Annotated in this window: 224 protein-coding genes, 1 tRNA gene, 1 other RNA gene, 2 pseudogenes and 1 riboswitch (1 of these 229 running past the window's edge); of the genes and pseudogenes, 89 read left to right on the top strand and 139 right to left on the bottom strand. The window is 36.4% G+C overall.

Annotated elements, in window-relative coordinates:
- A partial coding sequence (locus tag F598_RS15450; protein WP_026302578.1) for a T9SS type A sorting domain-containing protein occupies positions 1 to 1,032 on the top strand: 1,032 nt, incomplete at its 5' end.
- Between the two features lie 45 nt (positions 1,033 to 1,077).
- On the opposite strand, the gene F598_RS0107320 is transcribed toward F598_RS15450, so the two are convergent.
- On the bottom strand, positions 1,078 to 2,307 hold the full coding sequence (locus F598_RS0107320) for a site-specific integrase (protein ID WP_019038384.1): 1,230 nt from the start codon (positions 2,305 to 2,307) through the stop codon (positions 1,078 to 1,080).
- Between the two features lie 259 nt (positions 2,308 to 2,566).
- Positions 2,567 to 2,968, bottom strand: a transfer-messenger RNA (tmRNA) gene (ssrA, locus tag F598_RS15085).
- Between the two features lie 201 nt (positions 2,969 to 3,169).
- Here ssrA and F598_RS0107330 point away from each other — a divergent pair.
- Together F598_RS0107330 and F598_RS0107335 are read left to right on the top strand one after the other, a co-directional pair.
- The gene (locus tag F598_RS0107330; protein WP_019038386.1) at positions 3,170 to 3,382 is read left to right on the top strand and encodes a hypervirulence associated TUDOR domain-containing protein; all 213 of its coding nucleotides are present in this window, start codon (positions 3,170 to 3,172) and stop codon (positions 3,380 to 3,382) included.
- A 101-nt stretch (positions 3,383 to 3,483) separates the two neighbouring features.
- A complete protein-coding gene (locus F598_RS0107335) occupies positions 3,484 to 4,689 on the top strand; it encodes an NAD(P)-dependent oxidoreductase (RefSeq protein WP_019038387.1) in 1,206 nt (401 codons plus the stop codon).
- A gap of 264 nt (positions 4,690 to 4,953) precedes the next feature.
- Here the strand turns inward: F598_RS0107335 and F598_RS0107340 are convergent, their stop codons facing one another.
- The 4 genes from F598_RS0107340 to gcvT all read right to left on the bottom strand — a co-directional run bounded on the left by F598_RS0107340 (position 4,954) and on the right by gcvT (position 7,997).
- The gene (locus tag F598_RS0107340; RefSeq protein ID WP_019038388.1) at positions 4,954 to 5,577 is read right to left on the bottom strand and encodes an NAD(P)H-dependent oxidoreductase; all 624 of its coding nucleotides are present in this window, start codon (positions 5,575 to 5,577) and stop codon (positions 4,954 to 4,956) included.
- Positions 5,578 to 5,672: 95 nt separating this feature from the next.
- Positions 5,673 to 5,957: a 4a-hydroxytetrahydrobiopterin dehydratase gene (locus F598_RS0107345; RefSeq protein ID WP_019038389.1), complete on the bottom strand. Its 285-nt coding sequence runs from the start codon at positions 5,955 to 5,957 to the stop codon at positions 5,673 to 5,675.
- Positions 5,958 to 6,009: 52 nt separating this feature from the next.
- Positions 6,010 to 6,816, bottom strand: a complete 807-nt coding sequence (locus F598_RS0107350; RefSeq protein WP_245539762.1) for a sugar nucleotide-binding protein — start codon at positions 6,814 to 6,816, stop codon at positions 6,010 to 6,012.
- Positions 6,817 to 6,914: 98 nt separating this feature from the next.
- Positions 6,915 to 7,997 (bottom strand): glycine cleavage system aminomethyltransferase GcvT, encoded by a 1,083-nt coding sequence (gene gcvT / locus F598_RS0107355; RefSeq protein ID WP_019038391.1) that lies wholly within the window; start codon positions 7,995 to 7,997, stop codon positions 6,915 to 6,917.
- A gap of 175 nt (positions 7,998 to 8,172) precedes the next feature.
- On the opposite strand from gcvT, the gene F598_RS0107360 reads away from it, so the two are divergent.
- On the top strand, positions 8,173 to 8,820 hold the full coding sequence (locus F598_RS0107360; RefSeq protein ID WP_019038392.1) for a response regulator: 648 nt from the start codon (positions 8,173 to 8,175) through the stop codon (positions 8,818 to 8,820).
- Here the strand turns inward: F598_RS0107360 and F598_RS14510 are convergent.
- Positions 8,817 to 9,488 (bottom strand): histidine kinase, encoded by a 672-nt coding sequence (locus F598_RS14510; protein WP_051080726.1) that lies wholly within the window; start codon positions 9,486 to 9,488, stop codon positions 8,817 to 8,819. The genes F598_RS0107360 and F598_RS14510 overlap by 4 nt on opposite strands.
- A complete protein-coding gene (locus F598_RS0107370) occupies positions 9,485 to 10,909 on the bottom strand; it encodes a S41 family peptidase (protein WP_019038394.1) in 1,425 nt (474 codons plus the stop codon). Before F598_RS0107370 ends, F598_RS14510 begins: the two co-directional genes overlap by 4 nt.
- Before the next feature lie 86 nt (positions 10,910 to 10,995).
- Here F598_RS0107370 and F598_RS0107375 point away from each other — a divergent pair, with 86 nt between their 5' ends.
- The 5 genes from F598_RS0107375 (at position 10,996) to F598_RS0107395 (ending at position 13,473) form a co-directional block, all read left to right on the top strand.
- Positions 10,996 to 11,523, top strand: coding sequence for an RNA polymerase sigma factor (locus tag F598_RS0107375; protein WP_019038395.1), 528 nt, complete (start codon positions 10,996 to 10,998; stop codon positions 11,521 to 11,523).
- Complete coding sequence (locus F598_RS0107380) at positions 11,510 to 11,941, top strand: hypothetical protein (protein WP_019038396.1); 432 nt, start codon at positions 11,510 to 11,512, stop codon at positions 11,939 to 11,941. Before F598_RS0107375 ends, F598_RS0107380 begins: the two co-directional genes overlap by 14 nt.
- Before the next feature lie 11 nt (positions 11,942 to 11,952).
- Positions 11,953 to 12,486, top strand: a complete 534-nt coding sequence (locus F598_RS0107385) for a DUF4252 domain-containing protein (RefSeq protein ID WP_019038397.1) — start codon at positions 11,953 to 11,955, stop codon at positions 12,484 to 12,486.
- Between the two features lie 2 nt (positions 12,487 to 12,488).
- Complete coding sequence (locus tag F598_RS0107390; protein WP_033408452.1) at positions 12,489 to 13,022, top strand: DUF4252 domain-containing protein; 534 nt, start codon at positions 12,489 to 12,491, stop codon at positions 13,020 to 13,022.
- Between the two features lie 82 nt (positions 13,023 to 13,104).
- Positions 13,105 to 13,473: a DoxX family protein gene (locus F598_RS0107395; protein WP_019038399.1), complete on the top strand. Its 369-nt coding sequence runs from the start codon at positions 13,105 to 13,107 to the stop codon at positions 13,471 to 13,473.
- On the opposite strand, the gene F598_RS0107400 is transcribed toward F598_RS0107395, so the two are convergent.
- Together F598_RS0107400 and F598_RS0107405 are read right to left on the bottom strand one after the other, a co-directional pair.
- The gene (locus F598_RS0107400) at positions 13,470 to 14,162 is read right to left on the bottom strand and encodes a hypothetical protein (protein ID WP_019038400.1); all 693 of its coding nucleotides are present in this window, start codon (positions 14,160 to 14,162) and stop codon (positions 13,470 to 13,472) included. The genes F598_RS0107395 and F598_RS0107400 overlap by 4 nt on opposite strands.
- Positions 14,159 to 14,755 carry an acyl carrier protein phosphodiesterase gene (locus F598_RS0107405; RefSeq protein WP_019038401.1) on the bottom strand — a complete coding sequence of 199 codons (597 nt, stop codon included), beginning with the start codon at positions 14,753 to 14,755 and terminating at the stop codon, positions 14,159 to 14,161. The genes F598_RS0107400 and F598_RS0107405 overlap by 4 nt, the downstream gene beginning before the upstream one ends.
- A gap of 102 nt (positions 14,756 to 14,857) precedes the next feature.
- Between F598_RS0107405 and glmM the strand changes: the two genes are divergently transcribed.
- The gene (gene glmM / locus F598_RS0107410) at positions 14,858 to 16,240 is read left to right on the top strand and encodes a phosphoglucosamine mutase (RefSeq protein ID WP_019038402.1); all 1,383 of its coding nucleotides are present in this window, start codon (positions 14,858 to 14,860) and stop codon (positions 16,238 to 16,240) included.
- A gap of 35 nt (positions 16,241 to 16,275) precedes the next feature.
- On the opposite strand, the gene F598_RS0107415 is transcribed toward glmM, so the two are convergent.
- Positions 16,276 to 17,160 carry a lysophospholipid acyltransferase family protein gene (locus tag F598_RS0107415; RefSeq protein ID WP_026302581.1) on the bottom strand — a complete coding sequence of 295 codons (885 nt, stop codon included), beginning with the start codon at positions 17,158 to 17,160 and terminating at the stop codon, positions 16,276 to 16,278.
- 55 nt (positions 17,161 to 17,215) lie between these two features.
- Between F598_RS0107415 and F598_RS0107420 the strand changes: the two genes are divergently transcribed.
- From F598_RS0107420 to F598_RS0107440, 5 genes are all read left to right on the top strand, one after another.
- Positions 17,216 to 17,863 (top strand): rhomboid family intramembrane serine protease, encoded by a 648-nt coding sequence (locus F598_RS0107420; RefSeq protein WP_019038404.1) that lies wholly within the window; start codon positions 17,216 to 17,218, stop codon positions 17,861 to 17,863.
- A 70-nt stretch (positions 17,864 to 17,933) separates the two neighbouring features.
- Entirely contained in the window at positions 17,934 to 18,494 is a 561-nt protein-coding gene (locus F598_RS0107425) for a PASTA domain-containing protein (protein WP_019038405.1), read from the top strand.
- Positions 18,495 to 18,531: 37 nt separating this feature from the next.
- Positions 18,532 to 19,569: an RluA family pseudouridine synthase gene (locus tag F598_RS0107430; protein ID WP_019038406.1), complete on the top strand. Its 1,038-nt coding sequence runs from the start codon at positions 18,532 to 18,534 to the stop codon at positions 19,567 to 19,569.
- An 85-nt stretch (positions 19,570 to 19,654) separates the two neighbouring features.
- Complete coding sequence (yaaA, locus tag F598_RS0107435; RefSeq protein ID WP_019038407.1) at positions 19,655 to 20,416, top strand: peroxide stress protein YaaA; 762 nt, start codon at positions 19,655 to 19,657, stop codon at positions 20,414 to 20,416.
- A 4-nt stretch (positions 20,417 to 20,420) separates the two neighbouring features.
- Positions 20,421 to 20,876, top strand: coding sequence for a PH domain-containing protein (locus tag F598_RS0107440; protein ID WP_019038408.1), 456 nt, complete (start codon positions 20,421 to 20,423; stop codon positions 20,874 to 20,876).
- Here the strand turns inward: F598_RS0107440 and F598_RS0107445 are convergent.
- Both F598_RS0107445 and F598_RS0107450 read right to left on the bottom strand, forming a co-directional pair.
- Positions 20,861 to 21,220 carry a DUF779 domain-containing protein gene (locus F598_RS0107445; RefSeq protein WP_019038409.1) on the bottom strand — a complete coding sequence of 120 codons (360 nt, stop codon included), beginning with the start codon at positions 21,218 to 21,220 and terminating at the stop codon, positions 20,861 to 20,863. The genes F598_RS0107440 and F598_RS0107445 overlap by 16 nt on opposite strands.
- Positions 21,221 to 21,323: 103 nt before the next feature.
- On the bottom strand, positions 21,324 to 22,823 hold the full coding sequence (locus tag F598_RS0107450; RefSeq protein WP_019038410.1) for an aldehyde dehydrogenase family protein: 1,500 nt from the start codon (positions 22,821 to 22,823) through the stop codon (positions 21,324 to 21,326).
- Positions 22,824 to 22,927: 104 nt separating this feature from the next.
- Here F598_RS0107450 and F598_RS0107455 point away from each other — a divergent pair, with 104 nt between their 5' ends.
- On the top strand, positions 22,928 to 23,848 hold the full coding sequence (locus F598_RS0107455; RefSeq protein WP_019038411.1) for an AraC family transcriptional regulator: 921 nt from the start codon (positions 22,928 to 22,930) through the stop codon (positions 23,846 to 23,848).
- Positions 23,849 to 23,965: 117 nt separating this feature from the next.
- Entirely contained in the window at positions 23,966 to 25,381 is a 1,416-nt protein-coding gene (locus F598_RS0107460; RefSeq protein WP_019038412.1) for an MBL fold metallo-hydrolase, read from the top strand.
- A 41-nt stretch (positions 25,382 to 25,422) separates the two neighbouring features.
- Here the strand turns inward: F598_RS0107460 and F598_RS0107465 are convergent, their stop codons facing one another.
- A complete protein-coding gene (locus F598_RS0107465; protein WP_019038413.1) occupies positions 25,423 to 26,112 on the bottom strand; it encodes a phosphoadenylyl-sulfate reductase in 690 nt (229 codons plus the stop codon).
- 107 nt (positions 26,113 to 26,219) lie between these two features.
- Between F598_RS0107465 and ytxJ the strand changes: the two genes are divergently transcribed.
- Positions 26,220 to 26,630 (top strand): bacillithiol system redox-active protein YtxJ, encoded by a 411-nt coding sequence (gene ytxJ, locus F598_RS0107470; protein ID WP_019038414.1) that lies wholly within the window; start codon positions 26,220 to 26,222, stop codon positions 26,628 to 26,630.
- Between the two features lie 3 nt (positions 26,631 to 26,633).
- On the opposite strand, the gene F598_RS0107475 is transcribed toward ytxJ, so the two are convergent.
- On the bottom strand, positions 26,634 to 29,684 hold the full coding sequence (locus F598_RS0107475) for a T9SS type A sorting domain-containing protein (protein ID WP_019038415.1): 3,051 nt from the start codon (positions 29,682 to 29,684) through the stop codon (positions 26,634 to 26,636).
- 686 nt (positions 29,685 to 30,370) lie between these two features.
- Positions 30,371 to 31,102 carry a bacteriorhodopsin-like gene (locus tag F598_RS0107480; protein ID WP_026302583.1) on the bottom strand — a complete coding sequence of 244 codons (732 nt, stop codon included), beginning with the start codon at positions 31,100 to 31,102 and terminating at the stop codon, positions 30,371 to 30,373.
- A 135-nt stretch (positions 31,103 to 31,237) separates the two neighbouring features.
- On the opposite strand from F598_RS0107480, the gene F598_RS0107485 reads away from it, so the two are divergent.
- The gene (locus tag F598_RS0107485) at positions 31,238 to 32,095 is read left to right on the top strand and encodes a Brp/Blh family beta-carotene 15,15'-dioxygenase (RefSeq protein WP_245539763.1); all 858 of its coding nucleotides are present in this window, start codon (positions 31,238 to 31,240) and stop codon (positions 32,093 to 32,095) included.
- Here F598_RS0107485 and F598_RS0107490 read toward each other — a convergent pair.
- The 3 genes from F598_RS0107490 to F598_RS0107500 are packed head-to-tail and all read right to left on the bottom strand — an operon-like array spanning position 32,092 to position 35,054.
- On the bottom strand, positions 32,092 to 32,901 hold the full coding sequence (locus F598_RS0107490) for an ABC transporter ATP-binding protein (RefSeq protein ID WP_019038418.1): 810 nt from the start codon (positions 32,899 to 32,901) through the stop codon (positions 32,092 to 32,094). The genes F598_RS0107485 and F598_RS0107490 overlap by 4 nt on opposite strands.
- A 1-nt stretch (position 32,902) precedes the next feature.
- The gene (locus F598_RS0107495; protein ID WP_026302584.1) at positions 32,903 to 33,925 is read right to left on the bottom strand and encodes a FecCD family ABC transporter permease; all 1,023 of its coding nucleotides are present in this window, start codon (positions 33,923 to 33,925) and stop codon (positions 32,903 to 32,905) included.
- Complete coding sequence (locus F598_RS0107500; protein WP_019038420.1) at positions 33,918 to 35,054, bottom strand: ABC transporter substrate-binding protein; 1,137 nt, start codon at positions 35,052 to 35,054, stop codon at positions 33,918 to 33,920. Before F598_RS0107500 ends, F598_RS0107495 begins: the two co-directional genes overlap by 8 nt.
- 113 nt (positions 35,055 to 35,167) lie before the next feature.
- A riboswitch (cobalamin riboswitch) is annotated at positions 35,168 to 35,384 on the top strand.
- A 34-nt stretch (positions 35,385 to 35,418) separates the two neighbouring features.
- Between F598_RS0107500 and F598_RS0107505 the strand changes: the two genes are divergently transcribed.
- The 7 genes from F598_RS0107505 (at position 35,419) to F598_RS0107540 (ending at position 44,615) form a co-directional block, all read left to right on the top strand.
- Complete coding sequence (locus F598_RS0107505) at positions 35,419 to 37,254, top strand: TonB-dependent receptor plug domain-containing protein (RefSeq protein WP_019038421.1); 1,836 nt, start codon at positions 35,419 to 35,421, stop codon at positions 37,252 to 37,254.
- 2 nt (positions 37,255 to 37,256) lie between these two features.
- On the top strand, positions 37,257 to 38,330 hold the full coding sequence (locus F598_RS0107510; RefSeq protein ID WP_019038422.1) for a YncE family protein: 1,074 nt from the start codon (positions 37,257 to 37,259) through the stop codon (positions 38,328 to 38,330).
- Positions 38,331 to 38,360: 30 nt separating this feature from the next.
- Positions 38,361 to 39,656 (top strand): T9SS type A sorting domain-containing protein, encoded by a 1,296-nt coding sequence (locus F598_RS14515; protein ID WP_019038423.1) that lies wholly within the window; start codon positions 38,361 to 38,363, stop codon positions 39,654 to 39,656.
- Positions 39,657 to 39,658: 2 nt separating this feature from the next.
- The gene (locus F598_RS0107520) at positions 39,659 to 40,642 is read left to right on the top strand and encodes a T9SS type A sorting domain-containing protein (protein ID WP_019038424.1); all 984 of its coding nucleotides are present in this window, start codon (positions 39,659 to 39,661) and stop codon (positions 40,640 to 40,642) included.
- Between the two features lie 207 nt (positions 40,643 to 40,849).
- The gene (locus F598_RS0107525) at positions 40,850 to 42,055 is read left to right on the top strand and encodes an O-antigen translocase (RefSeq protein WP_245539764.1); all 1,206 of its coding nucleotides are present in this window, start codon (positions 40,850 to 40,852) and stop codon (positions 42,053 to 42,055) included.
- A 35-nt stretch (positions 42,056 to 42,090) separates the two neighbouring features.
- On the top strand, positions 42,091 to 42,873 hold the full coding sequence (locus F598_RS0107530) for a glycosyltransferase family A protein (RefSeq protein ID WP_245539765.1): 783 nt from the start codon (positions 42,091 to 42,093) through the stop codon (positions 42,871 to 42,873).
- Between the two features lie 152 nt (positions 42,874 to 43,025).
- Complete coding sequence (locus tag F598_RS0107540) at positions 43,026 to 44,615, top strand: sulfatase-like hydrolase/transferase (RefSeq protein ID WP_019038428.1); 1,590 nt, start codon at positions 43,026 to 43,028, stop codon at positions 44,613 to 44,615.
- 21 nt (positions 44,616 to 44,636) lie between these two features.
- Here F598_RS0107540 and F598_RS0107545 read toward each other — a convergent pair whose 3' ends face one another.
- Genes F598_RS0107545 through F598_RS0107560 form a run of 4 tightly spaced genes read right to left on the bottom strand, consistent with a single transcriptional unit; the run spans position 44,637 to position 49,337 of the window.
- The gene (locus F598_RS0107545; protein WP_019038429.1) at positions 44,637 to 45,569 is read right to left on the bottom strand and encodes a glycosyltransferase family 2 protein; all 933 of its coding nucleotides are present in this window, start codon (positions 45,567 to 45,569) and stop codon (positions 44,637 to 44,639) included.
- Positions 45,566 to 46,456 (bottom strand): glycosyltransferase family 2 protein, encoded by an 891-nt coding sequence (locus F598_RS0107550; RefSeq protein WP_019038430.1) that lies wholly within the window; start codon positions 46,454 to 46,456, stop codon positions 45,566 to 45,568. Before F598_RS0107550 ends, F598_RS0107545 begins: the two co-directional genes overlap by 4 nt.
- Position 46,457: 1 nt before the next feature.
- Positions 46,458 to 48,596, bottom strand: coding sequence for a M3 family metallopeptidase (locus tag F598_RS0107555; RefSeq protein ID WP_019038431.1), 2,139 nt, complete (start codon positions 48,594 to 48,596; stop codon positions 46,458 to 46,460).
- Between the two features lie 48 nt (positions 48,597 to 48,644).
- Complete coding sequence (locus tag F598_RS0107560) at positions 48,645 to 49,337, bottom strand: cell division ATP-binding protein FtsE (RefSeq protein ID WP_019038432.1); 693 nt, start codon at positions 49,335 to 49,337, stop codon at positions 48,645 to 48,647.
- A gap of 150 nt (positions 49,338 to 49,487) precedes the next feature.
- Between F598_RS0107560 and F598_RS0107570 the strand changes: the two genes are divergently transcribed.
- A complete protein-coding gene (locus F598_RS0107570) occupies positions 49,488 to 52,499 on the top strand; it encodes a tetratricopeptide repeat protein (protein ID WP_019038434.1) in 3,012 nt (1,003 codons plus the stop codon).
- Positions 52,500 to 52,564: 65 nt separating this feature from the next.
- Here the strand turns inward: F598_RS0107570 and F598_RS0107575 are convergent, their stop codons facing one another.
- From F598_RS0107575 to tamL, 9 genes are all read right to left on the bottom strand, one after another.
- Positions 52,565 to 53,428, bottom strand: a complete 864-nt coding sequence (locus F598_RS0107575) for a sigma-70 family RNA polymerase sigma factor (protein ID WP_019038435.1) — start codon at positions 53,426 to 53,428, stop codon at positions 52,565 to 52,567.
- Between the two features lie 168 nt (positions 53,429 to 53,596).
- Positions 53,597 to 54,793 (bottom strand): glutamate-5-semialdehyde dehydrogenase, encoded by a 1,197-nt coding sequence (locus tag F598_RS0107580; RefSeq protein ID WP_019038436.1) that lies wholly within the window; start codon positions 54,791 to 54,793, stop codon positions 53,597 to 53,599.
- Between the two features lie 11 nt (positions 54,794 to 54,804).
- Positions 54,805 to 55,599: a glutamate 5-kinase gene (gene proB, locus F598_RS0107585; protein ID WP_019038437.1), complete on the bottom strand. Its 795-nt coding sequence runs from the start codon at positions 55,597 to 55,599 to the stop codon at positions 54,805 to 54,807.
- Positions 55,592 to 56,395 (bottom strand): pyrroline-5-carboxylate reductase, encoded by an 804-nt coding sequence (proC, locus tag F598_RS0107590; RefSeq protein WP_019038438.1) that lies wholly within the window; start codon positions 56,393 to 56,395, stop codon positions 55,592 to 55,594. Before proC ends, proB begins: the two co-directional genes overlap by 8 nt.
- A gap of 251 nt (positions 56,396 to 56,646) precedes the next feature.
- A complete protein-coding gene (locus tag F598_RS0107595; RefSeq protein WP_019038439.1) occupies positions 56,647 to 58,800 on the bottom strand; it encodes a polyribonucleotide nucleotidyltransferase in 2,154 nt (717 codons plus the stop codon).
- A gap of 132 nt (positions 58,801 to 58,932) precedes the next feature.
- Positions 58,933 to 59,202 carry a 30S ribosomal protein S15 gene (gene rpsO / locus F598_RS0107600; RefSeq protein WP_019038440.1) on the bottom strand — a complete coding sequence of 90 codons (270 nt, stop codon included), beginning with the start codon at positions 59,200 to 59,202 and terminating at the stop codon, positions 58,933 to 58,935.
- Between the two features lie 99 nt (positions 59,203 to 59,301).
- Complete coding sequence (accD, locus tag F598_RS0107605) at positions 59,302 to 60,162, bottom strand: acetyl-CoA carboxylase, carboxyltransferase subunit beta (RefSeq protein ID WP_019038441.1); 861 nt, start codon at positions 60,160 to 60,162, stop codon at positions 59,302 to 59,304.
- A gap of 18 nt (positions 60,163 to 60,180) precedes the next feature.
- Positions 60,181 to 61,248: a class II fructose-bisphosphate aldolase gene (gene fbaA, locus F598_RS0107610; RefSeq protein ID WP_019038442.1), complete on the bottom strand. Its 1,068-nt coding sequence runs from the start codon at positions 61,246 to 61,248 to the stop codon at positions 60,181 to 60,183.
- Positions 61,249 to 61,299: 51 nt separating this feature from the next.
- The gene (tamL, locus tag F598_RS0107615) at positions 61,300 to 63,855 is read right to left on the bottom strand and encodes a translocation and assembly module lipoprotein TamL (protein WP_026302586.1); all 2,556 of its coding nucleotides are present in this window, start codon (positions 63,853 to 63,855) and stop codon (positions 61,300 to 61,302) included.
- A gap of 29 nt (positions 63,856 to 63,884) precedes the next feature.
- Between tamL and F598_RS0107620 the strand changes: the two genes are divergently transcribed.
- On the top strand, positions 63,885 to 64,616 hold the full coding sequence (locus F598_RS0107620; RefSeq protein ID WP_019038444.1) for a TrmH family RNA methyltransferase: 732 nt from the start codon (positions 63,885 to 63,887) through the stop codon (positions 64,614 to 64,616).
- Position 64,617: 1 nt separating this feature from the next.
- Here F598_RS0107620 and porT read toward each other — a convergent pair whose 3' ends face one another.
- Together porT and ubiE are read right to left on the bottom strand one after the other, a co-directional pair.
- Entirely contained in the window at positions 64,618 to 65,310 is a 693-nt protein-coding gene (gene porT, locus F598_RS0107625) for a type IX secretion/gliding motility protein PorT/SprT (RefSeq protein WP_019038445.1), read from the bottom strand.
- A gap of 2 nt (positions 65,311 to 65,312) precedes the next feature.
- Positions 65,313 to 66,044 (bottom strand): bifunctional demethylmenaquinone methyltransferase/2-methoxy-6-polyprenyl-1,4-benzoquinol methylase UbiE, encoded by a 732-nt coding sequence (ubiE, locus tag F598_RS0107630; RefSeq protein ID WP_019038446.1) that lies wholly within the window; start codon positions 66,042 to 66,044, stop codon positions 65,313 to 65,315.
- A 100-nt stretch (positions 66,045 to 66,144) separates the two neighbouring features.
- On the opposite strand from ubiE, the gene trkA reads away from it, so the two are divergent.
- Positions 66,145 to 67,494 carry a Trk system potassium transporter TrkA gene (gene trkA, locus F598_RS0107635; protein WP_026302587.1) on the top strand — a complete coding sequence of 450 codons (1,350 nt, stop codon included), beginning with the start codon at positions 66,145 to 66,147 and terminating at the stop codon, positions 67,492 to 67,494.
- Positions 67,495 to 67,531: 37 nt separating this feature from the next.
- On the top strand, positions 67,532 to 68,992 hold the full coding sequence (locus tag F598_RS0107640) for a TrkH family potassium uptake protein (protein WP_019038448.1): 1,461 nt from the start codon (positions 67,532 to 67,534) through the stop codon (positions 68,990 to 68,992).
- A 50-nt stretch (positions 68,993 to 69,042) separates the two neighbouring features.
- On the opposite strand, the gene F598_RS0107645 is transcribed toward F598_RS0107640, so the two are convergent.
- Complete coding sequence (locus F598_RS0107645; RefSeq protein ID WP_019038449.1) at positions 69,043 to 70,503, bottom strand: nicotinamide mononucleotide adenylyltransferase; 1,461 nt, start codon at positions 70,501 to 70,503, stop codon at positions 69,043 to 69,045.
- 93 nt (positions 70,504 to 70,596) lie between these two features.
- Between F598_RS0107645 and F598_RS0107650 the strand changes: the two genes are divergently transcribed.
- The 6 genes from F598_RS0107650 to F598_RS0107675 all read left to right on the top strand — a co-directional run bounded on the left by F598_RS0107650 (position 70,597) and on the right by F598_RS0107675 (position 74,795).
- Entirely contained in the window at positions 70,597 to 71,373 is a 777-nt protein-coding gene (locus F598_RS0107650) for an MBL fold metallo-hydrolase (protein WP_019038450.1), read from the top strand.
- The gene (locus tag F598_RS15320) at positions 71,373 to 71,522 is read left to right on the top strand and encodes a hypothetical protein (protein WP_019038451.1); all 150 of its coding nucleotides are present in this window, start codon (positions 71,373 to 71,375) and stop codon (positions 71,520 to 71,522) included. Before F598_RS0107650 ends, F598_RS15320 begins: the two co-directional genes overlap by 1 nt.
- 61 nt (positions 71,523 to 71,583) lie before the next feature.
- Positions 71,584 to 72,696, top strand: coding sequence for a PQQ-dependent sugar dehydrogenase (locus F598_RS0107660; protein ID WP_019038452.1), 1,113 nt, complete (start codon positions 71,584 to 71,586; stop codon positions 72,694 to 72,696).
- Positions 72,697 to 72,698: 2 nt separating this feature from the next.
- Entirely contained in the window at positions 72,699 to 73,145 is a 447-nt protein-coding gene (locus tag F598_RS0107665) for a c-type cytochrome (protein ID WP_019038453.1), read from the top strand.
- A gap of 83 nt (positions 73,146 to 73,228) precedes the next feature.
- The gene (locus tag F598_RS0107670; protein ID WP_019038454.1) at positions 73,229 to 73,774 is read left to right on the top strand and encodes a Dps family protein; all 546 of its coding nucleotides are present in this window, start codon (positions 73,229 to 73,231) and stop codon (positions 73,772 to 73,774) included.
- Between the two features lie 16 nt (positions 73,775 to 73,790).
- Positions 73,791 to 74,795, top strand: a complete 1,005-nt coding sequence (locus F598_RS0107675; RefSeq protein WP_019038455.1) for an alcohol dehydrogenase — start codon at positions 73,791 to 73,793, stop codon at positions 74,793 to 74,795.
- An 87-nt stretch (positions 74,796 to 74,882) separates the two neighbouring features.
- Here F598_RS0107675 and F598_RS0107680 read toward each other — a convergent pair whose 3' ends face one another.
- Entirely contained in the window at positions 74,883 to 75,329 is a 447-nt protein-coding gene (locus tag F598_RS0107680) for an Lrp/AsnC family transcriptional regulator (RefSeq protein WP_019038456.1), read from the bottom strand.
- A 118-nt stretch (positions 75,330 to 75,447) separates the two neighbouring features.
- Here F598_RS0107680 and asnB point away from each other — a divergent pair, with 118 nt between their 5' ends.
- Positions 75,448 to 77,022, top strand: coding sequence for an asparagine synthase B (gene asnB / locus F598_RS0107685; protein ID WP_019038457.1), 1,575 nt, complete (start codon positions 75,448 to 75,450; stop codon positions 77,020 to 77,022).
- A gap of 199 nt (positions 77,023 to 77,221) precedes the next feature.
- On the opposite strand, the gene F598_RS0107690 is transcribed toward asnB, so the two are convergent.
- Together F598_RS0107690 and F598_RS0107695 are read right to left on the bottom strand one after the other, a co-directional pair.
- Positions 77,222 to 78,799: an NAD(P)/FAD-dependent oxidoreductase gene (locus F598_RS0107690; RefSeq protein WP_019038458.1), complete on the bottom strand. Its 1,578-nt coding sequence runs from the start codon at positions 78,797 to 78,799 to the stop codon at positions 77,222 to 77,224.
- A gap of 107 nt (positions 78,800 to 78,906) precedes the next feature.
- Complete coding sequence (locus F598_RS0107695; protein ID WP_019038459.1) at positions 78,907 to 79,587, bottom strand: type 1 glutamine amidotransferase domain-containing protein; 681 nt, start codon at positions 79,585 to 79,587, stop codon at positions 78,907 to 78,909.
- A 220-nt stretch (positions 79,588 to 79,807) separates the two neighbouring features.
- Between F598_RS0107695 and F598_RS0107700 the strand changes: the two genes are divergently transcribed.
- Positions 79,808 to 80,269 (top strand): YehS family protein, encoded by a 462-nt coding sequence (locus F598_RS0107700; protein ID WP_019038460.1) that lies wholly within the window; start codon positions 79,808 to 79,810, stop codon positions 80,267 to 80,269.
- 66 nt (positions 80,270 to 80,335) lie between these two features.
- Here the strand turns inward: F598_RS0107700 and F598_RS0107705 are convergent, their stop codons facing one another.
- The 3 genes from F598_RS0107705 to F598_RS0107715 form a co-directional block, all read right to left on the bottom strand.
- Entirely contained in the window at positions 80,336 to 80,563 is a 228-nt protein-coding gene (locus F598_RS0107705) for a VF530 family protein (protein WP_019038461.1), read from the bottom strand.
- 11 nt (positions 80,564 to 80,574) lie between these two features.
- Positions 80,575 to 81,828 (bottom strand): DEAD/DEAH box helicase, encoded by a 1,254-nt coding sequence (locus F598_RS0107710; RefSeq protein ID WP_019038462.1) that lies wholly within the window; start codon positions 81,826 to 81,828, stop codon positions 80,575 to 80,577.
- Positions 81,829 to 81,976: 148 nt separating this feature from the next.
- Positions 81,977 to 82,864, bottom strand: a complete 888-nt coding sequence (locus F598_RS0107715; RefSeq protein WP_026302590.1) for a phospholipase A — start codon at positions 82,862 to 82,864, stop codon at positions 81,977 to 81,979.
- 144 nt (positions 82,865 to 83,008) lie between these two features.
- On the opposite strand from F598_RS0107715, the gene F598_RS0107720 reads away from it, so the two are divergent.
- The 4 genes from F598_RS0107720 to F598_RS0107735 all read left to right on the top strand — a co-directional run bounded on the left by F598_RS0107720 (position 83,009) and on the right by F598_RS0107735 (position 86,728).
- Complete coding sequence (locus F598_RS0107720) at positions 83,009 to 84,472, top strand: SLC13 family permease (protein ID WP_026302591.1); 1,464 nt, start codon at positions 83,009 to 83,011, stop codon at positions 84,470 to 84,472.
- A 101-nt stretch (positions 84,473 to 84,573) separates the two neighbouring features.
- The gene (locus F598_RS0107725; protein ID WP_019038465.1) at positions 84,574 to 85,173 is read left to right on the top strand and encodes a helix-turn-helix domain containing protein; all 600 of its coding nucleotides are present in this window, start codon (positions 84,574 to 84,576) and stop codon (positions 85,171 to 85,173) included.
- Positions 85,170 to 85,886, top strand: a complete 717-nt coding sequence (locus F598_RS0107730; protein ID WP_019038466.1) for a DUF3307 domain-containing protein — start codon at positions 85,170 to 85,172, stop codon at positions 85,884 to 85,886. The genes F598_RS0107725 and F598_RS0107730 overlap by 4 nt, the downstream gene beginning before the upstream one ends.
- Positions 85,887 to 85,918: 32 nt before the next feature.
- Positions 85,919 to 86,728 carry a dienelactone hydrolase family protein gene (locus F598_RS0107735; protein ID WP_245539766.1) on the top strand — a complete coding sequence of 270 codons (810 nt, stop codon included), beginning with the start codon at positions 85,919 to 85,921 and terminating at the stop codon, positions 86,726 to 86,728.
- Between the two features lie 180 nt (positions 86,729 to 86,908).
- On the opposite strand, the gene F598_RS0107740 is transcribed toward F598_RS0107735, so the two are convergent.
- From F598_RS0107740 to F598_RS0107765, 6 genes are all read right to left on the bottom strand, one after another.
- Entirely contained in the window at positions 86,909 to 89,416 is a 2,508-nt protein-coding gene (locus F598_RS0107740; protein ID WP_019038468.1) for a T9SS type A sorting domain-containing protein, read from the bottom strand.
- 4 nt (positions 89,417 to 89,420) lie between these two features.
- A complete protein-coding gene (locus F598_RS0107745) occupies positions 89,421 to 90,020 on the bottom strand; it encodes a Riean_0653 family protein (RefSeq protein WP_245539767.1) in 600 nt (199 codons plus the stop codon).
- A complete protein-coding gene (locus F598_RS0107750; protein WP_157594977.1) occupies positions 90,017 to 90,598 on the bottom strand; it encodes an alpha/beta hydrolase-fold protein in 582 nt (193 codons plus the stop codon). The genes F598_RS0107745 and F598_RS0107750 overlap by 4 nt, the downstream gene beginning before the upstream one ends.
- Before the next feature lie 5 nt (positions 90,599 to 90,603).
- Positions 90,604 to 91,167 carry a Riean_0653 family protein gene (locus F598_RS0107755; RefSeq protein WP_245539768.1) on the bottom strand — a complete coding sequence of 188 codons (564 nt, stop codon included), beginning with the start codon at positions 91,165 to 91,167 and terminating at the stop codon, positions 90,604 to 90,606.
- A gap of 5 nt (positions 91,168 to 91,172) precedes the next feature.
- Complete coding sequence (locus F598_RS0107760) at positions 91,173 to 91,442, bottom strand: hypothetical protein (RefSeq protein WP_019038472.1); 270 nt, start codon at positions 91,440 to 91,442, stop codon at positions 91,173 to 91,175.
- Positions 91,443 to 91,522: 80 nt separating this feature from the next.
- Positions 91,523 to 91,960: a hypothetical protein gene (locus F598_RS0107765; RefSeq protein ID WP_033408459.1), complete on the bottom strand. Its 438-nt coding sequence runs from the start codon at positions 91,958 to 91,960 to the stop codon at positions 91,523 to 91,525.
- 516 nt (positions 91,961 to 92,476) lie between these two features.
- On the opposite strand from F598_RS0107765, the gene F598_RS0107770 reads away from it, so the two are divergent.
- Positions 92,477 to 92,905 carry a DUF4829 domain-containing protein gene (locus tag F598_RS0107770; RefSeq protein ID WP_019038474.1) on the top strand — a complete coding sequence of 143 codons (429 nt, stop codon included), beginning with the start codon at positions 92,477 to 92,479 and terminating at the stop codon, positions 92,903 to 92,905.
- An 8-nt stretch (positions 92,906 to 92,913) separates the two neighbouring features.
- Here F598_RS0107770 and F598_RS0107775 read toward each other — a convergent pair whose 3' ends face one another.
- Complete coding sequence (locus F598_RS0107775) at positions 92,914 to 93,882, bottom strand: glycosyl transferase family 90 (RefSeq protein ID WP_019038475.1); 969 nt, start codon at positions 93,880 to 93,882, stop codon at positions 92,914 to 92,916.
- 56 nt (positions 93,883 to 93,938) lie between these two features.
- Positions 93,939 to 95,558, bottom strand: a complete 1,620-nt coding sequence (locus tag F598_RS0107780; RefSeq protein ID WP_019038476.1) for a family 16 glycosylhydrolase — start codon at positions 95,556 to 95,558, stop codon at positions 93,939 to 93,941.
- Positions 95,559 to 95,701: 143 nt separating this feature from the next.
- Here F598_RS0107780 and F598_RS0107785 point away from each other — a divergent pair, with 143 nt between their 5' ends.
- Positions 95,702 to 98,122 (top strand): S9 family peptidase, encoded by a 2,421-nt coding sequence (locus tag F598_RS0107785; RefSeq protein ID WP_019038477.1) that lies wholly within the window; start codon positions 95,702 to 95,704, stop codon positions 98,120 to 98,122.
- A 146-nt stretch (positions 98,123 to 98,268) separates the two neighbouring features.
- Here the strand turns inward: F598_RS0107785 and F598_RS0107790 are convergent, their stop codons facing one another.
- The 11 genes from F598_RS0107790 to F598_RS0107845 all read right to left on the bottom strand — a co-directional run bounded on the left by F598_RS0107790 (position 98,269) and on the right by F598_RS0107845 (position 104,883).
- Complete coding sequence (locus F598_RS0107790) at positions 98,269 to 99,345, bottom strand: alkane 1-monooxygenase (RefSeq protein WP_019038478.1); 1,077 nt, start codon at positions 99,343 to 99,345, stop codon at positions 98,269 to 98,271.
- Positions 99,346 to 99,454: 109 nt separating this feature from the next.
- A complete protein-coding gene (locus F598_RS15330) occupies positions 99,455 to 99,598 on the bottom strand; it encodes a hypothetical protein (protein ID WP_019038479.1) in 144 nt (47 codons plus the stop codon).
- 22 nt (positions 99,599 to 99,620) lie between these two features.
- Positions 99,621 to 100,073, bottom strand: coding sequence for a PH domain-containing protein (locus F598_RS0107800; RefSeq protein ID WP_019038480.1), 453 nt, complete (start codon positions 100,071 to 100,073; stop codon positions 99,621 to 99,623).
- 118 nt (positions 100,074 to 100,191) lie between these two features.
- A complete protein-coding gene (locus F598_RS0107805; protein ID WP_019038481.1) occupies positions 100,192 to 100,740 on the bottom strand; it encodes a hypothetical protein in 549 nt (182 codons plus the stop codon).
- Between the two features lie 203 nt (positions 100,741 to 100,943).
- Positions 100,944 to 101,279, bottom strand: a complete 336-nt coding sequence (locus F598_RS0107815) for a hypothetical protein (protein ID WP_019038483.1) — start codon at positions 101,277 to 101,279, stop codon at positions 100,944 to 100,946.
- Positions 101,280 to 101,491: 212 nt separating this feature from the next.
- On the bottom strand, positions 101,492 to 102,049 hold the full coding sequence (locus tag F598_RS0107820) for an outer membrane beta-barrel protein (protein WP_026302592.1): 558 nt from the start codon (positions 102,047 to 102,049) through the stop codon (positions 101,492 to 101,494).
- A 63-nt stretch (positions 102,050 to 102,112) separates the two neighbouring features.
- Complete coding sequence (locus F598_RS0107825) at positions 102,113 to 102,613, bottom strand: hypothetical protein (RefSeq protein ID WP_019038485.1); 501 nt, start codon at positions 102,611 to 102,613, stop codon at positions 102,113 to 102,115.
- A 95-nt stretch (positions 102,614 to 102,708) separates the two neighbouring features.
- Positions 102,709 to 103,338: a hypothetical protein gene (locus F598_RS0107830; RefSeq protein WP_019038486.1), complete on the bottom strand. Its 630-nt coding sequence runs from the start codon at positions 103,336 to 103,338 to the stop codon at positions 102,709 to 102,711.
- Positions 103,339 to 103,680: 342 nt separating this feature from the next.
- Positions 103,681 to 103,962 (bottom strand): hypothetical protein, encoded by a 282-nt coding sequence (locus F598_RS0107835; RefSeq protein WP_026302593.1) that lies wholly within the window; start codon positions 103,960 to 103,962, stop codon positions 103,681 to 103,683.
- 18 nt (positions 103,963 to 103,980) lie between these two features.
- Complete coding sequence (locus F598_RS0107840) at positions 103,981 to 104,460, bottom strand: DUF4199 domain-containing protein (RefSeq protein WP_019038488.1); 480 nt, start codon at positions 104,458 to 104,460, stop codon at positions 103,981 to 103,983.
- A 57-nt stretch (positions 104,461 to 104,517) separates the two neighbouring features.
- Positions 104,518 to 104,883 carry a cupin domain-containing protein gene (locus F598_RS0107845; protein WP_019038489.1) on the bottom strand — a complete coding sequence of 122 codons (366 nt, stop codon included), beginning with the start codon at positions 104,881 to 104,883 and terminating at the stop codon, positions 104,518 to 104,520.
- Between the two features lie 964 nt (positions 104,884 to 105,847).
- Here F598_RS0107845 and F598_RS0107850 point away from each other — a divergent pair.
- The 4 genes from F598_RS0107850 to F598_RS0107865 all read left to right on the top strand — a co-directional run bounded on the left by F598_RS0107850 (position 105,848) and on the right by F598_RS0107865 (position 107,660).
- Positions 105,848 to 106,123 (top strand): hypothetical protein, encoded by a 276-nt coding sequence (locus F598_RS0107850; protein WP_019038490.1) that lies wholly within the window; start codon positions 105,848 to 105,850, stop codon positions 106,121 to 106,123.
- Positions 106,124 to 106,141: 18 nt separating this feature from the next.
- Positions 106,142 to 106,483, top strand: a complete 342-nt coding sequence (locus F598_RS14940) for a hypothetical protein (protein ID WP_019038491.1) — start codon at positions 106,142 to 106,144, stop codon at positions 106,481 to 106,483.
- Positions 106,484 to 106,643: 160 nt separating this feature from the next.
- Positions 106,644 to 106,850 (top strand): hypothetical protein, encoded by a 207-nt coding sequence (locus F598_RS0107860; RefSeq protein WP_019038492.1) that lies wholly within the window; start codon positions 106,644 to 106,646, stop codon positions 106,848 to 106,850.
- Between the two features lie 75 nt (positions 106,851 to 106,925).
- A complete protein-coding gene (locus F598_RS0107865; RefSeq protein ID WP_019038493.1) occupies positions 106,926 to 107,660 on the top strand; it encodes an SOS response-associated peptidase in 735 nt (244 codons plus the stop codon).
- Between the two features lie 107 nt (positions 107,661 to 107,767).
- On the opposite strand, the gene F598_RS0107870 is transcribed toward F598_RS0107865, so the two are convergent.
- Positions 107,768 to 108,079, bottom strand: a complete 312-nt coding sequence (locus F598_RS0107870; RefSeq protein WP_157594978.1) for a hypothetical protein — start codon at positions 108,077 to 108,079, stop codon at positions 107,768 to 107,770.
- Between the two features lie 405 nt (positions 108,080 to 108,484).
- Between F598_RS0107870 and F598_RS0107875 the strand changes: the two genes are divergently transcribed.
- Positions 108,485 to 109,084, top strand: coding sequence for an MCP four helix bundle domain-containing protein (locus tag F598_RS0107875; RefSeq protein ID WP_026302595.1), 600 nt, complete (start codon positions 108,485 to 108,487; stop codon positions 109,082 to 109,084).
- 60 nt (positions 109,085 to 109,144) lie between these two features.
- Here F598_RS0107875 and F598_RS15610 read toward each other — a convergent pair.
- The 8 genes and pseudogenes from F598_RS15610 to F598_RS0107910 all read right to left on the bottom strand — a co-directional run.
- Positions 109,145 to 109,383 (bottom strand): annotated as a pseudogene (locus F598_RS15610) (tRNA uridine-5-carboxymethylaminomethyl(34) synthesis GTPase MnmE); the annotation flags it as partial.
- Between the two features lie 271 nt (positions 109,384 to 109,654).
- Positions 109,655 to 109,894 (bottom strand): hypothetical protein, encoded by a 240-nt coding sequence (locus F598_RS0107880; protein ID WP_019038496.1) that lies wholly within the window; start codon positions 109,892 to 109,894, stop codon positions 109,655 to 109,657.
- 397 nt (positions 109,895 to 110,291) lie between these two features.
- Complete coding sequence (locus F598_RS0107885) at positions 110,292 to 110,654, bottom strand: cupin domain-containing protein (RefSeq protein WP_019038497.1); 363 nt, start codon at positions 110,652 to 110,654, stop codon at positions 110,292 to 110,294.
- A 316-nt stretch (positions 110,655 to 110,970) separates the two neighbouring features.
- Positions 110,971 to 111,609: a DUF6266 family protein gene (locus F598_RS0107890; RefSeq protein ID WP_019038498.1), complete on the bottom strand. Its 639-nt coding sequence runs from the start codon at positions 111,607 to 111,609 to the stop codon at positions 110,971 to 110,973.
- A 382-nt stretch (positions 111,610 to 111,991) separates the two neighbouring features.
- Positions 111,992 to 112,615, bottom strand: coding sequence for a caspase family protein (locus tag F598_RS0107895; RefSeq protein WP_019038499.1), 624 nt, complete (start codon positions 112,613 to 112,615; stop codon positions 111,992 to 111,994).
- A gap of 846 nt (positions 112,616 to 113,461) precedes the next feature.
- Positions 113,462 to 114,115: a DUF4391 domain-containing protein gene (locus F598_RS0107900; protein ID WP_019038500.1), complete on the bottom strand. Its 654-nt coding sequence runs from the start codon at positions 114,113 to 114,115 to the stop codon at positions 113,462 to 113,464.
- On the bottom strand, positions 114,115 to 117,348 hold the full coding sequence (locus tag F598_RS0107905) for a helicase-related protein (RefSeq protein WP_019038501.1): 3,234 nt from the start codon (positions 117,346 to 117,348) through the stop codon (positions 114,115 to 114,117). The genes F598_RS0107900 and F598_RS0107905 overlap by 1 nt, the downstream gene beginning before the upstream one ends.
- A gap of 7 nt (positions 117,349 to 117,355) precedes the next feature.
- A complete protein-coding gene (locus tag F598_RS0107910; RefSeq protein ID WP_019038502.1) occupies positions 117,356 to 120,484 on the bottom strand; it encodes a type III restriction-modification system endonuclease in 3,129 nt (1,042 codons plus the stop codon).
- Between the two features lie 192 nt (positions 120,485 to 120,676).
- Here F598_RS0107910 and F598_RS15820 point away from each other — a divergent pair, with 192 nt between their 5' ends.
- Entirely contained in the window at positions 120,677 to 120,799 is a 123-nt protein-coding gene (locus F598_RS15820; RefSeq protein ID WP_425413761.1) for a chitin-binding domain-containing protein, read from the top strand.
- A 146-nt stretch (positions 120,800 to 120,945) separates the two neighbouring features.
- Here the strand turns inward: F598_RS15820 and F598_RS0107920 are convergent.
- The 12 genes and pseudogenes from F598_RS0107920 to mnmE all read right to left on the bottom strand — a co-directional run.
- Positions 120,946 to 121,587 (bottom strand): annotated as a pseudogene (locus F598_RS0107920) (Abi family protein); the annotation flags it as partial.
- A gap of 232 nt (positions 121,588 to 121,819) precedes the next feature.
- Positions 121,820 to 123,787: a site-specific DNA-methyltransferase gene (locus F598_RS0107925; protein WP_019038505.1), complete on the bottom strand. Its 1,968-nt coding sequence runs from the start codon at positions 123,785 to 123,787 to the stop codon at positions 121,820 to 121,822.
- Between the two features lie 40 nt (positions 123,788 to 123,827).
- On the bottom strand, positions 123,828 to 124,181 hold the full coding sequence (locus F598_RS0107930) for a four helix bundle protein (RefSeq protein ID WP_019038506.1): 354 nt from the start codon (positions 124,179 to 124,181) through the stop codon (positions 123,828 to 123,830).
- A 16-nt stretch (positions 124,182 to 124,197) separates the two neighbouring features.
- Positions 124,198 to 124,476 (bottom strand): helix-turn-helix domain-containing protein, encoded by a 279-nt coding sequence (locus tag F598_RS0107935; RefSeq protein WP_019038507.1) that lies wholly within the window; start codon positions 124,474 to 124,476, stop codon positions 124,198 to 124,200.
- Between the two features lie 170 nt (positions 124,477 to 124,646).
- Positions 124,647 to 126,395, bottom strand: a complete 1,749-nt coding sequence (locus F598_RS0107945) for a DUF3987 domain-containing protein (RefSeq protein WP_019038509.1) — start codon at positions 126,393 to 126,395, stop codon at positions 124,647 to 124,649.
- Complete coding sequence (locus F598_RS14945) at positions 126,392 to 127,315, bottom strand: BT4734/BF3469 family protein (RefSeq protein ID WP_019038510.1); 924 nt, start codon at positions 127,313 to 127,315, stop codon at positions 126,392 to 126,394. The genes F598_RS0107945 and F598_RS14945 overlap by 4 nt, the downstream gene beginning before the upstream one ends.
- On the bottom strand, positions 127,312 to 127,599 hold the full coding sequence (locus F598_RS0107955; RefSeq protein WP_019038511.1) for a helix-turn-helix domain-containing protein: 288 nt from the start codon (positions 127,597 to 127,599) through the stop codon (positions 127,312 to 127,314). The genes F598_RS14945 and F598_RS0107955 overlap by 4 nt, the downstream gene beginning before the upstream one ends.
- Entirely contained in the window at positions 127,596 to 127,901 is a 306-nt protein-coding gene (locus F598_RS15720; RefSeq protein ID WP_026302597.1) for a helix-turn-helix domain-containing protein, read from the bottom strand. The genes F598_RS0107955 and F598_RS15720 overlap by 4 nt, the downstream gene beginning before the upstream one ends.
- A 218-nt stretch (positions 127,902 to 128,119) precedes the next feature.
- Positions 128,120 to 129,850, bottom strand: coding sequence for a hypothetical protein (locus F598_RS0107965; RefSeq protein ID WP_019038512.1), 1,731 nt, complete (start codon positions 129,848 to 129,850; stop codon positions 128,120 to 128,122).
- Positions 129,851 to 129,861: 11 nt separating this feature from the next.
- Positions 129,862 to 130,956, bottom strand: a complete 1,095-nt coding sequence (locus F598_RS0107970; protein WP_019038513.1) for a site-specific integrase — start codon at positions 130,954 to 130,956, stop codon at positions 129,862 to 129,864.
- Entirely contained in the window at positions 130,953 to 131,306 is a 354-nt protein-coding gene (locus F598_RS0107975; RefSeq protein WP_019038514.1) for a helix-turn-helix transcriptional regulator, read from the bottom strand. Before F598_RS0107975 ends, F598_RS0107970 begins: the two co-directional genes overlap by 4 nt.
- A 240-nt stretch (positions 131,307 to 131,546) precedes the next feature.
- Positions 131,547 to 132,959: a tRNA uridine-5-carboxymethylaminomethyl(34) synthesis GTPase MnmE gene (gene mnmE / locus F598_RS0107980; RefSeq protein ID WP_019038515.1), complete on the bottom strand. Its 1,413-nt coding sequence runs from the start codon at positions 132,957 to 132,959 to the stop codon at positions 131,547 to 131,549.
- A gap of 137 nt (positions 132,960 to 133,096) precedes the next feature.
- Here mnmE and F598_RS0107985 point away from each other — a divergent pair, with 137 nt between their 5' ends.
- The gene (locus F598_RS0107985; RefSeq protein WP_019038516.1) at positions 133,097 to 133,456 is read left to right on the top strand and encodes a DUF4870 domain-containing protein; all 360 of its coding nucleotides are present in this window, start codon (positions 133,097 to 133,099) and stop codon (positions 133,454 to 133,456) included.
- Positions 133,457 to 133,580: 124 nt separating this feature from the next.
- On the opposite strand, the gene dnaN is transcribed toward F598_RS0107985, so the two are convergent.
- From dnaN to F598_RS0108000, 3 genes are all read right to left on the bottom strand, one after another.
- The gene (dnaN, locus tag F598_RS0107990; RefSeq protein WP_019038517.1) at positions 133,581 to 134,702 is read right to left on the bottom strand and encodes a DNA polymerase III subunit beta; all 1,122 of its coding nucleotides are present in this window, start codon (positions 134,700 to 134,702) and stop codon (positions 133,581 to 133,583) included.
- Between the two features lie 71 nt (positions 134,703 to 134,773).
- A complete protein-coding gene (locus F598_RS0107995) occupies positions 134,774 to 135,172 on the bottom strand; it encodes a rhodanese-like domain-containing protein (protein ID WP_026302598.1) in 399 nt (132 codons plus the stop codon).
- A 2-nt stretch (positions 135,173 to 135,174) separates the two neighbouring features.
- Positions 135,175 to 135,486, bottom strand: a complete 312-nt coding sequence (locus F598_RS0108000; RefSeq protein WP_019038520.1) for a rhodanese-like domain-containing protein — start codon at positions 135,484 to 135,486, stop codon at positions 135,175 to 135,177.
- 161 nt (positions 135,487 to 135,647) lie between these two features.
- Here F598_RS0108000 and F598_RS0108005 point away from each other — a divergent pair, with 161 nt between their 5' ends.
- Genes F598_RS0108005 through F598_RS0108015 form a run of 3 tightly spaced genes read left to right on the top strand, consistent with a single transcriptional unit; the run spans position 135,648 to position 137,333 of the window.
- Entirely contained in the window at positions 135,648 to 136,112 is a 465-nt protein-coding gene (locus F598_RS0108005) for a MarR family winged helix-turn-helix transcriptional regulator (RefSeq protein ID WP_019038521.1), read from the top strand.
- Positions 136,105 to 136,737: an NAD(P)H-dependent oxidoreductase gene (locus tag F598_RS0108010; RefSeq protein WP_019038522.1), complete on the top strand. Its 633-nt coding sequence runs from the start codon at positions 136,105 to 136,107 to the stop codon at positions 136,735 to 136,737. The genes F598_RS0108005 and F598_RS0108010 overlap by 8 nt, the downstream gene beginning before the upstream one ends.
- A 23-nt stretch (positions 136,738 to 136,760) precedes the next feature.
- The gene (locus F598_RS0108015; RefSeq protein ID WP_019038523.1) at positions 136,761 to 137,333 is read left to right on the top strand and encodes a YceI family protein; all 573 of its coding nucleotides are present in this window, start codon (positions 136,761 to 136,763) and stop codon (positions 137,331 to 137,333) included.
- 322 nt (positions 137,334 to 137,655) lie between these two features.
- On the opposite strand, the gene F598_RS0108020 is transcribed toward F598_RS0108015, so the two are convergent.
- From F598_RS0108020 to F598_RS0108035, 4 genes are read right to left on the bottom strand one after another with little or no spacing between them, the layout of a single operon-like run.
- Entirely contained in the window at positions 137,656 to 138,636 is a 981-nt protein-coding gene (locus F598_RS0108020) for an SDR family oxidoreductase (RefSeq protein ID WP_026302599.1), read from the bottom strand.
- Complete coding sequence (locus F598_RS0108025; RefSeq protein WP_019038525.1) at positions 138,636 to 139,916, bottom strand: nucleotide sugar dehydrogenase; 1,281 nt, start codon at positions 139,914 to 139,916, stop codon at positions 138,636 to 138,638. The genes F598_RS0108020 and F598_RS0108025 overlap by 1 nt, the downstream gene beginning before the upstream one ends.
- A 14-nt stretch (positions 139,917 to 139,930) precedes the next feature.
- Positions 139,931 to 142,402, bottom strand: coding sequence for a GumC family protein (locus F598_RS0108030; protein WP_019038526.1), 2,472 nt, complete (start codon positions 142,400 to 142,402; stop codon positions 139,931 to 139,933).
- Positions 142,402 to 143,190 carry a polysaccharide biosynthesis/export family protein gene (locus tag F598_RS0108035; RefSeq protein WP_019038527.1) on the bottom strand — a complete coding sequence of 263 codons (789 nt, stop codon included), beginning with the start codon at positions 143,188 to 143,190 and terminating at the stop codon, positions 142,402 to 142,404. The genes F598_RS0108030 and F598_RS0108035 overlap by 1 nt, the downstream gene beginning before the upstream one ends.
- 178 nt (positions 143,191 to 143,368) lie before the next feature.
- Between F598_RS0108035 and F598_RS0108040 the strand changes: the two genes are divergently transcribed.
- The gene (locus tag F598_RS0108040) at positions 143,369 to 144,724 is read left to right on the top strand and encodes an NAD-dependent succinate-semialdehyde dehydrogenase (protein WP_019038528.1); all 1,356 of its coding nucleotides are present in this window, start codon (positions 143,369 to 143,371) and stop codon (positions 144,722 to 144,724) included.
- Between the two features lie 7 nt (positions 144,725 to 144,731).
- On the top strand, positions 144,732 to 145,316 hold the full coding sequence (locus tag F598_RS0108045) for a hypothetical protein (protein WP_019038529.1): 585 nt from the start codon (positions 144,732 to 144,734) through the stop codon (positions 145,314 to 145,316).
- A gap of 55 nt (positions 145,317 to 145,371) precedes the next feature.
- On the opposite strand, the gene F598_RS0108050 is transcribed toward F598_RS0108045, so the two are convergent.
- Positions 145,372 to 145,689 carry a YbaB/EbfC family nucleoid-associated protein gene (locus tag F598_RS0108050; RefSeq protein ID WP_019038530.1) on the bottom strand — a complete coding sequence of 106 codons (318 nt, stop codon included), beginning with the start codon at positions 145,687 to 145,689 and terminating at the stop codon, positions 145,372 to 145,374.
- An 84-nt stretch (positions 145,690 to 145,773) separates the two neighbouring features.
- Here F598_RS0108050 and F598_RS0108055 point away from each other — a divergent pair, with 84 nt between their 5' ends.
- The 3 genes from F598_RS0108055 (at position 145,774) to capB (ending at position 150,347) form a co-directional block, all read left to right on the top strand.
- Positions 145,774 to 147,909, top strand: coding sequence for a S9 family peptidase (locus tag F598_RS0108055; RefSeq protein WP_026302600.1), 2,136 nt, complete (start codon positions 145,774 to 145,776; stop codon positions 147,907 to 147,909).
- 75 nt (positions 147,910 to 147,984) lie between these two features.
- Positions 147,985 to 149,049: a cysteate synthase gene (capA, locus tag F598_RS0108060; RefSeq protein ID WP_019038533.1), complete on the top strand. Its 1,065-nt coding sequence runs from the start codon at positions 147,985 to 147,987 to the stop codon at positions 149,047 to 149,049.
- 38 nt (positions 149,050 to 149,087) lie between these two features.
- On the top strand, positions 149,088 to 150,347 hold the full coding sequence (gene capB / locus F598_RS0108065) for a cysteate-C-fatty acyltransferase (RefSeq protein ID WP_019038534.1): 1,260 nt from the start codon (positions 149,088 to 149,090) through the stop codon (positions 150,345 to 150,347).
- Positions 150,348 to 150,424: 77 nt separating this feature from the next.
- Here the strand turns inward: capB and F598_RS0108070 are convergent, their stop codons facing one another.
- Genes F598_RS0108070 through F598_RS0108085 form a run of 4 tightly spaced genes read right to left on the bottom strand, consistent with a single transcriptional unit; the run spans position 150,425 to position 156,593 of the window.
- The gene (locus tag F598_RS0108070) at positions 150,425 to 151,819 is read right to left on the bottom strand and encodes an efflux transporter outer membrane subunit (protein ID WP_019038535.1); all 1,395 of its coding nucleotides are present in this window, start codon (positions 151,817 to 151,819) and stop codon (positions 150,425 to 150,427) included.
- Positions 151,820 to 151,829: 10 nt separating this feature from the next.
- Positions 151,830 to 154,982, bottom strand: a complete 3,153-nt coding sequence (locus F598_RS0108075) for an efflux RND transporter permease subunit (protein WP_019038536.1) — start codon at positions 154,980 to 154,982, stop codon at positions 151,830 to 151,832.
- Positions 154,983 to 154,987: 5 nt separating this feature from the next.
- On the bottom strand, positions 154,988 to 156,106 hold the full coding sequence (locus F598_RS0108080) for an efflux RND transporter periplasmic adaptor subunit (RefSeq protein ID WP_019038537.1): 1,119 nt from the start codon (positions 156,104 to 156,106) through the stop codon (positions 154,988 to 154,990).
- Positions 156,096 to 156,593 (bottom strand): GbsR/MarR family transcriptional regulator, encoded by a 498-nt coding sequence (locus F598_RS0108085; protein WP_019038538.1) that lies wholly within the window; start codon positions 156,591 to 156,593, stop codon positions 156,096 to 156,098. The genes F598_RS0108080 and F598_RS0108085 overlap by 11 nt, the downstream gene beginning before the upstream one ends.
- 229 nt (positions 156,594 to 156,822) lie before the next feature.
- On the opposite strand from F598_RS0108085, the gene F598_RS0108090 reads away from it, so the two are divergent.
- From F598_RS0108090 to F598_RS0108100, 3 genes are all read left to right on the top strand, one after another.
- Positions 156,823 to 157,425, top strand: coding sequence for a fasciclin domain-containing protein (locus F598_RS0108090; protein ID WP_019038539.1), 603 nt, complete (start codon positions 156,823 to 156,825; stop codon positions 157,423 to 157,425).
- Between the two features lie 118 nt (positions 157,426 to 157,543).
- Positions 157,544 to 157,945, top strand: coding sequence for an NUDIX domain-containing protein (locus F598_RS0108095; RefSeq protein ID WP_245539769.1), 402 nt, complete (start codon positions 157,544 to 157,546; stop codon positions 157,943 to 157,945).
- A complete protein-coding gene (locus F598_RS0108100) occupies positions 157,942 to 158,328 on the top strand; it encodes an acyl-CoA thioesterase (RefSeq protein WP_019038541.1) in 387 nt (128 codons plus the stop codon). Before F598_RS0108095 ends, F598_RS0108100 begins: the two co-directional genes overlap by 4 nt.
- A gap of 3 nt (positions 158,329 to 158,331) precedes the next feature.
- On the opposite strand, the gene F598_RS0108105 is transcribed toward F598_RS0108100, so the two are convergent.
- Entirely contained in the window at positions 158,332 to 158,625 is a 294-nt protein-coding gene (locus tag F598_RS0108105) for a DUF3817 domain-containing protein (RefSeq protein ID WP_019038542.1), read from the bottom strand.
- Between the two features lie 87 nt (positions 158,626 to 158,712).
- Between F598_RS0108105 and galE the strand changes: the two genes are divergently transcribed.
- From galE to F598_RS0108125, 4 genes are read left to right on the top strand one after another with little or no spacing between them, the layout of a single operon-like run.
- Entirely contained in the window at positions 158,713 to 159,732 is a 1,020-nt protein-coding gene (galE, locus tag F598_RS0108110; RefSeq protein WP_019038543.1) for a UDP-glucose 4-epimerase GalE, read from the top strand.
- Positions 159,733 to 159,744: 12 nt separating this feature from the next.
- Positions 159,745 to 161,253: a bifunctional ADP-dependent NAD(P)H-hydrate dehydratase/NAD(P)H-hydrate epimerase gene (locus F598_RS0108115; protein ID WP_019038544.1), complete on the top strand. Its 1,509-nt coding sequence runs from the start codon at positions 159,745 to 159,747 to the stop codon at positions 161,251 to 161,253.
- A gap of 37 nt (positions 161,254 to 161,290) precedes the next feature.
- The gene (gene hutH / locus F598_RS0108120; protein ID WP_019038545.1) at positions 161,291 to 162,781 is read left to right on the top strand and encodes a histidine ammonia-lyase; all 1,491 of its coding nucleotides are present in this window, start codon (positions 161,291 to 161,293) and stop codon (positions 162,779 to 162,781) included.
- A 52-nt stretch (positions 162,782 to 162,833) separates the two neighbouring features.
- On the top strand, positions 162,834 to 163,250 hold the full coding sequence (locus F598_RS0108125; RefSeq protein ID WP_019038546.1) for a hypothetical protein: 417 nt from the start codon (positions 162,834 to 162,836) through the stop codon (positions 163,248 to 163,250).
- A gap of 75 nt (positions 163,251 to 163,325) precedes the next feature.
- Here the strand turns inward: F598_RS0108125 and F598_RS0108130 are convergent, their stop codons facing one another.
- The 5 genes from F598_RS0108130 to recF form a co-directional block, all read right to left on the bottom strand.
- Positions 163,326 to 164,135: a hypothetical protein gene (locus tag F598_RS0108130; RefSeq protein ID WP_019038547.1), complete on the bottom strand. Its 810-nt coding sequence runs from the start codon at positions 164,133 to 164,135 to the stop codon at positions 163,326 to 163,328.
- Positions 164,136 to 164,215: 80 nt separating this feature from the next.
- Positions 164,216 to 165,436, bottom strand: a complete 1,221-nt coding sequence (locus F598_RS0108135) for a bifunctional alpha/beta hydrolase/OsmC family protein (protein WP_019038548.1) — start codon at positions 165,434 to 165,436, stop codon at positions 164,216 to 164,218.
- On the bottom strand, positions 165,437 to 165,736 hold the full coding sequence (locus tag F598_RS0108140; RefSeq protein WP_019038549.1) for a DciA family protein: 300 nt from the start codon (positions 165,734 to 165,736) through the stop codon (positions 165,437 to 165,439). It lies immediately after the preceding gene.
- Complete coding sequence (locus F598_RS0108145) at positions 165,726 to 166,148, bottom strand: hypothetical protein (RefSeq protein ID WP_019038550.1); 423 nt, start codon at positions 166,146 to 166,148, stop codon at positions 165,726 to 165,728. Before F598_RS0108145 ends, F598_RS0108140 begins: the two co-directional genes overlap by 11 nt.
- Complete coding sequence (recF, locus tag F598_RS0108150) at positions 166,138 to 167,232, bottom strand: DNA replication/repair protein RecF (RefSeq protein WP_019038551.1); 1,095 nt, start codon at positions 167,230 to 167,232, stop codon at positions 166,138 to 166,140. The genes F598_RS0108145 and recF overlap by 11 nt, the downstream gene beginning before the upstream one ends.
- A 143-nt stretch (positions 167,233 to 167,375) precedes the next feature.
- Between recF and F598_RS0108155 the strand changes: the two genes are divergently transcribed.
- From F598_RS0108155 to F598_RS0108185, 7 genes are all read left to right on the top strand, one after another.
- Positions 167,376 to 168,143: a tetratricopeptide repeat protein gene (locus tag F598_RS0108155; RefSeq protein ID WP_019038552.1), complete on the top strand. Its 768-nt coding sequence runs from the start codon at positions 167,376 to 167,378 to the stop codon at positions 168,141 to 168,143.
- A gap of 3 nt (positions 168,144 to 168,146) precedes the next feature.
- Positions 168,147 to 168,656 (top strand): 6,7-dimethyl-8-ribityllumazine synthase, encoded by a 510-nt coding sequence (gene ribH / locus F598_RS0108160; RefSeq protein WP_019038553.1) that lies wholly within the window; start codon positions 168,147 to 168,149, stop codon positions 168,654 to 168,656.
- An 89-nt stretch (positions 168,657 to 168,745) separates the two neighbouring features.
- On the top strand, positions 168,746 to 169,039 hold the full coding sequence (locus F598_RS0108165) for a hypothetical protein (RefSeq protein WP_019038554.1): 294 nt from the start codon (positions 168,746 to 168,748) through the stop codon (positions 169,037 to 169,039).
- A 3-nt stretch (positions 169,040 to 169,042) separates the two neighbouring features.
- Positions 169,043 to 170,896 (top strand): DNA mismatch repair endonuclease MutL, encoded by a 1,854-nt coding sequence (gene mutL, locus F598_RS0108170; protein ID WP_019038555.1) that lies wholly within the window; start codon positions 169,043 to 169,045, stop codon positions 170,894 to 170,896.
- Positions 170,897 to 171,649 carry a rhomboid family intramembrane serine protease gene (locus tag F598_RS0108175; RefSeq protein ID WP_019038556.1) on the top strand — a complete coding sequence of 251 codons (753 nt, stop codon included), beginning with the start codon at positions 170,897 to 170,899 and terminating at the stop codon, positions 171,647 to 171,649. It abuts the gene before it with no gap.
- 1 nt (position 171,650) lies between these two features.
- Positions 171,651 to 172,538 (top strand): rhomboid family intramembrane serine protease, encoded by an 888-nt coding sequence (locus tag F598_RS0108180; protein ID WP_019038557.1) that lies wholly within the window; start codon positions 171,651 to 171,653, stop codon positions 172,536 to 172,538.
- A 5-nt stretch (positions 172,539 to 172,543) separates the two neighbouring features.
- Positions 172,544 to 173,575 (top strand): endonuclease/exonuclease/phosphatase family protein, encoded by a 1,032-nt coding sequence (locus F598_RS0108185; RefSeq protein WP_019038558.1) that lies wholly within the window; start codon positions 172,544 to 172,546, stop codon positions 173,573 to 173,575.
- Here F598_RS0108185 and F598_RS0108190 read toward each other — a convergent pair.
- From F598_RS0108190 to F598_RS0108280, 19 genes are all read right to left on the bottom strand, one after another.
- The gene (locus F598_RS0108190; RefSeq protein WP_033408465.1) at positions 173,559 to 174,197 is read right to left on the bottom strand and encodes a WbqC family protein; all 639 of its coding nucleotides are present in this window, start codon (positions 174,195 to 174,197) and stop codon (positions 173,559 to 173,561) included. The two genes, F598_RS0108185 and F598_RS0108190, sit on opposite strands and share 17 nt — an antisense overlap.
- A gap of 2 nt (positions 174,198 to 174,199) precedes the next feature.
- On the bottom strand, positions 174,200 to 175,768 hold the full coding sequence (lepB, locus tag F598_RS0108195) for a signal peptidase I (RefSeq protein WP_019038560.1): 1,569 nt from the start codon (positions 175,766 to 175,768) through the stop codon (positions 174,200 to 174,202).
- Between the two features lie 11 nt (positions 175,769 to 175,779).
- Positions 175,780 to 176,496, bottom strand: coding sequence for a 4-hydroxy-tetrahydrodipicolinate reductase (gene dapB / locus F598_RS0108200; protein ID WP_019038561.1), 717 nt, complete (start codon positions 176,494 to 176,496; stop codon positions 175,780 to 175,782).
- The gene (locus F598_RS0108205) at positions 176,497 to 177,078 is read right to left on the bottom strand and encodes a DUF5683 domain-containing protein (RefSeq protein ID WP_019038562.1); all 582 of its coding nucleotides are present in this window, start codon (positions 177,076 to 177,078) and stop codon (positions 176,497 to 176,499) included.
- Positions 177,068 to 177,967 (bottom strand): ParB/RepB/Spo0J family partition protein, encoded by a 900-nt coding sequence (locus tag F598_RS0108210; protein WP_019038563.1) that lies wholly within the window; start codon positions 177,965 to 177,967, stop codon positions 177,068 to 177,070. Before F598_RS0108210 ends, F598_RS0108205 begins: the two co-directional genes overlap by 11 nt.
- A gap of 3 nt (positions 177,968 to 177,970) precedes the next feature.
- Positions 177,971 to 178,735, bottom strand: coding sequence for a ParA family protein (locus F598_RS0108215; RefSeq protein ID WP_019038564.1), 765 nt, complete (start codon positions 178,733 to 178,735; stop codon positions 177,971 to 177,973).
- 86 nt (positions 178,736 to 178,821) lie between these two features.
- A complete protein-coding gene (locus F598_RS0108220; protein WP_019038565.1) occupies positions 178,822 to 179,703 on the bottom strand; it encodes an SDR family oxidoreductase in 882 nt (293 codons plus the stop codon).
- Between the two features lie 62 nt (positions 179,704 to 179,765).
- Positions 179,766 to 180,677 carry a 1,4-dihydroxy-2-naphthoate octaprenyltransferase gene (gene menA / locus F598_RS0108225; protein ID WP_019038566.1) on the bottom strand — a complete coding sequence of 304 codons (912 nt, stop codon included), beginning with the start codon at positions 180,675 to 180,677 and terminating at the stop codon, positions 179,766 to 179,768.
- A gap of 3 nt (positions 180,678 to 180,680) precedes the next feature.
- Entirely contained in the window at positions 180,681 to 182,018 is a 1,338-nt protein-coding gene (gene purB / locus F598_RS0108230) for an adenylosuccinate lyase (protein WP_019038567.1), read from the bottom strand.
- A 110-nt stretch (positions 182,019 to 182,128) separates the two neighbouring features.
- On the bottom strand, positions 182,129 to 182,806 hold the full coding sequence (locus F598_RS0108235) for a Sir2 family NAD-dependent protein deacetylase (protein ID WP_019038568.1): 678 nt from the start codon (positions 182,804 to 182,806) through the stop codon (positions 182,129 to 182,131).
- Positions 182,807 to 182,817: 11 nt separating this feature from the next.
- The gene (locus F598_RS0108240) at positions 182,818 to 183,588 is read right to left on the bottom strand and encodes a carboxypeptidase-like regulatory domain-containing protein (RefSeq protein WP_019038569.1); all 771 of its coding nucleotides are present in this window, start codon (positions 183,586 to 183,588) and stop codon (positions 182,818 to 182,820) included.
- Between the two features lie 62 nt (positions 183,589 to 183,650).
- A complete protein-coding gene (locus F598_RS0108245; protein WP_019038570.1) occupies positions 183,651 to 185,402 on the bottom strand; it encodes a DEAD/DEAH box helicase in 1,752 nt (583 codons plus the stop codon).
- Between the two features lie 68 nt (positions 185,403 to 185,470).
- Positions 185,471 to 186,043, bottom strand: coding sequence for an RdgB/HAM1 family non-canonical purine NTP pyrophosphatase (gene rdgB / locus F598_RS0108250; RefSeq protein WP_019038571.1), 573 nt, complete (start codon positions 186,041 to 186,043; stop codon positions 185,471 to 185,473).
- On the bottom strand, positions 186,040 to 187,371 hold the full coding sequence (locus F598_RS0108255) for a DUF58 domain-containing protein (protein WP_019038572.1): 1,332 nt from the start codon (positions 187,369 to 187,371) through the stop codon (positions 186,040 to 186,042). Before F598_RS0108255 ends, rdgB begins: the two co-directional genes overlap by 4 nt.
- Positions 187,371 to 188,357 carry an AAA family ATPase gene (locus F598_RS0108260; protein ID WP_019038573.1) on the bottom strand — a complete coding sequence of 329 codons (987 nt, stop codon included), beginning with the start codon at positions 188,355 to 188,357 and terminating at the stop codon, positions 187,371 to 187,373. The genes F598_RS0108255 and F598_RS0108260 overlap by 1 nt, the downstream gene beginning before the upstream one ends.
- 3 nt (positions 188,358 to 188,360) lie before the next feature.
- Positions 188,361 to 189,548, bottom strand: a complete 1,188-nt coding sequence (locus F598_RS0108265) for a DUF4350 domain-containing protein (RefSeq protein ID WP_019038574.1) — start codon at positions 189,546 to 189,548, stop codon at positions 188,361 to 188,363.
- Positions 189,541 to 190,314 carry a DUF4129 domain-containing protein gene (locus F598_RS0108270; RefSeq protein ID WP_026302602.1) on the bottom strand — a complete coding sequence of 258 codons (774 nt, stop codon included), beginning with the start codon at positions 190,312 to 190,314 and terminating at the stop codon, positions 189,541 to 189,543. Before F598_RS0108270 ends, F598_RS0108265 begins: the two co-directional genes overlap by 8 nt.
- Positions 190,304 to 191,185, bottom strand: a complete 882-nt coding sequence (locus F598_RS0108275) for a hypothetical protein (protein ID WP_019038576.1) — start codon at positions 191,183 to 191,185, stop codon at positions 190,304 to 190,306. The genes F598_RS0108270 and F598_RS0108275 overlap by 11 nt, the downstream gene beginning before the upstream one ends.
- Positions 191,166 to 192,134 (bottom strand): stage II sporulation protein M, encoded by a 969-nt coding sequence (locus F598_RS0108280; RefSeq protein ID WP_019038577.1) that lies wholly within the window; start codon positions 192,132 to 192,134, stop codon positions 191,166 to 191,168. The genes F598_RS0108275 and F598_RS0108280 overlap by 20 nt, the downstream gene beginning before the upstream one ends.
- A gap of 32 nt (positions 192,135 to 192,166) precedes the next feature.
- Here F598_RS0108280 and F598_RS0108285 point away from each other — a divergent pair, with 32 nt between their 5' ends.
- Both F598_RS0108285 and F598_RS0108290 read left to right on the top strand, forming a co-directional pair.
- Positions 192,167 to 192,883 carry an RDD family protein gene (locus F598_RS0108285; RefSeq protein WP_019038578.1) on the top strand — a complete coding sequence of 239 codons (717 nt, stop codon included), beginning with the start codon at positions 192,167 to 192,169 and terminating at the stop codon, positions 192,881 to 192,883.
- Entirely contained in the window at positions 192,883 to 193,512 is a 630-nt protein-coding gene (locus tag F598_RS0108290; RefSeq protein WP_019038579.1) for a trimeric intracellular cation channel family protein, read from the top strand. Before F598_RS0108285 ends, F598_RS0108290 begins: the two co-directional genes overlap by 1 nt.
- Positions 193,513 to 193,514: 2 nt before the next feature.
- Here the strand turns inward: F598_RS0108290 and F598_RS0108295 are convergent, their stop codons facing one another.
- Positions 193,515 to 194,231 carry a peptidylprolyl isomerase gene (locus F598_RS0108295; RefSeq protein ID WP_019038580.1) on the bottom strand — a complete coding sequence of 239 codons (717 nt, stop codon included), beginning with the start codon at positions 194,229 to 194,231 and terminating at the stop codon, positions 193,515 to 193,517.
- Here F598_RS0108295 and F598_RS0108300 point away from each other — a divergent pair.
- From F598_RS0108300 to F598_RS0108310, 3 genes are all read left to right on the top strand, one after another.
- Positions 194,219 to 194,857 carry an NUDIX hydrolase gene (locus F598_RS0108300; RefSeq protein WP_019038581.1) on the top strand — a complete coding sequence of 213 codons (639 nt, stop codon included), beginning with the start codon at positions 194,219 to 194,221 and terminating at the stop codon, positions 194,855 to 194,857. The genes F598_RS0108295 and F598_RS0108300 overlap by 13 nt on opposite strands.
- A 39-nt stretch (positions 194,858 to 194,896) precedes the next feature.
- A complete protein-coding gene (locus F598_RS0108305) occupies positions 194,897 to 195,730 on the top strand; it encodes a lysophospholipid acyltransferase family protein (protein ID WP_019038582.1) in 834 nt (277 codons plus the stop codon).
- Positions 195,731 to 195,826: 96 nt separating this feature from the next.
- Positions 195,827 to 196,777, top strand: a complete 951-nt coding sequence (locus F598_RS0108310) for an aldo/keto reductase (protein WP_019038583.1) — start codon at positions 195,827 to 195,829, stop codon at positions 196,775 to 196,777.
- A 202-nt stretch (positions 196,778 to 196,979) separates the two neighbouring features.
- Here F598_RS0108310 and F598_RS0108315 read toward each other — a convergent pair whose 3' ends face one another.
- The 10 genes from F598_RS0108315 to F598_RS0108360 all read right to left on the bottom strand — a co-directional run bounded on the left by F598_RS0108315 (position 196,980) and on the right by F598_RS0108360 (position 209,882).
- Positions 196,980 to 197,564 (bottom strand): MiaE family protein, encoded by a 585-nt coding sequence (locus F598_RS0108315; protein ID WP_019038584.1) that lies wholly within the window; start codon positions 197,562 to 197,564, stop codon positions 196,980 to 196,982.
- Positions 197,565 to 197,568: 4 nt separating this feature from the next.
- A complete protein-coding gene (locus F598_RS0108320; protein ID WP_019038585.1) occupies positions 197,569 to 199,398 on the bottom strand; it encodes a DNA polymerase III subunit gamma/tau in 1,830 nt (609 codons plus the stop codon).
- A 49-nt stretch (positions 199,399 to 199,447) separates the two neighbouring features.
- A complete protein-coding gene (locus F598_RS14530) occupies positions 199,448 to 200,524 on the bottom strand; it encodes an endonuclease/exonuclease/phosphatase family protein (protein ID WP_157594979.1) in 1,077 nt (358 codons plus the stop codon).
- Position 200,525: 1 nt separating this feature from the next.
- A complete protein-coding gene (locus tag F598_RS15090; RefSeq protein WP_019038587.1) occupies positions 200,526 to 200,690 on the bottom strand; it encodes a YqaE/Pmp3 family membrane protein in 165 nt (54 codons plus the stop codon).
- Between the two features lie 74 nt (positions 200,691 to 200,764).
- Complete coding sequence (locus tag F598_RS0108335; RefSeq protein ID WP_019038588.1) at positions 200,765 to 201,904, bottom strand: cytochrome-c peroxidase; 1,140 nt, start codon at positions 201,902 to 201,904, stop codon at positions 200,765 to 200,767.
- Positions 201,901 to 203,397: a hypothetical protein gene (locus F598_RS0108340; RefSeq protein WP_051080727.1), complete on the bottom strand. Its 1,497-nt coding sequence runs from the start codon at positions 203,395 to 203,397 to the stop codon at positions 201,901 to 201,903. Before F598_RS0108340 ends, F598_RS0108335 begins: the two co-directional genes overlap by 4 nt.
- Positions 203,384 to 204,847 (bottom strand): RagB/SusD family nutrient uptake outer membrane protein, encoded by a 1,464-nt coding sequence (locus tag F598_RS0108345; protein WP_019038590.1) that lies wholly within the window; start codon positions 204,845 to 204,847, stop codon positions 203,384 to 203,386. The genes F598_RS0108340 and F598_RS0108345 overlap by 14 nt, the downstream gene beginning before the upstream one ends.
- Positions 204,844 to 207,900 (bottom strand): SusC/RagA family TonB-linked outer membrane protein, encoded by a 3,057-nt coding sequence (locus F598_RS0108350; protein WP_019038591.1) that lies wholly within the window; start codon positions 207,898 to 207,900, stop codon positions 204,844 to 204,846. The genes F598_RS0108345 and F598_RS0108350 overlap by 4 nt, the downstream gene beginning before the upstream one ends.
- The gene (locus F598_RS0108355; RefSeq protein ID WP_019038592.1) at positions 207,901 to 209,298 is read right to left on the bottom strand and encodes a T9SS type A sorting domain-containing protein; all 1,398 of its coding nucleotides are present in this window, start codon (positions 209,296 to 209,298) and stop codon (positions 207,901 to 207,903) included.
- 59 nt (positions 209,299 to 209,357) lie between these two features.
- Positions 209,358 to 209,882 carry a GNAT family N-acetyltransferase gene (locus tag F598_RS0108360; RefSeq protein WP_019038593.1) on the bottom strand — a complete coding sequence of 175 codons (525 nt, stop codon included), beginning with the start codon at positions 209,880 to 209,882 and terminating at the stop codon, positions 209,358 to 209,360.
- A gap of 102 nt (positions 209,883 to 209,984) precedes the next feature.
- On the opposite strand from F598_RS0108360, the gene F598_RS0108365 reads away from it, so the two are divergent.
- The 9 genes from F598_RS0108365 to F598_RS0108405 all read left to right on the top strand — a co-directional run bounded on the left by F598_RS0108365 (position 209,985) and on the right by F598_RS0108405 (position 220,007).
- Entirely contained in the window at positions 209,985 to 210,758 is a 774-nt protein-coding gene (locus F598_RS0108365) for an MBL fold metallo-hydrolase (protein ID WP_019038594.1), read from the top strand.
- A 2-nt stretch (positions 210,759 to 210,760) separates the two neighbouring features.
- Complete coding sequence (locus F598_RS0108370; RefSeq protein ID WP_019038595.1) at positions 210,761 to 212,131, top strand: alpha/beta hydrolase family protein; 1,371 nt, start codon at positions 210,761 to 210,763, stop codon at positions 212,129 to 212,131.
- 214 nt (positions 212,132 to 212,345) lie between these two features.
- Entirely contained in the window at positions 212,346 to 212,867 is a 522-nt protein-coding gene (locus tag F598_RS0108375; RefSeq protein ID WP_019038596.1) for a hypothetical protein, read from the top strand.
- A gap of 16 nt (positions 212,868 to 212,883) precedes the next feature.
- Positions 212,884 to 213,330, top strand: a complete 447-nt coding sequence (locus F598_RS0108380) for a DUF2147 domain-containing protein (RefSeq protein ID WP_019038597.1) — start codon at positions 212,884 to 212,886, stop codon at positions 213,328 to 213,330.
- 66 nt (positions 213,331 to 213,396) lie between these two features.
- Positions 213,397 to 214,536 carry a DUF6268 family outer membrane beta-barrel protein gene (locus tag F598_RS0108385; RefSeq protein ID WP_026302603.1) on the top strand — a complete coding sequence of 380 codons (1,140 nt, stop codon included), beginning with the start codon at positions 213,397 to 213,399 and terminating at the stop codon, positions 214,534 to 214,536.
- A gap of 162 nt (positions 214,537 to 214,698) precedes the next feature.
- Positions 214,699 to 215,172 carry a T9SS type A sorting domain-containing protein gene (locus F598_RS0108390; RefSeq protein WP_019038599.1) on the top strand — a complete coding sequence of 158 codons (474 nt, stop codon included), beginning with the start codon at positions 214,699 to 214,701 and terminating at the stop codon, positions 215,170 to 215,172.
- 4 nt (positions 215,173 to 215,176) lie between these two features.
- Entirely contained in the window at positions 215,177 to 216,592 is a 1,416-nt protein-coding gene (locus F598_RS15725; RefSeq protein ID WP_083925449.1) for a hypothetical protein, read from the top strand.
- Positions 216,593 to 216,742: 150 nt separating this feature from the next.
- Positions 216,743 to 217,441: a hypothetical protein gene (locus tag F598_RS0108400; RefSeq protein WP_157594980.1), complete on the top strand. Its 699-nt coding sequence runs from the start codon at positions 216,743 to 216,745 to the stop codon at positions 217,439 to 217,441.
- Positions 217,442 to 217,745: 304 nt separating this feature from the next.
- Positions 217,746 to 220,007, top strand: coding sequence for an FUSC family protein (locus F598_RS0108405; RefSeq protein WP_019038602.1), 2,262 nt, complete (start codon positions 217,746 to 217,748; stop codon positions 220,005 to 220,007).
- A gap of 443 nt (positions 220,008 to 220,450) precedes the next feature.
- Here the strand turns inward: F598_RS0108405 and F598_RS0108410 are convergent.
- The 4 genes from F598_RS0108410 to F598_RS0108430 form a co-directional block, all read right to left on the bottom strand.
- Positions 220,451 to 220,524: transfer RNA gene (locus tag F598_RS0108410), tRNA-Arg, on the bottom strand.
- A 195-nt stretch (positions 220,525 to 220,719) separates the two neighbouring features.
- The gene (locus F598_RS0108420; protein ID WP_019038603.1) at positions 220,720 to 221,562 is read right to left on the bottom strand and encodes an OmpA/MotB family protein; all 843 of its coding nucleotides are present in this window, start codon (positions 221,560 to 221,562) and stop codon (positions 220,720 to 220,722) included.
- Between the two features lie 68 nt (positions 221,563 to 221,630).
- A complete protein-coding gene (locus tag F598_RS0108425) occupies positions 221,631 to 222,635 on the bottom strand; it encodes a glycosyltransferase family 2 protein (protein ID WP_019038604.1) in 1,005 nt (334 codons plus the stop codon).
- 4 nt (positions 222,636 to 222,639) lie between these two features.
- A complete protein-coding gene (locus tag F598_RS0108430; RefSeq protein WP_019038605.1) occupies positions 222,640 to 223,080 on the bottom strand; it encodes a type I restriction enzyme HsdR N-terminal domain-containing protein in 441 nt (146 codons plus the stop codon).
- A gap of 39 nt (positions 223,081 to 223,119) precedes the next feature.
- Here F598_RS0108430 and holA point away from each other — a divergent pair, with 39 nt between their 5' ends.
- Entirely contained in the window at positions 223,120 to 224,127 is a 1,008-nt protein-coding gene (gene holA, locus F598_RS0108435) for a DNA polymerase III subunit delta (RefSeq protein WP_026302605.1), read from the top strand.
- Here the strand turns inward: holA and F598_RS15340 are convergent.
- The 6 genes from F598_RS15340 to F598_RS0108465 all read right to left on the bottom strand — a co-directional run bounded on the left by F598_RS15340 (position 224,124) and on the right by F598_RS0108465 (position 229,938).
- Entirely contained in the window at positions 224,124 to 224,297 is a 174-nt protein-coding gene (locus F598_RS15340; protein ID WP_019038607.1) for a Lacal_2735 family protein, read from the bottom strand. The genes holA and F598_RS15340 overlap by 4 nt on opposite strands.
- An 89-nt stretch (positions 224,298 to 224,386) precedes the next feature.
- A complete protein-coding gene (locus tag F598_RS0108445; protein WP_019038608.1) occupies positions 224,387 to 226,255 on the bottom strand; it encodes a T9SS type B sorting domain-containing protein in 1,869 nt (622 codons plus the stop codon).
- Between the two features lie 82 nt (positions 226,256 to 226,337).
- A complete protein-coding gene (locus tag F598_RS0108450) occupies positions 226,338 to 227,165 on the bottom strand; it encodes an SDR family oxidoreductase (protein ID WP_019038609.1) in 828 nt (275 codons plus the stop codon).
- Positions 227,166 to 227,181: 16 nt separating this feature from the next.
- Positions 227,182 to 228,153, bottom strand: a complete 972-nt coding sequence (locus F598_RS0108455) for a 3-oxoacyl-ACP synthase III family protein (protein WP_019038610.1) — start codon at positions 228,151 to 228,153, stop codon at positions 227,182 to 227,184.
- Between the two features lie 97 nt (positions 228,154 to 228,250).
- Complete coding sequence (gene cysM / locus F598_RS0108460; protein WP_019038611.1) at positions 228,251 to 229,144, bottom strand: cysteine synthase CysM; 894 nt, start codon at positions 229,142 to 229,144, stop codon at positions 228,251 to 228,253.
- Complete coding sequence (locus tag F598_RS0108465; protein ID WP_019038612.1) at positions 229,141 to 229,938, bottom strand: serine O-acetyltransferase; 798 nt, start codon at positions 229,936 to 229,938, stop codon at positions 229,141 to 229,143. Before F598_RS0108465 ends, cysM begins: the two co-directional genes overlap by 4 nt.
- Positions 229,939 to 230,070: 132 nt before the next feature.
- Here F598_RS0108465 and F598_RS0108470 point away from each other — a divergent pair, with 132 nt between their 5' ends.
- Positions 230,071 to 230,686, top strand: partial view of a flavin monoamine oxidase family protein gene (locus F598_RS0108470; protein ID WP_019038613.1) — the 5' portion only. 434 nt of this gene lie beyond the right edge of the window; only the first 616 of its 1,050 coding nucleotides appear in the window; the start codon lies at positions 230,071 to 230,073; the stop codon falls past the right edge of the window.

Raw genomic sequence — 230,686 nt, forward strand, 5'->3', positions numbered from 1 at the left:
GGAACTTGTCCAAATTCGTCAGATGTTAGTGTCACGATCAACGCTTTAGATGATGCTTCATTCTCGTATGCTGAAAATGAATATAGTGTAGAAAGTGACGATCCAACTCCAACGATCACAGGATTATCGGGTGGAACCTTTACTTCAGCAGCTGGACTTGTTATAGATGCTTCATCTGGAATAATTGATGTGAGTGTTTCTGCACCAGGAACCTACACTGTTTTTTATACTACCAATGGGGCTTGTTCAAACACAGCAAATTTTGAAATTACAATTCTAGACTGTACACTCTCAGCTTCAGCAGTAGCTACGAATGTAACCTGTGCTAGTGATACTGATGGATCTATTGAATTAACAGTAACCGGAGGTACTTTACCTTATACATTTGCTTGGAACAATTCTGCAACAACAGAAGATGTATCAGGTCTTCCCGTTGGAAACTACGAGGTTACTGTTACAGATGCTAGAAATTGTTCAGTTATAGTTTCTATAGAGGTCGAGGCTGTAGATAATGTAGATCCAGTAATTTCTTGTCTTAGTGATCAAACCATCACCTTAACTTCTGGTGAGACCACCTATACAGTTCCTGACTTTGTCGGTAATGGTGATGTTACAGCAACAGATAATTGTGATGGAAATGTTGCCAGTATTACTCAAAATCCAGCTCCAGGTTCGAGCCTGAGTCAGGGTGAATATGATTTTACTTTCATAGCTACAGATCTTGCTGGTAATACAGATGAATGTACAGTTAAAATTACTGTAGAAGAGACTTTAGGACTAGATGACCTAAGCCTTAATACCCTGAGTATATATCCTAATCCGGTTGGAAATCTATTGTCCATCGAGCTTCCAGATTATGTGGAATTAGAAGATATGACCATTTATGATTTAACAGGTAAGGAGGTGATGAACATAAATTTGAATCGTAATCAAAAGCAGATTGACGTTTCGAATTTACAATCAGCTCAGTATTTGGTTTCCATCAGGTCAAAAAATGGAGCTAAAGTCATCAGACGATTATTAAAGAAGTAAAATACAAACTGTCCTTTTCTTGTAATTATAAGGAAAGGATAGTTTTTAATTTAGTTTGTTATTTTCTAACTTCTCTTTCAATAGTTTCATGTCATCACTGATCTTACGATCTACAATTCTGGCATAATGCTGAGTTGTTCTAAGATCTTTATGGCCAAGCATTTTACTTACAGTTTCAATTGGGACACCGTTAGTTAAAGTGATTGTCGTAGCAAATGTATGACGGGCTAAGTGAGTGGTTAGTGGTTTGGTTATTCCACACAACGCTGCAATTTCTTTTAGAAAGGCATTTGATTTTTGATTACTGAGAACGGGAAGAATACAGTTTCCTTTTTCAACTTCTGGATGTGTCTTATAACGTTCAATTATTTCTTCTGCAATTGGTAAAAGAGGTATACTACTAAGAGATTTTGTTTTAGTTCTTTTGATTCGTATCCATTTACCACCGTCAATTCCTGTAGTGATGTTGTTTGAACTTAATTTTTTAACATCGGAATAGGCTAGTCCGGTATAACAACTAAAAACAAACATATCTCTAACTAATTTCAACCTGTCAATATGAAGTTCTTTTTCAATCAACGTCTTTATTTCTTTTTCATTCAGGAATTCTCGCTCAACAGATTCAAATTGTACTTTGTAATTATAAAATGGATCTCTATCCATCCATTGATTAGCTAGTGCTATCCTGATAATTTTTTTAAAGTTGTTGACATATTTAAGTGCGGAATTATGATTACAAGCCTTTTTAGTTTTTAAGAAATATTCAAATTTGGTGATGAATTGATGGTTAATGTCATTCATGACCCAATCATTTGATTTGAATTCTCCTTTGATGAACTGTTCTATATGATTATAACAGGTCCAATAACGCTTAGCAGTGCTCTCTGAGATGCTCTTGCCCGAAAGCCGATCCATTTGTTGATTATGTTCTTTAAAGGCCTCTAAAGTCATTTTAGGCTTTTTTTTATTTTCGCCCTTCAATATACTTACCATTACTTCAGCTGTTATCGGCTGGTCATCATCTGACAATATCTGGTGAATTTTATTAAGCTTATGCCGAATATTATTAATGTGAGTATTGATCTCTTTTGCAGTTTGGTTATTTCCCATAACCTTTTGCATTTTAGAATGCCAGAATTCCGGCTGTATTCTTCGGGAAATACTAAATTCTTTTCTTTTACTGTCGACTGTAATGCGGAGATAAATAGGTGCAAGACCACGTTTATTTATCTTCTTATTTAGAAGGTGAAAGTGCGTGTAAAAATCGGTTTTCATGAGAAATTAAAATTTTAGGTCTCGAATGGTCACCTAAACTACCTAAAAAGAAGATAAAAAATAAAATTTTAACCTTATGTAAAGAATTGAAAAACAATGCCTTGAAGGCTTAGCGAGACCCCTTTTTATAGTTACACAATGGGTCACCGTATTGGTCTCGCTTAGGATCATATTATTTGATATTAAATGACATTGGTAAAAACAAAAAACCCTGTAAATCATAGACTTACAGGGTTTATGTATGAGTTTGATACTCAAAAAGTGGAGTCGGGGAGACTCGAACTCCCGTCCAAACAAGCAATTCAACAGCTTTCTACACGCTTAGTTTTCTCTTGGATTGTCGGGACAAGACTGGCTGAAAACCACCTACCTTGTCCTTATCCTCAATTAAGTTTCACTAACGCATCAAGGCCCTGCGCTAGCTATATTTACTTTACCGGTGCCTCTGTTGCAAACGCCGTAAATCAAGGCTTTTGCGAGACATCTTAGCTCCCAACCTTGTTGGGATTAAGCATATCCTACTGTGATTCAGATTATGCAGCCAAGGCGTAATTATCTTCGCCGTTTAAAAAAGTGTGAAATATGAGATTTACGAGCTATATCCCAGCGCTCGGCGTGCTTACCATTCAATTGGTCTTGCTGTCAAAACCAAATCGACCCCATTTTTAAAAAGGAGTGAAGCAAAAATTTACTATCACGTCAATGAACACTTAAAACCTATTGAATTATAGATTATTTTAGTGGATGCAAAGCTACTAAAAATACCAGGTAAACTATATGTTGTTTAAAATTTATAATGAGATTAAGATTTTTTACTAGCTCTTGCTTATAAATTTATTATTTCATTCAATAAGTTGATATTATGATAAAAGAAGGTACAAAAGTTCAATGGAACTGGGGTCAAGGCAGCGCTGAAGGCACAGTAAAAGAGTCTTACACACATAAAGTTACTAAAACCATAAAAGGTTCAGAAATAACCCGCGATGGTAAGAAGAATAATAAAGCGCTTTTAATAGAACAGGAGGACGGAACCTTTGTTTTAAAAAGCGAGAGTGAAGTTGAGCGCTTAGATTGATTTTTAATAGTTCCGATTTGTTGTGCACGTTCTTTTATCGTTCTATTTTAGTCGAAACTTTAATAAGATAATTCTAACAGCGTTATCTTAAAACCAAGTCTATGACGATAGGAATTATAAAAGAACGCAAAACACCACCAGATCGTAGAGTTGTGTTTTCGCCACAAAAAGCGGCAGAAGTCCAGATGCAATTCAAAGATTTAGAATTTGTAATTGAGCCTTCAGACATTCGAATATTCTCAGATCAGGCTTATAAAGAGGCGGGTTTACGACTTTCAAAAGACCTCTCCAGTTGCGATGTCTTGTTAGGAGTCAAAGAAGTGCCTATTGATGCTCTTTTACCCAATAAAGCTTATTTTTTCTTTTCGCATACCATCAAGAAACAACCCTATAACAGAGACTTACTTAAAGCAGTGTTAGAAAAGCGGATAGAACTTTATGATCATGAAGTCGTTACTGCTCCTCAGGGCAATCGCTTAATTGGCTTTGGTCGTTACGCTGGTTTAGTTGGAGCTTACAATGGGTTTAGAACTTTAGGCTTAAGAGATCAATTATTCAATCTGCCTAAAGTTGAAGGTCTGGAGGACTTAAGTGCAGTTAAAGATCAGCTCGACCAAATTAAAGTTCCACCTCTTAAGATTTGTCTTTCTGGACTTGGCAAAGTTGCCATGGGAGCTAAAGAGATTTTAGATTATCTAAAAATTAAGCAGGTTGGAGTAGAGGCCTTTCTAGAAACTGAATTTGAAGAGCCAGTTTATTGTAACATCGATGTGATGGACTATAACAAACGAATAGATGGAAAGCCAGGCAAAATCTCTGAATTCTTTTTGGATCCCACACCTTATAAATCTGATTTTATGCGATTTGCAAAGGTTACCAATTTCTTCATTGCCGGTCATTTCTACGGAGATGACGCTCCTTTTCTGTTTACCAGGGAAGATACTAAACATAAAGATTTTAAAATTGACCTTATCGCCGATATAAGCTGTGACATCGACGGTCCCGTAGCTTCTACTATTCGCCCTTCTACCATCGCCGATCCTTTTTATGGTTACGATCCAAAAACCGAGTCTGAAGTTGCTTTTGATGCTGATGGAGCTATCACAGTGATGGCCGTAGATAATTTACCCTGTGAATTGCCCAAGGATGCAAGTGAGGGATTCGGTGACATGTTTGCAGAACACGTGATTCCTGCTTTTTTTAATAAGGATTTAGATGGAATTTTAGAACGTGCCAGAATGACAAAAGATGGTGAACTGACACCTAGATATAAATACTTACAGGACTTTGTTGATGGGAAAGAGTAGTGTTGAATTTAGAATTTTTTGATTAGAGTCAAGAATCGAGATGATTTGATACAAGACTACAGACTCTTTGACTCATGACTTATTACTCGACTACCCGATTACACGATAAACGGAAAACGCTAAACTCTAATTCCCATCCAGGTCCAATCAATTGCTTAATTGATAAAATTAGATCTTAAATCTCAAGTCTAAACTCTTTAATCTAACATCAGAATCTGATGTCTAACATCTAAAATCTAAAATCTAAAGTCTAACATCAAAAATCTAGTATTCAATAATCGTCTCTTCCTGAGGGCGTCTTACTTTTTTAAAATCGGCAAACTTATCATCTTTTGCTCTATAGCCAATCGGTAGGACTAATGCTGAAGAAATCCCTTTGTCATTAAGCTTTAAAATATCATCGTAAGCTTTAGGATCAAACCCTTCCATGGGACAGGCATCAATTTTTTCTGAGGCACATACCGTAAGCAGATTGCCTAAGGCTAAATAAGCCTGGTTGATCGCCCAATTATGGATATGCTGTTCTGACTTATTCCCAAAGTCCTTCAATAAGAATTCTTTAAAAGGCTTCACAGTTTCATCATTAACATCTCGTATTTCTTTCTGAAGTTCAAAATTGTGGTTGATGAATTCAGCATCAATTGTGTTTTCAATACAGATGATTAAAACATGAGAGGCACTTTTGACTTGAATTTGATTATAACTGTGTTTAAACAATCTATCTTTTATACTTTGTTCTTTTACAATTACTAATCTTAGGGGTTGTAATCCATAAGAAGTAGGAGTGAGATTGAAGGCTTTTTTTATAAGTTCAATCTTTGTGCTGTCAATTTTTCTTTCATCGTCAAACTTCTTAGTCGCATATCTCCATTCTAAAGCATTGATCATAATCCGATATTTTTTGGACAAATATATACTTAGTTGGGTAAAAGTGTTTAAGACTTAACTAAATTAACTCAACTTTTGTTAAAGGATAGTCCGAATTATGCTGAAACAATAGATTCTATGGTATGAGCCAGTTTAAAATCTTTATCAGTAACCCCGTCAGCATCATGGGTGGATAAACTTATTTCTAAGGTATTATACACATTAAACCAGTTGGGATGGTGTTGCTGAGCTTCTGCTTCAAAAGCAATTCTGGTCATCGCAGAAAAGGCGTCTTTAAAGTTTTCGAATTCTAGTGTGGTATGAATGGCATTTTCGTTATAGCTCCACCCTTCTAATTTCTCTAATTGACTTAAAATCTCTTTTTCTTCTAATGGTTTCATATTGAAATATTTTTAATTGAATATACAATTCATCTTCATGAAAACCTTAATCTTAAGATAGTTTTACAGAGTCTGCAACTACTTCTTCAATAGTGATTTGAAGGTTCTTTGGCAAAATATTTTCCTTTGGTATAACAGCTATATAGCGGTCCTCATTAGAGTTATACACATTCTTAAAGATGGGCTGTTCTAGCTCTAAGCCTTTCAGTATATCGTAAATCAACTCTTTATGGTGAATCAGGTTTTGACTACCGAGATGATACACTCCATTTAATTCTCTATTGATGATATAATGAATTTGCTGAGCAAATTTATCTTGAGTAGTAGCATTGATAACTACATTAGGAAAGACTTCTATTGGTTCTTTTAATTCGTGTTGTAATTTCAATTCCTTAACCCTTGGAGAATTGTGTCCGTAAATCATGGGTAACCGAACGATGGTATATAGTGGGTTTGGCAGTCTGAGCAATGCATTCTCTATTCTGATTTTAAATCTGCCATAAACACTTTCAGATAAGGTTTTATCATATTCGTAGGAAGGGTAATTGGTAAAGACATCGAAAACATTAGCGGAAGAAATGAAAATTAATTTCTTTTGAAATTTGATCAGATAAGCAATGATTTCAAAATGAACATGGGTTTGAGCTGTAAAATCTCCGCGAATGGCAGAAATAATAAGATCTGGAGCTAATTCATCGAGTAAAAGGCTCAATGTTTCTGTCTCGGCATTCCATTGAAACATACGCTTATTACTTTCTAAAGTAGCATTGTCTCGAGCATAGGTGCCATAGACATCATAATATGGAGACAATTCTTTGATCAGAGCACTTCCAAGAAAGCCGCTTGCTCCTAAAATCAATATTTTTTTACTGTGTTTAATGTTTCTAGTATTTATTTTAAATAAAAATGAGCCATTTCTATGCCAGAAACGACTCACATTATGAACTTATTATAATGTTAACCTTTATAAAATGGAGGTTTTACAATAACAGCTTTGATTTGTTTTTTCCTGATTTGTATTAAAATTTCATTTCCAAACTTGGCATATTCTGTTTTCACATATCCCATTCCTATTGCTTTTTTTAAACTCGGAGACATGGTTCCTGAAGTAACTTGTCCTATGCTATCGCCTTGCATATTCAATAACTCATAACCCTGTCTTGGGATGCCTTTGTCAATCACTTCGAAAGCTATTAATTTTCTAGATGGACCTTCTTCCTTTTCTTTTTTTAGAGCCTCCGCATTGACGAAGTCTTTGGTGAACTTAGTAATCCAACCCAACTTAGCTTCAATTGGAGAGGTAGTTTCATCGATATCATTTCCGTAGAGACACATGCCCATCTCTAAGCGTAATGTATCTCTTGCTGCTAATCCTATAGGTTGAATGCCAAAGTCTTTACCGGCTTCAAGGACTCGAGTCCATATTTGTTCGGCATCTGTATTTTTGAAATAAATTTCAAACCCACCACTACCAGTGTAGCCTGTCGCAGAAATAATGACATCTTTCGCACCAGCAAATTCTCCAACTTCAAAATGGTAAAATTTAATTTGAGATAAGTCCAATGGCGATACGCTCTGCATGGCTTCTACCGCTTTTGGTCCTTGAATGGCCAATAAAGAATAGTCATCAGATCGATTTATTAATTCAGCATCAAATGTATTATGAGAAGAGATCCACTCCCAGTCTTTGTCTATATTAGAGGCGTTGACCACCATCATGAATTTTTCTTCATTGAATTTGTAGATAATCAAATCATCCACAATTCCTCCTGTAGCATTAGGCATGCAGGTGTATTGTGCTTGTCTGTCAACTAGCTTAGACACATCATTGGAAGTAACAAACTGCAGTAATTGAACAGCTTCTTTACCCTCTACAAAAAATTCTCCCATATGAGATACATCAAAGACTCCAAGATGCTTTCGTACGGTTTCATGTTCAATGTTGACACCAGAGTAGGAGACTGGCATCTCGTATCCTGCAAAAGGAACCATTTTGGCTCCAAGTTGGTGGTGAATAGGATTAAGTGCTGTGGATTTCATAGGCTTATTTTTCAGTCTGCAAATTTAAGATTAAAATGAAGATTGAAACCCTATGCGAGGTTTATTTAGTTATAAAATTAAAACCGGAGGACAATTTTTTTCGTACGTAATAAAAATAATTTGTAGTATTAAATCTACTTTTATTAATTTAGTATAATATTTAACCAAAATAAATTTGAAAAAAATAACCAAAATCATTCTAGCAGATGATCATGATGTGGTAAAACACGGAGTTGAAGCGATTTTGAGGCAATCTATTCTTTCTCCAGAAATCATCAAAGTGTCATCTACCAATGAGCTTAGAAATCAGCTTCTTGCTCATAAAAACGTTGATCTTGTTATTCTGGATATTAAAATGCCAGGAGGCAATACGGTAGATATTGTGAAAGATATCAAGGCAAATTCTTCAAGCATTAAAATTTTGATGTACTCTGCTCACGAAGAACCACAGTACGCTATTAATTTTATAAGGAATGGTGCAGATGGTTATTTGAGTAAATCGCAGCCCCTACAAAAAATTGCTTTAGCGGTGAAGGTGTTAGAAAATAATAAACGCTTTATAGATGAAGATATCGAGGATGAGCTTTTAAATAAAAAGAATGGAAACGACATGTCCTTATCCAATCTGTTATCTCATCGAGAATTTCAAATTTTATCTTTGCTGGCCGATGGTAAGAGTAACCTTGATATTTCAGAAGAATTAAATCTTCAAAAATCTACGGTAAGTACTTACAAGAAACGTATCATGCAAAAACTGAATATCAATACTAACATCGGCTTAGTTGATGCTTATCGAACAGATTATAACATCGCTGCGAATTAATTCTTAATGAGATTTAATTTGATGCAGTTTTCCTTTTGTTTACGATTAAATTTAGCCTGTAGATATTGATAGGCCAATATATAAACCTCATTTTCTTTTTGTTTTTCTGATTTTTCCCGTAGCCTTTCATTAAAATCACTTGATAAAACCTCAAAGTTGAATTTAATTTCGACAACCTTGTCTTTGTTTTGCACTTGAATTGACACAGGTGTCAAGTTAATGGATTTGAGTAAAGAACAGGTGGAAGCGATTATATACTGATAAATAATTCCGTCACTCAGAGTGATGTCATTTTTAATACGTGTTTCGATATCTTTTTTAAAAACATCTTTAATCGATGAATCCAGAATACAGCTAAGCCTTGATTTTTCTGTATGCAACTCTTCAATTACAGCTTTAGCGTTTTTAACTATTAAATGAGCTTCATGACTTAATTTGGAGGTGGATGATCCTAAGACTCTAGACGTTTCCCTTAAGTCTTCATTGTCATCAGAATCTATTTGAGATTCCAGAATTTCTGTTGAAAACTTAAGATAACTCAATGGAGAAGCTAAATCATGAGAGACTGAAGCCACTAAAGACTTGTAGGCTTTTTTCAGCTGGTTGAGCTCCAGCAGAAGTTCTACCTTTTCTTCCAATGCTAAAACGTTATGATCTATAGATTTCAAAATGATAGGGCTCCGTCCTCTAAATACATACGCTGGTAGGTAGGTGAATTCATTTGATTTTCACCTAAATGCTCTATGGTTCTCAGCCATTTTGATTCTTGAGAAGAAGAAGGCTGAAAACCCGGACTTATTTCTTGTAAAGCCCTGTTAAGTAAAGTTTCATTAGGATCACCAATTACACCCAAGTCACTAAAGTTTTCTTGCTGTTCTATATCTGGAGGTAGGCCGGCAAAAAAATCTGTAAATCCCACCTTATTCGCCGTTCTAAGTATGAGCGGCTGTATAGCATAGGTGTGCTCCAAACTTACATTATCACGGAGAAAGTTTGGTGAATCATAAAGCGTTGCAGAACCTTCAAACTTACCTTCAGTAGTGGTTCCAATTTGGACAACATCAATATAGGGGTTCAAGGCATTAATTAGCAACTCACTTGCAGAAGCAGAAGCTCCCGAGGTTAGCACAAACACTCGAGATAAATTTAAGCTGTTAATGTTTTCTCCTGTTGAAATTTGATTATCAAAAATAAGGTTTTCAGTTTCAAAATTATCATTGAAAAGTTGTTGAGCAAAAACTTCTCCTTGGAACTGGCCAGTAATCATGCTGGATAAATCCTTACAGGTCTCAATGCTCCCTCCAGAATTATACCTTAAGTCTAAAACTAATTCCGTTACACCCTGAGCCTTAAAATCTGCGAAAATTCCGTTCAATTCAGAATTAAAAGGAGTTCTGAAATTATTATACATCAAATAACCAACACTTTGGCCATCTGCATCTATCACTTTATGCTCAAAAATAGGATTCTCTGTGAGTTGGATTTTTGCAAGATTGACCTCTTCATCTAAATTCACTAATTCATTACCTTGAAATTCTGCCAGTCCAATTGTATAGGAATCAGGAGCCAGGAGTTGACCAAAATTGGTATCTGGTGTAAATTCAATACCATCTATACTTGTGAATATCATACCGCGTTCCAGGCCAGCACTTTCGGCTGGGGAACCAGGAATAACATACCTTACAAATCCAAAAACAGTAGTAGTGCCTGTAAATTGGACTAAACCAAAAGCCATACCATTAGAAAGTGAAATCCCATCCTGATTCAGTTCTAAAGTCACATAATCTGAAACAATAAAGCTAAAGCGATCCTGATCGGCTAAGAGTGAAAAAAAGAAATCCACCGGTGATTCTATACTTTCCAAAAAACTTCTGTACTCATCACTACTTTCAAATCTGTCATTAGCCAAATCTGGAGCATCGCTTTTATAAACATAAAAGGTGTTCATTCCCTTCCAAATAAAGTCTTTTATATTGGTTTGATTGGCTAAGTCATTGATATTGTTAATATTATCATCTCTATCGTCCTGACAGGAAGAAAAACCTAAGGTGATGACTAGGCTAACTAGAAGTAATCTACTTACTTTCATATTCAATCTTAATTTGAGCTAAAAATAATCAAATTATAGATAGAAATATGTTTAGATGTAACAAATCCTTTGTTGCATCGTCTTCAATGAAACAGCACAAAAGAATGGCTTCTGAATTTTATTCGACAGAAATTTTACCGCTACAAGATAAAATCTTTAGATTTTCTCGTCGTCTGTTATCTTCTGAAACAGCAGCCAAAGATGCAACACAAGATGTTCTTTTAAAACTTTGGAAATTGAGAGATCAACTTAATGAAGTTAAAAATATTGAAGCCTATGCCATGACGATGACTAAAAATAAATGCTATGATGTTATAAAGTCTAAACATCATAAAACTTTAGAGCTAGTTCACAGTAATTATACTAACGAAAGTTCTTCTTTGTCTTCACAAATTGAAGCTAGAGACGAAGTTAGCCTGGTAGCTAAATTTATAGAAGCATTGCCTGAACAGCAACGGGCGGTCATACAGCTTAGGGATATAGAACAGTTCAGCAATAAAGAGATTGAAGATATTCTAGGAATGAATTCTACCTCGGTTAGAGTAGCATTATCTAGAGCAAGAAAAAAAATTATGAGTGAATTGAAAAAAACGGCAGATTATGGAATACGATAACAAATACATTCGCCATTTATTGCAATTGTATGAAGAAGGCGAAAGCTCTCTGGAGCAGGAGAAAGAGTTGAAAGCCTATTTCTCTTCCGGTCATTATGATGAGGCTTTTAAGGAGTACGCTCTATTGTTTCAATTTTTTGAAGCAGAATCGGGAACGCAACACCCTGGTGAGGTAGTGCTTCCAAAACAAAAGTCCAGATTTTCCTGGATGAATATAGCTGCCAGCATTTGTATTATTATCGGTGCGCTCTGGTTTTACCAATACCAAGTTGAACAAGAAAAATTAGCTGAAGCGAGAGTGGCTTTTGAAAAAACACAAAATGCACTTAATCTCATCTCTTTAAATATGAATAAGGGTCTAGAAAAATTGGAATATGTAGAAGTATTCAGCGAAAAGAAAAATGAAATATTGAAATAAAAAGAAAAACTATGAAAACAATTAAATTATTAGGTCTGATGATGACCATGGCTATTTTGAGCTCAAATGCTATAGCTCAGAACTTTTCTAAGTACGACGAATATCGTGAAGTCAACGCCTTTGTGATTAACAAAAGCATGTTTAAGCTGATGAGTAATCTCGATTTGGAAAGTGAAGATGAGGATGTGAAAGTAGTGATGGATATTGTCGAAAATCTTGATGATATCAAAATATATACTACAGAAAATATCAAGATTGGGAAAGAACTTCAAGCTGATTTTAATGCCTTAAAAGCTAAAAATAATTTAGAAGAATTAATGAGGGTTAAAAGCGATGGTAATGATGTCTATTTTTACATCAAGCCAGGCAAGTCAGACGATTTCGTGAAGCAGCTTCTCATGTTTGTGAGTTCTACTGAGAAAAATGATACTCAATCTGTGTTGATGATGATCAATGGAAATATCGATCTCAAAAATATTTCGAAAATAACCAGCCAGATGAACATCCCTGGAGGAAAATCTCTAGAAAACCTTAAAAACCAATAATTATGAAAAAGATAATCCCCTTAATAATACTGGCTATTTTAACTTACTCTTGTAATTCTAACCCAAGTTTACAAGAATATATGGTAGAAAAGGAAAATTCTGAAGATTTTATTTCTGCAAGTATTCCTACCAATATCTTATTTCAAAACCTGGAAGGTATATCTGATGAAAAGTCAGAAAGCTTGAGAAAAATTGAAAAAATCAACATCTTAGCTTTAACGAGTAAAAAGGATAGTACTAAGTTAGAAACCGAACGTAGCGAACTGAGGTCCATCTTAAATAATGATACTTATGAATCTCTTATCAATTTTAAAGGTGGAGAAAGAGAAGCCAGATTTGCTTTCTCTGGTTCTGAAGATAAAATCGATGAACTCATTTTCTTTGGGTACGATTCTAATATGGGACTTATTCTTTTGAGAATGCGAGGTAATGAAGTAAACGTCAATGATATCTATAAGATTGCCCAATCGGCAGATCAATTTAACATGAGTGCTCTTCCGGGTCAATTTGGTGACTTATTAGGTGATTTAGAATAATAAGTTCATTTTGTCATTAAAATTATGTTAGAGTACCTTCAGCTTTGATTATTTTTAAGATATTCGTTAAAAACAATCTGATATGAGTACTGTATTGATAATATTAAAAATAATTATTGCGGTAGGTATCCTAAATGTATGGTTACTTCGATTTAACAAGAAAACAGAATGGAGGGGCGGAGGTGCTGGAAATATGAATGAAGAATTTGCAAAGTACGGTCTTCCCTTATGGTTTGTTCCAGTAGTTGGTTTTTTAAAGTTACTTTTTGCAGCCTTTTTAGTCATTAGTATTTTTAAGCCAGAATATAATTTAGCTTTTATTGGTGCCATTGGAATGGGTGTACTTATGATAGGAGCAATAGGAATGCACGTGAAAGTAGGGGATTCACCAAAACGCTCATTACCAGCCTTCTTAATGCTGGTCATGTCTGCTGTGATTGCTTTCGTTTAAGGTTTTGTGACCAAATTTGATATTTCGATAGGAATACCAAAGACGGTTTTTCTGGTCGATAATACTGCTCCAGAATCTGTCGATTTCCAATTGGTCCACTGAGCTTCTAAGCCACCTACAGGTATAATAGAGACCCACATTTTAAACGATGTGGGTCTTTTGTTTTGATCTAGTTTCCATAAATAAGAATCACCCGGCGTACTGCCTCCAGAGGTGTAGGTTACCAGTAAACTCTTATCTCCATCTTGCCTAACTATTTTTCTCTCTACCTGATCTTCCATAATCTTATAAGGCGCTACGAGCCAAAAAGAGTCATTATTAAAATTTTTGATGCAACTCTTTATCAGTGCTTGTTCATCGCTATTTTTGGAGGAGATGACTTCGCTTTTAGAATAGTCCGATAAATCTAACTTGACTTCGTAATCATCAGACTTTACAATCACATAGTCATCTGCTTTGTGCCATTCGTAAGAATGAATTCCTGCAAAAGTCCAACCTATATAAGACGTATTTTTATATGCTTCATAATTCAACTCCTCAAGTATTTGTTCTGCAAGTCGATCTGCTTCGTTAGGGGAGGACCCTTTCGGCAGTTCCTCAGACATAAAAAATCCTGCAATTGTAAAAATTAATAATAGACCAAGGAAACCAAGGCCTATCCACTTTAGTATTTTCAATAATTTCTTCATACTATCTTATTTAGTTCTTTGATTTTAGATTGGCAAAATGACTGAATGTCATCAAAAAAGAGACGAAATTCATCCTCAAACCTTTCTTGGTGCTGTAGATAAATATCAACCCCTATTTCAAGATGGGTGTCATGCTTAGTTTTACGATTCATTTGCATCAATATAGACTTCAAATCGTCCAGATTAGCATAGTTGAGGAGCCAATTATGTTCAATCATGTAAGGCACTACTTTACTTATCTTATTAGGTAACAGAAGTAAATTAGCATCTAATAACTGATAAAATTCTTCAGCATAAACCGATAATTTAGTCTGGCAATAATTTTTCCAGTTTTTAGCTAAAATATGATCGTAAATCATGTCGATTACAACAGAATTATAATGTCCTATTTCAGAAAAAAAACGATGAGCTCCTCGGGATACCAATTTATGATGATCTGTATAATCATCTATTGCTCTATGTAGCAATATGCCTCTTTGAATTTCTGAAGGGTATGTTTTATAGGATTTTCCTTTAATTTCATCGGCCATAAAATTCCCCAATTTAAGAAGATCATCATCACCAGAAAGAAAAATGTGTGCTAAATAATTCATTGCTCTAAATTAGATTATTAAGCAGTTTTAGCAAATTATTTATGAGTTAATTCTTTTGACTTGTATCTTTACAATCGAAAAATTTCATCAAAAAACTTAGTTATGACACTTATTAAATCTATTTCAGGCATTAGAGGTACCATTGGAGGTAGCATAGGCGAAAATCTAACGCCCATAGATATAGTGAAATTTTCTGCAGCTTATGGGCAGTGGATAAAAACACAACGGAATAAAGAACATTATAAAGTCGTTATTGGAAGAGATGCTAGAATATCTGGAAAGATGGTTCAATCACTAGTGATGCAAACTTTATCCGGAATGGGAATACATGTTGTAGACTTAGAACTATCCACCACACCAACGGTGGAAGTAGCAGTGACAATGGAACATGCCGATGGTGGAATTATACTTACTGCCAGTCATAATCCAAAACAATGGAATGCCCTAAAACTTTTGAATAAAGACGGTGAGTTTTTAAATGCTGAAGAAGGACAGCAAATATTAGAATTTGTGGACGAGGGCAAGGTTGAATTTGCAGAAGTAGATCAGTTAGGGAAAATCAGTTACCACAATGCTTATATCGATCTACATATCGAAGAAGTCATGAAACTGAATCTGGTTGAAGTCGACCAGATTAAGGAAGCTAAAATTAAAGTAGTGGTAGATGCCGTCAATTCTACTGGAGGAATTTCTATACCACCCCTTTTGGAAATGCTAGGTGTAGAAGTCATCAAGCTCTATTGTGAGCCTAATGGAAAATTCCCTCACAATCCAGAGCCATTAGCCAAAAACTTATCGGAACTCTCTAAAAAAGTAGTAGAAGAAAATGCGGATTTTGGTATAGCTGTAGATCCAGATGTAGATCGATTGGCTTTAGTAGATGAAAAAGGGGAAATGTTTGGAGAAGAGTATACCCTGGTAAGTGTTGCCGATTATGTTTTGAGTCGAAGAAAAGGAGCTACTGTAAGTAACCTATCCTCTTCGAGAGCCTTACGCGATGTCACAGAAAAACATGGCTGTAAATATTACGCCAGTGCTGTAGGAGAAGTAAATGTGGTTGCCAAAATGAAGGAAGTGAATGCCGTTATTGGAGGAGAAGGAAATGGAGGTATCATATATCCAGAGCTCCATTACGGAAGAGATAGCCTGGTGGGAGTAGCATTGTTTTTAAGTTTATTAACCGAAAAACAAATCAAGGTTTCAGAATTGAGATCTACCTACACTTCCTACTTCATGGCTAAGGAAAAAATAGAATTGACTCCACAATTAGACGTTGATTTATTACTAGACCGTATGGCTGAAAAGTACCAAGGAGAAGAGGTTTCAACAATCGACGGGGTTAAGATTGATTTTGCTGAAGAATGGGTTCATTTGAGAAAATCCAATACTGAGCCTATTGTTAGAATATACACCGAAGCTAAAAGCCAGAACAAAGCAGATGATCTCGCAAAGCGTTTCATTACAGAGCTTAAAGAAATGAGTTAGACTCACTACTTATTTCAATACAAAAAATTCAACTCCTAGATGCTGTCTAGGGGTTTTCTATGTTTCCAGCGTTTATGCGTCCATAAATAGTATTCTGGAGCTTCACGAATCTGATTTTCAAGTCTCCTAAGAAAGTCTTCGGTGATTTGAAAGTTTTCGTATTCTTTTGGTTCTCTGGTCATAATTTCAAATTCAGCAGTGTAATAGCCTCTTTTTACTTTCTTTATTTTACAGTAAGCAACGGCATAGTTTAATTTTTTGGCTAGAGTTTCAGCCCCAACAAATACAGGAACTTGATGACCCATAAATTCAGACCAATATTGATTCTTCTGCAATTTTGGGGACTGGTCGGCTATGAATCCACTTAAGGAGATTTCCCCTTTAGCTCTGGAGCGCAGTAGTTTCGGTACAGTCTCTTTGGTGTGTATAAGTTCGGTTCCAAATTTTGCTCGAATATCTCTTACGAGCTTATCAAAGTATTTATTCTTAAGTTTTTTATAGACACCGAAACCTTTCGCATTAGTAAATAGCTGGATGACGTAAGTCCATTCCCAGCTGGCGTAGTGCCCAAGTATAACGATTGTACTTTGCTTGTCTGCCTCTATAGCATTAATGACTTCAGGGTTTAGGACCTGAAAACGCTTTTTAATATCTTGTTTTGAAATTGTTATAGACTTTAAAGACTCAAATAATATATCACAGAGGTGTTTGTAAAACTTGGATGCGATCCTCAGTTTCTCCTCATCGTTTTTATTCGGAAAGGCGAGGTTTAGGTTTTCCATCACAACTTTTTTACGATAGCCTAAAACTCTGTAGACGAGAACATAACAAATATCAGACAGGCCATAAATAACCCGAAATGGTAATAGCGAAATGAGCCACATAAAAGGATAGAGGATGTAGAAAACGAGAGCCTGCATTTACCAAAAATTTCGCCAAAGATAGGTATATTTGGCTTTTTGAGATAAGAAACTTATGGGTGGACTAGATTTTGTTGTCATTGCGATTATAGCAGCTAATGTATTAATGTCGTTTAAAGGATTTAATGATTATGAATTCTTCAACAGGTATAAATTTGAAATTTCATCCATAAAGTCTGGGGATAAAATTAGAATTCTGAGTTCAGCATTTTTACATGTAGATACAACTCACTTATTTGTTAATATGCTGACTTTATATTTTTTTGCTTCCAGTGTAATCAGTTTTATCGGCACAGGTGGATTTTTGCTGGTATACTTCGGTAGCCTCGTTTTGGGTAATTTACTTTCATTGCAATTTCATAAGGATGAATATAATTACACGGCAGTAGGTGCCAGTGGTGCAGTTGTAGGTGTGCTTTATGCTGCCATTTTACTGCAACCAGACATGATGTTGGGCTTATTTTTTATCATACCTATTCCAGCTTATGTATTTGGTATAGGGTATTTGTTCTATTCGATTTGGGCCATGAAAGCCAGGCGGGATAACATTGGGCATGATGCCCATTTTGGTGGAGCAATGGGTGGTTATTTCATCACATTATTATTATCACCATGGGTGTTACAGCAACATTTACTTATGGTGATATTATTAGCCATCCCTATCGTTGTTCTTTTTGTATTACAGAAAATGGGAAAACTATAATTTTATAGATAGTCTAACGTTAATTTTATTCTGGATCAATCATAGTCTATATTTGCAATAATTTTTACTTATGAAATTCTTCAAGTTTATATTTAGCAAAGTTTTTTTATTACAGCTCATATTGGCGATAATTATTGTTGTCGCTCTTGTATTTGGGGCTCTTAAATATTTAGAAGTTGCAACCAATCATAATGAAACGATTACTGTACCCGATTTGTCTAAATTTGAATTGGATATCGTAGATAAAAAATTAGAAGAAATGAATTTAAGACGTGAAGTATTAGATTCAGCTAATTACAATCCTGACTTTCCTCCGTACTCCGTATTGGATCAAGTACCAAAGCCTGGCAAACAAGTAAAGGAGAATCGAAAGATTTACCTAACGCTGAACCCTTCAGGTTACATTGATGTAGAGATTCCACAAGGCCTCATCAGGAAGACCAGGCGGCAGGTTGAACCCACATTAATCGCCTTAGGGTTCAAAATCGGAGATATCATAAGGAAACCAGATATCGCAAAAGGAGCGATTTTAGAATTGCGACACAAAGGTGAAACCATTGAGGCTGGAGATTTTCTACCAAAAACTAGCACCATAGATTTAGTCGTTGGAGACGGCAGTGGAAGCCTTTAGTATTTAGAGCGCCACGACATACAAACAAAATACAAGCATGCAAGCACAAGATAATCTAGATGCAAACGATGACTTATATGAGCATCATAGTTTTACTGCCACCAAAGGTCAGGAACCTTTACGCGTGGATAAATTTTTAATGAATTTTATTGAAAATGCTACACGTAATAAAGTTCAGCAAGCTGCAAAAGACGGTAACATTTATGTAAATGGAGTTGCAGTAAAACAAAACTATAAGGTGAAGGCCGGAGATGAAGTCAAGGTGCTTTTAGAATATCCTCCTTATGAGAATCTACTCACGCCAGAAGATATTCCTTTGGATATAGTGTATGAAGATGATACTTTATTGGTAGTAAATAAGCCCGCAGGAATGGTCGTTCATCCAGGGCATGGTAATTATTCGGGGACGCTTATAAACGCACTCATTTTTCATTTCGACAGTTTGCCAAATAATAGCAGTGACAGACCTGGTCTGGTTCATAGGATTGATAAAGATACCAGTGGACTGTTAGTGATTGCTAAAACTGAAACGGCGATGGCACACTTAACAAATCAGTTCTTTCATAAAACAAGTAAGAGGGAATACGTAGCTTTAGTATGGGGGAATGTGAATGAGGATGAAGGCACTATCGAAGGAAACATAGGCAGAAATCCCAAAAACAGATTGCAAAACATCGTGTATTCTGGTGATGAAGCAGATCAGGGTAAGCCAGCTGTAACTCACTATAAGGTTTTAGAGCGTCTAGGGTACGTCACTTTAATCTCGTGTCAGCTGGAAACCGGTAGGACTCACCAAATCCGAGTTCATCTCAAACATATCGGTCACACTCTATTTAATGATGAGCGCTATGGCGGCGATAAAATCCTTAAAGGAACGACATTTACCAAGTATAAGCAATTTGTAGATAATTGTTTTAAAGTACTTCCACGCCAAGCTCTACACGCCAAAACCTTGGCATTTGAACATCCAACTACAAATGAATGGATGGAGTTTGACTCCAAAATTCCAGAGGATATGACACAGTGTATTGAGCGTTGGGAGAATTATGCAAAAAATAGTAAAGGCAATATTTAAAATAAGTCTTTCTAATAGTACTATCTTAAATAATTAGTTAAGCCGATACCTTAGGTTCTGAAATTCATTTATTTTTAAACAAAAAATGAAATTTATAGTTTCCCCAGCTAAATCCTTAAATCAAGAGGATAAATTACCAACTGATAAAAATACGAAACCTATTTTTGAAGACTTAGCTGCTCAAATCAATAGAAAATTAGCCCGGTTTACCAAAGACGAAATCGCTGAATTGATGAGTATAAGCGATAAGCTTGCTGATCTAAATTATGGACGCTACCAAGATTTTGAAGAGCAGCATACCATAAAAAATTCAAGGCCTGCCATTTATATGTTTGATGGTGATGTGTATTCCGGTATCGATGCTTATAGTATTCCAACTGATAAAATTGATAAGCTACAGAAATCCTTGAGGATTTTATCAGGTATGTATGGCCTTTTAAGACCTTTAGATTTAATTCAGCCATACAGGCTAGAAATGGGAACAAAGTTACCGATTGAATCCAATGATGATCTATATGAGTTATGGAAAGAGAAAATCACTCATCAGCTCAATTCAGAATTAGAAAATGATGAAATGCTTATCAATTTAGCTAGTCAGGAGTATTTTAAAGCTGTTGACCAAGAAAAACTAGACGCTAAAATTATTTCGCCAGTATTTAAAGATTTTAAAAATGGAAAATTGAAAATCATCAGTTTTTACGCCAAAAAAGCAAGAGGTTCCATGGTGAGGTATTTGTTGGATAAAGATATTGAAACCTTAGAGGGTTTGAAAGGTTTTGATTACGATAACTACCATTATTCTGAAGAACACACCAAAAGTGATGATGAACCCGTTTTTATAAGATAATTCTATGAAATTTACCACAAGAAGAGATATTACATTTAAGCTAATATTTGCCGCAATATCTCTTCTGCTTTTTATTTTGATTGCAGAGAGTTTTCTCTTTAGAGAATTTTCAGAGAGTTATGTTCTTGTATTCGATTCTATAGTAGGTGTAATCTGGATGTTTATTATCTGGATCTATATAGATACCAGCTATTATATTTCAGATGAATACCTGGTTTACAGAAGTGGACCAATTTATGGTAAAATTTCATTAAAAACCATCAAGAAAATTATTGTGGATAAAACTGCATGGTCTGGCAGTAAAAAAGTAGGATTAGCAAGACATGGACTTTTGATTGAATACGGACTAGAGAAGGAATTATATATATCCCCTAAAACCAATACTACATTTGTTGATTATATAAAGACTAAAAATCCAAATATCAAAATAGAACAATATGAACGCTATATTGTAAAATGAGCTTCCTCTTCTTTGCTGAGTAATCTGGATTGAATGATAAACCGATAGCCTTCAGGAATCTCTAACGAAAAACTTGATCCTCTTCCTTCAGTAATATCTACTGTTAGGTGGGTGTGTTTCCAGTATTCAAACTGAGCTTCATTCATATAAAAGTTTACTCCTCCAACTTCCCCCAATAAGACGTCAGAATCATCCAGATAAAAATCTTCTTTTGGTAGTAGCATGGGAGAAGAACCATCACAACACCCACCGCTTTGGTGAAAGATGACTTCCCCATGTTTAGATTTCAATTCGTTTAAAACTTTTTCTGCTTTTTCGGTTATGTCTACACGTGTGTATTTCATTTAAAAGATTTATTTAAAAAAGACACCTTTAAATTTGAACTAGTGCTGAAGTTTCAAAGCTCATGATTTTAAAGGTGTCTGAGTTTATAATACTTGCATAATTTTAAAAGAATCCTAACTTATTCTTATCATAAGAAATCAGCATATTTTTAGATTGACGATAGTGATTGAGCATCATTAAATGATTCTCACGTCCAAATCCAGATTTTTTATAGCCACCAAAGGGGGCGTGTGCTGGATAATCATGATAGCAATTTACCCAAACTCGGCCAGCTTTTATGGCTCTTGGAATTTGATACATCTGATGGGCATCTCTGGTCCAAACGCCAGCACCAAGACCATAAAGAGTGTCGTTTGCAATTTCTAAAGCTTCGGCTTCATCTTTAAACTTACAGACTGCCAGCACAGGTCCAAAAATTTCTTCCTGAAAGACCCTCATTTTATTATGGCCTTCTAGAATAGTAGGTTGTACGTAAAATCCTTCAGCATATTCTCCACTAGCTTTAAAAGCTTCCCCACCACAGAGAACTTTAGCTCCTTCCTCTTTACCAATGTGCATGTAAGATAAGATTTTCTCATATTGATCATTGGAGGCTTGGGCGCCTACCTGTGTATTCATATCAAAAGGATCTCCTTGAGTAATGGCTTTAGTTCGTTTAATGACCCTTTCCATGAACTTGTCATAGATGTCCTCCTGAACTAAAAGCCTCGAAGGGCAGGTACATACTTCTCCCTGATTGAAAGCGAAGAGTACAGCGCCTTCGATACATTTGTCTAAGAATTCATCATCATGATCCATCACCGAGTTAAAGAATATATTAGGCGATTTACCACCAAGTTCCATGGTTACGGGATTTAAATTTTTGGAGGCATACTGCATGATCAGCTGTCCTGTAGTGGTTTCACCTGTAAAGGCAACTTTATTTACTCTTGAGCTGGATGCTAAAGGTTTTCCTGCTTCTGGGCCAAAGCCATGAATAACATTTAAGACTCCAGGCGGTAATAAATGACCAATTTTTTCCATTAAAAAAGTGGCAGAACTGGGAGTTTGTTCTGCTGGTTTTAGAACAATGCAATTTCCAGAGGCTAGGGCAGGGGCGACCTTCCAGGTAAGCATTAGCATGGGGAAATTCCATGGTATAATTTGAGCAACCACACCTAGTGGCTCATTGATAATTAATGATAAAGTATTTTCATTTAGTTCTGTTGCACTGCCTTCTTCAGCTCTAATTGCTGATGCAAAATATCTAAAATGATCTATCGCCAGAGGAATATCTGCGTTTACAGTTTCCCTTATGGCTTTACCATTGTCGTAAGTGTCAATTGCAGCAAATTCATTTAAATTTTCTTCAATAACATCGGCTATTTTTTGAAGTATTGATGCTCTATGGGCCGCTGAAGTACTGCCCCAGGATTCTTTAGCGGCATTAGCTGCCTCAATTGCCTTGTCAACATCTTCCTTTTGTGATCTTGGATATTTGGCGATTAACTGATTGTTGGTTGGCGAAGTATTTTCAAAATATTGTCCTCCAAGGGGTTCCACGAACTCTCCATTGATGTAATTTCCATACTTTTCTTTGAATTTCGGCTTTGAGTGATTCATAATATACTATATTTAAAAATTAGAATTAGTTAAAATTAAAGGATAACTATTGATTAATATATAATAATTCTATTTTTAATTATCATTATCCTATTTATTTAAGAATGACAGAACCTATAAGCTTACAACATCACAGGAACTTAAGGCGAATAGAAACCCTTGTAGAAAATAGAACCATCTATTCTGCTGAATTTGCTGAGATGAATATTTATGAGACTCATCAAAAAGCCGAACGAGTGTATCTGGAGTTTGATATTCCTATCATTGCAAGCATGATATCAGGTCGAAAAGTCATGCACCTTGAAGATAAGGCCACCTTTGATTTTCTTCCTGGAGAATCTGTCGTACTTCCGTCCAAAAAGAAAATGATTATAGATTTTCCTGAAGCTACGTTGGACTCACCAACCCAATGCATGGCCTTAGGTATAGATTCTCAAAAAATAGAAGAAACCATCGAAGTTTATCAAAATGCAACGGGTTTAGATGAGCAATTCGCTTTGAGTAATCAGCTTAACCTGTCTCCATTACACCTCAATAATAATTTAGACATTCAACAACTTGTCGATAAGCTTTTAAGAACTTTTACAAGTGGACACAAGTCCAAAGATGCGCTTTTGGATGTCATGATAAAGGAATTGATCCTACGGCTTCTTCAGACCAACGCCAGAGCTGCATTGATCGATGAAACTAAATGTCTGTTTGATAATAATCGAATAGCTTTGGTGCTGAAATATATCCGCGAGCATTATAGAAATGACATCAGCGTTGATGATCTTGCTGACATCGCCTGTATGAGTTCATCTCATTTTTATAAAACCTTTAAAAATACATTAGGGGAAACACCTATGGAATATCTCAATAGTGAACGGTTGAAGCAGGCTAAGAAAATGATAAGAACGTCAACTTCTAAACTTTCAGAAATCGCGTATGCCTGCGGATTTAACAGTTCGAGTTATTTCAACACACAATTCAAAAAACAGGAAGGGATGACTCCCAGTCAGTTCAGAAAAACGATACTAGATTAGAATACAAAAACTGATATTTGTCATATCTGTCTCATATTGAGCTTGTTTTGTAACTTTTGTTTCTTATAGCATTCTGCAATACTTCTATTTTAGCTTCATAATTTAAAATTAAGAGTTATGAAAGTTGAACAAATTTATACAGGATGTATTGCCCACGCTGCTTATTATATAGAGAGCAATGGAGAAGCTGCGATTTTTGACCCACTAAGAGAAGTACAGCCCTACATAGACAAAGCAACAGAAGATGATGCTAAAATTAAATATGTCTTTGAAACGCATTTTCATGCCGATTTTGTGAGTGGTCACCTAGACTTAGCAAAAAAGACAGGTGCTCAGATTGTCTATGGTCCTACAGCAAAACCTAGTTTTGAGGCCGTTATAGCAAAAGATAATCAAGAATTTGAAGTTGGAGAGTATACCATCATAGCCATCCATACTCCAGGTCATACTATGGAATCTACAACTTACCTGTTAGTTGATGAAAAAGGTAAACATCACGGGATCATTACCGGTGATACGCTATTTATAGGTGATGTTGGTCGACCAGATTTAGCACAGCACGTCATAGCCGACCTTACTGAAGAAAAACTAGCAGCTCACCTTTACGATTCATTACGCAACAAAATTATGCCTTTAGCAGATGATTTAATTGTGTATCCTAATCATGGAGCTGGCAGTGCCTGTGGCAAGATGATGAGTAAAGAAACAACCGATACACTTGGTAATCAAAAGCAAACTAATTATGCTTTAAGGCCGGATATGACCAAGGAAGAGTTCATCAAGGAACTACTAGATGGTCTTGCGCCTCCTCCGGGCTATTTCCCAAAAAATGTATTGATGAATATTCAAGGCTATGAAAGTATAGACGATATTATAGAACGTGGAGAACAACCTTTAAATCCCGATGCCTTTGAAGCTGCTGCTAATGAAACTATGGCTTTGGTTCTAGATACGAGAGAAGCCAAAGATTTTCACAAGGCATTTATTCCTAACAGTATAAACATTGGATTGGATAATAATTTTGCTCAATGGGTAGGTGAGCTTATACCAGATATCAAACAACAAATATTATTGGTGACAGACCCTGGAAAAGAGGAGGAAAGCATTATACGATTAGCTAGAGTCGGTTACGATCACGCCATAGGGTATTTAAATGGTGGAATGAAGGCCTGGATCGAGGAAGGTAAAGAAATAGACAGCATTAATAGGATGACTGTGAACGAACTCGAAAAAGAGCTGAAAACCAATTCAGTAAAGGTGTTTGATGTGAGAAAGAAAAGTGAATACCAGTCTCAGCATCTTAAAGGCGCTGAAAACACACCTCTAAATGAAATTAATAAACATCTCGCAGAATTTCCAAAAGAGAAGTTTGTAATCCATTGTCAAGGAGGCTACAGAAGTATGATAGCGGCTTCAATTTTAAAACAAAGAGGAATAGATAATGTGGTTGATGTGATAGGAGGTTTTGATGGTATTTTAGAAAACGAAGCTATTCTAAAAACAGATTATGTTTGCCCTTCAACGTTGCTCTAAACATAACTTCTCAATAAAAAAGCTCCTTTAAGGGGCTTTTTTTATAGGTGAAGACCACATTCAGTTTTAGGGTTGTTGTTCCATCTTCCACTTCTGTCATCACCAGGAACTGTGCAATGCTTACATCCAATGGAATGATATCCTTGACTTACTAAAGGATGGAAAGGGAGCTTATGTTTTTTTATAAAATCATCTCTTTCCTGTTTAGTGACATCCAAAAGAGGGTAAAACTTTAAAATCTCACCACGTTGTTCAAATATGTCTAATGAGCTTCTATGATCACTTTGCCATTCCATCAACCCTGAGACCCAAACGGTATACTTGTTTTTAATAACCTCTAGAGGTTTAACTTTGTTGATAGAGCAACAGAAATCTGGATTCTTGGTCCAGGTTTTATCTTTAGAAGTAAACTCGTGTTCGTGTGTTAATGCACTCACGGATTTCACATTCAAGTTGTAGGTTTCTGTAAGCTGCTGCTTATAACTCAGAGTTTCATCAAAGTGATAACCTGTATCTATAAAATAGATAATTTGGTCGGTATTCACTTCAGAAAAAAGCTTGAGCAAAAAAGCAGATGTCGCAGCAAATGAGCTTGTCACCATGATTTCTGCTTGGTCGAAATCCTCATAAAGAGTTTTTATGCGATCAATTAAACTTAATGATTTATATTTTTTATTTAAATCTTTTATTTCTTGATTGGAAATAATTCTCTTTTCTGCAATTTCGCTCATTCTAAGACTAGATGTTTTCACATCGCGAATATAAGTATCTGTTTGCTTTTAGGCTTAAGTTTGGATTGATAACTTTGACTACCAATTTTGGAATTAAAAATTAAACTATGGGATTATTTAGCAAGTTGTTTAATACTCAACCTTCTTTAGATGAAAATGATTCAGCTCAGTTTGCCGTGACCTGGAAGAAATTAGAAAATACATCTCAATTGGATGCTGTCGAAGAACTCTCTAAAGAAAAATTTGTGGCGATTTTCAAGCACTCTGTAACTTGTGGCATCAGTCATATGGTTTGGCATCAATTTCAAAACGAAATTGACTTTAATAATGACCATATCGAAATGCTTTACTTAGATCTATTAGCCCATCGTGATGTGTCTAATGAAATTGCCAGACGATTTCAGGTTCTTCATCAATCCCCACAATTAATTATTATAAAAGATGGAGAAGTAGTGCATCATGCTTCGCATTCAGCCATAAGAATTTCCAATATAAGAAAGCTTTTGGAGGAGCATTGATATTTAATTGATCACTAACTTCTGAGTTGACATTTGTGCGTTATGATTCAATTTGACTAAATAAACACCAGACCTAAGACTTGCTGTATTTAATTTTACCTCTGTAGTGGAAATTCTATCTATAGGAACCTCCATTAGTCGACCAGTTAAACTGTAGACTTCTACATCAAGATTTTGTGCTAAACTATCATCATGCGTAAGGTATGTTGTACCTGCTGTTGAAGGGTTAGGATACAACTGAATGTTATACTTTAATTGATTATCTTCTGTGGCTAATGTTACCGGCTCGAACATTATTTCAAACCTATTGGAGGCTTTTGATTCTGAAATAGCTTGATTCACAGAAAACGAAATTCTGTTTTCATTAGCATCAAGTTTATGAATTTGACCTGTATAGTTATCTATAAAAAATACATCATAGGCTTGTGTATTTTTTAAGTTGATAGACATCGTGTAATCCTGTGAGGTATAATTACCAATCCAAAACTTAAGAGTTTCTTCTATTTCCGGGTATTTTCTTTTCTCAATTGCGAGATAATGTTCCGGATTGGAAACAATACTGAAAGATTCTTCATTATTCCAAACCTTGGTAGCGTCATTTTGATTTACATCATTTGAATAATGGTCACTAAATTTAAATCGAATGCCATCTACAACTTGATTATTTTCATTTTTAATAAGCGTTACATCAACCTTTCCTAATTCATCAACATTTGATGCAGATTTATTGAGCTTAGTCCTATTTATTTTATGTTGTTCTTTAAATACCAACTGAGGACGGTTCTGTTCACTTGCAGAATTCGCAGTTTCTATGAACACAGATTGGTTTGGCTGTATGTATCTAAAGTTTTCCGTATGGTTTGGACTGTTTCCTTGCATGGCAGGAATATATTCAACAGGATCAGCATCAAGATCTACAGTTACATAGCCACCTCTGGTTTGTAAAGAAGGAGACCAGGCATAATAAAAGTTTTGTTTTAGGTGAGCTGAACTTTCTTTAAGGGCTTTTTTCATATCAACCTGGGCTTGGTAGGGGTTCCCTATCAAAGTAAAACCATTTGGAGCTTTATTAAGCTGATCTGAAACATCAACATCACCAATTTTCAATTCTCCAATGGTTCTTAAGGTCGTAGATCCTGTATAAGCCGAATTATTAGAATATATATTCGTACTTCGATCACCTCTTACAAGTAAGCTATATCCTTTACCAGCTTCCAAATTGGTTTGATTGGTATTTGGTATTGCATTCCAACTGTTAGTATTAATATTCCAAGAAAATAAAGATGGATTTCCAGTAGGTGTCGCGTCAAATCCACCATTACCTTGTTTATTACCTGTAATGTGAGTTCCGTAACCTGGATTAGGGTTTTTGTTGTTATTGAAGTTATTGGATGTATTATTGACTCCTTCTTGCCAATTGTCTAGAATACTTGATTTGGAATTAACAGAGGAACTCAAGTATCTAAAGGCTCTGTTTGATTTTGATAAAAATTGTTCAACTCTTACGTTACCAATAATTCTTCCATTTTCCACTTCTGAAAGTATTGCTGTATGTGTAGAGTCTGATTTAAAAGTGATTAATCTATCATCACTTAAACTTCCATCATGGTGAGTAATAAGGTCGCCTTTGATGAGTTTGATCTCATCATAAATATATATTGCCCCTTCATTTAGACTTACTCCTTTAGAATTATCTAAAATTAGTGACTCTACAGGGGTGGTTTTGGTTAAAGAAATGGATTGTGCTTGAGAACCCTTAAAGGAAATACTCCCTTTTTTTGAGCTTAATTCACCTTCAACTTTCAATTCTCCCTTCAATTCTATTACTTCTCGGTTAGTAAGTTTTGCACCCTCTTTAATTAAAATATCAAATACTCTAAATTTTTTATCAATTATCGGTTGATTTGGGGTTTTTGGAATCAGGATACTACTCTTGTTTTTGACCTTACTTGACCAATTCTTATCATTTGAGGCATCAGATGATACAGTCCCTAACCAGACAACAATCTCATTGTTATTACCGCACCTGGTCTCTGTAATTTCTCCAATTAAATTCCAACTATTTGGAAGATCCTTTAGTTTTTTCACATAAATTGAGCTGGAGTTTTTCGCTGAAATGGTTCCTCCGTATCCTGATGCTTTATCTATCTCCAAACTGTTACAGCTAAAATCTGTTATTAACTCTCCTCGTAGAGTAAGGTCTTTAAATTTTGCGAGACCAAAAAAAGTTATGGAACTACCAGCATTCATTGTAGTTTTTCCCTGAAATTCAAGACCTGCATTGGCTTCAAGGGAGCCTCCCCAAAAATTGACGTCACCATCAACAACAAGGCTTGCATTCACTTCTGTAAAGGCCTCTGAGTTATTACTTACATATCCTTTTTTAAAACTAAGTGAGCCAGACAGTACTGATGAGTTGTTGTTGATCAATTTTTTGTCAAAACTAGCCTCGCCAGCAAGAATTAATACACCTCTATTGTCAAGATCTCCTCTAAAATTTGCCTCACCCAAAGATTCAAACGTCATCGCTGAGCTAATAGTTGTATAACCAGATTGATTTAATTCTAATCTAGATGAACTATCGTTGAAAAGATAGCCTGATCTAAAGTCACTGTAATTATTAATGAATAGTTCAGCAGTATTTAAATTATGTAATGACCCACCCTGAAAACTAAATTTGGATTCTAGAGTTCCATAATTAAAGACTTCAGAATCTTCGTCGATAAGTAAGGACTGACCATAGTCAAATACACCGTAATTATAAATCGTTTTAGATCCTTCAAAATTTAGACCCCTCGACTCAAATTTCACTTCTTCACCTACGCAAAGCTGAATGTTATCGCCTAATTGATTCCAATTTAATTTGTAGGTAAATTTTCCTTTAAAACAAACAACTTTATCTCTGGATTCATCGAAGTTATTATAAGGAAAATTTTGATTTTTACTGGTGATAGTTACATCACATTCACAATCGGATTCTAAAGACTGAGCAAACACATTAGCACTGCTAAATACTCCCAGAAACAGTATTAAAATGAATGAATAAATTCTCATGTTTGAAATTTTTTGCAAAACTATTTTCAAACATTGATTCCATATTAACCTATATTGCTAATACTTTTTTTTTAGTGCTGATTTTAATTAAATTTTTGCATTATTGAAGTCCTGTCGTTAATGGGCTTGTAGTATAATTTCTACTATAATATAAGCTTATATAGCCATTAGAATTGCCAAATACTTCAAAACAATCTAAAAAAGCAACTTTGATTAAAAGTGCTAAAAAAAATGCATAGTTTATTGATTTTATATTATCCTAAAAGTTGATCTTGATATTTACGCCCTTTTGTAATTATTTCAACTGTTTTGAAGATTTTTAAATAGGATGAAATTGAATTGTTAGAAGACTTTTAGGATACTTTTCATTTCATTAAGTCGAGGAGAAAGAGTAACTACTGTCGTTGACAGTTTATATAGTATAGCTTTTCATGAACTAAAATAATTAGATAATATTTAATTCGAATTCATTGTCGGTTTTTATCAAACCGCTCCAATTTTTACGAGTCGCTCAATAAGATTGGTTAAAGAAGCATATTAATCAGATTTTATATTCATAAATCACTCAGTCTAAAGCATCAGTATTACCTATTCTAAATTACTAATGGCAACTATAAAATTGAATTTCTACAAATAAAAAAGCCGAATCTTTATGATTCGGCTTTGTGAATATTATAGATTTAATATTACTCAGAAGATTTTACAGCTAAAGAATAAATTACTAAACCAAATCCAATTTTGTTAATGGCATCACCAATGTTGTATACAACATCCATGAAAGAGGCATCAACTCCGAAGTCAAATCCAAATAATCCACCTGGAGTACCTAAAATATAACCTATTGGATAGATAGCCCATCCTACAAGAACGAACCAACATAAGATGTTATGTGCTTTAAGGACTTGACCACCAGCAGACTCTGCCAATTTTTTCGCTTCACCGAACCATATCATGTATACGATTACGAAATAAGCAATACCAGAAGCAAGACCCCACTGCCAAGAATACTCAGGTTGAACAGCTTCTCCAAAGTAACCTGTCACAAGCATCACAACAGACCAGAAAATTAATTTCCACATTAGACCAACTTTTGCACCAGCTACTCTTAAGATGAGGAAGAATTCAACACACATTAGAGGAACGGTTAAGACCCAGTCTACATATCTAAAGAAGGTAGGCGATTCTCCGAATGCATCCCAGTAATCTCTCATGTAGAAGTAGTGAACTGCTGCAATAAAGGTAATTAAACCTGATACTAAAACTGATGTTCTCCACTTTTTATCAAATTGACTTAATGATAAAAAGAAAAAGGCAGATGCTGCCATCATGGCCATACTACCTACAAAAAAAGTAAAACCAACGTAGTCGTCATTTGCGAGCTTTGAAACGTCGGCCAATAAGTACATAAAAGTTCTCATAGCATTAAAATGTTTAAGTTTGTTTACCCAAATGTAGGAATAAATTAAACATGAAATTTTACTTTTAAGATATTTTTTGATTTATTTTTGTAGTATATGAAAGTTATTCGAGAAAATTTTTACAATTACATAATAGTGTTAAGTTTATTAGCCTTAGTTGCCTCAACAGCACTAAAGTCTGAAATTCTTCAAGTTATAGCCTTAATGGGCATATTTAGTTTTGGTATTTTACATGGATCTAACGATCTTTTTGTTCTTCAACACTTAAAGCAAAACAATCAACAAAATAATTTTTTAAAAGCTTTAATTTCATATTTGGGTGTTGTATTAGGCTTCGTCGCCATATTTTATTTTATTCCTTTAGTTGCGTTAATAGCATTTGTTAGCATAAGTGCTTATCATTTTGGTGAACAACACTTTCATCATCAAATCAAAAAACAGAAGTCTACTTTAGCATCACTATTCTATTTTATGTATGGAATATTAGTCTTATTTCTTCTGTTTTGTCTAAACCTAGTTGAGGTGATTACGATTATAGAAGATATGACAGGTTATACCGTACCACAACCTGTTTTTATATATACTCTTTTAACGTCGTCTATCTTAACTCTAGGTTTATACATTCAATTATTGAGGGACAATTCATCGCTTAAGAAAAGTATAGTTTCAAATCTTTTATATCTGGTTTTGTTTTCTGCATTGTTTTCAATTAGTAGCGTCATCTGGGGTTTTGCTACTTATTTTGTGCTTTGGCATAGTTTACCTTCTTTGAAAGATCAGGTTAATTCACTCTACGGTCAGTTTCACTGGGATAATTTTATAAAATATTTCAAAAGAGCTTTCCCTTATTGGTTAGCATCTATCATTGGTATGGCTTTGTTAGTGTACTTGTTTAAAGATTCCAAAAACTTTTTGTCCTTACTTTTTGCTTTTATAGCGGCCATAACCTTTCCTCATGTCTTTGTGATGAGAAAATTATTTGATCGAAACTAATCTTTTTCCACCTTCATTCTGAAGGTTCTGGAGTCTTCATCGAAGGTGATATAATCCTCAGGGAAAAGCGTATTGAAAGCACCTTTGGAGACCAATTCTGATGGGGTTCCGCATTCTACCTTTTCGTGATTGATCAATATGATTTTATCACAGAGCTGCAGGGCTAAATTGATTTCATGTGAGGCAAAAAGTATACTCTTTGAGGAGTTTTTTATAATCGATTTAAGCAACTTAAGCACATAGACTTTATGAAACATGTCTAAATGAGTTGTAGGCTCATCCATCAAAATTAAAGGCGTATCCTGAGCCAGAGCTCTGGCAATAAGAACCTTTTGGAATTGACCATCACTTAAAGCATCGCAGATTTTATCCTTTTTCTGAAATAAATCCACCTGAACTAATGCATTTTCAATAATTTTATGATCTTGGGTTGTTAAGTGGCCTAGCCAATTGGTGTAGGGGTGACGTCCCAAAGCTACCATTTCCAACACTGAAAGTTGTTTGGAAACCGGTTCATTGGTAAGAACCAAACTCAAAAGAGTTCCTAATTCTTTATGATCAATCTGAGACAGAGAGGTTTGATTGATGTTGATTTTACCCTTTAAAGTATTGAGCTGACCAGATAAGGATTTGAGTAAAGTTGATTTTCCTGAGCCATTTACTCCAATAATGGCAACAAGTTCTCCAGTCTGGACTTCAAAGTTGATGTTCTTGGCAATACTATGCACTTTGTGTCTGTCCTTATAGCCTATTTCTAGTGAATTGGCAGAAACTAAAGTTGATTGTGATGATGATTGAGAAGACATTTTAAAAGTTGAGTTTACGTTTTCTAAGCAATAACCAGATCACTACAGGTGCACCAAAAATAGAAGTAACCGCATTTATTGGAAGTGTATTTTCATTTCCAGGCAGTTGGGCTATAACATCGCAAGTCACCATCAGGATGGCACCTCCAATTATTACTGAAGGGAATAGGAGACGATGATCTTTACTCTGTAAAACCTGTCTTATGAGATGCGGAACGGCAAGGCCAACAAAAGCGATAGGACCAGCAAAAGCGGTAGCACTACCAGCCAATAAGGAAGTAGCTAGGATGATAAGCAATCTATTTCGTTTTAAATTCACTCCCATACTCTTAGCATAATTTTCTCCCAGCAATAAGGCATTCAGGTTTTTCAAGCACATCACAGTAAAACAAATGCCGATGAGCCAGCAGAGCGAAAAAATACCAACTTCCTCCCAGGATAAATTGCCTAAGCTGCCAAACGACCAAAACACGTAAAGCTGTAAATTTTCAGAACTGCTAAAGTAAGCCAAAACACTCACTACAGCAGAAGTTAGACTTGCCACCATTAAGCCGATGATAAGTAAAGTCATGGTATCTTTAACCCGTTGAGCGGTAGAAAGTACGACAAGCATCACCAATAAACTACCTGCGCTGGAGGCTAAAATAATGGCCCATTTAGAGAACATCATGTCCCCAATAAAACCACTCATGAGGCTTGCACCCATAATCAATATGGCAACTCCCAAACTTGCACCACTACTTAAACCTAAAACATAAGGACCTGCTAATGGATTTCTAAATAAAGTTTGCATTAAGAGACCGCTAACTGCCAGGCCTGATCCCACAAGTACTGCAGTAAGTGTTTTTGGGAGTCTATAATTGAAAACAATGTATTCCCAGGTAGAATTTTGGACTTCTAAACCCAAAAGACTCTTGAAAATATCTTCAACAGGTATAGAAACCGAACCTAAGGACAGACTTGTAACTATACTTAAGAGTAACACGCAGACTAGTAGAATATGATTTGTAATTGGTTTACTCAAGAGCTAAGGGCTTAAAAAATGTAAATCCTTCTTGCTGAAGCAATTCTGGATGAAAAATCTTGATCAAATCTTTCAGAATCAGATCTGGTCTATTGGGGCCAAGTTCATAAAACAAAACACCGCCGGTTTCACCAGTTGTGAGGCTCATGGTATAAATTTTTTGCTTCTGGAAGGCATCAAATTCAGTGTAGTGCGCATTGCTGTCTTCCATTTGAGCGTAAGAGATAAATGATCCGGGAGAAATCCAGAAGTCAGCCTCCTTTGCATCCTGAAGCACTTTTTCGAAAGAAAAAGCTGCGCTGCCCTTACCTTTGGTGTTTTTATAAATATAGTCGGCGTGGGCATCTTCAAATAATTGGGCTTGCCAGCTGCTGCCATAAGGTAAATACCAGCGGTCCTGATACATTGCTCCAGAAATGACACTTGGCTTGTGGTCTTGCTTTTTGGCAATAGCTTTGAGGCGAAGATAATCCTCTTCAACTTTTTTAAATGCTTTCTGAGCAGCCTCAAGTTCGCCTAAAAACGCACCAAAAAATTTGATCCATTCCGCTTTTCCAAGCACGTCTTTCTCCAGCCAGTCTCCGTTGTAAACTACAGGAATTCCTGATTTTTGAATTTGATTTAGAACCTTGTTTTGACCTTCAATGGCGAAACTAAAAACCACATCGGGATTTACAGAAAGAAGAATTTCAGTATTTAGGCTTTCATTTGTTCCCAACTCTTTGAGTTTTCCCTGGTCGATCAATTGGCGAGCTTCTTTAGAGGATATATAGTCCAGATTAGGAAATCCGACAAGTGAATTTATTTTGTTCAAAGTAATTAATGAGGGGATATGTGTGGTGGACGTTGTGACCAGTTTTTTAATTGGCAACTCAATGATTTCATCATAGGAGACTTCTTCAGGTATAGGTTCCTCTTTATTTAGAAGCAAATATTCTATTTCTTCTTGAGCGTCTTGCCAGGGTGAATGGACAATGACTTTTGAAAATCCATCGTACTCCAAAATCGAAAATCCATCAGCATAGTCAATTGGAACTTGAGTGACATTCAATTTGTCTTCTGAAGTTGTTTCAGCTTTTTTACAAGATAAAAAACACAATAAGGAGAACACAGCAATCCAAAGTCTCATAATAAGATCATTTTAAAACAAAAGTAGGATTAATTATTTTGATGCAATGCCATCAAAATTTTAGAATATCAAAATAAAATTCAATTCAACAAGCCTTTCTTTAAGAAAATTCTATTTTTGCAATGCATTTTGGTTCTCAAAGGTCGTTTTAGCCTTTGAAGATTAAAAGGGAATATCGTGAAATTCGAAAGCTGTTCCCGCAACTGTAAGCTTAGTACGTCCTAGACGTATGCTTTATTCCTCAACTTCAAAACCACTGTACGCTTTATGTGTATGGGAAGGTTGAATAAAGACGCGAGCCAGGAGACCTGCCTTAATGCATAAATTTTAAACAAAGACTTTCGGGATAAAAGTCTAGTGGTGTATGAAGCTATTGATAAGATCATTTGGTTTGATGGCTATCTTTTGTTGTTCTATTCAAGCTCAACAGGATTCCATCCAAAAGCTAGATGAAGTTGTTTTAAAAAAAACAATCTTCAAAGATTCCTCCTACACCAAAACCTATTCGATCTTAAGTGACAGTTTAATCGAAAGAAATCAAGCCTCATTAACCAATTTGCTCAATTTTAATTCTACGATCTACTTTAAGGAAAATGGTGCAGGCATGGTGTCATCGCCATCATTTAGAGGAACTACAGCATCCCAAACTGCAGTGCTTTGGAACGGAATCAATATCAATTCTCAAACCACTGGACAAACCGATTTTAATACAGTTGTAACCAGAGGATTTGACCAAATCATCATACAGCCTGGTGGAGGAGGAGTGGACGTAGGTAGTAATGCTATAGGAGGAACTATCGCCTTAGAGAACCGTATAGAATATAACACCGGTTTGCAAAATCAATTTTTACTTACGGGAGGAAGCTTCAATACCTATGGTTTAAACTATGATGGGCAATATTCCAACCAATCTTCATTCTTAGGCATACAGCTCTCTCATAACGCATCAGACAATGATTACCCATTTTTAGAATCAGATCGGATCAATGAAAATGGACAATACCAAAATAGTAACTTGGGACTAAATGCAGGATTTAAACTTTCTTCTTATGATGAGCTGAGGGTGTACTTCAATGTATTTGATGGTAAACGTCATTTTTCGCTACCCACCCCCAATGCGTTGCCAACCAAATATTACGATTTTAATACACGCAGTTTAGTAGAATGGATTAGTGATAAGGATGGTTTACAAAACAACATCAAAGCAGCTTATCTTACAGAAAATTATGAGTTTTATCCTAATATTGAACGGGATGTGTTTTCGTTTGGAGAAGTGCGCAGCTTTATTTTGAAACATAGCACTTTGTACGAGGTATCCAGCTCTATTTCGCTTATTGGTCGATTGAATTACATTCGCAACGATGGAACTGGGTCTGATATCGAATCTGAAACCAGAAATCTTGGTTCTGCCGTAGTTGGTCTTAAACATCAACTGTCTGACGATGTGATTTACGAAGTCAACTTGAGACAAGAGCTTAACCAAGATTTTGAAAATCCGTTTCTTTATTCTTTCGGAATTCAAGCCTCACTCTCTGATTTTTATGCCATTAAGGCCAATACTTCAAAGAGTTTCAGGATACCAACTTTCAATGATTTGTACTGGCAAGGTCTTGGGAATTCTGAGTTACTGCCAGAATTGTCTTACCAGGGCGAATTGTCTCATGTGTTTACTTGGAGCAAACAGCGGATCCAGTTGACGACCTACTACAACCAAGTAGAAAATTTGCTGAACTGGGTTCCAGATATTTCTGGAATATGGCGTCCTCAAAATACAGACGAAGTAGAAATTTATGGTCTAGAAGTGCTTACTCACTTAGAAAAACAATGGGGAGATCATGAAATAACTTTCGATCAGACTTACGCTTACACAGTATCAGAAAATAAGGCAACTGGTAATCAGTTGATTTACGTACCTTATCATAAAGTGACAGCAGCACTATCTTATAATCTTAGACGGTTTTCCGCATTTTACCAGCAATTGTATAACGGCCAGGTATTTACGACTACAGACAATGCCCAAGAACAAATACTTGGTGACTTTTCTGTTGCCAACATTGGTTTAGAATATGATTTAGGTAAAACTCAAAATTATGAGGTTGGAGTTCAGTTACTTAACCTTTGGAATGTAGCCTATCAAAGTGTCCAAAACCGACCTATGCCCGGACGAAACATTAATGCTTATGTCAATTTAACATTTTAACGATGAAGAATTTTAATTTAATAATTGTAGCTGCTCTTTCAATTTTATTTTGCAGTTGTTCCAATGAAGATCCCACGCTTCAAAACGACACGCCTGTTCCAGAAGGCGATTTTACAGATGGCTTTTTTGTGCTCAATGAGGGTGGTTTTACATACAATAATGCTTCTGTATCTTTTGTGAATGATCAAGGTGAAGTGTTCAACAACATATTTTCTTCAACTAACAATAGAAATCTTGGAGATGTAGCCCAAAGCATGAGCTTTTATGATGAACTAGCGCTTGTAGTGCTTAATTATTCCAACACCATCGAAGTCGTAAATCGATACACCTTCGAGTCTGTGGCTTCTATCGAAGATCAAATACTTAATCCACGTTATGCGAGCATTGTTGGAGATAAAGCTTATATCACCAATTGGGGCGACCCTACTGATATTGAAGATGACTACGTAGCCATTTTGGATTTAAATACGTTCACTATTCAAGAGAAAATTGAGGTCGTAGAAGGGCCAGAAAAAATCGTAGAAGCAGATGGTAAACTTTATGTTGCCCATAAAGGGGGGTGGGGTTATGGACATGAAATCTCTGTGATTGATCTTTCTACAAATACAGTACAATCCAAAATAGAAGTAAGCGATGTTCCTGATGGTATGTTGCATAGCGAAGGTTATTTGTATGTGTTAAGTTCTGGAAAGGCTAGTTGGACAGGGGAAGTTACGAAAGGAGGAATGTTTAAAATTAACACCAGCAACCTACAAATCGAGGAAGAGTTCGATTTTCCTGATGGAGATCACCCTAAGTTTTTGGTGGAATACGATAATTCTTTACACTATATCTTAGGGAGGGATATATTTCGTGTGGAACCATCTAATTTCAATTTGCCCAATTCACCATTTATATCCACTGCCGATCAAGATATTTCGGTACTATATGGGTTCAATATTCATAAGGACACCGTTTATGTAGCAGATGCTAAAGATTATGTTTCCAATGGTGAAGTGCATCTCTACAATACTTCAGGAGAACATCTTACTAAATACGGCGTACGTCTTATACCTAACGGATTTTATTTCAATTGATTTTAATATAAACCTTAAACAATAATTACCATGAAAAACAATTACTTAGGATTACTTTTAGTCATGTTGGCTTTGTTTCCATTCAAGAACATTGCGCAAACTTATAACGACGGCGTGTTCATTTTAAATGAAGGCAATTTTGGGGCTGGAAATGCTTCTGTATCATTCTTAAACGATAACGGCACACTATCAAATGGCATCTTTACCTCAGAAAATCCAGACTTACAGGTTGGTGATACTGCTCAAAGTATGGCTTTTAATGGAGAAGAGATCTATATTGTTGCCAACGGCAGCAATAGAATTACCGTGGTAGATAGACTTACATTTGCAGAGATTGCCACTATTGAAACTGGTTTAAACAATCCACGTTATGTCGCTTTCGACGAACAGTCGGCTTATGTTACTAACTGGGGTGATGGAACTGTCACGGACGATGATTTTGTAGCTGTTATCGATAGATCCACCTATCAAGTTACGGAAACTATTCCTATAACAGAAGGACCAGAGGAGATCTTGCGAAGTGGTAACAGTTTATTTGTAGCACACCAAGGGGGGTTCGGTTATGGAAATACCATCTCGGTGATAGATCTTTCTGATGCTAATAGTATTTCAGAAATCCAAACTGGCGACGTTCCTAATTCTCTCGAAATAGATGAGAATTTCCTATACGTATTATGCGGAGGTGTACCAGATTTTACTGGAAATCCAACTGCTGGAAAACTACAGAGATTCGATTTGAACGATTTTTCTAATGTAGTAGAATTCGATTTCGAAGTCTCTGATGGGCCTAACTTTTTAGAAGTTGAAAATGGGATAGCTTATTATGTCAATTCCAATTCTATATTTCGAGTTGAATTCAGCAGTGCATCGCTTCCTGAATCACCTTTTGTAGATACCTCTGGAAGTGGATTAGTGAATACGTATGGTATGGATTTTATTGATGATGTGTTTTATGTCGCAGATGCTAAAGATTTTGTAGCTGATGGTGAAGTCTTCACTTTTGATGCCTCTGGTAATTTTCAAACCAGTTATGCGGTAGGTAAATTGCCAATTTCTGTGTATAGATTTAATGCCGATAATCTGTCTATTGATGATAATCCAGCTTTGGTTAATCTTAGTTTGTATCCCAACCCTGCTCAAAATAGATTTTATTTAACCAATGCAGAAGACGCAACAGTAACAATTTATGATATGAATGGACGTTTGGTAGGCGATTTTACGTATTCAAACTCTGGAATCGGCATTTCTCAGCTCAATGCTGGTATATATGTCGTCAATATTAAAAAAGATGCTGGGTTTGCCACTAAAAAATTAATTATCGACTAATCATGAAATATTTAAACATCATTATAATCCTTTTATTCACTGCAAACCTTAAAGCCCAAAGCTATCCACCGCCAGCAGGACAGGAAGGTTCTACTGCAATACCTGCTGATAGTGATATTTTTCTGAGCTGGGCCACAGGTATCAACTTGGAGAGAGGTTTTGTGGACATAAGTAATCCAGATTTTGAAGATCAAGGCAGTAATCGCGCAAGTTTTGGGGAAGCCGAAGATGCTTTAGGAACCCCTACCAACACACCAGTAAGTTTTGGCGATGCGGGTGTTGCAATACTCACGTTTGACACTCCTATAGCTAATGGCAGCGGGTTTGATTTTGCGGTGTTTGAAAATGCATTTAGTGATACTTTTCTGGAATTAGCCTTAGTTGAAGTCAGTTCTGATGGAGAGAATTATTTCCGTTTTCCAGCTCATAGTGAAACCCAAACCGAAACTCAAGTGGGTGGCTTTGGTGCAGTAGATGCCAGATTTATAAATAACCTGGCTGGAAAATATAGAGCACTTTTTGGTACGCCTTTCGATTTAAGCGATTTGGATGAAGATCCATTACTGGACAAAAACAATATAACCCATGTGAAACTCATTGATGTGGTAGGAAGTATCGATCCAGAATTTGCAAGTTTTGATGCCTTCGGAAATGCGATAAATGATCCGTTTCCAACTCCTTTTTTTAGCGGTGGATTCGACTTGGACGCTATTGGTGTTATCAATCAGCAGACCTTAAGTCTTAGAGAAGAAGAACTTAATTCTATGACGATATATCCCAATCCTACGGCAGATTTTATTCAGATCAAAACTACCCAGCAAATCCAACGCATAGATGTGTACTCTAGAGCAGGTCGTTTGGTGAAGCAATTTGAAAATTCAGTCGATAAAGATCGATTCGATGTCTCAGATTTGCCTGTTGGCATGTATCTTATAAAAGTTTCCACAGATAGAAAATCTTCGTTATTAAAATTGATCAAAACATAAGGGCAGACCTTATTTCAATTCAAAAAGGCTTTAATAATAATTTATTAGAGCCTTTATTTTAAAACCACTTTAAGTCGTTAACATAAAATTTGTAATTTCGACTTACAACTTTATCAGTATACTTTGCTTAAACGCTTAAAGACTATAATTCAAGAGTCACCTTTATTAAAGGTTGGCTCTTTTAATTCTGTATCTGTAGTCATAAAAATGATCACGGGTTTAGGGGTTTCGAAATTAACGGCCTTGTACCTTGGTCCTCAAGGTATAGCCCTTATAGGTAATCTGAGAAATGGCTTAGATATTGTTCATAAGTTTTCTTCTGGGGGACTGGATAATGCCGTAGTGAAGTACACATCAGATTATCGATCTAATCCTAAAATGCTTCAAGAATTCTTATCGACATTAATTTGGTTAGGTTTAGGAAGTTGTATTCTTAGCATTGCTGTCGTTTTAATGTTTTCAGAAACAATCAACGATGCCATTTTTGGTAACAGAGACTACGTTACTATCATACGGATTCTTGCGATACTTTTGCCTCTTCATGTGGTGAATATTTATTTGATTTCTATACTGAAAGGCGTAGGAGCATTTCATAAAGTCATAAGGGTTAATATAGCATCTCATGTCCTAAACCTGATAGGGTTCGCTTTGCTCTTAATGTATTTTGATTTAAGAGGCGCACTTCTAGCTATTATCATTGTGCCTTCAGCAATGCTTATTGTGACGCTTTATTATTTTCAAGACTATTTTGGAATCTTCCAGGTATTTTCTCTGGCATCATTTTCTAAATTAGTACTAAAGAATTTAAGCCAGTTTGCCTTCATGACTCTTATTTCTAGTATAACATTTCCGTTTGTCTTCATTGGATTAAGGAATTCTATTATTGAAAGTATAGGAGAGCAGGAGGCCGGTTACTGGGAATCTATGCTTAGGATTTCTTCTTATTATTTATTGTTTGTCTTGTCTTTATTGAACCTCTATATTTTACCTAAGCTAGCCGATGCCAAAACTCAGTTAGAATTCAAAGGGGTAGTGTTTTCCTTTTACAAACAGATTTTGCCATTTTACATCGTTGGATTAATTATAGTCTATGTCTTTAGAGATTGGATCATTAAATTGGTGTTTTCTGAAGCGTTTTTACCAGCCGCCGATTTATTTTTTTGGCAAATAATAGGTGATTTTTTTAGAGTCTTGGCTCTAGTAATGGTCTATCAATTTCACGCAAAAAAAATGATGTGGCATTATATTTTAACCGATTTGTTTTTAGCTCTTGGTTTATATTTCTCAGCCTTATATTTTATTTCTAAAGTTGGACTTCAGGGAGTCGTTATCGGGCATGCCGTAACCTATTTTTCCTATTTCTTACTTATCTTATTTTTGTTTAGGAAACCTTTGATTTTGAAGCAGAGATGAATCCAAAGCCTAGTTTAGAAATTTTAATTGCTACGATGAATCGAAAAGACTTGTCTTTTGTTGATGCAATGTTTCCAGTACTGGACTTATCAAGGTATAGGCTTTTAATTATTAATCAAACAAGACTTGAGGAGGATTTAATTTCTAATGTAGAAGGTATTCGAGTGATAAATTCACGTGAATTTGGATTGAGTAAGAGTCGTAATTTAGGTATTGAAAATGCTTCAGGTGATATTTTGTTGATCGCAGACGATGATATTGAGTATTTACCAGATTTTGATAAAACTATTCTTGAAGCTTACCAGACCTACAATGAAGCTAGCTTAATTTCTTTTCAATTTCTGGCTGATAGACCAGAGTACATGAAGTGTTATCCCAAAAAAGATGGATATACTAAATCTAGAAAGCAAAGTCTTACCTCATTTGAAATATCGTTCTTAAGAGCTGATATTCAATCTAATAAAATTATAATGAATGAAAATTTTGGGCTGGGAGCAGTCTTTCCAAGTGCAGAAGAGCAAGTATTTAAGGACGATGTTTTAAAAAAGGGATTAAAAATTGCTTATGTGGCAAAACCTATAGTCAAGCATTTTGGAAAAACAACAGGTTATGATCAATCTGATGTCGATTTTATAAGGGCGATTACAGCTCAAAAATTTTTGTCTTATGGAACATATAGTTACTTATGGTTATTTAAATTCGTTTTTTTCTTATATAGGCACAGATACATTTCTTTTTTTGAGCAAGTAAAAGCTTATCAAACTGGGATGAGAGCAATTTTGGAAATCAAAGAAATAAATAATGAAAGTAAACTATAGTCAGATAATATTCTGGATTGCACCAGTACTTATTAGTACACTTTTTGAATATTTATTTTTCATGTACAGGAAGAGCTATGTATCATTTTTTCAACAAGGAGAGGCTTTTAAATTCGGATTAGAGGGCATTAAAAAAATTCAAAACATCGAAGATGAAAAGTGATCTTAAAGTCTTACTTATATGGTTTTTTCCGGTCATCACTTGTTTTGTCTTTGAACTTAGTTTTGCAGAGTTTAGAGGCTATTCAGTTAAGAATTTAATCGAAAATTCATTCATAATTGGTGTCGTAATACTTTCCCTGTCATTTATTAGGAATGAAGACATAAGGCGGTTATTGCTAAAACTATTTTACCTAGTCTTAGTGATTTCTTTTTGTATTGAAAGCATCTACTTTTACGTATTTGACACTTACTTTTCAACTTCTGCCATATTCATTTTTTTGGAAACCAACCTAGATGAAGTAATGGAGTTTTCCCAAAACTATTTCGACTTTAATATTGCCTTACTATTGCTCATCAATTTTATTTTTGGCATATGGTTCTTATTTAGAAAACCCTCTAGTTTAAATTTGAATTATTTAAAATATAGCCGATACTTGAAACTTATAGCTATTCTTACTTTTTCAGCTACACTTTATGGAACAGGTTATTATTTTTCGAATTTTCAATACCAGTTCATAAAAGGTGTTATAGAATACAGAAGTGAAATTGATAAATATGAATCCAGTGGCATAACCAATCCTGAAGGAGACTTTGAAGATGTAAAGTTTAAAGGTGATGAAACTCCCCATACCTTTATCCTTGTAATAGGGGAGTCGACCACCAGACATCACATGGGAATATATGACTTTCACAGATCTACAACTCCTAAGTTGTCAAACCTAAAAAGTGATCTGCTAATTTATCAAGATGTTATCAGTCCTCACTCACACACCATAGAATCCCTTCAGGAGGCTTTAACCCTGAATAATTTCAAGAGCCAGACCGAATCTACGATCATCCAATTGTTCAATCAGGCTGGATTTAAGACTTATTGGTTTTCAAATCAAAATCCCATCGGTATTTATGATACATTACTCTCTAAAATAGCTAAAGCCTCAGATGAAGTGCAATTCACCAACATGGCTAATTATGGGTCAACAACACCTTTTGATGAAGTATTGCTGCCTCTTTTGGATGATGCTATTGCAGATCAAGAGCAAAATACTTTAGTGGTACTGCATCTACTTGCTACCCACGGCCGATACCAATTGAGGTACCCAGAACAGTTTGAAGTTTTTACAGGGACGACTCAATCTCCTTTCAGAAGCGAATCCAATGATGTACATATCAACACCTATCACAATTCTATTGTTTATGTTGACCATATTCTGAAGCAGGTGATTAGTAAAGTAGAAGCTAAAAAGAATAAAAGTTATGTTCTGTATTTTTCAGATCATGGAGAAGAGGTGTTTTTAGATAAAGATTTTTTTGGTCATAACGACCTCGAACAACCAACGAGGTCTATGTTTGATATTCCATTTATCCTTTGGCGTTCAGATCATTTTAAAAACCAATATGCATTGGATTATGAGCCAAATCGACCTTACAGTATTCAAGATTTAATACATTCTGTTTCAGACTTATCTCAAATTAAGTTCAAAAGACAAGACTTGAGTAAAAGTATTTTTTCAGATCAATTTAAGCCTTTTAAGCGAATTATTTCTGGAGAAAAGAATTATGACACCTATTTTAAAAAATAGCAGTATTCACTTTTATTTTACTCATCGATGTGCACTCTGGTAGATATCCTGCTTAATCAAAAAGGTCTGAACGCTCTTAAGGATACGTAACATAGTACCAGGTAACTTAAGTAAAAACCTTTGTTTTGAATTTAAGTTTTTTAGATCGATGTCCTTACGAATCGACTTCCATTCTGGTATTCGATTCATTTTGTAGAGTATTGTCAATGCAAATCGATTGCTATCTAAAAAAGTTTTTAAGGACGATATTTCTTTTTCCTCTCTTATATACTTTTTGAATATTTTAATGCGATCTGAAATTGATTTAGATTTGGCTAGATTGTTTTCAGATTGCGTAATATAGCGAGCAGTAACCTCAGGATTGAAAGCTATTATTGAAGATAATCCCAATCTTATCATTAGATCCGTATCTTGTCCCGATTTAATTTGTTCATCAAAGCCTCCCACATCATTAAAAATTTTCTTTGTAAATCCAAGAGCTGAGGTCCAGCCGAGGGCATCGATTTGACTGGCTTCAAAATAATCTTGAATATATTGAGCTTTAAATGGCTCATTTAAGGAATAAGATGGCTGCTTAAGATGTGTGTTATTAAGCAATACTTCATAATTATTACAAATCACATTTGCTTCTGGAAACTTTAGAATAGTGTTATTTAGCTCTTCCAAATGATCAGGGTACCAATAGTCATCGGCATCTAGTAAGGCGATCCATTCGTACTGAGCTTTTTCTACTCCCAAATTTCTTGCAGCAGAGGCGCCTTTATTGTTTTGATGAATTAGCCGAAGTCTTGAATCTTTGATGTTTTCGATTATTTGTTCACTGCCATCTGTACTGCCATCGTTTACAACAATCACTTCAAAATTTTGATAGGATTGATTTAAAACGCTTTCTAAACAGTCTTTAATAAAATTGACCTTGTTGTACAAGGGGATGATAACAGAGAAGAAGGTCATTTTTTTGAAGTGTATTTAGCGAAATAATAAAGCTTATATATATCAAACCAAAACATCCTAGGCTGTTTTGAAAGTAAATGATTTTTGATGATATTTTTAAAGGGAGCAAAAGAAGCTAAAAACAGTTGTAAACTTATGTTCGATTTCATTTTATAATACAATCGTGTTAACGGAGTTGATTGATTTGAAACTTTATTCTTTTGTATCAGCTGCCTTAAGTTTTTTAATGCGAGTTCAGTTTTTTCTATGAAAACTTTAGAAGTTTCAAGCCCTTTATGAATCACTGGATTATCTATCTGGCAAACCATCAGTCGCTTTTTTTTAAGCTCTTCAGAGAAGATGAGATCTTCATAACCGTAAGAGGTTAATTCTGGATCAAAAATCGGAAAACTGAAAGCTGACTTCCTGAGTAGCAGATTCGAAACTAACACATGATATTGTAACTCTTTCTTTCTAATTTTTATAGATTTCGCCTCTTTTTGGTGACCGTAAATCCATCTCAAACGTTTTGATTCTTCTGGAAGATTATCATCATAGGTCAATCCTCCATAAACCACATCACAGCCCTCGTCAATACTTTGCTTATAATTCCTAATAAAATCGGTTCTTAAAGGAATAACATCATTATCTAAACATAAAACGTAGTCAAATTTGGCTGCATCAATAAGTTTATTCAGATTATTTGATCGTCCTAAATTAGATGTGTTTTTCCAATAAGAGACGGTCTCAAAATGTTTCAGTTTTTGTTCATTTACATTCTTTCCGCTAGGATCATCGTCTGAGATTAAAATCTCGTAATTAAGATCTAACTGTTGACATTGTTGATCTATTTCAGATACAATCTCAATAACCGAATCGTTATATGTTCTAATGAGCACCGATAGCATCTTATTCTTTTGGAACTGGAAAACCACGATCTCTCATGAGAGCATCTATCTCGGCGTCTCTACCTCTAAACAACCTGTAAGCTTCTGCAGGGTCCATGGCATTTCTTGGAGCAAATAAAAAGTCTACTAATTTTTGAGATAGAGCTTCATCGTAAAAACCTCCTTCTGCTTGAGCAAAAGCTTCTGCAGCATCAGAAGTGAGTACATCGGCCCAAAGATACCCATAGTAACCAGTGGCATAGCCTTCGCCAGAGAACACATGTCCAAAATGAGGTGAGCGATGGCGCATGACCAACTCTTTTGGCATTCCTAGTTCATCTAAAGTTTCCTTTTCAAAAGTTTTTGGATCTATCTTTTCAGGGTTGGTGGTGTGGTACTTCATATCCATTATCGCAGAAGCTAAAAACTCAGTAGTAGCGAATCCCTGATTAAATTTGGATGCTTTTTTAATTTTGGTGATAAGTTTCTCAGGCATAGGTTTTCCCGTATCGTGATGTTTCAGAAATTTAGAAATCACCTCATCGGTATAAATCCAGCGCTCTAAAAGTTGAGATTGAAATTCTGTATAATCCCTAACTCCTCCGTTTAAAGTGGGATACTTCACGTCTGCACTTAAGAAATGTAAAGCGTGACCAAATTCGTGGAAGAAGGTTTCGGCATCATCCCAGGACACCAGAACCGGCTCCCCTTTAGCTGCTTTTACAAAATTAGAATTGTTGGAAGCTAAAACATTGGTTTCTCCATCGAAGCTGGTGTAAGATCTATAAGTAGTCGCCCAGGCTCCAGAGCGCTTGCCTTTTCTGGCGTAAGGATCCAGATAGAATAAACCAATATGCTCGCCATTGGTTGTGCTGGTCACTTCGTAAACCTTAACGTCTTCATGAAATACAGGAACGCTGCCATCTGTTATCTCCTCAAAATTAAAATCAAATAATCGACCAGCTACATAAAATATAGCCTCTGTCAGATTATCGAGCACGAGGTAATTCTTCACTTCTTCAGAATCCAGGTTGTATTTTTCCTGCCTTACTTTTTCAGCATAGTACCTGTAATCCCAAGCTTGGATTTCAATTCCATTGTTCTCTCGATCTGCAATAGCTTGCATATCTTCAACTTCTTCCTCCACCCGAGCTACTGCAGAAGGCCATACTGCCATCAAAAGATTCATGGCGTTTTCTGGATTTTTGGCCATTCTGTCTTGTAATCTCCATTCGGCATAATTGTCATATCCTAACAGTTCTACCCGTTCATCTCTAAGTTTTAAAATCTCTTTTATGATTTGGTTATTATCGTATTTATCGCCATTATCTCCTCTGGAATAGTAGTTCTTCCATACTTTTTCTCTTAAGGCCCTTTCATCAGAATAGGTAAGAAAGGGATCCATAGAAGACCTTGTATTAACGATGGCATACTGGTCTGGTTTTCCCTGCCGTTCCGCTTCTTTTTGGGCCGATTTAATAAACGATTCAGGTAAACCACTCAATTGATCGGCGTTGAGAAAAGTGACATAATTTTCTTCATCATGAAGTACATTATTAGAAAAGTTGGTATACAGCTTGGCAAGTTCCTTATTGATTTCCGCATAGCGTTCTTTTCCAGCTTTGTCTAAATTAGCCCCGTTCATTTCAAATGACTTGTATACCAAATCTACAACTCTTTGCTGTTGCGGCTCCAAGGGGTTATTCTTACTCTGTTCATAAACAGATTTAATTCTATTGAATAACTTTTCGTTTTGACGAATTTTAGATTGATAGTCCGATAATTTAGGGGATAGCTTTTGCTGAATAGCTCTAAATTCCTCTGATGACTTGTTACTACTCCAAATGCCATAGTAAGTATACACTCTATCAACCAATTTTCCTGAGCGTTCCATAGCTACGATTGTATTTTCAAAATTAGCAGCATCCTTATTTTCCGCTATCTTTTCAATTTCTTCGAGGTGTTTAGCCATTGCATAGTCCATTGCCGGTTCTAAATCCTCTAGTTTCATGCTTTCAAACCCTGGTACGCCTTCATAAGGCCCATCCCATTCCTGAAGCAAAGTATTTTCTGTCATTTGTTTGTCTTTAGTCTTGTCTTTTTTGGAACATCCTGTGCTTATGAGTAAGCTGAGGATTAATAGAGTAATAATTGATTTCATTCGAAAAGGTTTAGTAATCAATAAAATAAGTTGAATTAAAAATCTTAATTATGGTGTTTGTTGTTGTTTTTGAACCACTTCAAATAGTCTTTGACCATCGCATTTTAAGGTTTTTGAGGGATACTTCAAGAGTAAAGCATAATCGTGAGTAGCCATCAAGATGGTATTTCCATTGGCATTGATTTCCTGTAAAACCTGCATCACTTCTACAGAAGTTTGAGGGTCAAGATTACCAGTAGGTTCATCTGCAAGAATCAATTCAGGATCGTTAAGCAGAGCTCTGGCAATTGCAATTCTTTGCTGTTCTCCCCCAGAAAGTTGATAGGGAAACTTAAAACTCTTGGTTTTCATTCCTACTTTATCTAAGACTTCATCGATTTTTTGCTCCATCTTAGACTTGTCTTTCCAGCCTGTTGCCTTTAAAACAAAGATCAAGTTTTCTTTTACATTCCTGTCATTAAGTAATTTGAAGTCTTGAAATACAACCCCCAGCTTTCGTCTTAAAAAAGGAATATCTTTTTCTTTTAAATTTTTTAATTCTACTCCTACAATCTGTCCAAAGCCACTTTTAAGAGGTAAGTCGCCATAGAGGGTTTTCATAAAGCTACTTTTTCCTGTCCCTGTTTTACCTATGAGGTAAACAAATTCTCCCCTTTTAATTTCGATATTAACATCGGAAAGAATGAGGGTTTCTCTTTGGAAAATACTGGCATTACTAAGTTCTAAAATGGTTTCAGACATGAGATAATTTACAAATTTTTAATGTCATAAATATAGGATTATTTACTTGAGCTTTAAAAATCAATTTTTGAATACTTATAATTAAAAGAAAGCTTCGACGTTGTATATCTATATCTTTTATCTTTGATTTTTTCTTAAAAACGTATACCAATGCCAAAAATTTTCTTCGTTACCTTTTTAATGATTTCTTTATGCATTAATGCTCAGCAGACTCAAAATTCAGTAGATGTTTTGGGTAAGTATCAGGAGGCACTACATCTTTATGATCAAAATCAGTTTGAAGCCGCAAGTACAGCCCTAAGAAGAATTTACTCTGACATCGATAGTGATCAGCTAAAGTCCAACGTTGATTACTATATAGCAACCTGTGCTATCAAACTCAATGAGCCGAATGCAGATGAAATGATGGAAGATTTTATAGCTGAAAATCCAACAAGCCTTAAAACAAATAAAGCCTATTTGGAAGTAGGTAATTATTATTTTAGTAAAAGAGATTTTTCTAAAGCCAATCAATGGTTTGCAAAAGTCAATACATCTTCTTTATCCAGAAATGAACTAAAAACCTATCAGTTCAATTTTGGTTATACCAACTTTAGAACCAAAAATTATGAAAAAGCTCAACAACTTTTTGATAATGTAAGAAATGATAAAGAATACGGAGCACAGGCCAAATATTATATTGGTTTTATCGCTTATGAAGAGAATGAATACACTTCCGCGTCAGAATTATTTGATGAGGCTAGGAGTGAAGGGGTGAAGGGAAATAACATCTCATATTTTCAAAGTGACATGAACTTCAAATTAGGAAACTTTGAAAAAGCTATTGAACTAGGATTGGAGCAGCTTCCAAAATCCAACGCAAGAGAGCGATCTCAGCTCAACAAGATTATCGGCGAAAGCTATTTTAATCTAAAAGATTACAATAAGGCCATCGAATATTTAAAGGATTATCGTGGAGAAAGAGGAAAATGGAATAACACAGATTATTATCAACTTGGTTATGCTTACTACGAAACCGGAAATTATGAAGCAGCCATAGACGAATTTTCGAAAATTATCGATGGACAAGATTTTGTAGCTCAAAATGCTTACTACCACCTGGCTAAAGCCTATTTACGAACAGATAGAAAAACTCAGGCGCTTAATGCATTCAAGAATGTTACTGAAATGGAATTTGATGAGGATTTAAAAAAGGATGCCTTTCTTAATTATGCTAAGTTGAGTTATGAAATAGGGAATGCCTATCAACCTGCTCCTGAAGTCCTTCAAACCTATCTGACCACTTACCCAAATTCTAAAGAAAGCAAGCAAATTGAAGATTTATTGATAGACTCTTACCTCACCTCAAAAAACTACGAAAAAGCCATATCCATGCTTGAGGGTAGTAGAGATTATGAAAACAAACTAGCGTTTCAGAAAGTTACCTATTATTATGGAATTGAGTTGTTTAAAGATAATCAGCTAAAAGAAGCTAAAGCCTACTTTAATCAATCTTTATCTGAACGACTGGACGCAGAATTTACCGCTAAAGCGACATATTGGAAAGCAGAGGTAGATTATGCTTTAGGAAACTACAGTGAAGCACTAGTTGGATATAAAGAGTTTAAAGGAATGTCTATTGCTAAACAGTTACCAGAGTACTATTCCATAAACTATAATATTGCTTACGCTTATTTTAAAACTAAAAATTACAGACTTTCCGTTTCATTTTTTGAAGATTTTATACGGGTCGAACGTCCTTCTCAAAGACTTCACGATGCCTACGTAAGGTTAGGTGATGCCCAATTTGCGATGGGGCAGTACTGGCCTGCCATGGAAGCTTATAATAGTGCTATTGCTATGAAAAACTATAAGAGTGATTATGCTTTTTTTCAAAAGGCTTATAGTTATGGTTTTGTAGATAGAAACAAACAGAAAATTGAAAATTTAAATCTATTTGTAGACACTTATCCAAATTCGATTTATAAAGATGATGCCTTATTTGAATTAGGAAATACCTATGTTGCAGAGAACAAAGACCAACAGGCCATTGCAGCTTATCAAACTATTCTTTCTAATTATAAAAAGAGCCTGTTTTATCCCAAAGCCCTTTCTAAACAAGCGTTGATTTATTATAACCAGGGACAAAACAACGAAGCCTTATCTAAGTTTAAACGCTTGGTTAAAGAATTTCCAAACTCACAGGAGGCGCTTCAGGCTGTTCAAACAGTTCGATTAATTTATATTGATATGGGTGAAATTGATCAGTATGCGAGTTGGGTAAACACTCTAGACTTTGTAGAAGTTGCAGATTCTGATATTGAAGAGGCTACTTATGAAGCAGCAGAGAACAAGTTTCTAGAGAATGATACCCAGAAAGCGATAAGTGGATTTAAGGCTTATCTGGATAAATTTCCGAATGGAAGAAATAGCTTAAAGTCCAACTTTTATCTGGCAAAGCTGCTTTACAATGATGGTCAGCAACAAGAAGCGCTTCCTTACTATGAAGCTGTTATCAATAGAAGATCCAATGAGTACACAGAAGAGTCTCTGAGGCGAGTTTCTCAATACCACTTATCCAACAAAAATTATTCTAAAGCCATCGAAAGCTTGTCTCGTCTAGAATCAGAATCCAGTTTTTCTCAAAATGTGCTTTTTGCACAATCCAATTTGATGAAGTCTTATTTTGAACTAGAAAATTATGACAGAGCGCTCATTTATGCTGAATTAATTTTGAGTAAAAATATAGAAGACGAAGAGATTCTTAGTGATGCAAAGGTCTTTATAGCACGATCATCCTTAAAAGTTGGAGATGAAAAGCGTGCAAAAACAGCGTACGAAGAAGTGTCACAAATGGCAACCGGAAGGCTTAAGGCTGAAGCCTTATACTATGAGGCGTATTTTAAACATCAATCTGGAAATTATCAAGCTTCTACAGAAGTTATACAGGACCTTACTAAGAATTATGCGAGATATAAAGAATTTGGAGTAAAAGGTCTGCTATTAATGGCTGAAAACTTCTTTGCTTTAGGAGATAACTATAATGCTACCTACATTTTAGAAAATATCATCAACAACTTTGAGGATTACCCAGAAACTATTTCAGAAGCAGAAAACTTACTTAAAACTGTAAAAGAAAAAGCATCAGAAACTAATTCTTCTGTGGAAGTCAATCGAAACTAACATTCCTAATTATAATAAAAAAGCCCTCAATTGAGGGCTTTTTTATTATAATTAGGAATACAGACTTAGCCTAAATAGGTCTTTAGTATTGTACTTCTGGAAGTATGTTTTAACCGTCTTACGCCTTTCTCTTTGATTTGACGAACGCGTTCCCTGGTTAGACCGAAGGTTTCTCCGATCTCCTCGAGGGTCATAGGTTGTTGATTTCCTAAACCAAAGTAAAGTCTAATGACATCAGCTTCTCTACTGGTTAAGGTTTCTAACGCTCTTTCAATTTCTGTCTGCAGGGATTCATGCAATAACTCGTTCTCAGGACTAGGAGATTCTCCAAATTTTAAGACATCATAAAGGCTAGAATCTTCTCCCTCAATCAAAGGGGCATCCATGGATAGATGACGGCCTGCATTTTTTAAAGATTCTTTGACATCGTTGACGGTCATTTCTAATTCTTTGGCAATTTCATCCGGACTTGGTGGTCTCTGATGTCTTTGTTCCAGAATAGCGAAGGTCTTATTGATTTTGTTGATAGAACCGATTTTATTCAAGGGTAACCTTACTACTCTCGACTGTTCTGCTAGAGCAGATAAAATGGATTGTCTAATCCACCATACAGCATAAGAAATGAATTTGAAACCTCTGGTCTCATCAAAACGTTTTGCAGCTTTTATAAGTCCTAAATTACCTTCATTAATCAAATCGGGTAGGGTAAGGCCTTGGTTTTGATATTGTTTAGATACCGAAACCACAAACCTCAAATTGGCTTTGGTTAGTTTCTCTAATGCTCTATCGTCTCCTGCTTTAATTCTTTGTGCTAATTCGACTTCTTCTTCTGCAGTAATTAAGTCTACTTTTCCAATTTCCTGAAGATACTTGTCTAGCGATGCAGTTTCCCTGTTGGTAACCTGCTTTGTGATTTTAAGTTGTCTCATTTAGATATGTGGTGGATTATCTGTTTATCTACATATCATTTTACGATCGAAAGTTCAGAAATGTTACAAGACGAGGTGTAAATTATTTAGTGATAGATGGTCTAAGCATAAAAAAACGCCTGCTTATTCTTGATAAGCAGGCGTTTAGTCAATTAAAAAATTTATAAATTATTGCCTGATGTGGCCATCGCCCCAAACATAATATTTATTGGTAACCAATTGCTTTAGTCCTAGTGGACCTCTATGGTGAAGCTTATCTGTAGAGATAGCAAGCTCGGCACCCACACCCATCTGTCCACCATCGGTGAAACGAGATGAGGCATTTTGATAGACAGCAGCACTGTCTATTTGTTGCATAAAGTCTAAAGCCTTATTATCATCTTTAGTGATAATAACAGAGGAGTGACCACCAGAATAGGTATTTATCTTTTCCACGGCTTCATCGAAAGAATCTACTGATGAGATGACAATTTTAAGAGCTAAAAACTCTTCATACCAAGTATCCTCCGTAGGTAATGTGGGAAGATCTAAAACATTTTCAACCTTTCCATCGACTAAAATTTCAACTTCATATTCTTTTAGGGTGTCAGCAAGATCCTTAACTTTAGAATCGAAGTCAGCAATATTAGAGTCGATTAAGACTTTATCTAAAGCATTACATCCAGAAATCTTATCAGTTTTAGCATTGATGATAACCTTTTTGGCTACATCCCAATCTGCGTCTGGTGCAACGTAGAGAAAATTATTTCCTCTTCCACTTACTAAAACTGCACCTTTTGCTGTTCGCTTTACAAAATCAATCAGCTTGTCACCACCTCTTGGAACGACCAGATCTATTTTTTCTGGAGGGTTGCTTAAAAACTCTTGAGTTTGTTCCCGGTTGAGATGCAATAAATTGATCCAGTCTTTGGATAACCCATTTTCTTCCAAAGCCTGATGCCAGCATTCTTCTAGAATAACATTACTGTGATTAGCTTCTTTACCACCCTTTAAAAAGATTTTATTGTTGGCTTTAAAGGCTAAAACCGCAGCTTCTATTGTCACATCTGGCCTAGATTCGTAAATGATAAGTATCGTTCCAAATGGATCGGTTTTATTTACAATCTTAAGACCAGTATCCAGCGTTCGTTCTGAAATAGTATTACCTACTGGGTCTTCTTGTTCTTTTACCTCTTTGATGGCTTGAATCATTCCATCAACCTTTTTTTGGTCGACAACCAGTCGATCATACAAAGCCTGATCATTTCTATTGAATGATTCTAGATCCTTTTTGTTTTCTTCAATGATTTCATTTCTTCTCTTATCGATGATATTCATCATAGATTGAAGAACATTATTTTTTTTATCTGTATTAAGTAATTTCATGAATTAAAATTTTAAACTGTAAATTTTGTTCCTACTTCTTTTCCTTCTAAAATATCGAGAATGATATTTTCTTCTTTACCATTAGCAATATATGTGGGTATATTTTTGCTAGCGGTCATTTTAGCAATCTTTAGCTTGGATTCCATACCTCCACGGCCTTCACCTTCGCCTTTCTCATTTTCTTGCACGTATTTTTCAACATTGTCATGTACTCTTACGTGTCTAAGCAATTCTGATCCTTCATGGTCTGGGTGGCCAGTATAAAGTCCTTCAATATCTGTAAGCATGATTAGCATATCGGCACCTACGAGTTCAGATACCAGACTTGCTAACTCATCATTATCAGAGAACATAGACATGGATAGAGAAACAGCATCATCTTCATTGGCGATAGGTATAATACCCTCTGTCAATAGACCTTCATAGCAATTGATCATATTTTCTCTGTATTTCCCAGGAGCAAAGTCTCTTTTTGTAGCCAAAACCTGTCCACATCGCATGCCAAAATCATGAAACATGGTATAATAATGCCTCATCATTCTAGGTTGTCCTACAGAAGAATAAACCTGACGTCGGGTCGACGCATCTTCAGAAGTACAACTTCCTAAGACTTCTTTACCAGCGATCGCAGAACCTGATGATACTAATATGGTAATGATATCTCTTTCATAGAGATAAGCAATTTGTCTCACAAGGTTTTTTAGTATGGGTCCAACAATTCTATTATTGGTGTTGGTCATTACATTGGTTCCTACTTTTACAACTATACGTTTAGCGTGCATATCTTCTGAATTTAAATTATTCATCCCCTAATTCTACTGCTCGGTTAAATGCTGCATAAGCAGCATCTTGGATAAGCTGTTTTACATTGTTATCATCCATTGAGTCTAAGGCTGCTCTTGTTGTTCCTCCTTTAGAGGCCACCCTGTCCATCCATTTTTCTGGAGTTAAGTCAGATTCATTAAACAAAGATACCGCTCCTTCAAAGGTATTGCTCACAAGCACTTTGGAGTCGTTATCTGAGAATCCCATCTTCTTGGCTGCTTCAAGCATAGAAGCCATAAAATAAAATATGTAAGCTGGCCCACTTCCGGAAATACCTGTAGATTTATTGATGAAATCTTCATCTTTCACCCTAATGGATTGCCCGGTTGTATCTAGGAGATTACGGATCATTAAAAGCTCTACTCTGGACACCTCTTTAGATTCAGTGTAAGAAGTTACACCTTTACCGACTTTAGCGGGTAAATTAGGCATAGTTCTCACTACTTTTTTAATGTCCAAACCCTGCTGTATATTTTCAATAGTAACCCCAGCCATCAAAGACACTATTATTTGCTGATCATTAAGCATAGGCTTCATTCTAGCAAACAAGTCATCACTGTGATAAGGTTTTACTGCTATAAAGATAACATCAGCGTCTGCTACGCAATCTTCCAGATTATAGAAGGTATCATAATATGATACTTCATCAAGCTTTTTCAATAAGTCTGAGGATACATCATGTATCATTAAGTTTTTTCGGTTAAGTAAAGGGGATTTTGCCATTCCTTCAGAGTAGGTTAACCCCATGTTACCTGCTCCAATCACTAATACTTTCATTTTATTTTTTTAAAGATTAATAAAAATGATTTTTAACATCTGTGCAATCTTCATGCACATTTGCCAATTTAATATTTTTATTATTTGATTTGAGTTATTAAGGCTTATTTTAGATAAATACTAACCTTACAGAGCTATTTTACTTAATATTTTCATAATCCTTTATGAAAATATGTCATGTTGTAAAACTGTCAGTACAAAAAAAACGGTTTAGAATTTCTAAACCGTTTTTAATAGATTTAATAAAAAGACTATGATTTATTTTCATCATCTTTTCTAGGTCCTTTTTCAGGTTTTGGAAGCAATGCTTTTCTAGAAACCTTAGGTTTTTTGGTTCTAGGATCTACTCCAAAATATTTTACATCCAACACGTCTCCTAGTTTAACTACATCAGCAACGTTTTCGGTACGTTCCCATGCTAGTTCGGAGATGTGAAGTAATACCTCATTTCCTGGTGCTTCGTTATATTCTACAACAGCTCCAAAATCAAGCACTTTTACAACGGTGACCTCGTAAACGCTTCCTTTTTCAGGCTTGAAGGTCACAGAGTCGATTTTAGCAAGAACTTTATCAATTCCATCTTGATCTGTACCAAGTATTTCTACTATGCCTTCTTCAGTATCCGGATCTTCGTTGATGACGATTTCTGTTCCTGTAGATTTTTGTAATTCTTGAATTACTTTTCCACCAGGTCCAATAAGGGCTCCAATGAAATCATTTGGAATTCTACGCGTGATGATTTTAGGCGCATGAGCTTTAACAGTTTCATTTGGAGCAGGAATGGTTTCTGTCAATTTATTCAAAATATGAAGTCTTCCATCTCTAGCTTGTTTAAGAGCTTTAACCAAAATTTCATAAGGTAAGCCTTTCACTTTAATATCCATCTGGCAGGCTGTGATCCCATCAGCGGTACCTGTAACTTTAAAGTCCATGTCTCCTAAATGATCTTCATCTCCTAAGATATCAGACAATACAGCGTGACGCTCTCCGTCAGTAATTAATCCCATGGCAATACCTGAGACAGGCTTTGTCATCTTAACACCAGCATCCATCATGGCCATGGTTCCTGCACACACTGTAGCCATAGAAGAAGAACCATTTGATTCTAAAACTTCAGAAACTACACGTACTGTATAGGGATTGCTTTCTGGAATCATGCCTTTAAGCGCACGCTGAGCTAAATTACCGTGACCAATCTCTCTTCGTGAAGTTCCTCTAATTGGATAAGCCTCCCCTGTACAGAAAGGAGGGAAGTTATAGTGAAGGTAGAAGGTTTCTTCTCCCTGGTGAGTAGGCATGTCAATGGTATTAGCTTCTCTGGATGTTCCAAGAGTTACAGTCGCTAAAGCTTGTGTTTCTCCTCTGGTAAATATAGCAGACCCGTGAACAGAAGGTAAGTAGTCTACTTCACACCAAATTGGTCTAATTTCGTCGGTTTTTCTTCCATCAAGTCGAATTCCTTCCGATAGTGTTAATTCTCTTACTGCATCCTTTTCTACTTTATTAAAATAAGTTTTGATGAGCTTTTCATTTTCCTCTAGTTCTTCCTCAGAAAATAAGGCCATGACTTCGTCTTTCACTGCAGAAAATGCTTCACCACGCTCTCTTTTGCTATGACCACCTTTGGCGATTTCATAGATTTTATCATAAGCTGCCTCACGAACCTTATTTTCTATCTCTTCGTTTTGTTCAGCAGAAGGATATTCTCGCACTGGTTTTTTGCCGAAGGCTTCAGCAAGTTTTATTTGAGCTTCAATTTGTTTTTTGATGTGTTCATGAGCGAATTTGATGGCTTCAGCCATTTCTTCTTCAGAAATCTCATTCATTTCACCTTCTACCATCATCACAGAGTCTGAAGAGGCACCAATAATCATGTCGATGTCTGAGTCTTTAAGTTGACTGCGACTAGGGTTGATGACAAACTCTCCGTTAACTCTACCAACTCTGGCCTCAGAGATAGCAGTTTCAAAAGGAATATCTGATAATTGAATCGCTGTAGAAGCAGCAAGACCTGCCAAAGCATCTGGCATCACTTCGTCGTCGTGAGACATCAGCTGAATCATAACCTGTGTTTCGGTCTTGTAATCTGAAGGAAAAAGAGGACGTAATACTCTGTCTACTATTCTCATGGTAAGCACTTCACCATCGCTTGGACGTGCCTCTCTTTTGAAAAAGCCACCGGGATATCTACCTGCAGCTGCAAATTTTTCTCTGTAGTCTACCGTTAATGGAAAAAAATCCATTGTGCTCTCCTTGTAAGAAGAAACTACTGTACAAAGCAACATGGCGTTGCCCATTTGAACAACAACAGAGCCGTGTGCCTGCTTTGCTAATTTACCGGTCTCTAGTTTGATTTCTCTACCGTCACCGAGATCGATAACTTCGCTAAATGTTTTTGGAATCATAATAATGATGTTAAGGTTATACGTTTTTCTTAAGTGTTGTTGTGTTGTTGTTTAGAAAAAATGTAAAACCAATGGAAGTCGTTCCAAGGAACGCTTTTAAATTAAAAAAGGGGCAAAGTGCCCCTTTAATTTTTATTTTCTTAATCCTAATTCTTTAACGATGGCTCTGTATCTCATGATGTCTTTTTTCATGAGGTAGTCGAGAAGATTTCTTCTTTTACCAACTAGTTTAACCAAAGATCTTTCAGAATTAAAATCTTTTCTGTTTGTTTTTAAGTGTTGAGAAATGTGCTCAATTCTCTGAGTCATCAAAGCGATCTGGCCTTCTGCAGAACCAGAATCTTTCTCGTTCTTACCGTGTTTAGCAAATAATTTGCCTTTTTCTTCTAATGTTAAGTACATGCCAATATTATTTCAATAATTTTTATGCTAGAATAGATTTTCTATTCAATCCTGCAAAAGTAATCTTTTAAATGGAGATAGCAACCTCTTCTAAAAAAATTATGCTCTTACTGGCTGATTTAGAATAAGGTCTATGTAAAGATTGATTTTATGTTTTAATTCTTTACGGTGGGAAATAAAGTCTAAGAAACCATGCTCTTTAAGAAATTCAGACGATTGAAAACCTTCTGGAAGGTCTTTTCCAGTAGTGTCTTTAACAACTCTTGGTCCTGCAAATCCAATTAATGCTCCTGGCTCTGATATATTAATATCTCCTAGCATAGCAAAAGATGCAGTAGTACCACCTGTTGTAGGGTCTGTACACAAGGAGATATAAGGTAATTTTGCTTTTGCTAACTGGGTAAGTTTAATTGAGGTTTTGGCCAATTGCATCAAAGATAAGGCCGCTTCCATCATTCTGGCACCTCCAGACTTGGATATGATGATCAAAGGACATTTATGAGCAATAGCATGATCTATAGCTCTAGCAATTTTTTCACCTACCACAGAACCCATAGAACCTCCTATAAATTTAAAATCCATGGCAGCGATAACTACATTTTTCCCTTTAGATTTTCCCACTGCCGTTCTTATGGCATCGTTGAGTTGTGTTTTTTGCTGTACTTCTTTGAGTCTATCTTTATATTTTTTGGTATCCTCAAATTTTAAAGGATCTTTCGATTTGAGTTTACTGTCCAATTCTTCAAAGTCACCATTATCGAATAAGATGTCAAAATATTCTGTACTCCCTATTCTAACATGGTAATCATCTTCGGGACTGACGTAATAATTTTTAGCCAGTTGCTCTGCATCTATAATTTTACCGGTAGGTGATTTGTACCATAATCCTTTAGGTACATCTTTTTTTTCTTCGGTTGGGGTTTGAATCCCTTTTTTCTTTCTCTTAAACCAAGCTGCCATATACGCTGTATTGCTTAATTATAATGTATTAATATTATTTAGATCCTTAAAGGCCTGCTCGAGTCTAACCATAAAAGTCGCTTCTCCTTCTCTTAGCCATTTTCTAGGATCGTAGTATTTTTTATTAGGAACATCATCTCCTTCAGGATTACCTATTTGTGTAGAGACATAATCCGCTTTATCTTTTAAATAGTCTCTAATACCCTCTGTAAAGGCATATTGTAAGTCGGTATCAATATTCATTTTGATAACTCCATATCCAATAGCTTCTTGAATTTCCTCAACTGTAGAACCGCTACCGCCATGGAAAACAAAATCGATATGATTATGCTCTACTTTGTAGTGTTTGGTTACATACTCCTGAGAATTTTTAAGAATTTTTGGAGTTAATTTCACGTTTCCTGGTTTGTAGACCCCATGAACATTTCCAAAAGCAGCCGCTATAGTGAATTGGTCTGACACTTTGCTCAATTCTTCATAAGCATAGGCGACTTCCTCTGGTTGCGTATATAATTTTGATGAATCAATATCTGTATTATCTACCCCATCTTCTTCACCTCCGGTAACTCCAAGCTCAATTTCTAAAGTCATCCCCATTTTCTTCATTCGCTCCAGGTAGGATTTACATATTTCTATATTCTCTTCTAAAGGCTCTTCAGATAGATCGATCATGTGCGAACTATATAGCGGTTTACCATGAACTTCAAAGAATTTTTCTCCTTCGTCAAGTAAGCCATCGATCCAAGGCAACAATTTCTTAGCACAGTGGTCGGTGTGAAGAATCACAGTTGCGCCATAAGCTTCTGCTAAATCATGAACGTGTTTAGCTCCGGTAGCAGCTCCTTTGATGGCTGCCTGTTGGTTTTCATTGGACAAGCCTTTTCCAGCATTGAATTGGGCTCCACCATTCGAAAATTGAATGATTACTGGGGAATTAAGTTTCGCTGCGGTCTCTAGGACAGCATTTATAGTATTGGAGCCGACAACATTCACAGCTGGAAGTGCATATTTGTTCTGCTTAGCATGATCAAATATAGCCTGCACTTCCTTTCCGGTTGCAACTCCTGGTTTTATATTATGGCTCATAGTGACTTTTTTTAATTAAAATGAATCGTAAAATTAAGAAATATAAATCTATTAGAATGGGTAATTGATTCCGAAGTTAAAAACGGCATTACTGAAGTTGTAATCTTTAAACCACTTTGAACCTTCACTTCCGGGATTATAAGTTTTAAACCCTAGGTCCATCCTTATAACAAAAAACTCGATGTCGTAACGAAATCCAAATCCTGAAGCTATAGAGAGTTCACTCAAATCCTTAAGACCATCAAACCTAGCTGCAGGATCCTCTACGTTGTCAAAGATGTTCCAAATATTACCTGCATCTATGAATAGAGCACTGTTAAGATTTCCAAACAGGTTGAATCTATATTCTGCATTAAAAGAAAGCTTAAAATTAGCTTCGTTGAAGTCATTCACCCCGTTTGTTGATCCAGGTCCAAGATCATAGGGTCTCCACCCTCTATTATCATTGGGTCCACCGCCAAAAAAACTGCGAGGGAAAGGTATAGAGTTGGCATTTCCAAATGGAATAGCAATGCCGCCATAAGCTCTGGCAGCAACCACTTGCTGACTGCCTAAGTCCCAATGTTTGATATAGTTTAATTCTGGTTTGATATACTGGGAAAATTGAACTCCAAACAATCTATAATTGCCGGCCTGTGTTTCTTCCAGGCCGAGTGGCCTGGATAGAAGTGAAAGTAGACTACCGGCCCATTCTATCTTGGCTCTAAATTGAGAAAAATCATTATCCAGTAAATTAGTTCTTGAGCTATAATCAAATGTAAAGTTTGAAGCTACAATCAGATTATTTTCAGTTAGTCTTTCCCTACGTTCAATAAGAGAATTGGCTATTAACTCATCTTCAGAATTCAAATTAATTTCTTGATTATTTATTTGATTAATAAACCCTTGTGTGCCCTCTGGAATAATTAAATTCAATTCCCCTTGTTCATTTTCTGCAAGAAAGTTGGGGTTGACCTGATTTATGTTATTTCTTGAAATTTGATTTAATTCTGAATAGGAGTTTCTAAAAACATTGAAAAAGTTGGCTGCGTTTAAATTATTGACAAACTGAACATTCATCAAGTCAAACTGATAAGAAGTTCTGTCTTTAGGTTTCCAGCGATAGCCAAAGGTCGCATTTAGATTTCTCCTATCCAGTCCTATATTTTGCTGGGTGCTAAAACCCACACTCGCTGTGGTAAAGGGTGACATTGTATTTTTAATCAGTTGCTTAGTATTAAGCGGAAAAATAATTCTTGGAAAATTCAATCTTAAATCTGCTCCATACTCTAAGATATCCAGGAACTGGTCTTCAGAGTTACCTAAGTCTCTAGAAGCTCCAAAATTCCCTCTTCCAGAGAGCTCTAAAGTTTCAGCTCCTCTAAAAATATTTCTAGCCAATAAGGACGTATTAAATCCAATACCAAACTGTTGAATATTACTTTGGCTGACGTCTACACTAAAATTAGTGGAAAATCTTTCTTTAGGAGTCAATAATACATTTGCTATTAATCCCGTGCCTGTGGAGTCTCTAGGATCTTCCTGATACAAAATATTAGGATATTTAAATATTCTGGTTTCCGATATCCTATTGTTGGTTCTAGCTCTGTCTATGTCTCGGTACACGCTATCTTTTTTGATAAAGATGAAATCAGATAGAACCTTTGGGTTTAACTTTAAATTTCCAAATGAGTAGATGGTAGTATTCTTGTAAACTACAGAGTCTAAAACTTTAGTCGTTTTGCCGTCATAATCTGAAAACACATTCACGCCACTTATTCTATGAACTTTAAACGGAACTGATGCTGTAGTGTCTCTCACTTCGATAAGTCGATCTGTAATATTAAGGTCTAAATTTATTTTATAATCATTATCAAGAGTATCTGCGTAGTAGGAAATGTATTCTTTCTCAAAATGATACAGCCCGTGATTTCTGAAATAATTGGTAATAAAATCCCTGTCTGCATTAAATTCTTCTGTATTGTAGGGCTTGCCAATTTTTACCTGATTATTTTTTTTAATGATTTGGTATAAAGAATCAGCAGCTTTAGATTCAATGTTTTCTGAAAGACTATCAATGATGTATTGCTTTCCAGGGGTTATTTTGTAATCTATGTCTATAGTTTTTGCAATACTGTCGCTAGTTGTATCGTAGGAGGCTTCCGCATTAAACCACCCATGATTCCAATACCAAGACTCTAGTTTTTCTAATGAATTTTCTGTCCTGCTTTTATCAAATAGGCTGGGTTCTTCCCCTGTTTTTTTAATTGTGTTGTTGAGCCCAATCCAAGATTTTTTTAGTTTGATGACCTGGCGTTTGGAAAGCAACGAAACCAGTCTGTCTGGGCGTTTATCTTTTTTTTTCACCCAGTTGATAAATCGTCTTTCAGGGTTGAGCTGGGCAAGATTGTAAATTTGAAGCTTTAGAGGATAGCCCAAAATTTTTGTATTGGTTTCCTGAGCAAGTTGCCTGTAAAGTTCTCTGTTTTTTACAACACTATCTTGACTGAATATAGTTTGATTGGTGATTAAGAGCTGATCATCCTTCAATTTTCTAGTGACATCACATGAGAAAAACAGTTGAATAAATAAAAGAATAAATAGTAGCTTTGTGAGTCCGTTATTCAATGTCGCAATAGTTTCTAAAATAAATATAAATGCTCAGCAAAAATCAAATTAAGCTTATCAAAAGCTTGAACAAAAAGAAACATCGTTTAGAGCATGGTCTCTTTGTTACTGAGGGTGTAAAAGTAATCAAAGAATTTTTAAATAGTTCATTCCAATTAAAGGCATTATATTCTGTTGCAGACATTTTTTTTATTGAAGAAGGAGAGAGTTTTATAATTTCCGAAAAAGACCTCGGTAAAATTTCTAACCTCAAAACTCCTCAAACCGCCTTAGCAATATTTGAAATTCCAAATTCACTTAAGGAAATAGATAAAACTCAACTAAGCCTGAGTCTCGATGGCATAAGAGACCCTGGAAATTTAGGAACTATTATTCGCATGTGTGACTGGTTTGGAATCAAAGACCTTGTCTGTTCTGAAGATACAGTAGATTGTTTTAACCCTAAGGTTGTCCAGTCTACTATGGGATCCTTGTCTCGCGTCAATATTACTTACACAGACCTACAGGCTTTTCTTTTGGATGATTCTCTTCATGTCTACGGCGCCTTTATGGAAGGCGATAATGTGTATTCTACCTCTCTTCAAACCAAAGCTTCCACTATTGTGCTAGGCAATGAAGCAAATGGGATAAGGCCAGATGTTTTACCACATATAAATCAGAGAATTTCCATTCCCAGTTATGGAAATGCTATGGGGGCGGAAAGTCTTAATGTAGCCATGGCTGGCTCGATACTGTTAAGTGAATTTAAAAGAAGAGGCTAGTTTACTGAAAAGTAAAATTGATAAAAATACCTCTGGTTTTCATAGATTCGATATTAGAAGTCCAAGGGCTATTTGGGTCATCATCCCTTACTAATTCATCTCCCATACCAAACACTCCTCTTACAGAAGGCGTAAACTTGAAATAGTCAAAATAAAAATCAATTCCAAATCCTACATCGAGGTAATAATTTTGGGTTTTTAAACGGAACTGACCCGCAGAATTGTCCTGAGGATTGTCTTCGTTACTCGATAAATTATGAGATACTGCTGCCCCTCCTACCAGGAACGGCTTAAAATTATTGATTCGTTTAGAAGAGAACTTAAGGAGCAAAGGAATATAAATATATGAAGAGTTCACATCTCGTATTCTTTCATTCTCTTCGGTAAAATTTGGAAAGGTGAGGGTTCTATTAGAAAATACAACACCAGGTTCAAGACGGAGATCAAAGTAATCATTCAATCTCAGATTACCCAAAAGTCCAACATTAAAGCTTGGGCTTTTTCCAACGTCTATATCCTCGCCTTGATCTTTATACTTAATTTGAAAATCGTAAGTGTTGAATCCTAAGTAATAGCCCCAAGACCATCTTTTTTTATCAAAGTTTTCTTTATTTAAAACTTTCTCTTTACTAAAAAGCTGAGCATGAGCCGAAGTCAATCCAAAAAAGAAAATCAGAATAAAAAGTAACCTCATAATTATTTTTTAGAAGCAGAATAAATGGTAGATACCCCAAATGTTTGTGGGTGGTCTTCTACATCTGTAAACCCGATTTTCTTTAAAATATTGTTGAATTTTTCACCATATGGAAAAACGGAAGCACTTTCACTTAGATATTTATATGCGCTTTTGTCTTTAGAAAATAATTTACCAATAGTAGGAAGTACATAATTAGAATAGACCTTGTAGCCTTGTTTGAAGGGAAACTTCGTAGGCACCGATGTTTCTAAAACAACAAAAATTCCTCCAGGTCTAAGTACTCTATAAATCTCTGATAATCCTTTATCTAAATCTTCAAAATTACGAACACCAAAAGCTACCGTAATAGCATCGAAAGTGTTGTCTTCGTAAGGTAGATTTTCTGAATCTGCCTGAACCATCTCTATGCGTTCCTGCAGTTTTTTATCTGCAATTTTATATTTACCAACCTGAAGCATACCAGCAGAAATATCTAGACCAATGATTTTCTCAGCGCTAGAATCTGCCATAGCAATCGCTAAATCTCCAGTACCAGTGGCCACATCCAAAATAAATTTCGGCTGTGTTTTTTTAACCATTTCGATGAGCTTCGTTCTCCATTTCTGGTCAATACCAAAGGAAATGACCCGGTTGAGCCCGTCGTAATTTTCTGAAATATTGTCGAACATTTGTTCAACCTGTTTTTTCTTTTCAACTTCAGAATCTTTGTAGGGCTTCACATTTTTGCTCATGAAATTTTTTTGGCAAAGATACATCTTCTTTAGAATCCGTCTATTGAATCTGCAAGCTCTTAGTACTTCTTTTTTAAATTTTTACCTTAATTTTGTCCTCATGAAAATATTAATTGCAGGTGCAGGAGAAGTCGGATTTCATTTGGCAAAGTTATTCTCCTACGAATCACACGCTATTACGCTGGTGGATGTTGATGAAGATCGTTTAGATTATGCTAACAAACACCTAGATATCAAAATTTTAAATGGTGATGCTACTCTTCCAAGCACACTAAAAGAAGCAGGAATAGCTCAAACGGATATGCTTATTGCTGTAACGTCTAACCAGTCCATCAATATTTCGGTATGTGTGTTTGCTAAACAAATGGGTGCAGGCAGAACAGTAGCACGAGTTTCCAATCAGGAACTTTTAGATGCTGAGGAGATTATTGACATGAAAGCCCTGGGAATTGATGAAATGATATCCCCGGAGTCTTTGGCAGCTAATGAAGTAAAAATGCTACTCAATCAATCTGCCTTTACCGATACCTTTAAATTTGACGATGGAGCCTTAACGATGATGGGATTAACCCTGAGATCCAAAGCTCCATTTATAGGAAATACAGTACAGGAAGCTGCAGATATTTTTCCTGGATTGCATTTTGTACCTATCGCTCTACAGCGGTATGGTACCCAACTTACAATAATACCTAGAGGCGATACTGAATTTAAGAGGGGAGACAGGGTATATTTCATTACCGATTCTGAAGGAGTTGAGGAACTTTATAAATTGACTGGAGCAGAGAAGAGGTCAATTAAAAAAGTAATGGTACTTGGAGGCAGTAATATTGGAAGAACTTTAGCAAAAGATCTGTGTAAAGAGAATTTTGCAGTGAAAGTGATTGAGAAAGATCACAGGAAAGCTCTAGACTTAGCTAATACCTTACCCAATGCGTTAGTGATTAATGCAGATGGTAGAAACGTTGAAATCCTTAAAGAGGAAAGCATTGGTAAGATGGACGCTTTTGTGGCTGTCACAGAAGATTCAGAAACCAATATTATAACGTGTCTAGTGGCCAACTCTAAAGGAGTAAGAAAAACTATTGCTCTAGTAGAAAATATGGATTACTTTCAATTAAGCCATTCCATCGGAATACATTCGCTTGTTAATAAAAAATTATTGGCTGCAAATAGTATTTTCAGGTACTTAAGGAAAGGTGAAGTAATTGCAATGACCAAATTAAATAACATGAATGCAGAGTTGCTTGAATTTGTTGTGAAAGCAGATTCTAAGGTGACTAATAGCAAAATCGTGGATATAAATTTCCCCAGAACCGCAGTAGTTGGCGGAGTAATAAGAGATGGAAAAGGAATAATTGCCCTTGGAGATTTCAAAATTAGGGAAGGAGATAGAATTGTGGTTTGTACCCTACCCAAATCTATTAAAAGTGTAGAAAATTTATTCTGTTAAGGTGTCAAACTTGAATCTTAAAATCGTTGCCCACATCATGGGTGTCCTTCTTGTTTTTAATGGAGGATTTATGATAGTTCCATCGATCTATAGTTGGATTAATGGAGAAACAGTGGCCTTGGATATTGCGGTCTCTGCACTAGTCTCCATTTTTATAGGGCTTTCAGCTATGTTCTTTACAAGATTTCATGATAAAGATATTTCTCAAAAAGAGGGATACCTTATCGTTACCTTAGGTTGGGTAGTGATGGTGCTCAGCGGTATGTTACCTTATTTAATTTCAGGAGAAATTAAAGGTCTCGTCAATTGCTTTTTTGAAACTATGTCTGGTTACACAACAACCGGAGCTTCAATTGTTAATGATATCGAATCCCTATCGGAAGGTATTCTACTTTGGAGAAGTTTTACACATTGGATAGGGGGTATGGGGATTATTGTCCTTGCGGTAGCCATTTTACCATTATTTGGGATTGGAGGTATGCAGTTATTTTCGGCAGAGTCTCCAGGTCCAAGTGCAGATAAAGTGAAACCCAAGATAGCAGATACAGCCAAACGCCTATGGTTAATTTATTTTGGGTATACCGTTTCAGAAACCATTTTATTAAAAGTAGCAGGTATGAATTGGTTTGATGCTACAAATCATGCCTTAAGTACTCTGTCTACTGGAGGATTTTCTACTAAAAACGCAAGTTTAGCTTACTGGAATGATTCTCCTTTTATTCAATACATCATCATTCTGTTTATGTTTCTGGCAGGGACTAATTTTGTAGTGAGCTATTTCGCGTTTAAAGGTAAAATCCAAAATGTGCTTCGAAATGAAGAGTTTAAATGGTTTTTCTTTTTTATCGCTGGATTTACAGCTATCACCTCATTATCTATTTATTTTCTAGCAGACACCAGCTTAGCTACCATAGATTATCCTATGGTCTTAGGAGAAGCTGAAAGTGCATTTAGACATGGAATATTTCAGGTTTTAGCAATTATTACGACTACAGGCTTTGTTACTGCAGATTATACGCTCTGGACTCCACTACTTACGGTTTTGTTTTTTGGATTGTTTTTTCTTGGAGGTTCTGCGGGATCAACCTCGGGAGGGGTTAAGGTCATAAGACATATAATCATGATCAAAAATGGCTTCCAGGAATTCAGAAGGATTCTACATCCTAATGCTGTTTTACCTGTGCGTTATAAAGGCTCTTCTGTAGATCAAAAAATTGTATATAATATTCTGGGTTTTTTCATATTTTATGCCTTATCCTTTATTTTGGGAGCTGTAGTTTTTGCGGGAACCGGATTAGATTTCGAAACTGCTATTGGAGCCTCAGCATCTTCACTTGGTAACGTTGGTCCTGCTTTTGGGCAATTAAGTCCAGTTGACAATTTTGCATCTCTTACCACCTTTGGTAAATATTGGAGTTCATTTCTAATGCTTATAGGGAGATTGGAACTCTTTACAGTATTGATCCTGTTTACTCCTTATTTTTGGAAAAACACATAAAAAAACCGACAACTTAATATTGCCGGTTTTTTTACATTGAAGTTATGTCTTTAAAGTCCTATTTTTTCGGGAGTTCTTTTATATTCTCTTTTAAATAAATTTTGTTCCTGAATCATTCGTGCAGTTTTATCTGGTACTGCATCCTGCCAACCATCTTCTCCGTTAGAAATCTTTTGTAAAATATCTCTCGAAAAGTAGCCTAAGATATCTTCTTCAAAATTCTTGATATCGACTACTCTTCCATTATACTTAAAGAATTTATATAACTCCTTCATTCGCGGGTGAACTTTCAGATTATCACTATCCGTGATTTTGCCTGTTTGCGGATCTTTATATGGATACAAATAAACTCTTAAATCTTTAAAGAATAATTTTCCAAAGGCTTCCAATATACCACCGCTTAAGTGTCTGTAATATTTTTCATCAAACACATCGATGAGGTTGTTGACACCCATAGCGAGTCCCATTCTTTCTTTAGTGTAATTTGAAAAATATTCAACCAGTTTGTAATATTCCTGGAAATTAGAAATCATTACTGTATGACCTAAAGCACAAAGCAATTTTGCTCTGTCCATAAAATCCTCTTCGTTGATTTCTCCTTCAGCTCTCAAGTTGGAAAGCGTAATTTCAAAAACAGGCTGTATGTTTTCTTTCTTAACCTTCTTTTCCTTTTCAAAAAGCTCTAAAGCCGTGTGATAAATATCCATATTTACCTTTGTCACAGGCCTGAAACTACCTCTCATGGCCAGGATATTTTTTTTGTAAAGCGCTTTAGCAGGAAGAATATTATTTCCATCTGGTGCAAACATGACGGCCTCGGTCATTCCGTTTTTCACCAGCTGAAGACTCATTAATCTATTATCGACTTCTTCAAAATCAGGACCCGAAAAGTTGATAGTATCAATTTCGATTTGATCTTTATGAAGGTGATCGTAAAGTTCGTTGAGAATTTGCTTAGGATTATTATGAGCATAATAGGCCGCATAAATAAGGTTTGTCCCTAGTATTCCTAATGTATTTTGCTGCAATCTGGCGTCGTTTTCTTTAAAGCGAATGTGCAGAACAATTTTGTTGTATTCTGATTTGGGTTTAAGTTGATATTTGATTCCTACCCAGCCATGCCCTTTGTAACGCTTTGCAAAATCTATGGTAGCGACTGTATTCGCATAGGTAAAAAAGAGCTTATTTGGGTGCTTGCTTCTTTGGATGCGTTCTTCAATTAACTGAGTCTCATGATCCAGCATTTTCTTTAATCTGCTTTCTGTCACATAACGCTTATCATCTTCAACACCGTAAATAGCATCACTAAAATCTTTATCGTAGGCACTCATGGTTTTAGCAATCGTACCAGAAGAACCACCTGCCCTAAAGAAATTTCTAACGGTTTCTTGTCCGGCCCCAATTTCTGCAAACGTTCCGTAAATATTTTCGTTAAGGTTTATTCTTAATGCTTTGTCTTTGATGGAAGGTGCACTTTCAAAATCTTTGTCACCCATAATTGTTATAGACATATGCTAATGTTTTAGTAAGTCTTAAATAGAAATTAAACTTATAACAAATGTAATTAATACTCTTAGCTTAAGGAAAAAAAACAATAGTTTTGTATGAAAAATAACGTTTTGAAGGTAACATTTTTAGGCACAGGAACATCTCAGGGAATACCGATAATTGGAAGTGATCATCCAGTTTGTTTAAGTGATAACCCCAAAGATAAGCGCCTACGAGTATCAGCACTTTTAGAATGGGAAGATTATACCTACGTGATCGATTGTGGCCCCGACTTTAGGCAGCAGATGTTGGCAAATAACGTAAAAAAAATCGATGGGATTGTCTATACCCACGAGCATAATGATCATGTGATTGGATTAGATGATATTAGACCGTTCTACTTTAGGCAGGGTAACATCTCCATCTATTGTCATGAGCGCGTTTTAAAGAACCTGAAACACAGATTTCAATATGTGTTTGAAACTGAAAACAAGTATCCTGGGGCTCCCACTTTAGATACTCATATCATCAACGACGACCCATTTACACTAGGAAATAAAAAAGTGATCCCAATGAATGTTTATCATCCAGAGTTACAGGTGTATGGGTTTAGGTTTGGGGATTTTGCCTACGTGACCGATGCTAAAATTATACCACAGAAAGAGTTAGATAAACTTAAAGGTGTTAAGACTTTAGTTCTAAATGCCTTAAGAAAGGAAGAGCATATTTCTCACCTTAATCTTGAGCAAGCTATCGATGTGGTTAACTATTTAAAGCCCGAAAAAGCATATTTTACACATCTTAGTCATCATATGGGATTTCATGATGAGGTAGAAAAAGAATTACCCGAAGGCATACATCTAGCTTACGATAACCTTCAAATAGAAGTCTAATGGCAAAAAACATCTACTTATACCTTTTCGTCTTATCTGCATTATTAGCTGTATTTATTTATTACAACAGCACGCGAATTATTCAGGATCAGGAAAATACCATCAGAGAGCTAAAAGCTAAAATTGAGAAACTGGAGGCTAAAAAATAAATTTTTCATAATTCAGGCGGTATTGTATTTCATTTTAAGAAATTAGTAAAAAATTTTAAAAATGAAATTTAAAGCTATCACTTTTAGTTTACTGTGTTTTGGTTTTCTAGCCTGTGCACAACAAGATAATTCCATTGAAACTTTAGAAGAGGACTACGCCCACGAAGTAATCATCGATGATATTGATATTGTTTGGGGGTTTGACTTTTTTGAAGATGGCAGCATGCTATTAACTTCCAAGGAGGGCGATTTGTTTTACCATAAAGATGGTGAAACAACTAAAGTAACTACAATTTCAAATGTTTATAATCGAGGTCAGGGTGGACTTTTAGATGTAAAAATACACCCAGAATATCCTCAAAAACCTTGGATTTACCTAACCCATGCTTCTACTGAAGGTGAGGAAGAAGGTGGGCACACCGCTTTAGTGAGAGCAGAGTTTAGAGATGGACAACTCTCTAACATGGAAACGCTTTACAAAGCAGGTCCAAATACCACCAAAGGGGTTCACTTTGGAAGTCGGTTAGAATTTGACAGAGACGGATATCTATTCATGTCGATAGGTGAACGTGGAGCCAGGGATGAGAATCCACAGGATATCACCAGAGATGGTGGTAAGATTTACCGATTTAATGAAGATGGATCTATCCCCGAAGATAATCCGTTCTATAATAAGGAAAATGCCAAAAAAGCTATTTACAGCTACGGTCACCGTAATCCACAAGGCATGGAAATGCATCCTGATTCTGGAGAAATCTGGGTTCATGAACACGGCCCAAGAGGAGGAGATGAAATTAATATCATAAAAAAAGGTGCCAATTATGGCTGGCCGATTTTGAGTTATGGTATCAATTACAATGGAACAGAATTTACCGATGAAACTACCCGACCAGAAATGGAAGATCCATTTTACTATTGGGTACCTTCCATTGCACCAAGCGGGATGGCATTTGTTACTTCTGATCGATATCCCGAATTAAAAGGTAATGTTTTAGCAGGTTCTTTAAAATTCCAATACCTGGAACATTTAACACTTTCAAGTGAGGGTGTTCTTAGAAGAGAAAAATTGATGGATAAAGTAGGACGAGTAAGAAGTGTTGAGCAGGGGCCAGACGGCTTTATCTACGCTGGAATAGAGGGTGTAGGTTTAGTAAAAATGTTACCTAAATCTTAGTTATGAAGTTTTTAGTTTTTCCTATCGCTATCTTATTGAATCTATTGATCTGGAATTCAGACTCAGACGATGAAACTTCCCAATATGTGATTATTTCACAGGAAAAAAGTTTAGAAAAAAGTATCGAAGATGGCAAAGCGGTTTACTCTGGATTTTGTATGCGATGTCATTTAGGAGAGGGAGAGGGAGTAGAAGGGATTTATCCACCACTAGCCAATTCTAATTGGCTTTCAGAAAAGCGAAAAGAAAGCATCAAATCTGTAAAATACGGTCTTAAAGGAGAAATTGTAGTTAACGATAAAACATATAACAACAATATGGCTGCAATGGGGCTAAGTGATCGAGAAGTTGCAGATGTGATGAACTATATAATGAACGATTTTGGGAACCAATCAAGAGATTTACCAAAAGTAACCCTCAAAGAAGTCTCAGAGTTAACCGAAGATTGACTATGACATTTGTGTAAGAAGACTTTAAAGTCATATTAACACAAAAAGAATCTAATAATCATAACTTGAAAATAAAAATATTTATGATTATTAGAACTTTTTTAATCGCATTAGTTTTCACTACATCAGTTGCTGGCCAGTCCAACTTTGATCTTGAGAATATCAGTGATCAAATTCCACAGTCGGAAGAGGTTAGAAATACATCTTCAGCTTTAGTTCAAGCTAGTTTATATGAGCTGATTGACCAGTATCATGCTTTACAACAAATGCATTGGAATACCAGAGGTCCACACTTTATTTCTATCCATGAATTGACTCAAGAATTTTACACAGAATTAGCAGATCAGATCGATATTGTAGCAGAAAGAAAGCTAGCCTTAGGTAAAGCTGCAGATGGAAATCCAGAACATGTATCAGAACAATCTAATTTAGCTCCCTATTCTAAAGATTATACCAAAGATTATAAATCTGTATCTTTTCTCATCGACAGATATACTACGATGTCCAACAGACTTGGAGAACGAATTAAAAATACACCAGAAAATGACCTGGTCACTCAAGATGTTTTTATTGGCTTGAGGTCTACGATAGATCATCATCTATTTTTATTGAGGTCATTCAGTTATTAATATAAAATCAAACATAATGAAAGCAGCACAAATTCAAGAAGCAGAAGGAGAATTTCAATTAGTTGAACTGGATCAGGCAAAACCCGGAGAAAATGAAGTTTTAATAAAGGTAGAAGCCTGCGGCATTTGTCATTCTGATGCCTTTGTGAAAGATGGCACCTTTCCTGGACTTGAATATCCACGAGTTCCTGGTCATGAAGTAATAGGCACGATTGAAGCCATTGGCGAAAATGTGAGTTCTTGGAGTAAGAATCAGCGCGTAGGAGTTGGCTGGCATGGAGGACATTGCTTTGAATGTGAACCCTGTCGTAGAGGAGATTTTATATCCTGTCAAAATGCTAAAGTGAGTGGAATTTCTTACGACGGTGGTTATGCAGAATATATGTGTGCCCCACAAGAAGCCCTTGTTGCAGTTCCTGATGAGTTAAGTTCTGTAGAAGCAGCGCCATTGCTTTGTGCTGGCATCACGGTCTACAACGCCTTAAGAAACTCTGGAATTAAAGCCGGAGATACAGTCGCTATACAAGGTATAGGTGGACTCGGCCATCTGGCTATACAATATGCCCACAAAATGGGAATGCGAACGGTAGCGCTTTCAACCAGTGATGATAAAAAAGAATTGGCTTTAAAATTAGGAGCTCATCACTTTATCAATGCCAAAAAAGATAATGCTTCGGAAAAGCTACAGGAGCTAGGTGGAGCTAGATTAATTTTAGGTACAGCCCCAAGCGGTAAAGCTATGACATCGGTGATTGGCGGTTTAGGGGTTGATGGTGAACTTTTAATGGTCGGTGCAACACCTGAAAGCGTTGAAGTTAACCCTATGGAGATGCTCATGGGAAGGAAATCTGTAGCCGGATGGCCTAGTGGTACACCTACAGATTCAGAAGACACTTTAAAGTTTAGTGCTTTATTTGATACTAAACCTATGATTGAAGAATATCCTTTAGATAAGGTTAAAGAGGCTTACGATAGAATGATTAACAACAAATCTAAATTTAGAGTTGTGCTTAAGCCATAACGTTTAAATCAAACTTCAAGACCCCTTTGTTGAAAAATAAAGGGGTTTTTATTTTAATGAAATATGTAAGATTTGACTTATCAAGTTTTAAAACTCGATTTCACGAGTAAAGGTTTGTTCCAGGCAGATAAAGGTTTCGGTTCTAGCCACTCCATCTATGGTTTGTATTTTATTACTTAATACATCCGTTAAATGCTTATTATCCCTACATACCACTTTAACTAAGAGTGAAAAGTTTCCAGTGGTATAGTTGCATTCGACGACTTCTTCAATTTCTAAAAGGGCCTGACTTACACTTTTATAGATGTTGGCTTTATTGAAATAGATCCCAATAAAACTTTGAGTTTGATAGCCGAGTTGATAGGTATCAATCACACTTTTTGAGCCGGTGATAATCTTTTGATCCTCAAGCTTTTTCATTCTTAAGTGAACTGCAGTCGGACTCATATGGCATTGGTTTCCAATCCATTTTAAAGAGGCCTTGGCATCCTTACTTAAAATATTTAAGATTTTGCGGTCTGTATCATCAATCATCTTTATAATTTTTAGTGTAACGTGATTTTAAAACGTATATTTAATAATTTAGGCTAATATATTGTTTTATATTAAGTATAATCTCTTATTTGCTTTATATAATTAAAATATATAAGTTATGTGTGGAATATTTGTAGCTATCGACAGTGAGAAGTCAAGTCAGTTTCTGATTAGTGAGTTTATGAAAATAAAGCATCGTGGACCAGACGCATCAGACTTCAAAATGATTAAAGAGAAAACCCATTTTGGTTTCCATAGATTAGCCATCAATGGCTTAACGCCAAAAGGAAATCAACCTATGTACAAAAATGGAGTTTGGTTAGTCGCTAATGCTGAAATATTCAATTATCTGGAATTGGCAAACACCTACAATATTAAATTAGAAACAGGGTCAGACTGTGAGATACTTATCGACTTATATCAGGAAATTGGAGAAGAAGGTATGCTGGAGGCTATTGATGGTGAGTTTGCTTTTGTGTTATACGACGAAGCCAAAGATCTTTTTGTAGCAGCCAGAGATCACCTGGGAGTAAGAGGAATGTATATTGGATACGATGAGTCTGAAGTTTACTTTGCGTCAGAAAGTAAAGCGATAGCTTTTTCCAAACAACTACATCAATTTCCTCCGGGACATTACTGGAACTCTTACACCGATGAAATGAAACCTTATTTTCATCACGATTATAGCACTACAGCTTTAAGTGAAAAAGACTATTGCCTTGAAATCAATAAACTGCTCACAGAATCTGTAGAAAAACGAATGATGAGTGAACGCCCACTAGGATGTCTATTAAGTGGTGGTCTGGACAGTAGTCTAGTGGCCGGAATTTTAGCTAGAAAGCTAAAGGAAAAAGGTAAACAGCTAGAGACTTTTTCTATTGGATTGGAAGGAAGTCCGGATATTGAAGCCGCTCAAAAAGTAGCAGACCATATCGGGAGTAAACACCACAGCATTATATGTACAGAACAGGAATTTTTGGCCGAGCTGGAGCACACGGTTTATATGTTGGGTAGTTATGATGTCACCACGGTACGTGCATCAGTTGGCCATCAACTGGTAGCAAAATACGTAAGGGATCACTCAGAAGTTAAGGTTTTATTTTCTGGAGAAACTGCAGACGAGTTTGGTTCCTATCTCTATTTTCAAAATGCTCCAAACGCAGAAAGCTTTCAGGAAGAATCGGTTAGGTTGCTCAAAGACATCCAGTTTTTTGATATGAAAAGAGGGGATAGGTCCATTTCAAATGCAGGTTTGGAAGCCAGAGTTCCGTTTGCAGATAAGGCCTTTGTCAACTTCTTTATGTCGATTCCACCAGAGCTAAGAATGTTTTCTGATCAAAAGATCGAAAAATACTTGATCCGAAAGGCTTTTGAAGATGAAGATCTCATTCCTGCTGATGTGCTCTGGAGACGAAAAAACGGATTCTCAGATAGTGTCAGTAGTAAGAAAAAATCTTGGAGTGAAGTGATTAAAGAACATGTAGAAACCTTGGTATCTGAAGATGAATTTAGCAATGAAAAATTTAGATTTACACCAGAGCCTTCTTCCAAAGAAGCCTTTTATTACTTAAAAACGTTTGAAAAATCCTACGGATCTCACTTCCAGTTAACCCCATACCAGTGGCTGCCAAAATGGTGTGGAGAGGTAAAAGATCCGTCGGCCAGAGTCTTGGAAATTTATCAGGCCGATTAGTGTTCATACTCATTACTAAAAGAAGCTGTCTTAAAACCTCCATTTTTGTCATTTCGAGCCTGCCTGATAGCAGACAGGCGGAGTCGAGAAATCCTAGTTATCAATATTTAAGATATTTCGATTGCGCCTGCCTTTGCCGCCATGTAGGTTCTATATGATAATTTCCAATTTATCATATGTTGAGACAGCTACTTTTAATTTAAGTGGTTTTGGTTATCGCCTGTTTTACGGCGAGGGCACAGCGTTCTCCATCGATAGCAGCAGAGACAATTCCACCGGCATAACCTGCTCCTTCACCACAGGGGAAAAGACCAGAGAGTTCAGGGTGTTCTAAAGTGTCGTCTAGTCGTGGAATTCTTACTGGCGAAGATGTTCTGGATTCAGGAGCCAGGATGACGGCGTCGGGATGATCGAAGCCTTTCATCTTTTCAGTGAATTTTTTAAAGCCTTGCCTCAATCTATTGGTCATGGCTTTTGGAAAAATCAAATCCATTTCTACTGAAGTGGTTCCAGGTTGATATGAATTTTTAGGGATTGACTTAGACTTCCGCTTGGCTATAAAATCCTGAAGTCTTTGTGCCGGTACATTTTGAGTTTCTCCTGCCAGTCGCCAGCATTTTTTCTCTATATCTTCCTGAAATTTCAAACCTCTTAGAGGGCCAAAGTGTTGATAGTCATGCAACTCTTCATCGTCAATGGTGACCACGATACCAGAATTGGCATAAGGATTATTACGTTTAGATGGAGACCAGCCATTAGTAACCACTTCTCCTTTTGATGTTGCACAAGGCGCAATAATGCCTCCAGGACACATACAAAAGGAGTAGACGCCTTTGTTGTCTACCTGCTCCACCAAACTATAGGCAGAGGGTGGTAAATACTCCCCTCGTGCTGGCGTCTTATACTGAATTTTGTCTATGAGTGCCTGTGGATGTTCTACCCGCACCCCCATAGCAAAGGTTTTAAACTCTAACTTGACATGCTTTTGATGAAGAGCATAAAAAATATCTCTTGCCGAATGACCTGTTGCCAGAATACAGGCTTCTGCGTAAATAATTTTTTCATTATTGATTTCGATTCCTTGGAGGACATTCTTTTCGATAATAAAATCAGTGAGTTTGGTTTCAAAATGCACTTCACCGCCAAAATCGATTATTTTTTGACGCATATTGGTGATGATCGCCGGAAGTTTGTTGGTTCCGATATGCGGGTGAGCATCGACTAAGATATCCTCATTGGCGCAATGTTCCACAAAGGTTTGTAGAATGCCTTCAATGGTTTTTTTATGACCCGAACGCGTATATAATTTTCCATCAGAATACGTACCTGCACCGCCTTCACCAAAACAATAATTGGACTCCGGATTAACTAAGTGTTCTTTGTTGATTTTGGCCAGGTCCCTACGTCTCGATCTTACATCTTTTCCACGCTCGATAACAATTGGTTTAAGCCCTTCTTCCAATAATTTTAAAGCCGCAAACAGACCTGCGGGACCACTCCCAACCACCAGGACTTTAGGGTCCTGATCTGTCACCTGTTGATACTCTTTTGGTTGTTGCGATGGCCAAATGACAGATTCGTCTCTCAGGAAATAAGCAATCCGCAACTGATATTTGATTTGTCGAGCTCTGGCATCGATGGAGCGTTTAATGATTTTAAATTCTGAAAGCTCTTCAGCAGAAATACCAATGTATTCGGCTAAAGAGGCTTTTAAACGTTCAGGTTGATGAGCGATTTCAGGAGTAACTCTTATATCGATATGATGAGGTGAGGACATGTGTTCAATAAAGCTACGAAGTTAACCAATTCTATCTTGAAGTACTTGATTAAACTAAAAATGCCTTCCAGAAAGAAGGCATTATCAAACTGATCTTAACTTTTAGACTAGTTAAGTTGCTTTGCTAATAATTCAGCTACTTTTTCTGATGAGCCTGGATTCTGTCCAGTGATAAGGTTACCATCTTCAACAGCATAGGCTTGCCAGTCGTCAATTTTTGAATATACCCCACCGTTTTCTATCAGCATATCTTCTAGTAAAAATGGAACTACTTCTGTAAGTTGAACGGCAGCTTCTTCCTGGTTGGTAAAGCCTGTTACTTTTTTTCCTTTAACTAAAGGTTCTCCGTCTTTATTTTTTGGATGTTTTAATACTGCTGGGGCGTGGCATACAAAAGCTACAGGTTTTTTATTGGCGTTGAAGTTTTCGATCAACTGAATTGAGGTTTTGTCTTCTACCAAATCCCATAACACTCCGTGGCCACCTGGATAAAACACAGCGTCGTAATCGGCCTCATTAACTTCACTTAATTTATGAGTGTTAGCTAAAAGAGTTTTAGCTTCTTTATCCATTCCAAAACGTTCAGTAGCTTTAGTCTGTGCATCTTCAGTTTCAGAATTGGGATCTATAGGAGGTTGTCCTCCTTTAGGAGAAGCTAAGGTAATGTCAAATCCAGCGTCTTTCAGTTTATAAAAAGGCGCTGCAAATTCTTCAATCCAGAAGCCGGTTCTGTGACCTGTATCTCCCATTTTATCATTACTCGTAATTACAAAAAGTATTTTTTTCATCTTATTATTTTTTTCAAATTTAGCAACTCAATATCAGCTGAAATTCTTTTTAAGTTAAGCTTAGACTTAAAAAATGTTAATCTCAAGATCAGTAGGAATAATACGTAATCATAAATAGATAACTTTATGTCAGAGAGATTATTTAAATCAAATAGTTTCAGAATTTAAGCATTACTAGCCTTAGCTTCCTTATTTTTGAATTCTTAAAAAACACTAAGAAATGACCAATAATGATGTATTGAGAAGATTACGCTATACCTTTGGTTACACCGATTCCAAGATGATTTCATTTTTTAAACTCGCTGATGTTGATGTGTCCAGGGCAGAGGTGAGTGATTGGTTAAAACCAGACGAGGATGAAGCCTTTGTGGAGTTGGAAGATAAAATGCTAGCGGTGTTTCTCAATGGTCTCATCATTGATAAGCGTGGAAAGCGAGAAGAACCTCAGCCAGAAACAGAAACTTATATCAATAATAACGATGTACTCAAAAAACTAAAGATTGCATTTGAATTAAAATCCGAAGACATTATTGAGTTATATCAGCTAGCGGGTAAGAAAGTGAGTAAACATGAATTAAGCTCATTTCTTAGACGACCTACTCAGCCACAATATCGCGAGTTGATGGACCAATACTTAAGGAATTTTTTATATGGGCTTCAGTTGAAGTATAAAAAGAAGTAGTCAATTTTAGTTCTATAAAATTAGATCCACTTTCATTCGTTAACGTCTAAATTTTTTCTACAGCCGTTACTTATTAATCTCCTTCTGAAATTTTAAAAACAATTCTTCCACTTTTTTCCTTGCCCATGGTGTTTTCCTTAAAAACTTTAGGCTAGATTTAATAGAAGGATTCTCTTTAAAACATCGGATATTGATCTTTTCGCCAAGTTGATCCCAGCCGTAGAAGGCATGAAGATCCACAAGAATCTGTTCTAAGGTAATGCTGTGTAAAGGATTGTTTTTTTGTGTTTCCACTCCTTAAAAATTTAGCGTCTAGACTTATTCGCATTTGACTTTGACGGTCTTGCATTATGATTTCCAGATCTGGAATTGTGGCGTGGTTTTCTTCCGCGCTTTTGTGGATTAAAGGGTTTGGTAGAGGCATTGGGATCGGGCTCAAAGCCTTCTAAAATCTCAACTGGAAGTTTCTCTCCAATCAGTTTTTCGATATCTCTCAAAAATACAGTCTCATCGGCACTTACTAAAGATACGGCAAGTCCGCTGGCTCCAGCACGTCCTGTTCGACCTATTCTATGGACATAATCTTCTGACACATTAGGAATTTCAAAATTGACCACATAGGGTAATAAAGGAATATCAAGCCCACGCGAAGCAATATCAGTGGCTACAAGTACATTCACCTGTCCGCTCTTAAAACCAGCTAAGGCTTTAGTTCTTGCAGCCTGACTTTTATTGCCGTGTATGGCAGCTGCACTTATTTTGGCGGCCTCCAGTTTTTTAACCAGTTTATTGGCGCCGTGTTTTGTTCTGGTAAACACCAGAATTTGCTCCCAGTTTCCCTCAGAAATAAGCTTGATCAGCAAGCCTGTCTTTTTCTCCTTGGCGACTCTGTAAACCTGTTGTTCAATCGCTTCCACAGTGGTGTTCTCTGGAGTTGATTCTACAGATACGGGATTGTTTTGAAATTCGTTGGCGAGTTTTCTAATGTCTTTAGAAAAAGTAGCTGAGAATAATAAGGTTTGGCGTTGCTTAGGAATTAATCCCATGATTTTCTTGATGTCTCTCAAAAATCCCATATCCAACATGCGATCGGCTTCATCTAAGACCAGAATTTCAACTTCAGACAAGGATAATAGCCCTTGGTTATTAAGGTCTATTAATCGACCTGGTGTAGCGATAAGGACATCCACACCGTTTTTTAGTTTAGAAACTTGAGGTTTTTGATTAACGCCTCCAAAAATAACGGTGGATCTTAAATCTAAAAATTGACTGTAATCTTTTACGTTTTTATGGACCTGAGCTGCAAGCTCACGTGTAGGGGTCAAAATTAAAGCTCTTACCGGTCTCTTTCTTAAAGGCTGCTGTTGTGAAAGCAGTTGCAGCATTGGTAAGGTGAAACCAGCTGTTTTTCCAGTACCGGTTTGGGCAGAGGCTAAAACATCTTTTCCTTCTAAAACAGGTGGAATAGATTTGGCTTGTATGGGGGTTGGGGTATCGTAACCTTGCGCGCTTACAGCTTTCACAAGGGCTTCAGAGAGTCCTAATGACTTAAATGACATAGAGTGTTTTTTTGAAATGACAATCTATGAAATCAGAGGTCATTTCTTAATTAAGCGGCAAAGGTAAGCTTTAAAAGCTCCACAGCTCCGCAATTGGCTTAATACTGTCTTTAAATGTTATTTTCACAACATGGGGTGTAGTTGGATTCTACCAATCGATAAACGAAACCCCAATGCCGAAGGTGGTTTGCTTGTGATTATAATCAATTAGAGTTTCTCCATACCCCGTAAAAGCTTGAACGTGTAAGCGAAGATTGGATTTTACAGAATACAGGTAATTGACTTCCAAACTCCCTCGATTTTGATCAAAATTAAGGCTGTTTTTTCCGATGACATAAAGACTATGATTGCCTTTATGGTAAATGACATTGGCTTCCATTCTGCCCATAAAGTCACTTATGTTTGGATTGTCATCGGTGTCACCACTTTCAATTCTTATCCAGGGTTTTAGATACAACTGAATATTATCCTTTTCGAAAGCTGCGTGGAACATCAGTCGATTCCAGCTTCTGGATCTTGGTAAATCTCTACCATTAGACTGATGATTGAAGGCAAAACCTGCCATTCTTAAATCGACGCCTAAAAGATTGACTTTCATTGGAAAGTTGACGAGGATCTCAGGTTCGTAGTTTAATTCTCTAAAAGGTCTGGACACTGGATCGTTATAGACTTGCCAGTTGGCTAATTGAGTATAGCCTAGCCAAATATCTCCGTGGCCAAATAAGAAGGATTGAATCAATTTAGTTTTAAGACTTAGTTGAAATTTAGCTTCTACCTGATCGTAATTTAATGGTTCTGTAAAACTGTTATCCGGATTGGCACTTTGGGGCAGTTCGTTTGGATCACTGGACCATCGAGCTGGCAGGACATAAATAGGTTTGTAAAAAGTTAATTTGAAAGTGCCGTTTTTATCTTCATCATCTAGTTCCCAGCGTTCGGAAAGTGATTTTTCAATGACTTTATCCTCACCAAAAAAAGATTGAGCTGAGATCATACTGCCGAAAGAGCAAAAGAGAAGTAATACTATTTTTTTCATAATAGAATCAGGTTGGATAAAATCAAACACAATTAGATTTTGCCAAATTACAATACTTTCTGAATTCTGTGATATAATTTATCTGATTTCAATAAGGATTTAATTTGTAACTATTTATTTTCTAAGTTTGAGTTACAATTTTCAATTTTGATTCTACGTTTTTTATTAAGGCTTATTGGCCCTATCGTTTTTGTAATGTTCCAGCTTCTAGAGCCACCTGCTTCTCTCGGCGATGAGGGCTTCACCTTAATTGGGATAACCCTATGGATGGCGATCTGGTGGATTACAGAGGCTGTACCTATTGCCGTCACGGCTTTACTGCCTATTGTTTTATTTCCATTATTTGAGGTGATTCCTCTATCTGAAACCACTCAGCAATACGGACATAAATACGTATTTCTCTATATCGGAGGATTTATACTGGCCATAGCGATTGAGCGCTGGAATCTCCACAAGCGTATTGCTTTACAAATTATCAAATGGATTGGTTCTAAGGCCCCCTATCTTATTCTTGGTTTCATGCTCGCTACCGCTTTCTTGTCGATGTGGATTTCAAACACAGCTACCACAGTCATGATGCTACCCATCGCTATTGCCATTACCCATCAGGTTCAATCTCAGCATAATCAAGATAAGCAACAAAGCGATTTATTCTCCAAATCACTTATGCTTTCTATAGCCTACAGTGCTTCCATTGGCGGTATTGCCACTCTTATTGGGACACCACCTAACCTTATCTTTGCTGGGGTTCTTGAGAATACTTATGGCATTAAAATCGGTTTTTTTGAATGGATGAAGTTTGGTTTCCCAGTATCCATGCTTTTACTTTTTATTAGCTGGAAATACCTCACAAGATTTACTTTTAAGCTCAAGCAGGTTCATTTTAATGAGGGTAAAAAGGAGGTAAAGGCGATGTTAAACCAGCTGGGAAAGCTTTCTTATGAGGAAAAAGCAGTAGGTGTTGTATTTCTTCTTGCCGCTTTAAGCTGGGTGTTTAGAAGTGTTATAGCGACTGTCATTGTTGGTATCGACGATACTATAATAGCCATCAGCGCAGCAGTGCTTTTATTTCTTATTCCTACCAAGCAGAAAGATCGGCAATTATTAACCTGGAATGAAGCGGTGAAAATTCCCTGGGGAATTATTATTTTGTTTGGGGGCGGTATGGCCCTGGCCAAAGCTTTTGTAGAAACCGGTTTGGCCAACTGGATCGCCAGTCAGATCAGCTTATTTGAAGGCGTTAGTATTTTTTTATTGGTTGTTTTAGTGTCTGCTCTGGTCAATTTTCTAACAGAAGTAACCTCCAACTTAGCGACAACGGCCATGCTTCTGCCCATTTTAGCTCCCTTAGCATTAAGTTTTGATGTGCATCCTTATATTTTGATGATAGCTGTTACCCTTTCAGCCTCTTGTGCCTTCATGCTGCCCGTGGCAACACCTCCCAATGCTATTGTATTTGGAGCTAATTATTTAAAGATTTCAGATATGGTCAAAAAAGGATTTTTACTTAACCTTATTTCTATTTTTGTCATTTCACTTGCTGTATATTTACTGATGCCCTTTGTATTTGAGCTGGATTCACTTTCTTTCCCTGAAGTATTTAAATAAAAGAAGATTGATGTATTCGACTTTTAAATCGAATATTTAATTATTCGATATTTGAATCGAATTCAAGATAATTTGATATATTAGTCGAATATTATATAAGCATGAAGGCAATTATAACGGGAGATATTGTGAATTCCAGAGAAGAGGACGGAAAGAAATGGCTCAAAAGTTTAAAAGACGCTTTAGGCCGTTATGGAAATACTACTAGCGACTGGGAAGTTTATAGAGGAGATAGTTTTCAGCTGAGAACATCTATTGAGGAAAGCCTGGAAGCTTGTATTTATATAAAAGCCTGCATAAAAATGTATACCGCATTGGATGCAAGAATGGCCATAGGAATAGGAGAGGTTGAACCTACAGTTGGTAAAATAACAGAAGACCAGGGAGAAGCATTTCACAGATCTGGACAATGTTTTGAAGTTTTAAAGTCTAAACGCTTAGCTATAGATACAGGAAATGATGATTATAATCGTACATTAAATCTAATGTTTGAATTGGGACTGTTAACTTTTGATAACTGGACAAAAATCGATGCCCAAACCTTAAAAACGGTTTTGGAATTTAAAGAAAAAACACAGCAGGAAATCGCTAAAAAGTTAAACAAGTCGCCAAGCACCATTAGTTTTACGCTTCAAAAGACGGGATATAAAGAAATAGAAAAGTTACTTGAATACTATAAACATTCAGTTTCCAGATTATGATGCTCATCATACTTCAACTTCTGCTTGCTCATCTCATTGGGGATTTTGTTCTGCAACCTCAAAGCTGGGTTGAAAGCAAAGAAAAAAAGGGTTTAAAATCAAAGCATTTTTGGTTGCATATAGGAGTACATCTTATTCTACTGCTTGTGATCACAAAGTTTAAATTGGAGGTTTTACCCTATGTAATTGCTTTAACGATTAGTCATCTCATCATAGATATACTGAAAATCAAACTAAAACCTATATGTTCCTCGATTGTATTATTCTTTGGCGATCAGTTTTTACATTTAGTTTGTATCCTAGTAGCTGCAGCAGTATATGTGCGCCTGGACTTGGGATCCTTAATAAATTTTCCAGATAAAGGATTTGTTGTCCTTTTAGCCTTGGTATGTACAACATACGTTTCTGGTGTTATTATGAAAGTTGTGCTCTCAAGATGGGATTTATCAGATCTAGAAGGAGAAGCCTTGCATAAAGCAGGCTGGTATATCGGTATTCTGGAAAGGCTATTCATTTTGGGTTTCGTGTGTCTTAATTATTGGGCAGGTATTGGGTTTTTAATCGCTGCTAAATCCATATTCAGATTTAGTGATTTATCCAGATCTAAAGACAGAAAACTAACCGAATATGTGCTGATTGGAACTCTGCTAAGTTATGGCCTTGCCTTAGTAACAGCAGCTGCGAGTCTACAATTATGGGACCTCTTAAGTTGATTTGACTTGATTTAAAAAATAAATTATATTTATTGGCACTCAATTTGTTACCAATGAAAGCCTTAGGTATTCTTTTCAGCTTAGTGTTTATAGTTTCAGCCTACTCACAAACCGATTTAGAGGTTTTAGAAAACTCCCCAAGACATCAGGAGTGGATAGAGCTTAATAATGAAGGACGTACTCTTTATAATTTTGTGGTTTATCCTGAAATTGCGGAGAAAGCAAAAGTTTTAATTGTCATTCATGAGAACAGAGGACTGAATGACTGGGCCAGACGATTCACAGATGAATTGGCTTCTGAAGGCTTTATCGCCATCGCCCCCGATTTATTATCGAGCACGGTGGAAGGAAAAGCTAAAACCTCGGATTTTGAAAGTTTTGATGCTGCGCGCACGGCCCTATATAATCTAAATCCAAACCAGGTGATTTCAGATTTGGACACCACCTTTGAATACGCCAAAAGCATTGCTGCTGGCAATGGCCAGGTGTCGGTAGTTGGATTTTGCTGGGGAGGCTCTCAAAGTTTTAGGTATGCGACCCATAATCTAGGTCTGGAAGAAGCCTTTGTCTTTTATGGCACAGCGCCAAAACAACCCGATGAACTGGTTAAGATAGAAATACCGGTTTATGGGTTCTATGCCGGAAACGACGCCAGAGTCAATTCCACTTTACCTGCGACAGAAAAGCAAATGAAGGCACTTGGTAAATTTTATACTTATGATATTTACGAGGGTGGGGGCCATGGATTTATGAGAAGTGGCGCTCAACCTGATGCTTCAGAAGGTAACAAATTGGCGAGGCAGAAAGCATGGAAAGATTTATTACTTAAACTCAAATCTTGAAATTTTAAAAAGAGAATTTATCATACGAAAACACCTCAAATCGGTCTGACTGATTTGAGGTGTTTTCTCCTTAAGAAGTTAAATTTTAGTGGTCTACTTCTTTATAATGCGTTTTATAAATCTAGATTTTGAATCATATTGACAATTAAATTTTCTAACAATAATGAAGCTTTGTCAATTTCATTCTACTAGAATTTGATGAGTTTCAATGATATTATCATAATAAACTTTCAAAATATAGACTCCCCTTTTCAATCCGTTAGTATCTATTGTTGATTTATTATTAGAAAATTTTACTGAGCGCAACTCTTTCCCGTTCAAATCGTAGAGTCCACCGCTTAAAGGTGTTAATCTACCAATATTTGTAGATGTTTCTATTGCGTTTACATTTAGAACATTCTTTGACGGATTTGGATAGGCAACGAATTTATATTCTTTATTTCCTGGAGGCGTAGGCATAGGTCCGCCTCCACCACCATGACTTACACTTAAGAATCTCGCTCCACCGATTCCACAATTATTTCTACCCATGACTTGTACAAGACCATTATTACCAGCATAACCCGTAAAGACTTGAATAGATGGAGAGGAGCTAGCTCCAGATAATTTTTGCCAGTTTTGCCCAAAATAGTCGAAAGTAGTTACAGTTTCGTAGGGAAATGGTAGCCACCATTCGTAAGAAGTGGCTCCAGAAGAGCCTCCACTTTGATAATTCACCAAAGCTCCAGTATTGACAGAGCTTGGACCAACTATTGGATTGGGAGTTGAGGGTTTACCAGTCCAAATCACAAGTGGATTTGATAATACATTTCCACAATCCCCTGATATTAAATTGGCTGTTATTGTAACTTGTCCAGAATAACCTCCTGTTAACGTTAGAGTAGCCACGTTGGTGCCTTGCCCAGAGGTTATAGTTACACCACTGTTTGACGGCGATACAGACCATATCACTGAATCTGCTCCAGCTGGAACACTAAAGGTGCCTGAAGTGCAAAGTAGTGATGGGGCTGCTATGTCTATGCTGCCACAGGCATAAGTACAATCGAAAATTTCTTCATTCTCATTAAGCTCCGCAGCCAGCCAATCTTCATTTCTAAAATTGAATGATATGTGTCTCTCATTTAAGCTATTGCTATTCTCGTATGCAGTTATAAAGTTATGGAATGGAATGGCACGATTTCCTATGGGCGGATTTGCGGCACTGTAAGATGTAAAGTAATCGGTATCATTTAGTGATATTGCACCATTGCCAACATCCAATGCACTTGGAGTGTTTATAAAACCAAATGAACTTTCGGTGTTAATATTTATATTCCCACTTCCGAGAAATGCACTTATTATAGTATTAAAATCATCTACATCAAAATCAATTCCTAGATCATTTTCAAGTTCTTCTATATCATCTTCAGATAGGTTTGGAAAAATAAAGCCGCCAACCTCATCAAATAATTCATATATGCCGCCAGCATATTTATCATATGAAAGATTTACTGGATTATCGTAAGACCTATTAGTTAAATTTGCTGTGATGTTTATAAAACCAAATAGTTTTTTTGTGTAGCTTACTGAACCGCTATAAATGTTTGCGTTTTGATTTGCCGCTGGTAATGCTTTTGCATTAAAATCTAAATTGAAACGACTGCTACCTGGTAAAATACCAAGTAATAGAGCAGGTTCATTAAAAATGACAGCTAGGGCAACATCATCTGCTATTCCTAAATAAAAGCTGAGAAAATCAGTTAAAGCGCCAGTTCTTACGTTTCCATCCATTTTGAATAACGAGGCATTATATGCATAATCCTGTGTAATCGCGCATTGGCTTCCATTACTAATAGCTATATTCCTGGTTTGAGTGGGATAACCTTTCTGGATTAAATCTGCCTGCCAAGTATCATGAGCTAAATTATCTAAACTAAAATTTGGTGAAATGTATTCTTTTAGTAATTGTTGGGTAGCGGGTTGATTAAATAGATTGTTGGTATCTGCAATGGAAGCTTGACTATCATTTGCAACTTCAAACGCAAAATCACCAAGCGGCGTTTCTACAAATTGGTCTGCCAGATGCCTAGCCAAGTATTGAACACCCAATGGAATATTAGCGCCTTGGTGCGGTGCATCGTGACTAATGTAGAGTCTGGTATCGTGGTCTAGGTTAGGGTCTTGCTCCATATCTGCCAAAGCGTAACGTGCTATAACACCTCCCATACTTTGGCCGAGGACTACGTTCTGTTCTGTACTGCCTGCATCTTCTTTTTCTTGGTTGACCCAATTGATAACCTCTTCTAAAACATAAGCATTAAGCTGTAAGTGCGCTCTTGGGCTGTCCCAGTTCACGTAGATGATGTCGTAGTCTTGGTCGCCTGTATCTGTAATTGTACCTCCATTCAACAAATCTTGAAGGTCGGCACTTGTTGATAATTGAATATTACGAGAAAATCTTTCTAAATTATTTTCTCCAAATTCATTCTCAACACCTATTAAACCCGACTCAAAACCTTCGGCAACGATTAAAGGGCGAGTAATTACTCCATCATCTCTTGCATCATCAATTTGAAGTATAGCCGAACCCAAAACGCCATTAAATGCTTTGGTTGCGGTAATAGGTTGTAAATAAATCGTATCATTAGGAACTTGTGTATATCCGAAAAGTCCAAAAAGCAGTAATATGTATGTTATAAAATTCTTCATTCTTTTAGTTTGTAAAGGTTAAATCAAATCTTCCGTCTGTGATAGTAATAGTTTCTCCAGTAAAAATTTCTTGAGCTTCAAATGAGAAAGTACCTGACATAATATTATTCTCGTCGTCAAATCTTGTAAAATATACTTGCCCAGTAAAATTTTGATTTGTTTCATATTGACCTTCTTCCGCCTCAATATCTGTGAAAAATAAAGCGCCACCACCTGTATAGTCATTTTCTAAAAAATTACTTTTGTTTAAAATATAGATTTCCTCTTCATTTATTTGTGTATTTCTTAATACAATTTGTCCCAATCTTACATTTCCAGTAAAACCTCTCTCCCAATTAATAGCTAGAACAGATTCGCCATCCACAAACTGGTAAAAATTGTTCATCAGTCCACTATCGGTAAAGGGTTCGCCATTTACCAAACAGCCAATGGTGTTTTCACCCGTTGTGGTCATTGGTGGCAACTGGCTTAATGGGTCCTGTGTGTTATTGTCATCGTCGTTGTTGCAGGCTGAGCTTAGACACAGGATGCAAGACATAAGACATAAGACTATTAGACTTTGTCTTTTTAGAATTTTTGGGAAGATATAAGCTGTGTTTTTCATGATTTTTTAGTTTTTGGATTAAAGTAGAATTTGGTGTCATGGTCCAGGTTAGGGTCATCTTCCATATCTGCGAGGGCATAGCGGGCTATAAGACCGCCCATACTTTGGCCAAGGACTACGTTTTGGTCGGCATCAGGTTCTTTTTCTTGGTTGACCCAGTTGATGACTTCTTCTAAAACATAGGCATTAAGCTGTAAATGAGCCCTAGGGCTGTTCCAGTTCACGTAGATGATGTCGTGGTCTTGGTCGCCGTAAATAAATTCTGTTTGATATGTTAATAAATTTTGTAAATCTGTACTTTCTGATTCTTCTATTTCTTCTATAAAACCCTCCAATTGATTCTCTCCAAATTCATTTTCTCCTCCAAGTAAACCAGAATCAAAACCTTCGGCGATAATCAAAGGTTTTGTTATTAGACAATCGTTGCCAGCATCATCAATTTGTAGCATAGCATTCCCAAAAACGCCTTGAAACGATTTTGTAGCTGTTATAGGTTGAACGAAAATAGTATCGTTTTGCATTTGTGCACTCAAGTTTAATGTAAAAATCAAGACGACTAGTTTTATATAAAATCTCATAGTTTTTAATTAGTAAAGGTTAAGTCAAAGCGACCGTTAGTTATTGATACAGTTTCGTTTGTTACAATCTCTTTTGCTTCAAACTGAAAAGTACCAGACATAATATTATTAACTTTATCAAATTTTTCAAACGTAATAAATCCTACATTATCTTGGTTTGTCTCAAATTGTCCAAATAATTTAGGTGTATTGGTGGTAAAAGTGCCACTGCTACCAGTATAATCATCCTCTAAAAAATCACTGATATTTAAAGTGTAAGTCTCACCCTCTAATATTTCCAAATTCCTTATTGTAATCTGTCCTCTTTTTGAATTGTTTGTTGTTCCTTGTTTCCAATTAATCGCTAAAACAGATTCGTCACCCACAAACTGATAAAAATTGTTCATGAGACCACTATCGGTAAAAGGTTCGCCATTTACGAGACAACCAATGGTGTTTTCACCTGTAGTGGTCATTGTAGGCAATTGGTCTATGGGGTCTTGAGGTTGGTCATCGTCGCTGTTGCAGGATAAGCTCCCTAACCCCCAAAGGGGGAATGTTATGAGTAGGATATAGAATTTCTTTTTCATGAGTTTTAGTTTTTAGATATTATAGAACTTTTCCATTTTTTAGTTGGTGCTGTTTGTTCGATTATTATCCTACTTTGAGAATAAAGAATTTGTCCGTTAGTCAATGTGAGTTTATATATCCAATCGTAAATTCCACCTTCCATATATTCCAATTTATATGCTGTATTAAATGGCATATTGATAAACCCGTTGCCATTATTAAAATTAATATCAATGCTTCTAACAACTTTCAATTGGTTGGTGTACCATAAATCTGATGGTAATTCAACATCCATCTCAAGACCTTTAAATTTGGTAATAGGTGAAGCTATGGCGTAAACTTGTTTGACTTCATATGGATTTTGCCATTCACCATTTACATATTTATCATAAATTTTATTATTAATAATGAAATATAATTTGGAAATGTGTTAGATTTAAATTGGCTGTACTTAAAATATAATCTACTTAAAACAATTGCATTTTTTCTACGTATTTTTTTCCAATTTCGATCAAATACTTTTGGACTTAGTAAACTCTTAATGTTAGATTTTACTCTTGCCATAACTAGTGTGTTATAAATTGATTTTAAGGTGCCTTTACTTACATAAGAAGAGTCTGTTAAAAAACCATTATAAACCGACAAATCTGTAAACTCCATGGCGTAGTCTTTCAGTAAACCATAGGGAATTTTATTTTTATCGATACCAGCAAAGGTTTCGTTTATTTCTGTCGCCCATTCAGTATTAATAGTTTGCGCATAGGAATAAATTGAAGCCATTGAGATTAAAAGCTTGAAAATAATTTTTTTCATTTGGATTTTTTTATGATTAATAATTGATTGGATTTTAATAGAATAAATATAACTTTAATATTTCTTTCACTTTTACGGTTTGACCGTAAACATGGTACGGGAAAACGTAAATTTTTAAAACCAACAAATAAAATGCTTTACAGGGTTTATTTACATTTTTCTTAGGTCGTAAAATTGGTAAGAATTAGTTAGGGGAATTTAAAATTGAAATAAGGGATTACCAGACTTTGACTTTGCTATGCATAGCTATAGAACATAAGAGTTTTTCAATCTGAATAAGTTTTCAGGCTGCCTGCCTGAGACTCAACAATCAGATAAATTCTCACATTTAGTGGTATCAAACGATCTGATAATATCTTTTAAATTAGAATTCAAAATTAAAACCAGTTAGTAAGCTTAGTCTTATTTAAATTAGTTTACTTTAGATTACATCACCTAAACTAGGTATTAATCCATAAGGAGGAGACAATTCACTCATCCTTAACAACACCACTTTAATCCATTAAAAATTATAGTATGAATAGAATTATAATTGCCTTTTTTTCCTTGTTATTTTCAGGTATACAGGCTCAAACTTCATCAGAGGTGATCGATTCATTTTTTGAAGCTCTAAATGCAAAAGATCAGGTGACGCTTAAGCGCCTGTGTCTAGATGATATGCAACTACACAGTTTATCCATAGCGCCTGATAGAACATTATCCAGTCAGTCCATTAAGGATTTCACCGATCAGATTCAATCTCTACCCGAGGAGGTGGCTATTTTGGAGAAAATACATTCAAAAGAGTCTATTGAAACTGAATTTTTAGCTCAGTATACTTTAGGCTATTCCTTCTTTGTCAATGGTGAGTTTTCACATTCAGGAACTAATGTGATGACCTTGATCAATACTGAAGAGGGCTGGAAAATCAGTTACGTGGCAGACACCAGAAAACCAAAGTCGTAAAGCTTTACTTAAAGCTGACCAGTATAATTAAAATACTTTTCTAACACCAAGAGAGACAGTAATTTTTCGTCTTCTTTATCTTGAAACTGAGCAACATATTGTTTGGCGTTCCTATTGATCGCCATCGCTTCTTCAGGGTGTTTTATGAAGTAATTTAAACGTTCCTCCAGGTTGGAGTAATCCTCTTTAATTTCGATATAGTGATGGTCTGGAATTAATTGGCCTTCCATAAACCAGGTCTCAAATTTGGGTTGTGGCATAACTGCAACAGAATTGGAGGACATGACCCACTTGAGGTTACTGGCGACATCATTCCCCTCTAAAGACAGTATAAACTTGTAGTTTAATTGCTCTTCTATGGTCATTCTATTAACGTTCCACTGATTTGGTAAATTGTTTTTATTTACTTTCCCAACATTACATAGCGGATGAGAGCTATAAAGTTCCATAAACTTTATTCTATGGGGTTGAGTAGGGTGTACTTTCCCTCTAAACACAAGCTTATTCTCTTTATCTAAAAACGACTTACGGTCTTTTTTAACGAAAGTGAAATGCCTCACTTTATCCCATTTCAGTAAAATGGAATTTTCATTATTCCCTTTAATCGGTCTGCTTTTGACAAAGGTTGGAACGTCTGGGACGTGGGTTATATCACCAAAAGCGTAATATACGTTTAAGGATTGATCAAAATAGCGATGAAACTCTCTAAAATCAAAGAAATAGGTTTTGCTATCTTCATTTATGTTGATATCCGAAAGCCTTTTTGATGAATTAGATAACTGCTGGTGTTGGGTAAGTTGATTATAATAGTTAAGCCGACTCTGAAGTGATTTCAAATGTTGATCTGATATCGAATTTAGCTTTCGATCAAGGTTTTGCTGATAAAATGAATTAGGAAGTAATAACCGGCAATAGTTCCTTAAATAATAGAGTAACTTGTTGTTTTTATGTTTAGAAGATAAACGCTTAAGTTCCATGATCTAAAATCAATTGTTTAATAAAAACTGTTCGTCATCAAGTGAAGGCAGATGTATTATTGTTTTATAATTTTGAAAACCGCATTGTTTTGTTGGCTGTTTAATTTAAACAAATACACTCCAGCTGCCCATCCACTCATATCAATGGAAATGTCCTGATGATCCAAATCATAAGAATTGATGTATCGGCCCTGAATGGAGTAGATGTCTAAGCTTTGATCTTCTTTAAAATTTGAAATTTGAATTTGAACAGATTCATGTGTGGGGTTAGGGAAAATCTTAAGCGGATCTTCGGCGATTTCTTCGTTGGTACTCAGTGTGTTTTCCTGGTAGACTCTCACATAATCTATTTCCATAGCACTTTCAGTAAAATTAGGATCTATGCTTGGCTGAATAGCAATATTCAGTAAAAGATATTGTTCCTCATCAAAAGGCCAGGTCGCATCGTTTTGGACTTCGGGATCATACACATAATGTACATTTCTATCGACGCTAAACACCATCCTGTCTTCATACCAGTCTAAGGTATAAACATGAAATGCTGTTGAGGCTGTTGGCACTACTTGTCCGCCATGATTGATGGTGCCACCAAAACTGGAAGGTGTATGCATGGCACTTTGGACGTAATTTTGACTATCTCCCCAATGCTCCATGATATCGATTTCACCACAAGCTGGCCAGGGCGTGGTACCAAAGCCTTCGTTATTCCAATAGCCGCCGTTTTCTTGTATGTTCTTACCCAGCATCCAGATCGCTGGCCAGGTGCCAGCTCCAGTCGGGAGTTTGGCTTTTACTTCCACGCGGCCATAGGTAAAGGCAAACTTAGAATTCAATCTCGCCGATGTGTAGTCTTTGGTCACCCCTTGATCTGTGAAATTTTCTTTTTTAGCGATAAGATTCAGATTTCCGTCCTCTAAAAAAGTATTTTCGAGACGGTCTGTATAATGCTGGATTTCACCATTAAACCAGGACTCACCGTTTGGCAATAGGGTTTGATGGAACCAATTGTTGGTATCAATGGCTCCACTACCTTCAAATTCATCTGCCCAGACTAAAACGTCGTATACTGGATCATTAGGATTTCCGGGGTCATCTTCTACTGTACCGCCCTGAAAATAAAAATCATCAATATAAGCTGTGACCTGATCTGTATTATTTTCTCCATTCACTTGTATCAAAATGCGATTAAAATCAGTCCTATCTACAGGAGGAGCTGAACTGGGATCTAGATTGATATAATTATCTGTAGTAAAGTCGAAAGTCAAAGTTTGCCATTGGTCCAGTTCAACTGTTTTAATGATTTCAGATTGATTGGACCAGGGTTGTTGCTGATTTCTGTTTTGTAATTTTAAAGAGACCTGATTGTTTTGATTTCCAGAAACACTTGAAGAAGGTACATAGATCTTGAATGAAAATGGAGAGTTGTCTTCTATGATAATGGGATCAGGACTGTCTAAACCCAAATTCGCATATAACCCGCCATCATCTTCATATCTTAAGACTGTAGAGGAAGCGTTCTGAGTATTCTGAAACGGGTTGCTGTAGGATGTATTCAATTGTATATCGTCTGCGTACCAGGTGCTTATTGTAGAACTTCCATCGAAATCGTCTTGCAGAAGTTGCGCAAAACCACTAAAACTTATGATCGAGAAAAATAATATGACGTAAGTCTTCATTGCAAATACATTAAGCTTGCAATATACTAAGAAATCTTTAGGGACTCAGGACTCAGTTGTTAAACCCTATTTATCAAATGAGTACATCCTGATACCAGACTAAAATAGTTTTGCTAAATTTAGAAACACAAAAAAAAACACTTATGAAAAAAATAGTATTACTGATTTTATGCTGTATTCCTATGCTGGGATTCAGTCAGCTAGACTTAGATTACCAACAACCCCATGAAGATATTATGGAGTTAGCTGATGTTCCTATGCCACCCTCTATGAGCATCAATCCCGACGGGACAAAGGCTGTATTGATTTATAGGAATCAGTATAAAAGTATTGAAGACTTATCAGAAGATGAGTTGAGACTCGCAGGTCTAAGGATTAATCCAAAAACTAACATTAACAGCAGAACTCGATTTTATACTAGTCTTAGACTGTTTGATCCTCAAAACAAGGAAGAACTAAGTATTCAAAACCTCCCTCAAAATCCTAAAATATCTAACATTAGCTGGTCTCCAGACTACAATTATATTGCCTTTACGCATACCACTAAAACAGGAAACCAATTATGGATTGTAGATTATAATAACAGATCTGCAAAACAACTTACACCAGCTGTCGTGAGCGGAAATATGGGAACGACCTTTACCTGGATTCCAGATGAGTCTGGTATTCTTGTTAAAACCCTGCCAGAAGATAGACCAGAGCTTATCGATACGGATAACAAAGTTCCGACAGGTCCTACTGTATCGGTCAATGAAGCTGGCGTTGAAGCTCAAAACAGAACCTATCAGGATTTATTAAAAAACAGTAATGATGAGTTCAACTTTGAGGTTTTAGCAAACTCAATTATTCAAAAAGTAGATCTTAATGGTCAAATGAAGGTTTGGAAAGAAAAAGGCATGTACAATAGTTTGTCATTTTCACCTGATGGTAATTATATCATGATCTCCGAATTGAATAAGCCTTTTTCGTATATAGTCACTTACGGAAGATTCCCTACGACTTACAGAGTGTTTAGTGCAGATGGTGATCCTGTATATACTGTTGCTGATGTTCCACTCATCGAAGAACAACCTAAAGGCTTTATGTCTACACGAACAGGCCGTAGGAGTATTTCCTGGAGAAATGATCATCCTGCTACCCTGGTTTGGGCAGAAGCATTGGATGAAGGCGATGCTAATAAAGACGTAGAATTCAGAGATGAAGTTTTTCAACTGAAGGCTCCTTTTAAAGGAGAAAAAGAATTTTTGGCTAAAACAGAATTACGCTATTCCGGGATCACCTGGGGAGATGAATCTACAGCTTTACTTACCGAATACTGGTGGAATACAAGAACTGTAAAATCAAGTTTTATTAATCCTTCAAAGCCTAATAAGAAGCCGGTAGTCTTTAGTGAAAGAAATTATCAGGATACCTATGCCGATCCTGGTAGTTTTGTGACTACCAAAAATGATTTTAATGAATCTGTTCTGGAAATCAGAAGGGGTAAGCTTACGCTCATGGGACAGGGATACTCAGCAGATGGTAAATTTCCTTTTGTAGATGAGTACGACTTAAAATCCAATAAAACAAAACGATTGTTTAAGGTGGAAGAATCTGAGTATTTAGAGTCTTTTGTCAATATGATCGATAGCAAGAAAGGTCTAATTATGACAAGACTAGAAAGTAGTAATGAGTTCCCTAACTATTACTATAGAAATTACAAAACTGGAAAATTGGAGCAGATCTCTAATTTTGAAAATCCCTTTAAAGCCCTTCAAAATGTGCATAAAGAAGTCATTACCTATAAGCGTGATGATGGTCTGGAGCTATCTGCTACATTATATTTACCGGTCGGATACGATATGGATGAGAAGAAGAAAATGCCTATGTTAATGTGGGCCTATCCTCGTGAGTACAAAGATAAGAGTAGCGCTTCTCAGGTTACTTCCAGCAGCAAAGAATTTACATATCCTTATTACGGATCACCAATTTACTGGGTGAACCGTGGTTATGTAGTACTTGACGATGCTGCTTTTCCAATTATTGGAGAAGGAGAGGAGCAGCCTAATGATACGTTTAAAGAACAGCTGGTGGCTAATGCCAAAGCGGCCATAGATGCTGTAGACGAGCTTGGGTATATCGATAGAAACAGAGTGGCTGTAGGTGGACATAGTTATGGTGCTTTTATGACAGCTAACTTATTGTCCCATTCTGATTTATTTGCAGCGGGAATAGCCAGAAGTGGAGCTTATAACAGAACCTTGACTCCTTTTGGGTTTCAGTCTGAAGAGCGAAATTACTGGGAAGCGCCAGAAGTTTACAATACCATGTCTCCCTTTATGAATGCAGAAAAAATGAAAACTCCACTCTTATTGATTCACGGTCAGGCCGATAATAATTCGGGAACCTATCCTATGCAAAGCGAAAGGTATTTCAATGCCTTAAAAGGACTTGGAGCTCCAGCACGATTAGTTATGTTACCTAAGGAAAGTCATGGCTATGCTGCCAAAGAAAGCATCATGCATATGCTTTGGGAGCAGGATGAGTGGTTGGAGAAATACGTCAAAAACAGAGAGGTTGAGTAATATTGATAAATTTTAATTCAAAAACCAGAAGCAATGGCTTCTGGTTTTTTTAATGAAGTTAGGAGCTTATATGACTCAACAATATAGAATAATGAGGTTGAGGTGTAATTTTTCTACAACTCCTTTTAGATATAATAATGATTAAATTAGGCTGCCTTTTTTGGAGTCGTAAGTGCAAGTTCTCTCATTGGTTTTGGCACTCTGGGATTCATGATTTTAAACCATAATGGAGGGATAAGGGCTATGAGAATACTGGTAGGATAGCCATAGGGCAACTCAGGACTCGTAGAATAATAATCTAAAAGCTGATACTTTTTACTGGCTCTGTAGTGGTGATCGCTGTGTCTGGTCAATTCATAAAGCAGGATTCTCCCTAAGAGGTGATTCGAATTCCAGGAGTGAATTTCCTTGACAGGATAATAACGACCGCTTTTTCGCTGTTCTCTCAATAAACCATAATGTTCAATATAATTGATGCTCTCGAGCAGTAGAAAGCCTATAACACCCATTGAAAGCGCAACAAATGCCGTTGAAGTAGAGAATAGGATAAAGAGTAGTATGACATAACTAATCTGGAGTACAGAGTTAATAAGCATTGCGTTGTGCAATGACCAAAATTTTTGATTTTTTGACTCCAAAAGTTGTCGTTGAAGTCTCCAGGCATTTACATACTGTCTGGTTGAAGAAGTCATCCAAAACCCAAATACAGTTTGGTTTAGTTTGGCCGTTGCCGGATCTTCTGGAGTGGATACTTTAGCATGATGACCAAAATTATGTTCCACCGTAAAATGCGTGTAGTGAGAGGGAAGGAGTAAGAGTTTAGCAAACCACTGGCTCAACTTATCCTCTCTATGCCCTAACTCATGAGCCACATTAATTCCATTACTACCCAACACAATTCCAACGCTTATCACGATACCAGCAATTTGAATATTGGTAAGCGAATAAACTTCTATATTGACTAAAGCCATTCCTAGAATCAAATAAATGAGTGGTAAATTCAGATACAGCAACCAATTGAAAAAGGGATGAATAGCTTTGTTTGCCTTATCCTCTTTAGATAGATTATAAAGATATTGAGGAGTAAAGAGTTCTACCAGTGGTATGATACCAAAGGTGACGATAGGAGCAAGATAACTGAACTGCTTAGGGTAAATAATACCTAGAATTGCACAAAGTGGTATTAAATAAGCAGTGAGATACTTTAAATCATTGAATTGCATGTCTAAATTTAGATAATTTTAGAGAGTTTTTAAAATTAAATAAACCTCAATATTTACCATTCTTAAAATTGATTATAAGTTGCCAAGTCACTTCATACTATAAGTAGGATCATTCATTTTTTTTGATGTCTTTGAGATGAGCTTTAGGTTCTTCATTTTCTGAAGGAGTTGGGTCTGAAAGTGGATTAGATTCTAAGTAGTCCGAAAAAGAAGTCACTGCAATAATGACAATAATCAGGATGATTTTTTTCATAGTTAAGGTTGGATTTTTGATGTTATAGATTGGTTTGAAGTTCTTGACTATTTATTAAGTCAATATGTTTGTTCACATCCAAAAGCTGTTTAATAAAAGCATTCTGCTGTGAAGGTGTGATGAAAACGCTATAGGAAGTTTGATATTTAAGCAGAAGACCACTCCTTGCCGCTGAAGATTTGAAATTTGGGAGCAGTTTTGTTTCTTTAGAAATACTGTGAATTCTGTGAATAGGTATGGTCTCGTTTATAAATAATCCTTTAACGATTAGAATGCCATTTTTAACCTTGTAATTCGTTTGTTTAGAACCTATAATTATCAATATACTAAAAGCAAAAAATGGGATAAATTGAATATACTCCATCGTATCGATTTCGCTTTTCATAAGGCTATATACTGGAATAGTATTATATAAAACAAGTATAAGTAAAAGCAGTGCAAAATGATATGGATCTATTCTACTTTTGAATGTCATGATTTGATTTAAAAGGGATTTAAAAGCTAACGCTTGAAAATATAAAAATTAATTTGAATTTATTTATTAGTGTGAGTAACTTTTAGGCTTATGAATAATTAATCCTGTTTAAAAAAAGTTAGTTTTCAATAACTTGAAATTTGATGGGTTTATAGTCTGGATCTACTGTTTCCATGTATTTCCAATAAAAGTCTCCTTCTTCAATTGAATTGATTTTTTCCCCCATCCAATTGATGATTCGATCCTTAAACTTCTGATTCTTTTTTGTTAGTAGATCCTGACCTTTGGTATTCAACACCATCATAGAAGCTTTAAACATCCGCTTTGACTTATCTCCATAGGTTATGATGTTATAAGGTATCGAATCTGTAGAGAATAGTTTCACGTCTTTCCAAACCAGCATAGGAAGTTCTTTTTTTGAAGTCCGAATAACTTCATCCCATATGCCACGATTGATATACATAGCTTCGGCGGTCTTAAATGAGGCGTATTTATTTTCAAAATGAATTTCTGTAAACCTTAAGGTATCCTTGTCAACAATTGATACATATATGGATTCTGATATATTATTAAATCTTGAACGGTTCGCTTGTTCTGAAAAAGATTGGCGAGTTGTATGACAGGCCAATGCTATGAAAGCTAAAAACAGGAAGTAGAAGTGTTTCATAATGAGTAGGGCTAAAATTTTAAATCAGGATTGCGTTGCTTCCAGTAGACCCGGTAAAATTCATCATTTCGTTTAAATGCAACATATTTCATTAACTTCGAAAAGTGAAGTTTCACTTTTTGGTTAAGATTGGGATCGCCCAAAACATCTTCACCTTGGAAGAAAACCATACCAGACCCATACGTGATCCCGTAGTCTTCAACTCAATTGGTGACCACTGTATATCGGGTTGTGTCTCTATCGAAAAGCCTCAGGTCGTTCCATACCAAAAGGGGAGTCTGATAGTCTAAAAAGATCATTTTGTCCCACTTACCGTAAGTATTATACATGGCTTCTGAAAGCTTAAATGCTGTGTTGGTACATTCAAATCGAATTTCGTTGATCAATAGGGTGTCATTTTCGTTGATCGATAAAAATTTATCATCTACAATTCTCCTGTAACCTTTTTTATGATTGGAGCGCCAGCACTCTCTTGGAGTACCATCGTGAAAATAGACAGTGTTTTTTCTATTGGTAGAACAGGACGCAATAAGGATCAAAGTGAAAATAAAAATAATGATTTCATAACAAAGATGGTTGAACCCTTAAAACTAATGAAATTCTTACTTGAACCGTTAAGTTTTTGGCTTATTGTTAGATAGTCCTTCAAAATTGGGTATTCTGTGATATTGCCGTGCATCAAAACTTTATCGTGTAGTGCAGAGTTTGAACACTAGACATAAGGCTTGATAATGTTATCCGATAGAACTAATTAATCAATCGGAATTGAGACTCCAATAGCGGCAGCTCCAAACGTCTGACTGATGTCTGGATGGTATAAATATTTAAAGGCTACATCCAGGTTTCGTTCTGGACCTAGAAGAACTCCAATAGAGAAAGGAATGTGGTAGTAAACCCCTGTTTTCTTAAAGTCGTAGGCAAAGGTCCTATTTTCAAAAGTCCCAGCAGATAATCCGATACCAAATTCGAGGTAAGGGGCCAGCCAGGGAATTGGAGCAATAAGTCTTGCCTTTCCGCCAGTAAAAAAAGCAGAAGACTTGATTTCAAATCCAGATTGGGCAGGGGTTAGCTCATCTTCGTAAGTATCTGTGTAAATAAAACCGGCATAAGGCCTTAGTTCGAACCAACTTGAGGTTTTTAGAACATACTCACCTTCCATATAAAAGCCTTGCCCTCTAACGTCTTCTGTATTGTTAGTGATAGTAATACCTAAACCTATGGAAGCTTGAATGTATTTCTCTTTTACAAATTGAGCCTGGCAGTTTGAACTCAAGACAAGGATGAACAGGGTGGATAAAGTAAATTTCATAGAAGCTAGTAGATATTGAAAAGCCGCCATAGGGATGGCGGCTTCAAGATTTAAAAAAATAATTTATTCAGAAATCAACTCTAAATTTTCTTTCCATTCTTCTGGAATCTCATTTAGAGCATATACTTTTAATTCTTTATCTACAGAAGATGTCGAATTCTTAACTAGTGTTTCGTTAAGGAACTCTGTTTTTAGCTTGAACATCGCACCTGTAGCAGGATCTACAATCAACCAACCAATTAAGCCCCCAAAGACAATGTTACCAATATACCAGCCATCTAGTTTAAACTCGATAGGTACAGTTTTGGTCTGGTAACCCTCCTTCTCAAAAGTCGCCTGATAACTTGCTTTTGAAAAAAAACCAGCACTGGCATCTAAAACAATGGTCGCAGGGGTTTGTCCTTCAAAAATATCGATTCCCTTTTTGTCTGTAATCACAAGTCTGGCTTCAGAAGGCCCACTATTTATTGAAATAGGGTAACTACTTTTACTTACAATACTGGCACAGCTTGATGCTAGTAAAATAATTCCAGATAAGGCGATTAGTGTAAATTTGTTTTTCATAGAGATAATTTAAATGTTTGTGCTTACTTCTTATTTTAAGTCTTTATTCAGCTTATTCAGACTATAAGGCTTTATATAGTTTTATTTATTTGAAATCAAGGTATGTTCACTTTCAAATTTAAAGATTCGTAGGTGTAAGTTCTGATCCCAATAAGTCCATATACAGTTTCACCATCAGGAATCACTGTATTGAATAAATCATAGGTTTCCAATTCAGTTTTAAACTGTTTATTAGCTGAAGAGGCCACAACCATGTTGGTGAGTGTGATGCCTGGTCCTAATATTAAACCAATAGGGAAGGAGCTCGAGGTTTCTTCGACTCCATTGGAATTGGTTTCGTAGGTGTAAAAGTTTAAAGGCGTAAGCAAAAGGTATAATAAATAAGTTGCCGGGCTTTGTTTAAGCACGTTATAGACACTTTGGTTATCCATGACTGGAATTGGGTTTCCATTGTCATAGACCAACAGCAGGTCCTTTCCAAAAGTAAGTGGACTTCCAGAATTGTTGGTAATTTTTAAGGCCACCATTTTGACGCCTTTCTTATCACTTTTTTTAGCGTATTTCTTCCTTAAGCGTTCATATTTGTATTCCAGTTTAACCTCATTTGATGTCGTTTCTCTGGAATTATAGTTAACGGATTCAGGATCAATAGTTTTGTAACTCGAGGCACAATTTGTAAGGCTGCAGACTGCTATACATAGCAGAACGCACTTAATTATTTTCATCAATAGTTAGTTAAATTAGGCGACAAATAACGTTAATATTTTTAACTTTTAAAAGTTTAAAAAACCTTTTTTCTAAAAAAATTAACGAGCTTTAAGTGTCTGAAATGCGGATTTAAGCTGATGAAATATAAAAGCTTAAAAATCAGATATTTTATTAATTTCTCTGATTTTACTAATGATTTTAAAATGATAGGAGTGCTTTTGCACCACTTGGACTGCTGAATTTTACTCTATTGAATTATTCAACAAAATTGGTTAGAAACAAAGTATTAGAATCGGTATGTCTGAATATTTCAAAATGCGAACTTAGGGCCTTTCAGAAAATAGGATTTTTTCAATAGCTTAATGCCCAGCAAATGGAGACCCAAATAGTCCAACTGCCAGTTCTGCCCAAATCAGAAAAAACATAAAACCAACACCTAAAAGAAAGACTAAGCGTTTCTTTAAACTCTTAAAGCGTCTTAAAATAAATTCAATAGTTAATCCCAAAATCAATAATAATGCCCCCATTACGATAAAATCTAAAAGCGTCCAGTGGACTTCATCACTTAGCTGCATCGCTATAAAAGGAATTAATAACAGGATGGGGATAATCAAAAAATAGGAGTGACGTTTTAAGATCATGAGCTGATGCTAATTTGGTTATTTTTTATTCTTGAGAAATATGGAAACTATAGCAGTGGTCGCAAGACCCATCACAAACGCCCAGATGGTACTTGTAAGGATGTAGTTTTCCAGATTAAATTCCGCTTTTGCTTGTTCCACACTTTCGTAATACCCACTTTCTACAGAGTGAGTGATGATATTTGTAAAATAGTCTGGGGTGATGACTTCAGAAATGATATACTGAGATAACGGGCTAAATGCCGTAATGATAAGCGTTATGATAAGACCAGATTTGAACAGTTGTGAGTAGCTTGCACTTTCAGAATAGGCGCTTTTTCGTTTGTCTTTAAGTGCTAACACGTAGATGACAATTGCTACAATCGCATAGAGCATGGTGATGTACTGATGGAGATCTATATATTCATCATGCAGACCTAGCAGCCTTTCCAGTAGCATCCATAACAGCAGTGAAAGGATGAATATAAGCGCCCATTTAATTTCGACTTTCAATTTCATCTTAATAGTTTAAATCTAATTTAATAAGTTATTAAGAAATATTAAGCGAAAACCGGATTATAATTTATCCAGATCTGTTTTAGTGAAATCGTGTTGTTTGTTCCCTGTATTCAAGGTAGTCTTAGGCTCGAACATCAGTACTTTGGCTTCACCTATACCAATAGGTTTATGGGTTGTGCCTTTGGGAATAATAACCATCTCGCCAGCCTTTAGATCCAGGGTTTTGTCTTTGAGTTCAATTTTAATTTCACCTTCAATCACCAGAAATAATTCATCTTCTTCCTCGTGCTGATGATGAATAAATTCTCCTTTAAATTTTGCAATCTTAACCTGTTGATTATTAAGTTCCCCAATAATCTTGGGAGACCAGGCTTCAGAAAAACAATCTAATTTTTCTTTCAAGTTAATGGTTTTAATAGCCATGATTTGAGTTGTTTTGGTGTTAACTATCCATATTAAAACAGGTAAAACTTAAGCAGTAGTGATGTAGAGAAAAAAAAATTTAGGGCTTTAAGTGTAATTCCAAGTTGGACATGCCAGGAGGGGCGTCTTCTCCTAAATTTAAACTGAGGATAAGCTTTTCTTTGGTAATGGATTGGACCTGGAATTTCACATTCCCACTTGCTTCAAGTTCTACGCTGTTGTTTTTTGTATCGCTATTTTAGGACGAGACAGTTTTGTAAATACGTTATTTCTTATTTGACTAAGCACAATACAAAGATAGCCTTATTTTGTTTTTTTATAGCGCTACAAAACTGTAATATCTGCTAAAAAACTTTGCTTTATTTTAATTAGCTCCAAGTTATCGATTTTATCTCATTTAACTTTTTACCAATTTTGATTCTAAAGAATCCGTTACTTGAGTTGTTGGTCATTTTTGAAATAGGAAACAAAGTAACTGTTTATAAACCTTTAATTTTACAGGAAATTTTAATATATGAAGTGAAGAGAGGTTAAGTACAAACGTTTTTTCGTCCAGGATAGTATATGAAAAAGCTTAAATAGAACTATTAATGAGGTCATAATGTAGTTACGGTTAAAATTACCACTCAGTTGTGATTTCAGAAATCAAAAACGTATTGATATAGCTTCCTTCAAACATATCTCCAGTAAATTTTATTAATCTAGGTCACTTCTTTTTAAAAAAGGAACAATTAATTGATTTTGGATGCCTAGCCTTAGGCTATTTCGGTCTGACTTTAACAGACCTATTTTTCTTGTATAGGATTCTACCTGACTTATAAAATGACACAAGTTTTCTCCGCTTTGAGGAGTAGTTGACCTGTTCAGGCTCAAATTTTGAAAATAACATCATTTGTTTAGGCCAGTTGTTATAATCATTAAATTAATTTTAGTCTATAAACTGTTTAGAATAATGTGGTAGGTCATGAATCTAGACTATAAAGAAATGTATTTCGATTTAGGCAATGAATTGGCACAAATGTACAAGCATTTAGACTTTCAAAATCACTGCTACTGGCGTATTGCCCTGGACAATACCTTATCTGCCAAATGGAAAGATGTTATACCAGCTCCTGCTTATAAACATTTAACTGAAGAGCAATTTAGCCATTTGATTGGTTTACTTAAAAAATACAAAGTGGATAAGGAGTTACTGCTAAAGCACAATAGAAGATCATTAGATATGAGAGGAAAAAAATAAGCTTAACCTAGAATTGCCTTGCTATTTAAAAAAGAAATTTATCTCAACCATGACGATTTAGAAGATTTCTACATTCCTGATGAAATCAAAGAAATGATGAAAAATTGGTATGTCATTACCAAATCACCTTACAGCGATTCGTTTTACTCGAGTGATCAGATCGACTGGTGCTTTAAGCCAGAAGGAAGCTATAGAGTTTCAGACCATTGGAATTTTACAAGAAAAACAGGTAGAATTCATTGTGTGACCAATAAAGAAGTTATCGATAATGAAGAGGTGTGCATTGCCAGATATGAAGATGGAATCTACAGAGTGATCGCCTGCTATAAAAAACCAATTGAAACTAAGCGTCAAAGATAAATATACCACAAGTGTAAACTGTGAAACCGAAATGGCTTCGATAAGGCTAAATCTATTAAAGTACAAAAAGTATCACAAAGCTTTCCTAAAACCTCAAAATCGTGAGTAGCTTTGGAATGATCCTCTTATTTTGAGGTTTAATAATTATAACATTAAAATCATGGAGTTTAACACGAAGATTAAAGAAGAATTGGAAGGAAGAATTAAAGGAGTAGAGGATTTCATTGCAGAACATGGCGTGGGTTCCAAACAACTGAGTAAAGCTAAAAAAGTACAGCGTGATGGAAATATCGCTCTATTTTTAGGCGGCTTAATTACCGCTGCAGGGATTGCGATTTGGGTTATGAGCCGAAATAAAGACGATTAATTAAGACTTGTCCAAAGTACAAGTGCAAGTGCAAACACTTCAATACTTGTGACATCTACATTTAATTTCTAATACATGTGCGCCCATACCTCCCAAATCCAAAAGGTAGAACAGTTTGAAGAGCAATATAATGTAAAACTAAGTGATGAAAGTTCGCGAGAACTCTTCAATCAGCCTAGTTATCACATCATAGGCTTTACCCACGCGCAGATGTTGATCATCCCTCAAGAGAAACCCAGCGTTTTGGCAGCAGCTACCTGGGGCATAGCGCCAGAAAACAAAAAAGTAGGAGAGCTAAAGGACTATTACAAAGAAGCGGCGAAGTTTGGTGGAGGTATTAATGCCAGAGCTGAAAAAGCCTTTGATCATTTTCTTTACAAACAATCCATTTATACCAAACGCTGTATCATCCCAGTGTCTGCGTTTTTCGAGCCTCACGATCATGAGGGCAGCAAATACCCCTTTGTGTTTAAGTCTAAAGACAATAATTCTCTATCCCTAGCGGGGATTTATACCCGCATAGAGAATAAAGTCACCTTTGCCATTCTGACTCAGGAAGCCTCACCCTTATTCGCCAGAATCCACAATAAAAAGAACCGCCAGCCTCTTATTTTAGATGAGGAACAAGTTAGTGAATGGCTAAAAGATGATCTGAATGAAAGCCAGATTAAAACACTACTCCAAACCCACTTCGATGAGAATCAACTGAAGTATTATCCAGTCAGTAGTGATTTATTTAGTCCGAAAGTCAACTCAAACGTAGATGGTATTTTGGATAGGGTAGAGTATGAGGAGCTACCAGAATTATGAGTAAAGATTAAAGGGTGTAAGTATTTTGATCTTTGTAAGAGTCGTTGCCAAATTGTAGGAAAAAAAAGGATAATCCAACGATTTTGAGCTGCAAACTTATATGGAGTTTAATTAAATTTTACAATTCCACCCCTGGTGTTAATTTTGCTTTCATCGTCAAGGACTGCCTCGATTTCATAAATTATATGGTTAGGTATACCTGAAAGGTCAGAAAATTCAATCTGGAAGTCACTAAGCCTGCCATTGGATTCTGATAATATTTCAGAAATAGATTGTTGTGAGTCTACAATAACAATTTGATTAGTGACATCAATTCGTTCATTATTATTATCAATATCAATAAGCTCAACTTTTATGGTTTCTATTTTATTGGTATCGATAAACACTTGATCTTCACAGGGAACTACGGCAGCTTGCACAAATTCAGGACGTTCGTTTTTTCTATGGTTTACCTCATTTGAAGCAATATTTTCTTCTGTTATGATTTCAACTCCAATAATAAAGTCTTCCTTTTGAATTGTAGATTGTCCGTCATACTCTATTATACTGAACCCTGAGAAACCAAAACTCTTGATTCTAAGTCATTAATACTAATTAAAAAAGTAGTTTCATCACAACACGAGGTAATCGAAGGTAAAATTAGGAAAGCAACCAGTAGTTTTAAGGCCTTAAATTTCATTTTCATGCGTAACAACCCTTTAAATTTAGACTGAATTCTATCTTGAAGTGTGTCTAAAAGGTTAAATCATTTTCAATTTGAAAAAGATTTAACTTTCGCTCTCACTCTGGATTTAGTATCTTTAAATAAATATAAATTTTCAATTATGGCTTTCCTCGATAAGGTTAAATGGATTCTTGGAATCCTTATGATTTTTGGATTAATTATTACCACTAATCTCATCGATAGGCATAATTTTATACGTGTTAAGGACTCTGTAGTGACCATTTATGAGGATAGGTTAGTCGCCAATGATCTTATTTTTGAAATGTTAAAGACAGTTCAGGAAAAAGAACTAAACATAATAGAAACAAGCTCCACATCGATTGAAAATGATAATTCAAAATTTGATACTAAGTTAGAATCGTTGGTTTCCAGGTTTGAAGAAACAAAATTAACCATTGAAGAGGCGAGCATTTTTGAAGATTTGAAAATGAATGTTGAGAAGTTGATAGACTACAACAGTAAATCTAAGACTTCCAACGAAACCGATAATTCTATAATACTTTCGCGGATCGAGCAAGTAAAGACCAACCTCGATGAATTGTCTAAAATTCAGCTCAGGGAAGGAAGTCGACAAATGTCTATTAGTAAGCATGCGCTTAATACGGTAGAACTTTTTACTCAAATCGAAATATTTATTCTCATATTTTTAGCGATTTTAATACAAATTATTGTGATGTATAAACCAAAACATAAGTCATGATTTATTCGAAAGGCTAATCACCTGGACAAGAATTTATTTCTGGCAAAACTTGTTAAGGTTTTACTTACTGTTACAGAAATTCACGAAAATATTACCCAGTAATTTATCATTAGTCACTTCACCTGTGATTTCTCAAAGTGATACAAAGCCTGGCGGATATCGATGGCCAATAAATATGTACTAAGGCTTTGGTTCATGCCTTCCTGTACCTTATTGATTTCTTCTGAGGCCAATAGGGCATTATAATGTATTTAGTTGGTAACAATACTGTCGTTGTTGCTTAAAGCGCCATCATCAACATAACTCATGAGTTGATTAACCATTGAAATCACAGAATATTAACTTCAAGCTTTAATTCTTATAGCATTTGGTCATTTTTGCGATTTAATCTGAATTAAAAGCATATTTAATATCAAAGTAAGTCGAGCAAAATGATAGAATGATATTCTTCTTTATATTTTTCTGCAACTAAGTAACAATGAAAACCAATAAACGACAAGACTTAGAATTGCGCCAATGGCAATATCATAACTTAAGTGCCAAAACCAAATCATTGCATCCTGTCCTCCTCTAAAGGTTTTTTTCCGAAAATGAGATCGAGAGGTTTCCGGCAAGAACATATGAAATAGGAACCCAAAGAATCCCCAAAATCAGAATAACTTTAAGTAATACAGATAAATACTTGGTTACTTTACGAGTTGGTTGTCGAAATTCTTTGACGCCCCAGTAAATCGATGGGGGAAGGGCAATCATGCCAAACCAGGACATAAAAGTTCCCAAAGGAATGGTTTCTGCTTGGTCCAAAGCCATTTAAAATTTTAATGACCAGAGACTAAACCATAGTTGTGATCTAACGTAAGTGTGTAGAAAGCGCAGAACCTATTCTAAAATTTAAATTGCTTAATTAATACTCATTCCTATTGGAATAAAGAAATTTGCGCTTTAATAAAGAACCATCTGTAGATAATTCTAAAGGAAAGCAGAGCAGCCATTTCCGTGGTGAATTGAATACCTTACTACTTTATGGAGATCATCATTGTTGAGGATTGATTATTAATACAAAAGATTCATTAGAGCAAAAAATATTGATGTAAAATACAAATACTATAGACTATAGAAATAAAATCTAGCCGTAGTTAAAATCGAATACAATGGTTTTTTCATAATCAAAAATGAAGATAAGTCGAAGAAAAGAAGACTGAATTAATTATAAATCGTACTGAATCCATTCGTCTGAGAGATGAATATCAATGATTTCCAAAGGACCAGGACCTTTATTCTTAAAGCTATGTGGTAGGTTCGCCGGTCCTACTATAATGCTACCTTCCTCGGCTATCATTGTATTTTCACCAATTGTAAATTCTGCAGCACCTTTTATAATGTGTACAATCTCATCATAGGGATGAACGTGTAAACCCGGACCTTGATCAACTTCATCTATTGTGGATCGAACTATAACGCAGTTAACCCCGTAATCTCCACCAGAAAATACAGCGTTGGGTGTCTTTTCTTCATCGAACCATTCGTTCTTTTTTATGTAGGCTGGTTTTACTTTGGATGGTTTAGGCATAGTATTCAAATGGTTTTAAAGTTTTGAAATAGAATTAAAATTTAATGCGTATTGATGTGATCTCGATACAAAACTGATAAGCGTTTAGGTTGAAAAATTCTCTTTTCAAATAGTTATAAAGCCCCTTTTTTATTTTCCGATACAATATATGAAGTAGCGCTGATTATCAGATAGTTAAGTGCTTGCAGATACAAATAAGCAACAAAATCTGTTGATTTTCAGCTAATCAAGGGCTAAAGAAAGGAAAAATGTAATGTCAGGGCATAAAAAAACCGCCCCACAAAGGAAGCGGTTTTCTAAGAAAACGCAATCGCTATTAAGCAACTGTTACAGAGCCGATATAAATACTATCAGAGACTTCCTTACCATCATCACTAATGAAACCGATAAAGGCTTCTACATCGTCTCCAATGAAGTCATTTGGCATTGCTAAGTTCTGAGAAGTAGCACTTCGTGCTGCTCCTGCAGTATCATAGATTGCCTGGTCTTTAGTAGCATTGTAAACAACCAATAGAGCTTTGTCTGTTGCTTGTGCACTTCCACTACCACTGTTGTCATCCCAAGTGAACTCAACCAAACCACCTGAAGAACTTACAGCACCATTTAAGGCTTCTGTTAGTCCACCACGGCTTACTAATGCATTGGCATAGTCAACCGAGAAGTTTGGATATGTACCTGTGATTGCATTGTTCAGGTTGTACGACATAGCCGCATTGAACTGCGTCATTTTGTTAGCATACAACTTGAATCCTACTCTCAAGAAGTCAGTCATTGTTTGAAGAAACCTGAGAGTTATTGTGAATTTAGAACGCTGATCCACCTGACCTGCAGTTCTTGGATTAGAGACATTGGCAGGCTTGATTCTCATGTAATCAATACCTTTCCATGTTCCACCTACGATATTTCCCACCTTTCCTGAGAAACCGCCTAAGACACCTTGTGAAATTTTACCCATTGTTTAAGTTTTTGAGGTTAACGATTATTTGGACTTGACACGGACTTGCCATGGATTCGCCCTATGTCATCTAAAATACTTCAAGAACTGTGCAAGGTTGTTATTCTTGAGGTGGTTGCATCAGGGTGCTTCTCTTTGCATATCAGTAAGTTAAATTGTGGCATACAGTAGTAGAATTTGTCACTCTTCCTGACATAATTCATTTTTAAAAGAGAAAAGAAAAAAGGGAAAAAAAGAAAAGAGAAAGCGTTCTTTTTGGTGTGCGGGGCTGGGTTGTCAAGGTTTTTGATAAAAATACTACCCAAAGGGTGGAGATTTTTTTCAAAACCCGAAGGGCTTGACCTTGATAATCCAAAGGCGGGTAAGCCATGTGCGAGCACACCTATTTTTGCTGCTCTATTTTATTTTTAATTGCAGCATAACCCTGTGCGGTGATACAGTGGAATTTCTCATCACCTGTGTCTTTCTTTACTTTCTCAATTGCTTCTTGAATCTGCATGCCATTTGCCATTGATAAGTAGAATATCTTATTGGCATTTATACCTGGTTTGACACCTAAGTTTTCTGAATATCCTATGATTCCGAAGAATGGAAATTCACCTTTTAATTGATCTACTGCATTAATGACGTTTAAACCTTTGCAGGTAGTCATGTTTAGAACGACAGAACCATTAGAGGCTTTGTTTAGGTGTCTTAAAGGCTCTTCTATGGCAGACCATGGAATGAGTTCACCTGTATGCTTAAACCCAATACAATCACTATTACCATGACCAACAAAATGAAGCATATATCTCTTTCCTGAGTGTGATTCAATAGTAAGTTGGTTTATAGCATCGAGAAGTTCCTGTTTTGTAGACAAGTTTAGTATTCGGGTTGAGAATCCTTCTGTTGTTAGAACTGAATTTAGTTCTTCTGTTATTTTCCAATTGGTACGTTCATCATCAGAAAGCAAATCAAGAATCACTATCTGGTCGTACTCTACATCAAGTTTTTTGTAATCAATCATAATATCGTGTTTATTATAAATATGTAGAAAATCAGAAAAAGCACGATTTTTTGAAAAATAATTTCAAAGTAACTGGTAATCAACTAAATAAAATTACGGAATGTTGCTATTTACGGTGGGGAAACGCAGGTAAACTAAGGCGTAGCCGTTTCAGCGAGCCGCCTGCGAGCGGAGCAAGGGTGGTGTAGGAAATTGCCTGAATCCCTTTAGGGTGAAGGCGACCTACGCCTATGTAGGTACTACACAGGGCTGGCGTGATTTTTTGCTTCAGGGGTTGGGAAAGGCAAGTGTGGTGAATGAATTGAGCGTAATGACGAGTTTTGAGGAATGAAGGGAAATGAATGAGCCACTCTTGCGTATGTTGGTGAAAGTGGCTGAGTTGAAGGAATGAGGAACGAATGACTGAAATGAAGCGACTGTAGCCATTGGGTGAATTGCAAAAAGCATGACAGCCCGATTAGCCCGCAGCGACCCGCAGGCGAGCAAAATTAACAAGCAGCGATAGCCCCCCAATTTAAAACTTGTGAGTTTAGCGAACACCTTAAAAGGGGTTTGGGGGGGGTAGAAAAGCTGCGAATGAGGATTGAGTGAAATGTGTGAAACAAAACAAATGAACGACTTGAAGTGAGCACCTACTGGAGCGCAAACTGAAAGGTAGTGAATGGTATATGCAAGGGCGACCGTAGGGAGTGCATTTACCCTTGCAGATATGTTTTTGTGGAACTAAATGGAAGGATTGACGAATACCGCTTTACCTGCGTTGGGGCTGTGCGGTGCTGGAAGTGGGTAAATGAAATGAGGAACGAATGCAATGCACCTACTGTAGGCACATGGCTGTGGGTGGGGTTAACCTTCTTGGATAGCTTTTAATTGCTTTTGGGCAGATTTCAGCTTTAAGTTTAAATCTACTTTTTCATTGAACTGCTTGCTTCTGGATATTGCTGATTTGAGTTTACCGATTTCCTTCTTTAAGCGATCTACTTCTTGTTGGTTCTTTAAGATTGAATCCAATGACTGTTTACCTAATTCTGGCTTACCTGTTAGTTGAACACATAAGTCCTTGAATACAGCGTCTAAGCTTCCTTTTAGGTTAAATGCAAAGCTGTTATCGTCCTTATTGAACCAATCTGAAGTAAATGTCCAATCAATCACTGCAACATCATCATTGGTGGGGTGTGGGTGTTTTGAAGCAGTTGAAATATAAGCTTCCTGTTCATGCTCTACCCAAAATACAATGTGGTATGGAATGGACTTATTAATGATTTCAAGGATTTTAAGGATATCGGATTTTTGCTTGAGTTCTATCTTGAAAACCTGTATTTCCTGAATATCCTTAGCATCTAAGTTTACTGTATCCGCAGAAAGCTTATGAGTCCATGAAATACGCTGAATACAGTCTGTGAATAGCTTCTTCTGCTTGGTGTTGGTGTACTCGTCAAATGCATTCTTGGGTACAACACGACCTACATTTGTTCTTACAGGTAGATTGAAGAAATCCATTAGCGGACAATTAAGAATGATACCAACTTGAAGTCTTCTATTCCCTTGATTTTCTCCTGAAGTGCAGTTGTGCCACCTGACTTGAATAGACTTAGGACTTCCTTTTCTTCTTCCTTCTCTAAAATGGTGCTAATCCCTTGCTTCAGCAGGTTTGAGTATTCATCCATTTGGTGGTAATCATCTGTCTCTTCCGCTAATTCAGTACAAACATCTTCTATTGGTGCAGTTTTACCTTTAGCAAGCATGCGCATGGCATCCAATATCTTCTTAGACTCTACATGGTTCAGGATTAACTCGCCATTCATTTTCATATACACCAAGTAGTACGGGTGTAATCTATTCAGCTTATTGATATTGACGCTTGAGTTCACATTCTTGAGCACGAAGATTACACCACTTTGAAGTATTGGGCTGGATTTTACCACTGCATGAAGCCCTTCTGGAATGTTTTTCAATTCACCGTACTCTTTAATCATGTTGGATAAATCCACTCGAAAATCATTCAATCCAAGGTCTGTAATGCTCACACCTTCTCTCAAATCTTCTAAGTCAATTACTTCTTCTTGTAGTCTCTGAAGCTGTATTTTCCTGTACTCTAAGTCCTTTTCTTCAGTATTTAGAATATTATCATCACCTGTACTTGCCATGTTGCTAATGAGCATCTTATTCTCAACACGCTGCTTTAGGTTGATATAATTATCGAGCGTAACATCAGGCCAAAAGTTGACCATGGTAATACTGTTGTTCTTAGAACCAATTCTATCTACCCGCCCGAAGCGTTGAATAATTCTCACAGGGTTCCAATGAATATCATAGTTGATTAGGTAATCACAGTCTTGCAGGTTCTGACCTTCTGAAATACAATCTGTAGCGATTAGCAAATCAATAGAGTCTGAAATGCTTGGATATAGCTGTGCTTTGTCTTTGGATAGGGGTGAGAAGCATGTAAGAATAGCATTTAGGTCTGCTGGTATCTTTTTAGTAGTACACAACCTTCTCGAACCTGTTATAATTGCTGTGTTCAAGCCATACTTCTCTTTCAAGTGCTTGTGAATGTTCTCGTATAGATAATTGGCTGTATCTGCAAAGGCTGTGAATACTATTGCTTTCTTGTTTCCTGGATTAAATGGCTCATTTACCTTCTTGTCTAAAAGACTGATTAGATGCTGTAGCTTGGTGTCTTTTTCACCCCGTATATCAACGATATTGCTCCAAAGGTGATTGAGTACAGCAAGGTCTTCATTCAGGTCTTCACGCCATTTTGTGGTGTCCATATCGGCAATGTGAACCTTAATCTTTCTACCAATTACTTGCTCTTCATCAGCCCAATTGGATTCAAAGTCATAGTTCTCGTCACTCAGGATTTTATGGATTCCTTCATAGTCATCCGCATCACCTTTGTCAATGGTTTTAATGGCGTTTTCAATCTGACCGATAATACCTTCCAAAGTAAGGCGGAAAGAGTCCACAGAACTCTCTAAACGCTTGAGTAAGTTGATTCGCATAAGAATACGCAAACTCAATTCTCTATCTACCTGCGATAGCTTACCTGAACCTGAACGTACTTCTTTGTCATATAAATCCGCATAGGCTTGCACCTTACTTGGAAGAATGTAATTCAATGGCGTGTAAACGGATAAATTGAGCAGGGTAAGCTTCTCAGCAATATCTACATAAGTAACATCATCCGAAGCAGTAAGTGGGCTTTGAATAGATACGGGCTTGTTTCGCTCTGGGAATTTACCAATGGCTGTAGTGTCGTAATAAGTAGTAATGTGCTTTCTGGAACGTGCTATAGTTAACGAATCCAATATCTCAAAGAAGTCAAAGTCGAGCATGTCCAAAAGCTTCTCAGTAGTGCGCTCTGTAGTCTCATATCTGCTCCAAATATTGAACGCTTGCTGGGCTTTTCTAAATATCTGATCTATGCCACTCTGAGTATCTAACTTTTGGTCAATATTCTCCGCATCACCTTCATAGGCTAAAGCTAATTGGTTACGTAAGTCGTTGAACCTGTTATTTACAGGGGTAGCAGAAAGCATCATCACTTTAGTTTCAATGCCTTCCTGAATCACTTTCCGCATTAATGTTTGATAGCGGTTTTCCTTACCAACTACTGTATTGTTGTTTCTGAAATTGTGAGATTCATCTATAACTATGAGACCGTAATTGCCCCAATTCACATTGGCTAATTCACGTCCATTACTGATACCACGTTCACGGCTTAAATCTGTATGGAATAGTACATCATACCTGAATCTATCAGCGGCTAATATGTTGTTCTTATCGTTGTGGCGGTAGGTATTCCAATTGGCTTCTAACTTCTTGGGACAAAGTACCAATACGTCCTTGTTCCGCATTTCATAGTATTTGATAACCCCTAAAGCTGAGAAGGTTTTACCTAAACCTACAGAATCTGCCAATATGCAGCCCTTGTACTTCTCTAATTTGTTGATAGCACCGATTACTGCATCCTGTTGAAAATTGTAGAGCTTCTGCCATACCAACGTGTCTTTAAAGCCAATTTGCTCATTGGGTAGATTGTCTAAAGACAAGTCGTCTAAGAAGTCATTGAATATGTTGTAAAGCGTAATGAAGTAGATAAACTCAGGACTGTTCTCCTTGTAAGCACTCTCAAAGTATTTCTGCACTTTCTCGGTCACATCCTTCAGGTCTTCTTCATTCTCCCACACCTGATTGAACCAATCTAAGTAGGCTTTACTATCTGGATGTTCCGCTTTTTGAATGAGTGTAGGAAACCCTTTTTTATGTGTGATTCCTAAATCGGAAGTGGTGAAACCACTGACGTTAGAATAGGCTTGAGCATTCTCGTTGTCCTGGTTCACATGAATCATCCCGTTGAGGGGCTGATTGTTGTGCTTGTTGGATTTGAAAGTGACTTTTTCCTTTACCCACCTTGAGCATTCTTTGGCAATGGCTCTTTGGTTGAGCTGATTCATCAATCTCAATTCAAACTCACCGCCACAAAGCTCTGATTCCCTAACTATGTGCGGTATGTAGAACTTCCTGCTTTCCTTCTGAAACTTCTCTTCAATGAAAGTGGGTGAACTAAAAATGAAACGCAGTTCATCAATTTTACCCAATTCTTTTTTGAGTGCTTCAAAAGCATAAATAGAGAATGTAGAAGCGGCAATACTGAGTTTACTACCTTTTCTTATGGTCTCCTTTAGGTCATCACCCAAACGTGTATTTACATTGTCAATTAGCTTCATAGCAGCATTAACTCAGTTGTACAATGTCCATTAGTTTCTCGTAGCTACTTACTTTCTCAAATTTCACTTCTGCTCCGCTTATCTCTTTGAAGTGTTCTGTAGCACAATGGATTTTTAGTTTCTCTATTTCTCGTAAGTCCATATCCGAATCAGATCCTTTAGTCTCGGCTACAAAGTAGATATGGCGCACTTTGTCTTTATCAAACACAATTGCCCAATCAGGACTGTAGTTGGCTACTGGTGTGGACACATAGAAACTTTTTGGAAGCTTGGCATAGACCACAACTTCGGTGCTGTTTTCTAATGCAGTAGCAAAGTCTGATTCAATCTTTGAGTCGGAAGTCAAGAAGTCGTAAATGTGCTTTTTGAGCAATTCTGACTTACGCAAAGCGAACTTATCATTGGTAAACACGGTCTTGGCGTCATGCCGTTCTTCGGTCTTGTGATAGACAATGTTGTTGATAATGAGGCTTGCTTTTACTTCATTGATCAGCTTGCTGCATTTACCGATAAACTCTTCAGGATTCTTGCGGATCAACAAGAATTTCTCTTGCTTGATTTTCTTCAGTATCTCAACAATGGTTCTGCGAGTGAGGTTGGTTTGTACTTCTATTTCACCAACAACATCATAAACCGTATTGGAATACAAATCATTCTTGAGCTTCATATACTGCCGTTTGGACTCACGTACCAAACTACCTTCCTTCATTTGCTCTGCTGTACCATCTTCTAATTCTCCTGTCTTTACTTCATATACACGGTCTCCAATATTGAGTTGTGCATCTATTTTGACTTTAGAATCCTGAATGAGCTGCTCTGTATCAAACTGTACTTCGTAAATGGTCTTTAGGTTAATCTTCTCCCAAAGTGCCTGGAACTCTTTCTTAGCGAAGTTTTTGTTGGTGTTTAGAATTACCGTTTGGCGTTCATCTTCTGGTTTAAACTCGGCACCTGTATAAATGGTCTGTAGCAGTTTGCAGACTGATTCTTTAAAAGGTTCAAGCTTTTCGGGTAAAGGCACTTTGCCTTGCTCTATGAGTTCTTTACCCTTCGGGGTGATTTTGTAGTCTTCATCAATGACTTCACCGACAATCAGCTTGAACTGTAGCTTCTTGGCATCATCTTCTGTAAGGCGTAATTCTTCACCTTGCTCATTGGTAACAAGCTTGCTTACGAAGTAATCTACTTCTGCTTTTTGTGGTCTGTCCTTGAGTGTTTCGGCTATCTCTTTCTGTAATCCTTTGGCAAAGGCTTCATAGCTTTCAGAAGCAATTACAGTAAGCTTATTCAATTCGTGTACCTGGTCGCCTACCAACTCAAAGTCTTGACGTACACCACGCTTATCAACGCACAAACGCATACCACGCCCAACTTCCTGTCTGCGTCTGGTTAAACTGCCACTTTCAGCATGTTTTAAGGCACATATCTGGAATACATTCGGATTATCCCAACCTTCTTTAAGTGCAGAGTGCGAGAAGATAAAACGAGTAGGTTCTTCAAAGCTCAGTAACCTTTCCTTGTCTTTCATAATCAAGTCATAGGCTGAAACATCTTCAGATTCTTCCTTTCCACGTTTTACTGTAGGGTCAACCGTTTTCCCTTTTTTATCTATTGAGAAATAGCCATTGTGTACCTGGTCTGCAGAATCTCTTTTGAGGTATTCTCCAAAGTTTGTAGGCATATAGCCCTTATGCACTTTACTTGGCTCTGTATCTTTTAGAAAGTCGTTGTATTCCTGCTGAAAGAGGTCTAAGAACTCGTTCTTGACCTTGTCGTATTCTTCTTCAAATATCTGGGCGTATTCACCCAATTGCTGGTCTCCTAATTCATCATAGACACGGTATTTCTCAACGGTATCAATAAAGAATAATGAGAGGACTTTAATGCCTTGACCAAAGAGCTGCTTTTCCTTTTGCAAGTGAGAGAGAATACATTCTCTTATTTGCACCCTTCGGAAAGCATGTTCATCTTTATCATTGAGAATATCACCTGGATACACATCTTCGCCACCGACAACTATTTTATTGAGGTAGCCGTTAATTTCAGTTATCGTCTGATTCTTATAGGCAGGCATATTGCCTGACTGCTCATAGAGGTTATAGCCTTCGGCTACTTTAACCCGCTTTTTACTGATTGAACCTGAAGCGGTGCGTTTTTCATGCTCAATAACTGCATAAGGTGGCTTGGTGGTGCTAAGACTAATATTCTCCAAATAGAGGTAGCCATTGGTGCCTGTAGAGCCTTTTAGGTTTATCCCTTTTACCTGTATTTTCTTGACCAAACGCTTGTTGTAAGCATCTAAGGCGTCTAAACGATAGATTTTATTGTATTCCACTTTATGCGTAGCTGAATAGCGTAGCGTGAATAGCGGATTAAAGTCTTGCATGCTCTCCAAGGTTCTTGCACCATCTACTGATTGAGGTTCGTCTATGATTAGGATTGGGTTGGTTTGGGCAATAATCTCAATGGGTTTGCGAGTTCCAAATTGGTCTAACTCCTGGTAGATACGTCTGGCATCTTTACCACGGGCATTGAATGCCTGGGTATTGATAATCATGACACTTATTCGACTATCAGAAGCGAAATTCTCAATATCCTGAGGGCGACCTGAATTGTAAATAAATGGATTGATCTTGTGCCCGTAGAGTTCTTGAAAGTGATCTTGTGTTACCTGAAATGATTTGTAAACCCCTTCACGAATGGCAATGCTGGGTACAATTACAATGAACTTGCTCCAACCGTACTTCTTATGTAATTCATACATGGTACGGATATAGGTATAAGTTTTACCTGTACCTGTTTCCATTTCTATGGTTAGGTTGTAGCCCAACTTTACACCACGTGGACGTTCTATCTGTTGGCTTTCGTGCAGGTCGTTTTTCTTTTGAACTTCCTGAACGTTCTTGAGCATCTGCGTTTCCATGAGTTGGATAGCAGAATTACGGTAGCCAATTTCTTCTTCTATTTCAAAGTCTATGGTTTGAACTCCTGTAGCCGCTTGCTTGGCTTTCTTAATGAGTTCTTTGCTGCGCTCTAAAGTGAAGCGATTGGTCTTCAATGGCTGTCCACTGAAGCAGTCCACTACGGCACTTACTGCCTGTATTTGAAAATCCTGTTCTTTAAATTGTAGTTTCATGCGCCATTGATAAAGTGAAAAGTGAAGAGTGAATAGTGAAAAATTCTAGCTCGACCACTTTTCGTTTTTCGTTATTCATTTCCATTTGTTCCTTAAGAGACTTAAAATGTTCCTTAAGCTTTGTTTTTACCTGAAAATCAGGGTGTAATGGTGTTAATAACATATTCCTTAAATTTTTTTATTCCTTCCTAAATGCATTTTTATCATAACTGCCAAAATTTTTCTTCTTGCCAATTGTGCGGAAAACCCATTTCTTTTTCCTGCGCTAAAGGACAGGTTTTCATCAACTCTATAAGTCTTGCTGTAAAAGAGTGATTAGGGCTTATAATGTCCAACGTATACTTCATACAACATAAAGCCGCATACACTTTGTATGGATAAATGCTTTTATTGGTAATAAACTGATTTTTAGTATTCGTAGGAATCTTAATGTGTGCCGTTAATCTTCTGTTCCATAGCCTTCCGTGATGAGCACAAATATTTCTTATGTTACTGAATGAGTGCATCCAACTTTCAAGTACATCAACTTTATTTAAACCGTAATGCTTGAGAACAGCTTTTTTCTCTGGACCTAATTTTAAATTTCTAAACATTAAGGACAACAAACCAAAACTGCTTACTTCCATGCTCATCCAGGCTGGAGGCTCTTTAGGCTGTGAATATTTAGATTTATAATGGTCAATAAATGTTTCTGTACTTCTGTCTATCTCTTTATTTAGGTGAGTGAAGTGCTTGGCAAACTGTACTGAATTGCGGAACAAGCTACCATCTAAATGCCAATGGCTGCCGTATCGCATAGCCCATTGATAAATTACTTGGGTACGAAATGAAATCTCGATTTTTTCAATGGCATCCAATACCAATAATCGAAACTGCCTATCAAAAACATATAAGCTCAGTATTTCTTCAAAAGAAATTTCAGAAGTGAAAGGGTGATTCGAATCTTTATTATCCTGAAAGGGGTAAGTGTAAGCCCTTAGCCTGTAATAGCTTATATTAGATAAATAAGATTTGGCTTTTTGCTCATCTGTAATGGTTAAACCACGACCTTTTAATCTGGCAATTTGATCTGTAACAGAAACGGCTTGCTTTGAATACTTCATAGGCTTGCAAGTTGAAGGTTTTGGGAAACACAAAGCCTATAAAAAGCGAAAACCTGCCCGGGTGCGCTGATCTGACGAGAAGCGTGGCAGGTATTATTAGATGCAAAAGTACGAATGTTTCTCATGGTTACAAATTTTTAAGGGTCAATTTTGGTAGTGAAAAGCTAAAAGTGAACAGTGAATAATTCTACTGCTAGAACTTTTCGTTTTTCGTTATTCATTTTTCACTTCATTAAATTACCTTCATTTCAGTTTCTGGACTTAGCTGCTTGAGTAGCTGCTTTACATTGGTTTTGGCAGTATCGTTTTTAAAACCGCTGTCATTGAAAACAATACGTAGGGGTTCATCTTGGGCAATGGCTTTGGCAAAGTCTTCATCAATGCCACTATCAAAACAAGCATAAAGCGAGTTTTCGGCTACTTTAAAGACCTTTTTGCCTGATACATCTACCTGCTCAATTTTGAGCGATAGGGGTAAGCCCCAATCTAACATGACTTGTGCCAATAGGTCATCTGCGGTGCGGTCTGACTTTACATTGTCTGCAAAGAGGTCTAAGTTGCTTTGATCATAGTCTTGCGGCTTGTAATAGACATCTTGCATATTGCTACTGTCTAAGCGATATACACGGAAGCCGTAATCTATATCGGCATTGGTATCTTCTTTGATTTTATTAGCTGCTCTACGGATTCGTTCTTTGCCAAGTTCAGACAGAAAATGTGGTTTACCTAAACTATCTAAGAGGTCAATACCATTTTGAATAATTTTCTTTGAATTACTATCAGCAGTTTTTAAGTTTTCATCAAGGTTTTCAGGAAGTTGAACCATAATATGATTCAGCTTTTTCCCGTTTTCAGCCGACCAACGCAAGGCACCATCAGCAGCTGAGGCCGAACCTGAGAAGAAATCCATTACAGTATCACCATCCTGCGCAAGAAAGTTGAATAAATATTTCATTAAAGAAACTGGTTTTGGGTAACTAAAAACATCACTACCCATCAAATCGGACAAATAGCTTGAAGCGTTTTCATTTGTTCCTACACCATTCTTTTTCTTGGTAATTGTAGGGTCAGTGTACTTGTCTTTAATGAAATTTGTAGGTCTTTTGTATCCTTCTTCATCTCTGATAAACCTAATTGATAGTTTATCTGACTTGATAATAAAGGTGGTTCCCTTTTTAAGTTCTTCATTTAAAAAATCTTGAGTCCACTTAAACTCACCACTTAACCGAAAATCCGTTGTTGAGTAACCTGAATTTATTACAATATCATCCAATAACTCAACCCTATCTGGCTTACCTGCTGAAAGAGATCCGTCATCGAATTTATCGGGCTTAAATAGCACTTTATCTTTTGGAAATGTTAAGGTGCGAACACTGTTACCTGAATTAAGTAAAGGTTGGTCACCACCTTCAAGTAGTTCACCATTGTACTTAAATGGGTTCCAACTCTTTTCATAGCATAGAATATATTCATTTGTTTTTCTTGACTTAGTAGATAGAGCTGGCGGTGTAGAAGTTTTTACCCAAGAAAATACTTCTATAAAATTGGCTTCTCCAAAAATATCATCCATTGCACGCTTGAGATTAGCCACTTCTTCAACACCGATAGAAATAAATATTGCACCATCATTGCTTAGCAAGGTTCTGGCCAACTTCAACCTTGGGTACATCATACTTAACCAATCAGAATGATAGCGTCCTGCTGATTCAGGGTTGGCTACCAAGCGTTGGTTGTACTCGTCCTTCTGTCCGCTTTCTATGAGTTCTTCCTGAGCATCTTTGCTAAAGTTATCCTTGTATACAAAGTCCTTACCTGTATTGTAAGGCGGGTCTATATAGATCATCTTAATCTTACCCAAGTAGCTTTCTTGCAGTAGCTTGAGCACTTCTAAGTTGTCGCCTTCTATGTAGAGGTTTTCGGTGTTGTCAAAATCTACAGAGTCTTCTCGTACAGGGCGCAGGGTTTTGGTAGTGGGTAGGTTGGCGGTTACTATGGCTTCTCGTTTACCTGGCCACTCTAAACGGTAACGTTCTTTATTGCCTTCTACCACGGCATGGCTTAGCTCTTGCTTGAGCAGGTCAAAGTCTATGGCTTTGCCTTCAGTACCTTCTGTAACGCAGTTAGGGAAGAGGGCTGCAAGCTTTTCAAAGTTTTCGTTCACCAAGTCGGGTGATTTGAGGTCTAATTTTTCTATATCCATCGTCTATTGAGTGAAAATATTAAAGTGAAAAGTGAATAGTTTAGGCATTTGCTTTTGCTGTTTTAACAGTGGAAACCAATATGGCAATGAGTTCCTTACAAAGAGGCTCTAAAGCGGATAAATTCGCTTTTTCAGCATAACCCGATTGAGCTAATAACTGAATCCAATAATCCGTTTCATTCGCTTCTTTTAAAGCAATGCTCATCTTACTTACAAAATCGGCTCTACTTTGGGCAAATTCTCCTTCTCTCACTAATGCGCCAATAGCAGTACCACTCCTAAGTAGTTGTTTACTCAATACATATTCTCTTTGCTCATGCTGTAGGTTCTGCGCTGCGGCTACCACCTTCAATGCAAATGCAAAGCTTTTATCTTTTAGTACTGAGCTTGCCATCGTTTTTCACTTTTCATTATGCGTTTATACTTTTAATTGCAAGCTCCAAGGCTTGTTTTCTGTGTTCTTCGTTTTCTATGGTTTTCAGCACTTTGTCTGCTAACCAAAGGGTAAGCAAGTCTTTTTGAGACTGCTTGAATATTTTAGCAAGTGCAACTATGTCTTCCTTCCTGAAAAAGCGGTCACCACGTTCCATTTTACTGAGCATAGCAGTGTCCATATCTAACTGAGCTGCCAACTGACGAAGCAGTATATTCTCACTTTCACGCAGTTCCCGAATCTTATCACCAATCATGTTTGTCTATTCTTTAAGTGACTTGACAAATTTCGGACAATATAAGAAGATTCAAGAGAAGAAAGAACAGAAAACCGAAATAAAAGAAGTGTAGGAATTGGCGGAAATAAAGAAAGCCGAGGATACTGCTATCCACGGCTTACTCTAAATCCTGAGAATCCTTAAAAATACTACGTTTGCTTCTCCTGCTTATCGGGTATTTGAAGGTTTACATAGTGGTTGTGTTTGGGGTGGTCAAGCAATCCTGACTCCACAAACTTCTTGATATAGCCTTCTGCAGTTTTAGACTTTATTCCCAATCTATCAGCTGCACTCACATACGTCTTGCGATCAAAGGTTTTGGGTAAGGCATCTAAGAACTGCTGGCGAATGTTCTTACGCTTTTTCATGGTTTCTTCCTTGGGCATTTGTGTGTAGACCTTATCGCTGTGTTTTAGCAACACATTCACCATATTTAAGGCTGTCTGGTAGTCTTGGTCTGTACATACCAATCTTTCTGATATATCACCTGTTTCCATGGTTCTGAGCACGGTTAGAATCATGGCTATTCTAAAGGCTATGAGTCCGCTTCTTCGGACTATGCTGGCAATATCAATACCCTGTAAAGAAATGTACTGTGCTTGCTTCTCTTGGAAGAATGCATTGAACTTTTGCTTTTGCTCTTGAGTCAAGTCAAAACGTAATTCAGGGCTTGCCTGAAGAATTTTGTAAAGTTCATAAAACTCAGCCCCCAATCGGTCGAAATAGGCATCTAAACCTTCGTCTGTGTTCACTGCAAACACATCATTCCATTCAGGCTTGATATTCATGCTGTAGAACATAAATCTGCTGAATAAGCCGTTCTCTGCATTTGGTATGAGCGTTGAAACCTGTTTAGGTGTACCTGAGAGCATTGCCGAAAGGCAAGGGTTCTCAATTTCAACATACTCCTGATCTGTTCTGCGGTAGTAAGAAATGGTTTCGTGGTGAAAGGCTTTACGGAAGCCGTCACTGTAGTTACCATGCTCTGATTTGAACGCCTGGGCAAGTGTATCGCCTTCTGTTTCAAATATCAGTCCTTTACCTTCGCTATCATTCAAGAGTTGGTATGCTCCCGTGCTGCTATTATTGGCAGGTATAAAGAGCATCTTTTCAGGTGGACGTGTGGGCTTCTCCATATCGTCATCCTTTCCTTTTTTAGAATTGTAGGCTTTCAGGTCAGCATCATACTGCTGCTTCCTGAGCTTTGATTCTTCTCTTAACTGCTTGTGAATTGGACTCACCAATTTACGGCAGTAGGCAAGGTTTCCTTTGCCTGCCGAGGCTTGGGCAGTTACAAATAGGAAGAGGTTTGCATACACTTTCTTGCCACCATAGATACCGAATACATGCGGTAAACATGCGCTAAGTGTTACCAAGCTACCGAGAAGAATAATATCTCGTTCTTCATCAGAAGTAGCATGGTGAACCACCTTTTGCAGGAACTCAGGAAGTTGCGGATATAAAGAACCTGGGAAAGTAGGCATGCCTTTTTCATCCTGAGGTTCTTCAGTCTGCTGCTTGCCAATATTGATACCTGCTTGCTTTGCTTGGTAGAAGAAGGTTTTTAGAGATACTCCGTTACCATTTGCGTTGAGGCATTTATCATACTGCTCGTTGCATTCTTTTAGGTCATATTCAGCATAGAACTTACTGATACGGTGAAAGAGTTCACGTCCTGTTTCTCCAAAGGCATCTGCAAAGGCAAATCCAATGTTGCGCCATTCTGCATATTCAGAAGCTATATCTATATGTTTGGCTTCTATTTCTTCTATGATAGCCTTCACTTCGTTGAGGTCATCATCACTGTAGTTTGGTACTACTTTCAGTTTAGGCTCTGTATCTGTTGCTTTTTGTTCTGGCTTATCAAGCCATTCTATAGGATTAAACGATTTTGTCATTTTCTTAGGTATTTTGAATTAATGAATACATGTGGATCGTGAGGCAAGAAACAGGCTCTGCAAGTGTCCTTACCTGATTGATCCACGGTTAACTTGTAGGTGTGCTGAACGTAGTTCGCCACCGCTCTGAAATAGTCTTTATGGCTGAGCTGGGAAGTATCGGCAGATACAACCCACTTAATGCCGTCACCTGAAGGGGAAACAAAGAGCAACTCTGTTTCAAGGCTTGGGTCATCAAGCAGCTTGCTGCGTAAATCTTCCACATCATCCACATGGTCAAAGTCAAGTGGCAATAAGCCTGAATGCTGCTGTATAGCAGCTTCATTCCGCTTTGAAAATGCACCTGAGAAGGTGACATAATCGAAATTGCTGGCTTTATAGGCTCTTGCTTGTTTTACATCTTGAATTTCTCTGAGTGTGCTGGTGCAGTCTGTGTAGGCATCACCTTTAATTAAAGTGTACACATCGAGCAGATTCAATTGTTTACTTGGAACCGTATTGGTTACAGGTTTGGTGAAATAGCTGAACTCAGGAATTTCAACACTTGGCTCATCAGGTTCTGCAGCCATCGCCAAAGGTGTTGGTGCTGCGTAGAATGATTGCCTGCCAATCCGTAAGTGCATCTCTCTATTCAGCGTGTCAAATAGCTCATCATCCTTCTGCTTGAAGTGCATTGCTGCAAAGTCAAAAGCATCACCGAACGGTATAGCGTGTTCAGTGTCAACATGAACAGCGCATCCATCCACTATCTTTATCCACAATGTAGGCTTGCCTGCATTGAATGGATTCTTGGTGGGTTTACAATCCCTTCCCGCAAGGGAAAGGACTGTATCACCTGGATAGTATTGCCGCAGTACGTGCGCATAAATATTAAGCCCGTAATGCGTTTTGTCTAATATCGATTCTCTACTCAAATTCATGTCCGTTGGGTTTTAGAAGGTGAGTAATTCGATTCCAACAAGGCTTCTATATCAGAGAGCTTGTAATAGAACTTGCCGTTGATTCTGCTGTGAGGCAAGGTTTCATTATCACGCAAGGACTGTAAAGTCCGCTTGCTGATATGTAGCAGTTGCATTACGTCCTGCCCATCAACCCACACTTCTTTAAATCTTTCTAAGCGTGTTTTGTGGAATTGCTGCAGGTAGGCATGGATTACTTTAATTTCCTGAGAAAGCTTCAGGATAAGGTCTACGATTTCGCTCATAACTTTACCCTTCCTTTTTTGATTAAGTAATCCGCTGCTTGCTGGTCTAATTCATCCTGAGTATCCGTTCGGTTGCGCAGCAGCCAATCGTCTAACTCAGTACGTTTGAAATAGAGCCTTTTGCCCTGAGGGCAGAAGTGCGGTATTGACTTACTGCTCGTTAGTTTGTACATGTGAGACTGACTCAGCCCCAAGTATTGACATGCTTCGTTAAAGTTGAGCACGTCCTTGCGTAAGATTCCCTGTTGTTCGATTAGGGTCTCTATGCGTTCCAATTTTTGTATCAATATATCTGTTGACATTCTTCTATTTTTTAAAGTTTTACAATGAAGTTTGTCGTGCCTTTCAGAAGCTTCAAAAAACCAAGGCACGAAGGCTTTTATCCGCTTCTGTGATACAAAGGAAGCTATAGGGTAAGGGGTAGAAAGGAACAGCAAAAGCCCACTTTTGTGAGCTTTTGTTCCTATTGAAAATCAGTTAGTTAGACTGAAATAAAAATGTCGCTACTTAAAAAGAGAAGTTAACTTTCAGGGGTTAATTGGTGCCATTCTTTAATTTGCTTAATAATTGCTCTGTCATCTACGTACTTCATGTAGAAAACCCAAGTTTCTTTGAACAGTAGGGCAATGATCTCATAGTACTGTTCGCCTGGTAGAATTTCACCTTCGTCAATTCCTGAATGGTCTTTAAGGTAGTTATAGAGTCCGTGTACTAATCGGACTAAATACCTTTCATGTGGTTCACTGATTCGGCTTTCTTTTTCAACCTTAATACCACCGTCTTCATTTTTCTTGAAGGAAGTGGGTATAGCATCAGTATCAAACTCTACACGATAGCCTTCATAGTATTCACGTAATGCCTTTTCTACAAGGAACATAGGTAAGCGTGAAGAAAGCTCATATTCTCCGTCTTCACCTTCTAAAGTGAACTTTAAAGAAGTGAGCTTTTTTTTTCCTTTTACACCGTTCATGAGTAATCTAAAGGCATTCATTTCAGGGATTTCTGGTTCATTCATCCTATTGTTTGAAGTCATTTGGTGACCAACAAGCCAATTGGTTTCTTTAATGCAGGAAGCAATGTGAATGAGGTCTGGCAATAAGTCTTGAATATCGAAGCGTTGACAAATGAAGAAAGCCACTGAAATAGCATCTGCCCGTTTTGTAGCATCAGCCATTTCGAGGAAGTTAGGCTCAAAGTACTGCTTTAGCTTTTCTAGATCAGCTGGTACTTCGGCATAGGTGAGTTTTGGTTCAAGGTCATTTCGTTTGAGCCAATTCCGAATGTGCTTAACTTTTACATCATCAGGGTCTTCCCAATCCCCAACAGGAATCAATGAGAACTCAATGAGTTTGGCAATACAAAGCATCAGCCTGTTAGGGTAAGGTTGTGCCTTAGTAACTTTAAAAAACTTGCCTTTGGTAAATAGGTTGTAGTACGATTTAGCCAACCTGTATTTGAATTTAGCTTTATGTGCATTCTCATCAAATCTTGCAGGATAACGAGCGAGGTCTTTCTTCCAATCCTTGTAGTGCAAATCATCATAAGCACGCTTCATGTTCTCAACGAACTCACGGGCAAGCCATTCATGCTCTAACTTGATTGTGCCTGTGTTGAATACAAACTTTATGTGGTTTAACTGTGGGCGAACCTTACCTTCAAATTCACGCCATGACTTCATATCTACACCTGATTGGTCTATGACTTGAATAGCCTTCTCTGTTTCTTTCTCAGCTGAGGTAATCAGCTTTTGATTTTCAGGTCTTTCCCAAAAAGCAACATCCCGTATATAGGTATCCTGGGCTGTAGCTATGAGTTCTAAAAGCAAGTCACGAATATGAAGTAGCTCAAAGTCATTAATAACGTTGAGTATCTCATGGTGTATGGTTGGTGGGATTACCAATCTAACGTACTTGTGTTGCGGTTGGTAGCCTTCGACAAAGGCACGTTCATCAAATACTTCTTTAAAAAACTCTACTCGTAATGCAAGCTGCCAATTGCTGTATCTGATATGGAAATCCCAAGGTGGCTTCTTTGGTCCTTTATATAGTCCTACTTCAACACATTCAGTACGCTCTTTGCCTTCCATGATAGCACCTTTTTCATAGAGGTAGTCGTCCACGTATTCAAAATGGTGGTCGTGTTCTTCAGAGTAGAACTGCCATTTATAGGTGAATCGGTTGCGTTGAAATTTAGCCCAATCAAATTTTGGTAGCCCTTCCTGCTTTTCTTCTTGTTCGTTGTCTTCAGCCATCGCAGTAGGGGTTAGAGTTTAATTTGGATTTTATTGGCTGCTTCTTTCTTCTTGTCATCAATGATTTTGGCATAAATCTGTGTGGTCTTGAGTTCACGGTGCCCTAAGAGCTTTGATACGGTATAAATGTCTGTTCCTGCTGTAAGCTGCAGAGTAGCATAGGTATGCCTGGCACAGTGAAAGGAAATGGTTTTTGTTATTCCTGCACGCATCATCCATTGCTGCAGCTTTAGATTATGCCATGAAGAGTATTCCAGTCCTTTAAAGACTCTATCTGTTGGTTCCTTTCGTTCACCCAATAAACTGACTGCTTGTTCTGAGATAGGAAGTGTTTCTGCTCCTTTGGTTTTCTGTTGCCTGAAACGGATATAATGCCCTAAATCATTAGAGTGCTGCACTTCTGACCAAAGTAGCTTTTGAATGTCTGACCAACGCAGCCCTGTAAGGCAAGAGAATATAAAGGCTGATTTGAGTTGAGGCATATCGCATTCAGCTTCAACGGCTGCTTGTAATTCTTCAAGCGTTAGGAACTCTCTTTCTGGTTCTCCCTGCTTAAATGCATCCACACCTTCAGCAGGGTTGGTAGGTAATATTCCGTCCTTAATAGCTTGTTTTAAAGCTGCTCTCAGCTTGTTGAAATAAGAGTACTTAGAGTTTTGAGATAATCCCTGATTGCTGTGTGCTATGGCTTCATTATCGAGATATTCTTTAAAGTCCTGCACAAACTTCTTATCCACTTCGGCAAAGGTGACTTTGGGGTTTGCGAAAGCTTTTAAGTGCTTCAGCATACTCTTCCAATTTCCGTAGTTTCCTGAGCTTCCTGAACGCTTCTCTGATAGTAATTCAATGTAGGCAAGGAAACTGCCCTTCATCTTTTCATTATCACGGAATCCATAAATACCGTTCTGAATTTCAATTTGACGTTGTGCTCTAATGGTCTCAGCGAGTTGTAGAGTTTTCTTGTTGAGTTCTCGTTCATCCTTAGACTTAGGATTGGGGTCAAGGTATAGCTTTAGGTATTCTGTCTTTCTCTTTCCCTTGTGGTAGTAGTCGAGGTATAAGCTTGTCTTGCCGCCCTGGTTGCGTTTTCTTAGTGTAACCTTCATGATTCAAAGAGTTTTTCAATTTCTGACCTTTTAATAATGGTGCGTCTGCCGAGCTTGGCAACTTGAATAGTCCCTTGTTTGATTTGTCTGAACAGGGTCATTCTACTTGCTCCAATGAGAAAGCAAGCTTCTTTTATACTGAGGAACTCTTTGTCTTTAAGTTGTTCCTGATTGAATTGAACCTGTTGAACTACGATAGGGGCAACTTCCTGAATCTTCTCTTCACGTTTACGCTTCTTGTAATTCTGTGAAGCACATCTATGACTGCAAAACTTGGTAACAGTAGTCTTTGCGGTAAATACTTTACCACAATTCTGACAAGTCTTAGGTATTTGAATGTTGCTGCTCATGACGTTTTCTTATTCGAGAAACATGCATCATGAGGTCTCTGGTAGTATCAGAATGTATCTCTATGTAACATGTTTTCTCTGCTCAATCTGAAAACTTGTTGGTAGAAACAGTTTTGTTTCTATCAGTAACAGATTAGCAACAAATATACGTAAAATAGAGCAGTTTAGCAACAAATAAAAGAAGCTAAAATATCTTAAGTGTCAGTAAAAGAAGCTGTTAACTAAACAAAAGAAACTACTTCATTTCCCGATACAGAAATTAGCGAAAATATTTCCCAATAATTCATCATTAGTCACTTCTCCGGTAATTTCACCAAAATGATATAAGGCTTGTCGAATGTCGATAGCCAGTAAATCTGTACTAAGATTCTGGTTCAAACCTTCCTGTACCTTATTGATTTCTTCTAAGGCCAGCAATAGGGCGTTATAATGTCTGGAGTTGGTAACAATACTGTCGTTGTTGCGTAAAGCGCCATCATCTACATAGCTTAGCAACTGGCTTTGTATGACTTCAATACCTGTTTTGTCTTTAGCTGAAATAAACATGACCTCTTCAAAATCTTGAGTGAGCGTCTTTTTTTGAGCTTCAGATAGCAAGTCTGCCTTGTTAGCTATTAAGATGAACGGACGCTCCGGGAATGATTTTTTTAATTGAATTGTATCTTCCTTAACTCGGTCCCATTCTTTGATGTTTAATTCGTCTTGAGCATCAAAGAGTAGGGGCGTATCGATCAATTTAATAATCACCTGAGATTGCTTGATCTTTTCAAAAGTTCGCTTTATACCCAGGCCTTCAATGGTATCTTTTGTTTCTCGGATCCCCGCTGTATCTATAAATCTAAATCCAATGCCACCTATGGAGATTTCGTCTTCAATGGTATCTCGTGTTGTACCTGCGATATCACTTACAATGGCACGCTCTTCATTCAGTAAAGCATTAAGCAGCGTAGACTTACCAACATTCGGCTCGCCTACAATAGCCACGGGGATACCGTTTTTGATGACGTTTCCAACTGCAAAGGAATCGATAAGTCGAGATAAAACTTTTTGGATTTTTAAAACCAAAGCTTGAAATTGATCCCGATTGGCAAATTCAACATCCTCTTCAGAAAAGTCAAGCTCCAATTCCATTAGGGAGGCAAAATCCAGGAGCTCCTGTCTTAATTCCTGTAATTGATTGGTAAACCCACCACGCATTTGCTGCATGGCCAGTTGATGGCTCGCTGCATTGTCACTGGAAACTAAATCGGCTACGGCTTCGGCCTGGCTCAAATCCATTTTGCCATTGAGGAAAGCGCGAAGGGTAAACTCTCCAGGTTGAGCCGAACGACAACCTTTAGAAATCAAGAGATGGATGATCTCTTTTTGAATAAACGAACTCCCATGACAGGAAATTTCAACCGTAGGCTCACCTGTATATGAACGAGTCCCTCTGAATACGCTTACCAGGACTTCATCCAGCACCCGTTCTCCATTCTTGATCAGCCCTAGTTGTAAAGTATGGCTTTTTTGTTCCAGAATGGATATCCCATTTCTAGCGAAAAATAAGGGAGAGCAAAGTTCGAGGGCTTTTTCACCACTCACACGGATAACGGCAATCGCTCCGCTTCCAGAAGCAGTGGCCAAAGCAACAATGGTATCGTTATTTATCATATTGCAAATTTACAGCCTGTATTGATATTCTGAATCTATTTTGGTCATATTTCTGTAAGGTCTATTAATTTTTAAAAAAAAATGTTAATTTTTGTAACAAATGGTTAACCTTTGAGTCAAATTAATAAAACCTAATCATGGAAGTATATCAGGATCAATCTTTAAGAGAAGATCGTCAAACTTTATTATTTGCTCATTTGTCTCAACTTCTAAACCTATTTACAGGGTTGGGAGGCTTTATTGTGCCCTTGGTTATCTGGTTGACACAGCGAGATAAAGTAGAGGATATGGATCAGCAAGGTAAACAGATTTTAAATTTTCAGCTTACTATGTTTCTCGCAGCCCTCGTCTCCATACCTTTAATGTTGATTTTAGTTGGCTTCGTTATCGTAGCTGCGGTAGGACTACTAACTCTCATATTTCCGATTATAAATGCCATAAAAGCCAATAATGGTGAACCGACTCATTACCCATTGAGTATAGAGTTTTTTAAGTAATTTAAATTGAACCCTAACTGTTGATTTTTCGTAAATATCAACAGCCTTTTATTCATTGTTTTGTTTGTTTATAATAAAAAAGCCTCCTTAATGGAGGCTTTTTTAATACTTTAAAATTTTCTAATTATTGGTTACCTAGCATCACTGGCATTACCAACATAGTAATATGCTCACCTTGCTCCAGACCATCTACAGGCGTAAGAATTCCTGCACGGTTAGGTAAACTCATTTTGATCTTAATCTCATCAGAATTTAAGTTGTTCAACATTTCAGTTAAGAATTTTGAGTTGAAACCTATGGTTAGGTCATCTCCCTGATAATCGCAGGTAAGACGTTCTTCTGCTTTGTTGGAGTAGTCCAGATCTTCAGCCGATATATTCAATTCTGCTCCTGCAATTTTCAATCGGATTTGATGGGTAGTCTTGTTGGAGAAAATAGATACTCGCCTTACGGAGCTTAAAAATAAAGAACGATCGATGGTTAATACATTGGGATTTTCCTTTGGAATGACGGCTTCATAATTGGGGTATTTTCCGTCTACCAAACGACAAGTTAATTCAACGTTTTCAAATTTGAATTTGGCATTAGACTCATTAAACTCAATATTTACCTCTTCTTCACTGCCCAGTAGTACACCCTTAAGCAGATTCAATGGCTTTTTGGGCATAATGAATTCTGCTGGCCTATCGGTTTTAATGTCAGTACGAGAGTACTTTACAAGCTTATGAGCATCGGTACCTACAAAAATTAAAGCCTCTTCAGTAAATCTAAAAAAGACTCCATTCATAACCGGTCTTAAATCATCATTTCCTGTAGCAAATATGGTTTTATTGATGGCTGTTGCCAACACATCACCTACGAGAACAGTTTGGCTTGGATCTTCTATTGAGACTGGCGAAGGAAAATCTTCAGCATTAGCGTAAGCCAGAGCATACTTTCCTTGTTCAGAGCTTATTTCTATCGTATGGTTATCGAGTTTATTAAAGGTGAGGGGCTGTTCTGGAAAAGCTTTTAAAGTATCTAACAACAATCTTGCAGGAACTGCAATATCTCCCTGGTCGCTAGATTCTACATCTAGCGTAGCACTCATAGTAGTTTCCAAATCTGAGGCTGAAATTTTTAGAGAATTCTGATTGAGTTCCAATAAGAAATTATCTAAAATCGGCATAGTGTTATTATTGTTGATGACGCCTCCAAGGGTCTGGAGATTCTTCAACATATATGTACTGGAAATGATAAATTTCATGTGATAATGTATTTGATCTATGCAAATATATTTTTTTCTGTCGAATAATAATGTGACTTAAGAATTGAAAGTCAATATTGTGATAAAGTATCAATAATCAACTCATCTTTATACTTCCATTGTGAAAGCCCATCCTTAAGTTGATAAATTTGTTCGAAGCCTGCTTTTTTTAAAATTTTACTACATTTTTCAGAGCGTCTTCCAGTTCTGCAATAGACCGCAACAGGTTTGGTTTTGTCCAGTTGGTTTATTTTCTCAATAAAGTCCTCATCATATATTAGATTTTGCGCTCCTTTTAAATGTCCTTCCCGAAAGGCTTCCACCGATCTTACATCGATCAATTGTACCGAATCTAAAAGAATAAGTTCTTTCATCTCTTCCGATGTAAGCAATATGGAACTTGGTTTTTTAGGTTCACAGGAACTCAAAAATAGAAAGCACAGACTGATGAAAAATAGGAAAGATCTCATATTTATTTTTTAACGCTACCAGACCAGCCTAAAATTCCTCCTTCAAGATTATAGGCTTTGTCTATACCAGCTTTGTTCATTAATTGACATGCCATTTCACTGCGTCTGCCAGATCTACAATACACGTAGTAATCTTTGTCTTTAGGTAATTTTTCAATCTCCTCCATAAATTTAGAAGAATCCTGAATATTTATCAACTTAGCGCCTTCAATATACCCCTCGTTAAATTCGTTTGGTGTTCTTACATCTATGATTTCTGCCTGGTTTGAAGAGTTTAGGCCTTCTACCCAATCTTTTTCATTTAAATTTTCCATTGTATAATTTCATTTGATAAGGTAAAAATACAACTTTCCATACAGTTGATAGTACTTAAGGCTGATTTCTATTAGGAAATCAAGAAATTTAATTTAACAAAACATTGAATTTTTTATATAACAATAGCTACTACATTTGTATCGACAACAATTGTATTGACATGATAATTGAGGAAACATTAAAAATATCGAAACGCCTTCCAGAATGTAAAAGAGCTTTACTTAATCTTTTATATACAGGAAACTGGGTTTCCGATGAAATCGCAAGGGTGCTAAAACCTTTCGATATTACTCCTCAGCAATTTAATGTCCTGCGAATTTTAAAAGGAAGACAGGGAGAAGCTTGTTCTTTACAAACCATACAGGACCGAATGATAAGTAAGATGAGTAATACTACTAGGCTAGTTGACAAACTTATCAAAAAGGAGTTTGTAGAGCGAACTCAATGTGAATCCAATCGTAGAAAAGTTGATATCGTTATTACAGCTAAAGGCTTGGAAGCTTTGAAAGAAATAAGTAGAGTGGTAGATCAATCTGAGGCTAGAATGACAGATCAACTTACTACTTCAGAATTAGAAAATTTAAATGCATTATTAAATAAATTAAGAACAGATACCTATGAATGAATACTTAGAAAATTTACACTGGCGTTACGCCACCAAAAAATTTAATCCAGAGCTTGAAGTTTCAGACGAACATTTGGAAACTCTATTAGAAGCAATCAGATTATCAGCTTCTTCTTATGGATTACAACCTTATGAAGTGATTGTGATCAAGGATGCTGAAATGAGAGAGAAGCTAAAACCTGCTGCCTTTGATCAGCCGCAGATTACAGATTCATCTTGTTTGCTTGTATTTGCTTACAGAACAGATATTGATCAAAACTATTTAGATGAGTTTATTGAAAATAACAGTCAAACCAGAAATCAGCCCAAAGAAGATTTTCAGGGGTTGAAGGACATGATTCAAAACTCAGTTCTAACCTTTTCAGAACATGAAAAGGAAGTATGGGCATCTCGTCAGGTTTATATTGCCATAGGTAATTTATTATCTGCAGCTGCCGATCTTAAGGTCGACACCTGTCCTATGGAAGGCTTCAATCCAGAGGAGTTTGATAACATACTAGATTTAAAATCCAAAAATTTGAAGTCAGTAGCGCTAACAACTATTGGCTACCGAAGTGATGAAGATCAACTTCAGAATGCCAAAAAAGTAAGAAAATCTAAAGAGTCATTATTTACAAGAATTTAATATAACCCTAAAAACAATAACAAATGAAAATGAATGTATTAAAAGGTGCTTTAGCCACCACAGTAATTTTAGCATTAGTAGCCTTTACTAGTTCTATTGAAAAGAAAAAAGTAAACATTAAAGAAAGTACCATCCAATGGACTGGTGAAAAGTTAACAGGTTCTCATGAGGGAACTATCGAACTATCAGATGGTTATTTCTTAATGGAAGATGGAGAATTAGTTGGTGGTGAATTTACTGCAGACATGACCACAATCGATGTCACAGATTTAGAAGGTGATAGTAGACAAAAATTGATGGGTCATTTGAAATCAGATGATTTTTTCGGAGTAGAAAATTATAAGACCGCAAAATTCGTTATCAATACTGTAGCCAAAAAAGGTGATATTTACGGGATCTCAGGAGATTTAACTATCAAAGGGGAAACCAACCCGATTGCCTTTGATATGAAGATGAATGAAAACACTGCGACTACCAATTTAACGATCGACAGAACAAAATATAACGTAAGATATGGTTCAGGATCATTTTTCGATAATTTAGGTGATAATACCATCTATGATGAATTCGATCTCGCTATCAATCTCAAATTTTAGTTGATTTGTTTTGATTTTGATTAAAACCTGCCAGAAATGGCAGGTTTTTTTATGTATTTTCATTAAGAAAACCCTTTGTGCATCTAAACAAATTCTGTTAATTCAAGTAAATTTCACGATTGAAATGAGTGAAATTTGTATCGAGATTAAGAATTTTTAAAGGTGAATAGGTTCTCGACCTGCCTGCCGGCTAGCAGGTACAATTTTTTCAAAAAATCACCCGCCTGAATGACTTCGTCGGGCAGGCTCGAAAAGACATAATGCTATCTATTCCAATTCATTATGCACAACGGGTCAAGAGATTTCAGACTCAATCCGAACTTCAATCATTGAAATACGTCCAGGTCATCTTTAACCCTTCGCTCACATTAAATTTCGGATTATAATTTAAAAACTCCCTGGCTTTATCAATTTGAGCCAAAGAATCTCTTACATCTCCACGTCTTGGTGGGCCATAATTAGCCTCTAATTCTGTGTTAGAAGCCTGTTGCAGATCATTCCAGAGCCTATTTAAACTAATACGTTCACCACAAGCCACATTATAAACTTTATTTGTGGCTTCAGTTTTTGCAAAAGCAGCTTTAATATTCGCCTGAACTGCATTTTCTACAAATGTAAAATCCCGGGTCTGTTCGCCATCCCCATTAATTGTTGGTGGAGTCTTGTCCTTTAGGGCCTGCATAAACAGTGGTATTACTGCAGCATAAGCTCCTTGTGGACTTTGTTTGGGTCCAAAAACATTGAAGTAGCGCAAACCGATGATTTCCATGTCGTAAGTTTTTGCAAACACATCGGCATACAATTCGTTGACATACTTAGTCACAGCATATGGAGACAGGGGTTTACCTATAACATCTTCAACCTTTGGAAGGGTAGGAGAGTCTCCATAGGTAGAACTTGAGGCCGCGTAAACAAAACGCTTGACACTTTCAGAACCTTTACTGGCGACTAGCATATTTAAAAACCCGGAAACGTTTACCTCGTTACTTTTTATGGGGTCATCAATAGATCTTGGTACAGAGCCTAATGCTGCTTGATGGAGGACGATATCTATTCCTTCTACAGCTTTTTCGCAGTCTTCAAGATTTCTGATATCTCCATCTATAAATTCAAAATTGGATTCAGATTCAAATTCAGTGATATTTTCTCGATACCCGTTGGATAAATTATCTAATACTCGAACGTTTTTTGCACCAAATTTTAGTAAGTATTCAACCAGGTTCGATCCAATAAAGCCTGCACCTCCTGTGATTAAAAAATTAACTTGACTTAAATCAGTGTTATGGTATGCCTCAGTATACATCATAATCGGCCATCAATTTGGTGGGTTGGTAAAAACGATTTAACATCAAAAATGACAGATCTGTCATTCTTTAAAGCCTTGAAATCTAAGTCTAAAAATTCCTTGTGCGAGACGGCTAAAACAATCGAATCGTAGGTCGAATTAAGTTCTTCGCATCTTAGTAAGTCAATTCCAAATAGAGTTTTCACCTCCTCTTTGTTAGCCCAGGGATCACAAACATCAACCCGCATATTATAGGCTTTTAATTCTTCGATCACATCTATTGCTTTTGTATTTCTGGTATCGGGACAGTTTTCTTTAAAAGTGATGCCCAAAACTAAAGCCTTCCCATTTTTAACTTTGGCTTCTTTATTCAACATGAGCTTTATGACTTCATTAGCCACGTATTTACCCATGCCGTCATTCATACGTCTACCTGATAGTATAATCTCTGGATTATAACCAACTTCCAGTGCCTTTTGTGCTAAATAATAGGGGTCAACTCCTATACAATGTCCACCTACCAAGCCAGGAGTGTATTTGGTAAAGTTCCATTTGGTAGCAGCTGCCTCCAAAACATCATTGGTGTCGATATTCAATAATCTAAAAATTTTGGAAAGCTCATTAACAAACGCAATGTTGATATCTCTTTGGGAATTTTCGATCACCTTAGCGGCTTCAGCGACTTTAATGCTACTGGCTAAATGCGTTCCAGCTGTAATGACAGAAGCGTAAAGTTGATCTACTTTTTCAGCAACTTCTGGGGTAGAACCCGAAGTGACCTTTAGAATAGAGGTTACCGTATGTAATTTATCTCCTGGATTAATTCGCTCTGGCGAATAACCCGCAAAAAAATCTGTATTGAAAGTAAGACCAGAAAACTCTTCCAGTACTGGAACACACACTTCCTCTGTCACCCCTGGATAGACAGTAGATTCGTAAATTACGATATCCTCTTTTTTTAGAAGCCTACCTATGGTTTCACTGGCTTTTATCAAAGGAGTTAAGACTGGTTGTCTGTTTTTATCTGTTGGGGTAGGCACTGTTACAATAAAAATTGTAGCCTCCTTAATGTCCTCAGGATCTGTTGAAAGTTTCAGCCCAACTGTTTCATTACTGGCTAAGGCTGTTTGAAGATCATCGTCAGATACCTCTAAAGTATGGTCTTTACCGCTTTGGAGTTCATCCACTCTGGATTGGTTAATGTCAAAACCGATGACCGGATATTTTTCTGCAAAAGCTACCGCTAAGGGTAGTCCTACATATCCAAGTCCAATCACTGCAATTTTAGGTTGGCTCATAAATGAGATTTATTTTATGCTTTAAATAGTTTTTTAAATTTTCTTTTGATACGTTTTCTCAACGATCGCTTTTTGTCCATCTGCAGATAACCATTTCCATATCTTCCGTAGCCATAGCCATACCCGTACCCATAACCGTAACCATAGCCGTATTTAGCTTTATGCTGAAAATAGTTAAGAATAAAGCTTATGTTCCTCACTTCTCCTTTTTCATACTTTTCATTAATAACACTAAGCATGGCTTTCTTTGTGTAATTTTGTCTAATAAGGTATAAAGAGGCATCGGCATATTTCCCTAAATTCAAAGCATCGGAAACCAAGCCTATAGGAGGAGTGTCCATGATGATACAATCATATTTTTCTTTTAAAGTCGTGAATAAAACATCCATTTTATCAGACATTAAAAGTTCTGAGGGATTGGGAGGAACTGGTCCAGAAACAATAACATCTAAGTTTTCGTAGTTGGTTGTTTGAGTTATACCTTCTATGGTATCCTGTTCTATCAAGTAATTGACAATACCAATATCATTGGTAATTTCAAAATCCTCAAATATTTTAGGTTTTCTAAGATCCAAGCCAATCAATAGAGTTTTCTTTCCGCTCATGGAGAATACAGAAGCCATATTGATGGCTGTAAAGGTCTTTCCTTCTCCACTTACAGATGAAGTAATCAGGATGGTCTTGTTTCCTTGAATGTGCTTTTGCTTAAAGATAAATTGCATACTGGTTCTAAGCCCTCTAAAACTTTCCGCAATGGCAGATCTTGGTTTTGAAAATACAGCCAGGTTATTGTTGTTTTTGCTTTTACCTACTACACCTAGAATTGGTATAGGTGACAACTTGTTGATATCTTTAGGATTGTTGATTTTGTTATCTAAAAATACAAGTAAAAACACAAAAACTAAAGGTATAAAGCTTCCGATGAGTAAAGCCATCACATAATTAAGCTGAGTATTGGGACCGATTTTCCCTCCTCCGGTGTCCATCGCTTTATCGATGATTTGAACATCACTTACATTGGCTGCTTTAATGAGACCAGCTTCGTTTCTTTTGCTTAGAAAAAGACTGTATGTTTCCTCACTGATGGTATACCTACGCTCAATTTTTAGTAAATCCTGCTGCTCTTTAGGTAAAGTTCGAATTTGTTTTTCAAGTTCTGCTGTATTGGATCTTACTGTCTGTATTTGCTCTTGTAAAATATCTTTAGAAGATTCAATATTTTCAAGTAGAACTGATTTAGTAGCATCAATTTGTCGGTCTATATCGTCAAATACAGGAGCATCAGTTTTTAAAGAATAAGCATACTTGCTTCTTTGCTCAGATAATTCTACAATTTTACCAACTGCAGAGCTAATACTAGGCTCGTCGATTCCAGCCACAGAGGGTGCAGGCACATCTGTATAATTTGATCGGTTTCTTAAGTATTTTTCTAATCTGTTGTAATAATCCAACTGTCGTTGGATTTCATTTTTTTCTAGGTCTAAATTGGTTAATCGTTGTCTTATTTCACTGCTTTCAGCCGTGAGATCAATGATGTCATTACTGATCTTAAATTGATTGAGTTCTTGCTCAACAGATTTTAATTCCTTTGACTTTTCCGTTAAGCTACTGTCAATAAACCGTATGGTTTTGGTCGCAAATAAATTTTTTCGATTTAACATATCCTCACTCAGTACCCTCACTGTGGTGTTGAGATAGTCTACAAGCTTTTCCTTATTGTGACCGTTGAGGGACAGTTTTAAGATAGAACTTCCTTTGTTTTCTGGAGATACGTTTAAATCTTGGTATTTCTTAACGGTTGAATAGTAATTATTGAATTGGAAATAATAAGTCTTACCTTCCTTTAAAGGAATTGTGTTTCTCAAAATCCTGCCTTTGAAGTAAGGTGAGTCCACATATTTTGAGGTCGAGAAAGTTTCACTGTAATTTTCTTTATCAGAAAATCGGGATTCCTGTTCTTTGGTTGAATAATTATAAAACCCCAAATTTCCCGGATCTTCATCTTCAAAAGAAAGCTCTAACTTGAAAGTATTTTCATCTAAAAAGGTGACAGATAATTTTCTACCTAAAAGTTGATAATTTAAGCTGTCTTCAACTACTACAAAAGGGACTCGCCCGTAGGCGTCCTCCTTTTGATATTTGCCTTCATCAAAATATTGGATGTAATAGCGTAGCCTGTTGACTACCTTTTCATTATGAGTTCTGGTTTTAAGCGTGGTGACCGTTGTATTCACCTTGTCTGAAACTCCCCCCCAATTAAACGTCAGGCTGGTATTGGAAGTGAAAAATGGATTTTGATCATCTTTCACAGTAATTAAACTCTCTATTTGATATATGGGTTGTTTCCTAACATTGATAAAATAGGCAATACCGAGTCCGATGAGAATACTGATGACAAAGAGATACCAGTAACTAAAGATCTTTACGATAAATCCTTTAAAATCAAAGTATCCACTGGATTCGTTTATTTCAAAATCTTCATCCATTAAAGTCTTATTAATAATATTGTAAGTCCTGTTAGTAACGAAAATACTGTGGCGATTGTTCCAAACCCAGTCTCACCGATACCAAATGATTTCTGTGGAAGTGGATCCACGATTATAAGATCATTGGGTTGTATGTAATAAAAAGGGGAATTTACCGCAGATATTTTAGTTAAATCTACTCTATGAATTCGCTGTCCCTCGGGATATTGACGAAGAATTTTGACATTTCTTCTGTCGCCATAGATTGTTATATCGCCTGCATTGGCTACGGCCTCCATAATCGAGACTTGTTCTTTATAGATCACCTGGCTTCCTGTGCCTATTTCACCTAGGGTAGTGTATCGAAGTCCGGCGAGTTTCACGGTAATGAAAATGTTGGCTTCCGACTTAAAGTAATCTTCAAGAAGTTTTTGTTCTAATTTTAATCGTATTTCTTCGAGTGTAAGCCCAATGACCTTTATCTCACCGAGTGTAGGAATTCTTATTTTACCATGTCTATTAACCAGGAAACCATCAAAATATGCCTTTTCTTCAGTGGTTGCATTGGAGTTTTCAGTGTCACCAATTGGGTTGAACATACTGGTCAATTCCTGATCGAGTGCTTTTACTCTTATGCTCAATAAATCGTTGATCTGCACCCGGTAAGCAGGTTGCATCTGCTGAATTGATATAAGACTATCGATTTTGTTTTGGTCATCTTCTGCCAAATAGGTCAGTCTTTTAGTGCTAATACAAGATGTTAAAGAGCTTAACACGATAAAAGCTAAAATGATAGATGTGAATTTCATTCAATGGTTAATTATAGGGCAAATATAGTTTTTGATTTAGAAACAAAAACTGATAACTTACATTTTATGTACGATAACGTAACAAAGATAGTTCTAGTGCTCGATATATAAAAACGTTAAAATCTTCAAGGTGGTTTTTGGATTAACTTATCTTTCAATTTAATAAATACGAAAAACAATGATTTTTGAAACCACCAATCCTTATACCAATAAGACTATTAATACGTACGAGTCACTTTCACAAGAAGAGCTTAATCAAAAGCTAGAATTATCGTCTCAAATATATCAGGAATGGCAACATACTCCAATTGCTAAGCGTACCGAATTACTTGCCACTGTTGCCTCCTTATTACGCAGTGAGACTACTGATCTCGCTAAGACTATTAGCCTAGAAATGGGCAAGCCTATTACAGAATCAAAATCAGAAATTGAAAAGTGTGCCTGGGTATGCGAGTATTATGCTGAACATGCTAAGGATTTTCTTAAAGATGAAGTCATTACAACGGATGCTTCAGAAAGCTTTGTGAGGCATAGTCCTATCGGAAGTGTTTTCGCAGTGATGCCCTGGAATTTTCCATTCTGGCAGGTGTTTAGATTTGCGGCTCCCACTTTGTCTGCAGGGAATACTGCACTTTTAAAGCATGCGCCAAACGTATTTGGTTGTGCTCAAAAAATAGAAGAACTGTTTTTGAGAGCAGGTTATCCAAAAGGAGCTTTTCAAAATTTAATTATACATCAGGACGATACTGAAAATGTGATCTCTCATGATGCAGTAAAAGCCATCACGCTTACAGGAAGTGAGTCTGCAGGTTCATCTGTAGCTCAGCTGGCAAGTAAGCACATCAAAAAAAGCGTTTTAGAACTCGGTGGAAATAACGCCTTTATCGTTTTGGAAGACGCCGATTTAGAATTGGCTTTAGATACGGCAGTAAAAGCTAGAATGATGAACTCAGGACAAAGTTGTATTGCTGCAAAACGCTTCATTCTTGTGGAATCTATCTACGATAAATTTGTGGAAGGTTTTATAAAACGAGTTAAAAAACTTAAAACAGGCGATCCTATGTTAGACAATACTGAGATTGGACCTCTAGCCAGAATTGATCTGGCAGAAAAGCTTCAGAATCAAGTAAATGAATCAATAAAAGCAGGAGCAAAGTTATTACTTGGAGGTCAACAAAACGACTGTTTTCACGAGCCAACGGTGCTGGGGAATGTGACTAAAGATATGCCAGCCTTTATCGAAGAAACGTTTGGACCTTTGGCAGCTATGATCAAAGTAAAATCTGCTGATGAGGCTTTTCGTTATGCTAACGATTCAAGGTTTGGTTTAGGAGTGAGCCTTTTTACAAAAGATACTTCAAGAGCACATGCCTACATCAATAACGTAAGTGACGGAGCCTTTTTTGTTAATGAATTGGTGAAGTCTGACCCCAGATTACCATTTGGTGGAACTAAAGCCTCTGGTTTTGGAAGAGAGCTTGCTAAAGATGGAATTTTAGAATTTGTGAATCGAAAAACTGTTTACATCAAATAACAATCTTATGAACAAAACCTTTATTCTAGTTTTTATATCCCTCTTATTTGGAGTCAATACCTCCAGTAAGGCTCAACAATTTGTTGAAAGTATGGATGGAACTCCGAATTTAGAAAGACATCAAATCACACTCAACTTAATTGGGTTTCGTTATGAACTTGGGCTCTTTAAGAATGTAAGCATCTCTTCAAGTTTAGCACCAGGACTTGCTACTTATGAAGAAGGCTATTCTTTTGGCCTGGCCTGGCATACCCGTTTAAGATATTACCACAACTTTAAAAAGCGTTATAATTTTGGAATGAAAGTCATTGGTAATTCTGCAAATTATATTGGACCAGCGAGGACTGTCTTTTGGGAGCCTTTACAGCTGGCTAATAATCTGGATGATATCGGAGAATTTTCTTTGGCTTTTTATGGAGGTGTTTATGGATGGCAAAGAACCAATAAAAAAGGCTTCAATACCACTTTTGAAGTTGGTGTAGGTTATTACGATGGCTTAGCGGTTGAAAGTGGTTTTGGTCCTCTGCTTAATTTTACATTTGGCTGGGTTCCCACCAATAGAAGCTCCAAAAAAACGATTAAAGTAAACTAAATTAAAAAAATTGAAGATTTAACCTCAGACTAAAACAGCCTGAGGTTAACAATTCCTAGCTGGTAAGTCCTGGTATATCTGGCATACCCTTTTTGGCAACTGCAGAAACTTCTGCATCGTTCACTTCTCCAGCTTGCTTTATGGCTTTATTTAAAGTCAGTATAAGGTAATCCTCTAATTGTTCTTTATCTTCAAGTAATTCATCACTGATTTGAATGGACTTTAGTTCTCTATTTGCTGAAATTTTCACTTGCAATAATTCGTCATTGCTTTTTTCCATAAGCATAACAGAGTCTAATCGCTTTTTGGTTTCTTCCACTTTTGTCTGGGTTTCTTTGATTTTATTCATCATACCCATCATATCTCCAAACATAATTTTTAAATTTTAGTGAACTGCAAAATTAGTATATTGTAAGCCTAAAACCTTACACTATCCAATAATTTAAAAACTAGTCTTATGAAACAATTAATTCCTGTTCTGGCTCTAAGCTTTATATTTGCAACCTCTTGCAAAAATGAAAATTCAAACATGACTAATACAGATATTAAATCACCAGTAGCTGAAAAGAAACCTAAAACACTTTCAATTCATGGTGATGACAGAATAGATAATTATTACTGGATGAACGATAGAGAAGACCAGAAGGTGATTGATTATCTCAATGCCGAAAATCAATACTACGAAGAATCAACGTCTCATACGAAAGCTTTTCAAAATGAGCTTTTTGAAGAGATGAAGTCCAGGATTAAAGAAGATGACTCATCAGTTCCCTATAAATTGAATGGTTACTGGTATCAAGTCAAATATGAGACAGGAAAAGATTATCCGATTTATACGCGAAGAAAAGGCTCCATGGAAGCAGAAGAGGAAATCATGTTTGATTGTAACGAAATGGCCAAAGGGCATTCTTATTTCAATCTTGGAGGAGTGAGTGTAAGCCCAGATAACACGTATGCGTCGTTCGGTATTGATACTGTGAGTAGAAGAAAATACACCATTCAGATTAAAAATTTGAAGACTGGTGAGATTTTACCTGAAAAAATTGAAACCACTACTGGAGGGTCTACCTGGGCCAATGATAATAAGACCTTATTTTATACGAGAAAAGATGAGCAGACGTTAAGGTCTAATCAAATTTTTAAACATACTTTAGGGAGTGATGTGGAGAGCGATGAGCTTGTTTTTGAAGAAACCGACGAAACTTTTAATGCTTATGTCTACAAAACTAAATCTAAAGACTATTTGATCATTGGTTCGTCTAGCACCATGTCTGATGAGTATCAGATTTTAGATGCCAACACTCCTGATGAAAATTTTCAGGTATTTTCTGAAAGAAGAAGAGGTCTAGAATACAGTATTGCACACTATAAAGATCATTTTTATATTTTGACTAATAAAGATGATGCTCAGAATTTCAAGTTGATGAAAACCTCTGTGAATTCTACCTCGGAAGATAATTGGAGTGAAGTGATTCCACATAGGAAGGATGTCCTAATAGAAGGAATAGACATCTTTAAAGACTTTTTGGTTACCAGTGAGCGTTATAATGGTTTAACCAGAATACATGTGAAAAGATGGGATGATACCGAAGCTTACTACTTACCATTCACTAGTGAAACATATACAGCAAGAACATCGACCAACGTAGATTTTGATACCAACAAATTAAGATATACCTATAACTCTTTAACCACACCATCGTCTGTGATTGAGTTTGACATGGTTGATAAATCTGAAAAAATATTAAAAGAACAAGAAGTTCAGGATCCTGATTTTGATAAGAACAATTATATCTCAGAGAGAATATGGGCTACTGCTCAGGACGGTACTGAAGTCCCTGTGTCATTAGTTTATAAAAAAGGAATCAAACGAGACGGTAGCAATCCTTTATTACAATACGGGTATGGGAGTTATGGAGCGACTATGGATCCTTATTTTTCTACTACACGCTTATCGCTTTTAGACCGAGGTTTTATCTATGCGATTGCACATGTTCGAGGCGGGGAGTACTTGGGCAGAGAGTGGTACGAAAAAGGGAAATTACTTCATAAGAAAAATACGTTTACAGATTTTGTGGATATTTCAGAATATTTAATTGAGCAAAAATATACATCTCCAGAGCATTTATATGCCATGGGTGGAAGTGCAGGAGGCCTACTAATGGGCGCTGTTATCAATATGGCTCCAGAGCTTTATAATGGAGTGATTGCTGCTGTTCCTTTTGTGGATGTGGTTACTACGATGCTTGATGAATCTATACCATTAACGACAGGAGAGTATGATGAATGGGGGAACCCAAATGATAAAGAATACTATGATTACATAAAATCATATTCACCATATGATAACGTAGAATCCAAAGCTTACCCTAATCTACTGGTAACCACTGGTCTTTACGATTCTCAAGTTCAATATTGGGAACCTGCTAAATGGGTAGCCAAATTGAGAGATCTTAAAACCGATGACAATAAGCTATTTTTGGAGACTAATATGGATGCTGGTCACGGTGGAGCTTCTGGTAGATTTGAGGCATTAAAGGAGCTCGCTAAAGACTATGCTTTTATTTTGGATTTGGAGCAAATTTCAAAGTAATCGGAAAAAAAATTGTAATTTAGCCCCCTGTTATTTATTTATTAGACATTACTTACGTGAAAAGACGTTGGCTTTATGCATAAAAATTTGAATGTTCACGATAGCTTGTTATCCTTAGTAGGCTGTACACCATTAATAAGATTAAAAAATATAACTCAACATTTTCAAGGCGATTTTTTTGCTAAGTACGAGGCTCAAAATCCAGGACTGTCTTCCAAAGACAGAATAGCTCATTATATCATTGAAAGAGCAGAAGAAAATGGTGACTTAAAACCTGGAGATACTATAATTGAAACCACTTCCGGAAATACAGGATTTAGTATTGCTATGGTTTCAGCGATAAAAGGGTATAAGTGTATTCTAGCTGTGAGTTCTAAGTCTTCAAAAGACAAGATTTCACTATTGAAAACTATGGGAGCTGAAGTTACAGTTTGTCCTGCTAACGTTGCCCCCGATGATCCCAGGTCTTACTATGAAGTCGCTAAACGTTTACATAAAGAAACTCCGGGTTCAATTTATATCAATCAGTATTTCAATGAGTTAAACATCGATGCTCATTACCTCACTACAGGACCAGAAATTTGGAGTCAGACTGAAGGTCAAATCACCCATTTGGTGGCTTGTAGCGGAACTGGAGGAACAATTTCTGGGACAGCCAGATATTTGAAAGAAAAAAATCCGAATATTCGTATTTTGGGTATTGATGCTTTTGGATCTGTTCTTCAGAAATACCATGAAACTGGTAAACTCGATAAAAGTGAAATATACCCCTATAAAATTGAAGGCTTAGGAAAAAACCTGATTCCAACTGCAACAGATTTCAAAAGTATAGATAAGTTTACGAAAGTAAGCGATGAGGATAGTGCTTATATGGCTAGAACCATTGCCAAAGAAGAAGGCATGTTTGTAGGCTATACTAGTGGAGCTGTCATGCAAGGGGTTCATCAATTAGCTAATGAAGGCGAATTTGATTCAAACAGTAAAGTTGTTGCTATTTTTCCAGATCATGGATCAAGATACATGAGCAAAGTTTTCTCAGATTCATGGATGAAAGAGCAAGGATTTACTAACTATCCTGGCTTAAACGATGAACAAAGTAAAAGCAATCTTAAAAAAGCCCATATCACTAATATCAATTAATTGATTCAGTTTAAGTTTGTACCACAAAATATATCAACATGAAAGATTTATTTGCAAAGATTTATAGAGATAAAGGTCCTTTAGGAAAATGGGCTGACCAAGCTGAAGGCTATTTTGTTTTCCCAAAACTAGAGGGACAAATCAGTAATAGAATGCAATTCCAGGGTCGAGAAGTAATCACCTGGAGTATTAACGACTACTTGGGACTGGCAAATCATCCTGAAGTAAGAAAGACAGACGAAGAAGCTGTAAAAAAATGGGGAAGTGCATATCCTATGGGTGCTCGTATGATGAGTGGTCATACTGAACTTCATGAACAACTGCAAAACGAACTGGCAAACTTTGTGAGTAAAGAAGCTGCTTATGTGCTTAATTTTGGTTACCAGGGTATTCTTTCTACCATCGATGCTTTGGTAGGTAAAGATGATGTCATCGTTTATGATGTAGATGCACACGCCTGTATTATAGATGGTGTTCGTTTACACTTAGGTAAGCGTTTTACCTACAAACACAACGACTTAGATAGTATCGAGCTAAATCTTGCCAGAGCCGAGAAAATTGCTGAACAAACCGGAGGTGGTGTTCTTTTCATTTCTGAAGGTGTTTTCGGTATGAGAGGTGAGCAAGGAAAGCTTAAGGAAATTGTTGAGCTAAAGAAAAAATACAACTTTAGATTATTAGTCGATGATGCTCATGGATTTGGTACTCTAGGTAAAACAGGAGCCGGAGCAGGAGAGGAGCAAGGCGTTCAAGATGAAATAGATGTATATTTTGCTACGTTTGCCAAGTCTATGGCTAGTACAGGCGCCTTCATTGCAGCCGATAAAGAAATCATCGATTATTTGAAATATAATTTGAGATCTCAAATGTTTGCAAAATCATTGCAAATGTCACTAGTTGAAGGTGCTTTAAAACGTTTGGAGCTCATTAGAAATTCAACCAAGTTCAAAGAGAAGCTTTGGGAGAACGTTAATGCACTTCAAAATGGATTGAAAGATAATGGTTTTGACATAGGAACGACCACTAGTTGTGTAACTCCTGTTTATCTGAAAGGTAGCATCCCAGAAGCCATGGCTTTGGTGAAGGATCTTAGAGAAAATCACGGTATTTTTTGTTCTATTGTAGTGTATCCTGTAATTCCAAAAGGTTTGATCCTTTTAAGAATGATTCCTACAGCAACGCACACTATGGAAGATATTGATTTAACACTGAAAGCCTTTTCAGCGATTAGAGAACGCTTAGAGAATGGAACTTATAAAAAATTATCTCAGGCTTTGATGGATAAAATGGAAAGATAAGCCTTAGATATTTTCCATAAAAAAAGAGCTAAACATTAGTTTAGCTCTTTTTTTATGGAAAAAATTAGTCAAATAATTTATTGCCATCCTCCTCCAAGACTTCTGTAGAGTTCTACCATTGCACTAAACTTATCAAACTTAGTTTGGCTCACTTCGAGTTGTGTAGCTAAGGCATTTTCTTGTGCACTTAGTACCTCAAGATAATTAGCAAGGCCATTGTTTAAAAGTTCTTTAGAATCTCCTAGAGCTTGTTGATAAGCTTCGTACTCTTTTGTTTTTACTTCAATACGTTGTTGGGCATTTTCATAATTTAGCATGGCATCAGAAACTTCTCTACTCGCTACAAGTAAGGTTTTCTCAAAATTCAATAAGGCCTGTTCTTTCTCACTTAAGGCGACTTCATATTCAGTTCTGATTTGTCTTCTATTGAATATGGGCTGAGTTAGACCTCCAATAAGAGTTAAAAACAAAGAGTTAGCTGAAATAAAATCTGAAGGATCTAAGCTTTGAAAACCTCCTGTTGCCGATATGGTAATCGATGGATAAAACCGGCTTTTTGCAGCGTTGGTCAACTCAAAAGCATTTATCAAACTGTATTCTGCTGCAATAACATCGGGTCTATTCTCCAGAAGATCTGAGGCTATACCTGTTGTTAATTCCTGGTTGATCTCCTGTTTAGAAAAATTAGATCGGGCCAATTGATTAGGTGATTCCCCCTTTAAAATCGAAAGGGTATTTTCTAAAAGTTTAATGTCATTTTTTAAATCGATAAGTAGCGCCTCTGCATTATAAACTTGAGCTTCTGTTTGGCTAACGGCAACAGATGTTACATTTCCGGCCTCTTTTAAAGCTTTGGTCGTTTCTAAACTTTTTCTTCTGCTTTTAAGAGTCGCTTCAGTGATTTGAACTTGTTCATCCAAGGCCAGAATTTGGTAATATCCAGATGCAATTCTGGAAATCAAATCTGTTTTTACAGCTTTATGAACAGCCTGAGACTGCATGAAACTGGCTTGAGCTGCTCTCTTATTGCTTCTAATTTTTCCCCAGATATCTGCTTCCCAAGACAAAGACGCATTAAGTTCATATTGATCTAAAGAAGAGAAAAAACTACCAAACTGCGAATTTGGAGACAACTCTTGATGCGTATATGTTCCATTTACATCTACAGTTGGAAAATAGCCTGCTTTGCCTTGCTTGAAAAATGAGTTTGCTGCATTGATTTGTTGTAAGGCTATCCTGATGTCCTGATTGTTTATTAGAGCTTCTTCAATGTGATTCTGAAGTATTGTATCTTTAAATAGCTCCCGCCAGCTCACCTTGGAGACTGGTATTGAATCTCCAGGTAATTGATCGGTTCTATAACTTACCGACTCTATGTTATCTTCAGGTCGCTCATAATCCTTGGCTACAAAACAAGATTGTAGAGAGGATAAACAAAAGACTATAAGGAGTGATTTTATAATATATTTCATGATCTTTTCTTTATGCTTTAGTATTTGATTTGGACTCTTCTACCTGAGCTCTGCTGGATGGACTTACCTTTTCTTGGAGCCATTGAAAGACAACGAAAAGCACAGGTATTACGAAAACACCAATAACAGTTCCAATAAGAAGCCCCCCTGCAGCTCCAGTCCCGATAGAATTATTACCCTTTGCTCCAACGCCTGTGGCTAATACTAGTGGTAGGAGTCCTAGAATGAAAGCGAAAGAAGTCATTAAAATAGGTCTTAGTCTTACTTTGGCACCGTCCAGTGCGGCTTCATAGATACTCATGCCTTCCTGTCGCCGCTGTATGGCAAATTCAACAATCAGAATTGCGTTTTTGGCTAATAAACCTACCAGCATGATTAGTGCAATTTGAAAATAAATGTTATTCTGTAGTCCAGCTAAATTTGTACTCCAAAACGCTCCTGCAACACCGATGGGTAAGGATAGAATGACTGCAAAAGGAAGCATGTAGCTTTCATATTGAGCGGCAAGAAAGAAATACACAAATAAAATACTCAAAGCAAAGATTATGATGGATTGTCCGCTGGCAGCAATCTCTTCTCTTGTAATTCCAGAAAAGGCAATATCATAATCTCTACCCAATTGTTCTTCTGAAACTTTACGAATGGATTCGATGGCGTCACCAGAACTAAATCCTGGGGTCGTACTTCCATTGATAGTCACAGCATTATAAAGGTTGAATCTGTTGATGACTTGAGGCCCGTAACTTCGTTTTAAGCTTACAAATTCAGAAACTGGTGCCTTTTCTCCAGAAGGAAGTTTCAAAAACACACTATTGAGACTAGCTTCGCTCTCACGATCTTCTGGAAGTGCCTGTACGAATACTCGGTATTGTTTACCAAAATTTGAAAAATTGGAAACAAAGAACCCACCAACGTAAGATTGCATCGTTGTTAAAACATCATTTACTGTAAGTCCGCTTGCTTTTATCTTCGACACATTTAAATCCATTTCGTACTGAGGGAAATCTGTATTGAAGGAGCTATTGGCAAAAGCAATAGAAGGCTCCTGAAAGAGTCCACCTACTAACTTATTGGCCTCGTTATCTAAATCTTCCAGAGGCCCTGCTGCTCTGTCTATCAGTTGCATTTCAAACCCATCTGCAGCTCCATATCCAGGTACACTTGGAGGGGTGAAGAATTGAATTTTAGCATCAGCTATACCTGATGTTGCCTGATTCAACTTTCCTACAATCGCATTAATTTGAGTCGCGTCTGTCGTTCGTTTATCCCAGTTTTCTAAAATAATGAATCCCTGTGCGTAAGAGCTTCCGCTTCCAGAAAAGAAATTCCGACCCGAAATCAATGAAGCCGTTCGGATCCCTTCAATATCCTGAATCCGATCGTATATCTCTTCGGTAGCTTTAAAGGTTCTATCCAAAGAAGAGCCTACAGGAAGCTCTAAGTTCATGAACACGACTCCTCTGTCTTCCGTAGGTACAAATCCTTTAGGGGTCATTTGATTAGCAAAATAAATGGCGACACCAGCAATGATTAATATCAACACAGTTACCCATTTTTGCTTTACCAAAAATTTTAAGGAATGAACGTATTTGTTTAAAACGGCATTAAATCCAGCATTAAATGAATTATAAAAGCGTTGTAATAAATTTGGTTTATCTTCCTGTTCTTTTGGTGGTTTCAGAAAGAGTGCGCAAAGTGCCGGACTCAAGGTTAAAGCATTAACCGCAGAAATAACGATGGCGACAATCAGGGTTACTCCAAATTGTTCGTAAAACACACCTGCTGGCCCTTTAATGAAGGTAATCGGAATAAAAACAGCGGCCATAACCAAGGTGATGGAAACAATAGCGCCACTGATTTCGCTCATTGCCGAAATTGACGCTTCTTTGGCGTTTTCAGCACCATCTTCTAGTTTAGCGTAAACGGCTTCAACCACAACTATGGCATCATCAACTACAATACCAATGGCTAGTAATAATGCAAACAGTGTTAATAAGTTGATCGAATAGCCAAATAAATTCAAGAAGAAAAAGGTACCTATAATAGACACAGGCACAGCTATAGCTGGTATTAAAGTAGATTTAAAGTCCTGTAAAAATAAAAATACCACTAAGAACACTAGTAAGAAAGCCTCAATAAGAGTGGTTTGTACTTTATTGATGGAAGCGGTAAGAAACTCATTAGTATCGTAATTTACCAGGTACTCAACCCCCTCAGGAAAATTACTTTCCAATTCGTCCATCTTATCATAGATGTTTTCAATGATTTCCTGAGCGTTAGAACCAGGGGTTTGGAAAATACCGAAGTTAACCCCCGGATAGCCTTTACTTCTAGATAAAGAGTTATATGAAAAAGCATCGAGCTCCACCTCTGCAACATCTTTCAGTCTTAAGAATTGATTGTTGTCATAGCTTTTCAAAATGATATTACCATATTCTTCAGAGGTTTTGAGACGACCTCTGTAAGTGATGACATATTCAAAGGCTTTACCAGCATTTTGAGCAACAGTACCAGCCGCTGCTTCTTGACTTTGCTCGCGTATGGAAGCAATCACCTCTGATGCATTTATATTGTAATTAGCCATCTTGTCGGGATCCAACCATACCCGCATTGAATAATCTTTACTTCCAAAAACACTTACATTGGCAACTCCATCAATACGTTGTAATTCTGGACGAACGTTGATGTTGAGATAATTTTGCACATAAGTGTCTGAGTAATCTTCATTAGTTGAATAGATGGCTGCGTAAAGCAAGGCGGAATTTTGCTGTTTTTCTGTGATGACACCACTCCTGATGACTTCATCTGGTAAAACGGCATTAGCTCTGGCTACCCTGTTCTGAACATTGACTGCAGCGATATCTGGATCATATTCTTGTTCGAAAAATACAGTAATGGTAGCACTACCATTATTACTGGCAGAGGAAGTGATGTAAGTCATTCCTTCAACCCCATTGATTTCCTCTTCTATGGGTATAATAACACTTTCTAGAATCGTTTCAGCATTGGCTCCAGGAAAGCTAGTGGTTACTTGCACTGTTGGTGGAGCAATGTCTGGGTATTGGGTGACCGGTAATTCTTGAATCCCCAAAATTCCAAGCATCACTAAGATAATGGAAATGACGGTGGAAAGAACAGGTCTCTCTATAAATTTCTTTAGCATAATTATTATTTAAAAACTTGATCGAATGAGTTCACTATAGAGTCCATGGTGGAAGGCTGTGGAATTATTTTGTCATTATTCTTGATTTTATTCACTCCCTTGCCAACAATTTTCTCATTGATTTGAAGACCTGAATTGATGATGTAGTAAGGGTCAGCTCTGGTGACTTCAATTGATTTTTCAGTAACTGTAGAGTCGGAGTCATTGAAATTGAAAACAAACACTTTGCCTTGTCTCGAGAAAGTGGATAGTCTTGGGACTATTCTGGCATTTTCTAGATATTTAGGAATTTTAATCGTACCGGTTAACCCATCTCTGAGTGTAAAATTGGGGTTATCGAAAGTTGCTCTAAACCTTACGGTTCCTGTTTCCCGATTAACCTGATTAGACACACTGGAAATTTTACCTTTCAAATTATAGTCTTTACCATTAGACATGACCAAGCTCACTTCTGGAAATGTTGACTCTAAGTTACCTTTAGAAGTATCCGTAGTGTCTAGTTGAGATAGCATATTGAGGAAATCTTTTTCATTGACTGAGAAAAATGCAAAAACCTCATTGGTTTTAACAACCCTAGTTAAGGGTAGCCTATCTGAAGGATTGATTAATGCGCCCTCTCTATAATTTATTGTTCCTACATAGCCGTCGACTGGACTTTTTATAGTAGCATAATCAATATTAGCAGAAATACTATTGAGATCACTTTTAGCAGTTTCTAATTGAGCCTTGGCAGTTTCCAATTGACGTTCACTAACAATTTCTTTTTCTACCAAAGGTTTCAGTTTATTAACTTCAATTTGAGCTGCATTTACTCTTGCTTTGGCAGCAGAGGCATCCCCACTCAAGCTTTCTGTTTCAAGTCTAAATAGAATTTGACCTTTTTTAACTTCAGCCCCTTCTTCTACAACGACCTCTGTCATGTAGCCTGCGACTTTCGCTCTCACTTCACTACTAACAACACCTTCTAACTGGGTAGGATACTCAGAATAAGTCGTTACGTCTTTCGTTTCTACTTCAATAATTGGTAACTGAGGCGGTGGTGGAGCTTGTCTTTGAGCTTGATCCTGGCAGGATCCAAGTATTATAATAACTAGTGCTGTAAGTAACATCAATTTATTTTTCATGGGTATTTATGTTATGACGCTTTTTATTTAGTTGTTCTATTGTTTTTAATAGGTTTCGCTTTTCATTAGCAAGATGATTTTTAAAAATGTCAACTAGAGTTTTATCAAAATCTCTATCTTCTTTAAATCGAATCACCTTAGATAATATGCTAATTTCTTTTTCTATTTTCTCCAGATGAGATTCTAGAGTCTTATTTAAATAATCTTCTTTAGTCTTGAAATAGCGCTTCCTTTGATCTTTGATGTAATCGAAATCTATTCTCCCTTCATCTATTAAATAATTTAATTGATTGGAAACAGAGCTTTTACTTGCTTCGGTGAATTCTAGTAATTGTTCAAAGGTTAAATGCTTAGTTTCACTTAGTATTAAGAGCGAATAAATTTTAGCTGCTAAAGGGGAGAAGTGATGCTCAGATTCAAAATGCCTAGATAAGTCAGTTTGAAGTCTGTGAATAGAATTATTCTCTAAGGATTTATTTTTTGACATGGGGCAAAAGTAAAAGCAGTTCGTTTGTAAGCGAACTTCTTAGGGAAATTTTAATGCTAATCAATAAAACTTTAGTTTTTACTTAAGACAAAGGAGAAGAAGTCTTAAACTTTAATCATTTGTAATGAAACATGAATAAGCAAACTTAAAACAATTAACATTTAATTATAATTGTTAATGCTAAAGTCGAAGGTTTTTAAAATAAATTTGATAAAAAATAAATTTAATTATGAAAAAAATAATTTTAAGTTTAAGTGTAATTGCAATGATTGCTTTTACTTCTTGTAAAAACAATGAAAGTAAAGAAAAAGAAGTAGAGCAAGAGGAAACTATGGAAGCTGAAACAGCTACTGAAGAATCTTCAGCTGAAGAAATGGAAGAGTCAAACACAATTGTAGATATTGCAGTTGGAAACGATGATTTCTCTACTTTAGTAACTGCAGTAAAAGCTGCAGATCTAGTAGAAACGTTAAGCAGTGAAGGGCCTTTTACTGTATTTGCTCCTACTAATGTAGCTTTTGGTAAATTACCAGAAGGAACTGTACCAACTTTAGTGGAACCAGAAAACAAAGAAAAATTGACGGGTATTTTAACTTACCATGTTGTATCTGGAGAGTTTATGGCAGCAGACGTTGTAAAAGCTATAAACGACAATGATGGTTCTTTTACTATTCCAACTGTTCAAGGTGGTGAATTAACTGCTTCACTTGATGGAGAGAATGTTGTATTAACCGATGCTAATGGAAATACTGCTACTGTAGTAATGGCAGATGTGGATGCTTCTAACGGTGTAATTCATGCTATCGATGCAGTGGTGATGCCTAAATCATAATATTAAAAATTAGATTTTTGATTAATTACCCCTCATAATGAGGGGTTTTTGTTTTAATCTACTTTAAGGGAATTTAGTTATGAAAAATTTAAATCCTATAAGTATAACCACAGATGCCGTGCTACTATGTAATGATAATGGAAAGCAATTTGTGTTACTCATTCATCGTAAAAATGAACCTTTTCAACATCAGTGGGCTTTGCCGGGAGGGTTCGTTGAATCTACAGAGCTGGTTAAAGAAGCCTGTGCTAGAGAATTATTGGAGGAAACAGGATTAAAACTAGAAGCGGCTACTTTTCATTTTGTCAACTACTATGACTCAATACAAAGAGATCCTAGAGGAAGAACCTTAAGCCTTGCTTTCACTTCTATCATTACAAAACGTGTGCAAACTGAAGCTAATGATGACGCTGCCGATGCTGGATGGTTCGCTTTAGAAAACCTACCCACTTTAGCATTTGATCATTACACTATAATTCAAGACGCTATCAAGTTAAATAAAAAAATAAATAACCTATGAGATTTCATACAAGAAAATGGATTAAACCAGAAGACTTAAATCCAAACGGAACTTTATTTGGAGGTAAACTTTTAGCCTGGATAGACGAGGAGGCTGCATTGTATTCAATTATCCAGTTGGAAAATCAAAAAACGGTCACGAAATACATGAGTGAAATTGATTTTAAAAGCTCTGCCTCCCAGGGTGATATTGTCGAGATTGGTATTGAAGTTATAAAATTTGGAACAGCATCTCTCACCCTAAAGTGCGAGGTGAGAAACAAAATGACCAGACAAAGTATCATTGTAGTCGATAAAATCGTCATGGTGAGTTTAGATGAAAATGGAAATCCAAAACCTCACGGTAAAACCAAAGTAGAATTTGTAAAAGACCGACTTGAGTAAAATTTACTTAGGGAGGTATTTTCTTTCGACAACAAAAGGACCAAAAGGTAATACTGAACTTAAAAATACAATAAACAGTGTTTTAACAGACCAATTCAGTTTTTCAAACATCCAATACCCTCCTAAGAGGTATAAAATAAAAAGCACCCCGTGAGCCATTCCTACTATTCTGACATATTCTGGCATTTCCCAAATATACTTTAAGGGCATGGCAACGAAAAGAAGAAGTAAGAACGATACTGCTTCTAATATGCTTATCCAACGAAAAATTGTAACTGAAGTATCTGATTTTTGCATCTACTATTTTTTTTCAAAAATAAGATTTCATTGAATTTAGGCTTTAAATTTTTGTAATTTGCTGCATAATTTTAACATGAAGTTGATATGAAAATATTAGTGACAGGAGGTCTTGGTTTTATTGGATCTCATACAGTCGTGGCCCTTCAGTCCAAAGGCTACGAAGTTGTCATAATTGATAATCTTTCCAATTCTACTCTTAATGTCCTAAAAGGGATTACTAGTATTTCTAAGAAAACACCAATCTTTGAAAAACTTGATATGAGAGATAAAACAGATTTAAAAAAGTTTTTTCTCAAACATAAGGATATTGACGGGGTTATACATTTTGCAGCCTCCAAAGCCGTTGGAGAAAGTGTTGTTAACCCTTTATTGTATTATGAAAATAATATAGCGACTCTAACCTATCTACTCCAGAATTTGACAGAACTAACACAACAAAATCTTATTTTCAGTTCATCCTGCACAGTTTATGGTGAAGCTGATAATTTACCTGTTCTAGAAGAAGCTCCAGTTAAAAAGGCTATATCTCCTTACGGAAACACAAAGCAAATTGGTGAAGAGATTATTAAAGATTCCTGTAGCGCTCATAGTAATTTAAAAGCGATATCCTTAAGATATTTCAATCCTATAGGCGCTCATCCCACTGCAGCTATAGGAGAGTTACCTTCGGGTACACCTCAAAACCTTGTCCCATTCATCACTCAGACAGCTATCGGGAAAAGGGAAAAACTATCTGTCTTCGGGAATGATTACCCTACCGCAGATGGAACATGTGTTCGAGACTATATTCACGTAATGGATTTAGCTGAAGCTCACGTAGTTGCCTTAGAGCGGCTAATCTCTTCCAAGTCTGAAATGAATTATGAAGTGTTTAATGTAGGGACCGGAGTTGGTTCTTCTGTATTAGAAGTGGTCTCAGCCTTTGAAAAAACGTCGGGTGAGAAACTCAACTATCATATTGTAGATAGGCGAGAGGGAGACGTGATCGCTGCCTATGCCGATACCACAAAAGCCAATGAAATTCTTGGCTGGAAAGCTAAACGTACATTAAGTCAGGCATTGGAGGACGCCTGGAGATGGGAGCAACAAACCGTCTTACAATAATAATTATGACTCATGAAAATTTTGAATGCGTCTCAACTTTCAGAACTAGATGACTATTCTTGTAAAGAACAAGAGATTTCGTCTTGGGAACTCATGGAGAGAGCATCTCATCTAGCTTATAAAGCCATAATCGAAAGCATAAATCATGAAAATGAAACGTTTAGAATATTGGCAGGTCCTGGAAATAATGGAGGAGATGGTCTAGCAATAGCATACTTTTTGCACAGAGACGGATATGATGTTAAAGTCGACCTCATCAATTATACCAAGACTCGATCTGATGACAATCGGAAAAACTTAGATCGATTATTAAGCAAGTCTAACTGTGAAATCAATCATGTTAACTCAGATTCTAAGCTTCCTGAATTCAAAGCTTCAGAAATTGTGATTGACTCTATTTTTGGTGTAGGACTTAACCGTCCCATGCCAGAGTTTGTTCAGGAACTAGTTAGAGTTGTAAATTCATCTGCCAACGAAGTTATTAGCATTGATGTACCGAGTGGCATGTATCTTAATAAAACTCCAAGTCAGGCTGAGGAAGTTATCCAAGCAGACCTGACCCTTAGCTTTCAAACACCAAAACTTTCATTTTATTTTCCTGATTATGAGGTGTATATAGGTAAAACTAAGCTTATTGATATCGGACTAAGCCAAAATAAATTGGAAGAGATTTCTACTGATTTTTATGCTTTGGATTTAACACTGGCGAAACGGTTTTATCAACCCAGAAAGCGTTTTTCTCATAAAGGAACTTATGGTCACGCCGTCATCGTAGGAGGGAGTCAAAATATGATAGGTAGTGTTCTCTTAGCCTCAAAATCATGCCTACGCTCTGGTGTTGGGAAATTGAGTGTAATGATGCCAAGTATTGGTCATATGAGTTTAAATCAATTTGTCCCAGAAGCTATGTGTATCCCCAACACTTTAGACCATGATATTTCTAGTGCAGAATTGAATTTCGATCCTAACGCTGTTGGAATAGGCATAGGACTTAGTTGCTCAAATCATGCTTATCAGGCTCTAAAGTCCTGGCTAAAACAAATTGATAGTCCTGTAGTCATCGATGCTGATGCCTTGAATTTAATCGCAAAGCATAAGGAACTCGAAAAACTCGTACCCAAACAATCCATACTCACACCACATCCAGGAGAGCTCAAACGATTGCTTGGAGAATGGTCCGACGATTTTGATAAACTTGAAAAGATAAAAGCCTTATCAAAAAGGCTTGATGTCATTGTATTAGCAAAAGATGCTTACAGCTTGTGTGTTTATCGCAATTCAGTCTATGTTAATTGTAGTGGAAACTCAGGCATGGCCACCGCAGGAAGTGGAGATGTTCTAACCGGTCTCCTTACGGGCCTTGTTGCTCAAGGCTATATGCCTTATTCGGCTGCTATTTTTGGAATGTTTTTACATGGACTTGCTGGAGATATTGCTTCAAAGAAGATGTCTGAAGAAAGCCTCATTGCTACAGATCTTATAGATGCCATAGGAGATTCTTTTTTAAAACTTCAAGACTAAATAATTCTTAAATTATATCTTTGATAAAAAGATATTGATGTCAACTATTCATTATATAGATTCTTCAGTACTTAGTTTTGAAACACTAAACGACTTATATAATAAAAGATATAAGCTTGCTTTAAGTGAGGAATCTTCTGTTAAAATAAAAAAGGCTAGAGCTTATCTCGATGCTAAGCAAAATGATAGTAAATCGCCAATATATGGTGTTAATACAGGATTTGGGTCTTTATGTAATATTAAGATTGATAAAGACAAGCTAGCCTTACTTCAAGAAAACTTGGTGATGTCTCATGCCTGTGGAACTGGAGATAGGGTAGAAGATGATATTGTAAAGTTGATGCTCCTGCTTAAAATTCAATCCTTAAGCTATGGATATTCTGGAGTTTCTAAAGAACTTGTTGAGCGCTTAATAGAACTCTACAATAATGAGATTTTCCCCGTCATATACGAGCAAGGTTCATTAGGTGCTTCTGGAGACCTTGCCCCTCTTGCTCATCTGGCATTGCCTCTTATTGGTAAAGGTAAAGTGGTAATTAATGGAAGAATTGAATCCTCTGAAATTTTAGAAACTAAGTTTGGATTGGCTCCGCTCAAGCTCAAATCTAAAGAGGGCTTAGCTTTGCTAAATGGGACACAGTTCATGAGTGCCTATTTACTTAAAAATGTACTAGATGCAAAACGATTGATGAAATGGGCAGACACGATCGCTGCCACTTCTATTGATGCATTCGACTGTAATACTTCGCCGTATGATCCTTTGGTTCATCAAGTAAGACCTCACAAAGGACAAATCGAAACTGCGAAAATTATCAAAAAGCTTTTATTCGGAAGTGAAATTTCAGCGCATACAAAGCAAAATGTTCAGGATCCATACTCCTTTAGATGTGTTCCTCAGGTCCATGGCGCCAGCAAAGATGCATTAAGGTATGTTGAGCAAACTTTACTTACAGAAATCAATAGTGTTACAGATAATCCTAATGTATTTGTAGAGGAGGATAAAATCATTTCTGGTGGTAATTTTCATGGGCAATCTCTTGCCATTGCTTCTGATGTTATGGCCATCGCAATGAGTGAAATTGGTAATATCTCAGAACGAAGAATTTATCAACTGGTTTCTGGCTTAAGAGGTTTACCTACTTTTCTAGTGAGTTCTCCTGGTCTCAATAGTGGTTTTATGATACCGCAATACACTGCAGCAAGTATTGTAAGTCAAAATAAACAGCTTTGTACACCCGCTAGTGTAGACTCTATTGTTTCCTCTAATGGTCAAGAAGATCATGTGAGCATGGGAGCAAATGCAGCGACTAAACTAAGTAAGGTGGTTTGTAATATTGAAAAAATTTTGGCGATAGAACTTTTAAATGCCTCACAAGCCCTCTATTTTAGATCACAGATGAAAAGCTCAAACTCCATAGAGCTTTTACTTAAAGATTACAGAAGTTTAGTTCCCATTGTGAAAGAGGATAAAATAATGGCTGACGAAATTGATAAATCGATATTCTTCTTAAGAAATCACAAAATCTGATTGAGACTACTCAAATACCTTTAGTTTTGCTTCACACTTAAAAAATTAATTAATGAATTTTAAATTTTCCTTATCGATTTTTATCGTCTTATCATTAGTACTGAGTTCGTGTGCAACTAAGATTGATTTTCCAGTATCTAAAGTTGCTCCAGGAGCAGATATCTCTGCCAAAGTGAAGCAAAATGAGAATGATAACTATCAAATTGATCTAAAAGCAGAGCACCTCACATCTCCAGATCGACTGGATCCACCAAGAGCGATGTACGTTGTTTGGATAGAAACCGCCAGAGGAACTAAAAATCTTGGGAAAATAAATATGTCTTCTGGGCTGTTTTCCAGTACAAGAAAAGGAACATTGAATACAACTACTGCTTTTAAACCCAAGCGAATCATCATCACCGCCGAGAATTCATCAACTAATAATGAGCCAAGTACCTTTGTGGTTGTTTCTTCAGATAACTTCAATTAATAGCTCAATTTCTCAGAAACTAAAAAAGCCACATAAACTGTGGCTTTTTTTAAAATTATTCTAAAAATGTTTCTCCTATTTTTCTAACATAATTGTTCTAGTGACAGAATTAAATGGACCTGGAATTGGTTCTAAATTTTCATCAACCAATACCAATTGAATTTTATTTTCTCCCAATGGCATATTTTCTATGACGTGAGGTTTCCACTCGTTTATTAAGTATTCATCTCCACTGTTGATGATAACTTTTACTTTATTACCATTTTCACCAAGCTCAGTATTCATTAAGAAAAAATCTAATAATACTTTCTCAGTATCTTTTCCAGAATAAGTTCCTTTTGGTCTACTATAAAATAAATGCTCAGCGGTTAAATCAACATCCATTTGTTGGTCTTCTGATGGATTACCTGCTCTAATCTTTCTTACAACAAAAGAAGTTGGATTTTTAACAGCTTCGTGATATGATCTGGATAGAAAGGCCAATAACACATGATCACCTTCTTCTAAATTTTTGCTGAATTTACTCTCGTAATGAGCAGAGTATGGACCATTATCTAAAATAAAATGGATATGTTGTCCTTTTCCTGAATTAGCAAGGCCGTTTTCACCTGCATTGGCTGTTTGGACGCCAAGCTCGTAATTTTCAACTGTAAAATCAAATTCTACATCACCAGCTTCCACCTCCATAGACTGAGCTCCAGGATGAGTTAATTTGGCATCTGCATAAGCAGGAGAGCCTTCAAGTGGTGTAATTGTTACAATGGTATCTGTAACTCCTACAGCTTCTGTTTCGGTTTTTTCGTCATTATCTTTTTTGCTTCCAGTATTACATCCTGCAAACAAGAGCAATCCTAGAATTAAAGTTAAAGCACTTATTTTTTTCATGGTTTTCTATTTAAGGTTTATGGTAAAATTAAAGTAATCACAGGCCTATCTAAAATTTCAGCCTCAACTTAACACTATTTTTAGTTTATCAGTTCAGAACTGATCTCTATTTCGGAATGTAAGGTTCTGTTTACCGGACATCTTTCGCCTATTTCAACCAAACGTTTCTTTTGATCTTCGTCTAAATCTCCCAAAATTTCTATTTTTTTTGAGATAAAGTCTTTTTTGATAGCTTTCCCGTCTTCATCTTCAATTTTTTTCTTCTCATAATCTACATGTACCTTTACTTCTTTCAGAGCCCATTTTTTTTGTCTAGCATAGACATGAAGGGTCATAGCTGTGCATTCAGCCAGACCAGCAGTTAGAAAATCATAAGGAGCAGGGCCAAAATTATGACCTCCGTAGCTTTCTGGCTCATCACCAATCATTTCGAAATCGCCAACCTTCATCTGTGTCGTAAACTTATCCTCATTATTTAAGACTGCAGCAGACTGACTTTCAGATTCCATCGCTGTATTTTTATCCTTGGTGAGCTCTAAAGAATTACTAGACCAATGACCAATAAGACTCCCAATATAAGACGCATCTACGTTAGTATTCAATAAGTGATCTGCTTTATCTAGACTGATAAAGCTCTTAGGATGATGAGACCATTTGTATAGATCTTCTGCATTATCTATGCTTACGATCCTGTCCTGTGGAGAGTGCATGATAAGATAGGGGATCTTTAAATCTCCAAGAAATGAAGCGGTGTCTTTTGATTTGATATCATCCAGAAATTGTTTTTTGATTGTAAAATCTTTACCGCCAAGACTAATTTCTACCGAATTTGAATCATCACCTGCCGATCCTTCTTTAGTGCTTCTCACAATGAGTTCTTCTACATGAGAAGGTTGTGAGGGACTGGCTATACTAACAATAGCCTTCAAACTATCAATCTTTTGAGATGCAAAAAGTGCTGCTGTGCCTCCAAGAGAATGACCTATGATAAGTTTTGGTGCCTCATAATTTTGTTTCAAAAAGTTTGAGGCTTCAATTAAATCTTCAATATCATGAGAAAAGTTAGTCTCTTCAAAATCTCCATCACTTTGACCTAAACCGGTAAAATCAAATCTTAAAACAGCTATGCCCAACTTTGTTAGAGCTGTAGAAATTTCTCTAATCACCTTTAAGTTTTTACCACAAGTAAAACAGTGGGCGAAAATAGCGTAAGCTTTAGCGTGTTGTTCATCTGGAAATTGAAGTCTTCCTATCAAGTCTTCTCCATTTTTATTTTGAAATGTTACTTTCTCTAATCCCATTTATCTTAAAATTAATTTTGAAATCAATTGTTTTCCAATGCTTTCATTAAGCCTTTTAATTATCTTTTCCTTGTTATAGCTCAATTCCTCTCTAAGCGTTGAAGAGGACAAGTGAACTGTCAATGTATTGTTCTTAAACCTAATGGATTCCGTGTAGTTTTTGATAGCTGGCCCTAATTGAGTCATCCAGGCATTTTCAACATCTACTTTATTCAAACCTGGACTTAGTCTGTGTTTTTGCTTAAACATATCCATCAAATCTTTCATCGACTGTTCTTCATTCGCCCTTTTATTTTTCATCTAAATCAATATTTTTAGGTGTATGTCTCTTATAAGTATAAATAAAATTCTGCTTATTTCTAACTGTAAATTGATCATCTTCTATACTTAGCAAAGTTTCAGTCCAGGTGTCAAAATCATTTTCATAAATAAATACCAAGCTGTCTTTTTGGTCCTCAATTCTAAAATATTCTCGGTTCTTAGAGGATTGATAATTACCTAGTAAACTGGGTTGCATTTTTTTTCTAAAGCCTTTGTTTTCTTTAATTCTGAAGTAATCTACCATTTGATTCATTTGATAAGACTTATCTCCGTAAGGAGTTTCTGCTTTTTCGATTTCCCAAAAACCATTAAGCTTCTCAACATCTTCAAGGTCGGGTTTTGAAGTACAAGAAAGCAGAATGAGAGAGAGGATTACAAGACTATATTTCATTTTCTAAGTTTATCATTTTATAATGATTTGCATTTTTTTTCACCACTTCTTCTGTTCTATCCGGATGTGTGTCGCTTATACACATCTGGCCGAGTTCAGCATGAGTGACCATGCTAACAATTTGAGAAACGCGGTCTTCATCAAGTTTGTCGAAGATGTCGTCTAAAAGTAAAATAGGCTTCACTCCATAATGTGATTTTAGGAAATCATACTGAGCAAACTTTAAAGCTATTAAATAAGACTTTTGTTGCCCCTGAGAACCAAATTTCTTTACAGAATGCGATTGTATTTTGAAAATCAGGTCATCTTTATGTGTGCCAAAATTTGAAAACTGACGCTGTAGATCTGTCTTAAGTCCAGATTTAAGAATCGTTTTATAAGATTCTTCTTCATTAAACTGGCTTCTGTAGGTAAGACTGATTTTTTCTCTAGAATTACTGATCTCCTCATAACGCTTCTGCAGAATAGGTTTAAATTCTTCAATAAACTTTTCTCGTTTTTGAAAAATGATCTGGCCTAACTCAATCATTTGGTCATCATAAACTTCCAAACTGGTTTCATCAAATGTTCGATTTGCTGCAAAGTACTTCAGTAAAGCATTTCTCTGAGATAGCACTTTATTATACTTCAATAAGGCATCAAGATAAAGCTTATCGCCCTGAGAAATAACCCCATCCATAAACTTCCTTCGCGTTTCACTACCTTCCAAAATCAAATCCCGATCTGTAGGGGAGATGATGACCAGGGGAATGGTACCAATATGTTCACTTATTTTTTCATAATCCTTTCCATTGCGTTTCATCAACTTTCGCTGCCCTTTTTTAAAGGAGGTGATTACTTTTTCTGATTTAGAGCCATTTTCGAAATCTCCTTCAATCATAAAAAAATCCTCACCGTGTTTAACATTTTGGCTTGTAATAGGATTAAAATAACTTTTACCAAAGGCTAAATGATAAATCGCATCCAGAATATTAGTCTTACCAATCCCATTTTTACCTACAAAACAATTGATTTTGGAATCGAATTCTATGGAAATTTGATCAAAATTTTTATAATTGATAAGAGATAACTTTTTTAAAATCATGGATTTAATTCAAATGAAATATACTGTTTCTATAAGCTTTATAACGGTTTAATGCTTAATACTTGAAATGTAAAAATATCAAATAAATAGTGTATTCTATATGGAATAAAATTATATTTTTGCCCCCTGAACAAAATACTATTATGGCAACGTATAAGAAAAGAGGTTACAAACCAAATACAAAAGCTGAACGTGAAGAGAAGCTTGAAAATGAATCTACAACAGCAGAAGTTTTTAATACTTTAGATGAAGGAGCAAGTTCAACTGAGCAATTTTTATCTAAGTATCAAAAACCTATATTTGGTGTTATTATAGCTATAGCTGTTGTCATTTTAGCTTTTCTTGGGTATCAAAAATTTGTGCAGGAACCTTATGAAGAAGAAGCTGCCAATGAGATGAACCAAGCTCAGCAGTATTTTGATTCTGCCATCCAAGCCTCTGGATCAGAACAGGATTCTCTTTTCGTAAGATCTTTAGAAGGAGGAAATGGTAAATTTGGATTTGAAGACATTACTACAAACTACAGTGGTACTAAAGCAGGAGAACTTGCAAAATATTATGCTGGTATTTCACATTTAAATTTGGGCAACTATAAGGAAGCTATAGACTACTTAGATGGTTTCAATGTAGATGATGAAATCTTAACGCCTCTAGCTAAAGGCTCTATTGGTGACGCTTTCCTTCAGCTAGATCAACCTGAAGAAGCTTTAGGTTATTTTGAGCAAGCGGCGAATATGAGGACTAATGAATTTACAACGCCTAAATTTTTATTGAAAGCTGCCATTACTGCAATCAATCTTAATGATGGTGACACCGCTAAAGAACACTTAAACAGAATTAAGGACGAGTTTCCAAATTCTGAAGAAGCTGGAAAAATTGACGTTTATTTAGGTCAAGCAGAAGTACTTTAATAGATGGCTACATCAGAAAAAAATCTTTCTACCTATAATAAGGATCAGCTACCTGAAGCTAAAAATATGCGGATAGGTCTGGTAGTGTCAGAATGGAATCCAGATATCACTGAAAATCTCTTTCAAGGAGCGTTTGATGCTTTAATTGATACTGGGGTCATTAAAGAAAATATTGTAAGGTGGAATGTTCCTGGTAGTTTTGAACTCCCATATGGATGTAAAAAAATGCAGGAGAGTTTCGATATGCTAGATGCCATTATTGCTATTGGTAATGTGATTCAAGGTGAAACAAAGCATTTTGATTTTGTTTGCCAGGGCCTTACTCAGGGTATAATGGAATTAAATCTTAAAAGTGACATTCCAGTCATTTTCTGTGTACTAACAGATAATACAAAAGCACAATCTGAGGCGAGATCTGGTGGCATACACGGCAATAAAGGTACCGAAGCAGCTATAGCGGCCATAAAAATGGCTCAGCTCAGAAAAGATGCTAAATTTTATAAAGCAGATTAAGCTTTAGGTTTATATTTCCCGTTTTAAATAGAATTTTAAAGCCTTAGAATTGATGGAATTTCTTTAATTTTGAAAATTCATCAAAAGCTATGTTTAAACTAAAGTCGCTTAAATTACGAAAGAATTCCAGATACAATTATACCCCAAGGTATTATAAGGGAAAGGATACTGGTAATCCTTATAGTTTCGACTCCAAATTCGCTAAATATAAGGAGACACATAATAGTGTAGATTTTGGTTCTCATTGGGCTGAGGCTAGAGAAAACTCAAGAAATAGAGGAAACAGAGGAATCAATAGAACTGTAATACTAATAGCGCTTATTCTAACTTTTATTTTTTTATGGATCATTGATTTTGATCTCTCAATATTTTCTTCAAATTAGTCAATGAATAGTATTATTCACTTACTACCAGATCATGTAGCCAATCAAATAGCAGCAGGAGAGGTCGTACAAAGACCAGCCTCTGTAGTGAAAGAACTCTTGGAAAATGCTGTAGATGCTGATGCTACTTCAATTACACTCATAGTCAAGGAAGGTGGTAAAACTTCGATTCAGGTTATAGACAATGGCTCAGGTATGGGAGATACAGATGCCAGACTTTCATTTGAGCGGCATGCGACTTCCAAAATAAAGTTTGCAGAGGATTTGTTTCAACTTCATACCAAAGGTTTTAGAGGAGAAGCTTTAGCTTCTATAGCTGCAGTGGCTCATGTTGAGCTCAAAACTAAAACTGAAGGAGAAGAATTGGGTTCACATCTGGTGATCGAAGGTAGTAAAACCGTGAAGCAAGATCCTTGCGTCACGCCAGTAGGGACTTCCATAGCGGTGAAAAATCTTTTTTTTAATATTCCAGCCCGTCGAAATTTTTTAAAGTCTTCTTCGGTAGAGCAAAAGCACATTATCGATGAATTTCAGCGCGTAGCCTTGGTTCATCCATCTATTGCTTTTAAGTTTATACATAATGATAGCGAGCTTTTCAATTTACCTGCAACAAACTTACGTAAACGTATTGTTGGAGTAATGGGAGCTAAAACCAATGAAAAATTGGTTCCTGTCAAAGAAGAGACCGACTTAATCCAACTTACAGGCTTTGTGGGCAAGCCGGAATTTGCAAAAAAATCTAGAGGTGAACAGTTTTTCTTTGTCAATGATAGATTCATTAAGCATCCCTACTTACATCATGCAGTAACCAGCGCATTTGAAGGCTTGCTAAAAGAAAAATCCTATCCTTCTTACTTTTTATATTTAAAAGTGGATCCCAAGAGTATTGATATTAATATTCACCCTACAAAAACTGAAGTTAAGTTTGATAATGAGCATGCTATTTATTCTATTTTAAGGAGTAGTGTAAAACATAGTTTAGGTCAGTTTAATGTATCACCGGTTCTAGATTTCAATAAAGATTCTAGCATGGAAACCGATTATATGCAGCATAAAAAAGGAGCCAAGATTCCTTCCATAGAGGTGGACAGGAATTTTAATCCTTTTAAAGCTGAAGTTTCTTCTCATACTTCTGCAAAGTCCCCATCAAAAAATCATTTTAAATCAAAATCTACTGCCAACTGGGAATCTTTATACACAGATGCTTCAATAGAAGAAAATGAGTTGATGGATATCGAAGTAGAAAGTGAATCTGTATCTCCTTCATTGTTTGGAGGACAGTCTTCCTCTTATCAATCTTCAGGAACGTTTCAGCTTCAGCGCAAATACATTATTACTTCTACTAAATCTGAAATGCTAATCATAGATCAGCACAGAGCTCATTTCAGAGTATTATACGAGGAACTACTAAAAAACATAACGGCTCAACCCGCTTTGAGTCAGCAACTCCTGTTTCCACTTAAACTGCAATTGGACTCCAATGAAATTCGAGTTTTTGAAAACTTAAAGGAATCATTGGTCAATGCTGGTTTTTCAATTTCAGAGATTGGGGAAGATTTTGTGAAAATCAATGGAATTCCTAATCGTTTGCCAGAAAGTGAAACTTCAATATTGCTGGATCAACTGCTATCTGATTTTGAAAACGATATTCCAGATTCTGGATTTGATCAAACGGATAGACTTGCAAAGTCACTGGCTAAAAGCATGGCGATAAAAAACGGAAGTCTGCTTCAAAAGGAAGAGCAAATAGAACTTGTAAATCTGTTATTTTCTTGCAAAGAACCAATGTTAACTCCTACAAATCGTTTAGTTTTCGTGAAACAGTCTGCAGCAGATTTCGATAAAAAATTTATGTAAATGGGAAGAATCACCGAAACGGTAAAAGTTTTATTAATAGCTAACATACTCTTCTTTTTTGGAGCTAATTATTTAGGTGATTATGCCTATAAAATTTTTGCTCTTTGGTTCCCTGAAAATCCAAATTTTGGATTCTGGCAGATACTCACCCACATGTTTATGCACGGTAGTTTTTCTCATATTTTATTCAATATGTTTGCCTTGTACATGTTTGGTAGTTTGATCGAACAATACCTAGGTCAAAATAAATTTCTTTTTATTTACTTTTCTGCAGGCCTTGGAGCTGCAGGTTTACAAATACTCTTTAGTTACATTGGGTTCAATCAGGCCTACCAGACTTATATTGATGCTGGTGTAAGTTCTGATACCATTTCAGAAATGTTTAAAAGCGTAAGTACTACTGGTGAGTACAGGGTTTATCCTTCCATATCTAAAGAAGTAAGTAACCAGTTATTCAGCAATTATCTTACTCCTATGGTGGGAGCGTCTGGAGCGATCTTTGGTATCCTTGCTGCCTTTGCGGTAGTATTTCCAAATTTGCCACTTTACATTATTTTTATCCCTATACCCATCAAAGCAAAATATTTGATTGGAGGGTATTTTTTAATGAATTTATTTTCTGCTATCACTGGAGTAACTTTATTAGGCCCGTCTAATACAGCGTATTGGGCTCACATTGGTGGTGCGGTGATTGGTTTTATCACGATGTATTACTGGAAGAAAAATTCTTTTAACGCCAATAGATGGAATTGATATGGATTGGAAGCAAAAACTTACATATAAGTATAATACGGTGGATACTCTAGAGAAGCTTATAGGAATCAATGTTCTCTTATTTATACTCACCTTCGTCTTTAAAACTATAGGATTTCTATTTCAGATTCCTACTACATTTTTTGTAGAGTGGCTTGTGTTCCCTAAAAGCTTAATTGAATTTGCTTATAAACCTTGGACTATTATTACCTATGCTTTTATGCATTCGGGTATATTTCATATCCTTTCCAATATGTTGATTCTCTACTTTTCTGGAAAATTCTTTCTGACTTATTTTTCTGGAAAACGGATGTTGAATCTCTATTTTTTAGGGGCTATTTTTGGTGCGTTAATTTATACGTTAAGCTATAATCTTCTTCCAGCCTTTAGTGGCACAGGAAGATCCTATCTTATTGGAGCTTCAGCCTCTGTTATGGCTATTCTGGTAGCAACGGCCACACAAGCTCCAAACTTGCAAGTCCGGCTTTTCTTTTTTGGTAATTTGAAGCTTTGGTGGATCGCTGCATTCTTAGTTGTTATAGATGTAGTGCAAATCCCGCTGTCCAATCCTGGTGGTCACCTTGCTCACTTGGGAGGAGCAGGTATAGGCTACCTTTATATCACCCAACTCAATAAAGGAAACGATATTGGGAGTTGGTTACAAGCCATCACCGATTGGTTTACTGACTTCTTTCAGCCTCGAAAAAATAGAAAGAGCAGAATGAAAACCGTACATAAAAATCCAAAAACGTCATCCAAAAAAGATAGCAGCAGGTCTGATAAGCAAAAACGAATAGATCAAATCTTAGATAAGATTAGTAAAAGTGGATATGACAGCCTTTCTAAAGAAGAAAAGGATTTCTTATTTAAGGCAGGAAAAGACATGTAGCTGCCATGAAATCTAAGCTCAATTTTTTTCAGAAGGTGGTTTTTGTATTTAATATGTTTTTTGCAATATGTTTACTCATTGCCTACATTCTACCTTTAGTTCCCCCCAAATTCTCTGCCTTTTTATCTATTCTGAATTTAGGTCTGCCAGTCTTTATGTTGATCAATCTTTTCTTTGCTATTTATTGGATGATTAGACTCAAGCTTCACTTCTTAGTCTCCTTTATTTTAGTCATATGTGGTTATTCTTATGTCAACAAAATCATTGTTTTTAATACCAATGCTGACTCTATTACTGCAAATGGTCTCAAAGTAATGAGCTATAATGTGCGTTTATTCAATGAATATAATTGGATAAAAGATATTGATGCAGCATTAGAAATCTCGAATTTCATAGCCAACGAAGATCCGGATATCGTTGCTTTTCAGGATTATATTCAGGCAGATGATTTAAACATGGATGCCTACCCTTATCGGTTTGAAAAATTTAAAACGCCATCTTCCAAAATTGGTATAGCTATTTTTAGTAAATATAAAATCATCAATACAGGAACAATTGATTTCCCCAATACACATAACAATGCTATATTTTCTGATGTTGTAATCAGTCAAGATACTCTAAGAGTTTATGCCGCTCACCTGGAATCTTTAAAAGTAATTCCAGACGTTAAGGAATTAAATAAAGAAAATCGCCAACAACTCATCAATAGAGTAGGGAAGTCTTTTGTAAAACAACAGGAACAGGCTAAAATGTTGACAGACAATTTTGAAGCTACACTGCTTCCTAAAATTGTTTGTATAGACATGAATAATACGTCGTTTTCCTACGTCTCCAATAAGATACTGAAGCATAATCTCGAAGATGCTTTCATAATGTCTGGCTATGGGTTAGGCAAAACTTTTGATTTTGATTTTCTCCCTTTAAGAATAGATGCGATTTATAACGAGAGTTCAATAAAAAGTGTAGATTTCAAAAACTATAATGTCAATTTTTCAGATCATTACCCCATCATGGCTACTTTTATTCTAGAAGACTAAGTTTTTGAGATTGTAGGTATTCCAAAGCTGAAGGCCCTTTATTGAATAGTAAGTCGAGGATACTTAAATTGGGGATATACCCATGCTTAGACTGAAAAACCTGAATATAGTTTTCCAGATTAGCTTTAGTTTCTCTTTTTGAATTTACTAAGTCTCGTTGATCATTAAGTGTTTCTGGAGCCATTTTAAACTCCTCGGTAAAATCAAAATTAAAGTCAAGCCCTAGACACTCAAAAACCACTTCCATACACTTTAAGTTGAAATCCATGAGGAAAGTCGCTTCTTTGGTAAATAAGTCTATGAACTCATCCTCATAAAATTCAAAAAATGGAGATGTTCTATAAGCAGCTTCAAAGGATTTCCAATGTAATCTTTGCCATTTAAAAGCATTTTCTATGCGTATGTCTTGATAGCTTTGATGCTTGTCCGTTTTTTGAGCCCTATGCTTTATAGGGATATTAAGCAGTAGGCTTCCATTAGCTCCATAGATGTACTGTCTGGATCTATAAGTTTGTTTTTGGTAATTATCATGTTTCTCCATAACAAATCCGCTAGATTGTGCTAAAACAGCATACAAATCTATAGGTCCAAAATAGCAGGGATGGATTAAAATGGATTTCAAGATTATTTTTTCTTTTTGATGAAATAATTATATCCAATAATCAAAACAACTCCAATTAGAAAATAAACCAAATAGGAGGTAGGTTTACCTTCGCCACCTACGGTGGTAAACAAGCGCTCCCACCTTATTTTTTCCATAAGGCTGCCAGCATTTCCATCTAAACTCATCCAAATAAAGACAGGTTTACCCACCACGTGATTTTGAGGAACATATCCCCAATAGCGACTATCTTCACTGTTATGGCGGTTGTCACCCATCATCCAGTAATAATCCTGCTTAAAAGTATATTCGTTTATGGGGTTGCCATTGAGATAGACCTGAGATCCTCTAACTTCTAATTGATTATCTATTCCCATCTCTGAGCCTTCATAGACCTCAATTATTCTTCTGTAGAGCGAAAAGCTTTCTAAATTTAATTCAATACTCTTCCCAGCTTTTGGGATATAGATGGGCCCAAAATTATCTTTGTTCCAATCTACTTTACCATTGTTTGGAAAAATACCGGATTCTGCCTTACCCTCCGGTGAAATTATTTTTTGAACTGATTTCACATTGGGATGGTTTCTGAATTTAACCAGATTTTCTTCGGTAATAGCGTTTACTTTATAAAGATCTCGTTCTCTATCTACCCATTGTAATCCATCGGTTATGCCGTAAATTTCAATAAGACTGCGCATATTGAAACCTTGTCCTTTTCCTTGAACCAAGTAGGAATATTGAGGCTTAGCACGGTCCGGTAATACTAAGGGAGAGTTGTTGACATAGATTTTACCATCGATGATCTCTAAAGAATCTCCGGCCACACCAACAGCTCTTTTCACGTAATTGGACTTCTTATCAACTGGTTTATCATAATGTCTGCCAGAGCGATCTCTAAACATTCTAACAGTGTCTACTGGCCAGTTGAAAACTACAATATCATTACGTTGGATAGTTTGAAATCCAGGTAACCTTAAATATGGTAATTGAGGAGAATTGGTGTAAGACTTTACTCCTACCAAAGGAATTGTATCATGCACCATTGGAAAGGAGATGGCCGTCTGAGGGAGTCTTGCTCCATAGTGGAATTTGCTAACAAACAGAAAGTCTCCAACGAGAAGTGTTTTTTCTAAAGAGGAGGTGGGGATAGTGAAAGGCTGCATAATGTAAGTGTGGACAATCGTAGCTGCAACCACAGCAAATAAGATTGAACTTACAAAATCCCCAGTTTTGGTGGTAGCTTTCAGGCTTCTCTCTTCAATATAATTGTGTTCTGTAAAGTAGTTGATATAGTAAGTGTATAGCCCTAATGTAACCAGCTGCAGTATGGTATCTTTCGTAGAATTTTTACCAAAACTTCTGGCCGTTTCCACCCAAATCACAGGAAACATAATAAGATTGACGATGGGTATAAATATTAAAAACACCCACCACCAAGGCCTATTGATGATTTTAAAAAGGATAATAGCATTGTAGATAGGTATGGCTGCTTCCCACCATTGTTTACCCGCACTTTGGTATAGCTTCCAAGTTCCAAAGAAGTGGATAACTTGTATAAAGAGAATAAATAAAAGTATATCTGTAAATGACATTGACCAAAAATTTAAGTTGTTGTGTTAAGTTGAAGGACATCTTTCATGCTGTAGTGTCCGCTGGATTGATTAAGAATCCATTCTGCAGCGATTACAGCGCCATGAGCAAAACCCTGTCTCGATTTCGCATTATGAGCAATTGATATACTATCGATTTCAGAATTATAACTTACATCGTGGTAGCCAAAGACTCCTTTTTCTCTTTCAGCCTCGATGCCTATGGATGTTTTGCTATCTTTTGGAGGATGATCCCAGGACTCATAACTGGTTTTTTCGATAATCTGATCAGCTAGGCTGATAGCCGTCCCACTAGGAGCGTCTTTTTTCTCAAGATGATGAATTTCTTTCAGCTTCACTTCATATTCTTTTAAACCAGCCATCATCTTGGCTAAATAGGAGTTTAATTCAAAAAAAACATTAACTCCCACACTAAAATTTGAGGCGTACAGAAACCTACCAGACGATGACTTGCAAAACTTCACGGCATCGTCGAATTTATCCAGCCAGCCAGTTGTTCCTGAAACAACAGCAAGATCTAATTCTAAGCATTTTGTAATATTAGTATAAGCGGCTTCTGGAACACTGAAGTCAATAGCGACATCGGCGGCCTTTAGCAGATTAGTTTCCAATTTTCCAGAAGAGATATAAACAATGTCATGCCCTCTTGAGGCTGCGATTTTCTCTACGGTTTTACCCATTTTACCATAGCCGAGTATTGCAAGTTTCATTTAGTTAAATTTAAAATTTAAAGTTAAGCCATAGTCTATGTTACCACTTAAATAATTAGGTTCAAAATTAGGCTTCAAAGATAAGTCTTTGGAGACATCAAATTGTCTGAGGTGGGCATCTACATTAGCATCTACAATATTTAATAAATAAAAGGCTACTGTCGCCAGAATAGCAAATTCTTTATTTTGTCTGAATTGCTTTTGAGCATTGATGAGTGCATCGTTTTGTAGGACGCCCTGAAACTCATCGTCTGTAAAACCAGCAAGACGTCTCTTATAGGCATCTCTGTATCTATTATATTCACTGTCATTTTGAAAAACAAGATATAAGCTGGTCCCAATTCCAGCGTATACCAGTGGTATCTTCCAATAACTGCCATTATAGGCCTGTCCTAAACCTGGTAGTACAGCCGAGTAAAAGGCAGATCTTGCTGGAGCCAGTGGGTCATAAAGGTCAAGCTTGAAGGCATCTTTAGTAGAAGTCATGGAACTTTCAACATTCAAGCTGTCTTTTTCCTGTCCATTGGAATAAAAGACTACACCTACAACAAATAGAAGACAGTAGAGCAGTTTATGAGTCACCCTGAATTAATTTTTTAATTCTTTGAAAATCCTCATCAGAGGAGAAGGGTACAATCAGTTTACCATTACCTTTTTTGTTGACCTTCAATTCCACTTTAGCGCCAAAATAAGAGGATATTTGTTTTAAAGCTTTTTGCTTTTTTTCATCGACTCTTGGTTTTTCTTTTTCTTTGGAATTAGTTCCATCCTGCATCTTTCTGACTAATGCTTCGGTCTCTCTAACTGAAAGTTTATCCTTTAAGATTTTTTCGTAAACTTGAAGCTGAACATCGGTATTGTTTATATTGATAAGTGCCCGACCATGACCCATACTCAAAAACCCATCTCGCATGCCTGTTTGTATGATTGGATCAAGCTTTAAGAGTCTTAAATAATTGGCAATAGTGGATCTGTTTTTTCCTACTCTGTCACTCAACTCTTCCTGGGTCAGATCAATCTCATCAATAAGCCTTTGGTAAGAAAGAGCGACTTCAATAGGATCTAAATCCTGTCTCTGAATATTTTCAACTAAAGCCATTTCCAAAGACTCCTGATCATTCGCGATTCTGATGTAAGCAGGAATCGTCTCAAGACCAAGCATTTTAGAAGCCCGGTAACGTCGTTCACCAGAAACCAGTTGGTACTTGTTGAAATCTAATTTCCGAACGGTAATGGGTTGAATAACTCCTAGCTCCTTTATAGAAGAAGCTAATTCTTTAAGCGCATCTTCACTAAAACTTGTCCTAGGCTGAAAAGGGTTGACTTCTATAGCTTCAAGGCTCAATTCGACAATATTGCCCACTACCTTATCGGCGTTCTTATCTTCTGCAGATTTGATATCATTTTCAGGATCGTTCAATAAGGCCGAGAGGCCTCTTCCTAGCGCTTTTTTCTTTGTCGTTTTGGCCATGAATTATTTTGACTTTTTGATGATTTCTTCAGCTAGACTTAGGTAGTTGTTAGCACCCTTGCTCGCTGCATCATATTTTATTATACTTTCTCCGTAACTCGGAGCTTCGCTTAAACGTACATTTCGTTGTATAATTGTTTCGAACACCATATCATTGAAGTGTTTTTTGACTTCTTCAACTACCTGATTGGACAAGCGTAATCTTGAATCATACATCGTAAGCAATAGTCCTTCAATACTCAATTGCTGATTATGAATTTTCTGTACGCTTTTAATGGTATTAAGTAATTTTCCCAAACCTTCCAGTGCAAAATATTCACATTGAATAGGAATAAGCACAGAGTCTGAAGCCGTAAGTGCATTTAAAGTAAGAAGCCCTAGGGATGGTGCACAGTCGATCAATATATAATCGAATTTAGACTTGATAGATTCAAGAGCATCTTTAAGCATATACTCTCTTCTTTCCATATCAACCAATTCTAGTTCTATGGCTACAAGATCTATATGGGACGGAATCAATTCCAGGTTAGGAGAGTCGGTTTCTATAATAGCTTCTTCAGCATTCTTAGTGTGTTCTAAAAGTTGGTAAGTACCAAGATCTACGGTTTCAATATCGATACCTAAGCCCGACGTTGCATTCGCTTGAGGGTCTGCATCGATGAGTAAGACTTTCTTTTCTAAAACACCTAGAGCTGCTGCAAGGTTAACTGCTGTTGTTGTTTTACCTACACCTCCTTTTTGGTTTGCAATCGAAATTATTTTCCCCATTAAATTTCTAAATTATGAGTTGTAAAATTACAATTAATTATGGCATACAAATATGCCTTATCAAGATTTGATCTCTAAGTCTATTTTTATTTTTTCTTTTGGGCTCGGATCATTTGTTCAAGCTGATCCCACATTTCTGGGGTAACCATTTCCAGTAGGTTAAACTGTCCTGCGCCTTGAAGCCATTCTCCACCATCAATAGTGATGACTTCTCCGTTCAGGTAATGTGCAAAATCAGAAACCAGGTAAGCAGCTAGATTAGCAAGTTCTTGATGATCACCTACTCTTTTGAGAGGTACTTTTTTAGCCAGATCGAATTTTTCTTTCAAGTCTCCGGGAAGAAGTCTGTCCCAGGCGCCTTTTGTTGGAAAAGGACCAGGAGCTATGGCGTTAAATCGAATACCGTATTTAGCCCATTCTACAGCCAAAGACCTTGTCATGGCTAAAACCCCAGCTTTAGCAGTAGCACTTGGTACCACATAGGCGGAGCCTGTCCAGGCATAAGTGGTCACAATATTAAGTACCGTTTTATTAGTTTGCTTTTTATCAATCCAGTGTTTTCCCATGGCTAAAGTACAATTCTTTGAGCCTTTAAGGACAATGTCAATGATGGTGTCAAAGGCGTTTGCAGATAGTCTCTCGGTAGGAGATATAAAGTTTCCTGCTGCATTGTTCAATAAAATGTCTATTTCTCCAAAAGCCTCATGTGCTTTTTCAATCATAGACTCTACTTCTCCATAATTCCTTACATCGCATTTAACAGGAAGACACTTCCCACCCGTTTCATCTTGCATAGAAGCGGCTGTAGTTTTGAGTTTTTCTAAATTTCTACTGGTTATAACTACGTTGGCTCCAAGTTCCATAAAATAGGTAGACATAGATTTACCTAATCCACTGCCTCCACCAGTTACAATTATCGTCTTGCCTTGTAGGGCATCATCACGTAACATTTTCTTTTTAAAATCCATTGATTATTTTTTTCCAATTTACAAATTAAACCTTCAATGTCAAGCTATCTTTAAATTCAATTTCAGCTAAAACATAAAATCAGAAAAAAAGAAAGAGAGAGTAGAAACGTACTTAAGGCCACTTTTTTTAATTCAGGATCGAGGGTTCTTGGATCTTTATATTTTAAAACCTTTTTTAAATGTATTAATATTGGCATGAAAGCTAATAGACTTACAAGTATTAAAGAGTTTTGAAATGCCGGATAAGTAATCAAAAAGAAGTAGAAACCCAGGAGGGCTAAAACGATTAAAATGGTATGATAGATTTTGGCAAAGGATTTACCAAAGATGACTACTAAAGTATTCTTTTGAGATTTTTTGTCGCTGTATTCATCTCTCATATTATTAAGATTTAATACAGCACTACTTAAACAACCAATGGTACTGGCGGGCAACAATAACCAATAATCCAGTTGTTTTATCATTAAAAAATTAACGCCTAAAACGCTAACCAATCCAAAAAAAATGAATACAAATACGTCTCCAAGACCACGATAGCCATAAGCTGAATCTCCTACGGTATATTTGATAGCGGCAACTAGGGCAGCTATACCAAGTCCTATAAATAAAAGGCTCAATAAAAAGTTATCTTTTCCAAAACTGAAATAAATAAGCGTGAGAGCAGATGTAGCCGTAAGGACTGTAGTGATAATCATCCCCTTTTTCATCTCTCGATCCGTAATAACTCCACTTTGCAGAGCTCGCATGGGACCTATTCTATCAGTATTATCAGTTCCTTTAACACCATCGCCATAGTCATTGGCAAAGTTGGATAAAATTTGAAGTCCCAAAGTGGTGGCAATAGCCAGCCAGAAGATGGTAGAGTTAAATTCAGCATGAACAAACGCTACACCAGAACCTACTAAAATTCCTGAAAGAGATAGAGGTAAGGTTCGCAAACGTGCTGCAGAAATCCAGGCTACGGTTTTCGTCATAGCTTATATACCAGTATAATTTGAGGGGGTGATAGATTTTAGCTCCTTTTTTATGGCTTCAGTAACGTCCAAAGATTCAATAAAAGAAGAAATACTTTCTTTATTTATTTTACTGTTAGTACGAGTTAAGCCTTTAAGCGCTTCATAAGGATTCTCGTAATTTTCTCTTCTTAATATAGTTTGTATAGCTTCAGCAACTACCGCCCAATTGTCTTCGAGATCGCTTTTTAATTTATCTTCGTTCAGAACCAGCTTATAAAGTCCTTTATTGGTGGATTTTAAGGCGATAAGCATATGTCCTAATGGAACGCCAATATTTCGTAAAACCGTACTATCAGTAAGGTCACGTTGTAAACGGCTAACTGGAAGCTTTGCAGACAAATGTTCAAGTAGCGCGTTGGCGATACCAAGATTTCCTTCAGAATTTTCAAAATCGATGGGATTGACTTTATGAGGCATTGCCGAAGAACCAACTTCCCCTTTTTTAATTTTCTGCTTGAAGTAATCCATAGATACATAACTCCAGATGTCTTTATCGAAGTCTAAAAGAATGGTATTGATTCGCTTCATGGCATCAAACATGGAAGCCATGTTATCGTAGTGTTCTATTTGAGTAGTAGGGAAGGAGTGTTTTAATTTGAGTCTGGACTCTACAAAATCTTTTCCAAAGGCTTTCCAGTCAATTTCAGGATAGGCTACTTTATGAGCATTAAAATTACCTGTTGCTCCACCAAACTTAGCTGATGAAGGTATAGCTATAAGTTGATTTAATTGTTCTTTCAATCTTACAACAAAAACTTCCATTTCTTTTCCTAAACGTGTTGGAGAGGCAGGCTGTCCGTGAGTTCTGGCTAGCATAGGAATATCATTCCAGTCTTTAACCTTATCGCTTATTTTTTCTACAACAGCTTCTAGTTCTGGAACATAAACCTGATGAATAGCTTCCAATAAACTTAAAGGCACTGCGGTGTTATTAATATCCTGAGAGGTAAGCCCAAAATGAATGAACTCTTTGGACGTTTTTAAGTTCAAATGATCCATGCGCTCCTTGATAAAGTATTCAACAGCCTTAACATCGTGATTGGTTACTTTTTCAATCGATTTGATATGTTCTGCATCCTCAATAGAAAAGTCTAAATAAATAGACCTTAAACTTGGATATAAAGCTTTATCAACGGCTTTAAGTTGTGGAAGAGGCAATTCACATAAAGCGATGAAATATTCAATTTCAACACGTACTCTGTATTTTATTAGGGCATGTTCGCTAAAAAAGTTACTTAGCGACTTGGTTTTCGCTGAATATCGACCATCAATAGGTGAAATGGCATCAAGAGGATTCATGAATCGGATTTTAATTTAGCTAGCAAATATAAGCTTTAGGGGCTATATTTTTAAGTAAAAATGATTAAGTTTTCTTAGCTGTAGGTGAAGACAAATGCCGAGAATAATTACTAAGCCATCAATTTTGAGACTACTTTATCCACCCCAGTAGAAGCCTTTTCAGCAAAAATTTTAATCTGATTAGACTCTGAGACGTTGGGGTTGGGATCTATAAAATAGATAGGGGTTTGTTCGGGTGCAAAATCGATAAGACCAGCGGCCGGATAGACCTGCATCGAAGTGCCAACAATGATAATAATATCGGTATCTTGAATAATTTCGATCGCCTTTTCCATCATAGGAACTGCTTCACCAAACCACACCACATGAGGTCTTAGTTGATGTCTTTCAGTATTGACATCTCCAAGCTTCAAGTCTTCTGTCCACTTATAAATTAAGTTTTCATTTTCAACACTACGTACTTTCATCAACTCACCATGAAGATGAATGATATTGGAACTTCCTGCACGCTCATGCAGATCGTCCACATTCTGAGTGATAATGTCAACCTTATACAAAGTTTCTAAGTCGACTAGTCGCTTATGAGCCTCATTGGGCTCTACAGTTTTTAATTGTCTTCGCCTTTGATTATAAAAATCAAGAACCAATTCAGGATTGTTTTGAAAACCTTGAGGTGATGCGACCTGCATCACATCATGACCTTCCCAAAGACCATCATGATCTCGGAAAGTTTTTACACCACTTTCTGCACTTATTCCTGCTCCAGTAAGTACGCTTATATGGTTCAAAATTAGAAGGTTTATCTGTTTATGGCTCTGTACTCTTCATAACAGCCGTTGATGGCATCAAGAACTTGTAGGTCGTTAGCAGTAGTGATGAAATCTCTGGAATAGTTACAGCGTTCTAAAACCTGATCTATATCGTCTTTACTAATTTGAAGGACGGCTGAAAGCGTTTCTCTGTCAAATTTATCCTGAAGTATTTCTTTAATGCTTTGGTTAGCTTTCATTTTCCTCAAACGACGCATTTGCTTATCCTTTTTACTAAAAGTTTTATAAAGCAAATCAGCTGGGTTTGAGATAGATTGTAAAACCTTCGAAATTGCACTTTTTTGATAATTACCTCCCTCGTAAGCATAGTCTAAACCAGAAATACTATATCTATAATTATCGTAAATAGGTATATTTTTGGCATCAATCTCGAGGTAACCCGTCAACTGGATTTCCTTAAGCTTCACTTCTTCTAAAGCGATAGCAGACTCGGTCATCTTAATCTTTACATCACCAAACTTAGTCCAATCCTCAGTAACTTTAACTTGAATGGATCTGTAGCCCAAATAAGAAAGATAAAGCGTATCGTTTATTCTAGCTTTTATACGGAACTGGCCTTCTTTATTGGTTGTAGACCCTTTTACCGTATTGATGTTGACGATATTTACATTTTCCAAGGGCTTATCATTAGCCGCATTGAGGACTACACCCGAAATGGTTTCCAATTCTGCATCTTGACTCCATGAAGTTATGGAGATTAATGCAATACTTAGATAAATTAATAAATGTCTTATACTCATATGTTAAAAGTAGTCATTTTGATTCAATAGCATTGAATCAAAATGACATTTTTAAGCTTTACTTAATTCTTCTTTCTCCGACGCTCAAAAGAACTCTTTACACTGGAACTTCCAGCTTTTTTACCTTTAAAACCAGAAGATTTGTTTTTATCAAAACGTTTTTTGGGTTTTCGGTCTCTGCGACTTCCGCCACTTTTACGTCCTCCACCACTTTTTTGATCTTTGGTAATTTCAACATTCACGTGTCTACCCTTCAGCATAAAAGTTTCAAAGGTGTTTTGAACTTTTTCTACATCAGAAGTTGCGACATTAAAAAACGAAAACGTGTTTTTTACATCGACTTTGGCCACACCTTCACGATCCAGATTCAATTGCTCCTTGAGAAAGTCTTTTAATGACATCCAGTTGAAGCCATCTTTCTCTCCAATATTGATAAAGAAGCGTGTCTCATCTCCATAATCTCTTGCAGAGAAATTAACGTCATCCACTGAATGCTGGACAATTTTGGGAGCATTCTTATAATAGTTGTGAAAACGTGTAAACTCTACAGAAAAGAACTTTTTGATGAGCTCCTCCTTGCTCAAATCTTCAAATTGAGCTTCTAAGTCTGGAATAAAGGCATCAATTTCAGTGTTGATTTTAGTGCTTTTGATCTCATCAGCAAGATGAAACAATTGTTTTTGGCAGATCTCATCACCAGTTGGTAAGTCTTCCTTAGAAAACTTTTGACCGATTATTCGCTCAACTTGTTTGATTTTTCTTACTTCACTTTTGGTAACAATAACCAAAGATTTTCCTTCTTTACCAGCTCTTCCTGTTCTACCACTACGGTGAGTATAGGTTTCAATTTCATCCGGAAGCTGGTAATTGATAACGTGTGTAATGTCATCCACATCAATACCTCTAGCAGCAACGTCTGTAGCCACAAGCATTTGAATTTGCTTCTTTCTAAAACTATTCATAACCATGTCCCTCTGAGCCTGACTCAAATCTCCATGAATAGCAGAAGCACTATAACCATCTTCAATCAACTTTTCTGCTACCTTCTGTGTGTCTCTTTTGGTTCTACAAAAGATAACCGCATAAATATCAGGGTTAGCGTCGACAATGCGCTTTACAGCACTGTATCTATCGCGACCACCAACAATAAAATATTCGTGGCTAACTGATTTAGTAGAGATGTTTTTTTGCCCTACAGTGATTTCTTTAGGTGCTTTCATAAACTTTTTAGCAATCATCGATACCTCTTTGGGCATCGTTGCACTAAATAGCCATGTATTTTTTTGTTCTGAAGAATGAGATAATATTTCTTTAATATCTTCAAAAAAGCCCATATTCAACATTTCATCCGCTTCATCGAGCACACAGATGTTGATGCTAGATATGTCGATAATGTTTCTCTGGATCATATCCTTCATACGACCCGGAGTGGCTACAATAATTTGAGCGCCTCTTTTGATCTGTCTGGCTTGATCGGTAATGCTGGCACCACCGTAAACCGCCACTGTATTTAGATTTTGATAATACTTAGCATATTGCTTGAGTTCATTGGTAATTTGCATACACAACTCCCGAGTTGGCGAAAGAATTAACCCTTGTGTTTTCTTAGAATTAAGGTCGATGTTCTGAATTAAAGGAAAGCCAAATGCTGCTGTTTTTCCTGTACCTGTTTGGGCTAGCGCTACCATATCGGTAGGCTCTTCGAGCAAGATAGGTATGGTCTGAGCCTGTACCTCACTCGGGGACTCAAATCCTAAATCTTCGATTCCTCTCAAGATTTCAGGGCTTAAGCCTAATGATTCAAATGTAGTCATATGTAATTTAAAAATAGGTGCAAAGGTACGTATTCCTAAATTGGTTATATGAAGTATTTGCTTTTAATTTAGGTCTTTAGGAATGCGATAAGTTTTTGAAAGGCTAAACTGCGGTGACTAATTTTGTTTTTTTCTGAAGCAGGCATTTCTGCAAAGGTTTGAGAATAGCCCTTAGGCTTAAAAATTGGATCATAGCCAAAGCCACCCTCTCCAGACTCTTTTAGGGTAATTTCACCCTCACAAATTCCAGTAAAGCTATATTCCTTGTCAGCATCTTTAAACACAATAACAGTTTTAAACCGAGCAGATCGGTCGGGTTTATCACTCAATTTGGACAAGAGCTTTTTCTTGTTGGCCTCATCGCTTTTGAACTCACCGGCGTATCTTGCAGATTTTACCCCTGGTTCACCATCAAGCGTCTCAACTTCCAGACCTGTATCATCTGCAAAACAAGGAAGGTTAAAAAGTTCAGCTACCTTAGTCGCTTTTATGGCAGCATTGGCTTCAATGGTATCTCCGTCTTCTATTATTTCTTCATGAAATCCGATATCGGTAAGAGATTTGACCTGAATATCATCTGGCAGCATGTTCTGGATTTCCTTTACTTTGTTTGGGTTATGCGTGGCGAAAAGTAGCGTCATAATAATCCTTTAGCTTTTATTTCCAAATATTTATTGATGGTATTCACAGATAAGTCTTTCGGTTTAGTCAATACGGTTTGAATTCCATTTTTTTCTAGTTCCTTAACCATTAGTCGTTTGTCATAAACAAACTCTTGAGCAATCGTTTTTTCGTAAATTTCAGTAAGATTAGATGTTTGTTTGTTAGCAAGTTCATCGAGTTCTGTATTTTCAAAAAAAATAACCACCAACAGATGAGATTTTGCCAAAGCTCTCAAATAGGGGAGTTGTCTCCTTAAACTGGTAATATGTTCAAAATTAGTGTATAACATGAGTAAACTCCTTTGAGTGATTTTTCTCCTACTATGTGCGTAAAGCCTATTAAAATCTGATACCAAAAAATTAGTAGAGATCCCATATAAAGCCTCTAAAAGGGTATTTAAGTGAGTTTTTTTTGAGTTAGCAGGTATAAAATTGGCAATCTGGTCTGCAAATGTGAGCATTCCTACCTTGTCTTTCTTTTTTAAAGCTACATTGCTGAATGCCAGAGTAGCATTGATAGCATAATCCAAAAGAGATAAACCTTCAAAAGGCATTTGCATGACTCTACCTACATCTATCAGGTTATAAATAGGCTGTGACTTTTCATCTTGGTATTGGTTAACCATGAGACTATTGTGCTTGGCAGTTGCTTTCCAGTTGATGGTCCTAATATCATCGCCAGTTACATAGTTTTTGATTTGTTCAAACTCCATGGTATGACCAATCTTTCTTATTTTTTTCATTCCATACCAACTCATTTTTTGATCCATTGCTAAAAAATCTAGCTTCTGCATTTGCACAAACGATGGATATACTTTTACCAAGGCCTTATTTTCAAACCTATACCGTCTTTTGACCAATTTTGACTTAGTACTTAGATAACAGTTAAGGAAACCGAAGTAGTATTCTCCTCGTTTAACGGGTGTGAGCGCATACTCATAATTCTGTTTGGATAGCCTTGGTACTTTAAGAATTTTTAGAAAATCTCTTTTTTGGAATTGCTGTGGGATTTCATCAATGATTTCTAACACCACCTCAAAACCATAATTATTTTGAAATTGAAGATGAACTGAATTAGAATCACTGTTAGAAAATTTTTCAGGCAACAGTCTTTTTGCAAAAAATTTATTGCCGCTGTATAACCTTAAAAGCTCAGCTAAAATAATTCCACAAAATATCAATAGTAACCCTGTACTAATTAAATACAGGCTTTGAAACCAAAAGGAGATTAGGTATAAACCAGAAATGATATACAAAATGGTGTATACTCGTTTACCAAAATAAAGGGAAGCAAAAAATTGTTTCACTATCTAGGGATTTCAACAGTGTTCTGGATAAGGTCAATTACTTGTTCGGGTGTGGTACCTTCCATTTCCTTCTCGGGAGATAAAATTATTCTATGGTTCAATACAGGTTTTAAACTCGATTTCACATCTTCTGGTGTTACAAAATCACGACCCTGGGTGGCAGCAAATGCTTTAGCCACTTTTAAAATAGAAAGAGAAGCCCTTGGAGAGCCACCAAGTATTAAATGAGGATGTTTACGGGTTTGCAATACGATCTCTGCGATGTAATCAAAGATCTTGTCTTCCACCACAATATCATGAATTTGATCTCTAAATTTAAGTAAAGTTTCGACAGACATCACAGGCTCTATCTGGTCTAAGGCCAAAGTAGATTTACGCTCATGCTGAAGTTTCATAATTTTAACTTCGTCTTCCAGGTTTGGATATTCAATTTTTAGTTTAAATAAAAATCGATCAAGTTGAGCCTCTGGCAAAGCGTATGTGCCTTCTTGTTCAATAGGGTTTTGGGTAGCAATAACCATAAATGGAGGTGGCATTTTGTATTCATTGCCGTCCATTGTGATTTGTTTTTCTTCCATGACTTCAAACAGGGCCGCCTGCGTCTTAGCTGGAGCTCTGTTGATCTCATCTATCAACACAATATTAGAAAAAATAGGTCCCTTTTTGAATTCAAAATCAGATTGATCTGCTTTTAAAATTGAGGTCCCCAGCACATCACTTGGCATGAGATCCGGAGTAAATTGAATTCTGTTGAAATCGGTATGAATAGCCTTAGCAAATAACTTTGAAGTAATGGTTTTTGCTATTCCAGGTACGCCTTCTATGAGCACATGGCCATCGGTGAGCAAACCTACAATGAGTAATTTTACAAAGTCTTCCTGTCCAACAATGACTTTAGAAAGTTCATGACTAATGGAGTCTACAGAGGATTTCAGTTCTTCTAACGGAATTCTATTATTGAATTCTATGGGGTTTTCATCTTGCATAGTCTATCTATTGAAAGTTGTGAGTTTTTGATCTAATTGTTTTAAATCGTCTTGATTAATGGTTTCAGCAGTATTAAGACGTTCAATATACTGAAATAATTTTTTCAAATCATCTGGATCTTTACCCGTTTTAAACGCTAAGTCCTTCAAAAATTGAGTGTCTATGGTATGAGTTTGTAATTGATAGGTCGATCTAAGCTGCTCCAGAAAGCTATTGATTTGTTTTTGAGCGATAGCCTTATGATCTTTTTTATCGAGATACATTCCGGCAATGGTTTGAGTAAATTCGTAAGATCGATTCTGTATGGGTTTAAGGATAGGAATTGATCTTTGTCTACGCTTCCCTCCAAAAATAACGAAGAGCAGTGAAGCGACAATAATTAGATAATAAGCAGACCTTAAATAGGTATTGGAAAGCAAATAATACAAAGGATTAGTAATTTCTTTTTTACCAGATTTGTAATAGTCATCCCAAAAGAAAGGCCGATCGAGATCTATATAGCCCAGGGTCCTGGAAGTATAGTTTGAATTATTGCCTTCTACCATGAAATAATTGGTATACACCTGAGGAGCAAGATGCAATAGAAAGCTTCCTTCTCCCCATTTGACTTTCACAAAATTCGTTTGCACATCTGAAGATTGATCACCAGATTTTACCAAACCTAAAGACTTTGTGGAAGCTGAATCTATTTCTGAGAAATAAAGATATTCAAATGGCTGTCTGGATATTTTATAGTCATTCAACCGGAGAGTTTCATCGGTTAAATTGAAGCGAGGTTTATATTCAATTTGGGTATTACTCACATAGTAGCTCACATCAAGACCTAGTGTATCAAGTAAAAGCTTTGAAATGCCGGCAGAAGATATAAATCCTGTATTTCCTTTAGCGACCCAATCAAGTAACTTTTCACTTTCTTCATCGGTAAGACCTACGTATTGGTTAATGAAAAAATAAGTGCCGTTTGATAAAGAATCCTGAAGCACTTCAAAAGGGGGGCGAGATAGATGTTTTAGATCTGAAGCCATACTTTCTAAACCTTCATGAAAAATTTCAGTCGCCAGTGCTTTATCTTCTGTATGTAAATAACTTGGGGACCAGTCAATAGGTTTTTCTGCTGTGGCATCCATGATTATAACCAGGATGATTAACACCAGTGTTCCCCAAAGAAAAGATTTCGTTTTCTTATCCATTAGCACTGGTGTTTAAGATCAAGGACCTCAGTTCCTTAAACCGATTTTTAGCCTGCATGTAATCAGAAGGTTTTAATTCAAAATCACCATACCATACAAATTCGTAGAATCTAGAGAGGTAAGTAAACTCAGCTTGAATATCATCATTCAAAATTTCAGCCTTGTAGTCTGCATTGGTTTTTTGAAATTGATATTCAATCAACTGTTGATCCTTCAAATGCTTTAATAGGTTTAGAAACCAATAGCGAGAAGCTAGTCTGTAATCTTCCCTGTTTTCGGCTTCTTCAATCAAGGTCGTTAAATCTTTTTGACGGATCAAACGTTCTTCTTCAGACAATTGGATTTCACTTTGATCTTCTGGTGCTGCTTTTGGGCTGGAGATATAGTATTTATTAAATAGCCAGGCGATAAGAACTACTACCCCCAAAATGAATAAGACCTTAAGTATAGTGGCTAAATAATTCCAGAACTTTCCTCCGGGTAAGTCTGAAAACAGCCATTCTAAAAATGTATTCCATTGAAGATTTACCCAATTTTTTAGTTTTTGCCAGGCGGACTCTTCATCAATGGTTTTAAAGTAATTGTAAGACTCATCTTCTTGATAGGCCCTTATAATAGATTCGTCAAAATCTACAACCACAGGACTGCTCTCTAAGCTGTCTACACCATTAGCATCGATTTGAGCATAAATCTGGCTAGGGGTGAACCCAGCCAGCAAAACCAGAATAAGTAATTTATATAAAAAAAATGTTGATCTAACTTCCAATTCGCTCTATATCTTCTAGTGTTCCTGTTTTGTGATGAATTTCATTTAGGTTAAAAAAGATGAAGGCAATACTGATAAATGTGATTAAACTTAAGATGTATTGAGCTATTGCTCCGATAACATAAAAAACTAAGTAAAGCCAATTGGAAGCCAGGTTTGAAGTACCAATTGCATCCTCATTTTCTCTCAATGACACTACAGTTTCTAATACGCTCATAATGATGACTGGGATTTGAAATATCGTTCCAATAATAGACATCAGTATGGTCACGACCAGTAAAGTAGCAAAAGTAATCCACCAGTTTTGTTTGATAAGCTGAAAGCATTCTGAAAAGGCATCTGAAAATGATTTTTCCTGAAAAACAATTACCGAGAAAATTAAAGACAGGGGAACAACCAAGTAGATGCCGGGAAGTAAACACAAAAGAATGCCAATACCGACCAATAGTCCAACAGCAAAAACACTTAGTAAAGTATTTCCAAAATATCGACCTATGAACGTTTTTACTTCATCGTCTTTTATCTCTCCCTGATTTTGAATATAGCTCTTAATGATACTATTGATTGTCACGACACTCAATGCACTATAGGCAATAGAAATAATAGTTAATATCACTATGGCAATACCTGCCGAAGCAAACATGTCTATCAAAATATTATCTGTAGGAGGATCGGCGAGATTGCCCGTAATGCTCAAGGACTCGTATTGGTAATAAGTGCTCGCCGCAACAATAAGTAACAAAAGCCAACCTACATGTTTGAGATAAAGCCTAAAAATAGTTTTATACTCTTCACGAACAAATTTGAAAGTATCTGAAATGATAGCACCCAGATCGCGCTCTTTTTTGAAATTAATGTAATTGTTTTCCATGTTTTTTATAGATAAGTTGGGGCAAAATAACGTAATAGTATAGAATAAGTGCTAATGATGTACAAATAATAAGGATTGCAAGCCAGTCGGGCATATTGGTCAACCTGGTAACAAAACCTTCCAGAAACCCAGCAATTATAAAAAAAGGAATGGTGCTTATTACGATTTTTAAGCCAGATTTTACACCTTGTATGAAGGACTGCAATCTTGTGTAAGTTTTTGGAAATAACAAGCTTTTTCCCATCACCAGTCCAGCACAGCCGGCGACGATGATAACTGAAATTTCTATGGTACCGTGAATCCATATGGTTCTTGAAGATTCCCAAAGCAGGTCCTGCTCATGAAAAAAGTACTGAAAAGACCCAAGCATAACGGCATTCTTCATCAAAATAAATATCGTTCCTAAGCCAGCGAGTAGTCCTGCAACAAACGCCAATAATGAGACTTTGATATTATTTATGGTTATGCCTAAAAACATGTCGGTTTGATTTGCCTGCTTGTAAACAGCCATCGGGTCACCTTTTTGAATATTCTCCATCGTCATGTTAACGTAAGCATCACCCAAAATTAATCTCACAAATCCATCATCTGAAGCTGCTGAAAATGCTCCAACGATACTAAACCCTAGAAAAATTAAAAAGGCTAACAGTAAGGTGGGTCTATGTTGATAAAAGAATAATGGAAACTCTTTGGCGTAAAACTGATAAATCTTATTTCGAGATTCTTTTTTGGTTTTATAAATTCTTTGGTGAATGCCTGCAGATAATTCGTTGAGATAGGCTAAGGTTTCACTTTGGGGATAAAAGGTTTGAGCGTAGTTAAGGTCTTCGCTAAGTTCAACGTACAGTGAAGAAAGTTGGCTGGGAGAAATACTGATATTATTTTGCACAACCCTTTCGAATTTTAACCATTTGTCTTTATTTTGCTTGACAAAAGCCGCCTCACGCATTTTTTAATAATTTATCCAAAGAAACACAATCTATGAGTCATTTTCAAATAGAAACTGCACAAAATGTAAAGATTCAACAAAGTGTAGCGACAGTGTGGGATAGAATTTTAGCTTACCTCATCGACCTGATGATTGTAATGGCTTACCTGTTTATAGTGATAGCAATAATGAGCGGCCTTACCGATGTCACTCCTTTTTCGGGTTATGCCTCTTCATTAGTTCTAGGCTTACCACCATTTTTATATCATTTGGTGATGGAAACTTTTATGAATGGCCAAAGTGTTGGTAAAGCTTCTATGAAACTCCGAGTGGTGAATTTGGATGGCTCTAAGCCTCAATTTTTCGGCTATTTAATTCGCTGGTTATTTAGATTGATAGAAATAAGTGTGGCAAGTGGAGCTATAGCTATTGTTACCATACTTTTAAATGGGAAAGGGCAGCGTTTGGGAGATATAGCTGCGAAAACTACGGTAATCAATGAACGTCGAAAAACAGGATTCAAAAAAATTCCCCTTTATGAAATCGATGATAACTATAAACCACTTTATCCGCAGGTAGCACAGTTAAAGGACCAAGATCTCCGCAAGATTAAGGTTATTTATGATAAAGCTCAGATGAAGGGTGATCATTCTATTATAATACAATTAGCCGAAAAAGTAAAACGGCAGATTCACGTAGAAACAGAGCAGTCCTCGCAAACCTTTATAAAAACAATCTTGAAGGATTATCAATATTATAGCACACATTGATGGATTACACATTGATCTTAGACATACTAGGTGTTATTGCCTTTTCTATTTCTGGAGTGCTCACCTCATTGCGAAAACGTATGGATGCCTTTGGGATTTTAATAATTGCTTTTGTAACTTCGGTTGGTGGAGGTACATTACGGGATATTTTGCTTGGTAATCCCGTAATGTGGATGCAGGATATGACTTATGTTTATGTCATTTTCTTTACCACAGTACTGGCTGTTGTGTTTAGAAAGAAATTATCCTACTTAAGGAAATCTCTTTTTTTATTTGATACACTAGGTATAGGTCTCTATACTGTAGTTGGTGTAGAAAAAGGTTTGTCTGCAGAGCTTCCTGCTATTATTTGTATTGCCATAGGAACAATGAGTGCTTGTTTTGGAGGTGTAATTCGCGATATTCTATGTAATGATATTCCTCAAATCTTTCAAAAGGAAATTTATGCTACGGCTTGTATTCTTGGAGGTTTAAGCTATTTTGTGTTTTTAAAATTGAATTTCCCGGTAAGTTTGATATTTATTCTATCAGGAACAGTCGTTATCATGGTTAGACTGTCGGCCGTCATCTTCAAATTGTCTTTACCCTCAATCTATAAAAAAGATGAAGACATCAAAGACTACTGGTAAGATTAATCCACAATCTTCATGTCTAAACCAACATTGGTTAGTGGCCATTCACTTTTGTCGGTTTCTACATCGTCTATTTTTTCAACGACTTCCATACCTTCAATAACTCGACCAAAAACTGTGTGATCTCCGTCTAGATGGTAGGCTCCATCTGGTTTAGTGACTATAAAAAATTCAAAAGGAGAAGAGGCATTGCTCACATTCTGTTCGGCGTATTTAGCGGCAGAAAGCGCACCGTAGTCATGAGGGTATTTGCTGGTAAATTCATTGGGGATTAGATAATCGCCTACAGCACTTCTAAAGTCATGAGTTCCAATTCTGTCACTGTTACCTGCTTGAATTACAAAATTATCATCCACTCGGTGAAACACAGTAGTATCAAAATAACCAAGCTTTGCTAATCGAATAAAATTGGCACGATGCAGGATGGGCTCAGGATAAAGTTCAACAGTAAATGTACCCAGGTCTGTGATGATATCAACGACGTTTTCAGGATTTTGTTTGGCATAGGACCTTAAGAAAGGCATGAGTTGCTCTTGCTCTACAAACTTGATTTGTGACAAATCACGATTAGTTTCTCCATTGGATGGAATATTTACCTCAATCGTTTTATCTAAAGTATCAATCTCAACCTCTTTCTTTTTTGACGAATTGTCTTTACTTTGCTGACAAGAACTTATAATTAAGCACAGACACAAAAGAATAAATGGATTTTTCATCGGTAACGCATTTGCTTTCAAAATTAAAGAAAATAGAGCTTCCAGGCGAATATTATCATTATCAACTTGCTCCTAAATTCCGTAGAGAAGAGTTAAAGCGGATTAATGATTCATTTGAAAATCCAAATTATGCTGGTGTAGTTGCATTGATTTACCCTAAAGCGAATCAAGCTCATATGGCTTTTATCTTAAGGAAGACCTATAAGGGCGTGCACTCCAATCAAATTGGATTCCCGGGAGGCAGGTATGAAGATCAAGATAGAGATTTATTACAGACGGCTTTAAGAGAAACTCAAGAAGAAATTGGTGTGTTAACCAAAAGCGTAGAAATTATAAAGCCATTGACCGAGTTATATATTCCACCTTCCAATTTTTTAGTTCATCCTTATCTCGCCCTGGTTCATGAAGAACCAAGATTTATCTTACAGGAAAGTGAAGTCGAGCAACTCATAGAATTGCCTCTCGAATTATGTCTGGATGAGTCTAATTTAAAGAGTGAAATCATAGAAGCTTCCTATGCAAAAAAGGTGGAAGTTCCAGCATTCAATTTTAAAGGTCATGTAGTCTGGGGTGCTACTGCTATGATTTTAAGCGAAATACGCGAGCTTTTTTCTAGAATAGCATAAGGCTATAAAACTGTATATTTGCAGGACAATAAATCAGGTATGGGCTTATTTAAGAAAAATCCTTTTGGACATTATCTATTTTTAAAAAAATGGTTAATCAGGATCATGGGAGGGCTTACTCATCAGCGCTATCAGGGATTTAATGACTTACAGATCGAGGGGTCTTCAATTTTGAAAGATTTACCAGATCGCAACGTGCTGTTCGTGTCTAATCACCAAACCTATTTTGCAGACGTAGTTGCCATGTATCATGTATTCAACGCTTCACTGAGTGGGAGGGAAGATAGTATTAAAAATGTAGGCTATTTGTGGAATCCTAAGCTGAATATTTATTATGTGGCTGCTGCAGAAACCATGAAAAAAGGCTTACTTCCAAAGGTTTTAGCTTATGCAGGGTCGATTAGCATAGATAGAACCTGGAGAGCAGATGGTAAAAGTGTGAACAGGCAAGTTAAAATGAGCGATATTTCTAATATCGGAACCGCACTTAATGATGGTTGGGTCATTACCTTCCCACAAGGTACCACCAAGCCCTGGAAGCCTATCAGGAAAGGAACGGCTTTCATCATCAAAAAATACAAACCTATAGTCATTCCTATTGTAATTGACGGCTTCAGACGCTCGTTTGATAAGAAGGGGATACGTATCAAAAAGAGAAATATCCTTCAATCTATGGTCATCAAAGAACCTATGGATATTGATTATGAAAATGAAGAAGTTGAAAGTATTGTAAAAAAAATAGAATACGCCATAGAACAGCATCCTTCATTCTTGAAAGTCATCCCAGAAGATGAGATTATAGCTCACGAATCTCTCAATGAACAACGTCGATATAGCTCTGATTATAAGGCTGAGAAGCCCAAAAAGAAATAGTTAAGTCAATTCAATTTCAGCGTTAAATCTTGACTAAAGTCAATTTCAAATTTTGAAATTTTCATGGTTGAACATAATTTAGAAAAAAATTAAATTATGGATACTCTAAAATTTAGAAATAACGACCCCTTACATGCTATAGGATTAGGGACCTGGAAGTCTGAACCCGGTAAAGTGAAGCATGCCGTAAAGCACGCTTTAAAAGTTGGATATAGGCATATAGACTGTGCTGCAGTTTATAATAATGAGAAAGAAGTAGGTGAGGCCCTTACAGAGATTTTTAAGGAGGGCGACATCAAGCGTGAAGACGTATTTATTACCTCTAAGCTTTGGAATAACGCGCATCGAAAAGAAGACGTCAAGCCTGCCTTAATGCAAACGCTTAAAGACCTGCAATTAGATTATTTAGACTTATATCTTATGCACTGGCCAGTGGCTTTTAAATCTGGTTTAGAGGGTTTTCCAGAGTCTGATGATGATTTCCTTTCCCTTGATGAAGTATCGCTTTCAGAAACCTGGGAGGCAATGGTTGAATTGAAGCAAGAAGGACTAATAAAGCATGCAGGAGTTTCTAATTTCAGCAAGGAGAAGTTGCAAGATCTTATGAAGGAGACAGATCTTATTCCGGAAATGAATCAAATTGAATTACATCCTTATTTGCATCAAAGTGAATTGGTAGAATTTTGCCATGCTAATCAAATTTTGGTCACAGCCTTTTCTCCGCTGGGTAGTCAGGATCGTACTGAGGCCATGAAAGCAGATAATGAGCCTACATTATTGGAAAATGATGTTATAAAATCTATTGCAGATAAGCATAGTGTGTCTCCTGCCCAGGTTCTAATTCGATTTCACCTGGAGCGTCAGGTAGCGACGATTCCAAAATCTACCAATGAAGGGCGGATAGAGCAAAATTTTGAAAGCTATAAATTGAATCTTGATGGTGAGGATCTTCAAAAACTGAAAGACTTAGATAACCATTACAGATATGTTAATGGTAAGTTTTTTGAAACTTCAGATGGAAAGTATTCTAATATTTATGACGAGTAAGTTTTAGTTAGGTCTATTTCACTAAAAAGAAGCTGTCTCATAATAGGATCAATTGATGAATTTCATATGTAAGCCTTGCAGACGATAGAGGCAGGAGAAGTCGAAGTACTTTGAATTTCAATAACTCAGATTTTCTATTCCGCTCGAATTGACTCAAATAAAGTTTGTGAGACAGCTTCTTTTTAAACAATAGTAAATGACCTTACCAGCCGTGTACTGACGCGCCTTCTTGAAAGGATTCTAAAATTTTAGCTTCATATTCCAGAAGTTCAGACCACTTTTGATTGACGATGTTCTCATCATGATATTGTCTGGCAAATTTTAAAAACATGGTGTAATGGTTGGCTTCACTTATCATGAGCTTTCTGTAGAAACGTCTCAATTTTTCATCATTAAGGTGTTCAGAAAGTAATCTAAAACGTTCACAGCTTCGGGCCTCTATGAGACCAGCATAAAGCAATCGATGAACAAGTTGCGTTTCACGGCTTCCCCCTTTGGGAAAAAAGGTGACCAATTGAGCTACGTAGGCATCTTTCCGATCACGACCTAAAGGGATATTTTTCTCTTTTAATAAATCATGAACCATTTTGAAATGACTCATTTCTTCTTGTACCAGCTCTGTCATGGCGGTAACAAGCTCTGTGTATTCAGGAAATGAAACGATAAGTGATATAGCAGTAGAAGCTGCTTTTTGTTCGCAGTAGGCGTGATCTATCAAAATCTCATCAATATTCTTTTCTGCAATATTGGCCCAGCGTGGGTCTGTAGGTAATTTCAATCCAAGCATAATTCTATATATCTAAGTCAAATGTCGTTCTTAATAGTTCCAAATTCGGGTTCTTCTCACACAGCTTTTCAAACTTTTCACGTGGAGTATAAACGTATTTTTTTTCGGATTTATGATTAACAGAAATCTTGAGGTCTATCAAGGTGTTTTGCAGGCGTTCTTTTAAAAACATCATCAAATCCCCCTGACCTTGCTGTAAATTGATTTTCATAGACTCATTTGGCAACTCCATGGAGATCGTTAAATTATCAAGCTTTGGTTGAGCAGTCCCCATTACCGAAGCCAATATTTTTTGCCCATTGTTGCTCAACACTTGAATGTAATCATTCCAGGCCGATAGCATTTCTTTCTCTGTGAATTTTGAAGTAAGCTGTTCTTCCTCTGGTTGCTCTTTTTTTAATTGCTCTTTCAGTCTTTTTTTCTCCTGAATGCTTTTAATAGAAAGTCCATTTACTTTCTTGGAAATATGATCCAATTTTGGCTTCAGAGACTGTTTTGGTTCATCCACCTTCTCTTTTTCTTCGGAATGCTTTACTACAGGTTTTTCTTCTGCAGGTGATGAACTTAAGGCATCACTTTTTTCCTGTTTATTATATTGATAAACAGTATTTTTAACACTTTCTACATCATCTATTACTTCAGGAGTTTGTGAAGTTGATTTTGTAGACTTCTCTTTAGTATCTTTGGAGGGTTCATGGCCTAAGTTAGCATTAGAAGCATTTTTTACTTCATCTGGGCCTAAGATCCGCTGTTTAGTCTTTTTTTTTTCAGTTGAATTGGGATCGGTTAGCGATGCCAATTTCATCAAACAAAGCTCAACGTGCAATCGTTGATTCTGGCTCAATTTATAATTAAAATCACAGGCATTTGCCAAGTCAATGCCACTTTGTAAGAACTCATAAGAAGTATTTTGAGACTGTTCAAAATATTTCGATTTTGTTTGTTCACCAACTTCAAGCAGTGCAATAGTCTGTTGATTTTTGGATACCAATAAATCTCTAAAGTGAGAAGCCAAACCTGCAATAAAATGTTGACCATCAAAGCCTTTGGCCAGAATTTCATTGAAGTAGATGAGTACCTCAGGTATATTATTCTCCAGTAAAAAATCTGTCGTCTTAAAAAAAGTTTCGTAATCTAAAACATTCAAATTTTCAGTAACGGCTTCCCGACTTAAGCGTTTACCACTAAAACTAACTACACGATCGTAAGTAGAAAGCGCATCACGCATGGCGCCATCTGCTTTTTGTGCAATAATGTGAAGGGCATCATCTTCTGCATCAACACCCTCTCGTTGGGCGATAGTTGCTAAGTGCTCTTTGATATCGGTGACAGTAATTCGTTTAAAATCAAAGATTTGACATCGCGAAAGAATGGTGGGTATGATTTTGTGTTTTTCTGTGGTCGCCAGGATGAAAATCGCGTGTTTTGGTGGCTCTTCTAAAGTCTTTAGGAATGCATTGAAAGCCGCCTGAGAAAGCATGTGTACCTCATCAATGATATAGACTTTATACTTCCCAGATTGTGGTGGAATTCTTACCTGATCGGTAAGGTTTCGGATGTCATCTACAGAATTATTGGAAGCCGCATCCAACTCAAAAATATTAAAGGCGAAATCTGTCGATTCGTCATCGGTAGCATCCTGATTGATTTTCTTAGCCAAAATCCTGGCACAGGAAGTCTTTCCTACTCCTCTTGGCCCAGTAAATAGCAGAGCTTGTGCAAGATGATCATTATTTATCGCATTGAGTAAAGTATTGGTGATTGCTTTTTGGCCTACGACATCCTCAAAGGTTTCTGGTCTGTATTTTCTAGCAGAGACAATAAAATGTTCCATGTCACAAATATAGTTTTATGATAGTTATACTGCAATGCCAGGCCGATATTTATGTTGGAATATCGGAAGAGGTTTTTTGAAAGGCCTTTTCTATTTTTTCATCTGCTAGATCTTCTTCTTCAGCAGTGGATTGATGTTCGGTTTGAGTCTTTTCTGCATAGTCACTCAGTTCTAACTTAGCGTATATGGGAAAGTGATCGGAACCAATATCCGGCAAAACTCTTATTTCATTCAAGCTAAAATCATCACTGTGAAACAGATGATCCAAAGGCCATCTTAAAAATGAATATTGAGCATGAAAGGTGCTAAATCTACCTCTACCAATTCTAGGATCGAGAAGTCCACTTATTTTTCTAAACAATCTCGTACTTCTGGACCAGGCAACATCATTAAGATCGCCAAAAACGATGACAGGCGTAGTTAAGCTTTTTACACGTTTAGCGACCACCAAAAGTTCAGCATCTCTGTTGGTAGATTTTTTGGCTTCTGTAGGACTTGGAGGTTTCGGATGTAACGCAAAAAGCTTTATGTTTTGGTCATCGTCTAATTTAACATGAGCTTCAATAGAAGGAACATCTTCATTCAAGAAGTGATGTATTTGCACGTTTTGCAATTCAAATTTAGAATATAAGTGCATACCGTATAGATTATCCTGAGGTATTTTTACCGTATAAGGGTATTTTGACTCAATGGAATGCAGTGCTTTTTCCCACTTAGAATCACTTTCAACGGTGAGAAGAATATCGGGATTCTGCACCTCAATACGTTGTAATAATTTTTGATAATCCTGATTGGGAGTAAGCACATTACTTGCCATTAAACTTATACTTTTTGTAGAAGCTCCAGGAGTGGTTCTAATGACTTCTTTTTTAAACAAAAAACTATAGGGCAGTATTTTTTTTGAGTGAAAAAGAATCGCAAGCGAAATCATTACAATACCAATCCATTGATAGACATTACTAAAGTCAAAAAATAAAAAACCCAAGAATAGTCCAATGAGGCTAAGAAAAAGCAATTGAACTTTAGGAAAATCAAATAGCCTCACCATCCAATGATCTACCCTAAACAAAGTGACAAAGGCGAAAAAACACATCAGTATTTGATAGATGATGATGGCAGTTTCCATTTTACTTATCGTGTTTAGCGATGATCCATACAGCATGAACAATACCAGGAACAAAGCCAAGAATAGTGAGCAGAATGTTAAGCCAAAAAGCTCCTCTAATACCTACGGTTAAAAAAACACCTAAGGGTGGTAAAATAATGGCGAAAATAATTCTTAATATACTCATAGGTTAGGTTTAAGATTATAGGCGAATTTAAATAAATACACGATTATAAAAGAGTTATCGATGTAAATTCTGAATTATCTTACATAATCCGACGATAAAGTCTTTAAAAAAGCAATTAATGCTTGCTTTTCTTCAATCGACAAATTTAGGTTTTTTAAAATGGGAGAGTTTTTTGGCAAAGAACCTTTGTAGGTGCTTTTAATTCTTTTTTGAATAGGAGCTGGGTTACCAAGATTGTAATAGTCGACCACATCTTTGAGTTTAGGAAAATTACCATGATGCATCCAGGGTCCAGTTTCAGAAATTTCTCTAAGGGTAGGCGTTCTAAATTTTCCCAGGTCTGCACTATCTTTTGTGACTTCAAACAAACCTAGGTCTTGATGTTTGGTTCCAAACAGGGATTGTCCATCATTGTGGAATTTATTATCGCTGAAATAGGGTGAATTATGACAGCTTATGCAGTTAGCCTTAGTTCTGTAAACATGCAGTCCAAGCACTTCTTCATCGGTATAAGCAGATTGATCTCCTTTAATGAATTTATCAAATTTGCTTTCTCCACTCACCAGAGTTCTTTCAAAAGTAGCGATAGCCTTGTTAACCCGTTCTAAGGTAATTTCTGGAGACCCAAAAGCTTTATCAAAGGCTTTGATATAAGAATCGATATTAGAGATACTATCTAAGGCAATTTCTATGGCTTGGTTCATTTCCAGAGGATCTTCAATGGGGAATTTAGCTTGATGTTCAAGGCTTTTTGCTCTTCCATCCCAAAAGAGATCTTTTGCAAAAGCAATATTAACAAGGCTCATTGCATTTCTGTGACCTTCTCTACCATCGTGGCCAAGTGACCTTCGCTTTGGGTCCGTCCAAGCTTTAGCTGGATCGTGGCAGGAAGCACAAGCTACTTCTCCGCTTTTTGATAGCCGCTTATCAAAAAACAGGGTCTTACCTAGATTCTCCTTTTCTTTAGAGTAAGGGTTGTTTTCTGGAAAAACTACCTGAGGTAAACTACCGATGTCTTCAAATGTATTGATGTCTACACTTGGATCTAAAACAGGTTCTGGCCACTGACTTTGATCTCCGCTACCGTACAAGTTTCTCAATTGATCGTAAGAATAATAACTCTCCTTATTTCCTTCATTAGAAGAACTAAAAGCGAAAGTAAGTAGCCCTAAAATAATTAAACCTAAAGAGTATGATATATATTTTACAGTCATAAAGCTACTGGTGTTGCGCAATCGAAACCATTTAAAAGTGGAGGATCTTCATCAACTAATTCAGTATAAATGTAAAGAAATTTTTCTGCATTAGGATTACCATTAAGCTGACTTTCGTCAGTAATGATGCTTAAAATTATTTCCCAGCGATTATTAGCGGCATCGAAAGAATAGGTCCCAGTTCCGCATACTGGAATGTTAATAATCTGGTCATCAACAATAAATTCAAGATTTTGTATACTCACTTTCACACTGCCTTGAGTGTTACTTTCTGGAAAAAACTCTAAAGACTCTGTCTGTGTAAATGCCGGGGAAAAGACGGAAGCACCATCGTAAAAGCGTCTTAAATTGAAGGGATTGGTACCTATAATGTCTCCATTTGGATTCCTATTAATGTTCCTAAATCCAATTTTGTAGCGATGAAATCCATTGCCATTATCAAATTCACTTCCCGGCTCAACTTCCACGGGTCTTGTAAAGCTTTGAAAATCTCTCCATTCACATTCATTGCTAGAGGAATTAAAAATCCAAGCTTTTCCATAGGTTCTGTGGAAACGATCTGAGGCGTTATAAAACCTGGAGGCTGGATCGCCAGATCGTTCGGGCACTTCACCAGTTTTAAAGAATTGAACTAAATTTTGACCTCTAAGGAGTAAATTATCATCATTAACTGAATTTAATCTCACATTTAAATTTGTAGGCAAATTCTCAAAATCATCTTGTATCTCTAATCTGTATTTTAAGGTCTTGGCTGGGTATTGCAAAGGCTGTATCTGTAGATCAAAGTCAAAATTAAAGTTAAGCTCATCACTACAGGAAGACTGAATAAAATCTGAACTTAACCAATCTAATGTATTAACATCTTCAGAGTCAACAATTTGATCAAAAGAAATATCGATGTTATAGGATTCACCACTAACGCCTTGTATTTCTCTGTCTGTGCTTGAGAATTGATAGGTGACTGGATCAAAATCAGAAATAAGTAATTTGAAATTATCTAGCGGTTTCAACGTATTTGGGTATCCAATATTGATTTCAGGATCGCTAACTGAAGTGATTTGAAAATCAATAGAAGCATTCGAATTTAAGTTGGTAAGCCTTTGTTGGGGAACAATGTAAATTGTATCTGAAAGTTGATTTGTTTCAAATTTGAGCTGATTCGATCTGGTAAAAATCAAAACATTTGAAGCTTCAATGGCGTTAAAAGTTATGGAGTATTCTGCTTCAAGACTATTTTCGAGATTATTTACACTTAAAGTTACAGGAAGTTTTAGAGTATCCCTTTTCTTAAATTCAAACTCTTCGAGTTCAGGTTGATTAGAAACATCATTTGGAAATTGAATAGGTTGTCCGTTAGAGTCTGTCTTAAAGCTAAATCTTATAAAGGCACTATCCAAAATAGCATTGGAGTTGGTGTCATCTTCTGAGCAGGATATGCTAGAAATTAACAATAGCAATGATAATATGTAAACCCTACATCTAATAGCCTTCATTTTGAATCATATTTTGGTTGATAAGTATTGAACTTTCCGGAATAGGTAAAACAAACCTAGGATTGGGATAATCGAGTCGGCATAGGTTAATGGTGCATCCATCTTCTCTTATGATATCTTTGTTATTTCTTTTCAAATCAAAAAATAAGTGTCCTTCAAATGCGAGTTCCCTCCGTCGTTCCAATAAAATCTCATCAATTAAATCCTGACCGCTAATGCTGTTGAGTTCTGCATCTGGATTAGCCCTCAATTTTATGCGGTTGAGGTCGTTCAGGGCTTCATTTTCTCTTCCGGTTTTGGCAAAAGCTTCTGCTCTGTTCAAAAACATTTCAGATTGCCTTATAACTATGGCTCCATCCCGGTCTGAGAATTTTTGTGTAAAGGTAAATGGTAATTCTTCAGTACCAGAAGAAGTTTGAGTCGAAATAAAATAGGTTTTTAATAGTCCTGATGTTGATCTAATATCATCATTGGTGTAAAGCGATGAAAGATCATTTGAAGTCGAATAGCGTTTATTCTCAATAATATTGTCATCAGAATCAGTTATTACCTGAAAGTATGTTGATACAGAAGATCTTACTGTTCCATCATTTTGATCTATCGGAGGACCCAATTCTAAAAGAGCTTCGCTTATGGGATTGAAATCCAGCCATTGTGAAACCAGTAGATTTCTGGGAGTGAGATCCGGACCTTCTTCAATAACCTGGCTACTTAAACGTATAGAATTATCCCATTGTTGCATATACAAGTAGACTCGAGAAAGAAGAGCTTTTGTATTTAATTCATTAAAATAGAAAACTTCTGGTTGGTTGGCATTATCTGATGAATTTCCAAAAAAATCGATGGCCTGAAGATAATCTGCTTCTACTAGAGCGTAAGATTCTGCTACCGTTAAACGGGATGGGAAATCTTCACCTATTTGTAGGGGTTCAGTATTGTATACTATTCCTAGATGACTGGCATTGGAAGTAAAGTTATAAGGTTGAGTGTAGACTCTTAACAAATCGGCATGTAAAAAGGCACGCATGGCCAGGGCCTGAGCTTTAATGAGGTTTTTATCCGCTTCAGCTCCATCTATAGCGTCTATTCTGGATAAGATCAAATTTATAGCATTGATAATTTGGTAGGAATCCACATAAAAGCTTGCAAAATTACTATCAGACTCCTGTTCTTCAAACCGATAGGTAGCTTCAAAGCGCGGATCAATAGATTGGATGCCTTGATTATTTGGAGCAAACTTAACATTACCTGCCAAAGCATCGGCATAGATAAAGCGTAAACTCGAGTAAAGTTCTTCGAATTCGGTATAAGCTCCATTTAAGGCGTCGAAATGTCCTTCTAGGGTCGACAGCTGTTGATCGATTGATATCTGTTCAACGGGCTCTCTGTCTAGAAAATCATCACAGGACAGAAGTATAAAACAAATGCAAAATAGAATTCCTTTTTTCATATTCCTATATTGATTCCTGCTGTTATTGTTCTCATCTCTGGATATTGAAATCTTAATTCTGCGATTCCATTCCTGTCGCTTCTGCTTCCTTCTCTGTACCAATAACCAAGATTATCTGCATTGATAAAGATATTGGCAGTGTTGAGCTTTAAACTTTCGATGAGTTTATCGCCTAATTTATAGTTCAACCTCAAATTTTGAAATTTGACGTGGGTATTGTCATAAAGATATTTGGTAGAGTTGGGAATGATCGGCTGTCCGGGACCTGGTTTTGAATTTCTGGAAGTATCACCAGGCTCTTGCCAGTAATCCAATATATTGCTGATCATATTTCTATTGGTGACCTGTTGGTCTGTTCTTTCGAAATCTTGATCCACCAAAATATCTCCTCCAATATTGTAAACAAACCTTGCACTAAGAGACCATTGCTTAAATAATTGAAAATTAGCTTGTAAGCCACCGTAAATTTCAGGTAAACGGTCACCGATAACCTCCCAGTTGCTCGAATCAAAATTATTGCCTACATACTCTCCAGAATATAGTTGATTATCCACACGGTAGAGGTTTTGGCCGTTAGCTGGATCTATTCCAACCCATCTGTAGCCCCAGATCGCAGTTGTACTTTCACCAACTCTTAAAGCGGAAGCCCTCTGCGCTACAGAAAATTCTGAACTTAAATTTTCGATACTTAAAATGGTATTTTCATTTTTAGAGACATTAAAATTTAAATCAAACTTCAGCTGTTCTGTATTAATGATTTCAGAAGATAATGCCATTTCTAAGCCCTTGTTTTCCATACTTCCAGTATTGGCTTGTACAGTTGTAAATCCACTTTCGGGAACTGCATTAGTCGAGGAAATTATATTGGTGATTTTATCTCTATAAAATTCAACGGTAAATTTGAAACGCTTCAAAAAGTTGAAATCTATACCTGTGTTGAACTTAAAATTGCGTTCCCACCCCAAATCTGGATTAGGTGCGGTAGAGGGGAAGGTTGCTGAGCCAAAATTATAACCATTGTTAACTGAAGTAATATTTGTATTGTATAAACCACGAGCTCTATAACTTCCAATTCTCGAATTTCCTGAGGAGCCATAACTGATGCGGTATCTTAAAAAATCAATAGCATCTACGTCCATAAACTTTTCTTTGCTGAGGACCCAGCCAAAGCCTACAGCGCCATTATAGGCAGCATCAATATCGCCACCAAAAGCAGAACTTTTATCTTCCCTGAGACTCGTTGTTATAAAATAGGTTTTAAGATAATCGTAATTTAGTTGAGTAAAAAATGAAGACCTTGCATTCTCAGAGGTAAAGGCATTAATATTTACTTCAAAAGCATCCTCCAAACCATTGTTTTGGTTTTGAATGATATAACCGCTCCCCAGAAACCGTTCAACCTTAATGCGTTCTTCTCTGGCTTCAAACCCAAACATACCATCCACAGAATGGTCTCCAAATTGATTTTTGTAACTAATGATAGAGCTGAATTGATAGGTATTGACATTCCTATTCTGCACTAGCTTTCTGCCCCAATTAGGATATGTAACACCATCAACTTCAAAACTTCCAGATAATCTGCCAGTAGCATTATTTCCAGAGAAAAAATTATCCTGCTTTTTATCAGTTAGGTCTGCACCTATTATGGTGGAAACTGACCATTGCTCATTGATATCATAGCTTAAATTTAACGTGGTAAGAAAGCCTAAAGTTCTACTCTCAGATTTGTTTTGTTCCAAGACAGCCAGTGGGTTTCCAATAAGTCCTTCACCTATAATGGCAAAGTCACCATTCTCATCAAAGGGAGATATATTGGGAGGCAAAGGAAAACTAAACAATGTATTGGGATTATTCTTAATAACGTAAGATGGAATAAATCTCAAATTAGCTTCAAATTTTTGAGATGAATAGCCTAGACCTATAGAACCTCTGAAGTTTTCGTATCGATTTTCAATTTGTACTTCGTCATTATTCAGGTAAGACATATTTGCTCTATAGCCTAGCTCACCAATAGAGCCCGAAAAGTTGAGTTGTGATCTGGTAAAGACGCCTGTCTCATTGGTCAGATCAAACCAATCGGTATTGATCACGTCGGAGCCCGCTGAAACGTTGGCATCTTCTGGAGATTCTCCTGAGTTGATGAAATAATCTGTAAGAATCGAGTGGTATTGTGGACCACTTAAATATTGAATAGGATTGATGGGTTCTGAAAATCCAGCCTGTTGAGAAAAAGTAAGTGTAAAATCCTTTTTAGTTGCTTTTTTAGTCGTGATGAGGATAACTCCGTTGGCACCATCAGCACCATAAATACTCACCGCAGAAGCATCTTTCAGAATCGAAATGCTCTTGATGTCTTCCGGTGGTATTTTAGAAAGAGGGTTAAGGAATTGTTCTCCAAATCTTCCTCCACCATCAAACAATTGGTCATCAAAACCATTTTCTTCAGATAATATCACTCCATCCACAATGATAAGAGGTTGTGCAGAAGCATTAAGCAAATTTCCGTCTAAGGGACTAAAGGTACCTTGACCTCTAATATTGATTCTTGTTGAAGTACCTAACTGAGAATTGCCCTCTATTTGAAGTCCTGGTGCTAAGCCTTCTATCATTTTATCAATGGTCTCATAACTTTGGTCTACATTGAGATCTCTGTCATTAATTTGTGAAATGCTTCCAACAGCTTCTTCTTTTAATTTGGTAGTACCGTAAGATGTAGTAATAATGACTTCTTCTAGGTCATCTGTCTTAGGAACAAGGTAAACTTCAAAATTGCTTTTGTTTGTTAATTGAATAGTCTGAGTCTCATACCCTATATATTTGAAAACCAATTGCTGGTCACTTATAGGTTGACGTTTTACGGTATAGTTAAATCGCCCATTTAAATCGGTGACAGCGCCTGCTCTGGTTCCTTTTAAAATTATGTTAACGCCAGGAAGGGATAAGCTATCTTTGGCATTATAAACAACACCAGAGATATCTCTTCCGGTTTGCGAAAGAGATATCCAGCTGATGCTAAGTAATAAGCTTAAAGTAAGTAGTCTTACAAGTTTCAATTAATTTGAAATGATTTTGAATGTTTTCTGTTGTTCCCTATTATTTACAGATAGTAGTAAGGTTCCTTTAAAACTTGAGACGTCTACCGAGTTATTTTGAATAACTCCTTCAGCTACTAATTGACCACTAAGATTGAACAACGAATATTTAGATCCATTCAAATCTTTTGTGAATCTAACCGAGTCGCTTGTAGGATTTGGATATATTTTTAATTCAGATAGAGAATTCAAGTTTTGAATTGAGAGGGTATTAGGATCTAAAGAATACAATTCATTACCGGTAACACCTTCTTCTTCGGCTCTAAAGAAAATGCGATCATCGAAAACACCTAATTCAGATACACTGATGAAAAAATCATTAAGCTGTTCAACACTTGTTCCATCGGTTCTCCATAAATGGCTTTCATTGTCATTTCCATCCTCTGCAGAATAATATAAAAAACCATCGTAAATGACATAATCACTTGGATCATGATTCTCATTATCACCACTTATAAAACTCAATTGAGTGAGAGCATCTGTAGTAGGATTGTACTTCCATAGCTGGTCTCCATTGCCGTTATCTCCTTCAAAATACAATTCATTGTTCCATTCATAAAATTCCCGAACATTCGTTACGCCAGCATCGATTACTGTTTGTACTATTACTGTTCCATTTTCTGTACCATCAGTTTTCCATAAATCCGACTCTGCTTCAAAGTAAACCTCGTTATCCAATTTAGTAAATTCACTAATGCTGGACCCCCCAGTCCCTTGATCAATATCTTTTATGAGACTAAATTCTCCTGAATCTATATTATAAAAGTAAAGTTCTGCACCTACGTCTATGTTATCTGACTCCATATAAAGCAGCAAGCCTCCATCAAAATCGATGAAATTACCACCGATAACAGATTCTACTCCAGAGCCCAAAACTTCACCACCAGTAGTGCCATTATATGAAATGAGACGATTGGGTGTAAAATTTGAATCGAAGCCAACGTAGTATATATTATCGTAGGCGACTAATGGATTGAATAAACCAGAGAATTGGTCTGGATACAACTCAATAAGATTGACAGAGACACCATCAAAAGAAAACAAGTCGATGCCAGTTCTATTATCTCCATTGGCAGTGAAAAACAAAGTATTATTAAACACTACAAAATTTGATACTGAAGCATTTCCATCGGCGTTAACTTCTTCAACCAATTCAGCACCATTAGCTGTTGTAAACCTGAAAAGTTCACTTCCGGTAAAGCCATTGTTTGCTGTTAAGTAAAGTTCGCCCTCATAAATAGTAAGGTTTGCCGGATTTGAATTATCAACACCCGGATTGATGTCTTCCTCAAGCATAACTTGAGCGTTAAATGTTGAGGTGATCAACATTGAAAGTAAAAGTAAGTAAGTCTGTTTCATATTAATATTTTTTTACAAAAATAATTATTTGTAATTAATCCAAATAATAATAAAAGCTTTTATTTCGAAATTTTCATAAGCATCACATAATTAGGGTTATAGTGGTCGTCACTGATTTTGAAGTTATGCTTACCAACAATCTTAAACCGATTCTTCTTATAAAACTTAAGTCCTTTATCATTTTGAGTCCAGACGAACAGCCAAAGGGCTTTCTGCTGACGCTTTTTGGCAAGGTCTATATTATGCTGCAATAAAGCTTCACCCAGTCCTTTTCCGTAGAATTCTTTTAAGAGGTATAACCTTTCAAATTTAGCGACATTAGGATTGTTAATTAGAGAGTGGGGCTGATTCAGAATTAATTTAGTATATCCTGCAAGCTGAGATTTAAAATATACTTTGCTAAAATGCGTATAAGGGTCTTCTAATGCATCGGTGAGATTCTCAGTATTGAAATGAGATTGTATATAATCCTCTATATCTTTTGCTTTAGCACTATGTCCATGCGACTCAATAAAAGTTTGTCGGCTTAACTTAGATAACTTTTCAGCTTCAGTAGTATCAAATGCTTTGATCAGAATCGACATTTTCAATTTTTTTGCAAATTAAAGCAATCCTCTTCAGTTGCCCTTTATAATTAAAGTTGGATTATATTTGATTTTGAATCAGCAATATTCAATATTACGCCAATGAGATACCATCATATTCGAAACGCCACAGCAGTGATAGAAATAGGATCTGAAGCTATATTAATAGATCCTATGCTAGGAGAGCCTGGAACTATAGAAGCTTTTACCAAAGATCGCTTTCCTGCCATCAGGAATCCACTGGTAGAATTGCCTGCTAAAGCTTACGACTTATTGAAAAAAGTCACACACGTGTTAATTACTCATCAGCATGCAGACCATCTGGATGAGGCTGGGGTCAACTTCCTTAAAGACAATCAACTTCCTATCACGTGTAGTCGGTTGGATGCTGAAGATTTGAAATCCAAAGGTCTCAATGTGGCCCGGGAGCTCGACTATAATTCAACTCAGGCTTTTCTTGGTGGAACTATAAAAGGAACTCCTGCCCAACACGGGTATGGAGAGGTGGCTAAATATATGGGTAATGTAATGGGCTTTTATATTCAATTGCCTAATGAGCCAAGTTTATACTTAGCATCAGACACGATTTTAACCGATGAGGTGGCAGAGATTCTGGTCAATAATGCACCCGAGATTAGTGTGATTCCCTGTGGTTCTGCTCAATTGGATGCTTATGAACCTATATTGATGACAGTAGAGGATATTATGCGGTTTACGAATTTAAATTTTGGCGTTACGATTTGTAATCATCTTGAAGCTTTAAACCATTGCCCAACCAAGAGAAATAATTTAAAAGAAAAATTTAAGGAACAAAAATTAAGTAATAAGGTTTGGATTCCAGAGGATGGGGAGTCCAAAACATTTAAAACTACTTGACTATGAAAAATATATATCTAGGCCTTGTTTTCATGTTTTTTTCTTTCTTAGGATCTTCACAAACGGAAATTGAAGGAGATTGGACAGGTGAATTGTCCTATGGAGGAAGCAAATTGGATTTAAATTTTATGATTTATCAAGATCAGGGGCAATATAAATCTACATTGAGCGTCCCTGCTCAGTCTTTGATGGATTATCAAGCTACAAATACAAGCTTAGTCGATTCTTTACTTACTATCGAAATCAAGCCATTAGGAATTAGATATCAAGGAAAATGGTCTAAAACAGATACCATTGCTGGTAATTTCAATCAAAATGGCATGTCACTTAAATTAAATCTAATAAGAGGAAATACCAAATTAAAACGCCCTCAGGAACCACTTCCACCTTATCCTTACAAAGTTGAGCAAGTTACTTTCCAAAATAAAGAAGCGGGTATCAATCTTTCAGGGACCTTAACTTTACCAAATAAAAAAGGAAGTTATCCAGCGGTTATCCTAATAAGTGGCAGCGGCCCTCAGGATAGAAATAGCTATATCATGGGGCATAAACCTTTTTTGCTTTTAGCGCATGAGCTTACTCAAAATGGGATAGCTGTGTTGAGGTTCGATGAACGTGGCGTAGGCCGCTCTGATGGCGATTTCCAAAAAGCTACGCTTGAAGATTTTGTACAAGATACAAGGTCAGGACTGCAATATTTACAAAGCAGAGAAGAGATCAACCCAAAAAACATTGGACTGTTAGGCCATAGCCTCGGTGGTATTATTGCACCTCGACTTGCTACTACTGAAGACATTGCTTTTTTAGTTTTACTTGCAGCTCCTGGAGTTGATGGTGATCAACTTATGCTAAAGCAAAGAGCAGACTTCCTGAAGTTAAGAGGGATGACACCCGTTCAGATTGAAAAATCTAACGAAATGTATTCTGCAACATACGATTACATTTTATCTACAGATGCCGTAGGAGAGGAGCTAGAGGCTGAATTGATGCAATTCTATAAAGATAATTATGCCGATGTGATGATGGAAAAGGAATTAATGGCGCTGGTAGAACAGCTTACGACCAACGAGTTGCTTGGTTTGATCAGGAATAAACCGTCTAGCTATTTATCCATGGTGAAATGTCCAGTTTTAGCTATTGGGGGAAGTCTTGATTTTCAGGTCTCTTCCACTGAAAACTTGGAAGCCTTAAAATTAGGGCTTGAAAGCGGAGGGAATACACAAGTAGAGGTTCACGAATTTAAAGGCTTAAATCACCTTTTACAAGATAGTGATACAGGAGATATTTCAGAATATGGAGTGATAGAGCAAACGATGTCGCCTGAGGTCTTAGAGGTGATTAAAGAGTGGTTGTTGAGTTTGATTTCAAAATAAGAATACCCCAAATTCAGTAATAATTAAAATTAAATCATAATTGAATATTAACGCATTTACAATTTAAGAGATTAGCTTTTAAAGTCTAAAATATTAGAGATCAGTTTAATAGTATTTACAAGCACTATTAAATTCAGAAAAACTTGTTTGGGCAAGTATTAAATCTTAAAAATTTAAATATTTTTTATATAGATTTGATAAAAATTTTTTAACAATGAAATTGAAATATTTATCCATTGCACTAATTGGTTTTATCCTAATATTAAATGTTTCCTGTGCAGCTGATACTGAAACACATGAAGTTACTACTCCTGTTTTAGATTTAAAAGCCGTAGGCCCTCTATTTGAAGGTTCCAACACCTCCACGGCAACTTGGGAATTTTCATTAAATGATCTTTTTCCACAAGTTGAAGGAGACATTGTTGTGGATAAAGCTAGAATAACCTCTATTACAGTAAAACCTCGTGCGGATATGGATTTTCCTAAAGTAGGTAAAATGGTTATGGAGATGAAATCTAAATATACCAGTATGACAAGAATTGGATTACTGGAAAGCAATATACAGACAGATAAAAGCTATGATCTTCAAATTGCAGGAAAGCAAGAAGAATTAGAAACAGCTTTTGAAGATGAGAGAATCACTTTCGTAGGAGACTTTGATATGCTACAGGAAGACTTTTATGATGATGTTGTGTTCGACCTACAAGTGACTTTTGAAGTAGAAACTCTTAAATAATTTAATACAAATACTTATGAATACTAGACTTTTTTTAATTGCATTCTGTTTAATAAGCTACATAGGATTTTCTCAGGACGCAGAAGCTATTGTTGGTGTATGGGAACCTGGACACGGAAAAGCTAAGGTGAAAATCAATAAAATTGATGATAAATTTTATGGTAAAATAGTTTGGCTTAAAGAACCAATCGATCCTAGTACTGGAGAAGCCAAGTTAGATAAGAATAACCCTGATGAAAGTATGCAAAATGTTCCTTTAAGAGGATATCGTATTCTAAAGGATTTTCAATACATGGGAGATGGTGTATGGGAAGAAGGAACCATTTATGATCCAGAAAGTGGAACCACTTATAGCTGTGTAATTACCATGAAAGATGAAAACACCTTAGATATACGTGGTTATGTAGGTGTAAAAACTTTTGGAAGAACTGATACCTGGAGAAGATTAACCCGAAAAAAATAACATTGATAAAAACAGCTATCTACTCCTTATAAGATGGCTGTTTTTTTAGCTTTTAATGCTACGAACATGAAAAATTACTACTGTTTACTACTTACACTTATTTTTTTAAATTCTTATTCAATTCAAGCTCAGGAAGACGAAGAAGATTATAGCATATACGATGATTACGAGTTGGAGGATGACACGCCGATCAAACGCTATGCAAGTCCCAAAATTTCAGGAATGAGTCCTCAGAAATTTATCGGTGTAAGTTTTGATGCGCAGATGCCTTATAAATATGAATTTTCTGAAGTAACTTTTCCTCAAACACAGAATAATGGTTTTGATGTGGATGAAGATAATCCTGAAATAAACGAAACTGGGAAGGCCAAGTTTACAGGTGGTTTTAGGTTTAGCAGTAATATTCCAATTATCTCAAAGAGTAGTTTCGTATGGCAATCTGGAATCAATTACATGGATACCCGCTATAACATCAATGAAAATTTAAATTCACCAAGAAGTCCAATAACATTGCCAGATGGTTCTGAAGCAAGAAGTTTAGGGCGAATTTTAAACGAAGATGGCCTTAGAAATATCAATTGGACCAACACTTTTTTCTTTCCTCTTAACGAAAAAGATTTTATAGTATTTCAAGGGCAGATGGATCTTAGTGGGAACTATGGGTTAGACGAATTTCAATCGCTTAGTACAATACGTTACAGTGCAGCTGCAGTTTACGGCAGGCGTGTTAATGATTATTACCGCTGGGGAGTAGGGGTATCCAGAACCTATAGAGTTGGTAACTTAAATTACGTTCCCGTAGTGATGTTCGACTGGACCTCAGACAATCGCAAATGGGGAACAGAAATACTTTTTCCAGCTCGAGCCTATGTTCGTTACAACATCAATCAAAACTCACTGTTATTGGCAGGCTTCGATCTGGAAGGACAAAGCTATAGAATAGATGATTACTCGATCAACGGTAATTCTTATGAAATCAGAAGGGGAGAAGTAAGACCTAAACTTGAATTTCAAACTCGAATTTCAGGATATATTTGGGCAACGGTACAAGCAGGCTATAGAATGGACTGGTCTTATGATGCTGATGAGCTTGATGGAGAAGGAGACTTCTTTAGAGGATTCTTTGGAGACCAGGATTTTGGGATGATCAACAATTTAGAAAACCCATTATTCTTTAATGTAGGATTGAATTTCGTGAGTCAATAGACTGATTTCAAACAAATTTTGAAAGCTGATTTCACTCCTGAAATCAGCTTTTTTTACTTGTATTATAAATATGTCGGGTGAAATATTTGAATATTATTCTATTGAATATCAATTTTTTAAAAAATAAATGAACCAAAATTTAATACCTCTCGTATATATATTATGAAATCATTTTATCTCGTATTAGTATTTATAGCTGGAATGTCTCTGAATACTGTAGCTCAGCAAATAACATTAACATCTGGAGGGAATGCTATAAGCTCTGGTGGAAGTCTTAGTTTTTCGATTGGTCAGGTAAGTTACAATAGTTATTCGAGTTCATCAGGCCAACTCAGTGAAGGAGTTCAACAGTCCTTTGAGGTATCTACATTGAGCGTTGAAAAACCTATCGCAGCTTTTTCATTAGCTATTTATCCTAATCCTACTTCTAAATTTATTAGTATGGATTTTAAAAACCAGTTTGAAGGAGGTTACCATTTCAAACTTTTTGATATGCAGGGAAAACTTTTGATAGAACAAGATGTTCATAACCAGAACACAAGGATCGACTTGAGAGAATTCGCTTCATCAACATATATTCTAAACCTTTTCAAAAATAATTCTATAATCCAATCTTTTAAGATTTTAAAACATTAAGCTTATGTACAATTCTACGTTTAAGACGTTTATCATCCTCTTTTTCATTTATTTATCAAATATGGTTACTGCACAAGTCTCTGAAAAAATGAGTTTTCAGGCGGTGATTAGAGACGATAATAACAATTTGATTTCAAATTCACAGATCGGTATTAAAATAGGTATATTGCAGCAATCTGTTACTGGGGCCCTGGTTTACGAAGAGGTTCATACACCTACAACCAATGCCAACGGACTCATAAGTTTACAAATAGGCTCCGGAAATGTGGTTTTAGGTAGCCTTTCAGACATAGATTGGTCTCAAGGACCATATTTTATAAAAACTCTAACAGATCCTTCTGGTGGCTCTAATTACTCAATAGAAGGCATTAGCGAACTGCTAAGTGTCCCATATGCATTATATGCTCTTAATGGAAACGAAGGTCCTGCAGGAATAGACGGTAATGGAATTGCTAATACAATAGATAATAACGACGGTACCTTTACACTAGTTTTTGACGATACAACTACATTTACTACTTCTGATTTTACAGGACCTCAAGGTGAAGCAGGACCTCAAGGATCAGTAGGTCCAGTTGGAGCTCAAGGACCTCAAGGTGAATCAGGACCACAGGGACCAAGAGGAGAACAGGGAGTGACTGGTCCTCAAGGCGAACGTGGATTGCAAGGTGCTGCAGGTCCGGTAGGAGCCCAAGGTCCCCAAGGTGTCGCCGGTCCAGCAGGGCCAAGAGGAGAACAGGGAGTGACTGGTCCTCAAGGCGAACGTGGACTCCAAGGTGTCACCGGTCCAGCGGGCCCTCAAGGAGAACAAGGCCTAGTAGGACCTCAGGGACCAAAAGGTGACCAAGGGGATACAGGAACAACAGGTCCACAAGGCCCACAGGGAGAAAGAGGTTTACAGGGTGTCACCGGTTCGGTTGGCCCACAAGGGGAAGTAGGCCCACAGGGACCAAGAGGAGAACAGGGAGAGACTGGTCCTCAGGGCGAACGTGGATTACAAGGCGTTGCAGGTGCAGTAGGAGCACAAGGACCACAAGGTGAAATTGGTCCCCAAGGTCCACAGGGCGAAAGAGGTTTACAGGGTGTTGATGGACCTAAGGGTGATAAAGGAGATACTGGTGCCCAAGGTCCTGCAGGACCACAAGGTGAAACTGGTCCCCAAGGCCCACAAGGTATTCCTGGAAGTGATTTAAGTTATAGAGCAGGATCTTCAAGCGGGACTTCAACAATAAATGTTACTTTTAGCAGTCCAATGCCTAATACCAACTATACTGTAAATTTAACCCGGGTTTCTAACTGTGGGCAAGGAGCCAGAGTTTCAAACAAAACAACCACAGGATTTACTATTAATGTAGAATATACTCTTGCAATCCCTTTATGTTCTGCCAATATAGATTGGTTAGCTGTTCCTTACAAATAGAATAGTTTAAACTTTTAAAAGCTAACCTCTATGGTTAGCTTTTTTTGTTTGATGATACAAGCTAATATAAATTCCATTATTTTAGTATTTTGGAATATGAATTTAAAATTGAATCCAATGAAATTTCTGCTTGTATTTTCAATAATCTGTATGTCAACTTTTAAAACATTTGGTCAGTCTTTTGAAGGGTCATGGCAACTTGTCGAACTTAATGGAGAAACTGTCACCAATCGAAAAGTTGTTAAAACAGTGGTAGATGGTTATTTTGCTCTGGGCTCCAAATCAACGTCTGATAATTCTTTTTTAGGAGCAGCTGGTGGAGAATTTCAAATCAAAGAAGATAAATTGATAGAAAACAGAGACTTCGATACTTACGATGCCTCAAAAATCAATGAGGAAAGAGTTTATGAATTAGATTGGGTGAATAATGACCTTTTAAAAATTTCAGATGATAATCACGAAAAAATATGGAAGCGTTTATCTAATGAGAATAACTCTTTATCAGGTAACTGGGTGATTACGGGAAGAATGAGAAACGATGAAATGAGAACCATGACCCCTGGAGATCGAAGAACGATTAAAATCCTCAATGGAAACCGTTTTCAATGGGTAGCTTTTAATTCTGCATCCAAAACCTTTAATGCTTCGGGTGGTGGGACTTACTCGGCAGAAGATGGTACTTACGTTGAAAATATCACTTTCTTCTCTAAAAATAAAGATCGAGTAGGAGCAGAGCTTCAATTTCAGTTTGAAGTTATTGATGGTGCTTGGCATCATAAGGGCAACAGCTCCAAAGGGGATCCAATTCATGAAATTTGGTCACCTTATGCGGAAGCTTATAACAAATAAGTAATTGTTTTAATTCGAGTATATATCCTGATCATTCTAGATCAGGAAGAAATCATATATTAAGAATTTTATAAAAGGTTTAAAATTAGCCTCATTTCTCTGCATTAATAATAGACTTACTGAATAAATTTTATGTTTTAACAAGTTCTAATTGATGCATCTCTTATTGTCTTAGAGATGACACAAATCAATTACATTTCTAAACACATGACTTTGACATAAAGACTATTATTCTCTTAATTTCAGCTATTCGCCTTAAGTTACGACCACAATTCAATTAACTTTGAAGCAAAGTGCTATCGAGTTGAAAGAGTATTTAAAACAATTAGAGTTATTTTTTAAAAGTTCAAATTTCGATCGAGGAATTCGTCTAGGTACTTCTCTTGCGGTTCCATTTGGTATATTTTACGTCTTCGGGCATATTGAATTGGCTTTACCAATAGTAGTTGGCGCTTTTCTAAATGCACCTGGAGATATGCCAGGAAGCAGAAAACGAAAAGTCAATGCAATCTTAATCAGTACAGGATTAACAATGCTGATTACGGCCTTGATATTGTTTACTAAACCCATATTGCCGCTTTTATTGCTTACAATGGGTTTTGTAGCATTTGTGGTTTCGCTTCTTTCAGTCTACGGATTTAGGGCTTCTTTGGTTTCTTTTTCTGGATTATTGGCAATGGTGATAGCTTTTGCCATCGAAAAAAATACAACTTCCGAAATATTGATCCAAGTGCTTTTAATGGGTGTTGGAGGACTTTGGTATCTTTTGGTTTCTCTTACATTTCAAAAACTAGCTCCCAAAAAAGATCAAAATCAATTATTATCTGAATCTCTTCACTTAATAGGGGACTACTTAAACCTTAGAGCTAGATTATTGCTTGATTCTGAAGATAGAGATCAATTATTACAAAACAGTTTTACACTACAGAATCAAATTAACGACAAACATGAAACTCTTCGAGAGGTCTTGTTGAGTGTAAGAAAGCGTTCTGGTAGATCTCGATATGAAGAAAAACAATTGTTGATTTTTCTTTCTTCAATTAAAATTTTTGAATTGATTGAGGCAGAACGCATGGATTATGAATCCTTGGATGAAGTGTTTAATGGTAGGAAGAAGTTTTTAGAAGCTTCTAAATCGCTGAATGAAATCATGGGAAGTCACCTTATTAGACTTTCTGAAGTACTGATACAGCATGATCCTTTACCTTCAAAGGATTCAATGCAAGATGCACTTGATTTTGCCAATGAGACAATCACAAAATTCATTGAAACCTATCAACTTCCTAAAGCGCGGGAAGGAGCACTGATTCTAAAAAATTTATACGATTACCAAGAATTATTGCTTCAGGAGATTAAAGCAATTAGGAGAGTCATGGCTAACGTCAAAGAATCTGCAAAAGTATCACTAAAGCGCCAGGATGCAAGCCAGTTTTTAACTTTACATGAATACAGATTCAATGTATTTGTTCAAAATCTAAACTTAAATTCAACATTATGTAGACACTCATTAAGGCTTAGCGTTGCCATGTTGGCAGCCTATAGCTTAGGTGTTTTCTTTGACATCCAAAATACATATTGGATTTTACTCACCATCATAGTCATTATGCGGCCCAATTATGGATTGACTAAACAACGATCGAAAGACCGTATTATCGGGACGGTTATTGGTGCTATTATCGCTGTTGGTATAGTTTTGGTGATACAAAATCAGATTTTATACGCAGTCTTAGCCTTGGTATCCTTAGTTTTTGCTTTTGCACTACTACAGCAAAATTATAAATCTGCCGCAGCTCTTATTACCATAAGTATTGTTTTTGTGTACTCTTTTATCAACCCTCAAGCTCTAGAAGTTATTCAATATAGAGTCATAGATACCTTTATTGGGGCTGTAATTGCAGTTTTTGCAAACTATACGATTCTTCCAAGCTGGGAAGCAGATAATTTAAAGCAAGTTCTTATAAAAGCTTTCGACAGTAATAAAGCCTACCTTACAGCAACAAAAGATCTCTATCAGGAACCAGATCAAAACAAATTATCTTATAATCTCGCAAGAAAAGATGCTTTCTTAGCCATTAGTCAACTTAATGCTGCCTTCCAGAGACTAACTCAAGATCCAAAATCTAAGCAACATGAGTTTCAATTAATTTATGAAATGGTGACCTTGCACCAGACGATACTTTCTGCAACAGCCTCTATTGGAAACTTTATTACACACCATCAAACAACTCCAGCATCATTAGAATTTAATACGCTTATCCAGAAAATAACGGATTCCTTTCATAGAGCATCCATGAATTTATCTGAAGCATCCAACTTTGAGAATCAGAAAACTATCAAAGGCGATGATGCAGAAAAGAAATTATTGGAAAAATATGATCAATTAGCCAAGAAAAGGGATGAAAATATTAAAGCAGGACATGTGGATTTAGACACTTCAACTTTGCATGCCCTACAGGAGGCCTACCTTATTTCTAATCATTTAAGCTGGTTGGTTTCCATGTCAGATAACTTAGTTCGCTCAACCAATCAATACATTAAGTCTATACTCTCACTACAAAAAGAGTAGATATTTTGAATTAGTTGTTCAAAACAACTTCTAGACTTTTTTGAATTCTCTTTAGCGTTGATAGGTATCTTTCTTAGAATTAAATTTTTGATCTGGACCAATTTCCAGTCGTCTGAATGTCCCGTAAACCCTTTGTGATTTGAATTGTGCTTTCTAAGTCTCTCATCAATTGCATCACAAGTATGACCAATACTATCAATCTTGTTTTTGAGAATAGAGAATGTATATGAAGCAATACATAAAATTAAAAATCCCGCCTTATAGCGGGATTGGAGTGATCGCGACAGGATTACCTTCGGTTTTCAATAGTGCTCAATGTTGCAAATAAGAAACCACGAAGCTCTCGCTTCTAATTTTCTGTTTTTAGTCGCTATACAAAGCTTCAGCTTTATTCGCTTATAAAAACACAAAACCACGCTATAAGCGTGGTTTCCTGAGTGTCGTGATCGCGACAGGATTCGAACCTGTGACCGTCTGCTTAGAAGGCAGATGCTCTATCCAGCTGAGCTACGCGACCTAATTTATTTAAAACAGATTATCGAACCTGCGACTGTCCCGCTTTTAGAGTGGGATGCTCTTTTCAGGTGAATTATGTTAGCTAAAATTGCGAGTGCAAAGATAGAACTATTCTCCTTTTACACAACAATTATTTAAAATTTTACAAATAAAAAAGCCCTACGAAACGTAGGGCTTTGAGCTATAATAACTTAAATTATTTTGCTGTTTTCATTCCTTCTTCTATCATTCCGAAGAATTGATCTAATTTTGGAAGAACTACAATTCTTGTTCTTCTGTTTTTAGCTTTTCCAGCAGCTGTATCATTACTAGCAACAGGAACATATTCACCTCTACCAGCAGCAGTCATTCTTGCAGGATCAACATTATATTCATTCTGTAGAATTCTTACAACAGCTGTGGCTCTTTTGGTACTTAAATCCCAATTATCTTCGATGTTTGTTCTAGAAATTGGGTCTGTGTCAGTATGGCCTTCCACCATAAATTCGAAATCCTTTTTATCGTTAACTACTTTAGCAACTTTTGCTAATACAGCTTTGGCTTCGTTGGTTACTTTATATTGCCCGCTACCAAATAATAACTTGTCGGAAATAGATACAAAAACAACTCCTTTCTCAACACTGATCTGGATGTCTTCGTCATCAATGTTGTTTAATGCTCCTTTTAAGCTTGTTACTAAAGCTAGGGTTACACTATCCTTCTTATTGATAGCGTCACGCATGGTTTTGATCTGAAGGTCTTTTTCTTGCATACTCTCTAAAGAACGCTCTAAGTTGGTAGCTGCAGTTTTAGAAATGGTTACCATTTCTCCCGTGGTATTTAATAAAGCTGCATTTGTATTTTGTAACGTCTTAATTTGACTTTCGTAAGATTCTCTGATTGATTTTTTCTCATCTTCACAGGCAGATAGCTTCATCTCAGCCGTCTTTAGCTCTTCTTTTGTCGTGTTATATTGGTCTTCGAGTTCTGCAAATTTTTTGTTGGAAACACAAGATGTCATCAACACACCAGCAATTGCAATAGCAAATAATTTTTTCATGATTTAGTTTTAATTTTAAAGTTATACAAATTTAATTTTCGTTTTTAAATAATGTCTTGTCTTAACAATTAATTATTGTCAGAATTCAATTTTTTGAATCTGGTTACATTTAACACAAAACCATGCCAAACTATACTGCTCACAATAAACTTATGTTTAATCTTTTTTAGTGTCTTCCTTTTGTTGTACATCTTAGTAAAGAAAATGTAAAAATTGACATGAGCTTTAAATATAGCTAAAAAATGATTCACTTTAGCTTGTAATAAGAATCTTAAAGCAGCTACACCGTCCAATAGCATTCTTATAAATATAAGGCCGAATGGATTTTTCTTTGAATTTTTAAGTAGGTTAAAAAGTGAATTTCTGAAATTTAAAAAGGTTTTTCTAGGACTTGAGCTAGCTAGAGTTCCTCCACCAAGATGAAACACTTCGCTTTTTGGAGTATACCATACGCTATAATCCAAATTTTTAAGCCTCCAACATAAATCAATTTCTTCTTGATGAGCAAAATAGTCCTCATCAAATCCTCCAGCCTCAATAAAACAGTTTCTTTTAATCGCGAAACAAGCACCACTGGCCCAGAAGATTTCCGATTCGTCTTCATATTGACCACTATCTTCTTCAATATGATCAAATATACGTCCTCTACAAAACGGGTAGCCTAAACTATCTATGAAACCTCCAGCAGCTCCGGCATAATCAAATTTATTAGGTTGATGAAGTGATTTCAATTTTGGTTGAACTACTGCCACTTTAGATTTTTTCTCAAAGACAGATTTTATACCCTCAAGCCATCGATGAGTGACTTCCACATCATTATTTAGTAAAACGTAAAGATCTTCTTCAACAAGATTGAGTGCCTTATTATAACCACCTGCAAATCCGTAATTCTTATCATTTTTGATAATGATTACTTCAGGATAATTATGGGCTATAAATTCTAAAGAATCATCTGTGGAAGCGTTATCGGCTACATAGATTTTTGCATTTTCAGAATGTGTGATAACAGAAGGCAGATATGTTTCCAATAGTTTTCTTCCATTCCAATTTAAAATGACAATTGCTATATCCATAAATTTACATTGAAGGCAAATCTTTTAAAAATGTATAAGTCTCTTTTTCATAATTCATCTGGCAAAAATAGTGATTCAATCCATTTGTAATCATTAAGAAATCTGAATCTAAGGCCATATTATATCGAGCAATTTGGTCGAAAGTATCTTGAGTTATTTCTACTTGAGGAGCCTTGCATTCTACTATTAATTTAATTTTGCCGTCGGGCTTGAAGGCAATTAGATCATAACGTTTGGTTATGCCGTGAAGATCGATTTGGCGTTCTTCACTCATTAGAGATTCAGAAATATTTTTCTCAGACATCAAATAATGAACACAGTGTTGCCTTACCCATTCTTCTGGTGTCAATACCAGGTATTTTTTTCTTAAAAGCGAAAAAATGAGAATCTTATTTTCTTTACTTTTGATTTTGAAAGAATAGTTCGGGAAATTCAATTTTTGCATTTTCAAAGAAACAAAATTGAATTAAATATTAGCATTTTAATGAAGGAATTTAAACGTATACTTAGTGATTTAGATCAAAAAAAATATGCTCCCATTTATTTTTTGATTGGAGAAAAGGAGACCTTTTTTGTAGACCTGATTGCCAATAAAATTGAAGAGAGTGTATTATCTGAAGAAGAAAAGGCTTTTAACCAAAGTATACTTTATGGAAAAGATGTAAGTATAGATGATGTGATAGGGCAGGCTAAACAATATCCAATGATGGCAGACCACCGGGTGATCATCGTGAGAGAAGCTCAATCACTGTTGAAAAATATCGACAGTCTGGCCGCTTATGTAGAACAGCCTCAACAAAGCACAATTTTGGTATTTTGTGTGAAATACAAAAAAATGGATGGCCGCTCAAAGGTCACTAAATTGATAAAGAAGAATTCGGTTTATTTTGAAACCAAACCCCTATACGACAATCAGGTTCCTCAATGGATTTCTGAGACTTTATCTGCATCGGGTTATTCTATTGCACCCAAAGCTTCAGAAATGCTTGTAGAGTTTCTTGGGAATAATTTATCGCATATCTATAAGGAGCTCGAAAAGCTTCAGCATGTGTTACCTCCCGGGGCAAAAGTTACGCCAGAACTTATCGAAGAAAATATAGGTATAAGTAAAGATTTTAATAACTTCGAATTAACTAAAGCCATTGGAGTAAAAGATGAAGTTAAAGCACAGCAAATAGTAGCCTACTTCGCTCAGAACTCTAAAAATCATCCGATAGTACTTACCACAGCCCAATTGAATTCATTTTTCAATAAATTATTAAGGTATCATGCTCTAAAGGATAAATCGCAATTCTCGGCAAGTAAAGCTTTAGGGGTAAATCCTTTTTTTGTCAAAGATTATAGTTTTGCTGCGCAAAAGTATTCAATGAAAAAAGCAAGTCAGGCTCTCTCGCTTATTCGAGAGGCTGACCTTAAGGGTAAAGGTCTTCACTCCAATCAATTATCTAACGGAGATTTATTAAAAGAACTTTTAGTGAAACTTATGCGTTAACTAGATGCTTTAAGTTCATCGATCTTTTTGGCCACGTCATCAGCTTCCTTAAGTTTTGCATCCGATTTCTGTCGATTGCTTTTTGATAAGTCAAAGGCCTCTTTTTGAAGTTTTTTATATTGCTCCTGCAGTTTCTCTAATTCTGTTTTTTTCTTAAATAGTCCAAACATGATTTTTAATTTTTTGAAAAGTTACTACAGCTTAGATTAATATATCTTGGAATAGATATTCGTTAACGAAAGATTATTGACTATTAAACTTAACGCATTAAAGTCACATTCCCTGTGAATACTTCATTGCCTATCTTTAAGCGATACCAGTAATCATCGGGAGGTAATTCGCGTCCTTGGTAGGTGCCATTCCACTCAAAAGCTTGATTGCTTTGGAAAAGGAGTTTACCATAGCGATCATAAATAAAGACTTCAATTTCATCAAAAAAAGAAGCTCCTGGAATTTTAAAAGTATCATTAATCTGATCACTGTTGGGTGAGAAAAATTCAGGAATCCTAAGCAGTAAAACCTCTTCACTTACCAATCCACATCCATTATTTTCCCTTACATAAACAGTGTAAAGGCCTCCAGATAAATTATTAAAGACTGGTTGATTTTGAAAGGTATTTCCATCAATAGAATAACTGAAATTTCCTTCAGTAGAAGTTTCTATGCTTATGCTGTTATTTTCTGCAATTATGTTAGAAATTTCAGGAGACAAAAAGTTAGTAATTGTATATGATTTCTCTAAAACACAATTATCTGGTGTGGTCAATTCAACAGTATAAATCCCAGGCTCATCAACTTCTATAAAAGCGGTAGATTCCCCTGTAGTCCATAAATAGCTGAAATTCATAAAATCTTCACCAATCACAATACTCTCATCTTCACAGATTCGAATGTCTTCATCGTTCAATTCTGGTACTTCGTATAATTCGAATTGAATTGCTACTCGATTAGGGTTAGTACAATCTCCAGTGGTAGTTGTAGCTTCCGCGTAATAGATGCCATTAATTGTGGGCTGAAATTGAAATGTATCCTCGGCTAAGAGGTTGCCTCCAGTGGGACTATCGTACCAATCAACACTGATGTAAGGATTGGATTGAACTGCAATAAATTCATTGGAGTTAGACCCACAAACAGATACATCTCCTAAACTGACGGGGTCTATAAAATCAATAAAAATAACTTCAAAAACACTGGAAATACTATTACAGGCTATGGTATTGACATTACTCGCATCTTCAGCAACTAAGACTCTGTAAAAGACGGTTGAACTTATTTCTGAGATTAATAATTCTTCTGCAGTTTCTCCTGGAATATTATTCCAATTAATTTTATCTAAGCTTTGTTGCCATTGAAAATTTGGAGAATCGTAAACGCTAAAGTTTGTAGAGGCATTTAGGCTTAAGTTTTCCAAGGTCTCATTTTCGCACAGCTGAATATCAGTTTCACCATTATCACTTATGATTTCTGTGAGGTCTCCACATGATCTAAAAACTATATCATCTATAGCTAAGTCATTACCACAGCCTCCCTCACCATTATTGAACATTTTTAAGACGACCGAATCCTGTCCTGGTAAAGTGGTGAAAGTCAAGCCAAATTGTTCCCAAATAGGTGTGTTTGTTCCAGCGATAGGCCCTGTATCGCCTTCTGCTAAAATGACCTGACCGGTTGCATCTGTGATTTGGAATTTGACATTAACAGGAATTTCGTTATTCTGGCATACATTGCTATCTGTGTCGTATAGATTCATCAAAAAGGCGGAGAATTCATAAGAATTATCAATGCAGAGTCCAGTAATCGGTATTTGATAAAATAAACCAGCATCAAAATCAGCATTGACTATTAAGGCCTTTCCATCGGTGTTTCCAGTATGATCACCTGTATTATGAAAACTTCCAAGCTGAAATAAATTAGAAGAAATAGTATATTCCCCATCTTCTGGAGCTTGATTTACATATGTGTAGCTTGTAACTCCTGGGGGGAGAGGAGGACCATTTGGGGTACCTTGCCCAAAGTTTTCTTCAAAAATAGGATCTCCTGTATTTCCCTCACAAAAGCCAAGTTGAGCATTGACGGATGCTGAAATTAAATAAAATAATATTAAACATAAAAAGTGAAGAACTTTCAAATCATTTGATTTTGTTCAAGAATATTAACTTTTATTGAGATTAGCAATAGAAACAGACTTATTAAATTTTGTTGAAAATTAATTAGCCCATGATATTGTAGCCTCCATCCACGTGTCTAATTTCACCAGTAGTTCTTCCGTTAGGTCTCAGTAAATTAAGAACTTCGTAAGCAAGATCTTCTGGTAAAGCATTGCCTAAAGGACTTTTGCGATGAGCAATCTCCACATCCTTTTGGTTTAAAGTGGCATTACCTGCTTTACTTCCCATATAGGGTGAAAATCGAATGCAATTGACTCGTGTACCATTTTTCCTACCCATTTCATCTGCTAGTTCTACTGTAATACGTTCTAAAGCCGCTTTGGCGATACTAATATTTCTATAAGGATGGAAGGTCACTTTAGCAGCTGCAATATAACTCAAAGAGCAAATGGAAGCATCGGCATTTAGCAAGTTATTTTTGAACAGATGACTAGTTAAACTGATAAGTGAAAACGCAGAGACTTCCATGGTATCACAAAACTCCTTAAAGGATACATCTAATAAAGGCTTTACCACCTTATTTCTAATCGTTTTGTCCATGGCGATGGCATGAAGAAATCCGTCCACTTTGATTTGTTTTGACTTAAGAGTACTACAGAACTCTTCAATACTCTCGTCAAGAGATACATCTAAAATTTCTGTAATGGTCTCTTTTCCTAATTCCTGATGGACACTATCCTGAAAGTCCTTATAGTTTTGATTTAAAAACGATTTAGCTTTATCTGAAAGATTTTCATGAAATTGGCTCACCCCGAGACCAGTACAAATCACATCGCCTCCATTTTCTTTAATTTTTTTGGCAACATACATTGCCAATGAGTGTTTATCTGCAATACCAGTGATGAGATATGTTTTTCCTTTAAGCATCATAATGTTTAGATATTAATTACCATTTGTATAAAGCAGTTCCCCAGGTCCAACCGGCCCCTACAGCTGCAAAAAGAATTAAGTCTTCTTTTTTAAATTTATTAGCCTTATGAACTTCATCAAGAACTAATGGGATGGTTCCTCCAGAAGTGTTGGCATATCGATCCATATTTGTCATCACTTTTTCAAAAGGCAAATCGATTTGCTTAGCGATAGATTTTAGTATGCCAATACTGGGCTGATGTGGAATCAAGAAACTGATATCGTCTACTGATGTTTTCGTCTTATCCAGCAATTCCCGAATGGATTCAGGAACAACTTTAGTCGCAGTATCAAACACCTCTTTTCCATTCATTTGGAAGTAATGCATTTTCTTCTCAAGTGTTTCTTTAGATGCAGGATTTTCAGACCCTCCACCAGGAATAGTAAAATGTTCTTTACCACGCCCGTCCGAATGAAGATTAAAATCTATGAAGCCTTTGTCTTCATCAGTTTTACTCAACACGAGCGCACCAGCACCATCCCCAAAAAAAACGGAATCTCTACGATCCCAATCAATAATATTAGAAAAGGTATCTGCTCCTATGACGAGTACATTATTGTATACACCATTTTTTACAAACTGATACCCTACTGAAATTGTAAATAAGGCACCAGAGCAAACGGCAGCAACATCAAAAGCTACAGCATTGAAGGCTTTCATTTTTTCCTGTACAAAACAAGCACAGGAAGGAGCTTGTCGATCTGGGGTAGTGGTAGCGACTATAATGAGGTCGACGTCTTCTACCTTTAGGCCAGCATTAATAAGAGCGTCCAGACCAGCTTTAGACGCGAGATCACTGGTAGCTTCATCTTCAACAATTCGACGTTCTTTAATCCCTAATTTATTGTAAATCCATTCATCAGAGGAGCCTACTTTTTCAAAATAGGAATTAGGTAAAACTTTAGGAGGAACATAAGCTCCTGTGCCACTTATATACACATTAGACATACCAACTAATTATGAGTTAAGTGGCGAAATTTAAGTTTTTAATTATGTTTTAAGGATAAAACCTGAAGAAGTCTTGTTACTTTAACATTTACACCAATTAATCTTTAGCTTCAAACAAATCAGAAGAGAGGTATCGATCACCACGATCACATATAATACTCACTACGACACCTTGATCCAGAGACTCGCAAAGCTTTACGGCAGCTGCAGTTGCTCCTCCAGAACTCATTCCCGAAAAAATACCTTCCTTTTCAGCAAGATACCTTGCCATTTTTTTGGCTTCATGTTCATCAACTTCATAGATATGATCAACTCGCTTGGGGTCGTATATTTTTGGAAGGTATTCATCTGGCCATTTTCGAATTCCAGGAATTTTAGTCCCCTCTGCCGGATGGACACCAATAAGTTGAATGTCCTTATTTTTTTCTTTTAAAAAGCGAGAAGTGCCCATAATGGTTCCTGTGGTTCCCATTGAAGAAACAAAGTGTGTTACTTTTTCATTCGTATCTCTCCAAACCTCAGGCCCTGTCGTTTTATAATGCGCTTTCCAATTATCTTCATTTGCAAACTGATTGAACATAAAATAATTACCGGTTTTTACTTTTTCTTCGGCGTAATCTCTCGAATACATGATTCCTTTTTCACCGTCGGTAAGAGTCACTTTGGCCCCGTATGCCATCATGGTTTCCACACGCTCTCTAGTAGCATTCTCTGGCATAACTAATTCTATGTCGAGACCATATATACCTGCAACCATGGCTAGAGCAATTCCTGTATTGCCACTGGTCGGTTCAATGAGTTTTGTATTTTGATCGATATCTCCTCGGTCAATAGCAGATTTGATCATATTGAAAGCCGCTCTGTCTTTTACACTTCCTCCTGGATTTTGTCCTTCGAGTTTGAGATAAAGTTTGACGTTTGGATTTTTGATTAAACTTTGGGTTTCCACTAAGGGTGTGTTTCCAATTAAATTTAATATGCTTTTACTCATGTGTTTTTATTTTCATTGATATTCACCATAGATTTATGAGTGACCAGTGATTTCTCTGGAACTGATTTGGTGAGCCAAACATTTCCTCCAATAGTTGAGCCTTTACCAATGGTAGTTTCACCACCAAGAATTGTAGCATTGGCATATATAGTCACATCACTTTCTATGGTTGGATGTCTTTTTTGATGTTTAAGAGTTTTATCGACCAACAATGCCCCTAGAGTTACTCCTTGGTAAATTTTGACACGATCTTCGATTTCACAGGTTTCGCCAATTACTACCCCGGTGGCATGGTCTATAAAAAAAGGATTGCCAATGATAGCGCCAGGATTGATGTCTGTTCCTGTATGAGTGTGCGCACATTCAGACATTAGCCTTGGAACCAAGGGTAACCCAAATTCCAACAACGCATGGCTTAACCTGTAAATCGCAATCGCATAAAATCCCGGATAGGCAAGATAAACTTCATCTATTGAATTTGCAGCTGGATCATTTTCTTTGATAAAGCAGGCGTCATTGTTCAGTTTTTGTAGAATGTCTGGTAGTTTTTTCATGAAATCGGTCCAGATTTCACGACAAGGATCTTCTTCTTTAAAACATACTAAATCTGCTAAAATTTTAAACTGAACTTCCAGCTCGTTCATCCCTGAAGTCACATCAGTTTCTTTATCAAATAGGGTTAAAAAAAGTTGATCTGTAAAAGCTTGTGTTTTCTGCTTAATCTGATATAAATTTGAAACCTTAGCCTTTTCCAGCTCAATTTCTTTTATGATATCTTCCTTTGTGATGGTCATTCTATTTATTTATAATGTGAAAGTAAGAGATGGTTCTCAATATGGATCAATAATACCTCAATTTTAAACTTACTTTACAATTTTTGAATCAACCATATAACAATTTTAAAAGGATATTTGCATTAAAAATAAATGCCTAAAGTAATTATTGTAGGTGCTGGTTTGAGTGGACTGATGACTGCATACAAACTTAGACATTCAAATTTTGAACTAGAAATCTTAGAAGCTAGAGACAGAATTGGTGGGCGTATATACACCAAAAAAAAGAATTCTGTATCACTTGAGCTTGGTGCAACCTGGTTTGGACCACAGCATACCAAACTTCTAAATTTAGTAAACGAATTAAATGTTCCTTATAAAATCCAGGAAAACGGGAGGGAAGCATTGTATGATTTTAGACCTAACGGCCACTTAGAGCGTTTTAAACTGCCTAATCAACAAGCACCCACTTTTAAATTCAAACATGGAACAGTTAGTCTTCTCAAAGCCTTAGAAGAAAATTTGAATACTAGTGTTCAATTAAATCAAGTTATTAAATCGGTTCAACTGGGAAATCGTATTAAGGTCCAAACTCAGTCGGGTAAGATTATCGAGGGTGATTTTTTGATATTAAGTATTCCACCTCAATTGGTCTTCGACAGTATTCAATTTGAGCCTGAGTTACCTCTAGACCTAAGAGAATTGGTGAAAAACACTCACACCTGGATGTCAGATTCAATTAAATTTTCATGTGCTTTCGACCATGATT

It is taken from the genome of Psychroflexus tropicus DSM 15496, assembly GCF_000378765.1.
Lineage (GTDB): Bacteria > Bacteroidota > Bacteroidia > Flavobacteriales > Flavobacteriaceae > Psychroflexus > Psychroflexus tropicus.

What these genes read in the sequence shown, in the direction of transcription:
- menA (WP_019038566.1), bottom strand. Translation starts at nt 180,677, where the DNA reads ATGACGAAAACCGTAGCCTGGATTTCTGCAGCACGTTTGCGAACCTTA.
- F598_RS0107975 (WP_019038514.1), bottom strand. Translation starts at nt 131,306, where the DNA reads ATGAGCAGCAACATTCAAATACCTAAGACTTGTCAGAATTGTGGTAAA.
- F598_RS0107330 (WP_019038386.1), top strand. Translation starts at nt 3,170, where the DNA reads ATGATAAAAGAAGGTACAAAAGTTCAATGGAACTGGGGTCAAGGCAGC.
- F598_RS0107530 (WP_245539765.1), top strand. Translation starts at nt 42,091, where the DNA reads ATGAATCGAAAAGACTTGTCTTTTGTTGATGCAATGTTTCCAGTACTG.
- F598_RS0107405 (WP_019038401.1), bottom strand. Translation starts at nt 14,755, where the DNA reads ATGAATTATTTAGCACACATTTTTCTTTCTGGTGATGATGATCTTCTT.
- recF (WP_019038551.1), bottom strand. Translation starts at nt 167,232, where the DNA reads ATGATTTTAAAAAAGTTATCTCTTATCAATTATAAAAATTTTGATCAA.
- F598_RS0108310 (WP_019038583.1), top strand. Translation starts at nt 195,827, where the DNA reads ATGGATACTCTAAAATTTAGAAATAACGACCCCTTACATGCTATAGGA.
- F598_RS0107455 (WP_019038411.1), top strand. Translation starts at nt 22,928, where the DNA reads ATGACAGAACCTATAAGCTTACAACATCACAGGAACTTAAGGCGAATA.
- ubiE (WP_019038446.1), bottom strand. Translation starts at nt 66,044, where the DNA reads ATGAGCAAAAATGTGAAGCCCTACAAAGATTCTGAAGTTGAAAAGAAA.
- F598_RS0108265 (WP_019038574.1), bottom strand. Translation starts at nt 189,548, where the DNA reads ATGGATAAGAAAACGAAATCTTTTCTTTGGGGAACACTGGTGTTAATC.
- F598_RS0107860 (WP_019038492.1), top strand. Translation starts at nt 106,644, where the DNA reads ATGGAGTTTAACACGAAGATTAAAGAAGAATTGGAAGGAAGAATTAAA.
- F598_RS14530 (WP_157594979.1), bottom strand. Translation starts at nt 200,524, where the DNA reads ATGGAAACTGCCATCATCATCTATCAAATACTGATGTGTTTTTTCGCC.
- F598_RS0107555 (WP_019038431.1), bottom strand. Translation starts at nt 48,596, where the DNA reads ATGAAATCAATTATTACTCTATTAATCCTCAGCTTACTCATAAGCACA.
- F598_RS0107745 (WP_245539767.1), bottom strand. Translation starts at nt 90,020, where the DNA reads ATGAAAAACACAGCTTATATCTTCCCAAAAATTCTAAAAAGACAAAGT.
- F598_RS0107835 (WP_026302593.1), bottom strand. Translation starts at nt 103,962, where the DNA reads ATGATCTTAAAACGTCACTCCTATTTTTTGATTATCCCCATCCTGTTA.
- F598_RS0107400 (WP_019038400.1), bottom strand. Translation starts at nt 14,162, where the DNA reads ATGAAGAAATTATTGAAAATACTAAAGTGGATAGGCCTTGGTTTCCTT.
- lepB (WP_019038560.1), bottom strand. Translation starts at nt 175,768, where the DNA reads ATGTCATTTACAGATATACTTTTATTTATTCTCTTTATACAAGTTATC.
- F598_RS0107415 (WP_026302581.1), bottom strand. Translation starts at nt 17,160, where the DNA reads ATGCAGGCTCTCGTTTTCTACATCCTCTATCCTTTTATGTGGCTCATT.
- F598_RS0107875 (WP_026302595.1), top strand. Translation starts at nt 108,485, where the DNA reads ATGGCTTTCCTCGATAAGGTTAAATGGATTCTTGGAATCCTTATGATT.
- yaaA (WP_019038407.1), top strand. Translation starts at nt 19,655, where the DNA reads ATGAAATTTATAGTTTCCCCAGCTAAATCCTTAAATCAAGAGGATAAA.
- F598_RS0107560 (WP_019038432.1), bottom strand. Translation starts at nt 49,337, where the DNA reads ATGTCTGAAACCATTTTAGAACTTAGTAATGCCAGTATTTTCCAAAGA.
- cysM (WP_019038611.1), bottom strand. Translation starts at nt 229,144, where the DNA reads ATGAGTAAAAGCATATTAAATTTAATTGGAAACACACCCTTAGTGGAA.
- F598_RS0107570 (WP_019038434.1), top strand. Translation starts at nt 49,488, where the DNA reads ATGCCAAAAATTTTCTTCGTTACCTTTTTAATGATTTCTTTATGCATT.
- F598_RS0107370 (WP_019038394.1), bottom strand. Translation starts at nt 10,909, where the DNA reads ATGAAAGTAAGTAGATTACTTCTAGTTAGCCTAGTCATCACCTTAGGT.
- F598_RS0107460 (WP_019038412.1), top strand. Translation starts at nt 23,966, where the DNA reads ATGAAAGTTGAACAAATTTATACAGGATGTATTGCCCACGCTGCTTAT.
- F598_RS0107650 (WP_019038450.1), top strand. Translation starts at nt 70,597, where the DNA reads ATGAAAAATAACGTTTTGAAGGTAACATTTTTAGGCACAGGAACATCT.
- F598_RS0107750 (WP_157594977.1), bottom strand. Translation starts at nt 90,598, where the DNA reads ATGAGATTTTATATAAAACTAGTCGTCTTGATTTTTACATTAAACTTG.
- F598_RS0108245 (WP_019038570.1), bottom strand. Translation starts at nt 185,402, where the DNA reads ATGACTACATTTGAATCATTAGGCTTAAGCCCTGAAATCTTGAGAGGA.
- F598_RS0107675 (WP_019038455.1), top strand. Translation starts at nt 73,791, where the DNA reads ATGAAAGCAGCACAAATTCAAGAAGCAGAAGGAGAATTTCAATTAGTT.
- F598_RS0107575 (WP_019038435.1), bottom strand. Translation starts at nt 53,428, where the DNA reads ATGAGACAACTTAAAATCACAAAGCAGGTTACCAACAGGGAAACTGCA.
- F598_RS0107895 (WP_019038499.1), bottom strand. Translation starts at nt 112,615, where the DNA reads ATGATTGATTACAAAAAACTTGATGTAGAGTACGACCAGATAGTGATT.
- asnB (WP_019038457.1), top strand. Translation starts at nt 75,448, where the DNA reads ATGTGTGGAATATTTGTAGCTATCGACAGTGAGAAGTCAAGTCAGTTT.
- F598_RS0107510 (WP_019038422.1), top strand. Translation starts at nt 37,257, where the DNA reads ATGAAGAATTTTAATTTAATAATTGTAGCTGCTCTTTCAATTTTATTT.
- F598_RS0108285 (WP_019038578.1), top strand. Translation starts at nt 192,167, where the DNA reads ATGAGTCATTTTCAAATAGAAACTGCACAAAATGTAAAGATTCAACAA.
- F598_RS0107710 (WP_019038462.1), bottom strand. Translation starts at nt 81,828, where the DNA reads ATGTCATTTAAGTCATTAGGACTCTCTGAAGCCCTTGTGAAAGCTGTA.
- F598_RS0108125 (WP_019038546.1), top strand. Translation starts at nt 162,834, where the DNA reads ATGAATTTTAAATTTTCCTTATCGATTTTTATCGTCTTATCATTAGTA.
- F598_RS0107970 (WP_019038513.1), bottom strand. Translation starts at nt 130,956, where the DNA reads ATGAAGGTTACACTAAGAAAACGCAACCAGGGCGGCAAGACAAGCTTA.
- F598_RS0108355 (WP_019038592.1), bottom strand. Translation starts at nt 209,298, where the DNA reads ATGAAACAGACTTACTTACTTTTACTTTCAATGTTGATCACCTCAACA.
- F598_RS0108155 (WP_019038552.1), top strand. Translation starts at nt 167,376, where the DNA reads ATGGCAACGTATAAGAAAAGAGGTTACAAACCAAATACAAAAGCTGAA.
- F598_RS0107965 (WP_019038512.1), bottom strand. Translation starts at nt 129,850, where the DNA reads ATGGCTGAAGACAACGAACAAGAAGAAAAGCAGGAAGGGCTACCAAAA.
- F598_RS0108260 (WP_019038573.1), bottom strand. Translation starts at nt 188,357, where the DNA reads ATGCAAGATGAAAACCCCATAGAATTCAATAATAGAATTCCGTTAGAA.
- F598_RS0107420 (WP_019038404.1), top strand. Translation starts at nt 17,216, where the DNA reads ATGGGTGGACTAGATTTTGTTGTCATTGCGATTATAGCAGCTAATGTA.
- F598_RS0108420 (WP_019038603.1), bottom strand. Translation starts at nt 221,562, where the DNA reads ATGAAAAAATTATTTGCTATTGCAATTGCTGGTGTGTTGATGACATCT.
- F598_RS0108345 (WP_019038590.1), bottom strand. Translation starts at nt 204,847, where the DNA reads ATGAAAAAAGGAATTCTATTTTGCATTTGTTTTATACTTCTGTCCTGT.
- F598_RS0108020 (WP_026302599.1), bottom strand. Translation starts at nt 138,636, where the DNA reads ATGTATACTGAGGCATACCATAACACTGATTTAAGTCAAGTTAATTTT.
- F598_RS0107440 (WP_019038408.1), top strand. Translation starts at nt 20,421, where the DNA reads ATGAAATTTACCACAAGAAGAGATATTACATTTAAGCTAATATTTGCC.
- ytxJ (WP_019038414.1), top strand. Translation starts at nt 26,220, where the DNA reads ATGGGATTATTTAGCAAGTTGTTTAATACTCAACCTTCTTTAGATGAA.
- F598_RS14515 (WP_019038423.1), top strand. Translation starts at nt 38,361, where the DNA reads ATGAAAAACAATTACTTAGGATTACTTTTAGTCATGTTGGCTTTGTTT.
- F598_RS0108315 (WP_019038584.1), bottom strand. Translation starts at nt 197,564, where the DNA reads ATGCTTGGATTGAAATTACCTACAGACCCACGCTGGGCCAATATTGCA.
- F598_RS0107545 (WP_019038429.1), bottom strand. Translation starts at nt 45,569, where the DNA reads ATGACCTTCTTCTCTGTTATCATCCCCTTGTACAACAAGGTCAATTTT.
- F598_RS15720 (WP_026302597.1), bottom strand. Translation starts at nt 127,901, where the DNA reads ATGTCAACAGATATATTGATACAAAAATTGGAACGCATAGAGACCCTA.
- F598_RS0108425 (WP_019038604.1), bottom strand. Translation starts at nt 222,635, where the DNA reads ATGGATATAGCAATTGTCATTTTAAATTGGAATGGAAGAAAACTATTG.
- F598_RS0108450 (WP_019038609.1), bottom strand. Translation starts at nt 227,165, where the DNA reads ATGATGCTTAAAGGAAAAACATATCTCATCACTGGTATTGCAGATAAA.
- F598_RS0107665 (WP_019038453.1), top strand. Translation starts at nt 72,699, where the DNA reads ATGAAGTTTTTAGTTTTTCCTATCGCTATCTTATTGAATCTATTGATC.
- F598_RS15320 (WP_019038451.1), top strand. Translation starts at nt 71,373, where the DNA reads ATGGCAAAAAACATCTACTTATACCTTTTCGTCTTATCTGCATTATTA.
- F598_RS0108080 (WP_019038537.1), bottom strand. Translation starts at nt 156,106, where the DNA reads ATGAAAAATAAATTGATGTTACTTACAGCACTAGTTATTATAATACTT.
- F598_RS0108005 (WP_019038521.1), top strand. Translation starts at nt 135,648, where the DNA reads ATGATAATTGAGGAAACATTAAAAATATCGAAACGCCTTCCAGAATGT.
- F598_RS0108045 (WP_019038529.1), top strand. Translation starts at nt 144,732, where the DNA reads ATGAACAAAACCTTTATTCTAGTTTTTATATCCCTCTTATTTGGAGTC.
- F598_RS0107900 (WP_019038500.1), bottom strand. Translation starts at nt 114,115, where the DNA reads ATGGATTTCTTCAATCTACCTGTAAGAACAAATGTAGGTCGTGTTGTA.
- F598_RS0107755 (WP_245539768.1), bottom strand. Translation starts at nt 91,167, where the DNA reads ATGAAAAAGAAATTCTATATCCTACTCATAACATTCCCCCTTTGGGGG.
- F598_RS14945 (WP_019038510.1), bottom strand. Translation starts at nt 127,315, where the DNA reads ATGAATTTGAGTAGAGAATCGATATTAGACAAAACGCATTACGGGCTT.
- rdgB (WP_019038571.1), bottom strand. Translation starts at nt 186,043, where the DNA reads ATGACGCTACTTTTCGCCACGCATAACCCAAACAAAGTAAAGGAAATC.
- F598_RS0108025 (WP_019038525.1), bottom strand. Translation starts at nt 139,916, where the DNA reads ATGAGCCAACCTAAAATTGCAGTGATTGGACTTGGATATGTAGGACTA.
- F598_RS0108365 (WP_019038594.1), top strand. Translation starts at nt 209,985, where the DNA reads ATGAGATACCATCATATTCGAAACGCCACAGCAGTGATAGAAATAGGA.
- F598_RS0107780 (WP_019038476.1), bottom strand. Translation starts at nt 95,558, where the DNA reads ATGAAGACTTACGTCATATTATTTTTCTCGATCATAAGTTTTAGTGGT.
- F598_RS0107725 (WP_019038465.1), top strand. Translation starts at nt 84,574, where the DNA reads ATGAAGGCAATTATAACGGGAGATATTGTGAATTCCAGAGAAGAGGAC.
- F598_RS0108385 (WP_026302603.1), top strand. Translation starts at nt 213,397, where the DNA reads ATGAAAAATTACTACTGTTTACTACTTACACTTATTTTTTTAAATTCT.
- F598_RS0107925 (WP_019038505.1), bottom strand. Translation starts at nt 123,787, where the DNA reads ATGGATATAGAAAAATTAGACCTCAAATCACCCGACTTGGTGAACGAA.
- F598_RS0108035 (WP_019038527.1), bottom strand. Translation starts at nt 143,190, where the DNA reads ATGAAATTCACATCTATCATTTTAGCTTTTATCGTGTTAAGCTCTTTA.
- F598_RS0107335 (WP_019038387.1), top strand. Translation starts at nt 3,484, where the DNA reads ATGACGATAGGAATTATAAAAGAACGCAAAACACCACCAGATCGTAGA.
- F598_RS0107985 (WP_019038516.1), top strand. Translation starts at nt 133,097, where the DNA reads ATGGAAGTATATCAGGATCAATCTTTAAGAGAAGATCGTCAAACTTTA.
- F598_RS0107525 (WP_245539764.1), top strand. Translation starts at nt 40,850, where the DNA reads ATGATCACGGGTTTAGGGGTTTCGAAATTAACGGCCTTGTACCTTGGT.
- F598_RS0108390 (WP_019038599.1), top strand. Translation starts at nt 214,699, where the DNA reads ATGAAATCATTTTATCTCGTATTAGTATTTATAGCTGGAATGTCTCTG.
- F598_RS0108380 (WP_019038597.1), top strand. Translation starts at nt 212,884, where the DNA reads ATGAATACTAGACTTTTTTTAATTGCATTCTGTTTAATAAGCTACATA.
- F598_RS0107490 (WP_019038418.1), bottom strand. Translation starts at nt 32,901, where the DNA reads ATGTCTTCTCAATCATCATCACAATCAACTTTAGTTTCTGCCAATTCA.
- F598_RS0107865 (WP_019038493.1), top strand. Translation starts at nt 106,926, where the DNA reads ATGTGCGCCCATACCTCCCAAATCCAAAAGGTAGAACAGTTTGAAGAG.
- dnaN (WP_019038517.1), bottom strand. Translation starts at nt 134,702, where the DNA reads ATGAAATTTATCATTTCCAGTACATATATGTTGAAGAATCTCCAGACC.
- F598_RS0107595 (WP_019038439.1), bottom strand. Translation starts at nt 58,800, where the DNA reads ATGATTCCAAAAACATTTAGCGAAGTTATCGATCTCGGTGACGGTAGA.
- F598_RS0108295 (WP_019038580.1), bottom strand. Translation starts at nt 194,231, where the DNA reads ATGAAAAATCCATTTATTCTTTTGTGTCTGTGCTTAATTATAAGTTCT.
- F598_RS0108275 (WP_019038576.1), bottom strand. Translation starts at nt 191,185, where the DNA reads ATGGAAAACAATTACATTAATTTCAAAAAAGAGCGCGATCTGGGTGCT.
- F598_RS0108240 (WP_019038569.1), bottom strand. Translation starts at nt 183,588, where the DNA reads ATGAGTATAAGACATTTATTAATTTATCTAAGTATTGCATTAATCTCC.
- F598_RS0107880 (WP_019038496.1), bottom strand. Translation starts at nt 109,894, where the DNA reads ATGGCTTTGGACCAAGCAGAAACCATTCCTTTGGGAACTTTTATGTCC.
- F598_RS0108370 (WP_019038595.1), top strand. Translation starts at nt 210,761, where the DNA reads ATGAAAAATATATATCTAGGCCTTGTTTTCATGTTTTTTTCTTTCTTA.
- F598_RS0107500 (WP_019038420.1), bottom strand. Translation starts at nt 35,054, where the DNA reads ATGAGACTTTGGATTGCTGTGTTCTCCTTATTGTGTTTTTTATCTTGT.
- F598_RS0107445 (WP_019038409.1), bottom strand. Translation starts at nt 21,220, where the DNA reads ATGAAATACACACGTGTAGACATAACCGAAAAAGCAGAAAAAGTTTTA.
- hutH (WP_019038545.1), top strand. Translation starts at nt 161,291, where the DNA reads ATGTCAACTATTCATTATATAGATTCTTCAGTACTTAGTTTTGAAACA.
- F598_RS0107830 (WP_019038486.1), bottom strand. Translation starts at nt 103,338, where the DNA reads ATGAAAATAATTAAGTGCGTTCTGCTATGTATAGCAGTCTGCAGCCTT.
- F598_RS0107340 (WP_019038388.1), bottom strand. Translation starts at nt 5,577, where the DNA reads ATGATCAATGCTTTAGAATGGAGATATGCGACTAAGAAGTTTGACGAT.
- F598_RS0107935 (WP_019038507.1), bottom strand. Translation starts at nt 124,476, where the DNA reads ATGATTGGTGATAAGATTCGGGAACTGCGTGAAAGTGAGAATATACTG.
- F598_RS0107580 (WP_019038436.1), bottom strand. Translation starts at nt 54,793, where the DNA reads ATGAAATTACTTAATACAGATAAAAAAAATAATGTTCTTCAATCTATG.
- F598_RS0107680 (WP_019038456.1), bottom strand. Translation starts at nt 75,329, where the DNA reads ATGATTGATGATACAGACCGCAAAATCTTAAATATTTTAAGTAAGGAT.
- F598_RS0107645 (WP_019038449.1), bottom strand. Translation starts at nt 70,503, where the DNA reads ATGTCTATAACAATTATGGGTGACAAAGATTTTGAAAGTGCACCTTCC.
- ribH (WP_019038553.1), top strand. Translation starts at nt 168,147, where the DNA reads ATGGCTACATCAGAAAAAAATCTTTCTACCTATAATAAGGATCAGCTA.
- F598_RS0107390 (WP_033408452.1), top strand. Translation starts at nt 12,489, where the DNA reads ATGAAAAAGATAATCCCCTTAATAATACTGGCTATTTTAACTTACTCT.
- F598_RS0107800 (WP_019038480.1), bottom strand. Translation starts at nt 100,073, where the DNA reads ATGACATTCAAAAGTAGAATAGATCCATATCATTTTGCACTGCTTTTA.
- F598_RS0107775 (WP_019038475.1), bottom strand. Translation starts at nt 93,882, where the DNA reads ATGGAACTTAAGCGTTTATCTTCTAAACATAAAAACAACAAGTTACTC.
- gcvT (WP_019038391.1), bottom strand. Translation starts at nt 7,997, where the DNA reads ATGAAATCCACAGCACTTAATCCTATTCACCACCAACTTGGAGCCAAA.
- F598_RS0107820 (WP_026302592.1), bottom strand. Translation starts at nt 102,049, where the DNA reads ATGAAATTTACTTTATCCACCCTGTTCATCCTTGTCTTGAGTTCAAAC.
- F598_RS0108300 (WP_019038581.1), top strand. Translation starts at nt 194,219, where the DNA reads ATGGATTTTTCATCGGTAACGCATTTGCTTTCAAAATTAAAGAAAATA.
- glmM (WP_019038402.1), top strand. Translation starts at nt 14,858, where the DNA reads ATGACACTTATTAAATCTATTTCAGGCATTAGAGGTACCATTGGAGGT.
- F598_RS0107770 (WP_019038474.1), top strand. Translation starts at nt 92,477, where the DNA reads ATGAATAGAATTATAATTGCCTTTTTTTCCTTGTTATTTTCAGGTATA.
- F598_RS0107475 (WP_019038415.1), bottom strand. Translation starts at nt 29,684, where the DNA reads ATGAGAATTTATTCATTCATTTTAATACTGTTTCTGGGAGTATTTAGC.
- F598_RS0107715 (WP_026302590.1), bottom strand. Translation starts at nt 82,864, where the DNA reads ATGAAAAAAATAGTATTACTTCTCTTTTGCTCTTTCGGCAGTATGATC.
- mnmE (WP_019038515.1), bottom strand. Translation starts at nt 132,959, where the DNA reads ATGATAAATAACGATACCATTGTTGCTTTGGCCACTGCTTCTGGAAGC.
- mutL (WP_019038555.1), top strand. Translation starts at nt 169,043, where the DNA reads ATGAATAGTATTATTCACTTACTACCAGATCATGTAGCCAATCAAATA.
- F598_RS15090 (WP_019038587.1), bottom strand. Translation starts at nt 200,690, where the DNA reads ATGAGTATATTAAGAATTATTTTCGCCATTATTTTACCACCCTTAGGT.
- F598_RS0107955 (WP_019038511.1), bottom strand. Translation starts at nt 127,599, where the DNA reads ATGAGCGAAATCGTAGACCTTATCCTGAAGCTTTCTCAGGAAATTAAA.
- F598_RS0108290 (WP_019038579.1), top strand. Translation starts at nt 192,883, where the DNA reads ATGGATTACACATTGATCTTAGACATACTAGGTGTTATTGCCTTTTCT.
- F598_RS0107385 (WP_019038397.1), top strand. Translation starts at nt 11,953, where the DNA reads ATGAAAACAATTAAATTATTAGGTCTGATGATGACCATGGCTATTTTG.
- F598_RS0108140 (WP_019038549.1), bottom strand. Translation starts at nt 165,736, where the DNA reads ATGAAAAATAAAAGGGCGAATGAAGAACAGTCGATGAAAGATTTGATG.
- F598_RS0108455 (WP_019038610.1), bottom strand. Translation starts at nt 228,153, where the DNA reads ATGTCTAATGTGTATATAAGTGGCACAGGAGCTTATGTTCCTCCTAAA.
- F598_RS0107345 (WP_019038389.1), bottom strand. Translation starts at nt 5,957, where the DNA reads ATGAAACCATTAGAAGAAAAAGAGATTTTAAGTCAATTAGAGAAATTA.
- F598_RS15330 (WP_019038479.1), bottom strand. Translation starts at nt 99,598, where the DNA reads ATGAAAAAAATCATCCTGATTATTGTCATTATTGCAGTGACTTCTTTT.
- F598_RS0108185 (WP_019038558.1), top strand. Translation starts at nt 172,544, where the DNA reads ATGAAATCTAAGCTCAATTTTTTTCAGAAGGTGGTTTTTGTATTTAAT.
- fbaA (WP_019038442.1), bottom strand. Translation starts at nt 61,248, where the DNA reads ATGAGCCATAATATAAAACCAGGAGTTGCAACCGGAAAGGAAGTGCAG.
- F598_RS0107825 (WP_019038485.1), bottom strand. Translation starts at nt 102,613, where the DNA reads ATGAAAAACAAATTTACACTAATCGCCTTATCTGGAATTATTTTACTA.
- F598_RS0107730 (WP_019038466.1), top strand. Translation starts at nt 85,170, where the DNA reads ATGATGCTCATCATACTTCAACTTCTGCTTGCTCATCTCATTGGGGAT.
- F598_RS0107760 (WP_019038472.1), bottom strand. Translation starts at nt 91,442, where the DNA reads ATGGATGTTGAATTACCATCAGATTTATGGTACACCAACCAATTGAAA.
- F598_RS0107740 (WP_019038468.1), bottom strand. Translation starts at nt 89,416, where the DNA reads ATGAAGAATTTTATAACATACATATTACTGCTTTTTGGACTTTTCGGA.
- F598_RS0107765 (WP_033408459.1), bottom strand. Translation starts at nt 91,960, where the DNA reads ATGAAAAAAATTATTTTCAAGCTTTTAATCTCAATGGCTTCAATTTAT.
- F598_RS0107695 (WP_019038459.1), bottom strand. Translation starts at nt 79,587, where the DNA reads ATGAAAAAAATACTTTTTGTAATTACGAGTAATGATAAAATGGGAGAT.
- F598_RS0107620 (WP_019038444.1), top strand. Translation starts at nt 63,885, where the DNA reads ATGCTCAGCAAAAATCAAATTAAGCTTATCAAAAGCTTGAACAAAAAG.
- porT (WP_019038445.1), bottom strand. Translation starts at nt 65,310, where the DNA reads ATGAGGTTACTTTTTATTCTGATTTTCTTTTTTGGATTGACTTCGGCT.
- F598_RS0107930 (WP_019038506.1), bottom strand. Translation starts at nt 124,181, where the DNA reads ATGGCAAGCTCAGTACTAAAAGATAAAAGCTTTGCATTTGCATTGAAG.
- F598_RS0108145 (WP_019038550.1), bottom strand. Translation starts at nt 166,148, where the DNA reads ATGAAATATAGTCTTGTAATCCTCTCTCTCATTCTGCTTTCTTGTACT.
- F598_RS0108105 (WP_019038542.1), bottom strand. Translation starts at nt 158,625, where the DNA reads ATGCAAAAATCAGATACTTCAGTTACAATTTTTCGTTGGATAAGCATA.
- proB (WP_019038437.1), bottom strand. Translation starts at nt 55,599, where the DNA reads ATGAATAATTTAAATTCAGAAGATATGCACGCTAAACGTATAGTTGTA.
- F598_RS0107890 (WP_019038498.1), bottom strand. Translation starts at nt 111,609, where the DNA reads ATGGGTAAAATTTCACAAGGTGTCTTAGGCGGTTTCTCAGGAAAGGTG.
- F598_RS0108180 (WP_019038557.1), top strand. Translation starts at nt 171,651, where the DNA reads ATGGATTGGAAGCAAAAACTTACATATAAGTATAATACGGTGGATACT.
- F598_RS0108070 (WP_019038535.1), bottom strand. Translation starts at nt 151,819, where the DNA reads ATGAAATATATTATAAAATCACTCCTTATAGTCTTTTGTTTATCCTCT.
- F598_RS0108000 (WP_019038520.1), bottom strand. Translation starts at nt 135,486, where the DNA reads ATGGAAAATTTAAATGAAAAAGATTGGGTAGAAGGCCTAAACTCTTCA.
- F598_RS0107850 (WP_019038490.1), top strand. Translation starts at nt 105,848, where the DNA reads ATGAATCTAGACTATAAAGAAATGTATTTCGATTTAGGCAATGAATTG.
- dapB (WP_019038561.1), bottom strand. Translation starts at nt 176,496, where the DNA reads ATGAAACTTGCAATACTCGGCTATGGTAAAATGGGTAAAACCGTAGAG.
- F598_RS0108010 (WP_019038522.1), top strand. Translation starts at nt 136,105, where the DNA reads ATGAATGAATACTTAGAAAATTTACACTGGCGTTACGCCACCAAAAAA.
- holA (WP_026302605.1), top strand. Translation starts at nt 223,120, where the DNA reads ATGAAGGAATTTAAACGTATACTTAGTGATTTAGATCAAAAAAAATAT.
- F598_RS0107670 (WP_019038454.1), top strand. Translation starts at nt 73,229, where the DNA reads ATGATTATTAGAACTTTTTTAATCGCATTAGTTTTCACTACATCAGTT.
- purB (WP_019038567.1), bottom strand. Translation starts at nt 182,018, where the DNA reads ATGAATCCTCTTGATGCCATTTCACCTATTGATGGTCGATATTCAGCG.
- F598_RS0107840 (WP_019038488.1), bottom strand. Translation starts at nt 104,460, where the DNA reads ATGAAATTGAAAGTCGAAATTAAATGGGCGCTTATATTCATCCTTTCA.
- F598_RS0108280 (WP_019038577.1), bottom strand. Translation starts at nt 192,134, where the DNA reads ATGCGTGAGGCGGCTTTTGTCAAGCAAAATAAAGACAAATGGTTAAAA.
- F598_RS0108100 (WP_019038541.1), top strand. Translation starts at nt 157,942, where the DNA reads ATGAGATTTCATACAAGAAAATGGATTAAACCAGAAGACTTAAATCCA.
- F598_RS0108075 (WP_019038536.1), bottom strand. Translation starts at nt 154,982, where the DNA reads ATGCTAAAGAAATTTATAGAGAGACCTGTTCTTTCCACCGTCATTTCC.
- F598_RS0108030 (WP_019038526.1), bottom strand. Translation starts at nt 142,402, where the DNA reads ATGGATGAAGATTTTGAAATAAACGAATCCAGTGGATACTTTGATTTT.
- F598_RS0108135 (WP_019038548.1), bottom strand. Translation starts at nt 165,436, where the DNA reads ATGGGATTAGAGAAAGTAACATTTCAAAATAAAAATGGAGAAGACTTG.
- F598_RS0107845 (WP_019038489.1), bottom strand. Translation starts at nt 104,883, where the DNA reads ATGGCTATTAAAACCATTAACTTGAAAGAAAAATTAGATTGTTTTTCT.
- proC (WP_019038438.1), bottom strand. Translation starts at nt 56,395, where the DNA reads ATGAAAGTATTAGTGATTGGAGCAGGTAACATGGGGTTAACCTACTCT.
- F598_RS0108015 (WP_019038523.1), top strand. Translation starts at nt 136,761, where the DNA reads ATGAAAATGAATGTATTAAAAGGTGCTTTAGCCACCACAGTAATTTTA.
- F598_RS0108050 (WP_019038530.1), bottom strand. Translation starts at nt 145,689, where the DNA reads ATGTTTGGAGATATGATGGGTATGATGAATAAAATCAAAGAAACCCAG.
- F598_RS0107700 (WP_019038460.1), top strand. Translation starts at nt 79,808, where the DNA reads ATGACCAATAATGATGTATTGAGAAGATTACGCTATACCTTTGGTTAC.
- F598_RS0108210 (WP_019038563.1), bottom strand. Translation starts at nt 177,967, where the DNA reads ATGGCCAAAACGACAAAGAAAAAAGCGCTAGGAAGAGGCCTCTCGGCC.
- F598_RS0108360 (WP_019038593.1), bottom strand. Translation starts at nt 209,882, where the DNA reads ATGTCGATTCTGATCAAAGCATTTGATACTACTGAAGCTGAAAAGTTA.
- F598_RS0107375 (WP_019038395.1), top strand. Translation starts at nt 10,996, where the DNA reads ATGAAACAGCACAAAAGAATGGCTTCTGAATTTTATTCGACAGAAATT.
- F598_RS0107785 (WP_019038477.1), top strand. Translation starts at nt 95,702, where the DNA reads ATGAAAAAAATAGTATTACTGATTTTATGCTGTATTCCTATGCTGGGA.
- F598_RS0107520 (WP_019038424.1), top strand. Translation starts at nt 39,659, where the DNA reads ATGAAATATTTAAACATCATTATAATCCTTTTATTCACTGCAAACCTT.
- F598_RS0107790 (WP_019038478.1), bottom strand. Translation starts at nt 99,345, where the DNA reads ATGCAATTCAATGATTTAAAGTATCTCACTGCTTATTTAATACCACTT.
- F598_RS15820 (WP_425413761.1), top strand. Translation starts at nt 120,677, where the DNA reads ATGCATTTTTATCATAACTGCCAAAATTTTTCTTCTTGCCAATTGTGC.
- F598_RS0107425 (WP_019038405.1), top strand. Translation starts at nt 17,934, where the DNA reads ATGAAATTCTTCAAGTTTATATTTAGCAAAGTTTTTTTATTACAGCTC.
- accD (WP_019038441.1), bottom strand. Translation starts at nt 60,162, where the DNA reads ATGGCAGCTTGGTTTAAGAGAAAGAAAAAAGGGATTCAAACCCCAACC.
- F598_RS15340 (WP_019038607.1), bottom strand. Translation starts at nt 224,297, where the DNA reads ATGTTTGGACTATTTAAGAAAAAAACAGAATTAGAGAAACTGCAGGAG.
- F598_RS0108130 (WP_019038547.1), bottom strand. Translation starts at nt 164,135, where the DNA reads ATGAAAAAAATAAGTGCTTTAACTTTAATTCTAGGATTGCTCTTGTTT.
- trkA (WP_026302587.1), top strand. Translation starts at nt 66,145, where the DNA reads ATGAAAATATTAATTGCAGGTGCAGGAGAAGTCGGATTTCATTTGGCA.
- F598_RS0108465 (WP_019038612.1), bottom strand. Translation starts at nt 229,938, where the DNA reads ATGACCATCACAAAGGAAGATATCATAAAAGAAATTGAGCTGGAAAAG.
- F598_RS0107640 (WP_019038448.1), top strand. Translation starts at nt 67,532, where the DNA reads ATGGGTGTCCTTCTTGTTTTTAATGGAGGATTTATGATAGTTCCATCG.
- F598_RS0108165 (WP_019038554.1), top strand. Translation starts at nt 168,746, where the DNA reads ATGTTTAAACTAAAGTCGCTTAAATTACGAAAGAATTCCAGATACAAT.
- capB (WP_019038534.1), top strand. Translation starts at nt 149,088, where the DNA reads ATGAAAGATTTATTTGCAAAGATTTATAGAGATAAAGGTCCTTTAGGA.
- F598_RS0108375 (WP_019038596.1), top strand. Translation starts at nt 212,346, where the DNA reads ATGAAATTGAAATATTTATCCATTGCACTAATTGGTTTTATCCTAATA.
- F598_RS0107945 (WP_019038509.1), bottom strand. Translation starts at nt 126,395, where the DNA reads ATGACAAAATCGTTTAATCCTATAGAATGGCTTGATAAGCCAGAACAA.
- capA (WP_019038533.1), top strand. Translation starts at nt 147,985, where the DNA reads ATGCATAAAAATTTGAATGTTCACGATAGCTTGTTATCCTTAGTAGGC.
- F598_RS0107805 (WP_019038481.1), bottom strand. Translation starts at nt 100,740, where the DNA reads ATGAAACACTTCTACTTCCTGTTTTTAGCTTTCATAGCATTGGCCTGT.
- F598_RS0107885 (WP_019038497.1), bottom strand. Translation starts at nt 110,654, where the DNA reads ATGCCTAAACCATCCAAAGTAAAACCAGCCTACATAAAAAAGAACGAA.
- F598_RS15725 (WP_083925449.1), top strand. Translation starts at nt 215,177, where the DNA reads ATGTACAATTCTACGTTTAAGACGTTTATCATCCTCTTTTTCATTTAT.
- F598_RS0107450 (WP_019038410.1), bottom strand. Translation starts at nt 22,823, where the DNA reads ATGAATCACTCAAAGCCGAAATTCAAAGAAAAGTATGGAAATTACATC.
- F598_RS0108215 (WP_019038564.1), bottom strand. Translation starts at nt 178,735, where the DNA reads ATGGGGAAAATAATTTCGATTGCAAACCAAAAAGGAGGTGTAGGTAAA.
- F598_RS0108220 (WP_019038565.1), bottom strand. Translation starts at nt 179,703, where the DNA reads ATGGATTTTAAAAAGAAAATGTTACGTGATGATGCCCTACAAGGCAAG.
- F598_RS0107505 (WP_019038421.1), top strand. Translation starts at nt 35,419, where the DNA reads ATGAAGCTATTGATAAGATCATTTGGTTTGATGGCTATCTTTTGTTGT.
- F598_RS0108320 (WP_019038585.1), bottom strand. Translation starts at nt 199,398, where the DNA reads ATGGAACATTTTATTGTCTCTGCTAGAAAATACAGACCAGAAACCTTT.
- rpsO (WP_019038440.1), bottom strand. Translation starts at nt 59,202, where the DNA reads ATGTACTTAACATTAGAAGAAAAAGGCAAATTATTTGCTAAACACGGT.
- F598_RS0108430 (WP_019038605.1), bottom strand. Translation starts at nt 223,080, where the DNA reads ATGCAAAAATTGAATTTCCCGAACTATTCTTTCAAAATCAAAAGTAAA.
- F598_RS0108340 (WP_051080727.1), bottom strand. Translation starts at nt 203,397, where the DNA reads ATGAAGGCTATTAGATGTAGGGTTTACATATTATCATTGCTATTGTTA.
- F598_RS0107660 (WP_019038452.1), top strand. Translation starts at nt 71,584, where the DNA reads ATGAAATTTAAAGCTATCACTTTTAGTTTACTGTGTTTTGGTTTTCTA.
- F598_RS0107905 (WP_019038501.1), bottom strand. Translation starts at nt 117,348, where the DNA reads ATGAAGCTAATTGACAATGTAAATACACGTTTGGGTGATGACCTAAAG.
- F598_RS0107540 (WP_019038428.1), top strand. Translation starts at nt 43,026, where the DNA reads ATGAAAAGTGATCTTAAAGTCTTACTTATATGGTTTTTTCCGGTCATC.
- F598_RS0107320 (WP_019038384.1), bottom strand. Translation starts at nt 2,307, where the DNA reads ATGAAAACCGATTTTTACACGCACTTTCACCTTCTAAATAAGAAGATA.
- galE (WP_019038543.1), top strand. Translation starts at nt 158,713, where the DNA reads ATGAAAATATTAGTGACAGGAGGTCTTGGTTTTATTGGATCTCATACA.
- F598_RS0107910 (WP_019038502.1), bottom strand. Translation starts at nt 120,484, where the DNA reads ATGAAACTACAATTTAAAGAACAGGATTTTCAAATACAGGCAGTAAGT.
- F598_RS0108400 (WP_157594980.1), top strand. Translation starts at nt 216,743, where the DNA reads ATGTCAACTTTTAAAACATTTGGTCAGTCTTTTGAAGGGTCATGGCAA.
- F598_RS0108040 (WP_019038528.1), top strand. Translation starts at nt 143,369, where the DNA reads ATGATTTTTGAAACCACCAATCCTTATACCAATAAGACTATTAATACG.
- F598_RS0107690 (WP_019038458.1), bottom strand. Translation starts at nt 78,799, where the DNA reads ATGTCCTCACCTCATCATATCGATATAAGAGTTACTCCTGAAATCGCT.
- F598_RS0108305 (WP_019038582.1), top strand. Translation starts at nt 194,897, where the DNA reads ATGGGCTTATTTAAGAAAAATCCTTTTGGACATTATCTATTTTTAAAA.
- F598_RS0107465 (WP_019038413.1), bottom strand. Translation starts at nt 26,112, where the DNA reads ATGAGCGAAATTGCAGAAAAGAGAATTATTTCCAATCAAGAAATAAAA.
- F598_RS0107480 (WP_026302583.1), bottom strand. Translation starts at nt 31,102, where the DNA reads ATGAGAACTTTTATGTACTTATTGGCCGACGTTTCAAAGCTCGCAAAT.
- F598_RS0108090 (WP_019038539.1), top strand. Translation starts at nt 156,823, where the DNA reads ATGAAAAAAATAATTTTAAGTTTAAGTGTAATTGCAATGATTGCTTTT.
- F598_RS0107550 (WP_019038430.1), bottom strand. Translation starts at nt 46,456, where the DNA reads ATGCTATCGGTGCTCATTAGAACATATAACGATTCGGTTATTGAGATT.
- F598_RS0108085 (WP_019038538.1), bottom strand. Translation starts at nt 156,593, where the DNA reads ATGTCAAAAAATAAATCCTTAGAGAATAATTCTATTCACAGACTTCAA.
- F598_RS0108175 (WP_019038556.1), top strand. Translation starts at nt 170,897, where the DNA reads ATGGGAAGAATCACCGAAACGGTAAAAGTTTTATTAATAGCTAACATA.
- F598_RS0108115 (WP_019038544.1), top strand. Translation starts at nt 159,745, where the DNA reads ATGAAAATTTTGAATGCGTCTCAACTTTCAGAACTAGATGACTATTCT.
- F598_RS0108335 (WP_019038588.1), bottom strand. Translation starts at nt 201,904, where the DNA reads ATGACTGTAAAATATATATCATACTCTTTAGGTTTAATTATTTTAGGG.
- F598_RS0107395 (WP_019038399.1), top strand. Translation starts at nt 13,105, where the DNA reads ATGAGTACTGTATTGATAATATTAAAAATAATTATTGCGGTAGGTATC.
- F598_RS0107430 (WP_019038406.1), top strand. Translation starts at nt 18,532, where the DNA reads ATGCAAGCACAAGATAATCTAGATGCAAACGATGACTTATATGAGCAT.
- F598_RS0108055 (WP_026302600.1), top strand. Translation starts at nt 145,774, where the DNA reads ATGAAACAATTAATTCCTGTTCTGGCTCTAAGCTTTATATTTGCAACC.
- F598_RS0107995 (WP_026302598.1), bottom strand. Translation starts at nt 135,172, where the DNA reads ATGAGATCTTTCCTATTTTTCATCAGTCTGTGCTTTCTATTTTTGAGT.
- F598_RS0107380 (WP_019038396.1), top strand. Translation starts at nt 11,510, where the DNA reads ATGGAATACGATAACAAATACATTCGCCATTTATTGCAATTGTATGAA.